At 45.4% G+C, this 230,686-nt stretch carries 207 protein-coding genes, 20 tRNA genes, 3 pseudogenes and 1 riboswitch (1 of these 231 running past the window's edge); of the genes and pseudogenes, 110 read left to right on the forward strand and 120 right to left on the reverse strand.

What is annotated here, in order from left to right; translation table 11 throughout:
• Window positions 1-34: 34 nt before the first annotated feature.
• The 18 genes from GZK95_RS10405 to yejK form a co-directional block, all read right to left on the reverse strand.
• A complete protein-coding gene (locus tag GZK95_RS10405; protein ID WP_075708407.1) occupies window positions 35-1,261 on the reverse strand; it encodes an Hpt domain-containing protein in 1,227 nt (408 codons plus the stop codon).
• 137 nt (window positions 1,262-1,398) lie between these two features.
• Window positions 1,399-2,655 (reverse strand): type VI secretion system ImpA family N-terminal domain-containing protein, encoded by a 1,257-nt coding sequence (locus GZK95_RS10410; RefSeq protein WP_075714883.1) that lies wholly within the window; start codon window positions 2,653-2,655, stop codon window positions 1,399-1,401.
• 53 nt (window positions 2,656-2,708) lie between these two features.
• Complete coding sequence (gene tssM / locus GZK95_RS10415; protein ID WP_075714881.1) at window positions 2,709-6,251, reverse strand: type VI secretion system membrane subunit TssM; 3,543 nt, start codon at window positions 6,249-6,251, stop codon at window positions 2,709-2,711.
• Between the two features lie 16 nt (window positions 6,252-6,267).
• Window positions 6,268-7,680 (reverse strand): type VI secretion system protein TssA, encoded by a 1,413-nt coding sequence (gene tssA / locus GZK95_RS10420; protein ID WP_075714879.1) that lies wholly within the window; start codon window positions 7,678-7,680, stop codon window positions 6,268-6,270.
• Between the two features lie 2 nt (window positions 7,681-7,682).
• Window positions 7,683-8,330 carry a type VI secretion system-associated protein VasI gene (gene vasI, locus GZK95_RS10425; RefSeq protein ID WP_075714877.1) on the reverse strand — a complete coding sequence of 216 codons (648 nt, stop codon included), beginning with the start codon at window positions 8,328-8,330 and terminating at the stop codon, window positions 7,683-7,685.
• A complete protein-coding gene (locus tag GZK95_RS10430) occupies window positions 8,327-9,919 on the reverse strand; it encodes a sigma-54 interaction domain-containing protein (protein WP_075714875.1) in 1,593 nt (530 codons plus the stop codon). Before GZK95_RS10430 ends, vasI begins: the two co-directional genes overlap by 4 nt.
• Window positions 9,920-9,921: 2 nt before the next feature.
• Window positions 9,922-12,540, reverse strand: a complete 2,619-nt coding sequence (gene tssH, locus GZK95_RS10435) for a type VI secretion system ATPase TssH (protein ID WP_404817669.1) — start codon at window positions 12,538-12,540, stop codon at window positions 9,922-9,924.
• 20 nt (window positions 12,541-12,560) lie between these two features.
• Complete coding sequence (icmH, locus tag GZK95_RS10440) at window positions 12,561-13,334, reverse strand: type IVB secretion system protein IcmH/DotU (protein ID WP_075708421.1); 774 nt, start codon at window positions 13,332-13,334, stop codon at window positions 12,561-12,563.
• Window positions 13,335-13,336: 2 nt separating this feature from the next.
• Window positions 13,337-14,671: a type VI secretion system baseplate subunit TssK gene (tssK, locus tag GZK95_RS10445; protein ID WP_075708423.1), complete on the reverse strand. Its 1,335-nt coding sequence runs from the start codon at window positions 14,669-14,671 to the stop codon at window positions 13,337-13,339.
• 5 nt (window positions 14,672-14,676) lie between these two features.
• On the reverse strand, window positions 14,677-15,156 hold the full coding sequence (tssJ, locus tag GZK95_RS10450) for a type VI secretion system lipoprotein TssJ (RefSeq protein WP_404817668.1): 480 nt from the start codon (window positions 15,154-15,156) through the stop codon (window positions 14,677-14,679).
• 2 nt (window positions 15,157-15,158) lie between these two features.
• On the reverse strand, window positions 15,159-16,625 hold the full coding sequence (gene tagH, locus GZK95_RS10455; protein WP_075714871.1) for a type VI secretion system-associated FHA domain protein TagH: 1,467 nt from the start codon (window positions 16,623-16,625) through the stop codon (window positions 15,159-15,161).
• A gap of 2 nt (window positions 16,626-16,627) precedes the next feature.
• A complete protein-coding gene (tssG, locus tag GZK95_RS10460) occupies window positions 16,628-17,644 on the reverse strand; it encodes a type VI secretion system baseplate subunit TssG (RefSeq protein ID WP_075708429.1) in 1,017 nt (338 codons plus the stop codon).
• Complete coding sequence (tssF, locus tag GZK95_RS10465; protein WP_075714869.1) at window positions 17,608-19,377, reverse strand: type VI secretion system baseplate subunit TssF; 1,770 nt, start codon at window positions 19,375-19,377, stop codon at window positions 17,608-17,610. Before tssF ends, tssG begins: the two co-directional genes overlap by 37 nt.
• A 3-nt stretch (window positions 19,378-19,380) precedes the next feature.
• Window positions 19,381-19,818: a type VI secretion system baseplate subunit TssE gene (tssE, locus tag GZK95_RS10470; protein ID WP_075708433.1), complete on the reverse strand. Its 438-nt coding sequence runs from the start codon at window positions 19,816-19,818 to the stop codon at window positions 19,381-19,383.
• Window positions 19,819-19,823: 5 nt separating this feature from the next.
• Window positions 19,824-21,299 carry a type VI secretion system contractile sheath large subunit gene (tssC, locus tag GZK95_RS10475; protein ID WP_171972104.1) on the reverse strand — a complete coding sequence of 492 codons (1,476 nt, stop codon included), beginning with the start codon at window positions 21,297-21,299 and terminating at the stop codon, window positions 19,824-19,826.
• Between the two features lie 50 nt (window positions 21,300-21,349).
• Entirely contained in the window at window positions 21,350-21,847 is a 498-nt protein-coding gene (gene tssB, locus GZK95_RS10480) for a type VI secretion system contractile sheath small subunit (RefSeq protein ID WP_075708437.1), read from the reverse strand.
• Between the two features lie 744 nt (window positions 21,848-22,591).
• Window positions 22,592-23,596 carry an SEL1-like repeat protein gene (locus GZK95_RS10485; protein WP_083626118.1) on the reverse strand — a complete coding sequence of 335 codons (1,005 nt, stop codon included), beginning with the start codon at window positions 23,594-23,596 and terminating at the stop codon, window positions 22,592-22,594.
• A 519-nt stretch (window positions 23,597-24,115) separates the two neighbouring features.
• Window positions 24,116-25,117, reverse strand: coding sequence for a nucleoid-associated protein YejK (yejK, locus tag GZK95_RS10490; RefSeq protein ID WP_075713772.1), 1,002 nt, complete (start codon window positions 25,115-25,117; stop codon window positions 24,116-24,118).
• 85 nt (window positions 25,118-25,202) lie between these two features.
• Here yejK and GZK95_RS10495 point away from each other — a divergent pair, with 85 nt between their 5' ends.
• The 5 genes from GZK95_RS10495 (at window position 25,203) to GZK95_RS10515 (ending at window position 29,745) form a co-directional block, all read left to right on the forward strand.
• On the forward strand, window positions 25,203-25,427 hold the full coding sequence (locus GZK95_RS10495; protein WP_075708441.1) for a YejL family protein: 225 nt from the start codon (window positions 25,203-25,205) through the stop codon (window positions 25,425-25,427).
• 26 nt (window positions 25,428-25,453) lie between these two features.
• On the forward strand, window positions 25,454-27,262 hold the full coding sequence (locus tag GZK95_RS10500) for a DUF3413 domain-containing protein (protein ID WP_075713774.1): 1,809 nt from the start codon (window positions 25,454-25,456) through the stop codon (window positions 27,260-27,262).
• Between the two features lie 52 nt (window positions 27,263-27,314).
• Window positions 27,315-27,391, forward strand: a tRNA-Pro gene (locus GZK95_RS10505).
• Window positions 27,392-27,560: 169 nt separating this feature from the next.
• A tRNA-Ser gene (locus GZK95_RS10510) sits at window positions 27,561-27,651 on the forward strand.
• Window positions 27,652-27,957: 306 nt separating this feature from the next.
• The gene (locus GZK95_RS10515; protein ID WP_083626147.1) at window positions 27,958-29,745 is read left to right on the forward strand and encodes a sulfatase-like hydrolase/transferase; all 1,788 of its coding nucleotides are present in this window, start codon (window positions 27,958-27,960) and stop codon (window positions 29,743-29,745) included.
• A 66-nt stretch (window positions 29,746-29,811) separates the two neighbouring features.
• Here GZK95_RS10515 and GZK95_RS10520 read toward each other — a convergent pair whose 3' ends face one another.
• Window positions 29,812-30,735: a histone deacetylase family protein gene (locus tag GZK95_RS10520; RefSeq protein ID WP_075714036.1), complete on the reverse strand. Its 924-nt coding sequence runs from the start codon at window positions 30,733-30,735 to the stop codon at window positions 29,812-29,814.
• 101 nt (window positions 30,736-30,836) lie between these two features.
• Here GZK95_RS10520 and GZK95_RS22390 point away from each other — a divergent pair, with 101 nt between their 5' ends.
• Together GZK95_RS22390 and GZK95_RS10525 are read left to right on the forward strand one after the other, a co-directional pair.
• Window positions 30,837-30,959, forward strand: coding sequence for a hypothetical protein (locus GZK95_RS22390; protein ID WP_263862221.1), 123 nt, complete (start codon window positions 30,837-30,839; stop codon window positions 30,957-30,959).
• Window positions 30,960-31,152: 193 nt separating this feature from the next.
• Window positions 31,153-31,356, forward strand: a complete 204-nt coding sequence (locus tag GZK95_RS10525) for a hypothetical protein (RefSeq protein WP_075708449.1) — start codon at window positions 31,153-31,155, stop codon at window positions 31,354-31,356.
• 33 nt (window positions 31,357-31,389) lie between these two features.
• Here GZK95_RS10525 and GZK95_RS10530 read toward each other — a convergent pair whose 3' ends face one another.
• On the reverse strand, window positions 31,390-33,357 hold the full coding sequence (locus GZK95_RS10530) for a DNA topoisomerase III (RefSeq protein WP_075713645.1): 1,968 nt from the start codon (window positions 33,355-33,357) through the stop codon (window positions 31,390-31,392).
• Between the two features lie 83 nt (window positions 33,358-33,440).
• Complete coding sequence (locus tag GZK95_RS10535) at window positions 33,441-33,776, reverse strand: Grx4 family monothiol glutaredoxin (protein ID WP_167369919.1); 336 nt, start codon at window positions 33,774-33,776, stop codon at window positions 33,441-33,443.
• A gap of 465 nt (window positions 33,777-34,241) precedes the next feature.
• Between GZK95_RS10535 and sodB the strand changes: the two genes are divergently transcribed.
• The 3 genes from sodB to GZK95_RS10550 all read left to right on the forward strand — a co-directional run bounded on the left by sodB (window position 34,242) and on the right by GZK95_RS10550 (window position 36,406).
• The gene (sodB, locus tag GZK95_RS10540; protein ID WP_075713643.1) at window positions 34,242-34,826 is read left to right on the forward strand and encodes a superoxide dismutase [Fe]; all 585 of its coding nucleotides are present in this window, start codon (window positions 34,242-34,244) and stop codon (window positions 34,824-34,826) included.
• Window positions 34,827-35,050: 224 nt separating this feature from the next.
• A complete protein-coding gene (locus GZK95_RS10545) occupies window positions 35,051-35,554 on the forward strand; it encodes a VC2046/SO_2500 family protein (protein WP_075708457.1) in 504 nt (167 codons plus the stop codon).
• Window positions 35,555-35,743: 189 nt separating this feature from the next.
• Window positions 35,744-36,406, forward strand: a complete 663-nt coding sequence (locus tag GZK95_RS10550; RefSeq protein WP_075708459.1) for an SDR family oxidoreductase — start codon at window positions 35,744-35,746, stop codon at window positions 36,404-36,406.
• A gap of 8 nt (window positions 36,407-36,414) precedes the next feature.
• Here the strand turns inward: GZK95_RS10550 and GZK95_RS10555 are convergent, their stop codons facing one another.
• Window positions 36,415-36,864, reverse strand: coding sequence for a low molecular weight protein-tyrosine-phosphatase (locus GZK95_RS10555; protein WP_075713641.1), 450 nt, complete (start codon window positions 36,862-36,864; stop codon window positions 36,415-36,417).
• Between the two features lie 83 nt (window positions 36,865-36,947).
• Between GZK95_RS10555 and cobO the strand changes: the two genes are divergently transcribed.
• Entirely contained in the window at window positions 36,948-37,553 is a 606-nt protein-coding gene (cobO, locus tag GZK95_RS10560; RefSeq protein ID WP_075708463.1) for a cob(I)yrinic acid a,c-diamide adenosyltransferase, read from the forward strand.
• Window positions 37,554-37,799: 246 nt separating this feature from the next.
• Complete coding sequence (locus tag GZK95_RS10565) at window positions 37,800-38,774, forward strand: DUF6929 family protein (protein ID WP_075715879.1); 975 nt, start codon at window positions 37,800-37,802, stop codon at window positions 38,772-38,774.
• Window positions 38,775-38,828: 54 nt separating this feature from the next.
• Here GZK95_RS10565 and GZK95_RS10570 read toward each other — a convergent pair whose 3' ends face one another.
• The 3 genes from GZK95_RS10570 to apbC all read right to left on the reverse strand — a co-directional run bounded on the left by GZK95_RS10570 (window position 38,829) and on the right by apbC (window position 43,066).
• Window positions 38,829-40,955: an AsmA family protein gene (locus GZK95_RS10570; RefSeq protein WP_075715878.1), complete on the reverse strand. Its 2,127-nt coding sequence runs from the start codon at window positions 40,953-40,955 to the stop codon at window positions 38,829-38,831.
• A 167-nt stretch (window positions 40,956-41,122) separates the two neighbouring features.
• Entirely contained in the window at window positions 41,123-41,770 is a 648-nt protein-coding gene (gene udk / locus GZK95_RS10575) for a uridine kinase (RefSeq protein WP_075708469.1), read from the reverse strand.
• Between the two features lie 222 nt (window positions 41,771-41,992).
• The gene (apbC, locus tag GZK95_RS10580; RefSeq protein ID WP_075715877.1) at window positions 41,993-43,066 is read right to left on the reverse strand and encodes an iron-sulfur cluster carrier protein ApbC; all 1,074 of its coding nucleotides are present in this window, start codon (window positions 43,064-43,066) and stop codon (window positions 41,993-41,995) included.
• 157 nt (window positions 43,067-43,223) lie between these two features.
• Between apbC and metG the strand changes: the two genes are divergently transcribed.
• From metG to GZK95_RS10595, 3 genes are all read left to right on the forward strand, one after another.
• Complete coding sequence (metG, locus tag GZK95_RS10585) at window positions 43,224-45,299, forward strand: methionine--tRNA ligase (protein ID WP_075715876.1); 2,076 nt, start codon at window positions 43,224-43,226, stop codon at window positions 45,297-45,299.
• Between the two features lie 193 nt (window positions 45,300-45,492).
• Window positions 45,493-46,344, forward strand: a complete 852-nt coding sequence (locus GZK95_RS10590; protein WP_075715875.1) for a hypothetical protein — start codon at window positions 45,493-45,495, stop codon at window positions 46,342-46,344.
• Between the two features lie 98 nt (window positions 46,345-46,442).
• A complete protein-coding gene (locus GZK95_RS10595; protein ID WP_075715880.1) occupies window positions 46,443-46,922 on the forward strand; it encodes a YehS family protein in 480 nt (159 codons plus the stop codon).
• A gap of 99 nt (window positions 46,923-47,021) precedes the next feature.
• Here GZK95_RS10595 and udp read toward each other — a convergent pair whose 3' ends face one another.
• From udp to moaA, 9 genes are all read right to left on the reverse strand, one after another.
• A complete protein-coding gene (gene udp, locus GZK95_RS10600; protein ID WP_075708477.1) occupies window positions 47,022-47,780 on the reverse strand; it encodes a uridine phosphorylase in 759 nt (252 codons plus the stop codon).
• A 250-nt stretch (window positions 47,781-48,030) separates the two neighbouring features.
• On the reverse strand, window positions 48,031-50,331 hold the full coding sequence (locus GZK95_RS10605) for a zinc/cadmium/mercury/lead-transporting ATPase (protein WP_075708669.1): 2,301 nt from the start codon (window positions 50,329-50,331) through the stop codon (window positions 48,031-48,033).
• Window positions 50,332-50,395: 64 nt separating this feature from the next.
• Window positions 50,396-51,847, reverse strand: coding sequence for an MATE family efflux transporter (locus GZK95_RS10610; protein WP_075715874.1), 1,452 nt, complete (start codon window positions 51,845-51,847; stop codon window positions 50,396-50,398).
• Window positions 51,848-51,937: 90 nt separating this feature from the next.
• Window positions 51,938-52,354 carry a CBS domain-containing protein gene (locus GZK95_RS10615; RefSeq protein WP_075708481.1) on the reverse strand — a complete coding sequence of 139 codons (417 nt, stop codon included), beginning with the start codon at window positions 52,352-52,354 and terminating at the stop codon, window positions 51,938-51,940.
• Window positions 52,355-52,556: 202 nt separating this feature from the next.
• Window positions 52,557-53,012, reverse strand: a complete 456-nt coding sequence (moaE, locus tag GZK95_RS10620) for a molybdopterin synthase catalytic subunit MoaE (protein ID WP_075715873.1) — start codon at window positions 53,010-53,012, stop codon at window positions 52,557-52,559.
• 1 nt (window position 53,013) lies between these two features.
• The gene (gene moaD / locus GZK95_RS10625; protein WP_075708485.1) at window positions 53,014-53,259 is read right to left on the reverse strand and encodes a molybdopterin synthase sulfur carrier subunit; all 246 of its coding nucleotides are present in this window, start codon (window positions 53,257-53,259) and stop codon (window positions 53,014-53,016) included.
• Window positions 53,256-53,735 carry a cyclic pyranopterin monophosphate synthase MoaC gene (moaC, locus tag GZK95_RS10630; protein ID WP_075708487.1) on the reverse strand — a complete coding sequence of 160 codons (480 nt, stop codon included), beginning with the start codon at window positions 53,733-53,735 and terminating at the stop codon, window positions 53,256-53,258. The genes moaD and moaC overlap by 4 nt, the downstream gene beginning before the upstream one ends.
• Window positions 53,736-53,764: 29 nt before the next feature.
• Window positions 53,765-54,277 carry a molybdenum cofactor biosynthesis protein B gene (moaB, locus tag GZK95_RS10635; RefSeq protein ID WP_075708489.1) on the reverse strand — a complete coding sequence of 171 codons (513 nt, stop codon included), beginning with the start codon at window positions 54,275-54,277 and terminating at the stop codon, window positions 53,765-53,767.
• Window positions 54,278-54,349: 72 nt separating this feature from the next.
• Complete coding sequence (gene moaA, locus GZK95_RS10640) at window positions 54,350-55,339, reverse strand: GTP 3',8-cyclase MoaA (RefSeq protein ID WP_075715872.1); 990 nt, start codon at window positions 55,337-55,339, stop codon at window positions 54,350-54,352.
• Window positions 55,328-55,465, reverse strand: a riboswitch (molybdenum cofactor riboswitch). Its footprint overlaps the gene before it by 12 nt.
• A 260-nt stretch (window positions 55,466-55,725) precedes the next feature.
• Here moaA and GZK95_RS10645 point away from each other — a divergent pair.
• Window positions 55,726-56,613, forward strand: coding sequence for a YvcK family protein (locus GZK95_RS10645; RefSeq protein WP_075715871.1), 888 nt, complete (start codon window positions 55,726-55,728; stop codon window positions 56,611-56,613).
• Here the strand turns inward: GZK95_RS10645 and luxU are convergent.
• The 3 genes from luxU to uvrB form a co-directional block, all read right to left on the reverse strand.
• On the reverse strand, window positions 56,599-56,937 hold the full coding sequence (luxU, locus tag GZK95_RS10650) for a quorum-sensing phosphorelay protein LuxU (protein ID WP_075708495.1): 339 nt from the start codon (window positions 56,935-56,937) through the stop codon (window positions 56,599-56,601). The two genes, GZK95_RS10645 and luxU, sit on opposite strands and share 15 nt — an antisense overlap.
• Window positions 56,938-56,946: 9 nt before the next feature.
• Complete coding sequence (gene luxO, locus GZK95_RS10655) at window positions 56,947-58,332, reverse strand: quorum-sensing sigma-54 dependent transcriptional regulator LuxO (protein WP_075708497.1); 1,386 nt, start codon at window positions 58,330-58,332, stop codon at window positions 56,947-56,949.
• A 271-nt stretch (window positions 58,333-58,603) separates the two neighbouring features.
• Complete coding sequence (gene uvrB, locus GZK95_RS10660) at window positions 58,604-60,634, reverse strand: excinuclease ABC subunit UvrB (protein WP_075708499.1); 2,031 nt, start codon at window positions 60,632-60,634, stop codon at window positions 58,604-58,606.
• A gap of 546 nt (window positions 60,635-61,180) precedes the next feature.
• Between uvrB and GZK95_RS10665 the strand changes: the two genes are divergently transcribed.
• Window positions 61,181-61,256: transfer RNA gene (locus GZK95_RS10665), tRNA-Asn, on the forward strand.
• Window positions 61,257-61,392: 136 nt separating this feature from the next.
• Here the strand turns inward: GZK95_RS10665 and GZK95_RS10670 are convergent.
• On the reverse strand, window positions 61,393-62,706 hold the full coding sequence (locus GZK95_RS10670) for an anaerobic C4-dicarboxylate transporter family protein (protein ID WP_075708501.1): 1,314 nt from the start codon (window positions 62,704-62,706) through the stop codon (window positions 61,393-61,395).
• A 361-nt stretch (window positions 62,707-63,067) separates the two neighbouring features.
• Here GZK95_RS10670 and rsxA point away from each other — a divergent pair, with 361 nt between their 5' ends.
• The 7 genes from rsxA to nth all read left to right on the forward strand — a co-directional run bounded on the left by rsxA (window position 63,068) and on the right by nth (window position 69,823).
• Window positions 63,068-63,649, forward strand: coding sequence for an electron transport complex subunit RsxA (gene rsxA / locus GZK95_RS10675; RefSeq protein WP_075708503.1), 582 nt, complete (start codon window positions 63,068-63,070; stop codon window positions 63,647-63,649).
• Window positions 63,649-64,233, forward strand: a complete 585-nt coding sequence (gene rsxB / locus GZK95_RS10680; RefSeq protein WP_075708505.1) for an electron transport complex subunit RsxB — start codon at window positions 63,649-63,651, stop codon at window positions 64,231-64,233. The genes rsxA and rsxB overlap by 1 nt, the downstream gene beginning before the upstream one ends.
• An 8-nt stretch (window positions 64,234-64,241) precedes the next feature.
• The gene (gene rsxC / locus GZK95_RS10685; protein WP_161987210.1) at window positions 64,242-66,713 is read left to right on the forward strand and encodes an electron transport complex subunit RsxC; all 2,472 of its coding nucleotides are present in this window, start codon (window positions 64,242-64,244) and stop codon (window positions 66,711-66,713) included.
• Entirely contained in the window at window positions 66,713-67,759 is a 1,047-nt protein-coding gene (gene rsxD / locus GZK95_RS10690) for an electron transport complex subunit RsxD (protein ID WP_075715642.1), read from the forward strand. The genes rsxC and rsxD overlap by 1 nt, the downstream gene beginning before the upstream one ends.
• 7 nt (window positions 67,760-67,766) lie before the next feature.
• The gene (gene rsxG, locus GZK95_RS10695) at window positions 67,767-68,402 is read left to right on the forward strand and encodes an electron transport complex subunit RsxG (protein WP_075715641.1); all 636 of its coding nucleotides are present in this window, start codon (window positions 67,767-67,769) and stop codon (window positions 68,400-68,402) included.
• Complete coding sequence (locus GZK95_RS10700; RefSeq protein WP_075708513.1) at window positions 68,395-69,084, forward strand: electron transport complex subunit E; 690 nt, start codon at window positions 68,395-68,397, stop codon at window positions 69,082-69,084. The genes rsxG and GZK95_RS10700 overlap by 8 nt, the downstream gene beginning before the upstream one ends.
• A gap of 103 nt (window positions 69,085-69,187) precedes the next feature.
• The gene (nth, locus tag GZK95_RS10705; protein WP_075708515.1) at window positions 69,188-69,823 is read left to right on the forward strand and encodes an endonuclease III; all 636 of its coding nucleotides are present in this window, start codon (window positions 69,188-69,190) and stop codon (window positions 69,821-69,823) included.
• A gap of 37 nt (window positions 69,824-69,860) precedes the next feature.
• Here the strand turns inward: nth and GZK95_RS10710 are convergent, their stop codons facing one another.
• The gene (locus GZK95_RS10710) at window positions 69,861-70,766 is read right to left on the reverse strand and encodes a siderophore ABC transporter substrate-binding protein (RefSeq protein ID WP_075715640.1); all 906 of its coding nucleotides are present in this window, start codon (window positions 70,764-70,766) and stop codon (window positions 69,861-69,863) included.
• Window positions 70,767-70,895: 129 nt separating this feature from the next.
• Here GZK95_RS10710 and gloA point away from each other — a divergent pair, with 129 nt between their 5' ends.
• Together gloA and GZK95_RS10720 are read left to right on the forward strand one after the other, a co-directional pair.
• Window positions 70,896-71,306, forward strand: a complete 411-nt coding sequence (gene gloA / locus GZK95_RS10715; RefSeq protein ID WP_075715639.1) for a lactoylglutathione lyase — start codon at window positions 70,896-70,898, stop codon at window positions 71,304-71,306.
• A gap of 125 nt (window positions 71,307-71,431) precedes the next feature.
• On the forward strand, window positions 71,432-71,869 hold the full coding sequence (locus GZK95_RS10720) for a DUF2753 domain-containing protein (protein WP_075708521.1): 438 nt from the start codon (window positions 71,432-71,434) through the stop codon (window positions 71,867-71,869).
• 76 nt (window positions 71,870-71,945) lie between these two features.
• On the opposite strand, the gene motY is transcribed toward GZK95_RS10720, so the two are convergent.
• The gene (gene motY / locus GZK95_RS10725) at window positions 71,946-72,791 is read right to left on the reverse strand and encodes a flagellar protein MotY (protein WP_404817697.1); all 846 of its coding nucleotides are present in this window, start codon (window positions 72,789-72,791) and stop codon (window positions 71,946-71,948) included.
• A gap of 302 nt (window positions 72,792-73,093) precedes the next feature.
• Here motY and rnt point away from each other — a divergent pair, with 302 nt between their 5' ends.
• Both rnt and GZK95_RS10735 read left to right on the forward strand, forming a co-directional pair.
• Entirely contained in the window at window positions 73,094-73,756 is a 663-nt protein-coding gene (gene rnt / locus GZK95_RS10730; RefSeq protein WP_075708525.1) for a ribonuclease T, read from the forward strand.
• A gap of 27 nt (window positions 73,757-73,783) precedes the next feature.
• On the forward strand, window positions 73,784-75,106 hold the full coding sequence (locus GZK95_RS10735; RefSeq protein WP_075708527.1) for a Na+/H+ antiporter family protein: 1,323 nt from the start codon (window positions 73,784-73,786) through the stop codon (window positions 75,104-75,106).
• Between the two features lie 66 nt (window positions 75,107-75,172).
• Here GZK95_RS10735 and bamC read toward each other — a convergent pair whose 3' ends face one another.
• Both bamC and dapA read right to left on the reverse strand, forming a co-directional pair.
• A complete protein-coding gene (bamC, locus tag GZK95_RS10740) occupies window positions 75,173-76,195 on the reverse strand; it encodes an outer membrane protein assembly factor BamC (protein WP_075715637.1) in 1,023 nt (340 codons plus the stop codon).
• Window positions 76,196-76,248: 53 nt separating this feature from the next.
• Window positions 76,249-77,127 (reverse strand): 4-hydroxy-tetrahydrodipicolinate synthase, encoded by an 879-nt coding sequence (gene dapA / locus GZK95_RS10745; protein ID WP_075715636.1) that lies wholly within the window; start codon window positions 77,125-77,127, stop codon window positions 76,249-76,251.
• 402 nt (window positions 77,128-77,529) lie between these two features.
• Between dapA and GZK95_RS10750 the strand changes: the two genes are divergently transcribed.
• Both GZK95_RS10750 and bcp read left to right on the forward strand, forming a co-directional pair.
• Entirely contained in the window at window positions 77,530-78,072 is a 543-nt protein-coding gene (locus GZK95_RS10750) for a glycine cleavage system protein R (protein ID WP_075708533.1), read from the forward strand.
• A gap of 10 nt (window positions 78,073-78,082) precedes the next feature.
• Window positions 78,083-78,550: a thioredoxin-dependent thiol peroxidase gene (bcp, locus tag GZK95_RS10755; protein WP_075715635.1), complete on the forward strand. Its 468-nt coding sequence runs from the start codon at window positions 78,083-78,085 to the stop codon at window positions 78,548-78,550.
• Window positions 78,551-78,611: 61 nt separating this feature from the next.
• Here bcp and GZK95_RS10760 read toward each other — a convergent pair whose 3' ends face one another.
• From GZK95_RS10760 to GZK95_RS10775, 4 genes are all read right to left on the reverse strand, one after another.
• Window positions 78,612-80,483 (reverse strand): methyl-accepting chemotaxis protein, encoded by a 1,872-nt coding sequence (locus tag GZK95_RS10760; RefSeq protein ID WP_075715634.1) that lies wholly within the window; start codon window positions 80,481-80,483, stop codon window positions 78,612-78,614.
• 288 nt (window positions 80,484-80,771) lie between these two features.
• Window positions 80,772-82,643 (reverse strand): methyl-accepting chemotaxis protein, encoded by a 1,872-nt coding sequence (locus tag GZK95_RS10765; RefSeq protein ID WP_075715633.1) that lies wholly within the window; start codon window positions 82,641-82,643, stop codon window positions 80,772-80,774.
• A 183-nt stretch (window positions 82,644-82,826) separates the two neighbouring features.
• The gene (locus GZK95_RS10770; RefSeq protein ID WP_075708541.1) at window positions 82,827-83,897 is read right to left on the reverse strand and encodes an AI-2E family transporter; all 1,071 of its coding nucleotides are present in this window, start codon (window positions 83,895-83,897) and stop codon (window positions 82,827-82,829) included.
• The gene (locus GZK95_RS10775) at window positions 83,869-84,120 is read right to left on the reverse strand and encodes a sulfurtransferase TusA family protein (RefSeq protein ID WP_075708543.1); all 252 of its coding nucleotides are present in this window, start codon (window positions 84,118-84,120) and stop codon (window positions 83,869-83,871) included. Before GZK95_RS10775 ends, GZK95_RS10770 begins: the two co-directional genes overlap by 29 nt.
• 341 nt (window positions 84,121-84,461) lie before the next feature.
• Between GZK95_RS10775 and bepA the strand changes: the two genes are divergently transcribed.
• Genes bepA through GZK95_RS10795 form a run of 4 tightly spaced genes read left to right on the forward strand, consistent with a single transcriptional unit; the run spans window position 84,462 to window position 87,302 of the window.
• The gene (bepA, locus tag GZK95_RS10780; protein ID WP_075715643.1) at window positions 84,462-85,919 is read left to right on the forward strand and encodes a beta-barrel assembly-enhancing protease; all 1,458 of its coding nucleotides are present in this window, start codon (window positions 84,462-84,464) and stop codon (window positions 85,917-85,919) included.
• Window positions 85,920-85,933: 14 nt separating this feature from the next.
• Window positions 85,934-86,278, forward strand: a complete 345-nt coding sequence (arsC, locus tag GZK95_RS10785; RefSeq protein WP_075715632.1) for an arsenate reductase (glutaredoxin) — start codon at window positions 85,934-85,936, stop codon at window positions 86,276-86,278.
• Window positions 86,275-86,850, forward strand: coding sequence for an NAD(P)H:quinone oxidoreductase (gene wrbA, locus GZK95_RS10790; protein WP_075715631.1), 576 nt, complete (start codon window positions 86,275-86,277; stop codon window positions 86,848-86,850). Before arsC ends, wrbA begins: the two co-directional genes overlap by 4 nt.
• A 2-nt stretch (window positions 86,851-86,852) precedes the next feature.
• Window positions 86,853-87,302, forward strand: coding sequence for a DUF2069 domain-containing protein (locus GZK95_RS10795; protein ID WP_075708549.1), 450 nt, complete (start codon window positions 86,853-86,855; stop codon window positions 87,300-87,302).
• A 70-nt stretch (window positions 87,303-87,372) separates the two neighbouring features.
• Here the strand turns inward: GZK95_RS10795 and GZK95_RS10800 are convergent, their stop codons facing one another.
• A complete protein-coding gene (locus GZK95_RS10800) occupies window positions 87,373-88,611 on the reverse strand; it encodes a DUF2066 domain-containing protein (protein WP_075715630.1) in 1,239 nt (412 codons plus the stop codon).
• Between the two features lie 359 nt (window positions 88,612-88,970).
• On the opposite strand from GZK95_RS10800, the gene GZK95_RS10805 reads away from it, so the two are divergent.
• Window positions 88,971-90,206, forward strand: a complete 1,236-nt coding sequence (locus GZK95_RS10805) for a uracil-xanthine permease family protein (RefSeq protein WP_075708553.1) — start codon at window positions 88,971-88,973, stop codon at window positions 90,204-90,206.
• Window positions 90,207-90,347: 141 nt separating this feature from the next.
• On the opposite strand, the gene ybaK is transcribed toward GZK95_RS10805, so the two are convergent.
• The 8 genes from ybaK to hemA all read right to left on the reverse strand — a co-directional run bounded on the left by ybaK (window position 90,348) and on the right by hemA (window position 98,343).
• Window positions 90,348-90,821: a Cys-tRNA(Pro) deacylase gene (gene ybaK / locus GZK95_RS10810; RefSeq protein ID WP_075715629.1), complete on the reverse strand. Its 474-nt coding sequence runs from the start codon at window positions 90,819-90,821 to the stop codon at window positions 90,348-90,350.
• 150 nt (window positions 90,822-90,971) lie between these two features.
• Window positions 90,972-92,633: a bifunctional UDP-sugar hydrolase/5'-nucleotidase UshA gene (gene ushA, locus GZK95_RS10815; RefSeq protein ID WP_075708557.1), complete on the reverse strand. Its 1,662-nt coding sequence runs from the start codon at window positions 92,631-92,633 to the stop codon at window positions 90,972-90,974.
• 369 nt (window positions 92,634-93,002) lie between these two features.
• Complete coding sequence (gene kdsA, locus GZK95_RS10820; RefSeq protein WP_075708559.1) at window positions 93,003-93,854, reverse strand: 3-deoxy-8-phosphooctulonate synthase; 852 nt, start codon at window positions 93,852-93,854, stop codon at window positions 93,003-93,005.
• Window positions 93,855-93,891: 37 nt separating this feature from the next.
• Window positions 93,892-94,701: a SirB1 family protein gene (locus tag GZK95_RS10825; protein ID WP_075708561.1), complete on the reverse strand. Its 810-nt coding sequence runs from the start codon at window positions 94,699-94,701 to the stop codon at window positions 93,892-93,894.
• A gap of 14 nt (window positions 94,702-94,715) precedes the next feature.
• On the reverse strand, window positions 94,716-95,096 hold the full coding sequence (locus GZK95_RS10830) for a SirB2 family protein (RefSeq protein WP_075708563.1): 381 nt from the start codon (window positions 95,094-95,096) through the stop codon (window positions 94,716-94,718).
• A 16-nt stretch (window positions 95,097-95,112) separates the two neighbouring features.
• A complete protein-coding gene (gene prmC, locus GZK95_RS10835; RefSeq protein WP_075715628.1) occupies window positions 95,113-95,970 on the reverse strand; it encodes a peptide chain release factor N(5)-glutamine methyltransferase in 858 nt (285 codons plus the stop codon).
• Window positions 95,971-95,974: 4 nt separating this feature from the next.
• Window positions 95,975-97,063, reverse strand: a complete 1,089-nt coding sequence (gene prfA, locus GZK95_RS10840) for a peptide chain release factor 1 (RefSeq protein ID WP_075708567.1) — start codon at window positions 97,061-97,063, stop codon at window positions 95,975-95,977.
• A 20-nt stretch (window positions 97,064-97,083) separates the two neighbouring features.
• Window positions 97,084-98,343 (reverse strand): glutamyl-tRNA reductase, encoded by a 1,260-nt coding sequence (hemA, locus tag GZK95_RS10845; protein ID WP_075715627.1) that lies wholly within the window; start codon window positions 98,341-98,343, stop codon window positions 97,084-97,086.
• Between the two features lie 277 nt (window positions 98,344-98,620).
• On the opposite strand from hemA, the gene lolB reads away from it, so the two are divergent.
• The 22 genes from lolB (at window position 98,621) to GZK95_RS10960 (ending at window position 105,488) form a co-directional block, all read left to right on the forward strand.
• Window positions 98,621-99,238, forward strand: coding sequence for a lipoprotein insertase outer membrane protein LolB (gene lolB / locus GZK95_RS10850; RefSeq protein WP_075708571.1), 618 nt, complete (start codon window positions 98,621-98,623; stop codon window positions 99,236-99,238).
• Window positions 99,238-100,110 (forward strand): 4-(cytidine 5'-diphospho)-2-C-methyl-D-erythritol kinase, encoded by an 873-nt coding sequence (ispE, locus tag GZK95_RS10855; RefSeq protein WP_075708573.1) that lies wholly within the window; start codon window positions 99,238-99,240, stop codon window positions 100,108-100,110. Before lolB ends, ispE begins: the two co-directional genes overlap by 1 nt.
• Before the next feature lie 28 nt (window positions 100,111-100,138).
• Window positions 100,139-101,083 (forward strand): ribose-phosphate pyrophosphokinase, encoded by a 945-nt coding sequence (locus tag GZK95_RS10860; RefSeq protein WP_075708575.1) that lies wholly within the window; start codon window positions 100,139-100,141, stop codon window positions 101,081-101,083.
• Between the two features lie 145 nt (window positions 101,084-101,228).
• On the forward strand, window positions 101,229-101,819 hold the full coding sequence (pth, locus tag GZK95_RS10865; RefSeq protein WP_075708577.1) for an aminoacyl-tRNA hydrolase: 591 nt from the start codon (window positions 101,229-101,231) through the stop codon (window positions 101,817-101,819).
• Window positions 101,820-101,829: 10 nt separating this feature from the next.
• Window positions 101,830-102,921, forward strand: a complete 1,092-nt coding sequence (ychF, locus tag GZK95_RS10870; protein WP_075708579.1) for a redox-regulated ATPase YchF — start codon at window positions 101,830-101,832, stop codon at window positions 102,919-102,921.
• Window positions 102,922-103,206: 285 nt separating this feature from the next.
• Window positions 103,207-103,283, forward strand: a tRNA-Met gene (locus GZK95_RS10875).
• Window positions 103,284-103,320: 37 nt separating this feature from the next.
• Window positions 103,321-103,405: transfer RNA gene (locus tag GZK95_RS10880), tRNA-Leu, on the forward strand.
• Between the two features lie 30 nt (window positions 103,406-103,435).
• Window positions 103,436-103,510, forward strand: a tRNA-Gln gene (locus tag GZK95_RS10885).
• A gap of 77 nt (window positions 103,511-103,587) precedes the next feature.
• A tRNA-Met gene (locus tag GZK95_RS10890) sits at window positions 103,588-103,664 on the forward strand.
• Between the two features lie 74 nt (window positions 103,665-103,738).
• Window positions 103,739-103,823: transfer RNA gene (locus GZK95_RS10895), tRNA-Leu, on the forward strand.
• A gap of 27 nt (window positions 103,824-103,850) precedes the next feature.
• A tRNA-Leu gene (locus tag GZK95_RS10900) sits at window positions 103,851-103,935 on the forward strand.
• A 30-nt stretch (window positions 103,936-103,965) separates the two neighbouring features.
• Window positions 103,966-104,040: transfer RNA gene (locus GZK95_RS10905), tRNA-Gln, on the forward strand.
• A gap of 67 nt (window positions 104,041-104,107) precedes the next feature.
• A tRNA-Leu gene (locus GZK95_RS10915) sits at window positions 104,108-104,192 on the forward strand.
• A 2-nt stretch (window positions 104,193-104,194) separates the two neighbouring features.
• Window positions 104,195-104,271: transfer RNA gene (locus GZK95_RS10920), tRNA-Met, on the forward strand.
• 52 nt (window positions 104,272-104,323) lie between these two features.
• Window positions 104,324-104,408, forward strand: a tRNA-Leu gene (locus GZK95_RS10925).
• A gap of 27 nt (window positions 104,409-104,435) precedes the next feature.
• Window positions 104,436-104,520: transfer RNA gene (locus GZK95_RS10930), tRNA-Leu, on the forward strand.
• 30 nt (window positions 104,521-104,550) lie between these two features.
• Window positions 104,551-104,625, forward strand: a tRNA-Gln gene (locus tag GZK95_RS10935).
• Between the two features lie 128 nt (window positions 104,626-104,753).
• Window positions 104,754-104,838: transfer RNA gene (locus GZK95_RS10940), tRNA-Leu, on the forward strand.
• Between the two features lie 29 nt (window positions 104,839-104,867).
• Window positions 104,868-104,942 (forward strand) — tRNA-Gln (locus GZK95_RS10945).
• A 128-nt stretch (window positions 104,943-105,070) separates the two neighbouring features.
• Window positions 105,071-105,155 (forward strand) — tRNA-Leu (locus GZK95_RS10950).
• Window positions 105,156-105,184: 29 nt separating this feature from the next.
• A tRNA-Gln gene (locus GZK95_RS10955) sits at window positions 105,185-105,259 on the forward strand.
• 144 nt (window positions 105,260-105,403) lie between these two features.
• Window positions 105,404-105,488, forward strand: a tRNA-Leu gene (locus tag GZK95_RS10960).
• Between the two features lie 148 nt (window positions 105,489-105,636).
• Here GZK95_RS10960 and GZK95_RS10965 read toward each other — a convergent pair.
• The 15 genes from GZK95_RS10965 to GZK95_RS11035 all read right to left on the reverse strand — a co-directional run bounded on the left by GZK95_RS10965 (window position 105,637) and on the right by GZK95_RS11035 (window position 121,606).
• Window positions 105,637-106,773: a flagellin gene (locus GZK95_RS10965; RefSeq protein ID WP_075714091.1), complete on the reverse strand. Its 1,137-nt coding sequence runs from the start codon at window positions 106,771-106,773 to the stop codon at window positions 105,637-105,639.
• A 484-nt stretch (window positions 106,774-107,257) separates the two neighbouring features.
• Complete coding sequence (locus GZK95_RS10970) at window positions 107,258-108,397, reverse strand: flagellin (protein ID WP_075714089.1); 1,140 nt, start codon at window positions 108,395-108,397, stop codon at window positions 107,258-107,260.
• A gap of 365 nt (window positions 108,398-108,762) precedes the next feature.
• Window positions 108,763-109,956 (reverse strand): flagellar hook-associated protein FlgL, encoded by a 1,194-nt coding sequence (flgL, locus tag GZK95_RS10975; protein ID WP_075713477.1) that lies wholly within the window; start codon window positions 109,954-109,956, stop codon window positions 108,763-108,765.
• A 12-nt stretch (window positions 109,957-109,968) separates the two neighbouring features.
• A complete protein-coding gene (gene flgK, locus GZK95_RS10980) occupies window positions 109,969-111,843 on the reverse strand; it encodes a flagellar hook-associated protein FlgK (RefSeq protein ID WP_075713475.1) in 1,875 nt (624 codons plus the stop codon).
• 219 nt (window positions 111,844-112,062) lie between these two features.
• Complete coding sequence (gene flgJ, locus GZK95_RS10985) at window positions 112,063-113,004, reverse strand: flagellar assembly peptidoglycan hydrolase FlgJ (protein ID WP_075713473.1); 942 nt, start codon at window positions 113,002-113,004, stop codon at window positions 112,063-112,065.
• Window positions 113,005-113,013: 9 nt separating this feature from the next.
• Window positions 113,014-114,105, reverse strand: coding sequence for a flagellar basal body P-ring protein FlgI (locus GZK95_RS10990; protein ID WP_075713471.1), 1,092 nt, complete (start codon window positions 114,103-114,105; stop codon window positions 113,014-113,016).
• A 51-nt stretch (window positions 114,106-114,156) separates the two neighbouring features.
• Window positions 114,157-114,936, reverse strand: coding sequence for a flagellar basal body L-ring protein FlgH (gene flgH / locus GZK95_RS10995; RefSeq protein ID WP_075706619.1), 780 nt, complete (start codon window positions 114,934-114,936; stop codon window positions 114,157-114,159).
• Window positions 114,937-114,955: 19 nt separating this feature from the next.
• Complete coding sequence (gene flgG / locus GZK95_RS11000; RefSeq protein WP_075706620.1) at window positions 114,956-115,744, reverse strand: flagellar basal-body rod protein FlgG; 789 nt, start codon at window positions 115,742-115,744, stop codon at window positions 114,956-114,958.
• A 20-nt stretch (window positions 115,745-115,764) separates the two neighbouring features.
• Window positions 115,765-116,514 (reverse strand): flagellar basal-body rod protein FlgF, encoded by a 750-nt coding sequence (gene flgF / locus GZK95_RS11005; protein WP_075706621.1) that lies wholly within the window; start codon window positions 116,512-116,514, stop codon window positions 115,765-115,767.
• 210 nt (window positions 116,515-116,724) lie between these two features.
• On the reverse strand, window positions 116,725-118,029 hold the full coding sequence (gene flgE, locus GZK95_RS11010; RefSeq protein ID WP_075706622.1) for a flagellar hook protein FlgE: 1,305 nt from the start codon (window positions 118,027-118,029) through the stop codon (window positions 116,725-116,727).
• A gap of 28 nt (window positions 118,030-118,057) precedes the next feature.
• On the reverse strand, window positions 118,058-118,765 hold the full coding sequence (gene flgD / locus GZK95_RS11015; RefSeq protein ID WP_075712991.1) for a flagellar hook assembly protein FlgD: 708 nt from the start codon (window positions 118,763-118,765) through the stop codon (window positions 118,058-118,060).
• A 16-nt stretch (window positions 118,766-118,781) separates the two neighbouring features.
• On the reverse strand, window positions 118,782-119,198 hold the full coding sequence (gene flgC / locus GZK95_RS11020; protein ID WP_075706624.1) for a flagellar basal body rod protein FlgC: 417 nt from the start codon (window positions 119,196-119,198) through the stop codon (window positions 118,782-118,784).
• Window positions 119,199-119,203: 5 nt separating this feature from the next.
• Complete coding sequence (gene flgB, locus GZK95_RS11025; RefSeq protein ID WP_075706625.1) at window positions 119,204-119,599, reverse strand: flagellar basal body rod protein FlgB; 396 nt, start codon at window positions 119,597-119,599, stop codon at window positions 119,204-119,206.
• A 242-nt stretch (window positions 119,600-119,841) separates the two neighbouring features.
• On the reverse strand, window positions 119,842-120,669 hold the full coding sequence (locus tag GZK95_RS11030; RefSeq protein WP_075706626.1) for a protein-glutamate O-methyltransferase: 828 nt from the start codon (window positions 120,667-120,669) through the stop codon (window positions 119,842-119,844).
• Between the two features lie 10 nt (window positions 120,670-120,679).
• Window positions 120,680-121,606, reverse strand: a complete 927-nt coding sequence (locus tag GZK95_RS11035; RefSeq protein ID WP_075706627.1) for a chemotaxis protein CheV — start codon at window positions 121,604-121,606, stop codon at window positions 120,680-120,682.
• 74 nt (window positions 121,607-121,680) lie between these two features.
• On the opposite strand from GZK95_RS11035, the gene flgA reads away from it, so the two are divergent.
• The 3 genes from flgA to GZK95_RS11050 all read left to right on the forward strand — a co-directional run bounded on the left by flgA (window position 121,681) and on the right by GZK95_RS11050 (window position 123,288).
• Window positions 121,681-122,427: a flagellar basal body P-ring formation chaperone FlgA gene (gene flgA / locus GZK95_RS11040; protein WP_075712993.1), complete on the forward strand. Its 747-nt coding sequence runs from the start codon at window positions 121,681-121,683 to the stop codon at window positions 122,425-122,427.
• A gap of 105 nt (window positions 122,428-122,532) precedes the next feature.
• Window positions 122,533-122,850: a flagellar biosynthesis anti-sigma factor FlgM gene (gene flgM, locus GZK95_RS11045; protein WP_075706629.1), complete on the forward strand. Its 318-nt coding sequence runs from the start codon at window positions 122,533-122,535 to the stop codon at window positions 122,848-122,850.
• A gap of 12 nt (window positions 122,851-122,862) precedes the next feature.
• Window positions 122,863-123,288, forward strand: coding sequence for a flagella synthesis protein FlgN (locus tag GZK95_RS11050; RefSeq protein ID WP_075706630.1), 426 nt, complete (start codon window positions 122,863-122,865; stop codon window positions 123,286-123,288).
• Between the two features lie 74 nt (window positions 123,289-123,362).
• Here GZK95_RS11050 and flgP read toward each other — a convergent pair whose 3' ends face one another.
• Both flgP and GZK95_RS11060 read right to left on the reverse strand, forming a co-directional pair.
• The gene (gene flgP, locus GZK95_RS11055; RefSeq protein ID WP_075706631.1) at window positions 123,363-123,794 is read right to left on the reverse strand and encodes a flagellar assembly lipoprotein FlgP; all 432 of its coding nucleotides are present in this window, start codon (window positions 123,792-123,794) and stop codon (window positions 123,363-123,365) included.
• Between the two features lie 8 nt (window positions 123,795-123,802).
• Complete coding sequence (locus GZK95_RS11060) at window positions 123,803-124,438, reverse strand: FlgO family outer membrane protein (RefSeq protein WP_075712995.1); 636 nt, start codon at window positions 124,436-124,438, stop codon at window positions 123,803-123,805.
• 160 nt (window positions 124,439-124,598) lie between these two features.
• On the opposite strand from GZK95_RS11060, the gene GZK95_RS11065 reads away from it, so the two are divergent.
• The 3 genes from GZK95_RS11065 (at window position 124,599) to GZK95_RS11075 (ending at window position 127,988) form a co-directional block, all read left to right on the forward strand.
• Window positions 124,599-125,735, forward strand: coding sequence for a flagellar assembly protein FlgT (locus GZK95_RS11065; protein WP_075706633.1), 1,137 nt, complete (start codon window positions 124,599-124,601; stop codon window positions 125,733-125,735).
• Between the two features lie 305 nt (window positions 125,736-126,040).
• Window positions 126,041-126,715: a response regulator transcription factor gene (locus tag GZK95_RS11070; protein ID WP_075706634.1), complete on the forward strand. Its 675-nt coding sequence runs from the start codon at window positions 126,041-126,043 to the stop codon at window positions 126,713-126,715.
• Window positions 126,699-127,988: a sensor histidine kinase gene (locus tag GZK95_RS11075; protein ID WP_075712997.1), complete on the forward strand. Its 1,290-nt coding sequence runs from the start codon at window positions 126,699-126,701 to the stop codon at window positions 127,986-127,988. The genes GZK95_RS11070 and GZK95_RS11075 overlap by 17 nt, the downstream gene beginning before the upstream one ends.
• 62 nt (window positions 127,989-128,050) lie before the next feature.
• Here the strand turns inward: GZK95_RS11075 and nagE are convergent, their stop codons facing one another.
• Window positions 128,051-129,532, reverse strand: a complete 1,482-nt coding sequence (gene nagE, locus GZK95_RS11080) for an N-acetylglucosamine-specific PTS transporter subunit IIBC (RefSeq protein ID WP_075712999.1) — start codon at window positions 129,530-129,532, stop codon at window positions 128,051-128,053.
• A 334-nt stretch (window positions 129,533-129,866) separates the two neighbouring features.
• On the opposite strand from nagE, the gene GZK95_RS11085 reads away from it, so the two are divergent.
• Window positions 129,867-130,373: a Fe3+-citrate ABC transporter substrate-binding protein gene (locus tag GZK95_RS11085; protein WP_075706637.1), complete on the forward strand. Its 507-nt coding sequence runs from the start codon at window positions 129,867-129,869 to the stop codon at window positions 130,371-130,373.
• Window positions 130,374-130,453: 80 nt separating this feature from the next.
• On the opposite strand, the gene GZK95_RS11090 is transcribed toward GZK95_RS11085, so the two are convergent.
• Together GZK95_RS11090 and gltX are read right to left on the reverse strand one after the other, a co-directional pair.
• Window positions 130,454-131,407, reverse strand: a complete 954-nt coding sequence (locus GZK95_RS11090; RefSeq protein WP_075716059.1) for an OmpA family protein — start codon at window positions 131,405-131,407, stop codon at window positions 130,454-130,456.
• 356 nt (window positions 131,408-131,763) lie between these two features.
• The gene (gene gltX / locus GZK95_RS11095; protein ID WP_075706639.1) at window positions 131,764-133,188 is read right to left on the reverse strand and encodes a glutamate--tRNA ligase; all 1,425 of its coding nucleotides are present in this window, start codon (window positions 133,186-133,188) and stop codon (window positions 131,764-131,766) included.
• A 224-nt stretch (window positions 133,189-133,412) separates the two neighbouring features.
• Here gltX and GZK95_RS11100 point away from each other — a divergent pair, with 224 nt between their 5' ends.
• Both GZK95_RS11100 and GZK95_RS11105 read left to right on the forward strand, forming a co-directional pair.
• Window positions 133,413-136,118, forward strand: a complete 2,706-nt coding sequence (locus GZK95_RS11100; protein ID WP_075716060.1) for a heavy metal translocating P-type ATPase — start codon at window positions 133,413-133,415, stop codon at window positions 136,116-136,118.
• 8 nt (window positions 136,119-136,126) lie between these two features.
• A complete protein-coding gene (locus GZK95_RS11105; protein ID WP_075716061.1) occupies window positions 136,127-136,570 on the forward strand; it encodes a DUF411 domain-containing protein in 444 nt (147 codons plus the stop codon).
• Between the two features lie 36 nt (window positions 136,571-136,606).
• Here GZK95_RS11105 and GZK95_RS11110 read toward each other — a convergent pair whose 3' ends face one another.
• Complete coding sequence (locus GZK95_RS11110; RefSeq protein WP_075716062.1) at window positions 136,607-137,488, reverse strand: helix-turn-helix transcriptional regulator; 882 nt, start codon at window positions 137,486-137,488, stop codon at window positions 136,607-136,609.
• A 171-nt stretch (window positions 137,489-137,659) separates the two neighbouring features.
• Here GZK95_RS11110 and GZK95_RS11115 point away from each other — a divergent pair, with 171 nt between their 5' ends.
• Complete coding sequence (locus tag GZK95_RS11115) at window positions 137,660-138,472, forward strand: alpha/beta hydrolase (RefSeq protein ID WP_075716063.1); 813 nt, start codon at window positions 137,660-137,662, stop codon at window positions 138,470-138,472.
• Between the two features lie 78 nt (window positions 138,473-138,550).
• On the opposite strand, the gene GZK95_RS11120 is transcribed toward GZK95_RS11115, so the two are convergent.
• From GZK95_RS11120 to htpG, 4 genes are all read right to left on the reverse strand, one after another.
• Window positions 138,551-139,249, reverse strand: a complete 699-nt coding sequence (locus tag GZK95_RS11120) for an oligogalacturonate-specific porin KdgM family protein (RefSeq protein ID WP_075716064.1) — start codon at window positions 139,247-139,249, stop codon at window positions 138,551-138,553.
• A gap of 458 nt (window positions 139,250-139,707) precedes the next feature.
• Entirely contained in the window at window positions 139,708-140,667 is a 960-nt protein-coding gene (gene hemH / locus GZK95_RS11125; RefSeq protein WP_075716065.1) for a ferrochelatase, read from the reverse strand.
• Between the two features lie 150 nt (window positions 140,668-140,817).
• The gene (adk, locus tag GZK95_RS11130; protein WP_075706646.1) at window positions 140,818-141,462 is read right to left on the reverse strand and encodes an adenylate kinase; all 645 of its coding nucleotides are present in this window, start codon (window positions 141,460-141,462) and stop codon (window positions 140,818-140,820) included.
• Between the two features lie 309 nt (window positions 141,463-141,771).
• On the reverse strand, window positions 141,772-143,676 hold the full coding sequence (gene htpG, locus GZK95_RS11135; protein ID WP_075716066.1) for a molecular chaperone HtpG: 1,905 nt from the start codon (window positions 143,674-143,676) through the stop codon (window positions 141,772-141,774).
• Window positions 143,677-143,939: 263 nt separating this feature from the next.
• Between htpG and GZK95_RS11140 the strand changes: the two genes are divergently transcribed.
• The 4 genes from GZK95_RS11140 (at window position 143,940) to GZK95_RS11155 (ending at window position 146,449) form a co-directional block, all read left to right on the forward strand.
• Complete coding sequence (locus GZK95_RS11140; RefSeq protein ID WP_075716067.1) at window positions 143,940-144,812, forward strand: winged helix-turn-helix domain-containing protein; 873 nt, start codon at window positions 143,940-143,942, stop codon at window positions 144,810-144,812.
• A gap of 10 nt (window positions 144,813-144,822) precedes the next feature.
• On the forward strand, window positions 144,823-145,338 hold the full coding sequence (locus tag GZK95_RS11145; protein WP_075706649.1) for a regulatory protein ToxS: 516 nt from the start codon (window positions 144,823-144,825) through the stop codon (window positions 145,336-145,338).
• Between the two features lie 68 nt (window positions 145,339-145,406).
• A complete protein-coding gene (locus GZK95_RS11150; RefSeq protein ID WP_075716068.1) occupies window positions 145,407-146,162 on the forward strand; it encodes a sulfite exporter TauE/SafE family protein in 756 nt (251 codons plus the stop codon).
• Window positions 146,163-146,170: 8 nt separating this feature from the next.
• Window positions 146,171-146,449: a SelT/SelW/SelH family protein gene (locus GZK95_RS11155; protein ID WP_075706651.1), complete on the forward strand. Its 279-nt coding sequence runs from the start codon at window positions 146,171-146,173 to the stop codon at window positions 146,447-146,449.
• 24 nt (window positions 146,450-146,473) lie between these two features.
• Here the strand turns inward: GZK95_RS11155 and yfcE are convergent, their stop codons facing one another.
• From yfcE to GZK95_RS11180, 5 genes are read right to left on the reverse strand one after another with little or no spacing between them, the layout of a single operon-like run.
• A complete protein-coding gene (gene yfcE, locus GZK95_RS11160) occupies window positions 146,474-147,022 on the reverse strand; it encodes a phosphodiesterase (protein ID WP_075716069.1) in 549 nt (182 codons plus the stop codon).
• A gap of 43 nt (window positions 147,023-147,065) precedes the next feature.
• A complete protein-coding gene (locus tag GZK95_RS11165; protein ID WP_075716070.1) occupies window positions 147,066-147,476 on the reverse strand; it encodes a CBS domain-containing protein in 411 nt (136 codons plus the stop codon).
• Window positions 147,473-147,823 (reverse strand): P-II family nitrogen regulator, encoded by a 351-nt coding sequence (locus tag GZK95_RS11170; RefSeq protein WP_075706654.1) that lies wholly within the window; start codon window positions 147,821-147,823, stop codon window positions 147,473-147,475. The genes GZK95_RS11165 and GZK95_RS11170 overlap by 4 nt, the downstream gene beginning before the upstream one ends.
• Window positions 147,813-148,604 carry a DUF1538 domain-containing protein gene (locus GZK95_RS11175; protein ID WP_075716071.1) on the reverse strand — a complete coding sequence of 264 codons (792 nt, stop codon included), beginning with the start codon at window positions 148,602-148,604 and terminating at the stop codon, window positions 147,813-147,815. The genes GZK95_RS11170 and GZK95_RS11175 overlap by 11 nt, the downstream gene beginning before the upstream one ends.
• Window positions 148,601-149,338: a DUF1538 domain-containing protein gene (locus GZK95_RS11180; RefSeq protein ID WP_075716072.1), complete on the reverse strand. Its 738-nt coding sequence runs from the start codon at window positions 149,336-149,338 to the stop codon at window positions 148,601-148,603. The genes GZK95_RS11175 and GZK95_RS11180 overlap by 4 nt, the downstream gene beginning before the upstream one ends.
• 287 nt (window positions 149,339-149,625) lie before the next feature.
• Here GZK95_RS11180 and GZK95_RS11185 point away from each other — a divergent pair, with 287 nt between their 5' ends.
• The 5 genes and pseudogenes from GZK95_RS11185 to GZK95_RS11205 form a co-directional block, all read left to right on the forward strand.
• Window positions 149,626-150,540, forward strand: a complete 915-nt coding sequence (locus tag GZK95_RS11185) for a TIGR01777 family oxidoreductase (RefSeq protein ID WP_075716073.1) — start codon at window positions 149,626-149,628, stop codon at window positions 150,538-150,540.
• An 80-nt stretch (window positions 150,541-150,620) separates the two neighbouring features.
• A pseudogene (locus GZK95_RS11190) lies at window positions 150,621-151,447 on the forward strand (SDR family oxidoreductase).
• 291 nt (window positions 151,448-151,738) lie between these two features.
• Window positions 151,739-152,593 (forward strand): co-chaperone YbbN, encoded by an 855-nt coding sequence (locus GZK95_RS11195; RefSeq protein WP_075716074.1) that lies wholly within the window; start codon window positions 151,739-151,741, stop codon window positions 152,591-152,593.
• 184 nt (window positions 152,594-152,777) lie between these two features.
• Window positions 152,778-153,692 carry an SPFH domain-containing protein gene (locus GZK95_RS11200; protein WP_075706659.1) on the forward strand — a complete coding sequence of 305 codons (915 nt, stop codon included), beginning with the start codon at window positions 152,778-152,780 and terminating at the stop codon, window positions 153,690-153,692.
• A gap of 8 nt (window positions 153,693-153,700) precedes the next feature.
• Window positions 153,701-154,141, forward strand: a pseudogene (locus GZK95_RS11205) (NfeD family protein); the annotation flags it as partial.
• Between the two features lie 439 nt (window positions 154,142-154,580).
• Here GZK95_RS11205 and GZK95_RS11210 read toward each other — a convergent pair.
• The 4 genes from GZK95_RS11210 to zipA all read right to left on the reverse strand — a co-directional run bounded on the left by GZK95_RS11210 (window position 154,581) and on the right by zipA (window position 160,252).
• The gene (locus tag GZK95_RS11210; protein ID WP_075714119.1) at window positions 154,581-155,372 is read right to left on the reverse strand and encodes a hypothetical protein; all 792 of its coding nucleotides are present in this window, start codon (window positions 155,370-155,372) and stop codon (window positions 154,581-154,583) included.
• 124 nt (window positions 155,373-155,496) lie between these two features.
• On the reverse strand, window positions 155,497-156,651 hold the full coding sequence (locus tag GZK95_RS11215; RefSeq protein WP_075714121.1) for a porin: 1,155 nt from the start codon (window positions 156,649-156,651) through the stop codon (window positions 155,497-155,499).
• A 530-nt stretch (window positions 156,652-157,181) separates the two neighbouring features.
• The gene (ligA, locus tag GZK95_RS11220; RefSeq protein WP_075715840.1) at window positions 157,182-159,194 is read right to left on the reverse strand and encodes an NAD-dependent DNA ligase LigA; all 2,013 of its coding nucleotides are present in this window, start codon (window positions 159,192-159,194) and stop codon (window positions 157,182-157,184) included.
• 125 nt (window positions 159,195-159,319) lie between these two features.
• Complete coding sequence (gene zipA, locus GZK95_RS11225) at window positions 159,320-160,252, reverse strand: cell division protein ZipA (protein WP_075715841.1); 933 nt, start codon at window positions 160,250-160,252, stop codon at window positions 159,320-159,322.
• A gap of 202 nt (window positions 160,253-160,454) precedes the next feature.
• Between zipA and cysZ the strand changes: the two genes are divergently transcribed.
• The 5 genes from cysZ (at window position 160,455) to crr (ending at window position 165,558) form a co-directional block, all read left to right on the forward strand.
• Window positions 160,455-161,192, forward strand: coding sequence for a sulfate transporter CysZ (gene cysZ / locus GZK95_RS11230; protein WP_075706665.1), 738 nt, complete (start codon window positions 160,455-160,457; stop codon window positions 161,190-161,192).
• A 261-nt stretch (window positions 161,193-161,453) separates the two neighbouring features.
• On the forward strand, window positions 161,454-162,422 hold the full coding sequence (cysK, locus tag GZK95_RS11235) for a cysteine synthase A (RefSeq protein ID WP_075715842.1): 969 nt from the start codon (window positions 161,454-161,456) through the stop codon (window positions 162,420-162,422).
• A gap of 300 nt (window positions 162,423-162,722) precedes the next feature.
• A complete protein-coding gene (locus GZK95_RS11240; RefSeq protein WP_005593570.1) occupies window positions 162,723-162,980 on the forward strand; it encodes an HPr family phosphocarrier protein in 258 nt (85 codons plus the stop codon).
• A gap of 137 nt (window positions 162,981-163,117) precedes the next feature.
• Window positions 163,118-164,842 (forward strand): phosphoenolpyruvate-protein phosphotransferase PtsI, encoded by a 1,725-nt coding sequence (ptsI, locus tag GZK95_RS11245; RefSeq protein ID WP_075706667.1) that lies wholly within the window; start codon window positions 163,118-163,120, stop codon window positions 164,840-164,842.
• Between the two features lie 206 nt (window positions 164,843-165,048).
• Window positions 165,049-165,558 (forward strand): PTS glucose transporter subunit IIA, encoded by a 510-nt coding sequence (gene crr, locus GZK95_RS11250; RefSeq protein ID WP_075706668.1) that lies wholly within the window; start codon window positions 165,049-165,051, stop codon window positions 165,556-165,558.
• 69 nt (window positions 165,559-165,627) lie between these two features.
• Here the strand turns inward: crr and GZK95_RS11255 are convergent, their stop codons facing one another.
• Entirely contained in the window at window positions 165,628-166,776 is a 1,149-nt protein-coding gene (locus GZK95_RS11255) for a 2-octaprenyl-3-methyl-6-methoxy-1,4-benzoquinol hydroxylase (protein ID WP_075706669.1), read from the reverse strand.
• A 259-nt stretch (window positions 166,777-167,035) separates the two neighbouring features.
• On the opposite strand from GZK95_RS11255, the gene miaB reads away from it, so the two are divergent.
• The 5 genes from miaB (at window position 167,036) to lnt (ending at window position 172,670) form a co-directional block, all read left to right on the forward strand.
• Window positions 167,036-168,460 carry a tRNA (N6-isopentenyl adenosine(37)-C2)-methylthiotransferase MiaB gene (miaB, locus tag GZK95_RS11260; protein ID WP_075706670.1) on the forward strand — a complete coding sequence of 475 codons (1,425 nt, stop codon included), beginning with the start codon at window positions 167,036-167,038 and terminating at the stop codon, window positions 168,458-168,460.
• 99 nt (window positions 168,461-168,559) lie between these two features.
• Entirely contained in the window at window positions 168,560-169,654 is a 1,095-nt protein-coding gene (locus GZK95_RS11265; RefSeq protein WP_075706671.1) for a PhoH family protein, read from the forward strand.
• A complete protein-coding gene (gene ybeY, locus GZK95_RS11270; RefSeq protein ID WP_075706672.1) occupies window positions 169,654-170,118 on the forward strand; it encodes an rRNA maturation RNase YbeY in 465 nt (154 codons plus the stop codon). Before GZK95_RS11265 ends, ybeY begins: the two co-directional genes overlap by 1 nt.
• Before the next feature lie 101 nt (window positions 170,119-170,219).
• On the forward strand, window positions 170,220-171,119 hold the full coding sequence (gene corC, locus GZK95_RS11275) for a CNNM family magnesium/cobalt transport protein CorC (protein ID WP_075706673.1): 900 nt from the start codon (window positions 170,220-170,222) through the stop codon (window positions 171,117-171,119).
• Window positions 171,120-171,149: 30 nt separating this feature from the next.
• Window positions 171,150-172,670 (forward strand): apolipoprotein N-acyltransferase, encoded by a 1,521-nt coding sequence (gene lnt / locus GZK95_RS11280; protein ID WP_075706674.1) that lies wholly within the window; start codon window positions 171,150-171,152, stop codon window positions 172,668-172,670.
• Window positions 172,671-172,715: 45 nt separating this feature from the next.
• Here the strand turns inward: lnt and GZK95_RS11285 are convergent, their stop codons facing one another.
• Window positions 172,716-173,186 (reverse strand): zinc ribbon-containing protein, encoded by a 471-nt coding sequence (locus GZK95_RS11285; RefSeq protein WP_075706675.1) that lies wholly within the window; start codon window positions 173,184-173,186, stop codon window positions 172,716-172,718.
• Window positions 173,187-173,432: 246 nt separating this feature from the next.
• Between GZK95_RS11285 and leuS the strand changes: the two genes are divergently transcribed.
• From leuS to GZK95_RS11350, 13 genes are all read left to right on the forward strand, one after another.
• Window positions 173,433-176,006 (forward strand): leucine--tRNA ligase, encoded by a 2,574-nt coding sequence (gene leuS, locus GZK95_RS11290; RefSeq protein WP_075715843.1) that lies wholly within the window; start codon window positions 173,433-173,435, stop codon window positions 176,004-176,006.
• A 191-nt stretch (window positions 176,007-176,197) separates the two neighbouring features.
• Complete coding sequence (locus GZK95_RS11295) at window positions 176,198-176,845, forward strand: LPS-assembly lipoprotein LptE (protein ID WP_075715844.1); 648 nt, start codon at window positions 176,198-176,200, stop codon at window positions 176,843-176,845.
• Window positions 176,846-176,854: 9 nt separating this feature from the next.
• Entirely contained in the window at window positions 176,855-177,868 is a 1,014-nt protein-coding gene (holA, locus tag GZK95_RS11300) for a DNA polymerase III subunit delta (protein ID WP_075715845.1), read from the forward strand.
• Window positions 177,869-177,945: 77 nt separating this feature from the next.
• Complete coding sequence (gene rsfS, locus GZK95_RS11305) at window positions 177,946-178,263, forward strand: ribosome silencing factor (protein ID WP_075715846.1); 318 nt, start codon at window positions 177,946-177,948, stop codon at window positions 178,261-178,263.
• A gap of 3 nt (window positions 178,264-178,266) precedes the next feature.
• Entirely contained in the window at window positions 178,267-178,737 is a 471-nt protein-coding gene (rlmH, locus tag GZK95_RS11310; RefSeq protein WP_005476695.1) for a 23S rRNA (pseudouridine(1915)-N(3))-methyltransferase RlmH, read from the forward strand.
• 6 nt (window positions 178,738-178,743) lie between these two features.
• Entirely contained in the window at window positions 178,744-180,633 is a 1,890-nt protein-coding gene (gene mrdA, locus GZK95_RS11315) for a penicillin-binding protein 2 (protein ID WP_075715847.1), read from the forward strand.
• 2 nt (window positions 180,634-180,635) lie between these two features.
• Window positions 180,636-181,757: a rod shape-determining protein RodA gene (gene rodA, locus GZK95_RS11320; protein ID WP_075706681.1), complete on the forward strand. Its 1,122-nt coding sequence runs from the start codon at window positions 180,636-180,638 to the stop codon at window positions 181,755-181,757.
• 3 nt (window positions 181,758-181,760) lie between these two features.
• The gene (locus GZK95_RS11325; protein WP_075706682.1) at window positions 181,761-182,600 is read left to right on the forward strand and encodes a septal ring lytic transglycosylase RlpA family protein; all 840 of its coding nucleotides are present in this window, start codon (window positions 181,761-181,763) and stop codon (window positions 182,598-182,600) included.
• Window positions 182,601-182,689: 89 nt separating this feature from the next.
• Window positions 182,690-183,868 carry a serine hydrolase gene (locus tag GZK95_RS11330; RefSeq protein WP_075706683.1) on the forward strand — a complete coding sequence of 393 codons (1,179 nt, stop codon included), beginning with the start codon at window positions 182,690-182,692 and terminating at the stop codon, window positions 183,866-183,868.
• Window positions 183,869-184,007: 139 nt separating this feature from the next.
• The gene (gene ybeD / locus GZK95_RS11335; RefSeq protein ID WP_075715848.1) at window positions 184,008-184,286 is read left to right on the forward strand and encodes a DUF493 family protein YbeD; all 279 of its coding nucleotides are present in this window, start codon (window positions 184,008-184,010) and stop codon (window positions 184,284-184,286) included.
• Between the two features lie 180 nt (window positions 184,287-184,466).
• Window positions 184,467-185,123 (forward strand): lipoyl(octanoyl) transferase LipB, encoded by a 657-nt coding sequence (lipB, locus tag GZK95_RS11340; protein WP_075706700.1) that lies wholly within the window; start codon window positions 184,467-184,469, stop codon window positions 185,121-185,123.
• A 4-nt stretch (window positions 185,124-185,127) separates the two neighbouring features.
• The gene (lipA, locus tag GZK95_RS11345; protein WP_075706684.1) at window positions 185,128-186,093 is read left to right on the forward strand and encodes a lipoyl synthase; all 966 of its coding nucleotides are present in this window, start codon (window positions 185,128-185,130) and stop codon (window positions 186,091-186,093) included.
• A gap of 178 nt (window positions 186,094-186,271) precedes the next feature.
• A complete protein-coding gene (locus tag GZK95_RS11350) occupies window positions 186,272-186,598 on the forward strand; it encodes a hypothetical protein (RefSeq protein WP_075706685.1) in 327 nt (108 codons plus the stop codon).
• A 657-nt stretch (window positions 186,599-187,255) separates the two neighbouring features.
• Here the strand turns inward: GZK95_RS11350 and glyA are convergent.
• Entirely contained in the window at window positions 187,256-188,506 is a 1,251-nt protein-coding gene (gene glyA, locus GZK95_RS11355; protein WP_075706686.1) for a serine hydroxymethyltransferase, read from the reverse strand.
• 334 nt (window positions 188,507-188,840) lie between these two features.
• Between glyA and GZK95_RS11360 the strand changes: the two genes are divergently transcribed.
• Window positions 188,841-189,440, forward strand: coding sequence for a YitT family protein (locus GZK95_RS11360; protein ID WP_075713378.1), 600 nt, complete (start codon window positions 188,841-188,843; stop codon window positions 189,438-189,440).
• Between the two features lie 69 nt (window positions 189,441-189,509).
• On the opposite strand, the gene treC is transcribed toward GZK95_RS11360, so the two are convergent.
• The 5 genes from treC to gmhB form a co-directional block, all read right to left on the reverse strand.
• Window positions 189,510-191,195 carry an alpha,alpha-phosphotrehalase gene (gene treC, locus GZK95_RS11365; RefSeq protein ID WP_075713324.1) on the reverse strand — a complete coding sequence of 562 codons (1,686 nt, stop codon included), beginning with the start codon at window positions 191,193-191,195 and terminating at the stop codon, window positions 189,510-189,512.
• Window positions 191,196-191,277: 82 nt separating this feature from the next.
• Window positions 191,278-192,702, reverse strand: coding sequence for a PTS trehalose transporter subunit IIBC (treB, locus tag GZK95_RS11370; RefSeq protein WP_075706688.1), 1,425 nt, complete (start codon window positions 192,700-192,702; stop codon window positions 191,278-191,280).
• A 170-nt stretch (window positions 192,703-192,872) separates the two neighbouring features.
• On the reverse strand, window positions 192,873-193,820 hold the full coding sequence (gene treR, locus GZK95_RS11375; protein ID WP_075713326.1) for a trehalose operon repressor TreR: 948 nt from the start codon (window positions 193,818-193,820) through the stop codon (window positions 192,873-192,875).
• A gap of 82 nt (window positions 193,821-193,902) precedes the next feature.
• Window positions 193,903-194,244: an MliC family protein gene (locus GZK95_RS11380; protein WP_075713328.1), complete on the reverse strand. Its 342-nt coding sequence runs from the start codon at window positions 194,242-194,244 to the stop codon at window positions 193,903-193,905.
• Between the two features lie 50 nt (window positions 194,245-194,294).
• The gene (gmhB, locus tag GZK95_RS11385; protein ID WP_075706691.1) at window positions 194,295-194,846 is read right to left on the reverse strand and encodes a D-glycero-beta-D-manno-heptose 1,7-bisphosphate 7-phosphatase; all 552 of its coding nucleotides are present in this window, start codon (window positions 194,844-194,846) and stop codon (window positions 194,295-194,297) included.
• A 224-nt stretch (window positions 194,847-195,070) separates the two neighbouring features.
• On the opposite strand from gmhB, the gene metN reads away from it, so the two are divergent.
• Genes metN through GZK95_RS11400 form a run of 3 tightly spaced genes read left to right on the forward strand, consistent with a single transcriptional unit; the run spans window position 195,071 to window position 197,605 of the window.
• Window positions 195,071-196,105, forward strand: a complete 1,035-nt coding sequence (gene metN, locus GZK95_RS11390) for a methionine ABC transporter ATP-binding protein MetN (protein ID WP_075713330.1) — start codon at window positions 195,071-195,073, stop codon at window positions 196,103-196,105.
• Window positions 196,095-196,772, forward strand: coding sequence for a methionine ABC transporter permease (locus GZK95_RS11395; protein ID WP_075706693.1), 678 nt, complete (start codon window positions 196,095-196,097; stop codon window positions 196,770-196,772). The genes metN and GZK95_RS11395 overlap by 11 nt, the downstream gene beginning before the upstream one ends.
• A 23-nt stretch (window positions 196,773-196,795) precedes the next feature.
• Window positions 196,796-197,605, forward strand: coding sequence for a MetQ/NlpA family lipoprotein (locus tag GZK95_RS11400; protein ID WP_075713332.1), 810 nt, complete (start codon window positions 196,796-196,798; stop codon window positions 197,603-197,605).
• A 67-nt stretch (window positions 197,606-197,672) separates the two neighbouring features.
• Here the strand turns inward: GZK95_RS11400 and GZK95_RS11405 are convergent, their stop codons facing one another.
• The 3 genes from GZK95_RS11405 to GZK95_RS11415 form a co-directional block, all read right to left on the reverse strand.
• Entirely contained in the window at window positions 197,673-199,259 is a 1,587-nt protein-coding gene (locus GZK95_RS11405) for an AbgT family transporter (protein ID WP_075713334.1), read from the reverse strand.
• A 213-nt stretch (window positions 199,260-199,472) separates the two neighbouring features.
• Window positions 199,473-199,598 carry a type B 50S ribosomal protein L36 gene (ykgO, locus tag GZK95_RS11410; protein ID WP_004744821.1) on the reverse strand — a complete coding sequence of 42 codons (126 nt, stop codon included), beginning with the start codon at window positions 199,596-199,598 and terminating at the stop codon, window positions 199,473-199,475.
• On the reverse strand, window positions 199,595-199,852 hold the full coding sequence (locus tag GZK95_RS11415; RefSeq protein ID WP_075713336.1) for a type B 50S ribosomal protein L31: 258 nt from the start codon (window positions 199,850-199,852) through the stop codon (window positions 199,595-199,597). The genes ykgO and GZK95_RS11415 overlap by 4 nt, the downstream gene beginning before the upstream one ends.
• A gap of 145 nt (window positions 199,853-199,997) precedes the next feature.
• Between GZK95_RS11415 and tsaA the strand changes: the two genes are divergently transcribed.
• Both tsaA and GZK95_RS11425 read left to right on the forward strand, forming a co-directional pair.
• Window positions 199,998-200,693, forward strand: coding sequence for a tRNA (N6-threonylcarbamoyladenosine(37)-N6)-methyltransferase TrmO (tsaA, locus tag GZK95_RS11420; RefSeq protein WP_075706697.1), 696 nt, complete (start codon window positions 199,998-200,000; stop codon window positions 200,691-200,693).
• A gap of 111 nt (window positions 200,694-200,804) precedes the next feature.
• Entirely contained in the window at window positions 200,805-202,520 is a 1,716-nt protein-coding gene (locus GZK95_RS11425) for a proline--tRNA ligase (RefSeq protein ID WP_075713338.1), read from the forward strand.
• 540 nt (window positions 202,521-203,060) lie between these two features.
• On the opposite strand, the gene GZK95_RS11430 is transcribed toward GZK95_RS11425, so the two are convergent.
• Complete coding sequence (locus tag GZK95_RS11430; protein WP_075713340.1) at window positions 203,061-203,906, reverse strand: class II glutamine amidotransferase; 846 nt, start codon at window positions 203,904-203,906, stop codon at window positions 203,061-203,063.
• Between the two features lie 84 nt (window positions 203,907-203,990).
• The gene (lpcA, locus tag GZK95_RS11435; RefSeq protein WP_075706932.1) at window positions 203,991-204,569 is read right to left on the reverse strand and encodes a D-sedoheptulose 7-phosphate isomerase; all 579 of its coding nucleotides are present in this window, start codon (window positions 204,567-204,569) and stop codon (window positions 203,991-203,993) included.
• A gap of 305 nt (window positions 204,570-204,874) precedes the next feature.
• On the opposite strand from lpcA, the gene fadE reads away from it, so the two are divergent.
• Entirely contained in the window at window positions 204,875-207,322 is a 2,448-nt protein-coding gene (gene fadE, locus GZK95_RS11440; RefSeq protein ID WP_075713342.1) for an acyl-CoA dehydrogenase FadE, read from the forward strand.
• A gap of 65 nt (window positions 207,323-207,387) precedes the next feature.
• Here fadE and GZK95_RS11445 read toward each other — a convergent pair whose 3' ends face one another.
• Both GZK95_RS11445 and dnaQ read right to left on the reverse strand, forming a co-directional pair.
• Window positions 207,388-208,641: a TIGR03503 family protein gene (locus tag GZK95_RS11445; protein ID WP_075706928.1), complete on the reverse strand. Its 1,254-nt coding sequence runs from the start codon at window positions 208,639-208,641 to the stop codon at window positions 207,388-207,390.
• An 8-nt stretch (window positions 208,642-208,649) separates the two neighbouring features.
• Window positions 208,650-209,390: a DNA polymerase III subunit epsilon gene (gene dnaQ / locus GZK95_RS11450; protein WP_075713344.1), complete on the reverse strand. Its 741-nt coding sequence runs from the start codon at window positions 209,388-209,390 to the stop codon at window positions 208,650-208,652.
• Window positions 209,391-209,449: 59 nt separating this feature from the next.
• Here dnaQ and rnhA point away from each other — a divergent pair, with 59 nt between their 5' ends.
• Window positions 209,450-209,914: a ribonuclease HI gene (rnhA, locus tag GZK95_RS11455; RefSeq protein ID WP_075706924.1), complete on the forward strand. Its 465-nt coding sequence runs from the start codon at window positions 209,450-209,452 to the stop codon at window positions 209,912-209,914.
• Between the two features lie 3 nt (window positions 209,915-209,917).
• On the opposite strand, the gene GZK95_RS11460 is transcribed toward rnhA, so the two are convergent.
• Entirely contained in the window at window positions 209,918-210,652 is a 735-nt protein-coding gene (locus GZK95_RS11460; protein ID WP_075706922.1) for a class I SAM-dependent methyltransferase, read from the reverse strand.
• Between the two features lie 33 nt (window positions 210,653-210,685).
• Here GZK95_RS11460 and gloB point away from each other — a divergent pair, with 33 nt between their 5' ends.
• The 3 genes and pseudogenes from gloB (at window position 210,686) to GZK95_RS11475 (ending at window position 213,769) form a co-directional block, all read left to right on the forward strand.
• The gene (gene gloB / locus GZK95_RS11465; protein WP_075706920.1) at window positions 210,686-211,444 is read left to right on the forward strand and encodes a hydroxyacylglutathione hydrolase; all 759 of its coding nucleotides are present in this window, start codon (window positions 210,686-210,688) and stop codon (window positions 211,442-211,444) included.
• A gap of 232 nt (window positions 211,445-211,676) precedes the next feature.
• A pseudogene (locus GZK95_RS11470) lies at window positions 211,677-213,086 on the forward strand (LysM peptidoglycan-binding domain-containing protein); the annotation flags it as partial.
• Window positions 213,083-213,769 (forward strand): YIP1 family protein, encoded by a 687-nt coding sequence (locus GZK95_RS11475; protein ID WP_075713348.1) that lies wholly within the window; start codon window positions 213,083-213,085, stop codon window positions 213,767-213,769. The pseudogene GZK95_RS11470 and the gene GZK95_RS11475, both read left to right, overlap by 4 nt.
• A 12-nt stretch (window positions 213,770-213,781) precedes the next feature.
• Here the strand turns inward: GZK95_RS11475 and GZK95_RS11480 are convergent, their stop codons facing one another.
• The 15 genes from GZK95_RS11480 to ispC form a co-directional block, all read right to left on the reverse strand.
• On the reverse strand, window positions 213,782-214,627 hold the full coding sequence (locus GZK95_RS11480; protein WP_075706914.1) for an endonuclease/exonuclease/phosphatase family protein: 846 nt from the start codon (window positions 214,625-214,627) through the stop codon (window positions 213,782-213,784).
• 107 nt (window positions 214,628-214,734) lie between these two features.
• Entirely contained in the window at window positions 214,735-215,073 is a 339-nt protein-coding gene (gene glnB / locus GZK95_RS11485) for a nitrogen regulatory protein P-II (RefSeq protein WP_075706912.1), read from the reverse strand.
• Window positions 215,074-215,180: 107 nt separating this feature from the next.
• The gene (locus GZK95_RS11490; protein WP_075706910.1) at window positions 215,181-215,495 is read right to left on the reverse strand and encodes a c-type cytochrome; all 315 of its coding nucleotides are present in this window, start codon (window positions 215,493-215,495) and stop codon (window positions 215,181-215,183) included.
• Between the two features lie 51 nt (window positions 215,496-215,546).
• The gene (gene tilS / locus GZK95_RS11495; RefSeq protein WP_075713350.1) at window positions 215,547-216,863 is read right to left on the reverse strand and encodes a tRNA lysidine(34) synthetase TilS; all 1,317 of its coding nucleotides are present in this window, start codon (window positions 216,861-216,863) and stop codon (window positions 215,547-215,549) included.
• A gap of 464 nt (window positions 216,864-217,327) precedes the next feature.
• The gene (accA, locus tag GZK95_RS11500) at window positions 217,328-218,287 is read right to left on the reverse strand and encodes an acetyl-CoA carboxylase carboxyl transferase subunit alpha (protein WP_075706906.1); all 960 of its coding nucleotides are present in this window, start codon (window positions 218,285-218,287) and stop codon (window positions 217,328-217,330) included.
• Window positions 218,288-218,325: 38 nt separating this feature from the next.
• Window positions 218,326-221,805 (reverse strand): DNA polymerase III subunit alpha, encoded by a 3,480-nt coding sequence (dnaE, locus tag GZK95_RS11505; protein ID WP_075713352.1) that lies wholly within the window; start codon window positions 221,803-221,805, stop codon window positions 218,326-218,328.
• A 43-nt stretch (window positions 221,806-221,848) separates the two neighbouring features.
• The gene (gene rnhB / locus GZK95_RS11510; protein WP_075713354.1) at window positions 221,849-222,469 is read right to left on the reverse strand and encodes a ribonuclease HII; all 621 of its coding nucleotides are present in this window, start codon (window positions 222,467-222,469) and stop codon (window positions 221,849-221,851) included.
• On the reverse strand, window positions 222,466-223,617 hold the full coding sequence (gene lpxB, locus GZK95_RS11515; RefSeq protein WP_075713356.1) for a lipid-A-disaccharide synthase: 1,152 nt from the start codon (window positions 223,615-223,617) through the stop codon (window positions 222,466-222,468). Before lpxB ends, rnhB begins: the two co-directional genes overlap by 4 nt.
• Window positions 223,618-223,698: 81 nt before the next feature.
• Complete coding sequence (gene lpxA, locus GZK95_RS11520) at window positions 223,699-224,487, reverse strand: acyl-ACP--UDP-N-acetylglucosamine O-acyltransferase (protein WP_075713358.1); 789 nt, start codon at window positions 224,485-224,487, stop codon at window positions 223,699-223,701.
• A 3-nt stretch (window positions 224,488-224,490) separates the two neighbouring features.
• Window positions 224,491-224,943: a 3-hydroxyacyl-ACP dehydratase FabZ gene (fabZ, locus tag GZK95_RS11525; protein ID WP_075706940.1), complete on the reverse strand. Its 453-nt coding sequence runs from the start codon at window positions 224,941-224,943 to the stop codon at window positions 224,491-224,493.
• A gap of 232 nt (window positions 224,944-225,175) precedes the next feature.
• Window positions 225,176-226,207 carry a UDP-3-O-(3-hydroxymyristoyl)glucosamine N-acyltransferase gene (gene lpxD / locus GZK95_RS11530; RefSeq protein ID WP_075713360.1) on the reverse strand — a complete coding sequence of 344 codons (1,032 nt, stop codon included), beginning with the start codon at window positions 226,205-226,207 and terminating at the stop codon, window positions 225,176-225,178.
• Window positions 226,208-226,213: 6 nt separating this feature from the next.
• The gene (locus GZK95_RS11535; RefSeq protein WP_075706894.1) at window positions 226,214-226,723 is read right to left on the reverse strand and encodes an OmpH family outer membrane protein; all 510 of its coding nucleotides are present in this window, start codon (window positions 226,721-226,723) and stop codon (window positions 226,214-226,216) included.
• 16 nt (window positions 226,724-226,739) lie between these two features.
• Window positions 226,740-229,142, reverse strand: a complete 2,403-nt coding sequence (bamA, locus tag GZK95_RS11540) for an outer membrane protein assembly factor BamA (protein WP_075713362.1) — start codon at window positions 229,140-229,142, stop codon at window positions 226,740-226,742.
• 39 nt (window positions 229,143-229,181) lie between these two features.
• Window positions 229,182-230,540 carry a sigma E protease regulator RseP gene (gene rseP, locus GZK95_RS11545; RefSeq protein WP_075713364.1) on the reverse strand — a complete coding sequence of 453 codons (1,359 nt, stop codon included), beginning with the start codon at window positions 230,538-230,540 and terminating at the stop codon, window positions 229,182-229,184.
• A protein-coding gene (gene ispC, locus GZK95_RS11550) for a 1-deoxy-D-xylulose-5-phosphate reductoisomerase (RefSeq protein WP_075706888.1) crosses the window boundary here: on the reverse strand, window positions 230,537-230,686 show its 3' portion. 1,059 nt of this gene lie beyond the right edge of the window; 150 of the gene's 1,209 nt are visible here — the last part of the coding sequence; its start codon lies beyond the right edge, outside the window; its stop codon occupies window positions 230,537-230,539. The genes rseP and ispC overlap by 4 nt, the downstream gene beginning before the upstream one ends.

Consider the following 230,686-nt stretch of genomic DNA (forward strand, 5'->3'; position numbering starts at 1 on the left):
AACGTCTGCACACACCCTTAGCTGTTGCAGGTTGCTAGCCATTTTCACGCTGGATAAAATCTTGTGCTTCTTTGATTGCCAATTTGAGCTTGCTATCTAATTGTGGCAACAATTGGGGAACTTGGGTGACATCTTGCTCGATGGCCACTTCAATCTGGCCCGCGATGTCGCGCAGTTGATACGCCCCCAAATTACCCCCAACCCCTTTTAGGCTATGTGCTTTACGCTTGGCTTCATCCGGTGCACTTTGCAGTGATGATGAAATCTGCGCTACGTCATCTTGATGATCATTAATAAACACCTCAAGTAACATACACATTGCTTCTTTATCATCACCCAAAGAATCAAGCATCACAGCAAAGTCAATTTGAACCTCGTCTGACGTTGTAGGCTCAACTGGTTCTGGGGTTGGCGACGCCATACTAGGAGCGACAACTTCATGACGATATGATTGAGATGATGACTCGTTAGTTTGCTCACTATCCGATGTTGTTTTCGTCACTAATCGACGATGATACAACGTCATCAAAAATAGAATAAGTGCGCCACTGACCACTACACCGACAACAACAGCCATCGTCATACTATGATGATAGCGCGTTTCAATATCTCGCACTTCCTGATGAACTGAGTGATTGGCTAATTGCTCAACCAGATAACCGCCTTGAGCAAAGCTCCCCATCACACTGGAAGTCTGCGCGAGTGCCGTTTGTAACAACTGACGTTGATCAGATTGCAAAGTTAAAGATTGGCTATAGAGCGTATCAAGGTCGCGGTAGGCCATTGAGTTCGAAGATTGGGCGGAAAACAGCGCTTCAAACACATAAGCACTAAGTTTGTAGTAGAAGGCTTGAATGTCTGGGTCGGTGTTGAATTGCAGGCGTCTTTGTTGAATGCTAGCGATCAATTCTTTGAGTGCTAATTCAGTATCAATATACGCTTGGCTTAACTCAACGAAGCGTTGTGTGGAAAACAACAACTGCTCAATATCAGGCTGAGACCATGCTAAATGAGGCGTTTTCTTGAGTTGCTCACACAACTCTGTAATTTGCGTCAAACGTTGCTTTTGCTGAGCCGTCATATCGCTACGATATGGCTTATCAAAATAGAGCGAATTGCGAAACTCCTGAATGTGTCCACCCAGTTGCTCGATTTGCTCGACTCGCTGCTCTGTCGCTTGGAAGTTATATGTGATTGCGGCAATAGTCACAAACCACAGTAGTACTAATGACCAACCGATTGTCAGTTGACGCTTATCCATATGCTGTCTTTCTTTTTAATTATCCACCAATACAAGCATATACATAAAAATCTCGATCGGTAGGGTTAGTTGACCGTTTTGTCGAAACGGTACGAAAAAGCCTTGTGTATCCACAAGGCTTGCATGGGTAATATTGATTACTCCGCGAGTAACTGCTGCAGCTGAACCACCTTCCAACTTAAATGATTTAACCGCCTTTTTAGCTCCTCAAACTCTTCCATCGCCAATTGCTGCTGGTCGTTAGCAATTAATGTTTCAACGTAACCAACACGTCCGTAGATAGGCGACAAACTCACAGCAAACTCTTCTAGCGACTTGGTTTCATTCGCGACTTGTGACCAACGCTGTTTTTTGGCCAGCAAAGCAATATTGGCCATTCTAGTGCGCATCTCACTAAACCGAGCAACAAACTGATCCGCCTGCTCTATCGCCTCATGCTGATTTTTCTGTAACTTATGACCAATCTGCTCAACTTGAACATCATTGGCATACAAGGCTTGCAGCACATTGAGCTGCTCAATCGCTTTTAGGTATGGCTGTTCGACAGACACATGTGAGTTCGCTTCTATTGCCATTTGGTACAAAGGAACTAACTCAGATTGCACAGCCAACACCCTTGCAGGCTTAGTGTTCGCCAAATAATCGTCAAGGTTACTCTGGGTTAATACTGGCGTTGTGACGGTTTGTTGAAACGGATAAGGGTTAAACACGTTCGGATTGTAGCAGAGCCAAAGTGCTGTCACGCTAGTCATTGTCGTTAGGAGGCCAGTTGCCAACAAACTTAATCGATGTCGCTTAGGCGTAATATAACCTGCACTTTTACTCTGCTTATCCTGGCGCTTTATTGCCGTGTGGTAGCGAGTTTCAATGTGATCAATATGCTCAAACAAAACGTAACCGACCCCATCAAAATCCACACTGACATCGGGCTGTTGCAATGCCATCCATTGGTGGATTCTGTCACACATATTTTCGCAACGGTAAAGCGCGCGAAGTTGCTCTTGAGTAGGTTTGAGCTGCTTAAGTTCCGGTAAAACCTTGCTATTGACCCAACTCAACACCTCTTTGCGTTTCTTCGCCGTTTTGCTGTCAGGTTTGGGCAGTATGGTCAAGCACTGCATCAGAAGTTCTAAACCATTGGCATAGCCCGATAACCCTTCAATTTTGAGCTTCGCCACCGTCAAATACCCACACATTAGTAAATCAATGCCTGGCCCTTTAGCGAGTTGCTCACAGGCATGATAGACCTCAAGCCACTGCGTTCCCCCTGATAACGGATTAAAACGACCGTTAATTTCATCTCTAACCTTTTGGTATTCTTCTCGATTCCGGATGGATTGCGAATCCGGAGTAATATGATAGACAACTTGGTCCAGTAAAACTGTCTTGGACATGGATACTTCGTCCCGATGAAAAGGAGCGAGTCTCCCCGCTCCTTGCACTGCTTTTAATAGAGGGTCTTTGATAACTTAAACGACTTGAACAATCGTTCCGTAAATGGGTTGGCATCTGATTCAGCGTTGATACGATAAATCATGTCACCACCATCAACCGCGAATCGGTAGTCCACTGAAGTTTTACTCGCAGACATCACGCTGCCTTGTTCCAATAAGCGGAAAAATGCCCACGGTCCTTTTAAGTTGATACTTCTTGGTGATAGGTTCGATTTCGTCGGAACCAATGTCACCTTAGATACCGCAGAATCTCGTAGTGTGTTTGGCCAAATCAGTTCGACACCTTCACGCGGCCCATGACTGTAAGATAAGAACTGCCCGTCCACATTGAGAATACTTCTGCGTTTGTTGCCACTTAAATGCAGCGGCTCAACCGAGAAGTTCACATCCAAAATGCCTTTACGATTGAAGAAGGCTTGACGGATTCTTTGCGCTTGTTCGATTTGCGCCAACACTTCAGGACGAATCAGCGATTGCGAGGCATCGTAATCATCGACGGCTATGTTTTCATCAATAAACACTTTCAACTGATTATTGTAGAAACTGTCCAAGGTGCCTTGTGGGGCAAAAAACGCTTCAAAGTCCTCTAACGCGACATCTTTCTCTGAGCCTGGCTTAAACGGATAACGGCTAGCGAGCTTCGTGTAGTAAGGTTTATAAACATCTTCATACCAACGAACTTCCAAGTGCTTAATCGCTTCTTGCTTCACCACGTACCAACTCTCATCGGCCAACTTGGCAACCATGCTATCGAGTGGTCTTGGTAAACCCGAGGAAATACGTTTTAGTGTGTAGATTGGGTCCACACTCACCAGCTTAACGCGAGCCTTGGTGGCATCCAGCGCCGCCATACCGATATCCGGAGACTCTTGAATCGCTTTTAAGTAGGTTTTCAGTTCATCAACCGATGCCAGTACTTCATTAATATAGGCAGGTTGATCACCAACCGATTTCAACATCAAATTCAGCTCTGAAAATGGCGATTGAATGCTTGAGGCCACTTTATATTTAGAGCTCTTGATCAACTCCTCGTTCGCTTCACTATCCGCCTCAAGTCCTGCGATTACGTGCGTATTGTTCTCTAACGTTCTTAGTAACCTTTGTAATGGTTCAACATTACCGGTCAGGTTCTCAAGAACCATTACCGCTTCATTAATATCGGTGAAATATTTCACATCGATATCATTGAGCGCCGCTCGCCATGTATTAACGTAGTCCGCGACATAAAGACTGCGGATCTTCTCTCGCAATACTCGCTTATCGGCTTCACTAAACTGAGCGGTTTTTGATTGGCCTAATACCCAACTATCAATCAATGCCAGTTCAGAAACGGACTCGGTACGCGGCATAAAGTAGTTTTCAAAACCTTCACGCGTCAACATCTGAGGAATATACAAACTGTTATTCACCGCGCGTTCTTCAAAGACGATATCGAAGATAGGCCCAACAAGATTGCGAATACTGATTGAGGGCCCCAGTACCGTCTGCGCATTCAATTTTAAGTTGCGGTAAACGCGCTGATCATTAGGCATGGTACTCAGCTCTGCCTGAGCACTTGCGATTGTCCGATCATACGGCTTCATAATTCGCTCAGCTAACTCGTCCCCCGCAAACCTTGCGCCAGCAATATCTGTATGACGCATGGCATAGTCAAGGTGATCAAGCAACTCGCCTTGCACCTGTTTTTGCCCTGCAAACGCACGCTGCCAGTACTTGCCAAAGTAGTCCAACACATACTCTTCATAACGTCCGCTCTTATCTACCATCATTCGATAAACACGAAGTACCGCGAGCTTATCTTCTTCGCTCTCTGCTTGCTCAAGGGCGACGACAACATCCGCCATCAAAAGCGGTAAAAAGCGATTTTCGAGTAAGTTCAAATAGGTATCTTCAACCATTGGGCCAATGGTGTGCCCCTGATACAAACCGAAGTCAGAGATGTAACGAGGCTTATCGCGGAAAAAGCCAAACTCAAGCGTAGCCTGACGAATCTTGTTGAGTGGTTCAAGAATGTCTTTTTGCGAAGCCAATGAAAGATTCGAAGGATACTGAGATTTGTACTCGTTCACTTTGGTTAGCACGGCGTCTGACTGATTAACATTGGTTAAGTAGTAACGATGCCATGTACCAGTTAGTAGTACCGTCGCCACCAAACATGCGGTGACCGACAACCCAACCAAACGGCGTTTATGCTTAGCAACGCGGAAGTTGTCTGAAGCGAGCCCTGCCTCTGGGTAGATCACATTACTAAACAGCTTTTGCGTAAAATATATCGTTGAGTTTTTCGCGTTCTGCGCTTTGTTTACCGCATGAGAAAGACCATAACGACGTGATGCCGAGTCACCAAACGCGTTGCTTGGCACGCCTTGCTGATAGACCGAGGTAAAATAGGCACCTCGCACTAGCGCCGAAGTAGAGAACTGATCACTGGAGAGTGCATCTTGGAAAAATGCCTTAAGAATATCCTGCAGCCCTGCAATTTGACGGGTAAAGCTGTAGATCGCATCGCGCTCTTCTTGCTCTAGCGGCTCCGCGACAGCATAAGGGAACAGTTGATTGATTCGCGTAACAAACTGCTGGTAGTCGTTTGAAAACTCCTCAAGCCAATGATCTAAGTTATCGACCGATTCCAACGAAAACGTGAAGCCCAAGACTTCGTCACGCTGAGCTTTGGAGTAATGCTTAAAGAAGGGTTCAAATCCATAAAGCAGGTCCAACTTGGTCAAAGTAATGTAGACAGGCAAACGAGTTGACAAGGTTTCCATCAGCTCACGCAGACGAGCTCTAAGAAGGTTGGCATACACCTTACGCTCTGAAGTGCTCGACGTTGCAAGATGAGAAATATCTAACGCTAAAACAATGCCGTTCAGAGGTCTTCTGCTACGCGTTTTTTCTAACCAGGTAACAAAATTAAGCCACAAACGACGCTCTAGCTCACCGTCATTTTCCTCGCTACGGTTACCTTGGGTCAGGAGTTCGCCGTCCGGGTCAATCAGTACCGACTCGTCCCCAATCCACCAATCAAATGAATATGGATTCTCACTTTTTTGTCCTGATGCACGCATCACAGAGGAGAGTGCAAAACTTTGCCCTGAACGGTTAATTAGACTTGTTTTCCCCGCATTCTCAAGACCGAGTACCAAATACCAAGGCAAAGAATAGAGGTAATTGCGTGTGTTGAGGCTTTGCTTCAACTCTTTCATCACGCCGTTTAGCTCAGCTTCCTGACGCTCTTCATAAACAGAAATAGGGTCATGCTTTAGCTGTTCTTCTCGTTTTTGCTGGCTCTTAAACCCTTGTAGTTTACGCCACTGTCCAATGCCCCACATCGACAAAGCAAGCAGCGTAAATAGTGCACTTGCAATGCCCCTCGCCATTAGCGTCTCTAACGGTTTTGTGCCGAATACCTCTAGCCAAGGTCCTGCCCACCATATAGCCACGTTGAGCAAGATAAATAGAGTAAACAGCAAAATAGGAAGGGCAGCTGCCATGCCCGGCTTTAACTTTCTAACAATCCCAATGATAAATTTCCACATGGATAAATCCCTTTGCTTAATCTGCCGCTGTATTTCGCTCTAGCTGTGCTATCAGTGACGGCTCCCACTCAGTGACGCTCGTCTGCATTATTTCTTGCTGTAAGGTTTGATATTGACCTTTTGCCATCGCCTCTAAATGATATTGCTGCAAAAGATCGGCGCTCAATAAACGCCAGTAAAAACGCTCGCGTGGCTCAACTGCACTGACCAGCCCGTCATTGAGCATCGACATCGCCACAGCGATACCACCGTCTCTGGCTAAGTTAAACGCTTCTTCACGCTTGTCTTGCCAGCTTCCAGTGATCGGTGCTCCCCCTGAGGAGGCATCTCGCCGACTTAACCAATCACGGACAGCGTCGGGCAAAAATGCCGAACCATCTTTAAACTTAAGCTCACTAACACTTGGAAAGCGCTCTACAAATGCTTGCGTTTCTTCTTGAATTGCATGACACCATCGCTCTTGTCCTAGTGCTTTAGCGATCTCATAACTCATCAACTGCCCCTCAAACCAATACGGCGCATTGACTAAGCTCTGCTCCACCTTTCTCCATAACGCGAGATCTGGCTGCTGCAGTTGATCTTGATACTCTTTTACCCGCTCCGTTTGCATCCCTCTAAGTAGTGTTTCACCTTGCTTGTTATGATCGGGAAGGGCGGTAATCGCTCCCCATAGCGCATGTCGACGCACTCGTATCGCCAATGCGGTACCGAACTCTTGTTCAGCAAGATACTCGGCGACTTTCAGCAAGGTTTGCTTCGCCGCCTTATCGCTCGAGTTATCAACGGTTATCGCAGAGGAAACCGCTCCGCTGCTTGTTTGCTCACTGGCATGAGTCGCCGCTGTCTGCGCAGCATTTTGCTGAGCTTTTTCTCGCTCTTGCTGACGCGTCAATTGGTTTAATACATGGGTGACGACAGACTCGGAGAGATCGGAGGCGAGGTTTTGCCCTTCAATCACGTCTCGCCAAAGCTCCACCGCGGCTTGTAACTCTTCTCTTGCCTGAGCATCTAAACTCGCAAACTCAAACTTCTCCATCGCCATTGAGAAGCGCTGGCACATCTGGCTAAAGAATTTTCTGCGCGGCAAGTTGCCCCTTTTGCCCGGAGCGGGATAGCATTCATCCCAGTAGTGCTGAATAAAATCACTCATCACTCCAAAAGAGACAATTAAGCGGTTCGGCGTCAACTGATGATGTAAACACTGAAGCAAATACACCAAGAGTTTCACGTCCTTACTTTTTTCGTTGAGCAGGGTTATAGCGCTATGTTCAACTTCTTGCCATTGCACACTGGCATGAGACAAGGAGCCCACTTTCATCATTTGATCCTCAATAAAATCAAACAAGGGCTCATCAAGTAACCGTTCTCCAACGGGAGAGTCATTGCTAATGGGTCGAACGATACTTGCTCGATATTGGGTTAACTCCATGATTACCACCCACACCGTGTTTTAAGAGGTTTCAATGCTTGACTCAGTTGCGCGGTATCAAAATGTAATCCATCCACTTGAGGCGCATTTGAACGTAATATTAACCTTGAGTCCTTTGACATCGCTTTCATCATTGCAATTGCTGGCATCCCCTGAGCGGATGAATACAGCACACCAACGTCATCACTGCGCCAACTTTGTGCAGGACCTCTTGCGATAGAAACACGAATCCGAGCGGCATCCATCGCTTCAGGCAACGCCAGCTCAATCCGACTAATGTTGTTAATGCAGCTCATCAGCAGCACCGGAGCCTGTTCACCCTCGACATGTCGTGCGCGAAGTGTTAACCAAGCATCGCCACTCTCTTCACTGCCGTTTTTCACTAAGTTCAGCACTTGATTGTCTGATGTAGAGTCAAACGCCATGTGCCAAGCCTGTGGCTTGTCATCTGCCACGTCCTCGTTGCGCACCATCACCATCGGTGTATTAAACAACTGATCAAAGCAATTAAGCCGCTCTAACCGCTCCGCTATAGACGTACACTGCTGTGCTTGGCCTAATCGTTCCAGCGCCTTATCGCCTGCCACACTAAGGTTTGAATGCAGCACTCCGACCACCAGCAGAAAGCCTAAAGAGTTGAACATCTTCATAGCGCTTTTATCTCCAACTTCTGGCACTTGTATGCCAATGTCCGCTTAGGAATCCCCAAACTTTTTGCCGTTCGCCCTCGATCACCTGCAAACTGATTCAGCCGCGCACGAATGATCACCTCTTCATAATCATTGACCGCTTTTTTAAGGTCACTGATTGCTGAGAAGTCTCCATTTAGAACCGAACCGACTTCATCTTGAGTGCTTGATGCCGAAGCGCTAGGCGGATTAAAAGCAAGCTCTGAACTTTGTAACTCGACATTTAGACAAGCAATACGGTTAGCAAAACTGGCTTCACTCACCTCTAACTCTTCACGACATTGTGCACAACCAAACTCAACAAGATGCTTCAGTTCTCGTACGTTGCCCGGAAAAGAGTACTGTTTGAGGCAATCTAACGCCCGATAGTGAAGCCCTCGAATTTGCGTGCCGTGTTGCTGATTGAACTCGCGGACAAAATGCTGGCTAAGTAAGTCAACATCCTCAAGTCGTTCAGCCAGTTTGGGTAGCGTCAATGGATACTGAAATAAACGGTAATAAAGATCTTGTCTGAACTGCTTACTTCTCACTTGAGCTAACAAATTTACGTGCGTTGCCGAAACAAGGCGGAAGTCCGAATTCAGCTCCTCTTTCCCACCGATTGGGCGGAACTTTTTCGTTTCTAATACGCGCAGCAACTTTGCTTGTAGAGAGAGCGGCATATCACCAATTTCATCGAGAAACAGGGTGCCACCATCAGCCTGTGCAATCAGACCTTCACGGTCCGAATCAGCACCTGAAAAGGCCCCTTTGCAGTAACCAAATAATTCACTCTCGAGTAAGTTTTCAGGAATCGCAGCACAGTTGATCGCCACCATAGGTTTAGCACTGACATTCGACAACTGATGGATCGCTTGCGCCACCAACTCTTTACCCGTCCCCGTCTCGCCTTGCACCATCACAGAGAGATGAGATTCAGCCGCGCTGATAATTTGCTGGCGTAACCGCTGCATCACCGCACTTTGACCAATCAATGACTGAGATAGCTTGTCAGCCAGATCTCGCTGTTTGGTATCTCGCTGCATATCATGCAAAGACTCGGTCAGCACTTGGATATCTCGTTGCTCTTGCTCTATTTCTTCCAGCAAATGCCATTGTTTAGTGAACACATCGATAAACTTCTTACCATCATCACAACCAAACGCAGCGGACACGACTTTGGGGTCACCCTGCATATGCAACAACAGTTGCACATGGTTGGAGCCGATCGGCAGCGGCTGTATACAAACGCTTTCAAACATCCCGACACTCGCCACTAACTCGGCAAACGCGCGATCAGATTGCCAAAACAGCAGTTCATCAGCAGAAAGTGACATGGGGCTGGCACTTTGCAGTACATGGGCAAAAGGCGTATTGAGATCATTCACCGCCCAAGAGGCATTGACTTGCGCATCATGGGGCACAAGCCGACGGCCATCGGGGGTCGGCATTAGAATCAAGCAACTGGATAAACTGAGCTCATCGGTCAGAGCCTGAGCAAATTGCATTGCCAGTTCACTCTTGGTTTTTATACCGATAAGTTCAGTCACTCGCTCTAGCCACCTAGACATAACTACTCCACCTCACCAATAAACTCACCTTCCTGAGCCGCGAGATAGATGCGTGTCACTGGTTTTTGTTCGGACAACTTGTTGAGCAACGCCAGTGAAATTGGTGGCAGAAGTTGACCTTCAATAATCGCTTCCAGCATGCGAGCACCGTTCTCAGAACGAGTTGCTCTTGCTAAAATTTCATCGATTAACGAATCTTCAATCACCACTTCTGCGTCGTAGCGTTCACTAAACAGTCGCTCTAAGCGGGCTAACTTGCCGCGAACAATTTGCTCTAATACCTCTTTATTCAACGGCATGTAAGGAATCACTTCCATACGGGCAAGTAAAGCAGGCTTAAAGAAAGCCGCCAGTTCAGGGTACAGCGCATCGTCCAGTAGCTCGGTCTTTTCCGCATGGTCAACAATGGTTTGGAAACCTAAGTTGGAGGTAAGGAAAAATACGACATTTTGACAATCGATTAATCGCCCTTCCCCATCGGCTAATTCCCCTTTATCAAAGGCTTGATAAAATAGATTAAGCACTTCTGGGTGTGCCTTTTCGACTTCATCCAATAACACCACCGAATAAGGCATCTTACGAATCGCTTCGGTTAGTACACCACCTTCGCCATAACCCACATAGCCCGGAGGCGAGCCAATCAAGCGTGACACGGTATGCTTCTCTTGATACTCAGACATGTTAATTGTGGTCAGGAACTGTTTACCGCCATATAGGTTTTGTGCCAGTTGAACCACTGTTTCCGTTTTACCCACACCACTTGGTCCCACCAGTAAAAATGCCCCTTTAGGACGACCAGGTCGACGAAGGTCAGCACGCGCAGTAAGCAGGTGTTTGTGAACGCGTTGGATCGCGACATCTTGCCCTTTGATCACCTCACCAAGGATGGAAGTGAGATGTGTGATTTTATGCAGTTCATCACTGTTCATTTGATCAATTGGGACACCAGTCCAATCAGCGATAACTTCCGCCACTTGTTGGGCGTCTACTTGGGGGTGGATCAAACGTTGATCGTGTGGAATCGCCTCAAGCTCCTGATACTTAATGCGAATCTGAGTTAGCGCTGCTTGCTGCGATTCTTCATCTAGCCGTTCCTCTTCGCTAGCAGGACTTAAACTCGCTCTTAGCTCAATAATTTCTTCCACTAATTGCTTTTGCTGCTGCCACTGCTCGGTCAATAAATCCCGCTCTTGTTGATCGGCAACTTCTTCGGTTTTGAGCTCATCCAATCTTTGTTGGTTGACATCTTTACCCAGCAACTGGGCACGTTCGAGCATGTTGATTTCAAGTTGACGTTGATGACATGCCGTTTCAATAAACGCTAAGCGTTTCGGTGGCGCGGTTAAGTTAATGGCAATACGCGCGCACGCCGTATCTAACACATCAATCGCTTTGTCGGGCAGTTGACGACCCGAGATATAGCGAACAGAAAGCTCCGCCGCGGCTTTCAACGCATCATCAGTAATCAGCACATTGTGGGTCTTCTCATAAACAGAGTTAAGTCCACGCAGGATATCGACGGCCTGCTCAACGCTCGGCTCATCTAATTTGACCAGTTGGAATCGACGCGTAAGCGCGGGATCTTTCTCGAAGTATTTCTTGTACTCTTTCCATGTCGTTGCCGCGATAGTACTGAGCTCTCCGCGAGCCAGAGCCGGTTTCAGTAAGTTCGCCGCATCACCGCTACCCTCTTGATTACCGGCACCAATTAACGAGTGCGCTTCATCGATAAAGAGGATGATTGGCTTAGGAGAATGTTTGATTGCATCGATAATGCCTTTGAGGCGTTTTTCAAACTCCCCTTTTACCGATGCACCTGCTTGAAGTAAGCCAAGATCCAATGAGTAAAGCTCAACACCTTGAAGCTGAAATGGCACAGAGCCTGCGACGACACGAAGTGCGAGCCCTTCGATCATAGCGCTTTTACCCACCCCGGCGTCACCGACCACAATTGGGTTATTCTTTCTGCGGCGACAAAGTATATCAATCATCAGATTGATTTCGCTTTCACGACACAACACTGGGTCAAGTTCGTTCTGGCGCGCTTGCTCAGTCACGTTGGTACAGTATTTTTCCAGTACAGAAGCGTCTGAATTGAAGTTATGAGCAGCAGAGCCTTGCACTGGCTCCGTCACTTGTGTTTCTGAAGAGTCCGCTAAAATCACATCAAAATGTTTTTTGAGGCTTTCACGGTTAATCACATCCAGTAATCGCACCAGTTTACGGTCTAAATAGCGTTCAGCACGAGTCAACGCTGCCAATAAAATGGCGCCAGAGCGAAGTTCGGTTTGATTCAACTCTGTGGTGGACAAGAGCCATGCCTCTTGCAATAACTCCACCAGCAGCGGAGAGAACGCAGGATAGCTGTCTAGCGCCTGCTCACGCACAAAGCTACTGGCGATGGCTTGTTTAACCTCATCGACAGCCAAGTTTGACTGTTTAAAAATAACGCGCACATCGGAAAGCGGGTTGTCTAGCAACACCTCAAGATAATGTTCAAAAGTAATCTCACTGTGTTGGCGCTCCATACACACAGTTGCCGCTTGCTCTAAGGCAAGTTTACTCTGCTGATTGAGTTTCGAGATTAACGTCGGGAGTTCAATACGTATCACGGCGGTCACCTAGCCTTTTATAATTCTATTTATAAGATTTGATTAAGTTGTTCGATAACATCACTGGACTTAAGGTGCAGTAGATAGCTGTAGCCGAGGAATGTGCCTACCCAAAGCAGCACAAATCCGGCCAAAATAGACCACAACGGAAGTTGCTTACTCAGTTGGTATTTAGAACGCACCACATGCTCCGTTGCACTGGTCAAATGGGTTGATTGCTCTTCTTGCTCTTGGTTGAGCAGTTTGTGCAGTTGAGCGATGACCTTCTCACGCTCTAACTTGCCTGACTCAATCACGCGGTACTTGCCTTCAAAACCCAAAACCAAACACTGATAGAGAAACTCAAGCAACGGTTTATAGTGCTCAGGGTCGCCCTCGAGACGCTTGAGTATGGTGAATACTTTTTCCCCACCCCACGTCTCATTATGAAAACGCGACAGCATTGAATGCTCTGCCCAAACCGTTGATGAACCCCAATCGGTGCTCATTACGGCTTCATCAAGAAAAGTACATAGAATGTAACGATAAGCCATGAGTAAAGCGTGGTCATAACCGAGCTCTTTTAACTCAATTTCAATCGCCTTTATTTCTTCGATGGTTTGCGCGTAAATCGCCTCGATGTTTTCACAGTCGGCAAGTTGTCTCACACGCAAAGACAAACCCAGTAAAGGCGTTGCTGCATCGATAAGTGGGTTGGATAAACTGCCTCTGAGTTGAAACCAATAGTCCTGATCATGGTTTATTTTCTCTACATCATCGAAAAGTAAACTGCTGTACTTACTCTCTTTTTTATTGACTTCCATGACTAACTCCTAATGGCCCAGAACTGTAGATCGAGCTCTTCAAAGGCAGCAGCGACATGGAAAGCAAACCCACTTGAGTGCGTTAACATCTCCCACTCACTACTTGATTTATCTAGTTGGTAATAGGTATACCCTGCGTGATAAGGCAGTTGACGCGGGGCAACTGGCAATGCAATCAAAGGGATTCCCGGTAGTTGTAATGAAATAAGCTCACGGATTTTTTCAACCGATGAAACTTTAGTTTGGTGAGTAAACTGACGACGTAGCTCATCCATTGGCATACGAGCTTTAACCGCAATAATGAAGTCTGCCGTATCCATCAATTGAGGGTCCTGAATCGCGGCAACCATCAAACCATACTTACGTTTGTCGAGTTGGATAGCCACGGCTCTCGGCTCAAGCACCACACTCAATGACTGACGCAAGTTGCGAATCAAAGGCCAAAACGACTCCGTTGGCATATCGTGATTGTAGGTAATCGCTTTTGGCGGCATGCGGCTCTCGTCAGTAAAGGTTGACAGCTCTCCCGCGATGGACGACAAGCACTCAAACAAGCGTTCTGGGTGTAGACTTCTCAGTTCAGCCAGATGTTGAACTTGTGGCTGCAAACGGTTAAGTGCTTGCAACAACATAAAGTCTGAAACATCAGCAACGCCACCTTGAGATGGCGAACTGATTCGCTGGGCAATGTTTTTGGCACGTTCACGAATCAATCCCGAAATTTCATTCACGAAGCGGTGCAGCGCTAAGTTGCCGACCACATTCAGATGACAAGGAATAAAATCAGGATCCATGACGACGCTGCCATCAGGCCTTTTTTCTAAGATTCGTCCTACTGCCATTGATGCGTAAGCACTGCGATCCTCTTTTTCCAACATCAGTTGAATGCGCACCGGAGAGACATCAATGGTGGTCATGTCACCTTGAACAGTATGAACATCGCGAACCTCTAAACGGCGGCTTTGGTAGCGCCCTGTCCCTTGTGTTTCCGGCCAGTTAATCTCCATCAATGATTCGCTGCGAAGAGGAATCGCTAAATAGACTAACTGGTTTGCCAACGATGCATCATCAATTTCCAATGCATCCGGCAGCGTGTCTTCTTGCGGTATGCGAAACGCCGTGCCATCGGGCATAATGCCCACCGCACGCTCTATCGCGATACGTCCAAAAGAGAGGTACTCCGGATTAAGTGAGAAATCCACCACGCCGTAGAGATAGCGGCTCACCGAGCTCAAACGCTCATCGATGTAATATTCGGTGTAACGTTGCTGTTGTTGAAAGTGTTGAGGCTTGATAAATAAGCCTTCGTTCCAAATAACACGATTTCGTGAAAACATCTTGTCTATTCCACCTTTTCCAACTTGACGTCGTAATCATTGAGCAGCATCAGCAGATGGTATTCTCTGCCTTTGTTAAGAACCTTGACGGCTTTCTTCCATTCACTGAGCTCAATATCAGAGAAATGGGCCATAATGCCGATGTAGTTGGTCTCTTCATCCACTTCAATGGCATTAACAAACTTGAACTGACCGGGCGTCATGGCGTAGTCGTAACTTTTAACAAAGTTGCTCTTGAGCGCTTTCTCGTAGTCTTCTCTCATTTGGTCGTAACTCGAGGACATAAACATCGAATCATCAACCAGTTCAAATACCTGAATCTCGACCGGCGAAGATTGCCCCATCACACTCGGGTTCATCCCTTCTTGTGCAACGATGCTAAAGGTCACTTTTGTCGGTAACTGAGTCGGGTCATAAGTCTCCGGCTCACTGCTACAGGCACTTAAAAATAGTGCGATAAAGCATATTGATAACCAGTTTCTCACGTTCAGAACTCCATTTGCTTCTCACGGATTTTCTTGTCATAAGCCTGCTCAAAGATTTCCCAAAATAGCTTCTCAAACCCTTGTTGGCGGTGCGAAGTCAGCTCTTGGTAATAGTTGCAGTACATGTTCCATGCCCACTCGTCACTGTTTTGAGACACATCTTGGTGAGAACGTTTGTAGTTTTGGAAACGGCGCAATAGAACCTGTGGTGAGAATGCCCCTAGAATTTGCGTGAGTGCCTCTCCTGTCGCATGCTGCATTGCTTCATTGTGGGCTTGAACATTTCTCAAACTCTCTTCAATCGCTGCGGGGGCAGATAGATGCACTGCACTTTTCTCTGAGTCGTAGAGCGTTTTAATCGTTTCTTCGTAAGACAAACCTAAGCGTAGCGGGTTATCTTCAATCGGTTGCAAGTTGCGATTTAGCGTACCAAACCGACCTTCACTCACTTGTTGGTGCAAGGCTAAAATGCCTTGAATACAGGCTTGCAATGACTCACCCATTTCCTGAGATAGCATATGCATGCGCTCAATATCATCGGTATTATTTACATCTGCGCCCAAACCACTCAGCATAGGACCTGTTAACAGGTGTCCCCCTGTTGTCGCAGCGCGCTTAGTGGCCTGCTCCGGTTGAATGCTCTTTGCTACTTCTTCCTCTAGTAAATCGAGTGCTTGCTCGTCCATTTGAAAACCCTCTGAATCTTGTTGAATTACGGTATGTTGTGACTCAAGCTCATCGGCTTGGTCAGATTGAACTGGTGTTATTGGTGCTGGTTTGGGCTTTTTACGTCCAAAACCAAAGCGAAGAATTCGCTTAAGCGACATTGATGATGAAATCTCATTGTCGCTGTCTGCTTGTACGGTAAAGCTCGGATCTCTTAACGTTAGATCTTGGTCGGGAACCAGTGTTGACGAGTCAGCCGGTTCAGCAATTTCGTGCTTGTCATCCTCAATAAGCGACCGCTCTTGATGGCTTGGTAAGCGCTCTTCCAATGCCGCCAAAGGATCCGCATTTTCAAGCGACTCTTGGGGCAACTCGTGCGCACTTTCTAGTTCATCATCAGAGAGAAGATCATCACTGGCGTTATCGAATAAGTTGGTCAAAGAACCAGTGACGCTATCAGCATCAAGCTCACCAAGAGCGACACGTATTTCATAAGGACCAATTTGAATTTGATCTTTATGCACTAACTTGGCGAGTGAGCCTTTGCCTATCGGCATTTCCGTGCCGTTTATATAGGTTTCGCCACACAAGTCTTTTAAGCAAAACGCCCCATCAACCATGACGATTTCACAGTGCTGAAGACGCACTCCATCTTGGTTATCTTTCAATACCCATTTGGAGAGCTTCGAAGCGCCTATCACACCGCCTTTTGCGTCCCACTTCATCAACGCAGATAGCCCTGACTCAAGCTTTTGAGCATTCACGACCAATAGGTTTAAATTGAGTTTTTCTAAAGTTTCCATCTCTACTGCCTTACTTGAATAAGTACGCTCTTCTCTTGTTCGCTAGTGCCAAGGAAAGAAGTCCAACCCAGAGCAATCTCTGCCGGTTCAGCTAACACAAAATCAGGGGCTTCGTTATCATCCATCGTCAGTTCGAGGTCATAAGCCATTTGTTCACGCAAAATAAGCTCAACCAACTTACACAAAGGACCAAACTCTCTTCCCGACGGTAAAAAATCGGAGAAGGTCTTGCGAGAAAGACGTCGAATACAGATTACAAATTTGCCATTACAGTCCACGACCGACTCCCCCACCATTGATGAAACACCGAGCTGGGCATTTGCGATGCCAACACGGGTTTGCTGGGATTGGTCAATTTTTACGTTGCGCCTAACCCACTGCCTGATCTCCACATCTTCCAAGTCGAAGCAGTGAGCAATGATGCCCGCAACAACTTGAGGTGAACGACTACGCCCCGCAAGCGTTCCCGAATAAGCCAGCATCTTGCACCAGTTAATTGGCGTATCGCCGCGTAAATCCGGAGAGCCCAAACCAACAAGAGAGAGAAGTTGTGATGAAAACTCATCTTGTGCATCGGGCTGAAAGCGAACGAAATAACGGTATTTGCGCCAAATTCGATACACCAAGTTGATCAAGCGATTATTGAAGAAATCGAAAAAGGGCTGCTTAGAGCCTCCGGGTTCTTCATTGAGCAATTGTTCAACCACATAGCCTGGAAGCGGAGACTGGGCACCAGATAGACCAAAAAAATTGGTTTTCATTACTAAGCGCTCGTCTTCTAGCACATCCAAACGACTTACATCAGAGGGCGAGAAACCTAAGCTCGTGTTAGCACTAAACACCAAGCGACATTGCCGTTCCCAGTCATCCTCCTCTGGATTCATTGCATAGAGCTTTTGCAGCAGTTCTACCAACTGATAAAAGTTGTATTCATGGACATCATTAGGCATTGCAACCCCATCAGGCTGCGCAGCTTGTGCCACTAGATCAGTGGCTGCATCCCCGCCTGAGTACCCCATGTATACCTCTCTTTATTAGTGATATTGACCACATGCAACTCATGAAATGAGTTAATACTTGCGTACAGTGCGAAGAAGTGGCTTAGAACTGAGCCAAACAGAAATAGGTCACCCTCAGAACCAAAGCCAGCTTGGTCAATGTATAGGGTCGATTGCAGTCCTCGTACCGGTAGCCCTCTTAGGATCTTATCCACGGGCTTAGATTCAATTTTCTGAATCGCTTCCAATCTTCTACGCGATACCCGTTCCGCCTGTCGGTCAACCAGCGCTTTGAAGTCGTAAGCGCGCAACACGCTGCTCAAGGCATCTTTGGACAGTAATGACAGATAATTTAGCGACAAGTTGGAGATCAACGTCCACAACAAGCTGCCATCTAAAACCGGTCTAAGAGACTGTGACGGCACCGTAATATTGGCGAAAGTGGCAAATGGAGGTGAGGTATCCGTTGGCTCACAAATATCGCCAACACCTAACTCCAACGGTAATAAGCGATTCGTGCAGTTCAACTTAACGGAAACGGCTTCATCGACCTCAATTGAGGTAGTTTCGTCACTTCTAACAAATGAAATAAAGGTTTCAAATCCATCACCACGAATGCTCTCTCTAACGCGAGAGCGGTAGTAAAGGGCGGTTCGGTTTCTTACCCGTTCCACTTCGTGTTGAAAGCTCTCAAATGAAGAGTAAACTCGCTTCTCGCCGCGAATACGTCGTCCATCGGATTGGGTGTCTTGCCATCCTGATACCGTCTGAATGTTAAAAACTTCGTAGTGAGAAGGATAACGACTCGATGGCAACACACGATATTCCGACTGGCGTCCAGAAAGAGCGATCGGATCAGCATCGTGTTCAAACAAGTTAATAATCGGCGTGCAATAAAGTTGGAAGTTTTCTTTGGTTACACGAACATCCGCAGGCAACGTCTTGGAAAAATAGAGTTTGACCGAAAACAGTCCACTGACACTTTTTGGAATCGCCTTATCAAGCCCAGACAGGTCAAAGAAATGGAACGCTTCTGCAAATGACAAGTACTCCTGTAAAATACGATAGCCTTCATAAACGTTTTTGGGGTACGGCAGTAACGCATCATCACTGTCGAAGCCGACCGTTTTAAAATGCCCCTCACCCACCTGAAACTCTGTACCGTTAACGTCAATGCTGACTCTATCAAGATAGTGATTTAGCCACAGGTAAAGCATCTGTGAGCTATATTTGTCTCCACCCAAATAGAAACGAAGACTGTCGAGTAATGCATTGCCGACATTGGTCTCACCATGCATTTCTAGCAGTAAGTCAATGGTTGTTGCTTCACGCGTATGCTGCGCATTGACCTCAATACATTCAAGTGGGTAAAGCGCCACTTCACGACAAGTTTGAAAGTGACACTTGGTGCCGAAAACGGGTTTGCTATCAACTTGCGTTCCTTTACCAATCAACTGTTTCTCACTAACACTTTTGTCCGGCGAAAAACGCAGGATACTCATGCTCGGGATGGGTCTTAGGTAATTAGGCCACAGCATGTTGATCATCGAATGAGTCAGTTCAGGAAACTCATCTTCTACTTTTTCTCTCAGCCTCGCCGTCAAGAACGCAAAACCTTCGAGCAACCGTTCCACATCAGGGTCGAGGGTACGACCATGTAGGAAACGAGAGAGTTGCGGGTGAATTTCAGTGAACTCACGCCCCTGCTCTTTTAAAAAAGCAAGCTCCTCTCTAAAGTACTTATCTTGGGCCATTAGCTAAATCACTCGGTATTTTCTATTCTGATCAAGTAGCAAACTAAACTGAACACGATCGTGGATCGCTTCACTATTGATCTGCGCGGTTATTTTGAACTGCAGTGAGAGTGGGCTGTAACTGTCGGTTTGAGAACTCACTTCGACGTTCTTAAGTCGAGGCTCAAAGTTGTGCAAACAATTGCGAATTGCCAACTTAATTCTGACCGAGAGATCAAGCGTGTCTAACGTTGCGTCATTAAAATCGATTAACCCCAAATCTGGTGAACTTTGTGCGCCGCCAATACGAGTGTTCAATATCTTCGAAACATTGAGTTTTATTGATCTCATCACGTCACTCGGCTCAGGTCCTTGAGTCACCGACATATGCTTGGCGTCGGCTTCCAAGCGTTCTAAGAAGCCGACACCAAACGTACTTTCTTCTGGTGCAAAGTACGTCATTTCAATTAAGCCTGATCTAAGCGACCAACCAGAGATAGCTCAAAGTTAGCCCCCATATATTTGAAGTGAGGACGAACAGAAAGAGACACCTGGTACCAACCTGGGTTTCCTTCAACGTCTGCCACTTCAATCTTCGCTGCGCGAAGTGGACGGCGACTACGTACGTCTGCTGGTGGATTCTCCTGATCAGCAACATACTGTTTAAGCCAAGTATTCAGCTCGCGCTCGAGGTCTTGACGCTCTTTCCACGCGCCAATTTGCTCACGTTGCAGCACCTTAATGTAGTGAGCAAGGCGGTTGATGATCATCATATAAGGCAGTTGAGTACCGAGTTTGTAGTTGGTTTCAGCCTCTTTACCTTCTTTGGTATTCGGGAAAACCTTCGCCTTTTGAATCGAGTTGGCAGAGAAGAACGCCGCATTGTCGCTGCCTTTGCGCATCGTCAGTGCGATAAACCCTTCTTCAGCAAGTTCGAACTCTTTACGGTCAGTGATGAGTACTTCAGTTGGGATTTTTGCTTGTAGTGCCCCCATAGACTCGAACACGTGCACTGGTAGGTCTTCGACTGCACCACCGCTTTGTGGGCCGATAATATTTGGACACCAACGATATTTGGCAAAGCTGTCAGTTAAGCGAGTTGCAAATGCAAAGGCAGTGTTACCCCACAAATAGTGTTCATGTGACTGAGCAACACTCTCTGTGTAATTAAACGAACGAATAGGGTTCTCAGTTGGGTCATAAGGCACACGTAACAGAAAACGTGGCGCCGTCAAACCTAGGTAGCGGGCATCTTCTGATTCACGCAATGAACGCCATTTGGTGTACTTAGGACTCTCAAAGATCGATTTAACATCTTTGATGTTCGGTAACTCTTCAAATGATTCAATACCAAAAAACTCAGGGCCAACACTCGATAAGAATGGAGCGTGCGCCATTGCACCCAACGCGCCCATATATTGCAGTAGCTTCATATCAGGTGTTGAAGGAGTAAACGCAAAATTACCCACGATCGCGCCAGTAGGTTCGCCACCAAACTGGCCGTAACCTGATGAATAAACGTGTTTATATAGACCAGACTGAGCCGTTTCTGGAGCAAACTCAAAGTCTTCAAGTAACTCTTCTTTCGTTACATGTAGAAGGTCAATTTTATTGTTTTCACCGAAGTCTGTACGGTCAACTAATAACTTAAGACCACGCCATGAAGATTCGAGTTGCTGGAACTTGCTATCGTGTAGAATCTCATCCATTTGCGCACTGATTTTTTTGTCTAACTCAACCAACATTTGGTCAACCAGTGCTTTGTTTACCGCTTCGTCAGCTTGCTTCGAACCAATCAGGTTCTCAATAAAGGCGGCTACGCCTTTTTTGGCAATATCGTATCCTTCTTCACTTGGCGCGATTTTAGTTTGCGCCATGATTTCATCCAGTAAGCCGCCTTCAGCCAACTGCTGTTTTTCTAATACCTTTTCTGTAGACATCAGGTAATTCCTAATCCATTAAATGACGAATGTTTTAAGTCTATAAAATTACTTTATTTTGCTTCTTCGCTAACAAGGTTGAGCTCTTTTAGCAACTTGTCGCGAGATTCCTGTGAGTGCAGCAATTCTTGTAAACGATCGCGAAACGCAGGAATGTTGCCTAGAGGACCTTTCAATGCCACTAGCGCTTCACGCAACTCAATAAGCTTGTTTAGTTCAGGAACTTGGCCTGCGATTGAATCAGGAGCAAAGTCAGACAGAGTGTTAAACTGCAGTTCTACTGGCAATTCTGCGTTTTCGTCATCACTGAGTTTGCTCTTTACTGTCGTCGTAAGGCGCAATTCACTCTCACGCATCACTGACTCAAAGTTGTTTTTATCAACTGAAACGGTACTACGCTCTTCGATAGGCGTATCTTCGGTGTGGCCTTTGAAATCACCCACTACAAGTGTTTTTAGTGGTAGTTCTACCTCAGCCTGAGCGTCACCTGTAGCTGGAACATATTTAATATTAATCCGCTCTTTGGGAGCGACGCTTCCTTCCTTAGACATAATCAAAGTTCTCCGATATTTAATTAAAACAAGGCGATTTCTCTTTTAAAACTGAGTCATTAGCACGTACTGATGAATGAGATAATAATGATAAACATGCACTCACTTCACACTAAGTAAATACAACTAAAGTATTAGAACAACTTATAGAAAAGTAATTAATCAGAATTACCACACAATTAATAATGATATTTAAATCATCAAATAATCATATACTGACAATTAAGTTATTAATGAAAAACCAATTGGGCTTATTTATAATCTATAATTTTCCACACACAACCAAAACGTGACAAAAAGCTTTTAATTGGAATAAAGATCCCAGCTTATTTGTTGAGTGAAATGTGATTTTCCATGATTTTAGATTTTTACTAAACACATGTATTATCATTAAGATATTGATGCATTTATAAATTAACCTGGCGAACAACAGTGAGTTGCATTAATTTTTAGATGGGGTTTAAAAAATAACAAAGTTTGACATTTTTTTGACTTAGTCAATTTTATAAAATTATTCTTATTAAGTTAAGCATTTTTTTCATTGCCTCTTACTTGACAATAATATGCAGTGTAGATTTGTTGATGTAGAGGATAACAAGGGCTAGAGCGTAGTGAGCAGAAGGTGCTCACAGAAGAGGGCGATAAGAATTAAGGTTTGGATAGAAGTTGCTCTATTACCGCCCAAAAATCTAAAGCATTCGAAGTAATAAACATCAAGACGTTACAAATTTATGGAACGAAGCTTTAATTTATTGACCATAGAAAGTCATAGTTATAAAAAAAGTCCACATTAGACAAGCCATCTTTTATACGTTCCACTTGATGCTCTTTATCTACAGTTATTTTATCAATAATATTTTTATGGTTATATTCAGTCTGTTTATAAATATCACTTAAACTATCTTGACCAGCATTATCTAAGTAAAGTTCAAAGTATGCCTTTGCTTTTGCCAAATCTTGCTCTACAAATCCATACCTAACACTACTACCACTATAAATAGCACCTAAAGAAACAAGCGAAGTAATATCTCCCTGTGTCAGTGCTTTCTCTCGCCAAGTGAGCGCTTCCTTATACTTCCCCTTCTGCTCTAATATAGTTATATATTTCTTAATAGCAGGAATATAGCCTAATTCAGCGGCTTGCAAATAATGCTGTTCAACTTGCGCAACTCTATCACTAGCAAAAAAGAAGCTTCCCTCTTCGCTTTCTAACCGTTGAGCACTGATCATATGTGCACTTGGTAATTCAAATTCAATCGCTTTACTTAGATAGTAGGCAGAGAGCTCTTTATCTTCAGCATAGAAGTAGTCCGACAAACACAGATAAGCGACACCTGGCGATTGAGCACCCAACTCGATCAAGCTGTTGTAATACTGGGTTTGATATTTAAGCCGCTTTGCTTCGCTTAGCCATTCGCCTTGTCGATAGAGATATCTTAGTGCAGGTCGGCTTCCCAGCTCGGCTGCGTTAGTTAGGTAGACAATCGCATTTTCGACAGCTCGAGGGTTGGTCTGATTCCCCATCGATTCCATCGCATACAAGTAAGCGCCATTCGGATAGCCGTTATCAGCGGCATACTGTAAATACGTCTTTGCCTCACTATTTTTAAACTGGGAGCGCAGCAACTTACCATGCTGGTAAGCTTCTTCTGCTGACATTTTGCTTACGTCATAGTTATTCATGGCCCAAGCACTAGTCGTCAGCGCCAATGCCAGTGACATTGTGATTAGGTTAGTTAGTATGCGCATCGAGAACTCCTTTCATCTTGCGTGTTTGCCTCATCACCCGACCGTGAAAACCAAAATCTCAGCAATCTATCTTTAGGTTTACACCCATCATCTAAAGCTAAACAAACAGCAGGTACCAAAGCGATGGTAAGAGCCAGCCCTCGAAAGGTGAATCATCATGCGCCCGATTAGAACTATTCTGTTTCTATGGAGGTAAACAACACCGAATCAACAAACAAAAAACATACCAGATAATATTTTTATTTTATTCAATACTTTATATTTTGAGATCTAAGCAGTTGAGCAAGAATTTGCTCGATACAAGCAAGATATTGCTCAGCGAGCAAAGAATGTCATGGGTTGGTATCACCAAGTGTTCGCAGTCGTTGTGCTCAAAAAGCTTACGTTGCGTGTTTCGGAAAATGCCTTGATTTTCAGACAGGGCGAGGTTGACGAAGAAGTTAGTCACTCTAATGAGTAGAAAAGCGGTGATAAAAAAGCCTCACAACCAGCGAGGCTTTATCGAATGAAATTTGACGATTAACGATTACGTGTCAGTTGGTCACGCAAGTTAGGTGGTGTACCTTTAATTGTCAGCGTATCGGTTTCTGGATCGTAAAACACACGCTCACCTAGCAACAAACTATCAAAGTTAATGTTTAAACCGCCACCCGCACCAACGTACTTGGTGAGTTTTCTGACCGTCGTTCTGTCTGCTGGGAAGCTTTCTTCAAGTTCATAGCCATGATCCTGAGTGTAATCTAAAAAGCTCGAACCATTTTGAGATGGTGGTAGTTCGCCAGACAGTTCTTTGATATAGACTTCGTCACCAGATTTGAGTTGGTCATTACAGTAGTCATAGACCTGTTTTTTGTAACTAATTGCTTCATCTTTATCGAATTTTGAGTCTGCGACAAAATCCTCAACCGCTTGCATCAATACCTGATTTTGCTGCTTGGTGTCTAAGCCAACTTCAGCTTGGAGAAAGTCGAGGAAAAAGTCGGCAACTTTACGCCCGACGCGACCTTTGATGTATGCAAGGTAACGGTTCGATTCTTTATCCGTTTGATAGCTTGATAAATCAATGCGAGCGGCGATATCCATTTTGCTAAGGTCAAGATATTCCGTAGCACTAATATCTAAGCCTTCAGTCACTTTAAGACTCTGATTTGATGGAATGATCCCAACAAACAGGTAGTCTGTTGCGAGTGATTGATATTCAGCAAAAACCAAGATACCTTCATCAGCAAATGGGTACTTCGCTAACTCATCTTTAAGTCGGTTCGCGCTAACTTGTGAAAAATCATAGAAATCGCGCTCATTTCTGTTCAATTCTTGCAACCAGATTTGGAACTCGCTGTCTGACTTAAATGAGCCAAAGCCTTTACCGGCTTTCGAATTGAAAACTCGATGTAACTCAGCGACTAGGTTTTCTGCTGAACTATCGTTCGCTAACGCTTCGGCGCGAAAGTTAACCACCAACTCATCAGAATCGTTTTTTTGCAATTGATGTAAAATTACGTTTGAAAGGTGTAGGCTCATGTTAAATTTATCGTCGTTCTAGGATTCAGTTGCTCGGCATTGTAGGTTATCATAAGCCGCTTTACTATTGTTCATTAGAGTCTTTATGCCAATTACATCTAAATACAGCGACGAAAAATACGAAAACATTCTGACGGAAGTTGCTGCCGTGCTTGAAAAGCATGGTGCAGGTCCAGATTTATCACTAATGATCGCTGGCAACATTGCAACAAACGTGATTAACGAGCGCGTGGGTGTTACTCAGCGCAAAGCAATCGCAGAAAAATTTGCTCAAGCACTGCTGTCTTCTATCGACGACAAAGCACATTAATTTATAAGCGGATAATAGAACTTTACATGGTAGATAACGGAAATACATACGCCGAGCGAGTTTCGCGTTTAGTTGGTTGGGGACACTGGTTCACCTTTTTCAACATTATCGCAGCCATGCTTATCGGTACCCGATATATCACTCAATCACCGTGGCCAGATACTCTACTTGGTCAACTATACCTAGCGGTGTCTTGGGTTGGTCACTTCGGCTTTTTAGTGTTTGCTGTCTACTTGCTTGTTCTATTTCCGTTAACCTTTGTTGTGCCGTCACGCAAGTTATTCCGCTTGCTGACGGTCTGCCTAACCACGTTAGGTTTGACACTACTGCTAATTGATACTCAAGCCTATCAGGCGATCAATCTGCACTTAAACCCTGTAGTTTGGGAAGTCCTCTTTACCGATAGCAGTGAAAACATTAGTGGTGTTAGTGCAGACTTGCAGCACCTATTTGTTGTACTTCCTTTAATTTTCTTTATTGAACTTGCTCTTTCTGAGTGGGTTTGGCGTAAGCAGCGCAAGCTCTCGCACAAAAGCATTGGTCGCCCGATCACTGCTGTATTCTTCTTGTGCTTTATTTCTAGCCATCTAATTTATGTTTGGGCTGACGCGTATTTCTACAACCCTATCACGTCACAGCAGTCAAACTTCCCACTGTCTTACCCGATGACAGCAAAATCCTTTATGGAGAAACATGGCCTGCTTGATAGAGAGGAGTACCTCAAACGTCAGCAAGAAAATCTGGGTGAAGCAGAACTGGTTCGTTACCCACTAGAAAAACTCGAGTTTAACCGCCGCTCCAACTCACTTAATATTTTGGTCGTGAGCGTCAATAACTTACGTTCGGACGCACTCAACTCTGCCAGCATGCCCAACACATTCCAGTACTCAATGGACAACCTAAGCTTCAACAACCATTTTAGTTCTAGCAACGACAGTAATGGGGTATTTGGATTGCTTTATGGACTTCCAACGAGCTATGCAAGCAGCATCAAGTCCCAACAATCTTTACCTGTTTTACTTGATACCTTAACCGCCAAAGATTACCAAATAGGTTTGTTTAGTGGTGATAACTTTAGTGACCCGCTGTATAAAGATATCGTATTTAACGGACTTGCTATCGCCACCGTTGCCGAAGACAAAAACCACTCAGGTGATGAGAATGCGATTCAAGCTTGGGGACATTGGGTAGAGCAACAAGGTAAACAGCCTTGGTTTAGCTTTATTGAACTCACAACCTTAGACGATTTTAGCGATTACAACACCAACTCAGGTAACACGGTTGCTGACCTTAAAGCCAACTATCAGCAGTCGGTTCAATCCGCGGATAAAGAACTCGCCGAGTTGTACCAACTGATCAGTAAGCTTAACCTTGACGATTCTACTGTCGTGGTTATCACGTCAAATCACGGTACAGAGTTCAACGAGACTCGCACTAACAGTTGGGGTTCTAGCACGAACTACAGCCGTTATCAGTTGCAAGTCCCGATGATTATCCATTGGCCAGGCAAAGTCGCCGGACAATACAACCACAGAACCAGCCATTTAGACTTATCCGTCACCTTATTGCAAGATTTGATGGGTGTATCATCCAATCCTGCCGATTACAGTAGCGGTCGCAATCTATTTGACGAGCGTTCACGTAAGTGGATCTTAGCTGGCGACTACCACGATTTGGCATTGATCACTAACAAGAACACCACTGTGATCGACAAGTATGGCAATTACAAACTTTACGACAGCAACTACGCTCGTTTACGCGATGAGAACCCTGCTCTTCCAGTTATCATGCAAGGGTTAACAGAGTTGCAACGTTTTTACACAAAAAGTCGTTAAATCATAATGTTATAATTGACCATTACAATTATTGAAGATAGATTATAGGTATCGGACTGTAGCGCAGCTTGGTAGCGCACCGTCATGGGGTGTCGGGGGTCGGAGGTTCAAATCCTCTCAGTCCGACCATACACCTAAGAAAGAGAGCTTCGGCTCTCTTTTTTGCTTTCTAGTCATGCACAAAGAAGTCCCTTCAAGACTGAGTATCAGAAAAACACCAAAAGCGCTCATAATTAAATCAAACAGTAAAAACAGGGGTTTACAAGGTTAGCCCATCACTATATTATGCGCACCACACGGAGAGATGGCTGAGTGGTTGAAAGCACCGGTCTTGAAAACCGGCATACGTTAATAGCGTATCTAGGGTTCAAATCCCTATCTCTCCGCCACATCCAAAACCCTAGTCGAAAGACTGGGGTTTTTCCGTTTTGGGATACTCTAAAATTCGACAAGGGATTCGAATCCCTTGTCGTGTGCCCCAATATCTCTTGCACATTCCCTACCTATAGGTCATTAGATTTAAGTTGCTCACACCGAACCATCAGAATGAAGCGACAGCGCTCCAAGAGAAGTTCTCCCAAAAAAGTTCTCATTCAATTAAACTCAATCTTGTTAGTAACATATTCTGCAATGACTGACATCACACCATCAAAAATGTTAACATTGTAATTATTTGTGAAATAGAAGACTCACTAATGAGCTGGTTACCAATCATTTTGGCTTTCTACATGTTTTTTATTAGAAAGTTATATAGCATTAAATTTTCATCCTCCCCATACCTCAATATGGGGGACTTTTTAGTCATTAGCATCTTATCAGCATTATCGCTGGTCATTTACACTCCTGCCTATCTAGTAGCTATTACTTTAGTGATGACTATATTGTGGGTTGATGCGCTTCTCATGTTTAATTTTGGAATGAAAGTGACTCTGACGAATATTAATGTTTTTTCCCAAGGCGTTAGTACGTTTAAAGGAGAGTTCAACCAGCTACTATCTCTTTTAAAGCGATTCCATTGGCTGATTAGCGCTTATCTGTTTTTTATTTCTTCTATTATTTTCATCTATACCAATACGTCAGCTTTGCTTCCCATATCTATAAGCTCTTTGATTTTCACTATTTCAAAATCAAAGATTAAAGATAGCAAAACATTTTTGGCTTGGGTGGTTGTTGCAATCAGTATATCCGTAGCCTGCAACTATTCGAGTTTCGTGATTCCAAGTTGGGTACCGTTAATCGCACTTCTAGTCCTACTATTAATATGCATTGTTAAAGGAAAACAGTTTTTCAGTCTTAAAAGTCTGCTTCACGGCTTCCTGATTGGAAATAAATTAACTAAAGGCAGTATCGGTAACACTAATAAACATATACTCGAGAAAATCGCAGAACCACACAAAGAAGTTGATACCTCAAAAAAAAGCCAACACTTTGGTTGCTGCAAAGGGCACAATGTTCTGCTATTCACTGTTGAATCAATGTCAGAAGAAGCGTTTGAGGATTCCCCTAAAGCTCAGGAAATTCTACAGTTGCTCGAAAACAAAGCCTCAGTAGAACAGTTTTATTCCGTCAGTCCGAATACAAACCAAGCTATTAATCAGATATACACATCGATGTATGGTAATAGTCATGATTTTAATCTGCTTCCGGAAATAGCCAAGCATCATTACCAAACCAGTTTTATGACAACACAAAGCACTAAGTTCTTCAATATGAACGAAAATCTAACTAATGCTGGCTTTGATTTTATATATGATCTTGATTTTATCAAAAACAGTTCAAAGAAAGATGACTATCGTTTATTAGATTACTTAGATTTAATTTCAGAAAAACTAAGAGAGGGTAATAACTTTATCCATCTGCTAAACAATGAGACTCATAGCAAATATAATGTAACAGATAAAAGCACTTACTGCCGACATAGTAACAAGGAAGATAAAGGTCGCTACTTGAATTCCGTTGATGAGTCTCTTGGTATTATCCATACAATACTTAAAGAGCTAAAATCACAAGATTTACTTAGCAATACCATCGTTGTTATCACAGGAGACCATGGGCAGTCATTTGGAGAAGAAGGTTATTTCACTCATTCAAGTGCAACAATTAACCAGCAAGTAAAAATACCATTGTGCATATTCAATGATAGCCTCCCAAACATTAGCCACAAGCAAGGCTGCTTGCTAGACTTGCTTCCTACATTGTTTGATGCTCTCGGGATAGAGATTTCAATAGAAGATAAAGATGGCATTGACTTGTTCTTTCAAGATCGTCCATATCTACTGCTCTACAGTGATACAAAAGGGTATAACTCTCCATCTAATATCAGTGTAATTTCAAATGAGTTAAAATATTATGCAGATCTAATCAAGCTGGAATATCGACTACTCGACTTAGATGATAAAGATGTAAGCGGCGAAAATATCAACAAAAATGAAATTAAAGAGATAATCTATCAAGCGGTTAAAAAGCACAATTTGCTTCATTAAGCTATTGGAAACACCATACCGACGATAGACACTCTGCCTTGTTAATCGACAGTTGCGCCATCTTTGCTAAGAACGAAGGCTATCGAGCGCAGCTGTCAGTAACTGCATGTGAAGCGGTACCAGTTGCTGATGATCACTACGGTAACCACCGCCAACAACACAAGCAATCGGAATAGAGCGTTGCCAAGCGAGAGTGAGCAAAAATCGATCTCGCTGGTACAAAGCTGAAGACGATACATTGAAATACCCTAGCTCATCGTCGCTGTGGATATCAGCACCAGCATCATAAAGAATTAAATCAGGCTGATGAAGGTTAATCGCTGTCTGCACTACCGAACAAAAGTTATCCAGAAACTCTTTATCATCCGTCCCTTTAGCCATCGCTATATCAATATCCGAATGGGGTTTACGAGCGGGAAAGTTCTTATCACAATGAAACGACAATGTAATGATATCCTCCTGATCACAGCATAAAGTAGCTGTGCCATCCCCATGATGAACGTCACTATCAATAATCATTACTTTGTCGATGTGTTTCAACTCAAGTGCATGCTTTGCTGCGATAACCAAATCGTTAACCAAACAAAAGCCCGTCCCATAATCATAATGGGCATGGTGATATCCACCACTAAGATGGATAGCGATCCCCCACTCTGTTGCTAACTCGACGCTTAAACACGTCCCACCTGCAGAAGTTAAGGTTCGTTGAATCAATTGCTCACTCCAAGGAAAGCCAATCCGACGCATTTTTGCCGCAGGCAACTGGTTCTCCATCAATGCCTGAATGTAATGGGGGCAATGGACGGACTTTAACTTCGCCACGCTGAGCGCTGTCGGCTGAACAATAGTGAAATTATCTCGCCACGTTTGCTCGTGTTGCTGCCTTGTAAGCAATGCTTGATACAGCAAACGATACTTACTAATCGGATAGCGGTGCTGTGCAGGTAGTTCAAGTTGTGAATAGATGGGATGGTAAACAATCGGGATCATGGCAGCGATCAGAGAAACAAGTCATAGCGATATGTTAACAGCTTGAAATCTCACTGCAAAAAAGATTTAATTGATATTAGTTATCATTACCATGTTATTCTATGAACTATTATCGGATCTATTTCTTGCTTGGTATTGCTGCCGGAACACTGGGTGCTATCGCCGTATTTATCGCCATGATGTTCACCGCTTGGCTGATGGTCGACTTTATTACAATGCCTTAAAACTCGATAGATCTCGCCGACAAGCTCAATCCCTCACAACTGTTTCGAAATTTTGATAACGGCAAAATTCTTTGTTGATCAAAAAGCTAATTAGCTTGGATGATTTGAGTCAACTCAAACGGCGTAAGTTGGCTTGAAATTTCGTGCTCTCCTTCCAGAATTAAAATGATTTCACTCAATAAGGAGAGTCCCGATGGCAGACAAACATTTGGTAAATTTCAGTGAAGCGCATGAGTTAAATTACTGCCTTCGAAGTGCAGGCAAACGCCAAACCCAAGCAAACCGAGATGCCCTAGTCGGTTTAGGTAAACAAGTCAAAAGTGAGCTGGGTAAACGAGTCTTAACACAAAATGATGTTCGCGGCGCCATTGCCGACCACGACAACTTATTTGACTAACTCGAGTGCGGCAGTCTGCTGTCGCCGCCTCTATTACTTGGCAGATTTAGCGCGGTTAGCACTCCCCTTTTTACCACCGTTGCGACTTAACGTTCGCTTCTTCCTTTTAAAGGCGGGGCGTTCAACCTTAGGAAGGTGACGTAAAGACTCTGGCACCTCACCGGTTTTTACCTGTGCCATCAAGCCGTCAATTCTCTGCTGCAAGGCTTGCATAAACGGCTGATAGGCGTGGTTTCGCTCTGCCATACCCTGCAGTTGGTGCTCCCAGTTAGCGGTCATATCTGGGTAAGTTGACTCATCTGGTAGAGCATGAACTAGCCCACGCCCTGCTGGTGAACTTAAGATACTCTTGCCTTGGCGTGTCAGAAGCTGGCGTTTGAACAGCGTGTCCAAAATACCGGCGCGTGTTGCTTCCGTCCCTAACCCATCGGTTTCACGAAGAATTTTCTTCAATTCTTTGTCAGCGACAAAACGAGCGATTCCCGTCATTGCTTGCAAAAGTGTCGCTTCAGTAAAGTGTTTGGGAGGTTCTGTTTGGTGCTGCTTAATTTCACCTTCACGGCAGGTTAGTATTGTCCCTTTGGATAGTGGTGGTACGCAATCGACCCCAGCATCCTCATCATCACTTTTCCCCATCAAGACTTTCCAGCCTGCGGCAACCAGCTGACGCCCTTTCGCGACAAAGACACCACCAGCAATATCAAATACCAATTTCGCTTCTGCGTAGAGCGCTGGCGGATAAAATTGCATCAAATACTGTCGAGCAATGAGCTGATAGACCTTCATTTCATAAGATGAGAGCGCATTCAGTGCTGCCTGTTTTGGGGTAGGGATAATTGCATGATGTGCATCGACCTTTTTATCGTTCCAGGCTTTTGACTTTAAGGATAAATCTGCGCCACTTACCGTCGAGTTCATCTCTTTTGCATTATGAGCAATCGCCTGACAAACACTGCTTGCCTGACCAAAATGTTCCTGCGGCAAATAGCGACAATCAGAACGTGGATAAGTGATAAGCTTATGCTTTTCATACAAGGACTGGCAGGTATCAAGTACTTGCTGCGCGCTCATTGCGTAACGTTTTGCAGCATCAATTTGCAAAGCAGATAAAGAATACGGCAATGGCGCTGATTGCTTGGTTTGCTTACGCTCCGACTCTACGACCTTGGCGGGTTGATTCGCGATTCGGCTGGCGACATTCTCGACAAGTTTGCGGTTTAATATTCGCCCTTCATCATCTTGCCATGGTTGGCAAGCCTCACTCGGCTGCCATTTTGCTCGGATGTCAAAACTTGCCCCGTCACCTTGGAAAGGGATCAAAGCATGAAGCGAAAAGTAATCACGAGGAACAAATTGCTCAATCTCTTCGTCACGGCGCACAACCAATCCCAACACCGGCGTTTGCACTCGGCCAACGGAGAGCACCCCTTGATAGCCCGCTTTTTGTCCCAACAAGGTATAAGCACGAGACATGTTCATACCATACAACCAATCAGCTCGCGATCGCGCTAGAGCGGAAACCGATAAAGGCACAAACTCGCGATTGCTGCGCATAGTATTTAGCGCACGCTTAACGGCAGGTAAGTTAAGGTCGCTAATCAGCAATCGCTGAGCATGCTGTTTTTTGGTTTGGCTAACCTTGCAGTAATCCAATACTTCATCAACCAGCAGTTGACCTTCTCTGTCTGGGTCTCCTGCATGGATGATCTGCTCACTCTCTTTGAGCAGTTTCCTTACTACCGAAAGCTGCTTACTCGCAGACTTTCTCGGTCTTAACTGCCATTGTTCAGGAACAATCGGCAAATCATTCAAATTCCATTTTTTGTAACGCTCATCATAGACATCCGGTTCAACTTGTTCGAGCAAGTGGCCGATGCACCACGTCACTATGTCGCCGTTCCCACAACGAATAAAACCTTGTTCATTTTTATGCGGTTTAGGTAAGGCGTTGGCAATTGCTCTACCTAAACTCGGTTTTTCGGCAATAAATAGACGTGACATACTAGATTCGGCACAAACAAATAAGGGTCACATTATCGAATGTGACCCTTATAAATCAAGAAAAACTGTAAATTTAAACAGTATTATTCAGCATCGCCTTGTGAACGAGCTGCTGCTTCTTTAATTAGTGCTTGAAGTTCACCTTTTTGGAACATCTCAATAATGATGTCACAACCGCCAATTAGCTCACCTTCAACCCATAGTTGTGGGAAAGTAGGCCATTGCGCGTAAGCAGGAAGTTCAGCACGGATATCAGGGTTTTGTAGAATATCTACATACGCAAATTTTTCACCACAAGACATCAATGCTTGAGCAGCTTGAGAAGAGAAACCGCAGCTTGGTAGTTTTGGCGAACCCTTCATGTAAAGTAGAATTGAGTTCTCTGCGATTTGCTGTTTGATTTTTTCAATAGTTTCCATTGCTTCCTCTGATGGAGTTACTGCAAGATATCCGCACATTTTAAACCATTGTCTAAGAATAAAAAGCACAGAATTATTACGGTTATTACACGCGGCTATCTTCCGTTGGACTTCAGATCACCAATACATTCGTCTACCCGCACCATTGATACAACTAAACGGCATCGCTCAGGTAACGTTTACGTTATCTTAACACGATATCTACGCGCTGATAATCTAAAGCAAATTTCACTGAATTGCGGGCTATTCCCCCGTTTTTTGTGTGCTTTAATACACACTTAGAAACGAATATTTTCTAAAACTATTTACCTCAGCGTGCTTTTAATCACGTAAAAAGTTGATAAACTAGCAACAAGTCAGTCAAATTGACAACGGTTCGCAAGGTCGCGAACTGGATAAAACAATAAACATCTGGAAGCAATTGAAAGAGTGTTATCTCTTTCTATATCAATGGAGAAACGAGCAATGGCATTTGAACTACCAGCTCTGCCTTATGCGAAAGACGCATTAGAACCACATATCTCAGCTGAAACGCTAGATTTCCACCACGGTAAGCACCACAACACTTACGTTGTAAAACTAAACGGCCTGATCCCAGGTACTGAGTTTGAAGGTAAGACTCTAGAAGAGATCGTGAAAACATCAACTGGTGGTGTATTTAACAACGCGGCTCAAATTTGGAACCACACGTTCTACTGGCACTGTCTAGCTCCAAACGCAGGTGGCGAGCCAACAGGTGCTGTTGCAGATGCAATCAACGCAGCATTTGGTTCATTCGAAGAGTTCAAAGCGAAGTTTACTGATGCTGCTATCAACAACTTCGGTTCATCATGGACTTGGCTAGTTAAGAAGGCTGACGGTTCTCTAGAAATCGTTAACACTTCTAACGCAGCGACACCTCTAACAGAAGAAGGAACAACACCACTTCTGACTGTTGACCTGTGGGAACACGCTTATTACATCGATTACCGTAACGTTCGTCCTGATTACATGAACGGTTTCTGGGCGCTAGTAAACTGGGATTTCGTTGCAGAAAACCTAGCGAAGTAACCCCCAAGATTACATAAGTTTCAAAAGCCTGCGCATCCGCAGGCTTTTTTCATTTTGTCACCATATCGAGCTTCAGATTTTTCTGCTTATACTGACCAAGCCTGCCACCCCATTTGTGCCCTCAAGGGCAAACAGATTAAAGCACCTAGCCGAATAAATAATCCAAATTAGCTTAAAGTTTCCCAGCACTTAGCCGTTAACTTAACTGGAAAGTGAGGAAAGCAATGCAAATCGAAGCAATCAATAATATCAGCACCATCAGCGAACTGACGTTCGGCACAGGTATTAACCATGCCGTTCACGACGGTCGTCGCGCTGATTTTGCATTATTGCTATCGATGTTTTCCAATGATGTACGTGACAACACACCTGTCGAACAACTTGAAACCGTAGAAATTACCGATCAAACCCTGCGTAAGCGTTTCGATTTACAATCTCCACAACCACTGCAATCCGACCAAAGTTCTTATCAGATCTCAGCACAACAAGCGCACCAGTTTCATCACGGTGGCTTAGCCAGCGCAAAGCTCGCTCATTATCTTGTTCCAGAAGCTCTTGTCTACCTTCCAGAGCAAACCCACAATTTGCCAGAAGAGGTGTATCACAACCTCTCGCTCCACCAGCAACGCCAAATGGGCACAAAAGAGCCAAAGAAACTGATGCCGTTTGATTTGTACAATCAACTGATTGAAGCGCAACGCACCTACCAAATTAGAGCACAAGCATAACGACTTGTTGGCTAGCATAGTTTTCTGCACTGCCAATATTTGTTTACTAGTTTGTGAATAAACGCAAAAAATCGACAACTCGCACTATTCATTCACAGCTTATTTGACGTTATTCACATCTAAATAACAATTAATCTACCATTCTTTGTGGACAGAATTTTTTGAGTTCAGCCGACGGAGAGAGAAAGTATGAAAATAGACAATGCAGTAGTATTAGTTACCTCTGCGGGTTCTAGAGTTGGCAGTACATTAGCCGCTCACTTTTCATCTTTGGGCGCGCTGGTGATTCTGTGTGACAGCGACAAACGCCTGCTCGATGAAACCTTCCAGCGTTGCCGTAACATCAATAGCAATGTTCATCAGTTTGCACTTGCTGATGACTCGATAGGCTCAATCAAGCAACTCTTTCAAGCCATTGATCATGCTATCGGGCAGTCACCAGATATATTAATTAATACGTTCACCACCAAAGCTATTCCAAATATTTTTGCTCATGGAGCTTATGATACTTTCGCTCTCAACCTTTCTTCGATGGCAAGTACCCTATTTGGTTTTGGTCAAGCTTCGGCTGAGCGGATGTGTAAAGAGAACAAAGAGGGAGTGATCATCAACGTCATCGGCTACACCAACTATGAAGATATGGCAGGGTTGGATAATGCCTCATCGTTTGTTTCGGGATTTACCCAAAGCTGGGCCAAAGAGCTTACCCCGTTTAATATTCGAGTGGGGGGCGTCGTGCCATGTGGCGAAGCCAATGGTCAAAATTGGGCAGAAGTACAAGATGAAGTCATTCGAAATACCGAATATATTATTTCGAACGACTACTTTAGCGGTCGGGTAATGGCTGCATAACAATGCCGTTAACGCTGGCGTAAAACTGCTTCTGCTGCATCTTCAAGCAAATCTAACACCAATTCAAAGCCTTGTTCACCACCATAATAGGGGTCAGGGATCTCTTGTTGTCCCGCGTTACCAAAACTAAGGTAAAGCTTAAGCTTATTGGCATATTGAGGCGGACAAATCGCTTTCAAATCATGCAGATTGTCCTTATCTGCCGCCAAAATCAAATCAAAGTAGCTAAAATCTCGTTGCTCTACCTGACGAGAGCGAGTTCCCTCAAACGAGTACCCTCGACGCTCCCCAGCTTGACGAGCCCGCTCATCAGGCAGATTGCCTTGATGAAAACCAATCGTGCCAGCAGAATCGATTTCAACCTCCACTCCCAGTTGTTGAGCTTTTGCACGCAGCACCGCCTCACCAGTTGGTGAACGGCAGATATTTCCCATACACACGACCAATATTTTTTTCATCTGAATCCCTGTTTTATCGAAGGTTTTTATCATGCGAACTTGGGTATATCATAGCAAAGATGACAGACAAAAAAGGAATTCTCATGCGAACTGATGATGACAAACAACAACGCCATAAAGCGCGCCAAGAAAAAGTAAAGCAACAAGTTGATGCTAAAATCGCTGCGGCAACTGAAGTCAAAGGTTTGCTACTGATTATCACGGGGAATGGAAAAGGTAAATCTACCTCAGGTTTTGGCACCGTTGCCCGTGCTGTGGGGCATGGACTAAAATGCTCTGTTGCCCAATTCATAAAAGGAACTTGGGACAACGGCGAGCGTAACTTGCTGGAAAAACTTGGGGTCGAGTTTCAAGTCATGGCGACTGGCTTTACGTGGGAAACACAGAATAAGCAATCCGATACGGAGGCGGCTCAGTTAGTCTGGCAAGAATGCAAACGGATGTTACAAGACGAATCGATTGATGTGGTGCTATTCGATGAACTCACCTATATGGTCAACTACGGTTATGTTGAACTTGACGAGGTCGTTGAGGCTCTAAACAAACGTCCAAAGATGCAGTCGGTAATTATTACAGGGCGAGCGGCACATCGAACTCTAATTGAAATGGCTGACACCGTCTCTGAGGTTAAAAACGTCAAGCACGCTTTCGAGTCTGGTGTAAAAGCACTCAAAGGCGTCGACTGGTAAGGCGCACAACAACCCATTTCCCCTCGTACGCTTTCATTTTAAGTCGGCAAGCCTGGTGCAGCCGACTTTTTATTATTAAACATATAGATAGTAAAAAACGATAACCCCCACCAAATTTTATAAAGCGCGTTCATCTGTTACTTTTCTCACTGGAATCCATTTCAAACTTCGCTCTCTTTCCCCTTCTCGGTATCCATCGTTGTGATAGCTTCAAACGCACCTGGTTGAATATAAGGAAATAACCAAATGCAGCGTTCTATCTTAACACTATGCATCAGTGCACTATTCTCCGGTGTCGTTTCGGCACAAGCTTTTACTCTCGAATTTTCTAATCGCACTACTATCCAAGATTTCCCATCCGCATCGGGCGTTGTCGTCGAACAAAGCAAAATCTATGCAGTCGGCGACGACTCACCATGGTTCCATCAGTTAAACCCCGACTTCTCTATCGCAGACAAAGCGCTGATTAATGATTACCCCGTGGGTGATAACGGACGCATCATTAAAAAAGTAAAACCAGACTTTGAAGCCCTTGACGTCGTTTCCGTTCATGACCAGCCTGCTTTTGTGATGCTTGGCTCAGGGAGTAAGTTAGACGTGCGAGAGTGGGCAATTGTCATCAGCAAAGATCGTGAAACCAAAATTGAACGTTCTCTAAAGCCGTTATACAAAACATTACGTCAAGCCGCTGGCTATAGCGCTGACCAAGAGATCAATATCGAAGGGCTCGCATCATCAGAAGATGCCGCGTTTATCATTAACCGCGGAAATGGAGGATCAAACGTCATTTTCGAAATTGACCTTGATGACTTCCAAGATTACCTCGAAGGTGATGATGAACTTCTCCAAGATGTCAAAGCGTACCACGTCAACCTCCCTGTGGTTGAAGGCTTTGAAGCCGGTTTATCTGGAGCAGAGTATTGGAAAGACACAAAAAGTTTAGTCGTCACCGCTTCTATCGAAGCGACAGGGGATGCCTACAATGATGGCGAGATTTTGGGTAGTTTTGTTGGCGTTGTTCCACTTAACGATCTTTCAACCAGCCGCACTATCGACCTGACCGATAACCTTGTCTCTCTAATGGAAAACAACCAACGCGTCATCACCAAAGTCGAGTCGGTTGCCTTTACTAGCGAAGACAGTCAAAAAGTCAGTGGTGTGCTCGCCAGTGACAATGACGATGGCACGAGTGAGTTCTTTAACTTTACCTTAAGTAAGTAGGATATCCTCATGCATAAAAAAGCCCGCTAGTGAAAGCGGGCTTTTCTTAACACGTTAATTAAACAAACCTTTGATTAAGTTGTTCACCGCCTCTTTGGTTTTTTCGTCTTTGATTTTTTCGCCGAGCTTTTCATCTAGCTTCTCAAGCCCACGGTTAATCTCTTTCTCCGCTTTTTGCTTAAGCACATCATCAAACACTAGCTTAAACTTCGGCTCAGACCATTTTCCGGAAATATTCACCGGGATAGTAATATCTTTGAGCTCATCGATATCCTTACCACCTTGCCCTTCAAGTGAGCCCACAATCGAAGTGCTGATAGTAAAATCTGCCGTCTCATTGATGTAGTTGGCACTACCCTGCCCACGGACACGCAACAATGGAGACTGGGCGTGTAAGTTGTCAGTAGTCACAATACCTTTGCTCAGTTTTAGCGTCGCTGTCATGGCACTAAAGTCTGTCTTTTTCGCTTGGTCTTGCCCTTCTAAAGACTCACCTTTGAATTTCGCGTAGTTTTCACGAATCAACTGCGCAACGTTAATACCGTTTACCGCCCCATCAGCAAAGTTAATCTTGATCGTACCTGCTAGATTTTGCTTCATGGTTGTCGGTGCGAGACCTTTACCCGTCACGTCGATATCAATATTGCCCGTTCCTTCCAGCTTGTCATTTTGTGCAACGTCAATCAGCAGCGGAAGCACCTTAACACCTTTGATTTGCTTCTTGGCACTATAGGTGGCTAGTGATTTACGAGCATCAAGAGTTGCTGTCGCTTTGATCGAACCATCGTACAAATTAGAGCTAAATGACGTTAACTTAACGAGACCACGGTTAACACTAAACTTGGCCGCCACGTTTTGCATTTTGGCATTGCCAGCTTTGAACTTATCAATGGTAATTGCGCCTGTCACATCTAGTGCTCTTAATGCTGACAAGTCAGGTTCCTGCTCTTTCTGCGCGGAAGAAGAAGCGGTTGAGTTGCTCGCACCACCTTGACTACCGTCCTCAGACGAGGCGTTGCTTTCAGCCCCCTTATCAAGTCCTAAAAATGCATCCACATCAATGTCTGGACTGTGGAGATTAAAGACAACCTTAGGAACATCTGCCAGTGTAACGTCCAGTTTGCCATCAAACTGCAGCGCGTTCGCAGTCAACTTATCAAGAACGAAACTAAGATGATTTTTGTTTAAATCAAATGACAAGTCTGAAGACATCGCGACTTTCATTGGCGATTGTGGCAACGTGGCACCTTCAAAAGTCGCCTCTAGCCCTAACTGCTTCATAGTGACTTTGCTGATTGCTTTATCAACCGTCAACTGTGCGCCGCCGTTTAAATCAAGCGCTAAATCTGCTGCCGTCCCTTTGACTGCATACTTAAGATTGTTCGCTTGGTCGAAAGCAAATGTATCCAGTTGAATAGATGCCGACTCAATCTTGTTGCTCGCATCACTGTAACTGGCATCAAAGCTAAGGTTTTTCAGCTCATATTGAGTGAAACCGGTCATTAGTTTCAGTTCTGCTGTGCCTTGGGCGGCAAATTTTTGCTGATTGGTTTCCCCTTTCATCGCAAAATCGGCTTTGCTCCATGCATCAAGCGCAAATTCCGTGAGCGTCAACGAAACATCATAAAGCTTGGTATGTGTGCCTGCCTTGTCATCTTGGATATCTAGCAGCGCGTTGGTGATAGACACACCCGCCAGTGAGATTGTCCAAGGAGAAGCCTCTGTTGTCGCAGGCTCTGTGCCCGCCTCTGCTGGCGTTTCTTCAGTAGCTTGCGCATCTGTCGCTGGCTGCTGCGTCAAAGCATCTAGGTTTTTCACACCATCTTTACGAGTTTCAATGTAAAACTCAGCACCATCCAAAGTGACATTGCCGATCTCTAACTGCTGGCTAAAAAGTGGCGTCACTGATACATCAATGCCAACTTGCTCTACTTTAAACAAATTAGGTTGCTTAAACCCTTGTGGGTTTTTCAGCTCGGTTTTACCTAGAGTAAAGCCGATCGATGGGAAGAACTGCCAATCAATATCGCCTTCAATGACTAGGTCTAAGCCCGTGTGTTGCTTCGCTTGTTCAACGATCAGAGGTTTGAATTGGTTAGGATTAACCAGTAACACCAACGCCAACACTAAGGCCACGATGGCGACGACAGGAATTGCGAAAATTAACGCGATTTTCTTCATCAGCAGAGTCCTTGCTAACAGCCTAGCGGCTATTTGAATAAATGTAGTTAACTGAAAGTATAATGGTTTCGCGCAAAAATAGTGTGAAAACCATTCTCTTGCAGCAAAAAGAAAGTGGCACCTAAAGTGCCACTTATCTCATAAAAAATAAAGTATTGCTTGTCAGACTACTGTCCAGATTTCAGCAATTTAGCAATATGCGCTTTAAGAACATCAATCGCGATACGGTTTTTACCGCCACGAGGAACGATAATATCCGCATATTGCTTAGATGGTTCGATAAACTGCATAAACATTGGACGAACAGTCTCTTGATACTGTTTTAGTACCGACTCCATGGTACGACCACGCTCTTCTACGTCACGTTTAACGCGGCGCAATAAGCAGATATCAAGTGGTGTATCCATAAACACTGTCGCATGACAAAGCTTGCGCAGACGAGGATCGGTTAGCAACAAAATACCTTCAAGAATGATCACTTTCTTTGGTGTCATTGTTGTGGTGTTATCTGTACGAGTATGTTCTGAGTAGCTGTACTCAGGTACTTCAACCGCTTCACCTTTAATTAGTGTCTCTAGGTGATCACATAGTAGATCGTGATCGAGTGCACTTGGGTGGTCATAATTGGTTTTTACACGTTCTTCCATGCTCAGATGAGTCTGGTCGTTGTAATAGCAATCTTCCGTGATGACACCAATTTGGTGATCGCCTACCTTCTCGCGAAGTTCATTATAAATAGTGCTTGCGATTAAGCTTTTACCTGAAGCTGAAGCGCCAGCAATACCGACGATTACACATTGATTATTATCAGACATTATTCTTGCACCCGATGAATTGATTGGTGATCTGTGGCCTGCTAAAAGTTTGGCATGGAAAGGTTAGCAGCGCCAAATTAAACTGCCTGATTATAGGGAGTTCATTGCTGAGATACCAGAAAGGAATAGATTAAATCGCCTTTGAGGACAAAATGGAATAAGCACACACTGAGCAAACGTTTAGCCAGCATAAGGCTGACTAAACTTGCTATGCCACTCGCTTTATAACATGGTGATGTTAATGGCGTCGGGCTGGACATCGCCGCGCCAGTAGAGTCGGGCACATACGGCTTCTGCCAACTCTAAGTACTGCTTAGTGTGCTCAGAGTCCGGTCTCGATGCTACCGTTGGACAACCTGAATCTATATCTTCACGTACATGAATATCGAGCGGAATTTGTCCCAATAAATCGAGGTTATACTCTGCAGACATTTTCTCAGCACCACCAGTGCCAAAGATATGCTCTTGGTGTCCACAGTTGCTACAAATGTGGTAACTCATGTTTTCCACCAACCCAATCAAAGGAATACCCACCTTATCAAACATGGCCGCACCTTTACGGGCATCGGCTAACGCCAAATCTTGTGGGGTAGTGACAATCACAGCGCCAGTGACTGGAATTTGCTGCGCTAGGCTCAGTTGGATATCCCCTGTACCTGGCGGCATATCTATCACTAAATAGTCCAGTTCCGGCCAATCGGTTTCATTAAGAAGCTGCGCGAGCGCTTTTGAGGCCATCGGACCACGCCATATGGTTGCTTCATCTTTCGACACAAGATAGCCAATTGAGTGTGTAAAAATGCCATGGGCTTCAATCGGCTGCATCCACTTGTTATCACGCACATTAGGTTGGGCATCAAGTTGACCTATCATCATCGGAACCGATGGGCCGTAAATATCAGCATCGAGCAAGCCAACTTTAGCACCACTACGCGCCATCGCCAGCGCAAGGTTGACCGATGTGGTTGATTTTCCAACACCACCTTTGGCAGACGTGACCGCAATAATGTTTTTCACGCCCTTAACCGAACTGCCGACATGATTAACTAAAGTTTTCACCTGTACGCCAATTCGGTAGTTAAATTTGGCTACCGCTTGGCTCTGCTGTTGAGCTTGAATCCACTCATCAATATCAGACACCAACTGATTGGCCGCATAAGGCAACTTAATATCAAAAAAGCCTTCAGCATCAACACTCACAATACCCGGTGTCGATGCCCAGTTTTGAATCACAGAGTGATGCTCGTATTGGCTTAACCAATCGCAAAAATCTTGTTTGGAATTGAACTGACGCATACGTCCTCCTTTAGTGATGACATCGTAGCACTGTGCGAGTCGATACAGAACCCTGAAAAAACTAAGGGAATGCCGATTTGACTCCTTGGAGTCGCTGGTTGGATCAGGTAGTATTAGTTTCTATTTTTGTACCTATCGAGAAAAGCGAATATTAAGTATGGCAAACGATCCAAGAAACTTTCCTGCAAGGAAATTGCTGGTAACTTGTGCCCTTCCGTACGCTAACGGTTCGATCCACCTTGGTCATATGCTTGAGCATATCCAAGCTGACATTTGGGTTCGTTACCAACGCCTACGCGGCAACACTGTAAACTTCATCTGTGCTGACGATGCTCACGGCACACCGATCATGCTTAAAGCTCAACAGATGGGTATTTCACCAGAAGAGATGATCGCAGCAGTCAGTGAAGAACACCAAAAAGATTTTGCTGGCTTCGACATCAGCTTTGACAACTATCACAGCACGCACTCTGATGAGAACCGCGAGCTAGCGTCTCATATCTACCTTCAGCTGAAGAAAAACGGCTTTATCTCTAGCCGCACTATCTCTCAACTGTTTGACCCAGAAAAAGAGATGTTCCTACCTGACCGTTTTGTAAAAGGCACTTGCCCTAAGTGTAAGTCAGAAGATCAATACGGCGACAACTGTGATAGCTGTGGTGAAACATACAGCCCGACTGAACTGATCAACCCTAAATCAGCAGTTTCTGGTGCGACACCAATCATGAAAGACTCTGAGCACTTCTTCTTCGACCTGCCTCAGTTTGAAAGCATGCTAAAAGAGTGGACTCGCTCTGGCTCACTACAGACTGAAACTGCGAACAAGATGCAAGAGTGGTTTGAATCTGGTCTGCAACAGTGGGATATCTCGCGTGATGCGCCATACTTTGGCTTCGAGATCCCTGGTGAAGAGAACAAGTTCTTCTACGTATGGCTAGATGCACCTGTGGGTTACATGGCGTCATTTAAAAACCTATGTGACAAAACAGAAGGCCTAGACTTCGATGAATACTGGAAGAAGGACAGCACGGCTGAACTTTACCACTTCATCGGTAAAGACATCGTTTACTTCCACAGCCTATTCTGGCCTGCAATGCTTGATGGCTCAGGTTTCCGTAAACCAAATAATGTCTTCGTGCACGGTTACGTCACGGTCAACGGTGCGAAAATGTCTAAGTCGAAAGGTACGTTTGTTAAAGCAAGCACTTACCTAAATCACCTAGACCCAGAATGTCTGCGTTACTACTACGCAGCAAAACTAAATAGCCGTATTGATGATCTAGACCTTAACCTTGAAGACTTCTCTCAACGTGTAAACGCTGACGTAGTAAACAAGATTGTTAACCTAGCATCACGTAATGCAGGCTTCATCACTAAACGTTTTGAAGGCAAACTGGCTGAGAACTTTGCAGAACCAGAACTTTATAGTGAGTTTGTCGCTGCGGCTGACCGCATTGCTGAACTTTACGAAACTCGCGAATTTGGTCGCGCGATTCGTGAAATCACCGCTTTAGCAGACAAAGCAAACCAATACGTTGATGAAAAAGCACCTTGGGTTGTGGCGAAAGAAGAAGGTAAAGATCAAGAACTGCAAGAAATCTGTTCTGTTGGCATCAACCTATTCCGCGTTCTCATGACCTACTTGAAGCCAGTGATGCCAGCGCTTGCCGCTCGCACTGAAGCATTCCTAAACCAAGAACTGAGTTGGGAAGGTATTGCAGCGCCGCTGACTGCTCACAACATCACTGCATTTAAGGCGCTATTTAACCGTATCGATCCGAAAAACATCGAAGCGATGATCGAAGCATCAAAAGAAGATGCGGCGATCGAAATGGCAGCGAAAGAGAAAGCAGAAGCTGAGAAGAACCAAGCAAGCCAAACAGAGCTAGACAAAGATCCTATCGCGGATGAAATCGAGTTTGACGATTTCGCTAAAGTAGATTTGCGAATTGCTAAGATTGTTTCTTGTGAAGCAGTGCCAAAAGCAGACAAGCTGCTGAAGTTCCAGTTGGATATCGGTGGTGAGATGCGTCAAGTGTTCTCGGGCATCAAAGCGGCTTACAACCCTGAAGACCTAGTGGGTAAACTGACGGTTGTCGTGGCTAACTTGAAACCACGTAAAATGAAGTTCGGTATGTCTGAAGGTATGATCTTAGCTGCTGGCCCTGGCGGCGCTGACTTGTGGATTCTTGAACCACATGAAGGCGCTCAACCGGGTATGCGCGTAATGTAAGCTTATTCCGTTATAAAAAACCTCGCCTAGGCGAGGTTTTTTTTGCCATCGATTCACTCAATTAGTGAGCAATTGCACCAAAGTAGCGCATCAGCAGAGACAACAAAAACATAAAATATTGAAATTTAATGCATTAATAACTGGCATTGTTAGTGCTGTCATTAGATAAAGTCACAAACAGCAAGGAGTCGCTATGTTTGTCATCGCATCAATGTCGGTCTCGATTTTAATTTTGGTCTTAATCTACCATTACTCACGACAGCGCTCTCAGTACCAGTCGCGCAACTATCAACAAATCGTCTCACTACGTTTGGTCATGGAGCTTTGCCGCCAACATAGAGCGTTAACTCATCAAGGCGTTTCTCATCGCGATTACGCAGCGGTTTTGCCTGAAGTTAAGCAACTTGAACAAGCGCTATACCAAGAATCCGGCAAACTAATTGGCCTTGCTAGTTTCGACAACAAACCCATGTATCGAGTACTGCAGCTCAAACTCAAAGGATTGGGTAACGATTGGCAACAACGTACTTCCGCTCGCAACCAAAGAATTCATGGTACCGCGATTCGCCACTGTATGTTCCTCATTGACGATATCGCGCTGACTTGGCTCATTGAGTCAGGGAGAGCAGATCTAAGCGATGAATACCATATCAACTGGCAACAAATCCTCGATAGCATGGAAGTCCTCACTCAATTGCGTATTTGCATTCAAGAAGCCGACCAGTCCATTGGTGAGATGCGGATTAAATATTATGGCGATAAAATTCGCCACAAACTTCACCAACTCAGTCTAATCAGCCCATTGCCAATACGTTCCCCGATGGGTATCGAGGTTCTCGACGAGCTCGACAGTGTCATTGGCAATGATCCACTGGGTCTCACTCAAAGCCAACTCTACAACTTAACAACCCATATCTCGCAACTGATTGCCCAAGTCTACGACGACATGCTCGCGGAAATGACCCACAGCTTGTATAAGCCATTACCAGAAATCGATTATGCAAACTCGGTGACAGAAGTGCAAAGCACCGTTAAGTCAGGATGATTAACTCTGTTGGTCAAACTCAATCTCTGGTAGAGTCGCGCTCAATATTAAGACTCAGCGACGAAAACCGTCGGATGACTAGCTACTTAGGATTTTCTTTGACTAATAACGAAATATTGCGTCGCATCCAGCACGCTTTAAACCTGAAAAACGCACAAATCATTAAGGCTTTTGAGCAAGCAGATATCACTGTCGCAGCAGAGCAGGTGAACAACTGGCTAAAAGCAGAGAGTGAAAAGTCATTTGCCAAGATGAAGGATAAAGATCTCGCGGTATTTTTGAATGGCTTCATTAATCTCAAGCGTGGCAAAAAAGAGGGTGAACAACCTAAACCTGAGCAGCACCTCACCAACAACATGATCTTTATGAAACTGCGTATCGCGTTAAATATGAAGAATGAAGATGTCTTAGATGCTCTTGAACTGATGGGGATCAGTCTCAGCAAATACGAGATTGGCGCATACTTCCGCAAGCCAAACAATAAGAACTACAAAGTGTGTGGTGATGAGTTGCTGTGTGACTTTTTAAACGGAGTACAGTTTACACAACGTCCAGACTCTAGCGAGTACGCTGGCTAATCCCAAAAAAAGACCCCCCAACACTGATGTTCAGCATTGGGGGCTTTTCCATCAATACAAAGCGGTGTTTATACGGGTAACGCTCTGTATCGAAATGAGTTAAAGCATTTTACGCGCAGCTTCAACAACCACTTTGATTGAACGCGCTTCCGTCTCTTTTAGCGTCGCATGATCCGGGATCTCTTTTTGCGTGCGGTTAATAATAACCCCAGCCACACAACCTGCTTTTAGGCCAGAGCTTGCACACATGGTCAACAAGGTGGCGGACTCCATCTCAAAGTTCAGTACGCCCATATCTTGCCACTCTTGCATCGAGCCTTGGAAACGCTTAACCACACGCCCAGTGAATGTGTCGTAACGTTCTTGACCAGGGTAGAAAGTATCACTTGATGCTGTCACACCCATATGAACTGGGGCGCCTGACTCTTCTACCGCCGCTTTCATTGCCGTTGCAACATCAAAATCAGCCACCGCAGGGAACTCCATTGGTGCAAAATGCAGGCTCGCGCCATCAAGACGAACAGAGCCAGTCGTTACAATCATATCACCCACATTTACATGAGGTTGGATTGCACCAGTTGTACCAACACGTAGGAAGGTACGAACGCCCAATTGAGCTAACTCTTCAACTGCGATAGAAGTCGATGGACCACCAATGCCCGTTGAACATACAACGACAGGTTTACCATCCAACTCAGCACGGTAAAGTGTGTATTCGCGGTGACTCGCAAGAAAAACCGGATTTTCCATTTGCTCAGCAATTTTTTGTACACGAGCAGGATCGCCAGGAATGATCGCCAGAGTGGCACCAGCAAGATCGGTTTCGTTAACACCTAAATGGAATACAGCTTGAGACATGAGGAAACTCCTTAATGTGTCGAGTTGTTGTTTAACACTCGATCTATAAATTCATTGGGTACGCAACTAATGTAACCAACTAAAACCCAATAAAGAGTGATTGGAGTCACACTTAACTAAGTAATGAATAGCGAACTTGCACGTAAAAACGGTTGGCATCACATAATGATGTGTATTAGTTCATCCTATTGCATAAAAAAGAATAGCCACTAAGTGTGGCTATTCCAATCCGTTATCAGTGATACATCAATTAATCTTGCTGACTTTTGAACTTAAGCAGACGCAGCGCATTTAATGTAACAATCGCGGTAGCACCACTATCAGCAAGCACCGCTACCCACAGCCCTGTAATACCGAGCAAGCTCGTCACTAAAAACACCCCTTTGAGTCCTAGGGCCAACGCAATGTTCTGTCTAATATTGCTCAAGGTAGCACGAGAGAGCTCGATCATTGTCGCGAGTTCAACCAAACGGTTATGGGTAATTGCCGCATCAGCGGTTTCCAGCGCAACATCGGTGCCCCCACCCATCGCAATACCAATACTCGCCGCTTTCATTGCCGGGGCATCATTAATACCATCACCTACCATTGCAACCTTGTGTTGCGACGATAGTTGCTCAACATAATGCACCTTATCTTGTGGCAGCAAGCTGGCCTGAAAATCAATATTAATCTGGCTGCTAATGGCCGCAGCACTGCGCGGATTATCCCCAGTCAACATAATTGAGTGAATACCCAGATCCTTAAGCGCCTGAACCGCTTTCTTGGCATCGTCTCGCAAGGTATCTTGCCATGCAATTAAGCCGAGGACTTGCTGCTCTCTCAACGCGATGATCACCGTTTTACCTTGCTCCTCCAACTGGGCTGCTTGCTGCTCCAGTTCAGGTTCAAGTGCAAACTCCAGTTTGCTGGGCGCAATCGCACGGAAGCACTCATTAGCAATAAAGCCTTGAATACCGCTGCCAATTAATGCTTGCTTGTCTTTAGCCTCAGGCAATGTAATTTCTCTGTCTTGGGCTAACTTCACTAGCGAAGTCGCCAAAGGATGACTTGAGCCAACTTCAATCGCTGCGATATGCTGCAGCAACCAAGTTTCGTCAACACCGCTTACGGTGACGACATCGGTAACTTCAGGTTTACCTTTAGTCAGTGTGCCTGTTTTATCAAAAGCGACAGATTCCACATGACCGAGTTGCTCAAGTGCCGCACCACCTTTGATCAATGCACCACGTCGTGCCGCTGCCGCTAAACCAGAAGTGATCGCAGCTGGTGTGGAGATCACCAAAGCACATGGACAAGCAATCAGCAGCAACGCCAAACCGCGATACACCCAGGTTTCCCAAGGTTGAGCGAACAACAATGGCGGCGTAATGATAACTAACGCTGACACTAACATCATTAAAGGTGTATACCAGCGGCTAAATCGATCTAAAAACCGCTCCAATGGCGCTTTGCGTGATTCTGCCTCTTCAATCAGATGCAAAATTCGATCAATGGCATTTTCACCTTGTCGTGAAGTGATGGTTAGGCGAATCACTTTATCAACGACCACTGCCCCCGCCATCACGGGTTCATTGACAAAGCGTTCAACAGGAATCGACTCACCAGTCAATGCACTCTCATCAAAACTCGCGGCACCAGATAAAATTTTACCGTCTGCTGGTAATCGCCCCCCTGGCGATACTTCAATAACATCGCCTTGATTCAAGTCGCTTGCTGAGACTTCAACACGCTGACCATCGACAATTTTTGTTGCCGTCTCTGGCACCAATTCCATTAATGCTTGTACGCCACTACGAGCTCGAGAGGCTGCAAAGGCTTCAAGGCGTTCACCGATCAGAAAGAGCAGCAGCACCATCGCCGCTTCAACGCTTTCGCCAAGATACAAAGCACCAAGAGCTGCGACACTCATCAGTGTTTCGATAGCAAAAGGGGTTCCTGATTTCGCCAACGAAATGGCTTTTTTACCAATCGGATAGAGTCCAACCAGACAGGTTAAAATAAACAACCATTCGCTAACTTGTGGTTGAAAAGGTTTAATAACTGCCGCAACCGCCATCGCTGAAGCTATCGCAATAATCTGACTATTTTGCTTAACGACTGACTTCCACCCTGTCGGTTGAGACTGGGCGGACTTTTGATCTGGGGAGAGAAACGTAAAACCGGTATCTAAAATAGTTTGCTCAACCAAAGTTGCCACTGCAATATCGTTTGATTTCACCACTAACTTCTCGGTGGCAAACAACACCTTGGCTTCGACAATGCCATCGAGTTTATTGACAGCTGTTTCTATTTTTTTGGCACAAGACGGACAGTCCATACCATTAATTTTCCAGCTATGGCTAAAACGAGCTTGGGAGCTAAAACTGTCGCTTTCCTCATCACTTGGATCAGTACCGCTACAGCACGCGGAACTTGAGCAACTTTCCGGTTCTGTCGTTGCTACTGTTGCCATTTTAATACTGGTAATTTTAGGGCTAGAGCAAGAAGTCGCTTGGGTGGGGTTCATTGCCACTTTGTTTGAGCGGCATGCTTCATGTTTGGTGCACATCATTGATTCTCCTATCTAGTACACCTTGAGCATAAACCTTGGAGTGCACTCCAAGGTCAAGCGGTTATTGCGTTAATTTGCTTTTATTCGCCGCTACATCCTCTATCAGAACCGCATCATGACTGCAAAACGGAGCGGTGTTTAGACTGGTGATCGCAGGATCTTTGACTTCCAACTCCGCCACGTCTCCCTGCATCAGATCTTGAATGTGCTTGTGTAATACCCACATTGCAATGATCCCAAACACTATGGTTCCAACCGCTTGACCATACAAAACCCCTTCAGCCCCGAACCACAAAGCTCCCAAATGGACAAACGGCAACGTGCCGAGTGTGGCTTTACCAAGATTTAGTGCGGTGGAGTATAGGGGTTTGCCTAAATTATTAAACGACGTGTTTGCAACAAACTGCATACCATTGAAAATAAAACTTATCGCAACAAAGGTACAAAATGTAGCCACAATCAGCGCGGCGTCGCCAGTTAGGCTGAAGCCACTGATCACCATTCCTTGCACCAAGTACAGCACGATACAGACTGACAAGGTATAAACAGTCGTAACAATCAATGAATTGTTGAGGGTCTCTTTTACTCGGTCGAACCGCTCTGCGCCAAAATTCTGCCCGATTATCGGTCCTACCGCACCGGACAAGGCAAATATCACCGCAAAACAGACCGGGGTTAAACGGCCAATAACAGCAAAGCCGGCGACAAAGTCTTCACCAAATTGTGCAATTGAGGAAGTCACGATCGCATTACCAATTGGCGTCGCGATATTGGTGATGATAGCGGGTACAGCGATCGCTAAGATCGCTTTTGCATTGCACTTCCATGCAAACCAAGAAGGCATCGCAACCAAATCGTGTACTTTCACGAGCGGATAGATAGAGAAGGCAAAAACGGTAATACGAGCGATAACGGAAGCAGCCGCAGCCCCTTCTACGTTCCACTGAAAGACAAAGATAAATAAAGGGTCAAGCACCGCATTGACGATGCCACCAGCCAATGTAGCCCACATGGAGCGCTTCGCATCCCCTGCCGCTCTAAGCCCTGCTCCAGCCGCCATACCCAGTGCTAAGATAGGACCACTCGGGATAAGGATCTCCAAATAAGCTTGTGCTCTTTCGGCAACGAAACCTTGTGCACCGATAGCAGCTAATAGCTCCGGGATATAGCAGTACATAATGATGCTGACGACACAACTGATCGCAAAAGCAGTCAGCATAGTGCTGGCACTTAATGCTCGAGCATAAGTGAACTGTTTACTGCCGATCGCTTTTGAGACTAGTGCCCCCATCGCAATCGACGAACCAATGGAAATTGAGGTAGAAAAGAAAACCAGTGTACCCGCAAACCCTACTGCCGCCGCCAACTCCACTTGTCCGAGCATACTGATAAACAACATATCAAGTAGGTCGACCACAAACAGCGCCATTAAACCAATAGAACCTGCACCAGACATCACCAAAATATGACGCATGGTAGACCCTTCTAGAAACTTGGCACTTTGCTCGCTCATTACCTCTCCTTAGGTCAATGTCGATCCTACGGTCAAGATCGCGGGTAAAACAAAAGGCGCCTTAGCGCCTTTCAACTGATAAAATCATTATCACACGGGATGTTTAAAACACGCATCGATATTTTTAGCAATTGCGCGCAACACGTCTTTACGGGTAATAATCCCGACCAACTTACCATTTTCTATCACCGGATAGACCTTTGGCTTACCCACTTGCATCATCTCAGCCAATTCTATCACGGACATTTCCGGTGAAACGGATAACACATCTGGGTACATACAATCGCTGACGATATGGGTGTCTTGGCAGTAATAGCTGACCTTGATCAGTTTATCAAGCAAGTCTTGCCCTGATAAAAAACCAATGACTTCCTTTTGTTCATTGAGGACAGGGCCACCGAGATAATCCGAACCCATCACTTTGTCCAATGCAGCACTCAGTGACATCTCGGGTGTAAAAGTTACTGCTTGTAATTTCATGTAGTCTCTTACTTTTAACGATTCCATGTTGGTCTCCTATGTCACGCCACTGACTAAAATCTATTAAGTAAAAACTTCGTTACTGTAAGTGTCGCCTAATTTCTTGATTTTACTAAATGGGATGCAGCAATTTTTCTAATAGGTGTTAACTATCAAACTATTTTGCCCATAAAAAAAGCCACCGGAAAACCAGTGGCCTTAACTAAAACTTGCCTGTTTAAACGCAGCGTTACTTATTCCAACGCTCAGCAGCTTTGGCATCAGAATCGCGCGAGTCCACCCAGCGGGTTGACTCAGTCGTGCGTTCTTTTTTCCAAAACGGTGCTTTGGTCTTGAGATAATCCATAACAAACTCACACGCTTCGAATGCGGCGCCGCGATGAGCACTTGCTACGCCAACGAAGACGATTTGGTCTCCAGCATTCATATCACCCACACGGTGGATAACACGCACCCCTTCCAACGGCCAACGCTGCTCAGCTTGATCGCAAATTTCTGCCAACGCTTTTTCGGTCATACCTGGGTAATGTTCAAGCGACAGACCCACCACGTCATCACCTAAGTTCATATCACGAACTTTGCCGACAAAAGTCACGATAGCACCTGACGCATGGCTTTGTGCAAGCGCTTGGTACTCATCACCTACGTTGAAGTCTTCTACCTGTACTGCAACTCGCGGATCCATCTTAACCCCCTGTAACCGGAGGAAAGAACGCCACTTCATCACCAGCACTAATTGGATGCGAAAGTGGTACGATAGATTGGTTCACCGCTGCCAAAAGACGACCAGGGTCAAGAGCCAAATCCCACTTACCTTCTTGGGCGGCTAAATGAGCTCGCAACGCCTCAACGGAAGCAAACTCACCCTCAAGTTGCAGTTCATCTGTCTCGACGAGTTCTCGTGTTTGTGCGAAGAATAAAACCTTAATCATGCATCCACCTTAAAGTGTCCTGACTTACCGCCTAGCTTTTCAAGCAAACGAACCTGACTAATCACCATATCTTTTTGTACCGCTTTACACATATCGTAAATCGTTAGAGCGGCAACAGATGCAGCCGTCAAGGCTTCCATTTCAACGCCTGTTTTACCAGCCAATTTGCAGACAGATTCGATACGTACGTAGTTTTCCGCCTCGTTCGCTTCTAACTGCACTTCCACTTTTGACAGCAATAGCGGGTGACAAAGTGGAATGAGATCCCACGTTTTCTTCGCAGCTTGAATACCGGCAATACGCGCTGTCGCGAACACATCACCTTTGTGATGTTGACCTGATGTGATCAATTGCAAGGTTTCTGGTGCCATATGAACAAAAGCTTCAGCGCGTGCTTCACGTACTGTTTCTGCTTTGCCCGATACATCGACCATGTTTGCTTCGCCCGAAGCGTTGATATGGGTAAACTGGCTCATTAGTGCTCCGCGTTAAATCAAAACAGCAATTAAACTGATAGGTGTGGCATGAAGTTACATGGACGGTGACTTGCATCAAGCTGCTGCTTGATGATCTTCGTCCAACCAGTGCGACACGCACCTGTAGAGCCAGGCATTGCAAAGATCACCGTGTGGTTAGCAAAGCCAGCAATGGCGCGAGATTGAATAGTCGACGTGCCAATCTCTTCGTATGAAACAAGACGGAACAACTCGCCAAAACCTTCTACTTCTTTATCGAATAGCGGTTTAAGTGCTTCAGGCGTACTATCACGTGAAGTAAAACCTGTTCCACCTGTGATCATAATGGCTTGCACGTTTTCGTCTGCAATCCATTGAGATACGATCGCACGAATTTTGTACATATCATCAATAACGATTTGCTTATCAACAATGTTATGACCTGCATCTTGTGCATTTTCCGCCAGAAAACGACCTGATGTATCATTCTCTTCTGTACGTGTGTCAGAAACGGTTAGAACTGCAATATTTGCTGGTTGGAACTTGCTTTCTGCATGACCCATTTGCTCACCTACCTGTCGTGATTAGTTTTGTTCGCCGCTCTATGTCGACAATAAATTAGTTGGAAGTGCTGACTAGCCGCCAATTGATGCTAAATGTGGCGTCATACCTGTATTGCCATCTTGTAAAAAGTGGCTCACAGATTTGGTTTGCAACTGTTCTTGAATACGTTGAATGAGCAAAGGCTCTTGCTCATCTTGCTGCAGCAAATCACGAAGTTCAACCCCGTGGTCGCCAAACAAGCACAGATGTAATTTACCCAAGGCCGACACTCGCAGTCGGTTACAGCTTTCACAAAATCCTTTCTCATACGGCATGATCAAGCCAATTTCACCTTGGTAATCAGGGTGAACAAAAACCTGTGCAGGGCCATCGTTTTTCTCACGAATCTTGAGTAGCCAGCCATTGGCGATCAGCTGATTGCGAATCTGTACACCGGATACATGATGATTTTGGAAAAGCTCATCCATCTCACCAGTCTGCATCAACTCAATGAAGCGCAGTTGTATTGGACGGTGCTTAATCCAATCAAGAAATAACGGCAATTGGTGTGAATTGAGGTCTTTCATCAACACCACGTTGACCTTGACCTGTGAGTAACCAACCTCGAAAGCTCTGTCGATACCCGCCATTACTTGATTGAACTTGTTCTCACCAGTGATCTGGTGGAAAAGTCGCGGATCTAGGCTATCGACACTGACATTAATGTGAGTCAGGCCGGCCTGCTGCCATTCCTCGACTTGCTTTTCCATGCGATAACCGTTGGTCGTCGTTGCGACTTTGCGGATACCCTTAGTGCTGGCGACAGTTTCTATGATCTGCGTGAAATCTTTACGTAGACTTGGCTCACCACCTGTAATGCGGACTTTGCTTGTTCCGCAATCAGCAAACGCGCGAACAACACGCTGAATTTCAGGTAGTGATAAAAAAGACGAGTTTTTTTGCCCCGAAGGCTTGTAGCCATCAGGTAAACAATATGTGCATTTAAAGTTACAGACATCTGTAACGGAGAGACGCAAGTAGTAAAACTTGCGATGAAATTTATCTTCTAATTGTTGCGCCACGGAACACCTTTCCAAACACGGGAGGCATAGTCATTTCCAAGTATGCCCTTGTGACATCATGTCACTGGCTCACAAAGCCTATTCTTCAATGAACTTAGCTTACTGAGCTCGGAGTTATGGCAACCATTACATCGGTGCAATTTATAAAATTGACAATATAACAGCAGCTACCGCATAAAATACTTAAATTCTGTGAGGGATTCCACCCTTAGAATGAAAAAAAGCTGGCTGATTACTCAATTAATCCACTCACACGTTCACAATTGCGCCGAATTACTCTGGCACGCGAATAAAGATCACACCTCAACAACTATCTTTAAGTTGTGCGTTTAATGTGAATCCATTACCTTAAATTGTAGTTGGTTTAGTGGAAATTAGAAAAGCACATGACAATCTACACAACAAAAAGAATCGTCGCTATTGGTGGTGGACACGGATTAGGTCGCATGCTCGCGGCACTTAAAGATTTTGGCAGTAACGCCACAGGCATCGTCACGACAACCGATAATGGTGGCTCTACAGGACGTATTCGTCATTGTCAGGGGGGCATTGCATGGGGAGATACTCGTAACTGTGTTAACCAGTTAATTACTGAGCCCTCCATCAGTTCGATGATGTTTGAGTATCGTTTCAAAGGCGCTGGCGAACTTGATGGCCATAACCTTGGCAACTTAATGCTGACCGCGCTGGACAACCTTTCTGTTCGTCCATTAGACGCAATCAACCTCATCCGCAACATGCTCAAGGTCGACGTCAACATCGTACCGATGTCAGAACACCCTTCCGATTTAAAAGCACTCTCAAAGCAAGGCAAGTGGGTCACTGGTGAGAGCAGTGTGGATGAAATGGAAGCCGACTTGCAACGGTTAGATCTGGAACCAGAAGTGCCTGCGACCAAAGAAGGTGTGCAAGCCATTGAAGCTGCAGATTTGATTATTCTCGGCCCAGGTAGTTTCTTAACGAGCGTGATGCCACCACTGCTACTCCCTGAAGTTGCGCGCGCGATTGCCAATAATCAAGAAGCGAAACTGGTGTTTGTCGAAAACTTATCACCGGAATTTGGCCCCGCAGGCAGAATGTCACTGCAAGAAAAACTCGAATGGTGTGAACGTGCTTGTCAGGGAAGAAAGCTCGATGTGGTGTTAGGCGCAGATCCTCACCCTGAACTCAGTTCATGGAACTGCATGCAAGCGGATCTGGCATCACCAAATCGTGATTGGCGACATGACCGTCAGAAACTTCATGCCGCGATTATTGCGCTACTGCCTGAGTAACACTTCATATTGATGATGTGTCTGCTCAAGGAGGTCCATCATCTGTTGTTTACACTCTGGGCTGGTGAGTGCCAGCCCGGACTTTGCCGCCCCATCATAATCAATCGCCAAGTTACATAACGCTTCTGCACCAAAGCTTGCCGCACTGCTTTTAAGTGCATGGCTAATCTCTTTTAAATACACATCTTGATCGCCATTGGGCTGACTCAGTTTCTCAGCATATTGCTTTAACTCACTTAGAAATATATCCAACAATATTGGTAAGTTATCAGCGCCGATTTCTTGTTTTAAGCGTTCAACTTGGTGTTGGTTGATAATGTTCATACGACCCTACTATAGTTGTTTCTCATTCCATGCTTGTAGCTTGCGGTAGATGGTCGACGGACTGACATCTAAGTATCCCGCAGCTTTAGGGATATTCCCCTCACAAGCTTTAATCGCTTGCTCTATTGCACGTTTCTCGGTTAACCATAATGGAAAAATTTCGTGAACCGACAGCACTTCTTTCTCCTGCTGCAAGGTAATCACGTTGTCATACATCGGTTGATTCAATGGCGGTGGTAACATATCCAGACGAATCTCTTTGCCATTGTTCAGCACTACCACATTACGCAGCACGTTTTGCAACTGACGAACGTTACCCGGCCATTCGAAGCGAGAAAAGCAATCGACCACCTCAGGAGAGAGCCTAATAAAGTCTTTCCCCTCTTCTTTCGACATAAAGCCAAGCAAAGAGTATGCAATTTCAATGACATCTTCGCCCCGTTCACGTAATGGCGGCAAATGTAGAGGAATCACATACAAGCGATAGTATAAGTCTTCGCGAAAACGCCCTTGTTGTACTTCCTTCCACGGATCACGGTTGGTTGCACAAACAAAACGCACATCCACGCTTTTCATCTTCGATGAACCCACCTTCTGGAAGGTACCGGTTTGGATAAAACGCAATAACTTGGTTTGCAAATCCAAGTCCATTTCACACAACTCATCGAGAAACAGTGTGCCACCATCAGCAAGTTCTGCCGCACCTTGACGATCGGTTGCAGCGCCGGTAAATGCCCCTTTCACGTGCCCAAATAGCTCACTTTCAATTAAATCTTTCGGGATGGCGGCACAGTTAATGGCAATAAAAGGTTTGTCGCCCCGTTTACTCGCAGCATGTATCGCTTCAGCGCACACTTCTTTACCCGTACCACTCTCACCCGTGATAAAAATGCTCGCCTTACTCGCCGCCGCGGAGTCGATCGTCCGATAAACCGCCTGCATGGTTTGACTACTGCCAATAAAACCTTGATAGCCCTGATTGACCCCTTCTTCTGTCTTGAGTTTGCTCGCCTTACGAATCGCATTGTTGACGGTGACACGCAGTCGGTCGGCCTCACAAGGCTTAATTAAGAAGTCCTGTGCCCCATGCCGCATCGCCTCTACGGCGGTATCGATAGACCCATGTGCAGTCATAAATATCACCGGGACATCGGGGTTTTGCTGCTTCACTTCGTGCAGAACATCCATACCCGTCATATCAGGCAGACGTAAATCCAACAAGATAAGATCAGGAGTACGGAAAGCAAGACTGTCTATCGCGTCACGGCCCGTACCAACAATATTGATATCAATGCCAAGAGGCGTGAGATAAGAACGGTAAAGAGCGGCAACCGATGCCGTATCCTCCACCATCAAGAGGTATCTATTTTTTTGTGTAGGGGTATTTTGTTGCATAGCCTAGCCAAGGTTTTTTAATTGCATTTTGTATCAATAATTGCATTGCGCATTGCATTTTGCAAATCATGACCGATAAAAGTGGTGAATATGCTAAAAAACCCCAGTTTTATAGGGAGTAAAATTGGCATGAATAGTGCTGTTATATAAATGACCCTAATGGGTCACCTAGCCAACTGACGTTGTTAGTGAACTTAGTATTCACAAATGACAGCCAATAGAAGCGATTTCTATTGGCTATTTTTTTGTCTGCGGTTTACCACAAGCTTGCTCAGCTGTTACTGATAAACTGAGCGCGTAATTGCTCAATTTCATCACGTTTTGCGGCTGCCAGTTCAAACTCAAGATCTTGTGCATGTTGATACATCTGTGCTTCCAACTTACTGATCTCTTTTTCAAGCTGTTGCGGTGTCAGCACATTGTAGCTCTGTGAAGACTCTGCCACTTTCGACAACGGCACCGTTTTATTGCTGCGTTGCTTACGGCCTTTGCTAATATCCCCCAGCTCCATAATATCTTTGATATTGCGTTTAAGCGCTTGTGGCTCAATACCTTGTTCTAGGTTGTATGCATGCTGCTTCTCTCGACGGCGATTGGTTTCATCCATTGCTCGCTTCATCGAACCTGTAATGCGATCAGCATACAAGATGGCTTTGCCTTCAACATTTCGCGCCGCACGACCAATTGTCTGTATCAACGAGCGCTCTGATCGCAAGAAGCCTTCTTTATCCGCATCAAGTATCGCCACTAAAGAGACCTCTGGCATATCGAGACCTTCTCGCAGTAAGTTAATGCCCACTAACACATCAAACTCACCTAAGCGCAAGTCGCGGATAATCTCAACCCGCTCAACCGTATCAATATCTGAGTGCAGGTAACGAACTCGTACATCGTGTTCAGTGAGGTACTCCGTCAGGTCCTCTGCCATTCGTTTGGTGAGAGTGGTCACTAACACACGCTCATCTTTTGCCGCACGAATTCGAATTTCAGACAACAAATCATCGACCTGTGTTGCCACTGGGCGAACTTCCAATTCAGGGTCTAAAAGTCCCGTAGGGCGTACGACCTGATCAGCAACTTCGCCATCTGATTTTTCTAACTCATAGTTGCCTGGTGTAGCAGAAACAAATATCGTTTGAGGTGCTAACGCCTCAAACTCATCAAATTTCAGCGGTCGGTTATCCAGTGCCGACGGTAAACGGAATCCATATTCTACCAAAGTCTCTTTGCGCGAACGGTCGCCTTTAAACATTGCGCCAATTTGCGGCACTGTCACATGCGACTCATCAATGATGAGCAGACCATCTGCCGGCAAGTAGTCAAACAAGGTTGGTGGCGGCTCACCCTCACTGCGTCCGCTGAGATAACGGGAATAGTTTTCTATACCCGAGCAAAACCCCAGTTCATTCATCATCTCAATATCAAACTGAGTACGCTGACTGATTCGCTGCTCTTCGAGCAACTTATTGTTGTCCAACAAATACTTCTTGCGTTGTTCTAACTCTACTTTGATGTTTTCAACGGCTTCGAGGATCTTGTCTCTTGGGGTAACGTAGTGCGTTTTGGGATAAATCGTGTAACGAGGTAGATCGCGCTGCTTAACGACACCTGTCAGTGGATCAAACACACTGATACAGTCAATTTCGTCATCGAACATTTCGATACGCACCGCATCTTGGTCGGATTCTGCTGGGAAAATATCAATCACTTCGCCGCGTACTCGAAATTGTCCGCGCTCAAACGCGACATCGTTACGGCTATATTGCAGTTCAGCTAGGCGACGCAAGATATCGCGCTGATCCATCACATCTCCACGACGAACATGCAACATCATTTTTAGATATGATTGGGGATCACCCAAGCCATATATCGCAGACACGGACGCGATAATAATCGCATCTTTGCGCTCAAGTAGCGCTTTGGTCGCGGACAGACGCATCTGTTCAATATGCGCATTGACCGAGGCATCTTTCTCAATAAACGTGTCTGTGGTTGGTACGTAGGCTTCTGGCTGGTAGTAGTCATAGTAAGAAACAAAGAACTCCACCGCATTATTAGGGAAAAATGCCTTCATCTCTCCATACAACTGCGCGGCAAGCGTTTTGTTTGGTGCTAACAAAATTGCAGGGCGTTGAGCAGTGGCAATGACGTTAGCTAAGGTGAAGGTTTTGCCTGAGCCTGTCACCCCCAGTAGGGTCTGATGCGCCAACCCCGCATCGAGTCCTTCCAATAGCTGATTGATTGCCGTTGGCTGATCTCCAGAAGGCTTATACTCAGAGACTAGGTCATACTGTTTGCTCATGGCTTCCTCAATTCTTGTTTAATACTGACTGTATTTTGTCTGTATAAATATACAGACTCAAGCGCTAATTGATACTCGCGTTTTAGTTTTATCGATTGTTTTTGATTTGGAGCTAGATCCCTGCACTAGAAGCTGATAATATGCTCGACCCTACTCAGGCTCCCAACGCAAAATCCTCCGATTTAACATTCACAGCTTATACACAAAACTTCTGAAATTTGTTCAAATCACAAAACGATCTTTTTCTTGTTCTGCGTCTAATTTTTGATCAAAAAAAGCGTTAAACACCTGTAATACCTCAATTCAAAACACGATCCAATCACATCAATTTGACGATCGAATCCGTTTAAATTTTGGTCGAAAATAGTTATCAAAAGACAATTAACATACTTATCCACAATTTTAGTGGATAAGTAATGGTAGCCCAATAACGGCAAGGCTTAAGAAAAAGTAAAGCATTTTCTTCGTGATTTTTTTGACTTTTATTCCCGGTTTCTATTGACACATATAAAGTGGGTAGATAAGATTCGCTCCGCTTAATGCAATTCCTCCTTAGCTCAGTTGGTAGAGCGACGGACTGTTAATCCGCAGGTCGCTGGTTCGAGCCCAGCAGGAGGAGCCAAATTCCAAGAAAAAGCCGTGTCTTATGACGCGGCTTTTTCTTTTTCTGCGTGTCTAAACCGCTCAAATAGAAAAGACGCCCGCAGGCGTCTTTAGTATATCGACATGCAGCCTTAGCTGCCTGAATACGACCAGAATTACAACACAATATTTGCGAATATAAAGCCATAGATAATGCTGAAGACTAAGCTCAGCAAACCTGGAATCATAAAGCTATGGTTGAAAATATACTTACCAATTTTGGTCGTGCCTGTACGGTCAAAGTCAATCGAAGCAATGATTGGGCCGTAGTTCGGAATAAAGAAGTAGCCGTTTACCGCAACAAATGTGGCAATAATCACTTCTGGTGGCAAACCGAGCATAATACCGACAGGAACTAATACTGCAGTTGTGGCACCTTGGCTGTTCACCATCACAGATAAACCAAACAGAGCAAAAGCAAATGTCCATGGTGCAACCTCTACCATGCCTGACACTGCCTCTTTAACCATGACATCATGACCGCCGATAAAGGTGTCACCCAGCCATGCGATACCAAAAATCGCGACAATTGCACGCATACCCGCATGGAAAACCGATCCCTGAGTAATTTCATTGCCATCCGGCTTACAGATCAAAATGATCAGTGCGCCCATTGCCAGCATGATTATCTCAATTGTGTGTGCCATTCCCATTGGCGAACCATCAAAGTTCGGGCGTAAAATCGGGAATGCCCCCATGATAACCACCGTCAGCGCACCAAATAAGAAAAGACCGACTGCCTTTTTCGCTTCAGGACGAATCTCCACTTCTTCGATTTGCACTTCCTGCTCCATCTCTTGACGGAACTTAGGATCTTGCATTCTACGCTGATATTCTGGGTCATCTTTTAGTTCTTTACCCAACTTGTTAACAAACAAACAAGCCGACGCAAGTCCCAAGAAAGTGCCCGGAATAGTCACCATTAACACATCAGCAAGCGTAATGCCTTGCGGTTCCAAAAAGGCGACTAACGCCACGACGGCTGCCGCGATTGGGCTTGCTACAATAGCAAACTGCGAAGCAATAACTGCCATCCCCAATGGACGCTCAGGACGAATGCCACTGCGGCGGCTCACTTCAGCAATCACAGGTAACACTGAGTACGCCACGTGCCCAGTACCCGCGAGGAAAGTAAATGACCAAGTAACTAACGGCGCAATAAAAGTGATTTGACGAGGGTTCTTGCGCAGAATGTTAGATGCCACTTTGATTAAGTAATCCAGACCACCGGCGGCTTGCATCGCTGCTGCGGCTGCAACCACGGCCATGATCATAAGCATTACATCAATAGGTGGGCTGGTTGGTTTGAGCCCGAAACCAAAACTGAGAACGGCCAAGCCGATCCCCCCCATCACACCAAGACCAATCCCACCGATCCTAGCCCCAATTAAAATACATCCAAGAACGACTAAAAATTCTATTAAAAACACATCAAACTCCTTGATGAGAAAGCTTAAATTAACCATGCAAATAGTAAGTCTTTAGTCAAAAAAGTTTTAAGCACATGCTCACATAAGCAGTACGAGGCAAACACGTCGTAACAACTTTGCATAGTGCCTCTCGCAAGTTGAGGTCATTTGTTATTTATATGTAGAAAAATTGCTTCAATAGATAGCAATATAAAATCCTCTCAACTTTTGGCACCGTAATCGCGAAAACGTTTTCCACTCTTTTAGCACGTATTTTGCGTATAATTTCTATTCAATAACCTAAAACCTTAGCTTTCCTTGGTTGTTATTAACTAAGCAAAGCGGGATAATATTGGGATCGGATTTCTTTAAATATAAAACTATGACCGAATATCTCTTGTTGTTGGTTGGCACTGTGCTGGTCAACAACTTTGTACTGGTGAAGTTCTTGGGCTTATGTCCATTTATGGGCGTTTCTAAGAAGTTAGAAACGGCAATTGGTATGGGGTTAGCAACAACATTTGTGCTAACTCTGGCATCTGTGTGCGCGTATCTTGTCGAAACCTATATTTTGCAGCCGCTTGGACTGCAATATCTGCGTACGATGAGCTTTATTCTCGTCATCGCTGTGGTTGTACAGTTTACTGAAATGGTGGTTCATAAAACCAGCCCGACACTCTATCGTCTGCTGGGGATTTTCCTCCCACTTATCACGACCAACTGTGCGGTACTCGGTGTCGCATTACTCAACATCAATGAGAACCACAACTTTATCGAATCGATTATTTACGGTTTCGGTGCCGCGGTTGGTTTCTCGCTAGTGCTGATTTTGTTTGCCTCAATGCGCGAACGTATTGCGGCAGCAGACGTACCTACCCCATTTAAAGGTGCCTCGATTGCGATGATCACCGCAGGTCTAATGTCACTCGCCTTTATGGGCTTTACTGGTTTGGTGAAACTGTAATGAGCTCAATACTAATTGCGATTATTGCCCTAGCGGTACTGGCCGCTATTTTTGGCGCCATACTCGGTTTTGCCTCAATTCGCTTTAAAGTTGAAGCCGACCCGATCGTCAACCAAATCGATGAAATACTGCCTCAAACTCAGTGTGGTCAATGCGGTTACCCTGGTTGCCGTCCATATGCTGAAGCGATTGCCAATGGCGATGCGATCAACAAATGCCCTCCAGGTGGACAAGCCACCATTGAAAAGTTAGCGGCATTGATGGGTGTGGAAGCATCGGAATCTGCGCACAATCTTGATGAAGCAGTGAAAAAAGTCGCTTTTATTCATGAAGATATGTGTATCGGCTGCACCAAATGTATTCAAGCATGTCCCGTTGATGCGATCGTTGGCGGTACGAAAGCAGTACATACTGTGATCAAAGATGAATGTACTGGCTGTGATTTATGTGTCTCTCCTTGCCCAACGGATTGTATTGAGATGATCCCTGTCGAAACCACAACAGCGAACTGGAAGTGGCAAATGAATGCGATTCCTGTTGTTGATATTACTGACTCTGCTCAAAAGCAGACGAATGCAAACTAAGGGCTGGTATGTTGTCACTAATTAAACAAATCAAAACTGGTGCGCTGTGGGATTTTCCCGGTGGTGTACATCCACCGGAAAACAAGCAGCAATCACTACAAACGGCAGTTGCGAAAGCGTCGGTCTCTGACGAGTTGGTTTTGCCGGTTAAGCAACATATTGGTCAACCGGGTAACCTTATTGTTTCGGTGGGAGAGCGTGTACTTAAGGGGCAGCCTTTAACTAAGTATGACACCAGCTTTATGCTTCCGATTCATGCGCCAACGTCAGGTACCGTTACCGCGATCGAGCCAAGAACAACAGCGCATCCATCCGGCTTGTCCGAACTTTGCATCGTTATCAAACCCGATCATCAAGAAGAATGGATCGAGCGCCGAGTCATCGCTGATTACCATGCATTGACGCCTGAAGCCTTAATTGAGGTGATTCGCCAAGCTGGGATATCTGGTATGGGCGGTGCAGGCTTCCCTACCGCGAAGAAAATCCAAGCAGGTTTAGGCCGCACTGAAATTCTGATCGTAAACGCAGCAGAGTGTGAACCTTATATCACCGCCGACGACGTTTTGATGCAGCAGTATGCCGATGCGATCATACAAGGTATCGAGATTGTTGAGCATATTCTAAAGCCAAAGCTAACGATTATTGGTATTGAGGACAACAAACCTCAGGCAATAAAAGCATTAGAACTTGCCGCGCAACATAAAGACATTGTAATTCGAGTGATCCCGACGAAGTACCCATCGGGTGGTGAAAAGCAACTCATCAAAGTTCTGACCAATAAAGAAGTCCCTAATAACGGTATTCCTGCGGATATTGGTCTTTTGGTGCAAAACGTTGGTTCACTTTACGCTATTCAACGTGCGGTATGCCATGGCGAGCCGCTGATCGAACGTATTGTGACACTGACTGGCAATACGTTTAAGCAGCCACAAAACGTTTGGGCATTGATTGGTACACCTGTTCAAGCCCTGCTTGACGAGTTTGATTATAGTGCGGACAAAAAAGCACCTCGCCTTATCATGGGTGGCCCGATGATGGGCTTTACTTTGCCACACACCAATGTACCTATCACGAAAACCGCTAACTGTATTCTGGCACCGACACGTCGTGAAATCCCGACAGATCAGTATGAGATGGCTTGTATTCGTTGCGGGCAATGCGCAGAAGCATGCCCTGCTTCTTTATTGCCTCAGCAATTGCAATGGCATGCTAAAGCTCAAGAGTATGATAAGTGCGAAGAGCTAAACCTCAAAGATTGTATCGAGTGCGGTGCTTGTGCCTTCGTCTGTCCGAGTGAAATTCCGCTGGTAAAATACTATCGCCAAGCCAAAGCTGAGATTCGAATTCGCAAAGAGGAAGCAGAAGCATCTGATCGCGCAAAACAACGCTTTGAGAACAAAAAAGCCCGTATGGAGCGCGATAAGGCTGAACGAGAAAATCGCTTTAAGAAAGCCGCAGATGATCGCCGCCAAGAGATGAAGTCGTCTGGTGGGGACGATGCTATCGCCGCCGCCATTGCTCGAGTAAAAGCCCAAAAAGCCGGCACAGAGCAACAAGAACCTGCCGTTAAACCTGCGGTAGCGGCTGCTATTGCACGCGCTAAAGCCAAACAAGCTGAAGCGATGCAGCAAGGTCAAACCGAGCCTGACAACAGTGAAATGGCTAAATTGCGTGAAGAGCGTAAACGCCAAGCACGTGAACGTAAGGCAGAGAAGCAAGAATCCGCTTTACCGACTGAAGACAAAAAAGACGCCGTTGCTGCGGCAATTGCTCGCGCTAAAGCACGTAAAGCTGAGCAGCAAACCACTGAGCAAGCCGAGCCTTCTAGCGAGACCGCCAACGAAGACCCGAAAAAAGCGGCCGTTGCTGCTGCAATCGCTCGCGCCAAAGCACGCAAAGCTGAGCAGCAAACCACCGAGCAAGCCGAGCCTTCCAGCGAGTCCGCCAGCGAAGACCCGAAAAAAGCGGCCGTTGCCGCTGCAATCGCTCGCGCCAAAGCACGTAAAGCTGAGCAGCAAACCGCTGAGCAAGCCGAGTCTTCTAGCGAGTCCGCCAGCGAAGACCCGAAAAAAGCGGCCGTTGCTGCGGCAATCGCTCGCGCCAAAGCACGCAAAGCTGAGCAGCAAACCACGGAGCAAGCCGAGTCTTCTAGCGAGTCCGCCAGCGAAGACCCGAAAAAAGCGGCCGTTGCTGCGGCAATCGCTCGCGCCAAAGCACGTAAAGCTGAGCAGCAAACCACGGAGCAAGCCGAGCCTTCCAGCGAGTCCGTAAGCGAAGACCCGAAAAAAGCGGCCGTTGCCGCTGCAATTGCTCGCGCCAAGGCACGTAAAGCTGAGCAGCAAACCACGGAGCAAACCGAGCCTTCCAGCGAGACCGCCAGCGAAGACCCGAAAAAAGCGGCCGTTGCCGCTGCAATTGCTCGCGCCAAGGCACGTAAAGCACAACAAGAACAACAAAAACAGTTTGAGGAGAAAGAGTAGTGGCCTTCTTTATTGCCAGCTCACCCCATGCGCATAGTCGCAGAAGCACTCCTGACCTAATGAAGTGGGTGGCGCTTTGCGCCCTGCCTGGTCTTATTGCCCAAACCTACTTTTTTGGTTGGGGTACGGTGATCCAATTAGTTATGGCAATCGCAATTGCCTTGAGCTTAGAAGCAATGGTTATGTTGCTGCGCAAACGCCCACCGATGTCTGCTCTGCGTGACAACAGTGCGCTTGTTACCGCTTGGTTACTTGCGATTGCGATTCCACCGCTTTCTCCTTGGTGGGTCATCACCATTGGTTTAGTGTTTGCAATTGTGATTGCTAAACACCTATACGGCGGCATTGGGCAAAACCCTTTCAACCCAGCGATGATTGCTTACGTGGTGCTACTGATCTCATTCCCAGTTCAGATGACCAGTTGGATATCTCCTGTTGAACTGCAAGCAACACCCATCAGCATGGCGGACGCGTTCTCACTAATTTTTACTGGCTTTAATGTTGAAGGGCTATCTTTACAACAAATTCGTACCGGTATTGATGGTGTGACAATGGCGACCCCACTCGACAGCTTCAAAACCGCATTAGTCGCTGGTAGCACCGCCAATGAAGCTTTATCACAACCTCAGTTCACTGCATTCGCGGGAATCGGTTGGCAATGGGTGAACTTAGCTTATCTGGTTGGGGGCATTGCGCTACTGAAGCTGCGCGTGATCAGTTGGCATATCCCAGTGAGCTTTTTAGTGAGCTTGTTTGTATTCAGTGGTCTATTCATGTTAATCACACCAGATCAAACTGCATCACCGATTATTCATCTGTTCTCTGGTGCTACAATGCTTGGGGCATTCTTTATTGCGACCGACCCCGTTTCCGCATCAACGACTGTCAAAGGGCGACTCATCTTTGGCGCATTTATCGGTATGATGGTGTTCATTATTCGCAGTTGGGGTGGCTTCCCTGATGGTGTTGCTTTTGCCGTATTGCTTGCCAATATGTGTGTACCACTCATCGACTATTACACCAAGCCACGCACATACGGACACTGAGGTAAGCATGTTAAACGCAATTCGTAAAAATGGTGTCGTACTGGCGATTTTCGCTTGCGCATCAACAGGTTTAGTAGCTTTGACTCAATACCTCACGCAAGATCAAATTCAGTTGCAAGAGCAAAAACAACTGCTGTCAGTGCTAAATCAAGTGATCCCTCAAGAGATGCATGACAATGTGCTCTATGAAGCTTGTACCTTAGTACAAGACCCAGCTCTTGGCACTGAAGCAGCAATGCCTGCCTATATTGCAACCCAACAAGGTCAACCAACCGCAATCGCTCTCGAGGCGATCGCCCCTGATGGTTATAACGGTGCAATCAAGATTATTGTTGGTGTAAAACAGGATGGCACCATTACCGGCACGCGTGTTCTTTCACATCAAGAAACACCGGGGCTAGGTGACAAAATTGACCTTCGTGTCAGCGATTGGATTTTAAATTTTGCCGGCAAACAAGTGACCGCAGATAATGAATCAAGCTGGCACGTACGCAAAGATGGCGGTCAATTCGATCAATTTACCGGCGCAACCATTACACCACGCGCTGTGGTGAAATCGGTTAAACGCACCGTTGAGTACATCAACCAAAACCGTGAGCAACTACTTGCTCAACCACGAGGTTGTGGAGGAAACCATGGCTGATAACATGAAGCTATTCAAAAATGGTATGTGGGACAACAACCCTGCGTTAGTTCAGTTACTGGGATTATGCCCACTACTGGCAGTCTCTTCGACGGTTACCAACGCATTAGGCTTGGGCGTCGCAACTCTATTGGTACTGGTCGGTTCTAACGTCTGTGTATCACTCGTTCGCGACTATGTACCAAAAGATGTACGTATCCCAGTATTTGTTATGATCATTGCAGCACTGGTCACTTGCGTTCAATTACTGATGAATGCTTACGCCTACGGCTTATATTTATCCCTCGGCATCTTTATCCCACTCATCGTAACAAACTGCATCATTATTGGTCGTGCGGAAGCGTTTGCTTCTAAAAACGACCCAATACCAGCCGCACTTGATGGTTTTTGGATGGGCTTGGGGATGACTAGCGTGCTGGTTGTACTAGGTGCTATGCGTGAAATTATTGGCAATGGTACGTTATTTGATGGTGCGGATTTACTGCTTGGTGACTGGGCAAGAGCACTGCGTATCGAAATCTTCCAGTTCGATAATAGCTTCCTGCTAGCGCTATTACCGCCGGGGGCCTTTATTGGCGTTGGTTTTCTGATTGCTCTTAAAAACGTGATCGATAAAAAACTCGCGCAGCGCCAACCAAAGCAAGAAAAACCCGCGATTGAACGCGCTCGTGTAACCAACTAATCTATCTAGCTCACTCCTTGTAGTGAGCTTTTTTATACTTTGCCCTTTCATCAAGGACAGAGATAATAAACATAATAAAAACGATACTAGAAGCAGCTAACAAATGAACAATACAAAACGTGTCGAAATTCTTACCCGATTGCGGGAGAACAACCCCAATCCACAAACCGAGCTCAACTGGAGCACCCCTTTTGAACTGCTAATTGCCGTTTTGCTCTCTGCTCAAGCAACGGATGTCAGCGTCAACAAAGCTACAGACAAACTCTACCCTGTCGCTAACACTCCGCAAGCCTTGCTTGATTTAGGCGTAGATGGCGTAAAAGAGTACATCAAAACCATCGGCCTATTTAACTCTAAAGCGGAGAATGTCATTAAAACCTGCCGTATTCTTATTGAGCAACATCAAGGTCAGGTTCCCGAAGATCGTGCTGCACTGGAAGCATTACCTGGCGTAGGACGAAAAACGGCTAATGTGGTACTCAATACTGCTTTTGGCTGGCCAACAATCGCGGTTGATACTCATATTTTCCGCGTATCAAATCGCACTAAGTTCGCGGTGGGTAAAAATGTCGACCAAGTTGAAGAGAAGTTACTTAAAGTGGTGCCAAAAGAGTTCAAACTCGATGTCCACCATTGGTTGATTCTTCATGGGCGCTATACGTGTGTTGCGCGTAAACCTCGCTGTGGCAGTTGCATTATCGAAGACCTTTGCGAGTTCAAAGAAAAGACCGACGTATAAGAAAAGGCAGCCTTAACGCTGCCTTTTCTTATCGTATTCACAATTTGAGGACTTGTTGAATATCTTCAACCATCTTTTCTGTTGCACTGACACCTGCGATTGAGAGATACCATGCATCAACATCAAGCATCGCAATTTGCGCATTTTTGAAAGCTCGAGTTTGCTTGACCAAATCATTATCTAGAATATCGGCCATATCAAGATTACTACTCGCATCAAGCTGATTGCGGTCAATAGCGAGAATAATGCTCGGGTCGGATTGCATCACAAACTCAAACGATACCAAGTCACCATGGCTGCCCGACTCAAGACTGTCTACCGTTTCGACAAAACCAAAGTCTTGGTAAATCGCAGAAAACCGGGAGTCTTGCCCAAATGAAGTAATGTTTTCTCCAACACTTAATAGTGTCATTGCATCAACTTTATGTTGCTGATTGTACGCTTTAATTGCCGTAATTTTTTGGTCAAGTTGGGCAATTTTCAGCTCAACTTGTCGCTCAATCGAAAAGACTTTACCTAAGTTGCGCCACTGGGCTTGTGTCGATGCCCAGTAATCATGCTTAAGGTTCGCGGTAAATACTAAAGTTGGGGCGATCTTACTCAGTTCGTCATATTTCGTCGCGGCTCTTGGCCCAACGATAATAAGATCGGGCTTTTGCGAATAAATACTTTCAAAGTCAGGCTCAAAATGGCTCCCCGCGGATGGATAAGAAGCCTGACCATATTGCTGTAAGTAATGGGGCAAATGTGTCGCGTTCGCCACCGCCACAGGCTTAATACCAAACTGATCCAACGCATCAACCACACCATAGCCTATCGCGACCACTCTTTTAGGCGTGTGATCCAGTTTCAGCGTGCCTTTAAAATGTTCTACCACAATCTCGTTAGCAAAACTGAGTGATGATAAAAAGACCAAAACGAGTGAAGTGACATACCTGTACATAATTCAACAATCTCCAATGATAATCATTATCATTTTTCAATATATCTATGCTCATTGCGATATTCAACCTGACTTTTGTACGGGAAATCATGCTAATATCTGCCGATAAAACCAACACGGGAGTGAACAATGTCAAACGGACGCATCTTACACACCATGCTTCGCGTAGGTGATTTAGACAAATCGATTCAGTTCTACACTGATGTGATGGGCATGTCGCTATTACGCAAAAATGAGAATACTGAGTATAAATATACACTGGCTTTCTTAGGCTATGGTGATGAATCTCAAGGCGCAGTGATCGAATTGACTTATAACTGGGGAACCAGTGAGTATGATCTTGGCAGTGCATTTGGTCATATTGCCATTGGCGTTGATGACATCTACGCAACTTGTGATGCAATCAAAGCGGCGGGTGGTAATGTCACTCGCGAGGCTGGCCCAGTGAAAGGCGGGACAACGCACATTGCGTTTGTAAAAGATCCTGACGGCTACATGATCGAACTGATTCAAAACTCTCATGCTTCAGCAGGTCTTTAAGGATAACGAGTTGTATTGCTGAGCATTATAGAAAGAGGACGGTCATTATCGTCCTTTTATTTTTACTTTACACGATAATAGTTATCATTTAATCTTTGTGCACGTTTCATAAAGAGGTTGCAGAAATGGAAATTTCAGACTGGGAGAAACATACTTTACTTGCCGACATCGCCCTTCAAGAACACGACCATCTACGTTGTGTGCTGCACTATCAACAGGCGCTCACCTTGAGTGAACAGATTAGTGAGTCAGTTGAAGTCGACGTTGAAGATAGGTTGATGATTTCAGTGATTTCTTGCCACAATCTTGCGACATTCTGGCGAACGATTGGTGATACGAAGTATGAGCTTAAGTACCTAAAGTTGGCCTCTGAGAAAGTACTAACGCTGGTTCCCCAATGCCCTAATACGGATTGCGACGCTTTTGTTGACTCAATGGGTTGCTGTAAAAAAGCACTGGTTGAATTTATGAAACGACACCCTAACGCGAAAATTGCTCGCTTGGTGCAGGATATTGATACCGCAACTAACTGCAACTTAATTGCTAAGTTCCGGTTGAACTAATCCCCCTAAAATTTGGTGATTTGTCACCACCAATAAAAAAAGCAGCCTTATAAAGGCTGCTTTTCTCATTTCCAATCTACACTTGGGTGCGTCCCAAAGAAATGACGACGCGTCGGTTACGGTCTTTACCCAGTGGTGAGGCATTGTCAGCAATAGGACGACGTTTACCATAGCCTTGAACTTGGATTCGGTCTTCTGGCAAGCCAATTGACTTGAAGTAGTCTCGCATCACCTCGGCACGCTGCTCCGAGAGGGCTTGGCTTTCACTCTTACTATCTTCCGAACCGGTATACGTAGATACCAGCACCAAATCAATATCTTGGTTGTAACGAATATACTCCGCTATTTGTGCCAATCGTTTTTGTGACGCTTTGTTTAACTGAACGCTAGAGCGATCATAATGTAGAATCGTGAAGGCGATGTCTTCAAAGCTATACGGCAACAAATTGGCAATGCAATCACTAAAAACGTTATATTTCTGCAGGAAGAGCACCGAAGAGAGTGCAACTTCAATTCTTTGCTCTCGACTTTGCCACTCTTGATAACTGAAGGTCGGAGAGCGACCCTTTTCCAGTTCACTCAAAATACTCCAAGCCGTTTGACCACCAATATAACCGTCAAATTGCTTAAAGAAACGAATGCTAGTCATTCTGTCAGCACTATCGCCAGGACGCCAAGCTGGCGGCATCGAAACGAGCGAAACATCTCTCGTCTCCCCCATCGGACGCTTCATTTTTAGCTCAAAATCTAGGTTTATTTTTTTGCTGGCATGCGAAGTAAACACTGCCTCACCAAAATTTGGAATAGGGTGAACAAGCTGACACTGTAATGGGGTGTTTGTAACCATCTGCCACTGGGATTGCGTGGGCGAGGCACCATAATACTTATCCATCGCCCAACTATTGGCGCTAAGGACAGTCATAGTTACGACTAAGCTGCGAACAATCCGATTCTTCATTATCTACTTTACTCTAGAGTTTTACGTGGTGGCGCATATTTGCCAGCCTTTTTGTCAGCGACAATATTCCCACTAGATAAAGCAAATTTCCCGCCAACTTTTCATACCTTTCCCCTTTCAGACTCAGTTTGCCGATGATTTAGCCGCATATTGATCACAACTTGGCTAAGCGAGCCCTTACCCTGCTTAATTGCAAAGTAATCTTGATTGGTATTGCATCTAGAATCTGCAATAATGCAAGCCTTGTCACACAAATGTAAACCAATATGACTTTAGAAAATGAAGCTTTGACGCTAAAAAAACGATTCCGTGGTTATTTCCCGGTCGTTATTGACGTCGAAACCGCTGGCTTTAACGCCCAAACCGATGCTCTTCTTGAGATTTGTGCCGTTACATTGCAAATGGACGAGCACGGAGATCTTCATCCAGCATCGACGCTTCATTTTCATATTGAGCCCTTTGAAGGGGCCAACCTAGTCAAAGAGGCACTTGATTTCATTGGTATTCGCGACCCATTTAGCCCCTTGCGTGGTGCAATTCCTGAATCAGAGGCTCTGAAAGAAATCTATAAGCTTGTGCGCAAAGAGCAAAAAGCGGCAGATTGTAGCCGTGCGATTATTGTCGCTCACAATGCCACCTTTGATCATAACTTTGTTATGGCCGCCAGTGAGCGTAGCAAGCTAAAACGTGTCCCATTTCATCCTTTCGCGACCTTTGACACCGCAACATTAAGCGGCCTGGCTTATGGTCAAACCGTTTTGGCCAAAGCTTGCAAAGCAGCGGGTATGGAATTTGACAATAAAGAAGCCCACTCTGCGCTATATGACACACAAAAAACAGCAGAGCTATTTTGTGGAATCGTCAACAAATGGAAGGCCTTAGGTGGTTGGCCGCTTGTCGATGAAGAAGCAGAAGTAACACAACAATAAACGCAAACACAATTTAAAGAGTAAACTATGAATCCTGTAGTAATATCCGTATGTATCATGCTGATACTCGCCTTGATGCGGGTAAACGTGGTAGTCGCACTAACATTCAGTGCTATCGTTGGTGGTTTAGTTTCCGGCATGAGCTTAAACGAAGCGGTTTCCGCATTCGAAAGCGGTCTGGGTGGTGGTGCAACCATCGCTCTAAGTTATGCCATGCTCGGCACCTTTGCTGTCGCTATTTCGCGTTCAGGCATCACTGACCTCCTGGCTAACAGTGTTATCCGCCGTCTAAATGGCAAGGAAAGCAACGCGGCAACAACTGGCCTAAAATATGGCGTATTGGTGGCGCTAGTGCTTGTCACTATGTCATCACAAAACGTTATTCCGGTGCACATTGCGTTTATTCCCATTTTAATTCCACCACTATTGGGCGTGTTTGCTAAGTTAAAACTCGACCGTCGTATGGTTGCTTGTGTCTTAACCTTCGGTTTAATCACACCTTATATGATTCTACCTATTGGCTTTGGCGGTATTTTCCTTAATAACATCCTATTGAAAAACCTGCATGACAACGGCCTAGATGTCGTCGCATCACAAGTTCCAACTGCCATGCTATTGCCAGCAGCAGGTATGCTATTTGGTCTCCTCACTGCGATTTTTGTCAGCTACCGAAAACCACGCGAATATGCTGAAACGAGCCACACCAAGGCCAACCAACAGACGCAAGAGATCAACAAAAAGAATATTTTAGTTGCGGGACTTGGGATCATCGCGGCGCTCGCGGTTCAATTAACCACGGGCTCGATGATCATTGGTGCGTTAGCTGGTTTTATGGTGTTCACATTTGGTGGCGTTATTGCTTGGAAAGAAACCCACGATGTCTTTACCAAAGGCGTGCATATGATGGCAATGATTGGCTTTATCATGATTTCAGCCGCGGGTTTTGCAGCAGTAATGAAGCAAACCGGTGGCGTGGAATCATTGGTTCAAGCGCTCTCCACCAGCATTGGTGATAATAAACCACTGGCTGCGTTGCTGATGTTAGTGGTCGGCCTACTTGTCACAATGGGCATTGGTTCTTCGTTCTCAACCATTCCTATCATTGCCACTATCTATGTGCCGCTTGCATTGGCATTTGGCTTCTCGCCAATGGCCACTATTGCTCTAGTCGGTACTGCAGCTGCACTGGGTGATGCAGGCTCGCCAGCCTCGGACTCAACCTTAGGCCCAACGTCCGGCTTGAACGCAGATGGTCAACATGAGCATATATGGGAAACGGTTGTTCCGACCTTTATTCACTACAACCTACCGTTAATCGCGTTTGGTTGGATTGCAGCCATGGTGCTGTAACAGCCACCAGAATACGAAAACAAAAAAAGCTGACATCATGTCAGCTTTTTTGTTAGTCAGGGAAAGTTACTGACCCTTTTTTGCCATCGCAGAAAGCACTGGAACCATATCTCTCAACAACTCTTCCGCCACTGGTTTGCCTTCCGCGTCGGTGACATTGATTGACGTGCGGTTTCCAAGGTCACCAAACAAGAAGGTGTATGTACCAGGCTTAAGCTCGATTGGCTTAACACCAACTTGTTGCCAGAACTCATCATCCGGTTCAACGTAAGAAGCTTTCACTGTACCTTGTGATTGGTTGCGCTCTTCCAATTTAAAGCCCATCGCTGGCAGAATATTTGGTAATCGAGACCAAAGTACATCATATGGTGAGCGAGCAATAATCACAGGTAAACCAGAACGGTCTGTGCCCATCGAGATTGGAATTTGCTTGATCAGTTCACTTGCTTTACGTTCCGCTTCTTTACGAATATCCAAATCGTATCTTGCGGTTAGCAAGTTTGCCATCAGTGCACTGTAACGCTCTTTGTTTGTAAACGTGACAGGCTGTTCTTCACTGCCTTCACGCCAATCAATCAAAGCCAAACTAATCACTTGACGACCATTTTGAACGCTGCGTGCCAACTCGTATCGAGTGCTCAATGGCAGAGACTCATCCTCTGCAACCCATGTGATCCAATCCGTCTCAATTCGAGAATCGCTTTGCGCTCGTACGCCGATGTCTCGTTCAGTGATAAGCGTCTGTGCAGTTTGCCAAACCTTATCAGCTTCATCTTTCTTCAGTAACCAAATTGAGACGTCACCATTCTCTCGCTCAATGCGTGCACCTGGGATTAGTTCAAGTACTTGCTGAGGAGGACGAATATCAACTCGATTGCCAATTCCACCCGTGTAGTTACCTTGTGGAATTTGGTAGTTGGTATAAAAGCGTACATCAGAGCCTTCAAGTGACTTCCACTCAACCAGCGGTGCTGTGTCGAGGTAGTCAAAGTCGTTGTCGGCTTGGCGTCGTTGGTCTGCGTTACCTGAGCATGCACTTAACACAAAAACAGCTAGTGAGCTAACAACTAGCTGGGGTGACAATTTCATTGAAACTCCTGATAAATAAATGCTGAAGCATGGTGCTTCAGCAATCCTTAAATTTAGTTGATACCGGCATCTTTCATTGCTTTAAGCACAATAGGCTGAGCAACGGCAGATAGGTCTGTTAGCGGTAGTCGCAAGCCACCAAACTCAATTAAGCCCATTTGGTGCGCTGCCCACTTAACAGGAATTGGGCTCGACTCAACAAACAAGTTCTTATGCAAAGGCATTAAGCGTTGGTTGATGATATCAGCTTCTTCGTAACGACCTTCTTTCGCCAATCGGAACATGGTGGCCATATCTTCAGCAGCAAGGTTATTGGTAACTGAAATCACGCCTTGTCCACCTAAACGAACAAAATCCAAACCCGATGCGTCGTCACCACTTAGTAAGATAAAATCTTCGCCACAAAGTTCACGATGTTTTGCAACTCGGCTTAAATCACCCGTCGCATCTTTAAGTGCAACGATATTTTCAATCTCAGCAAGTCGAGCAACCGTTTCTGGTTGCATATCGACACCAGTGCGACCTGGTACATTATAAAGGATCTGAGGAAGATCGGTTTCTGCGGCAATCGCTTTATAGTGTTGATACAAACCTTCTTGAGTCGGTTTGTTGTAGTATGGCGTAACACTTAAGCACCCGACGATGCCTGAGTTATTGAGCAAGCGGCTGAATGTAATACATTCATGCGTCGCATTTGCGCCCGCACCAGCGATAACAGGAATGCGCCCTTCGGCAAACTCAACAGTCTTGTGAACGACCTTGACATGCTCTTCGATAGTCAAAGTGGTTGATTCACCCGTAGTGCCCACCGCGACAATACCGTCAGTTCCGGCTGCAACGTGAAAATCCACCAACTTCTTCAGGCTAACGTAATCTACTTCGCCGTCTTGAGTAAATGGGGTAATGAGCGCTACGATACTTCCTGAAAACATGTCCTTCTCCGATAAATTTTTACTTTCTGCATGGTACTGTATCGAGACAAACAAAGACAAGCGCTTAACACCCCATAAGCTAAGGATTTCCCCCAATATTACCGCGATAAATAGCCCAATTCAGATCTGTGTCATATTGTGTCGTGCGATTATCCCCGTCATAACGCTCAAATCTGCTTAAGTTAAGCTCGGCGATTGACCTAATTCTGGTATCGAGTAATGACTTAGTCATTGAGGCACGAAATTCCAAAAAACCACGCAAGAGAACTAAATTCCGAGCCACTGAGCATTTCATAAGCAAACACGGGTAAATGTGAATAAAGTGATCACATTCACCATTTTCACGCGCGATAACTGTGCTAAAGTAGTTGATTAACCATCAAAACAAACTTAAGTGATAGTATGACTCAACATTTGGTAATTACTGCGGTCGGCAGCGATCGTCCTGGCGTATGCAACCAAGTCGTTCGCCTGGTCACGCAATCGGGCTGTAATATTGTCGATAGCCGCATCGCCCTCTTCGGCAGTGAGTTTACATTGATCATGTTGCTATCGGGCAGTAACGGCGCCATTACCCGAGTTGAGACTACGTTGCCTTTGCTTGGGCAAGAGCAAAATCTGATCACCATGATGAAGCGAACAGCAAAACACGCACTTCTCGACAAAGCCTATACCATCGAAGCCCTAATCGAAGCGGACGACAAAAAAGGCTTAACTGAGAAGTTTACTCAGTTTTTTGCTGATAAAGAGATCGATTTATCCTCGCTTAGCGCCCAAACCATCGATAAAGAGAAACTCGAGTCACAACATGATCAGTTTCATCTGACACTGACGGCATCCGTTGATTCAGAGTTTAACCTGATGCAGTTGCAAGAAGAGTTTACTGATCTTTGCCGCGAACTTGACGTAAAAGGCTCACTTAATTTTATAAAAAACAGCCAATAAAGGAATGACCATGAACACGCTCACGGCAGGCTCTCCAGCTCCTGCATTTTCTCTTCAAGACCAAGATGGCAATCTCGTTAATCTCGCGGATTTTGCGGGCAAAAAAGTACTGTTTTACTTTTACCCAAAAGCAATGACGCCAGGTTGTACCGTTCAAGCGCAAGGTTTACGTGATACTAAAGCCGAGCTAGACGCACATAATGTGGTCGTGTTAGGCGTTAGCATTGATCCTGTAAAACGTCTTGGTAAGTTTATTGAACGCGACAACCTAAACTTCACGCTTTTATCGGATGAAGACCATGCTGTCGCTGAACAATTTGGCGTTTGGGGTGAAAAAAAATTCATGGGTAAAGTGTATGATGGACTTCATCGCATTAGCTTTTTGATCGATGAAAACGGTGTGATTGAACACGTGTTCAACAAGTTTAAAACCAAAGATCATCACGAAGTCGTGCTGAACTACCTTAATGGCAAATAGCTCCTTTGCCTCAGACACAAAAAACGCCAGCTTTTGCTGGCGTTTTTTTTATCTATCAATCCTAAACAATAAATCTGTTTAGTAATTCGTCCTGTTGACGGACATTAGCGGTTTGCTGCTCTGATGCAACCGTTGCATGTTCAGCGGCTCCCGCAACAATGCTGGAAAGGTCTTTGATTCGCACAGTGTTGTTATTGATTTCTTCAGTCACTAAGCTTTGCTCTTCAGCGGCAGAAGCAATTTGCAAGTTCATATCCGTAATACTCTGAATGATGTTGCGGATTGCTTGCAGAGAATCGTTCGCTTGTTGTGCTTTTTCGACTGCCACATCTGCGGTTGTCTTACTTTCACTCATCGCTGAAGAGACTGCGCTCGCACCAGATTGCAGTTGCTCAATCATGCCACGAATCTCTGTCGTTGACTCTTGTGTACGCTGTGCCAGTGTTCTAACTTCATCTGCTACCACGGCAAAACCACGACCTGAATCGCCCGCTCGAGCAGCTTCAATGGCGGCATTAAGCGCCAATAGGTTGGTCTGATCGGCAATATCGTTGATGACTTTCAAAATCGTTTCGATATTACTCGTCGCAGACTCAAGACCCACCACTTCTTCCACAGCCTGATCGACTCGTAACGAAAGCTGACCAATCGCTTCTGTCGTATCTCCAACAATGGTCGAACCTTGGTCGGTAATGTTTTCTGCTTCTTTCACCGCAGCCGCTGCACTCTGAGCATTGTTTGCCACATCCGACGCCGTCATCGACATCTCGTTCATCGCGGTAGCCAGTTGTTCGAGCTGTTCTAACTGGCTAACCAATGCTTCCGATGCCTCTTTAGCATTGATGTGAGACTGCTCTGCATCAACCAGAATGTTTGAGCCAATTTGCTTAGATTGGATGATTTGCTGCTGAAGATTCTCGGTGAAAATATTGAAGTTTCGTCCTAGCTCAGCAAACTCTTGGTCTGTATTGGTATCTAGGCGTTTAGTTAAATCTCCCTGCCCTGAAGCCATATCTTCAATTGCATCGTGCAACTCTCGTAAAGGTCGCATTAAGAACTTAATCAGAAATGACAATCCACCAATACTCAACACTAATGCAATCAATGTGTATAGCATTGAACTATTACGCATATCAGTAACCGCTGAGAATGCAACGGATTGGTCGATAACCGCACCAATATACCAACCTTCCGATTTTATTTCGGTAAAGCGAACTTCATAGTGCTTGCCGTCTTTCTCAAAGTACTGTGTGCCTTCACGTACTTCAGCTTCAGGGAGATAAGACGCAAGGCTTTTGCCGTTAAGTTCCGCATTGGGATGAGCGATGGTATTGCCATCACGAGTTAAAATAAACATGTAACCCGCATCCAACAAATTAACCTTGTTCACGATATTAGCGAGCTCAGTCAACTCAACATCATAAAACATGCTGCCAATAAACTGACCATTTTCTCTCACTGGCGTACCAATTGAGATCACCATTTTATTGGTCATTGCATCGACATACGGATCCGTAACAATGGTATCCCCTTGCGCTTTGGCTTGTTTAAACCAAACTCGCGAGCGCGGGTCATAACTCGAATCTACTTCCCATGACGCGTCATTTTCCAGTAAGAAACCATTATCTTGATACCCCAATCCAACAGTAATAAACCCTCGTTTAATGACGGATGTCTCTATCACTTGAGAGACATAGTTGTGATTGTTAGGCGCAAGTTCGATAAGTTCAGTGGTCGACTCGGCTAAATCTCTCTTACGAGCAATTTCCGAGCTGACAATAGCGCTAACTCCATTTTCTAATTCCTCTAAGCTAGTATCGACTAACTTTTCTACTTCACTTTTAACTAACACAGACTGTTGCAAAGATAATAATACAATACTCAACAACAACAGAGCTGATGAAGCTAACACTATTTTTTGACTAAATTTCACGATGCGCCCCACAAAAATACTGAGATTAATTTAGCTATTTTATCGACAACGATTTTCGAAACTTTAGCCTTTAAGTGCAATTTCTAATCAAAGCGATATGAAACGTTAATTGAAGAGTTGAAATTTGTTACACAGATCCACTGATAGCAGGACATCATCAGCACACTCCTAATGTCCTGCTTGGCGGTTTCCCCCAAGAGATGGAAGCGCGTTTAGCCTCGATGCGAGGGCCAACTGAGCAGGCAAAAAAAACGCCAGCAAATGCTGGCGTTTAACTCTTGATGCTTGTTACACAATGAACTTGTTAAGCAGTTCATCTTGCTGGCGTACGCTGTCCGATTGCAATTGCGTCGCCTGCGTGGACTGTATCGCCGCTTCAGACACTTGAGTCGACAAATCTTTGATACGAACAGTATTACTGTTGATCTCTTCTGACACTAAACTTTGCTCTTCAGCCGCGGAGGCAATTTGCAAGTTCATGTCGGTAATACGTTGAATGATTGAACGAATCGCTTGCAAAGATTCATTCGCTTGATGCGCTTTACCCACCGCAATGTCCGCTGTGGATTTACTTTCATTCATCGCAGAAGAAACCGCGCTCGCGCCAGATTGCAGTTGCTCTATCATGCCACGAATTTCAGTCGTCGATTGTTGAGTGCGTTGAGCAAGGGTTCGAACTTCATCGGCAACAACAGCAAAGCCGCGTCCCGATTCACCCGCTCGTGCAGCTTCAATCGCTGCGTTCAGTGCTAACAAGTTAGTTTGATCAGCAATATCGTTAATCACCTTCAAAATGGTTTCGATATTATTAGTTGCCGATGCCAGACCCGCCACCTCTTCAACGGCTTGGTCGACACGCAGCGAGAGTTGACTGATCGCCTCAGAAGTAGCGCTTACTACCTGTGAGCCTTGATCGGTAACATGCTCCGCTTCTTTCACAGCCTCTGCAGCGCCTTGTGCATTATTAGCCACATCCGACGCAGTCACAGACATTTCATGCATCGCGGTGGCCAACTGTTCTAATTCTTCAAGTTGACTTGCTACGGCTTTCGAAGCGTCTTGTGCATTGATATGGGCTTGCTCTGTTCCAACCAAAATATCAGCGCCAATCGCTTTAGATTGAATGATTTGCTGCTGCAAGTTCTCAGTAAAGGTATTAAAACCTCTCGCTAATTGCGCAAATTCCGCATCGGTATTGGTGTCTAATCGCTTAGTTAGATCCCCCTGACCTGACGCAACATCTTGAATCGCATTGTTGAGCTCATTAAGAGGGCGCATTAGGAATTTGATCAACAACGATAGACCAAGCACACTCAGCAACACAGCAATCGACACATAGATAATCGTACTGTTGCGCATCTCGTCAACTGTCGCCATCACAACTGATTCATCAAGAATCGAGCCCACATACCAGTTTTCATTACTCACTTTAGTAAAGCGAACTAGGTAAGATTTGCCATCTTTTTCAAAATGCTGTTCTCCTTCTTTAACCGCAATTTGAGGCAAATAGTCACTAATTGGCTGACCATTATTTTTGGCATCTGGGTGCGCAATTGTGGTGCCATTTTGAGCAACGATAAACAGGTAACCCGCATCAAACAAATTCGTTTGATTAACCTTCTCAGCTAATGCTGTTAGCTCCATGTCGTAGAAAACGACGCCAATAAAGTCACCTTTATTTTTCATTGGCATAGCGATTGAAATCACCACACTGTTGGTTGATGAATCCACATACGGATCGGTGATAATCAATCCATCTTGAGCTTTTGCATCTTGATACCATGGTCGTGTGTGAGTGGCATAGCTAGAATCGACTTCCCAGCTATCATCATTTTCGATCACTCTCGCGTCTGACTCATAACCAGCACCTACAACGATGTACTCATTTTTTACAATGGGTGTTTCAAGGACCGAAGAGACGTAGTCATAGTTGGTTGGGTCCAGTTCAATCATTTGGGTGGTGGATTGTGCTAACTTACGATTGCCCTCCATTTCAGAGCTAACCGCGCGGCTAAGCTCTTGTTCAATTTCGTTCAAACTGGTGCTAACTAGACTCTCAACTTCTGCCTTTACGAGCATGGATTGTTGAATAGACAAAAGCGCAACAGTAGTGAAAAGCAATGCCGAGGAAGCGGCGACGATTTTTTGGCTGAACTTCACATTTACCTCATATAAAAAAATCAGCAACAAGTTCTATATCGGCATGCTTTATATGAAGTTTATAGATAATTATACGGTTATTTATAGAATGGATAACGGTAAATTTTAAGTCTTTGAGTTATTAACAAAAAAGCCAACCTTGGTCTGGTTGGCTTTTTTAGTATTGGAATAAAGATCTCAGTTTTATGCGCTCTCGGTTTCACTTTCGACACTACTTGGTAGTGCGTGCCATACCGCTTTTACTAGAGTCGCCAGTGGGATCGCAAAGAATACGCCCCAAAATCCCCAAAGCCCACCAAACACCAGTACCGCGACAATAATCGCCACAGGGTGAAGATTTACCGCCTCAGAGAATAGGACAGGCACCAATACGTTACCATCCAACGCTTGGATAATTCCGTAAGCGATTAACAAATAGTAAAAGTCAGGAGATAAGCCCCATTGGAACAAACCTACCATCGCAACTGGCACCGTCACTGCCGCTGCACCAATATATGGAATTAGTACCGAAAAACCAACCGCAACCGCCAACAGTACCGAGTAACGTAAGTCGAGAATCGCAAAGGTCACGTAACTCACGCCACCAACAATCAGAATCTCCATCACCTTACCACGAATATAGTTCGAGATTTGCTCATTCATCTCATCCCAAACTTTGGTCGCTAACTTACGGTTACGCGGTAGCATACCGCTTGCCATATCAATCATCTCTTCTTTGTCTTTGAGTAAGAAGAACACCAGCAACGGCACCAAAATAAGATAAACCGCAATAGCGGCAAGGCTAACTAAAGAAGCAAGCGACCCTTTAACCACCGTCTCACCAACGCTGATCACTTGGTTTTTCGCATTAGTCACTAACGACTCAACAATCTGCAAGTTCGCCAGTTCAGGGTACTTTTGCGGCAGCTCTGCAATCACTTTCTGCAATCCGCTGTACATGTTAGGGATGTCATTAATTAAGTTGCCAACCTGCGTCCAGATCGTGGGTACTAAACCAAATACAGCAACGAGCGCTAAGCTCAAGAAGGTCAATATAGCAGCCATCACCGCTAATGTTCGAGGGATCCCAAGCTGAGTCAGTTTCGAAACAGGCCACTCAAGTAGATACGCGAGTACAATCGCCACCAGCAGCGGGGCAATTAAATGACCAAAAAAATAGATGGTAATAAACCCGAAGAGAAGGATTGCAACTAAGCTGGCTGCATGCGGATCTGAAAAACGTCGTTTATACCAACGAGTCACCATTTCTAACATCGAGAACTTTCCCTCTAGTTACGTTCAATGAGTAATAGTCACAGCACTGCTTCAATTCAACTTCAAATGAATGCTGGCTAAGAAAGCGAACAATATCGGACTTGGAGCTAGAATCTGTAATCAGAATATTCAGCGTTTCACCTTCAACCAACGCCATAGAGTGGCGCTTGGCAAGAAGCAAAGAAAGGGGGCAACGTTGTTCTCGTAAGTCTAACTCTATCATTTGACTCGCTGAAGCCGAATAAACAGTATCAACGCAACATTGTATACTTAACCGCTCAAAATTGCTCGCGCTGTCGAAACAACTCGCAGTAAAAAGGCTTTTGCGATAAATACTCGTTATGATTGAACAACTTTATTTGCTTTGAAACCCTCTCACAAATAAAGTGTCTAAGGAGAAACCAGAGACTTTTCGAGCGACAAAGCGATATACCGATGCAAATTTACTATATCGCTGTTATAAATTGACTCCTGAACTTATCAGGCGGAGTTATCTCTCTGCGGATTGCACAAATGATGTCTAGACACAAGACATCATCTCAACAGGAAACGAACCAGCAAGCTATGTTTAAAAAGACGCGATCTTTAATCGCCCTATGTATTGCGACAACACTGAGCGTCCCTTCCGCCCCTTTGATGGCTAATACGTTCGATTTGCCTGACATTGGCACGGCAGCCAGTGGCACCCTAACCATTGATCAAGAATTGCAATACGGCGATGCCTACATGCGTATGCTGCGCAATCGGGCGCCTATCATTAATGATCCGGTGCTCAATGAGTACGTCGATACATTAGGCCATCAATTAGTCGCCAACGCTGATGATGTAAAAACCCCATTTACCTTTTTTATGATTCGCGATCGCAATATTAACGCCTTTGCTTTTTTTGGCGGTTATATTGCAATCCATTCGGGACTCTTCTTACACGCTCGTTCAGAGAGTGAGCTTGCGTCAGTCTTAGCGCACGAAATTGCCCACGTAACCCAGCGCCATTTGGCGCGTAGTATGGAAGAGCAAGCCAGACGCTCTCCTGTGACAATGGCTGCGCTTGCTGGCTCGCTACTGCTTGCCATCGCAGCACCTGAAGCGGGTATGGCTGCGATCACCGCCACGACAGCAGGCAATATACAAGGTCAAATCAACTACACTCGCAGCAACGAGAAAGAAGCAGACCGATTTGGTATTGCCACCCTGTCGAAAGCGGGGTTTGACGTCAATGCGATGCCGAGTTTCTTTGGACGCTTGGCTGAAGAGTATCGCTACGCCACTACCCTACCGCCGATGCTGCTCACTCACCCGTTGCCACAAGATCGTATAACCGACTCAAGAGCACGAGCACAAAGCTACCCGCAAAAGCGTGTCAGTGCGTCGCTCGGCTATAATTTGGCGCGCGCGCGAGTGGTCGCTCGCTATGCTGGAATCAAATCTGATGCTGCACTCGATTGGCTCTCGCGCCGAGAGGAGAAAGCACCACAATCAATTAAGCCAGCAATGCAATATGGTCAAGCACTGGTCTACCTCGACAATAACCAACTCGATAAGGCTGCGCCAATTTTAGAACAGCTACATCAAATGGATGATAACAATCGCTTCTACCTCGATGCCTTATCCGATCTTTACATTGCGCAGAAGCAGCCACAAAAAGCGAGCAGCATGCTTGAGAAAGCATTGAAGTCAGAGCCCAACAACCCTGTTTTGATGATCAACTACGCCAACAGTTTGCTGGCTCAAGATAAGTTTGAACAAGCGATTCGCGTATTGCAGCGCTACACTCACGACAACAGCAATGACGTCAATGGTTGGCATCTAATGTCAGAAACCAGTATCAAAATGGGTGACAGCCAAGGAGATCTTGCGGCTCGTGCAGAAATCCTCGCGCTCAAAGCCAACTGGAATAAAGCAATACAGTATTACACTCAGGCCAGTCAAATGGCTGAGTTAGGCAGTTTAGAACAAGCCAGATATGATGCGCGTATTGACCAATTGCTGGTACAACGCGATCGATTTATGGCACTACAATAAAAAGGAGATGTAAAATGTCAGTGGTGATTTATCACAACCCTCGTTGCTCAAAAAGCCGTCAAACACTTGCGTTGCTTGAAGAAAATAATGTTCAGCCAGAGATCATCAAATATCTCGACACACCACCTTCTGTTGGTGAGCTAAAAACACTGTTTACACAGCTAGGATTAAGCGAAGTGCGCGAAATGATGCGTACCAAAGAAGATGTCTATAAAGAGTTGAATCTAGCTCAGGCATCAGACGACGAACTATTTCTCGCCATGGTAGAGCATCCAAAACTTATTGAACGCCCTATCGTAGTGGCAAATGGCAAAGCGAAGCATGGCCGTCCACCAGAGCAGGTATTAGAGATACTATGACTTGTCAGCTAATTGTTCTTTATTACAGCCGCCATGGTTCAACTAGAGCATTAGCCCGCCAAATCGCAAGAGGGATAGAATCTATCCCTCATTGTGAAGCTCTATTGCGAACAGTAGCGGACTTCTCGCCTGAATATGGGGAGCCGGAAGACCCGATCATCACGATAGAAGAATTGAAACAGTGTCATGGTCTTGCGATGGGCAGTCCAGTTTGGTTTGGCAATATGGCCGCACCACTCAAACACTTCTGGGATCAAACCAGTAGTTTGTGGCTTGCTGGCGATTTAATTGATAAACCCGCTTGCGTGTTCACCGCTTCTTCAAGTTTGCATGGTGGACAAGAGACTACGTTGCAAAGTATGCAGTTACCCCTCTTCCATCACGGTATGCTGGTGATGGGCATCCCTTATTCCAACCCGCAATTACATACAACTCAAACCGGCGGCACACCTTATGGTGCCAGCCATGTATCTCACCATGGCCAACAGGCTCTCTCATCAGACGAAAGTGCCTTAGCCAAACATTTGGGACAGCGATTAGCCACAACCGCATTAAAATTATTCAAGGAGTGACTATGCACGAAAGCGCAACAGATCGTTTGCTAAAAGATATGAAGCCTGCGACAAAGGCCTATCGTTTACTGGCGTTAAGCGCCAACCTTGCCTTACTTGCTTGGGTTGCCATTTGGCAAATATCACTCTCTCCCCACCCACATATCAGTAGTACCACACTGGCGATTGCTTGGTGTATTCCGCTATTGCTGCCTCTTCCCGGTATTTTAGCGGGTAAACCCTATACCCATGCATGGGCAAACTTTGTTTTGATGCTCTATTTTTTGCACGCTTTGACCATCATCTACGTCGATGGTGGAGAACGTTTACTGGCCATCATCGAGCTGCTCCTCACCAGTGGTGCATTTGCGGGTAACATTCTTTATGCCCGAGCGCGCGGTAAGGAATTAGGTTTAAAACTCAGTCGTTTATCAGAAGTTGAGAAAAAAGAACGAGCAAAATTTGAAAAGTAATCTGCTGAAAATATAAAGGTCTAGCGAATGCTAGACCTTTATTTTGTCACAACGTCTCACCCATTAGCGGCTAAGCGTCAATATCCGTCTCTACCATTTCATCGTTCACGTCGGCTTCTTCGACTTCTGTCGGGGCTGGGGCAACATAGTGCCCGCCTTGCCACTCAAACATCAATGCCGGCTGCGGCTCTACAACCTTTGGCTCAACTTGCTCGATAACCTCTGGCAGCGCCTGCTCCACTGCTGGTTCATTTTCGCCTTGCTCATTCACAATTGACACGTCTTGCTGTGGTTGCGGAACTAAAACAGGTTGAACCGGCTCAACTGCTATTGCTTTCGCCTCGCGCATACGCAGCACTTGCTGCTCAAACTCCGCAGGTGTCGCCAGGAGATGGACAAGGAAGGTAATCTGTTTACCTTGAATCTTGAGAATATCCAGTGACGCAACTGAACTGAGTTGCTGCAGTTTTCTCTCTAGTACAAAGAAATCTACGGCATTATCTAATGATGTAAAGCGCACTTGGATCGCTTCTGATGATTCGCTCGCCACAACAACACTACTTTGCTTAGCATAGTAGTCACTGATTTGGTTAATCATTTTGTCTGCTGCATCAACGCCATTATTGCTGCCTGAAAGTGGCGCTTGACGCGTTACCCCAATGGTTTTGGGCTGTTGGTCATAAAGTGTCCATCGCAGATTATTGTTGCTCGCTCGTACAACCAACACCGCATCGGCCGGATAACGTTGGCTTGCCTGCCCAACTGGAAGTGCAAAACCACCCCAAAGGTCGGAGATATTCACCCCAGTCACGTCGTTAAAGTCACCGACAGGAATAGTGAGGGGAAGACCTCGCGTATTCGCCTGCGCCTTCATTTGACCGAGCGTAGTGGAGTTAGAATGCTCCCATGCGATCGCTCGTTCTGACTGAGTCTCTTCCACCAGCCAAACTAAGATATTGGCGCGTTGCGCAGGCCAAGTTGGCAATTGCGCTTGACTGAGCAAAGCATCAATTTGTGGTCCGTTAAAACGCATCTTAAGAGTTTGCTGCTCACCCTGTTGTCCGTAGCTTAACTGGGCAATATATTGCGCATTGCTCTTTAAGGCTTTTTGGATCACTGGGTTTTGCACCGCATCAGAGGTACCAGAAGCACGAACTATCACTTCCTCCATTCCCTTCACACGCGCCTGTGCATCCGGTTTTTCCAGGCTCTTGTCCAGCACAATTTGGCTTTGATATAAGTCAACATTAGTGAGAGCCATGGCAGGGAAGCCCATTAGACCCAATGCGAGTAAAAAAATAGAACGCATAGTTATCCTAGAAACAGTTACAGCAAATTTGGAATTGATGATAAGCAACTTCTTAAAATCGAGCAACAAAAGCCCAACCGAACTGACCTTTTTTTGACCTCAATTGTACTTCTTAATCCAATCAGCCATCGTCATGGCAACGCCATGAAAGTCTCGATGCCTAGCCTATTATTGATAACTTTGAAATAGACCTACGCCACAAAATTATCAACTTTTGATCTAGTTCAGATTGAAATCGTTTGCAGTGGTGATAAAATCCCGCGAATTTTGATTTTGAGCCATAAATTCACCTGATTTAGCCACAACATCGGTTAAAGACAGTGAAGATTGGACTATTTGCCACCAGAAAGGGATAAAACATGAAAAATGCCATTCAAGGTGCACAAATGCTCTTCGTCGCATTTGGTGCTCTGGTACTGGTTCCGTTATTGACGGGATTAGACCCAAGCGTTGCACTCTTTGGTGCCGGTATCGGTACTTTGATCTTCCAAATCGTTACTCGTCGTTCTGTTCCTATCTTCCTCGCTTCCTCCTTTGCCTTCATTGCTCCTATTCTTTACGGTGTTCAAAACTGGGGTATCCCTGCCACAATGGGCGGCCTTATGGTTGCGGGTCTGGTTTACGTTGCATTGGGTGGCTTAATTAAGCTTCGCGGTGTTGAGATTGTTCACAAACTATTGCCACCCGTTGTTGTTGGCCCGGTAATCATGGTTATCGGTCTAGGTCTTGCGCCGAATGCGGTTAGCATGGCTCTTGGTGTCGCTGGCGGCGAGCAAGTTATCGACAAGAATATTGCACTGATCATCTCTTCTGCTTCATTGATGACTACCGTTTTTATCAGTGTCTTTACGCGTGGTTTTCTCAAGCTTATGCCAATCTTAGGCGGTATTGTCGTCGGTTACGTACTGAGCCTATTCTACGGTATTGTTGATTTTACTCCGGTACATCAAGCGGCTTGGTTTGCATTGCCTGCGTTTGTGATGCCTGAATTTAACATCAACGCGATTCTGTTTATGATTCCAGTCGCGATTGCACCTGCGGTTGAGCACGTTGGTGACATGCTGGCGATCTCAAATGTTACAGGTAAAAACTACCTGAAAAAGCCAGGACTGCACCGCACCATTACTGGTGACGGTCTGGCGACAATTGCGGCTTCAATGGTCGGAGCGCCGCCAAACACCACTTACTCAGAAGTCACTGGCGCGGTAATGCTAACGAAGTCATTCAACCCTGTAATCATGACTTGGACTGCGATAACAGCGATCACTCTATCCTTAGTTGGCAAACTTGGTGCGGTACTCCAAACCATCCCAATGCCAGTGATGGGCGGTATTATGATTCTGTTGTTTGGCTCGATAGCAACTGTAGGCTTAAATACACTAATCAAAAACAATGTCGATTTACATAAATCACGTAACCTAGTGATTGTTGCGATTACCTTAGTATTTGGTATCGGTGGTATGGCATTTGGTATTGGTGACTTCAGCCTACAGGGCATCAGCCTATGTGGTATTGTAGCCATCATACTCAACCTTGTGTTGCCAAAAGACCTAGGTGAAAACCACGTCGTGGACAACGCGCAGATCGATAAGTAAATGAGTTGAGAGTTTACGGAAGACTTCCATTCCGTATTCAAAACTACCTACTCCATAAGTAAAAGGGTGACGATAATCGTCACCCTTTTTCATTCCATAAACGAGGCACAGCCATACGTTCCCGACTCTCAGCTCTCGCTCTTAAAGGCACAACTCGACAAACTGACCACGCGTCAATTCAGCCAAATCTTTCGGCGCTAGCTCAATTTCCAAACCTCGGCGACCAGCGCTGACCATCATGGTTGCTAACCCTTCTGCGCTGTTGTGGATAAACGTTGGCAGTGCTTTCTTTTGCCCTAGTGGGCTAATTCCCCCAACCACATAACCTGTGGTCTTTTGGGCAATATCGGGATTGGCCATTTCAGCTTTTTTTGCTTTGGCTGCTTTTGCTGCCAACTTTAAATTCAATTTGTGCTCAACTGGCAAAACGGCAACCGCAAGATTCTTCGGCTCTCCATTGAGACAAAACAACAATGTTTTGAACACTTGCTTGGGATCTTGTCCTAAAGCTTCTGCCGCTTCCAACCCGTAGCTTTCCGCTCTCGGGTCATGTTCATATTGATGGATGGTGTGATTTACTTTTTTCTTTTTGGCGGCATTGATTGCGGGTGTCATAAAAATTTCCTATCACCAATCAGGATAAACCACTGCCTTAATTCGTATACGGCAATAACTTATAGTGATGAGTGTCTTGATAAAACAGAAAAGCGGCACCTACTGGTGCCGCTCTAGTTAATGCGATTTAAGACTTTCAGTCAATAGCGCTTACTTGTATACAATCTCGCCTTTAGGAGCAAATGCGTTCACATCGACTGGGCTATTTGCTTCTAGGTACTCTTTGAGTACTTCTGCATCAACGAAACCAGTATTTACGTAGCCCGCGTGAGTAGAAACTTTTGGATAACCATCACCACCCGCTGCGTTGTAGCTTGGTACTGTAAAGCGGTAAGTTTTCGCCATATCAATCGCTTCACCACCGATCTTCACATCCGATACTTTACCGTCAGCAACTGTCATTGAAATGCCAGCAAACTGAGCGTAAGCACCTGAGTCTACGGGTTTAGTCGCTACAACATTTAGGTAGTCGATCACTTCTTTACCTGACATATCGATGTAAGTCACGATGTTGCCGAAAGGCTGGACTTTCAATACATCTTTGTAAGTAACGTCGCCGCCTTCAATTGAATCGCGCACACCACCCGAGTTCATTACAGCGAAATCTGCTTTCGCACGGTCCATATGAGCCGTTGCGATTAAGCGACCAAGGTTCGTTTGTTCAAAACGTACGATGTTGCGGTCACCTTCTAGCTTACCGTTGGTCTCTGCAATCTTAACATTAAGTTGGTCTTGGCCTTTTTCTTGGTAAGGACGAAGGAAATCAACCATCGCTTGGTCTTTTGCGATTTCATCTTCGATAAATACGCGCTTGCTTTCACCGTCAACTTTAATTTTCTTCTTCAAGTTAACTGGGATCAAGTCATAGCTCACCATTTCTAGCTCACCATTGCGGAATTCAAAATCTGCACGACCAACGTATTTGCCCCACTCGTAAGCTTGCACGATATGCGTACCATTTTGGATATCTGGCTTACACTCATCAGAAGGCTGGAAGTTTTTCTTGATAACGTTAGGCGCTTCCATACATACAGGCTCTTGAGAGTGACCACCAACGATCATATCTAAGTCACCTTCGTTTAGGTAACGAGCAAGCGCTACGTCACCAGGCGCGTTAACACCACGGTTACCATTTTCGTAGTGGCCCATGTGCGTCACTGCGAAAATAAGATCTGGTTTTTCTGTCTCTTTAAGTTCAGCGATAAGCTTTTTCGCTTCTTCTTTAGGATCACGGAACTCAATACCACCGATGTACTCTGGGTTACCAATTTTTTGCGTATCTTCAGTCGTCAAACCGATAACTGCAATCTTGATGCCTTGCTTTTCAAACATCTGGTAAGCTTGGAACATACGCTCGCCAGTTTTCTTATCGTAAATGTTTGCAGACAACATCGGGAAGTTTGCCCACTCTTTTTGCTGCATCAGCACTTCAAGAGGGTTGTCAAACTCATGGTTACCTAGCGCCATTGCGTCGTAACCGATTTTGCTCATGCCTTTAAAATCAGGTTCAGCATCTTGTAGGTCTGACTCTGGTACACCTGTATTGATGTCACCACCAGAAAGCAGTAGCACGCTGCCACCTTCTGCGCGAATATCTTCACGTAGGTTATCAATCAAAGTCTTGCGAGCAGCCATGCCGTACTCACCATACTTGTTTTCCCAAAAACGACCATGGTGGTCATTGGTATGAAGAATAGTAAGTTTGTAAGTTTTATCAGCTTCCCACTCATTTTGCGCGGTTGTTGCACAGCCTGCTAAGGTTGCAAGAATAGCTGCACTCAGTGCAGTTTTTACGATAAGGCGTTGCGTCATAGTCATACCTTTGAACTAAATAGATTCCACTGCCATTTGCCACTATTTAAGGATTATGTTGCGACAGTTATCGCAAGCACAGATTGATATTGAAGTAGCAAAACTTGACATAGTTTAAAGTAACCATTTTTCTTGAACATTCAGTTTTCAAGTTTATGCAACATCGATCACTATATTTTTCAGGAAAAACTGCAACAAAAGCGGTGACTTACATTCGATTGAAAATATGATCACAAGCAAACGTTTAACTGATTACCAGGATTTAACCTTTCGATAGATTAGATTGCTCGTCACGTGCAGCATATCGACCTTTTTACCAAAAAAAAGGCTACCCAAAGGCAGCCTCAAACTTGATAGCAACAGACGATATTAACGAATATCGATATGAGCAAAGCTCTTGATGAGATCATCGAGATCTTTCATCTGTTTTAAGAATGGTTCGAGTTTATCAAGTGGTAAAGCCGATGGACCATCACAACGTGCTTGCTCTGGATTCGGGTGCGCTTCAATGAAAAGACCGGCAATACCTGTAGCAAGACCTGCTTTAGCCAGTTCAACCGTTTGTTCACGACGACCACCAGAAGCCGCGCCAGATGGGTCACGCATTTGCAGTGAGTGAGTCACATCAAAAATAATTGGGCTGCCGTTAGAGGCTTTTTTCATTACGCCAAAGCCAAGCATATCAACCACTAGGTTATCGTAACCATGACAAGAGCCACGCTCACAAAGAATCACATTATGGTTGCCACATTCAGCGAACTTCTCAACGATGTTGCCTACTTGACCAGGGCTCATAAACTGAGGTTTCTTAACGTTAATCACCGCACCGGTTTTTGCCATAGCTTCAACAAGGTCGGTTTGACGCGCTAGGAACGCAGGCAACTGAATTACATCGACCACATCAGCCACAGGTTGTGCTTGAGCTTCCGTATGCACGTCAGTGATAATTTTTACACCGAAGGTATCCTTTAGCTCTTGGAAGATTTTCATCCCTTCTTCAAGGCCTGGACCACGGTATGAGTGCACCGAACTACGGTTTGCTTTATCAAAAGAGGCTTTGAACACGTAAGGGATACCGAGTTTTTCAGTCACCTTGACGTAGTGCTCACAAATTTGCATAGCAAGATCGCGAGATTCTAGTACGTTCATACCAGCGAATAGGGTAAACGGTTTGTCGTTAGCAACAGGAATATCACCAACATGAACGATTTTCTGTTCCATCTTTTTCTCTCTTTCTCAAGCCAGTGCAGGACTGGGCTTAGTGTAACGTTACCTGAGTCTTGCTCATGGCTCGCACTTGATTTTTAAGTAGTTCAGCGGCCGGATCTTCCGGACACTGATCAATAAAGTATTGATAATCAGACAATGCCATCTGAGGACAGTCTAGCTGCTGATAAATAAAACCGCGATCTCGAATTTCGTAAGGATCGTCTGGAGCAAAGGTCAACGCTAAGTCAGTACAACGCAACGCTAACGCATAACGTTCCTCTCGCAACAGCGCACTCTTGATCAATGCCAACCAACGGCCAATCACTGTTGGGTGGTCCGTCACTTTTAGATAATCGGGCTTCAACTGAGCAAAAGGACCTTTCTGTCCTACCAGCCACGCTCGCAAAGTATGCTCAGAAACAAACTCACCGTTAAATGGATTAACATATTGAACGGCTTGATCCGGCCAACATACCTTGACCACAAACTGAGTTGGGAATGTCATGCCTTCAATAGGAAAACCTAAGTGTCTGCCGAAATAAAGCAGCAGCGAGCCCAAGCTTACAGGGATCCCCTTGCGGCGCTCTAACACCTTATCAATAAAAGCATTAGAAGAATCAAAGTAGGCGTCTTTGTCGCCTTGGAAGCCCCATTGATGGTAGAACAAACGCAAAAAGGCTTCAAAACGTTGTTGGGGATGAGTTTCATGCACCAAGCTCAACTCTGCCTCTTGCAGTAAACGCTGCATTTCAGCCTTAGCCCAATCGACTTGAGTGTCAGGAGCAATCGCCTGATTGAGCACCAAAGCGCCTTCCGCTAACTCCAGCGCATCAAAGTCTTCATCAAACAATTCGTACATGTGTTTTGACCTACTCAGAACAACAGAGGGGTTTTGGTTACTGCAATTTTACCCGCAAGCCCCAACCAGCCAAGCGCGCCAAGGAAAGCGAAGATTCTTAGCATGTTGTTTTTCGCCAATTTCAGCGCAAAGAAACCAAGCGCGATATAGGCTAAGACACAGGTAATTTTCATCGTCAACCACGGTGCGGCCGCGGTGAACGGAATAAATCCAGTAATCAATGACAAAGCAATACCAGATGCAAGCAACAAAGTGTCGTTCACATGTGGAAAGATCTTAAAAAACTTCTTTTCGCGCAGTGGCGAGTGAGCCAACAACAAGGCAAAGCGCACGGATAATAGGGTTGCACTAATCGCGATAGTGAGTAGGTGAAAATGCTTCAGTCCTTCGTACATCTAATTGCTCTCTTTGTTATTGTTTCAGGTAACGACCTAAAGTCACTCGGTCATTATGCCCATAATCTTGACAGGTTTCGACGTCCTGATAGCCCAGTTCAAGTAAGATGTTGCGAACCGCTAAACCTTGCTCAAAACCATGCTCGAACAACAGCCAGCCTTGATCGATGAGATAATGACGTGCATTGTCAGCAATGTGGCGAATATCAGCCAAGCCTTCATCGCCAGCCACGAGTGCACTTAACGGTTCAAAGCGCACATCACCTTGGCTCAAATGAGGATCGTTCTCTTCAATATAAGGCGGATTTGACACGATCACCGCAAATTGGCAACCCACTTCCAATGGCTCAAACCAACTGCCCGCTAAAAATGTCGCATTGGCAATAGATAAACGCGTAGCATTACGCGTAGCCAGTTGCTGGGCATCCGCCATTAAGTCGATACCAACCACACGACGATTTGGTAACTCGGAAGCCAATGCGAGCGCGATAGCTCCTGTCCCCGTCCCTAAATCCAGAATAGAGCCTTCACTCAACATCGCCTTATCTAAGGCTAGCTCAACAAGGCGTTCGGTATCAGGTCTTGGAATCAGAGTAGTTGGCGAGACTTCCAGCGGCAATGACCAGAACTCACGTTCTCCAACGATATAAGCCACTGGCTCTCCCGTCAGGCGGCGAGCCAATAATGCCTCAAATGGTGCCAACTCTTGTGCTGAAAGTTCTTTTTCAGGCCAAGTCATCAAAAATGAACGTGGTTTATCTAATGCGTGGCAAAGTAACACTGCAGCATCAAGAGGCGGCGAATCACTGCCGCTCTCTTGAAGCTGTAACGTGGCACGCTTTAGTGTGTTTTCAACACTATTTGTTACCGACATTAACTTAGTTGTTCTCTGCTAAAGCCGCTAATTGATCCGCCTGGTGTTCTTGAATCACTGGCTCAATCAAGCTCGCAAGATCCCCTTCCATGACTTCACTCAAACGGTAAATCGTTAGGTTGATACGGTGATCAGAAACACGCCCTTGAGGGTAGTTGTAAGTGCGGATACGGTCACTACGATCACCCGAACCTAATAGGTTACGACGTGTATCAGAGACTTCTGCCGCTCGGCGCGCTTCTTCAGCTTGCACGATACGAGCCGCTAGAACAGCCATCGCCTTCGCTTTGTTCTTATGTTGCGAACGCTCGTCTTGACACTCAACCACGGTCCCCGTTGGTAAGTGAGTAATACGAATTGCAGAGTCAGTGGTGTTTACGTGCTGACCACCTGCGCCTGACGCACGGAAAGTGTCAATTTTAAGATCCGCTGCTTTGATTTCCGGTAAATCTGCTTCTGGAATTTCCGCCATCACAGCAACAGTACACGCCGAGGTGTGTACACGGCCTTGTGATTCTGTTTCAGGAACACGCTGTACTCGGTGACCGCCTGACTCAAACTTCAGTACGCCATAAGCACCGTCACCGGTGACTTTCGCGATCATCTCTTTATAGCCGCCTTGTTCTGACTCATTGCAGCTCATCACTTCAATGCGCCAACCTTTTTTCTCAGCAAACTTAGAGTACATGCGGAATAAGTTGCCCGCGAAAATACCCGCTTCATCGCCACCCGCTCCAGCACGGATTTCTAAGAAACAGTTACGCTCATCGTTTGGATCTTTCGGTAACAATAGAATTTGCAGCTCGTCATTAAGACGTTCGATAGCTTCTTTAGCTTCTTTGATTTCTTCCTGAGCCATTTCACGCATTTCTGCGTCATCTTCTTTCGCCATCTCTTCTGCGGCTTCAAGATCCTCTTGAGCTTGCTGATAAGCTTGGAAGCATTTTGTCACTTCTTCGAGCTGAGAATACTCTTTTGACAGCGCGCGGAATTTATCTTGGTCACCAATGACACCAGGATCACCCAGTAGGTGTTGAACTTCTTCATAACGTTCTACTAGCGTTTCTAGCTTAGTAAGAATAGAGGCTTTCATATAATTAACTCAGGGTTTAGTTATCGCGGGTCTTCAAGACCCAAACTTTGTCTAATAATGGCAAGCTTAGCTGGCTCACCTTGCTCTGCCGCAGTTTGTAATGCTCGTGTTGGGGTATGAATTAGCCTGTTGGTGAGCTTATTACTCAGTTCCAGCAACACTTTTTCTGGATCGCCCCCCGCAGCAAGAGCTTGAATACTTTTCGCTAACAGATCTTCACGGATCTCATTGGCGTTGGTGCGATACTGACGAATACTATCAACACCTTGTAGCGAGCGCAGCCACGTCATAAACGCCGCACTCTCTTCGCTGACAATCGCTTCGGCCTGAATCGCTTCAACTTTACGCTGCTCGATATTACTATCGATAATCGATTGCAAGTCATCAACCGAGTAAAGATAAGCGTCATTGATGTCGCCCACCTGCGATTCAATATCACGCGGAACTGCAATATCGACTAAAAGCATAGGTTGATAACGACGACTTTTCAGTGCCGTCTCCACCATACCTTTACCAATGATCGGTAGTGGACTCGCCGTTGAACTGATCACAATATCAGCACGCGCCAGATGCTCAGGAATCTCTGGCAAGCTGATCACTTCCGCACCAAATTGTTCAGCAAGTACCATTGCGCGCTCTCTGGTTCGGTTTGCAACAATCATTTTTGTGCAACCATTCGCGGCAAGATGTTTCGCTACCAACTCAATCGTTTCACCCGCTCCCACTAGCAAAACGGTCGACTCGCGTAATGACTCAAAGATATGCTTCGCCAACGTACACGCCGCATAAGCCACTGATACAGCATTACCACCGATATCAGTTTCGGTACGGACGCGTTTCGCTACCGAAAAGGTTTTTTGAAACCATTTTTCCATCGCCGCGTTAACCGCATGACCATCGCGCGAATCTGAAAATGCTTGTTTCACCTGCCCTAAAATTTGTGGTTCACCCAAGACTAGCGAATCCAAACCGCACGCTACGCGCATCAAATGACGTATTGCGGCTTGCTCTTCATGAATATACAAACTGGGTTTTAGCTCTTCTGCGCTGACTTGGTGGAACTGTGCAAGCCAATCAATAACCTTGTTTCTACTCGATGGTTTTACATCACAATAGATTTCAGTTCGGTTACAAGTAGAGACTATCACACCACCACTAACATGAGGGCTTTCAGAGAGTTGCCTTAGCGCTTGCGGTAGTTTATCCGGCCCAAACGCGACTTTCTCGCGTAGTTCTACAGAAGCCGTATTATGATTGATACCGATAGCAAGCAATGACATGTACTGTGTGTTCTCTGAATCTGGTTATGTGAAAACAGGGACGGAATTTTACTTGATGCCCCCCATTAATAAAAGAGGATCGCTAAACTGTTTTTACTCAACGCTCATTTAAATGGGTTTTACGGCGCGTAAATTGATGATTCTACCCTATTTATCATGCCGATAGGTTGAATAGCATTACAAACTCAGAATTTTGCATGACGAAACAAGAGTAACAAGACTTTTCAATGCTATAGTATTGCCTTAGATATTTGGCTGTTAAGGAACTGAGTCCACTATGTCTTTACGACTACTCAAAAAACTCCCTTCTCTACTATTTTCCCTTGCGCTACTCGCAGGCTGTAGTTCGATACCCGACAGCGAAACCAACGTAGAATGGCAAGCTCACCAACAAAGACTGGAGAGAATCAATGAGTATAAAGCCACAGGCAAGCTGGGTTACATCTCTCCACAACAGCGAGAATCCTTGAGTTTCTACTGGCAAAACGGGGCGCAAAATAGTGAATTGCGGTTGAGTACGTTTTTAGGGCAAACCGTACTAAACATGACCATCACGCCATCAGTAGCAACGGTGAAAACTTATGACGATAAAACTTACCGTGATCAAAGCGCAGATCGACTGATTGCACAATTAACCGGGCTAAGCCTTCCTGTAGAGCAACTCAATGACTGGTTACTTGGCAAACCTACCAATGCCGATAGCTACACCCTCAACGAGACCCAGACACTCGCCACATTAACCAAAACAATTAATGGGCAAACTTGGCAACTTATCTACACCAGTTACCAAGATGTTTCCTTCCTAGGTACGGCCTTACCTGTCCCTAGCAAGGTCAAACTGAAGCAAAACGACACCACTATCAACTTGATCATCTCCAAGTGGACTTTGAACTAATGATTCACGAAACCACTCATTGGCCTTCACCAGCCAAACTGAACCTTTTTCTATACATCACGGGTCGCCGTGCAAACGGCTATCACGAACTGCAAACCTTATTTCAGTTTGTCGACCACTGTGATGACTTGACGATCACCGCAAATGACAGCGGTCAAATAACTTTAACGCCGGATATACCCGGCGTCGCGCTGGAAGATAACTTGATTTGGCGCGCGGCTGTCGCTTTACAACAGCACACTGGCTGCAAGTATGGCGCTGATATTGAGCTCAACAAAATTCTACCAATGGGGGGTGGCATTGGCGGGGGGTCATCAAACGCAGCGACCGTCCTCGTTGCTCTCAACCATTTATGGCAAACCCAGTGCAGTGAAGATCTACTGGCGGAAATAGGACTCAAACTCGGTGCCGATGTCCCCGTATTTGTGCGCGGTCATGCGGCGTTTGCCGAAGGTGTGGGGGAAGAAATTATCGATGTTGAACCGAAAGAGAGCTGGTATTTAGTCGTCAGACCTGATGTAAGTATCGCTACCGTCGATATTTTTACTCATCCTGATTTAACCCGTAACACGCCTAAACGCCCGTTATCCCTACTTCTAGCACAGGATTACGGAAACGATTGCGAAAAAATTGTGCGAATGCTGTACCCAGAGGTTGATAAGCAACTTTCATGGCTGCTACAATACGCGCCGTCAAGATTGACGGGTACTGGATCGTGCGTTTTTGCCGAGTTTTCAACCGAAAAAGCTGCACAAGATGTACTCGCACTACTTTCTGGCAATGTGTCGGCATTTGTGGCTAAAGGAAACAATATTTCCCCCCTATACCAGACACTGGCTAAGTACCGTTTAGCCCACAACTCATCTATTTAAAACTGGACGCAAACCTGAGGTTTCCACCGTGCCTGATATGAAGCTATTTGCTGGTAACGCAACACCTGAACTAGCCCAACGTATTGCTGATCGTCTATACATCTCTCTTGGTGACGCAAGTGTTTCTCGTTTCTCTGACGGCGAAGTCGCTGTACAAATTAACGAAAACGTACGTGGTAGTGATGTATTTATCATCCAATCAACTTGTGCACCAACCAACGACAACCTAATGGAACTTGTCGTAATGATTGATGCAATGCGCCGCGCTTCTGCGGGCCGTATTACAGCAGTAATCCCTTACTTTGGTTACGCTCGCCAAGACCGTCGTGTACGTTCTGCGCGTGTGCCAATCACTGCGAAAGTAGTGGCAGACTTCCTGTCTAACGTAGGTGTAGACCGCGTTCTAACTATCGACCTACACGCAGAGCAAATTCAAGGCTTCTTCGATGTACCAGTAGATAACATCTTCGGTACACCAGTGCTGCTGGATGACATGCAGTCACGTGGTCTAGAAAACCCTGTTGTGGTTTCTCCTGATCTAGGTGGTGTTGTTCGTGCTCGCGCAACTGCAAAAGCACTAGGCGATATCGACATTGCTATCGTTGACAAACGTCGCCCACGTGCAAACGTTTCTGAAGTAATGAACCTAATCGGTGACGTTGAAGGTCGTGACTGTGTGATCGTTGATGACATGATCGATACAGGTGGCACTCTATGTAAAGCAGCTGAAGCGCTTAAAGAGCGTGGTGCAAAACGTGTATTCGCTTACGCAACTCACGCTGTATTCTCAGGCAACGCTGCAGACAACATTAAGAACTCTGTACTAGACCAAGTGATCGTGACTGACTCAATCACTCTGTCTAAAGAGATGGAAGCAACAGGCAAAGTAACCACTCTGAGCCTATCTCGCATGTTAGCTGAAGCGATTCGTCGTATCAGCAACGAAGAGTCTATCTCTGCAATGTTCAACTAATCCAACCGATTAGCACGTTTTCAAGACACCCCTTTTAAGGGGTGTTTTTTTATTCCGCCAGTATAGCAACTCGCCCAATCTCGCCTGATTGCGATTTTGTGTGCTATCATACTGCGCTTTTTGAGATTCCAGAGAGATCCTAACCTTGACTCAACAGATCAAACTTCTTGTCGGACTGGCTAACCCTGGCCCTGAATACGCTAAGACTCGCCATAATGCGGGTGCTTGGGTGGTTGAGGAGTTAGCTCGCGTTCATAACGTTACGCTAAAGAATGAGCCAAAGTTCTTTGGTCTTACTGGACGTATCATGGTAAATGGTGAGGATCTACGCCTATTGATCCCAACTACTTTTATGAACCTATCTGGCAAAGCAGTCTCTGCGCTGGCTAAGTTCTACCAAATTAAACCAGAGGAAATCATGGTCGCTCATGATGAGCTAGACTTGCCTCCTGGTGTCGCTAAATTCAAAAAAGGCGGCGGCCATGGTGGTCACAATGGTTTACGTGACACCATTAGCAAATTAGGCAACAACAAAGAGTTTTATCGTCTCCGCATTGGCATTGGCCATCCGGGACACAAAGATAAAGTGGCTGGTTATGTGCTAGGCAAGGCTCCTGCGAAAGAGCATGAGCAATTAGAAGCAGCAGCTGATGAAGCTGTTCGCTGTCTCGACATCTTACTAAAAGATGGTCTAAGCAAAGCACAAAACCGCTTACACACGTTCAAAGCTGAATAAGGTTACAATCATGGGTTTTAAATGTGGCATCGTTGGTCTACCAAACGTTGGTAAATCAACTCTGTTCAATGCACTAACTAAAGCGGGTATCGAAGCAGCAAACTTCCCGTTCTGTACTATCGAACCAAACACTGGTGTGGTTCCTGTGCCAGATCTACGTCTAGATGCGTTGGCAAAAATTGTGAACCCTCAGCGCGTACTGCCAACAACAATGGAGTTCGTTGACATCGCTGGTCTTGTGGCTGGCGCATCTCGTGGTGAAGGTCTAGGTAACAAATTCCTAGCAAACATCCGTGAAACTGACGCAATTGGTCACGTTGTTCGTTGTTTTGAAAACGAAAACATCATTCACGTTGCTGGTAAAGTATCACCAATCGAAGATATCGAAGTGATCAACCTTGAACTAGCACTTGCTGACTTAGACTCTTGTGAGCGTGCAATTCAACGTAACGCGAAAAAAGCCAAAGGCGGCGACAAAGACGCTAAGTTCGAACTAACAGTACTAGAAAAGCTACTGCCAGTTCTAACTGAAGGTGGTTCTGCGCGTACAGTTAATCTGGCCAAAGAAGAGTTAGCGGCAGTAGGTTACCTAAACTTCCTAACGCTTAAGCCTACGATGTACATCGCTAACGTCAACGAAGATGGCTTCGAGAACAACCCATACCTAGATGCAGTTCGTGAGTTTGCAGAAAAAGAGAACAACGTAGTAGTTCCTGTTTGTGCAGCGATTGAATCAGAAATGGCTGAACTAGAAGATGACGAGCGCGAAGAGTTCCTAGCAGACATGGGCATCGAAGAACCAGGTCTAAACCGCGTGATTCGCGCAGGCTATGAGCTACTTAACCTACACACTTACTTCACAGCAGGTGTTAAAGAAGTTCGTGCATGGACTATCCCTGTAGGTGCAACAGCACCTAAAGCTGCGGGTAAGATCCATACTGACTTTGAAAAAGGCTTTATCCGTGCCGAAGTTGTTGGCTATGATGACTTTATCCAGTTCAACGGCGAAAGCGGTGCTAAAGATGCAGGTAAATGGCGTCTTGAAGGTAAAGAATACATCGTAAAAGATGGTGATGTAGTGCACTTCCGCTTCAACGTATAATTAACTGCCTAATTTTTGCGCAAGTTATTGAGTTTAAAAGCCAGCTTCATTGCTGGCTTTTTTATACCACTCAATATCACGACTATTTAAATCATCATGTCGATGTCATTTTGTTAGCAGTTTTCGATCATTAACGCGCCTCTTTGCTTAAAAAGGAATCGAACGATTCATTTATCCGAATTTCTTCAAAAAAACTATTGACGGTTCTCGCTCAGATACGCATAATGCGCCCCGTTCCCAACGAGACGACAACGAATCAGAAAGGAACGAAAACAACATGGTAATGGCTACGTAGCTCAGCTGGTTAGAGCACATCACTCATAATGATGGGGTCACAGGTTCGAATCCCGTCGTAGCCACCATTCCTAAATGTTCTTTCAAGAGCAATTAGGAATAGATGCGGAAATGGCGGAATTGGTAGACGCACCAGATTTAGGTTCTGGCGCCGCAAGGTGTGAGAGTTCAAGTCTCTCTTTCCGCACCATGTTTTAACTGTCTTTGGACAGTTGCCTGCAGGTCTATCGCCAAGCGGTAAGGCAGCGGCTTTTGATGCCGCCATTCCCTGGTTCGAATCCAGGTAGACCTGCCACTAATTAAAGTGAAAACCTTTTGAAAAAGGGGTTGTCACTCAGAGCGTGAAGGTTTATATTGTCTCGCTCACAAGATGGCTACGTAGCTCAGCTGGTTAGAGCACATCACTCATAATGATGGGGTCACAGGTTCGAATCCCGTCGTAGCCACCATTCTTTCCTTGAGAAAGAAACAAATTAAACTGTTAGTTTTTACCAATTAACTATCAGTTATGTAGATTCAAGACGCGGAAGTGGCGGAATTGGTAGACGCACCAGATTTAGGTTCTGGCGCCGCAAGGTGTAAGAGTTCAAGTCTCTTCTTCCGCACCATCTTGAAATAATCTACACCCAAATTATGCGGAAATGGCGGAATTGGTAGACGCACCAGATTTAGGTTCTGGCGCCGCAAGGTGTGAGAGTTCAAGTCTCTCTTTCCGCACCATAATTTGATAGTCTAACGACTATGCCCTGCAGGTCTATCGCCAAGCGGTAAGGCAGCGGCTTTTGATGCCGCCATTCCCTGGTTCGAATCCAGGTAGACCTGCCATTATTCACCTATGAAAATAGGTAACGTTATTGATGTTATGCCAATTACATCAGTAACTAAAAAAGATGCGGAAATGGCGGAATTGGTAGACGCACCAGATTTAGGTTCTGGCGCCGCAAGGTGTGAGAGTTCAAGTCTCTCTTTCCGCACCATTGGCTACGTAGCTCAGCTGGTTAGAGCACATCACTCATAATGATGGGGTCACAGGTTCGAATCCCGTCGTAGCCACCATATTAAACTGACAGTTGATCGTTTAACTTTCAGTTACGTAGAGATTCAAGACGCGGAAATGGCGGAATTGGTAGACGCACCAGATTTAGGTTCTGGCGCCGCAAGGTGTGAGAGTTCAAGTCTCTCTTTCCGCACCATCTTGAATTAATCTATAAACAAATTATGCGGAAGTGGCGGAATTGGTAGACGCACCAGATTTAGGTTCTGGCGCCGCAAGGTGTAAGAGTTCAAGTCTCTTCTTCCGCACCATAATTTGATAGTCTAATGACTATAACCTGCAGGTCTATCGCCAAGCGGTAAGGCAGCGGCTTTTGATGCCGCCATTCCCTGGTTCGAATCCAGGTAGACCTGCCATTATTTATAGGTTCAGTGGATTACATCTTTTTGATGCCTCGTCTATTGTCCCTGGCTCGGCTCTTAGTAGCCTGCCATTACAACTTCATATGGCTTATACCAATTAGCGGTATGAATATAAAACAGATGCGGAAATGGCGGAATTGGTAGACGCACCAGATTTAGGTTCTGGCGCCGCAAGGTGTGAGAGTTCAAGTCTCTCTTTCCGCACCATTATTCGATAATCCTAGATTATCATCTGCAGGTCTATCGCCAAGCGGTAAGGCAGCGGCTTTTGATGCCGCCATTCCCTGGTTCGAATCCAGGTAGACCTGCCATTATTTATAGGTTCAGTGGATTACATCTTTTTGATGCCTCGTCTATTGTCCCTGGCTCGGCTCTTAGTAGCCTGCCATTACAACTTCATATGGCTTATACCAATTAGCGGTATGAATATAAAACAGATGCGGAAATGGCGGAATTGGTAGACGCACCAGATTTAGGTTCTGGCGCCGCAAGGTGTGAGAGTTCAAGTCTCTCTTTCCGCACCATTATTCGATAATCCTAGATTATCATCTGCAGGTCTATCGCCAAGCGGTAAGGCAGCGGCTTTTGATGCCGCCATTCCCTGGTTCGAATCCAGGTAGACCTGCCATTATTTATAGGTTCAGTGGATTACATCTTTTTGATGCCTCGTCTATTGTCCCTGGCTCGGCTCTAAGTAGCCTGCCATTATTCACCTATGAAAATAGGTAACGTTATTGATGTTATACCAATTACGTCAGTAACTAAAAAACATGCGGAAATGGCGGAATTGGTAGACGCACCAGATTTAGGTTCTGGCGCCGCAAGGTGTGAGAGTTCAAGTCTCTCTTTCCGCACCATATACATCGAACCCAGCTTTATGCTGGGTTTTGTGTTTTTGGGCGTTTAATCTTCACCGCCCTTTCAACTCCTACCTAATGAATATAACCCTACTCTTAAGCATAAAAAAACCAGCCCGAAGGCTGGCTTTTTAGCGATGGTGAATACTTAACCTAGTAAGCCCAATGCAGAGTTAGGCGCTTGCTTGGCTTGCGCCAGTACTGAGCTTGAAGCTTGGCTAAGGATTTGAGATTTAGTCAAGGCTGTCGTCTCTTTCGCAAAGTCGGTATCTTTGATACGGCTCTTCGATGCATTCACATTTTCATTGATGTTATCAAGGTTATTGATCGCATGTTCAAAACGGTTTTGGAATGCACCCAGCTCAGCACGGTGACTATCTACAAATTTAAGCGCAGAGTCTACAATAGCGACTGACTCTTGAGCTCCCGCAACTGACGTCACGTCAATTGTATCAACCGTGACTGATTTCGCTTCACCAAAGTTTAGCTCGCCAGCTAAACCGCCCGAGAAACTCACAGGGCCTGAAACCGTGTTGTTGTCAGCAAATACTTGAAGTTTGCCATCATCGCCCACTGAAGCCGTCACCATGTCAGTCTGACCATTAATATAAGTCGCTAACTCTTCGATATCGTCTCCCGCTTTAGCGGTGATATTGATGGTTTGCTCTGTGCCAGTTAGTTTATCTGTCAGCTTAATAGCAAGATCGCTAGCGTCAGATTTTACTTCCCAACTTGGATCTTTTGCCGTAGCGGCAACATAGCTATTACCACCCATCATTTTATTGTCACTACGCATATTGTTTAGCGTTAGCATTACCGCTTCACCATTGTCGGCACCAATTTGCATCGACTTAGTAGTAAACGTACCGTTAAGCAGCTTATTGCCACCGAATGACGTTGTTTCTGCAATACGGTTTAGCTCATCATTCAGTGCCGTCACTTCTTCTTGGATCGCTACACGCTCAGCTTTAGAGTTCGAGCCGTTTGCAGATTGCAGTGATAGGTCACGCATACGTTGCAAAATATTGGTCGTCTCATTCATCGCACCTTCAGCGGTTTGAGCAATCGAGACACCATCATTCGCATTGCGCACCGCTACATCTAGGCCGCGACTTTGAACATTCAAACGGTTAGAGATCTGTAGACCTGCAGCATCGTCTTTCGCGCTATTGATTTTAGAACCAGAAGATAAACGTTCCATCGACGTTTGCTGCGCGCTCGTTGCACTATTTAGGTAACGTTGTGCTGTCATTGCTGACACGTTTGTATTTACATTCACCGCCATGGTGGTTCTCCTGTTGATTTCCGTTGATGCGGAAGTTCCGAACGGTTTCCGACGTCTCGGTAAACCAAAAGTTCTCTCAAAGTAACCTTAATAGCGACGAGTGATTGATTAACTTTAGAGCATTTTTGAAAAACGCATAAAAAAGAGCCATTTAGTGGCAAATTGTTGAGCGGTATCTAAAAGCAGAAAAAAAAGATTAAAGTTTTCTAACTGATTGAAATGAATGGCGGAGTTTGGCGTGTTACAGCGAGAGTTCTAAGAATTTAGATAAAAGAAAAGCCCCATCCTTTGAGAGAACCGGGGCTATGGAGGTAGCCAATGTGGAGATCGAGAGAAATGATCACAGCTTGGCTGCCATGACATAAGTAAGCATTAATTAGGGGCAGGTTTTGAGAGAGAGCCCCGGCAAGCAGTTTACTTATGTTTGCCGCAATCACCCTGCTCACCCCACGTCTGGGATCGATGTGAGCAAGGCTACTTGCTGTTACTGCAATAGTGTCATTGCAGAGTTTGGCAACTGTTTTGCTTGAGCCAGAATTGAAGTACCAGCTTGTTGCAGAATTTGTGCTTTGGTCATTGCCGTTGTTTCTTTAGCAAAATCAGTATCACGGATTCGGCTGTTCGAAGACTCAACGTTTTCTTGGATGTTCGCCAAGTTATTAATGCTGTGACTTAGGCGGTTTTGTTTTGCACCAAGGTCCGCACGTTGTGAATCAACATATTTCAATGCTGAATCAACAATACCAACGGCATTTTGCGCGCCACCAACGCTTGTTACATCAATATCTTGCGTCGTAGTTCGCACACCTGGGCCTGACTCCAAGCCAAGATCACCAGCCAAACCACCGCTGAATGAGATGTTGCCTTGTAGATTTGGCTCCGCGGCAAATAGTTGCAGCTTACCGTCCTCATCTACCGATGCTTTAAGCAAGTCAGTTTGACCATTTAGGTACGTTGCTAGCTCTTCGATGTCATCGCCCACTTTGGCATTCACTGCAAGGTTGACCAGCTCACCACTTTTAGTCGTAAACTCAATCTTTAGATCGCTCTTACCTTGCGCCACACCCCAAGTGTTGTCTTTACCATTAGTGGCAACAAAGCTTTGTCCACCCATGCGGTAATCATCAGCACGCACACTGGTTAGACCCATAATCATTGCTTCACCTGAGCTGGCACCAATTTGGAATGACGCTTCACCAAATGAGCCATTCAGTAGCTTACGGCCACCAAAAGACGTGGTTTCCGCAATACGGTTCAACTCGTCTTGCAGTGCTGAAACTTCTTCGTTGATTGCTTCACGCTCTGAATCAGAGTTCGTGCCGTTCGCCGACTGTAATGATAGGTCGCGGATACGCTGCAGAATAGAGGTCGATTCGTTTAGAGCACCTTCTGCGGTTTGGGCGATAGAGATACCATCGTTGGCGTTGCGCATTGCCACGTCAAGACCACGAGACTGTGCAGTCAAGCGGTTAGAGATCTGCAGACCCGCAGCATCGTCTTTGGCACTATTAATCTTTTGACCAGATGACAAACGTTCCATTGACGTGTTCAGGTCACCCGTCGCTTTATTCAAGTAACGCTGTGCTGTCATTGCAGAGACGTTAGTATTTACTGTAATGGTCATAGGTTGCTCTCCTAGTGAGTTCGCAAGTACTCGCGAAGCGGTCAGCTTGATCTCATTGGGAAGCACTGACCGTAAATGACTTGCTAAGTAAGCGACTGCCTACTTAAAAACCGTTTAATTTAACTCTTGTTTATCTAATTCAATTAGCATGCCAACTAAGTAAAAACATAAAAATAATTTTATACATGATTATTTTCAATGAGTTAGACAAAAGGCATCTCTTATACCTATCGAACTCTTTCTACTCGTTTTCTACTTATTGCCGCTTTTTTGCCCCATCCATTGCCACGGTGAATTTATTCACCCTGTTTCTCTATAGATGGCACCACTGTCAAATTTCGCGCTTATGGCATTGCACATAAGGCTTATATGTAGTTAAACAGTGTTAAATCCTTTGTTTTACCAAAAGCTTGTTGAGATGCCTGTAGCGCGCGTGAGTTTTCATTAAACTCAATCACTGCTGCGGCATAATCAAGATCTTCAAAATTGCTCTTTGATTTCGCCAACGTCATTTTAAAATCTTGATGTTGTTGCTCTTGGATATCGAGAGTGCTTAAGCGTGCACCCACATCTGAACGCGCTTTGTTCATTTGAATAAAGCCCGCATGAAATTCTTGTACCACTCGCTGTAACTCTGCCGTGTTAGAAGCATCAGAGACCGAACCATCAGACAAATCTCGCGCCTCTTTAAAAGTTTCAAACAAGCTAACATTCTTCTGAGGTTTTAGGTCGATCACGTCGCCTTTGGTTATCTGACCTTTAACTTGAATCGATAGGTCACCATACTGAATCCCATCAGCAGGATTGAACTCATCAGCTTTGACTACGCTACCGTTCCGTTCTAACTGATAACCGTATTTTTCATTCGGCATATCAACAAAGGTAAGTTTGTACTCCGCTTTATCGTCACTATCGCTGTTAGTTGCACGTTCAAGCAGCAGTTCAGAGCCTTCTTGCAACTGATAGCTAGGCTTGTAATCACCAAAGGGATTGGCGACTTCCATAAATACCTTGTTGCCAGGGAAGTTAATTGGCATCTCCTGACTGTTAGAAATACGCATCTTTCTTTGATAGTCATCGCCCGAGTAACTGATGTTACCCGCCTTATCGCTAAAAAATGGCTGCACCTTTGCCTTGGTTCCGGAAAACACATAGTTACCAGACTCATCTTGTGTGTTGGCTAAAGTCAGTAGATTGCTAAACAGCTCTTCAATTTCACGACGTTTGGCTTGTCGATCCTCAGGTGAAAGTGAGCCGTTGATCATTTCCATCACGGTACGCTTCCCCTCATCGACATAGTCTTCAGCATTCGCCATGATCACCTCATTGTGCTGAAGGCGACTACGTGTCAGTACAATGGCATCAACATATTGTTGAAGCTGCTGACTTTGCTGACCAATATTTTGGATGTAGTGAGTGGCCAACGGGTTGTCACTTGGCTGCAAAAGCTTTTTGCCTGAGGCAAGTTGCGCTTGGTTGTGGTGAACCTTGCCTTCTTGTCTGCGCAAATCATTCTGTACTGATTGGTAGTTATGAAAGCTGGAAATTCTATTCATCATTTAGTCGCTCTCCTACCTTAGTGCCAAGATGGTATCGAAGGTTTCATTGGCGGCTTGCATCACACGCGATGAGGCCATATAAGCTTGTTGAAACTTCATCATATTGGCGGCTTCTTCATCTAGGTTGACCCCAGATATAGAGGCTATACGCTCCTCCGCCGATTCCTTTTCAATACGAGAGACATCGGTTAACTTAGAAGCGGTAGACAACTTCAAGCCAACATCCGTATTGAGGTCATGATAAATATCGATAATCGATGATTGACCGCCATTAAGGTGTTTATCAGTCTGCAGATACAACATCTTACGTAAGTTGCCGTTACCACCATCTGAAGGCACAAGGTTCGCAGTAAACTTGTCGTTTGGTAGTGCACCCTTTGAGAGGGTAAAACTCGTCCCTTGAACCGTAACCTCTCCTTTCGGTGGATAAGGCTGCGGCTGCTGCAAAACTTTGCCGTTTTTATCGGTAACGGCAAACTGGGTACCATCCGGCGAAATAATCACTTCAAACTCTTTTAGGTCACCGGCTTGTTGAATGTCAAAGCTGGCAGTACCTTGGGCAAATGTCGTGGATGCTTCATAGCTTTGTGCGGCAATCTTTGTCGCATCGGTGGTCGCTAACTGAATCTGACCCGCTCCAGAGCGCGTAGGACGAATAAGCACTCGTTCACCACTAGCAAGCCCTTGATTAATTTCGATACGTAATCCATCCACACTAATGGCATTGTCTTTCACCGCAACGGCGGAGCGTTCACCATCAGGGCGGGTAACATAATAGTCACTGCCATCGTACTGCAGCGAATACTCACCAGCTTTCAATGGAGTGACGTTTTCAATGTAAACCGCCAGATCCGCTTGGGAGTTTGAGGCAGTCACGACACGTGATTTAGCCGCAACCTGCGAGTTGATGTCGGTAAACAAGTTATCACCCACTTTGCCGTTCAAATCCAAACCTTGCGACTGAAGGTAGTTAACAGCATTAACGTAACCGATCGTCATTTTGCCTAGTTCATCAAGCACGTCAGGGATTTTTTCATCACGCATATCGAGCATGGCACCGATTTTCCCATCCATATCTTTGCTGGTGATCGGCTTAATGCCCTCGCCTTCGATCATTGCCAATCGACGCTGATGAACATCAGGAAAACCATCAACCAATGCAAGTTGGCTTGCTTCCGTGCCAGAGACCAAGGTATGACCATTGCCGATATGAACGTTAAAGCCTTCGCGATTTGAGCGGGGAGTCACGGTCACTTTAGTATATTCAGACAGTTCCGCGACGAGCTTTTCATGGGTATCCATCAAGTCGTTGTGTGGACCTGGGGTACGCATCATCAGACGATGAATATCACGAATTTCAGTACCAATTTGGTTGATGCGCTCTACGCCAAGCTCTAGTTTTTTGTTGACGACATCATGCTGACGACGAACATCTTCATAAAAGTCATTAAGATTCTGTGCGATTAGACCCGCCTTCTCTAGCACAACCTTACGTGAACCAACATCGTTTGGGCTGTCCGCTAACGACTTAACCGCGTCAAACCAACTGTTCATGTTTTCGGGAATTTTCTTTGACGAAACCGAAGAGAGCAAACCAGATAACATCTCCAGATCTTCTTCTGAGTCACGGCGCTTAGCAAAATTGGTCGTCGATAAGTTCAACTCATTCACGGCAAACTGATCCCATGAGCGGCGAACATTTTCCACATGCACGCCCATGCCGTAAGTTTGTCCACCAAACTGGCGCGGATCACTTGTTCCTTGTATAACAGATTGGCGACTATAACCTTCTGTATTAACGTTAGAAATGTTGTGACCAGTGGTATTGAGTTGTCTCTGAGCGGTTAAGACACTTTGTGTACCTAACCCCAAAAGATCCGACGCCATACTGCCCCCGAAAACCTAATAAAATCAGCATTTGCTGAGTAACTTATAGGTAACTAGCAAGTTATGTGCCAAAAGAAGAGAGCATTCAGCGTGGTGGGGTTGTTGGGCTCAACCGGGTGAGAAATGTGCGTCGAGAAACTTAAGAGAAAGTAAGGAACCTAGCGTCGAGCAATCTAAGCTCAACATTCTTAGATATAAAAAATCACCCGAAGGTGATTCTTACATCTGATCTATTTTCGATTTAACCCTTAACACCTTGTCTGCGTATTGAGGGTCAGTCGCATATCCTGCCTGATGGATCCCACGAATAAACTCTTCATTACTCCCACCATGACGCAGTGCGGTGGTGTAACGTGGGTTTTCATTAAGGAAGCGAACATAGTCGTTAAAGCTCTGCTCATAATCTTGATAAGCACGGAACGCCGCTTTTTCTTGTACAGGAACACCTTGGTGATACTCCAAGGTCTGTGTTGCAACCTTACTTCCAGACCAACTCTTGTCAGCCTTAATATTAAATAGGTTGTGACTATTACCGCGGCTGTTTGCCACCATTTTTTGCCCCCATCCCGTTTCCAATGCTGCTTGAGCAAGTAACAGTGATGAGTCCACACCTAAAGCTTTCGCGGCTTTATCAGCATAAGGCTTCATGGAGGCAACAAAAGATTCTGGAGAATCAAATCGGCTTGGCGATGGCTTCGACTGTGCGACCTCAGGAGCTTGTGCCACCACAGCAGTTTCACCATTTCGCTCTCGTACTTCTTGCTCATGACGAGCTCGATCTACTTTTTGCATTAGATGCTCAAAGTCGTTATCTCGAGCATTGGCACTCTGGTTTTCAATCGAGCCAGTGCTCAATTGAGCAACAATCATATCCGCAAGTCCAAGAGAACCCGATGAACTCAACTCACTCGCCATTTGATCATCGAGCATTTGGCGATAAAACTGCTGGTTTTGACTGTCCATCAGACCGGATTCGAAGGTCGCATTGGCATCACGCATTGACTTAAACAACATATTGGTAAAGATCGCTTCAAACTGCTTAGCAGCAGCCGACAACGCTTCTTTTTCGCTTTTCTCATCACCATTGACGGCTTGCTGACGAAGTCTGTCTAGCCCCGCCAAGTCGTTGATAAAACCAATGTCGTTACCGTTGTTAATCATGTGAATCCCTTAAATGATGATCAGTTGGCCTTCAATCGCGCCAGCTTGCTTGAGAGCTTGCAAAATCGCCATTAAATCGGAAGGAGCCGCACCCACTTCGTTCACAGCACGGACGAGGTCATCGAGCGTTAACCCTGGCTCAAACTTGAACATCTTGCCTTTTTCTTCCGTGACTTCAATATCCGAATCAGGCACGACAACCGTATCACCACCACTAAATGGATTAGGTTGACTCACGTTTAAATTCTCTTTAATCGCCACCGTCATACCACCATGAGTGACCGCAGCAGGTTTCAAGCGCACATGCTTACCAACGACGATAGTGCCTGTGCGAGAGTTAACAATTATTTTCGCAGAGCCTTCTGCTGGGTTGAACTCAAGATTTTCAACTGCGGATAGAAAAGCGACTCGTTGGCTGATATCTCTTGGCGCACGGATTTTAACCGACGTAGCATCAACCGCTTGCGCCATTTGTGGACCAAGGAAATTATTCACTGCATCAGCCATACGCTGTGCCGTGGTAAAGTCAGACTCAAGTAGGTTAAAGGTAATGTAATCACCGCGGCTAAATGGGGTCGGGATCTCACGTTCAACAATCGCGCCGTTCGAAATCATACCGGCAGTTGGGTTGTTACCAACGATTTTCGAACCATCGGCTCCCGTGGCACTAAAACCACTCACCACTAAGTTGCCCTGCGCAACGGCGTAAATTTGACCATCAAGACCTTTCAGCATGGTTTGCATTAGCGTACCACCACGTAGGCTTTTCGCTGAGCCGATAGATGAAACCGTCACATCGATACTCTGACCTTGCTTGGAGAATGCAGGTAACTCTGCGGTTACGATTACCGCTGCGACGTTTTTGGTTTTTGGTTTCGTGCCGGGCGGCAATTGGATGCCGAAGTTTTGCAACATGGCATTAAAGCTTTGGTCAGTAAAAGGCGTTGACTCTCCAGTACCCGGTAGGCCCGTCACTAGACCGTAACCTACCAATTGGTTGCTACGCACACCGGCCACTTGCGCTACGTCTTTAATACGCGCAGCATGTGCCGATGTCACGAACATAATCAAACTGGTAAAAAGGAGTAACGCTTTTTTCATTGTGATACCTGTAACTGGAAGACGATGTCAAAACACCGTCTTTAAATTGTGTTACAGAGATACATTGAAGAATCGTGCCAAGAATCCTGGTTCTTGCATATCTTGCTGAGTACCCGTCCCAGAGTAGCGAATACGAGCATTGGAAACGCGAGTTGAAGCAATGGTATTATCGTAGGTAATATCGTCCGGACGGATGGTGCCGCTTAAACGAATATACTCATCACCGGTGTTTAACGTCAGCCATTTTTCACCACGAATTACCAAGTTACCATTCGCTAATACTTCAATCACCTCAACGGTAATCGAACCCGATAAGCTGTTGCTTTGGTTGGCTTCTGAACTGCCGCTAAACTTGTTATCGTTGGAAAGGTTGTAGGAGAAATTGTAGTCACCAACATTAAGTTGCTTGCCACCCACTTCTAGTGGATCCATGTTTGCCGCATTGTTTTTCGACAAGTCAGCATCCGCACTCTTTGCCGCCTTCGTTTTTTCGTCTAGGGTCACGGTAATGATATCACCAATGCCGTGAGGCTTAGAGTCGTCATATAAGCTAGTAGAGCTTGCGGTATTAAATAGCGAGCCGGTCTCTGCTGCATAGTGCTCTGGTTGATGCTTTGGATGAATTGGCGCCCATGCAGGGTCGCCTGCAACCGGATCATTTCTGCCGCGCAAGGTATCAATAATCCCTGAACTGGTATCGCTAGACTTGTCCCCTTCAACCGCATCAACCGTGGTCGTGCCTTGAGTAACATCCGGCGTTTCAACTGGAGTATTAAACATTGAGCAACCTGACATAAGACTAATCAGGAGCAAAGGAAGAAAGCGCTTCATGTTGTTAACCTCTCAGACGTTATAGTTGCTGGTTAACAAAGCTCATCATCTTGTCTACCGCAGAAATAACTTTAGAGTTCATTTCGTAGACTCGTTGAGCTTCAATCATGTTCACCAACTCTTCAGTCACATTGACGTTAGAGGTTTCTAGCATTGATTGGCGAATATCACCAAAACCGTCTAGACCCGGTACCCCTTCTTGAGGATCGCCACTTGCACCTGTAGGTAAATATAAGTTCTGACCGATCGGTTCTAGACCACCCGGGTTAACAAAATCAACCGTTGTGATCTGACCTACTACTTGGTTATCTTGTTGACCACGTAAACGCACAGAGACTTCACCATCCGTACCGATAGTGATACCCACCGCATCTTGTGGGATGACGATTTCAGGCTCTAGTGCATAACCCGCACCCGACGTAACCAGCGCACCTTCATCATTCACAGTGAACTGACCGTTACGGCTATAACCAATGTTGCCATCCGGCATCAAGATCTGGAAGAAACCATCGCCTTCGATCATCATATCTAAGCTGTTGCTGGTCGTTTGCGCGTTACCATTGGTATGCACTTTTTGAGTCGCCACAACCTTTGAACCCGCCCCAAGCATTAAACCACTTGGTAGCTCCGTATTTTGTGATGACTGGCCACCCGCTTGGTTGATATTTTGGTAAAACAAATCTTCAAATACCGCACGGCTTTTTTTATAACCAACGGTTGAGGCGTTAGCTAAGTTGTTCGAAATCGTTGAAATGTTGGTTTGCTGCGCGTCTAAGCCAGTCTTACTTACCCATAGTGCCGGATGCATAACTCTCTCCTAAATATCTATTAGCTTGAACGAAGTAGCGAATCAGAAGCTTTGTCCATCTCTTCCGCTGTACTCATCATTTTGACTTGCATTTCAAATTGGCGTTGTAAGTCAATCAGAGCGGTCATCTCACCGATTGCGTTGACGTTACTTCCTTCAATTGCACCTGTGAGCAGTTTTACTGCACCGTCAGGCTCGTATGCGGTATTGGGATCTTTTGCTCTGAACAAGCCGTTTGCATCTTTGAATAGTGACTGATTATCAGGGCGAACAAGCTTGATACGGTCAACAACTTCCATTGCGTCGGCTGGAGCGCCTTGCGGAACGACTGAAATAGTACCGTCATTGCCGATTTCAACTTTACTGACTGGAATGGGAACGGTAATTGGTGCGCCAGTTTCCCCCATCACAAGATTGCCATTGCCACTGGTCAATAAACCATTGGCATCAATTTGGAGATTACCGTTGCGGGTTAAACCTTCTTTGCCCGTGTGATCCATCACTGAAATCCAACCCTCACCTTGGATGGTGACATCAAGATCTCGGCCGGTGGTGATCACACTGCCTTGTTGAAAGTTATGCCCTGGACGTTCCGTCATGCTAAATACGCGAGTTGGCAAACCATCGCCATACGCTTGCATAGAACGTGCTTGCGCCAAATCAGCACGGAAACCCGTGGTACTGACGTTTGCTAGGTTGTTCGCTCTAAGCTGCAAAGCTTGCATATTTTGCTTAGCTCCGCTCATGGCGAGAAACAGAGAACGGTCCATTAACTTGCTCCAAAAATCACTATTCGAAGCAAATAAAGCAATTGTTATGCCAATAAAATTACTTGTTATTTATCAGATAAATAGGAAGAAAAATCGACATAAGCATGCCGTTATAGAGGAAGGTTTTGCCTGCTAGTGGCAACGATGGCAACTTAGCGTTGCCGCTAAGTTGCCATTCAGATTAAGCACAAAGATTCTGCTCAAGGAGAATTAGCGAATCTGTAGGATGTTCTGTTGTAACTGGTTATGAACCTCTAGAGAACGCGAGTTCGCTTGGAAGTTACGCTGCGCCGAAATCAAGTCCACTAGCTCTTGCGTCATATCGATGTTTGACTGCTCAAGCGTACCGTTGTTGATGGTACCAAATGAACCTTTGTTCGACTCACCCCAGATTTTATCACCCGAGAACTGAGTTGAATCCCATTGAGTACCACCTTTCTTATCAAGACCTTGCTCGTTCGCAACGCGAACTAGTGCAACACGTCCTAAAGTGATGTTCTCACCGTTTGAGTAGGTTCCCAACACACTGCCATTCTCATCGAAGTCAATTTTAGTTAGGAAGCCCGTTGTCGCGCCATCTTCATCAAACTTAGTTAACTCAAAAGGTGCGGCAAACTGAGTAGCTGCATCAAGACCAAACGACAGTGTTTGGTTAATATCCGCACCGTTCATCTCAATTGGATTCGCTCCGGTACCAATCGGATCAGTCACGATGTTGTTGCCGCTGTTTAAGCTCGCAAGCGTACCATCGTTGTTGAACTTCATGGTGTGACCAACATGACCAGATGGTGTCGTCGCGTCACCACCAGCAATGTTAACTGGTTTCTCACCAGTCTTATCTGTCACCGTATAGTACGTCTGCCATGTGTTCGGTTGAGTCTGATCTTTCAAGTAGTACGTTGTCATCTTGTAAGACTGACCCATCGAGTCATAAATGGTTGAAGACGTCGAACGGTTATAGGTTTCTGGGTCACTGTAATCAAACAGAGCCGGATCTTTTAGATCACCATTAGCTGGAAGGTTTACACCCACCTCAATGTTTGCGGTCTGTTTAGGTTTACCAAACTCAGCAGGAATGTTTATCGGCGTTGGCTCATAAGAAAGTACTTCACCTGTATCCTGATTCACTTGATAACCCAGCAGGTATTCTTCGTTCGAAGTTACCATGTAGTTATCTTTGTTCAGGTGGAAAGCACCGTTACGAGTCAACTCGTTTTGCTGAGGGATCAGCCGATCTTTAGCTACCGAGAAAAAGCCAGTGCCAGATACACGTAAATCAAGAGGGTTATTGGTGTAAACACTTGAACCTTCGTGAAATTGTTGTGCGACTTTGTTTGCCTGTACACCTTGACCTGGAGCTGTCTTAGCATTGGTAAACAATGAGTTTGAGTAAACATCACCAAACTCTGCACGAGACTCCTTAAAACCAAAGGTGTTCGAGTTAGCTATGTTATTACTGGTTGTATTCAGATCTAACTGAGCGGAAGATAGCCCACTTAATGCAATATAAGACATTCCTAATTCTCCTATCTAGCTTGCGTTGTTACGCTTTGCCTACTTCGAGTACTTCAGCAAGTCGAACTGGCGACTCAAAGCCAGCCAGATTGAGCAGTACGTTACCATCACCTTTACCAAGTAGAACGCTGTTGACGTTTGCGTATGTCGATACTTCAAACTCTTTGCTTTCTCCCTCTAACAAGCCAGAGGCTTTCACCTTGTACTTGCCAGCTGGCAATGGGTTACCGTTTTCATCTTTTCCGTCCCAAACAACACGGTTATCACCAGCAGGTTTGGCTCCAACTTCAAACGTACGAACCAACTGGCCCATCTCGTTTTCAACGCGAACAAACATATTGTCTACGTTTTGGGGAAGCTTAACCATAGCTGCCATGGACTGACCATCTTGCTTGACACCAGCAGCTCCGGGAACGAGTACATCACGTCCCACAAGAGTCGACGCCTGCAGTGCTTGGTTTGATGTCATTGACGTATTCAGTGTTTCAAACTGAGTGTTCATTTTGCCAATGCCATCGACGGTGGCAAATGATGCCATTTGTGCAATCATCTGGTCATTGCCAACCGGCTTAAAAGGGTCCTGCTGAGCAAGTTGCTTAGTGAGAAGGGATAAAAAGTCTTCTTGTTTAAGATCCTGTTTACCCGTTGTCTCGTCTGTCTTCTTCTGATCTTGCAGGGCTTTAAGCTGGTCAACATAGGACAAGCCGTTTTGACCAACGTTGTTAATACCGGCCATACGTTACCTCCAATCCCTATTGACCCATCTGCAGCGTACGCAGCAGCATTTGTTTACTGGCATCTGCTAATTGCACATTCGTTTGGTATGAGCGAGAAGCAGAAATCATGTTGGCCATTTCTTCCATTACGTTAACGTTCGGCTTATAGATATAGCCTTCGTCATTCGCAAGTGGGTGATCAGGGTTGTATTCCGCATTAAGCGGCTTGTCACTCTCAACAATACCCAACACCTTCACCGGCACCGTTTGGTCTTGACCATACTTTGCCTTACTTAACTCAGCACCAAACACAGCATGACGCGCTTTGTAGGTGTCTTTCGCTGAGCTAGAGACGCTATCTGCATTCGCCAAGTTGCTTGAGGTTGTATTTAGACGAACGGATTCAGCACTCATTGCAGAACCTGTCACATTGAATACGTTAAATAAGCTCATCTAATTTATTCCCCTTTGATTGCTTTGGTTAAGTTCTTGAATTTACTTCCTAGGAAGTCGAGTGATGCTTGATGTCTGATTTGGTTTTGCATAAACAAGTTACGCTCTAAATCCACATCGACAGTATTGCCATCCCCCGTGTCAGGTTGAGTTGGAAGTCTATAAAGCACTTCACCTGTTACCTGAGTAGAGGCAGGAATATGCCGACCATCGGTACGGCTAAGACCAATGCTTGCCTCCGAACTTGCCGCCTGTAATGCCTTTTTAAAATCCATGCCTTTTGCTTTGTAACCCGGCGTATTAGCTTGCGCGATATTGGTTGAGATGACCTCAGCGTTACGCTCACGTACGCCCACCGTGTATTGGTGAACGCCTAATGCCTTGTCAAAAGAAATAGCCATGTTTGCCTCTACTTAAGAACTGACCGTTATTACCAGTTAATAAAGCAAAATGCGTACCAGTTTTAAATGAGTACTCAAAATTTGCTTTATCAGCGATTTACGCAGCAATAACCACGCCAACTTTAAATCTCAGTCACACGTAGAATTGCCTTAGAAATGTCTTGCTCAGTATACGAGTGATTTATGCAAGGCACAAAAAAGCCCAGCATTCGCTGGGCTCTATCAAACTCGGTACAAGATAACTATTTTAGCTTGTAAATAATGCCAGGGTTACAACGAACCATTTCAAATCGGTCAGTTAACCCCGTCAACGATTCAGAAGCTCCCAATAACAAATAACCACCAGGGTTAAGGCTGTTTGCCATTTGATTGAGCACTTTTGATTTCATCTCAGGAGAGAAATAAATCAATACGTTACGGCAAAAGATAACATCAAACTTACCGAGCAAAGCGTAGCTATCCATCAAGTTTTGCGGACGGAAGTTAACAAGACGCTTCGCATTGTCTTTGATTTTCATACGACCATCGCCTGCATCTTCAAAAAAGGTGCGACGACGCTCAGGAGAAAGACCACGACCCAGTGCAAGATTATCGTAGACACCTGCACGGCACATATCGAGCATACTGGCTGATATATCCGTTGCGGTAATCGATACGCTTGGCAACATACCAGGCTTACGCTGTTGCGTTTCCAAAATGGTCATTGCCATTGAATAAGGCTCTTGACCAGAGGAACTTGCCGCTGACCAAATTTTAATCGGACGCTTATTTGCAGCAAGCTCCGGTAAAATTTTGTCAGCCAACACAGTAAACGGGTATGCATCGCGGAACCAAAGTGTTTCATTGGTGGTCATCGCGTCTACAGCGGCAATGCGTAATTCTCGGTTGCGACCCGAGATCACATCACGCAATAGATCAGAAAGCGACGCCAACTTAAACTTTACAACCAGTGGGCTTAGGCGACTTCTTACTAAATACTGCTTACTTTCTCCCAGTACAATACCGCACTGAGATTCTAAAAAACGGCTAAATTCACGATACTCTTGATCGCTTATAGTTATCGCTGTCATTAAGTTCTCTTTATTTTACAAGTGCAGTCTTCACTGCATTACCAAGTTCATCAGGGTTAAACTTAGCAATAAATGCGTTCGCACCTACTCGTTCTACCATGGCTTGGTTAAATACCCCACTCAAAGAAGAGTGTAAGATAACATATAGATCTTTGAGATCAGCATGGCGACGAATTTCTGCTGTCAACGTGTAGCCATCCATTTCAGGCATTTCAATATCAGAAATAACTAACGATATTTGCTCGTACACGCTGCCTTGCTCTGCCATTTCAAGCAGCTTTTCGTAAGCCTCTTTGCCATCTTTCACCGAGACAACTTCAAAACCAATTGAGGTAATCGCTCGCTCAACTTGCTTACGCGCAACCGTCGAGTCATCGGCAATAAGAATACGGCGCACCAGCGGTTTTTCCGCTTCTGCTTTCTCAATTTCCTGACCGATATTGCTATCCATGGTTTCATCCACAGGTGCAATCTCTGCCAGAATTTTCTCAACATCCAGAATTTCAACCAGTTCATTATCAATGTTGGTCACTGCGGTTAGGTAGTGAGCTTTACCTGAACCTTCTGGTGGCGGCAAAATCGCCTCCCAGTGCATATTAATAATGCGCTCTACCGAAGTCACCAAAAACGCTTGGATACTACGGTTAAACTCTGCGATGACAACAAATGCTTTGTCGACATCTGTTGTTGGTCGTCCGCCAATGGCTAAGCTTAAATCAATCACCGATACGGTATGGCCACGAATATGCGCCACGCCTTTAACTAGTGGGTGAAGGTTTGGCATTGAAGTAAGCTTAGGACACTGAAGAACTTCTTTAACCTTGAACACGTTAATACCATAACGTTGACGTCCCATTAGACGGAATGTCAATAGTTCCAATCGGTTTTGACCGACGAGTTGCGTACGCTGATTCACAGAATCAAGAATACCCGTCATAAGCTCATCTCCATTTCAAACATTCAAGTAAAAAAGTGGTAATCTATTGCAGGTCATGAAACCCGAGAAACCGAATGATATATTCTAAATCATACTTTTCTACAATTTCCACAACCAAACTGTTTTTATATCTCAATAGAGTATCAATCGTTATCGGCCTATCGGCGGTATTCTTTAGTTTTTCGGCTTTATCTGCCACTAATGAGCAAATACAAGCGATTCAAAAAACCGCACAAGAGTACATATTAAACAGTATTGAACAACCTATTGGTGGTGCTCTCGAAGCACAGGCAGCTAACGTTGACAGCCGAGTTTTTGCGACTGACTGCCCATCAGGGCTAACCGCCTCATCCAAGTCAACCAATTCTAATGCCAGTAATATTACTGTGTTAGTCTCTTGTGACCAAGAAGATTGGCGACTTTATGTGCCAGTAAGAGTAACTCGAACCGGCCCTCAAGTCTCGCTTGTTTCACCACTTAGTCGCGGGCAAATTATCGCCGCTCAAGATGTCACCATCAGTATGGTAGACTTGCAGCGCTTAAGGCGGCAAGGATTTTCCACAATAAATGCTGTTATCGGAGCAAAAGTGAAGAAAAACCTCCGCGCTGGCGAGATCATCGAGCAACGCGACATTTGTGTGGTTTGCCGCAATGACATCGTAACGATCAAAGCGGTGAAATCAGGTATGACCATCACCACCAAAGGGGTTGCGCTCTCTGATGGATCCCATGGTGAGCAGATAAAAGTGAAAAATAGTAAATCTAACCGTATAATTGATGGCAAAGTGACCGACATATCCGAAGTGACCGTTATTTTCTAACGCACCTTCGACGGTAAGAATCAATTGAGAAATATTGCTAAAGGTCTGTCCATCTCTGCCGATATGGTCAGTACAGGAATCTCAATTTAATGAAAGGCTTTCTAAATGGCAGGTATAGATAATATTCGCGCAGGGCAAACGCTCGCGACCAACACACGCAGTGCATCTCGAAGTAGTGATAGCTCTACATCAACATCCACTTCGGCGGCGAAAACTCATTCTGCACCACAAGATGCAGTATCATTGAGCTCGGAAGGTAAAGCGGTTGGCGCGATGCACAATCAAATGGTTAGTCAGCCAAGCTTTGATCAAGCTAAGGTAGCCGCGATAAAAGAAGCGATTGCCAATGGCTCTTATACCGTTGACCCAGAGAAACTCGCCGATAATATGATCAAGTTCGAAAAAGAACTTGGTGGATTATAGTTGAGAGGTTAAATGGCGACTTTAAAAAGTTTGGTAGAATTTCAGTTAAAAAGTGCCAGTGAACTTTCTGAGTTGTTAGAGAAAGAGCAAGTAGCCATTGCTCAGCGTAGCGCAAAAGAGATTGAGTCTATCGCGCATCAAAAAAATTCCTTAGTGCTCCAGTTGCAAACCACTGATGAAAGGATTGCTCGCCATCCAGAAGTAGAAAGCCTGAAAAGCGATCCTGAGTTAGTGGTTTTTGTCGATCAAATTCGCCACACCATAACCGAGTGCCAACAACTCAATGACGTAAACGGTGAAGCACTGCAAAGAGCCCAATTAAGTTTCAATAAACTTGATAATCTAATGAAGCAGAGCCAAGGGAAAATGGGCATGACTTACACTGCCAAAGGTCATACTCGAAATGTTTCCACTCTCGGCACCAACCTCAAAGCGTAAAGCACTAAGACGAAATAGCAAAAAAGCGGCAATCCAATTGCCGCTTTTTGTTATATAGAGATTAGAGACAGAGATCAGAACAAGGTTTGCTGACGCTTTTCTGGAACTTGCTGTACTTCACCATAGTCACGCAGTTTATTCATTTTTTGAATATCAAGACGTAACTCCGTCACGTAAGTATCACCAACTTTGTAGCTACGTACTACCTCGGCACCGCGAATCACACCATCAACAGCACCAGAGGTAAGCTCTGTACCTAGACGCTGATCTTTCAAGTCCGCACGGCCGCTGACACGCATACCATATACCTGCTCAGCCAACTCACGATAAGCATCAATTTTCGACGCTCGCATCGCTCGCACTTGCTTCTCTTCTTCATCACGTCCCTTTTGCTCGCTAATGCTGGCATAACCAACCGCGCTAAGCCAATCATCAGGACGCATTTGGCTAAATGGCTGACACCCAATCAATGTCATTGAGATCAACAACAATAATAACTTTTTCATCTCAACTCCTATGGACGAAGAATCACAGTGTATGGCTGACGTATAGTCGGGTCTGAACGAATCAAAACACCATCCTGTGTACGAATACTGTTAAGCGTATCAAGATCGCGACCAATACGATCGGCAGGAAGGAAACCTTGCGCCGAAGCAACCACGATTCTAGATTGCATTCCCACTACACGAGCGTTAACCAGTACCCCACCTTCTTGGCGCAGCATTGTTCCAGTCAAAACATATTGAATGTCTTGCTCTTTTGCGAGATCTTTCCAGTCACGGCTGAATGCAAAATCCCCTTGCTGAGTCACTTGGATACTGCCCGTGGTTTTGTAGTCGACAACCTTAAAACCACGACGTTGAAACTGATGAATAAAACCTTCTGATACGGAATTACCCAGCCAGTTGGTTGCATCCATGTTTTGCAAATCCACGAATGACGTAACAGCAATCGGCGTGCGCGCCGACACACTGGTGTTCGAGTTGACCAAATCTTCGGTCATACTCTCAACAAAGAAATCTAACGTGTGGCGAGGGCTTTCCATTAATAGGAACTGGCTGCCAGGATAGGGTTCTTTGCCGTTATAAATTGGGGAGTAGGCACAGGCTGTGAGAAACAACGCTGGCACTAACGCTAACCATTTTTTCATTCTCTAATCTCCGATACATTCAGGCACTGGCGTCCCATTTCTATCTCTCTTTCAAAAGTGGAACACTCTTTGCTTTTCTAATCGTGCAATGTTTAGAAAACCAATGCCAAAATCCGCTATTATTCGTAAAGCAAAAACTGTACCTAGTTGGTAACACACTATGAAAAAATCGATTATCGGCCTCTTATTCACCTTTGTTGTGGGCGTGTTTGCTCCAACCACACAAGCCGCTTGGTATGAAGTGACCGGCATGGCAACCGTGGTTTCCTCAGAGGAAGCGGCTCGTATCCACGCGTTGGAAGACGCTATTTATAAAGCCGTTAGTTTCTCTGGTGCTGATATTGGTAGTATCGCCAACCTACGCCCCCTACTCGAAGACGGACGCAAAGAGTATCAGTTCACTAACCATGAAGTGCGCTACATCTTGGTCGAGAAGCAAAAAATCTATGACGACGTTATGGTGGTCAAGGCAAGAATTGATATCTATCCATCGGCAACGGGTTGCCACGTAGATCAATATAAAAAGACCTTTCTCGTCGGTAATATTGATCTTGCCTCCCCTCAGCAAGCCGTTATGGGGCAGATCTACAGTCTAGGTGATGACTTCGCGCAGATTCTCAACCGTCAACTTGATCAAGAGTCAACCAGCTTTGTTTCGGTTGGCACCACCGATTTTGAAATCAGCAAACGCTACCCAGAGCGATTGAAAATGATCGCTGAAGATACTGGGGCACAATATATTATTGGTGCCACCATTAATGATTTAACGGCCACTATCGAGCAAAACTTCTTAGCTGATGACATTATTAATCGCCAGTTTGCTATGGAAGTCACCGTATTTGATGGTAAGACGGGGAGTGAAGTCTACACCCGTAACTACCGTGAAGTTGCACGCTGGCCATTCCCTAAGACGAGCCAAGTGGATACACGCAGCGCACGCTTTTGGGCGTCAACTTATGGAGAAATGATGTTGCGAGTGAGCCGCAATATCATGCTCGATCTTGAGTCTGAAGTTTCCTGCAAAATCACTCTACCTGAAATTGTCGCGAAATGGGGCAATGTGATTACGATGAACTTAGGCCGCTTACATGGTGTACGTGAGGGCGACAAGCTACAACTATGGCACACAGGATCATTTATTGATCAACGAGGTCTGCCGCGCAATAAGGTGACAGAAACTGACATCACCCTAACGGTTACCCGTGTTTATGAAGGGGAAGCTGAACTCAGTGTCGACCAACCAGAACTGGCCAATAGTATTCAAATTGGCGATGTGATGCATAAGCTCATTCCATAACAAGTACCGAGGCTAGATGATATTAACTCACTTGAATATCATCTGGCTCTCTATTAATTATTCTTAATCTTTCCAAAATCCTCTCTAAAACTCTCGACGCTTATACTGTTTTCGTCACCTTAAGTGCCCTAACTGCTCGTTCACGAGCATTCAACTTGTGAGCAAAAAGTTATCATTTAACGCTGAACATATGTGGTTTACCCCCTAAACCGTATTGAGGCTCGCATTAGTCACGCGAGCCTCCTCCTCTCTATTCAATATTTATATCAACAAGTTAAGATAGCCTCTCAACAGGAGAATTATGCGTGAAAATACTCATTATCGAAGATGACCAAACGACTAGAGAGTTCGTCGCCAAAGGTCTAAAAGAGCATGGCTATAGCGTCGACCAAGCTGAAGATGGGAAAAGTGGTTTAATGATGGCGCTTAGTTGCGACTATCAATTAGTGATCCTTGACCGTATGCTACCTTACTTAGATGGCATGAAAGTCCTTTCTGCCATCAAAGCAACCGACACTCACACCCCTGTATTGATATTAAGTGCTCTCGATAGTGTTGAAGATAGAGTCGATGGCTTGCAAGCTGGTAGCGACGATTACTTAATCAAACCTTTTGCACTGGCAGAGCTGCTGGCTCGAGTTGAGATAATCATTCGCCGTAACCATCGCCAATCAAAGCCAGAGAGCCAACTCTGTTATGACTGTTTAACCGTTGATTTACGCGCACACCGTATCTTGTGCCATGGCAAAGAGCTTTCACTGCAGCCAAAAGAGTTTCAACTCATTCAATACTTTATTGAACATGCTGAGCAAGTGATCTCCCGCATGCGCCTATTTGAAGCCATTTGGAGCTATCATTTCGATCCAAAAACCAATGTTATTGATGTGCACGTGGCTAATCTGCGCCGAAAGCTAGAGGAGGCAGGGTGCGAAGCATTACTTCATACCGTGCGAGGTGCAGGCTATGTCCTTCGCCGATAACAGCGCTCTAACTCGTTCCTCTATTTTCAAAACGTTAGTGGCGCTCTCAGTACTGGTGACCGTGCTTAATATCATTATCATCCGCCAGTTGTACATTGACTCGGATAACTTCCACCAGCAACGTTTAACAGCACAACTCAATGATGAAGTTCGAGAATTCGCCTTTGCAGCAAAGCAGAGTTCTAGTGAAGTTGAAAAGCTACTTAAGACAAAGCAAGCCACCAATACCCCCTTTAGTTATCGCATTGTTGAGTATATCGAACCGCCCCAAAGTACCCACTACTACCCGATTAGCCACCTTACCAACCTCTCGACGAAGTTTCGTATTAGTGACTCCCATCAGCTGGAAATTGATGTTGATAGGCAAGTACTCGCCGCCTATAAAGAGGCATTGATTCCTATTGTCTTAACCGGAGTCATGTTACCAAGTGCCACACTGCTGGTTGCGACATTCTTCTTCACCGTATTGATTCTGCGTCGTTTAGAGACCGTCAATCAAGCAATGAACCGGGTATTGTGTGGTGAGCGAGCCGTCAAACTGCCAGTTTCTCGACAAGATGATGAGTTTGATATTTTGTCCATTCACCTCAACTATATGATTGAGCAAATGGCAAAAAATGAAACCACGTTGAAATCTCTAACCACTGGATTAGCCCATGACATGCGCACGCCAATGGCAAGACTGAAACTTCGATTGGAAGGAATCCTTGATGACGAGCGTTCTCTGAATGCCGAGCAAAGCCAGCAAGTTTCCGCCTGCCACGAAGAGCTTGAATTACTGCTGTCACTGTTTAATAGCATGCTCGAGATCGCCAAACTAAATAGCGGCCAGACCAACATCACTTTCCAAACGGTGAACTTAAGCAAGATTGCCCATGATGCCTTGGAGTTTGTCACCCCGCTTGCCGAACAAAAGCAGCAACAATTGATTATTCGCGATGATCAGCCTTGTCTGGTATCAGGCGATCCCTCTTTGCTGTTTCGCGCCATTTTTAATCTGATCGAAAACGCAGTGAAATACACCCCAGAAAAAGGAACCATTGAAATTGTGATAGATAAACTTGGGGTTGTTATCGCCGACAACGGGATTGGTATTGCCGATCAAGACAAACTGCATGTCTGTCAGCCTATGTATCGAGCGGACAAAAGCCGCACCGAACAAGGAAATGGTTTGGGGCTATCTCTTGTCGATGCCATTGCCCATCGCCACGGCGCTCAACTCTTGCTCAAAGATAATCATCCTGGCCTAAGAGCTCGGTTCTACTTCAACTAGCCCTCAAACAACCATAAGACACAAGAAGCCGGACAATGCCGGCTTTTTGCTATTGTGACCGATCAATGACTTGGCAGGGGAATCTCACTCAAATCTTGATGGGTTGGTATTTGCTTCATTTCCGAGGCAATTTGTTCTGCCTCCGTTCCCACAATCACTTGTAAGTTGTTCTCTCCGATTCTCACCACCCCCATTGCTCCTAAAGCTTTCAGTGTGGCTTCATCTGCACGAGAGACATCTTTTAACGAGAGACGCAAACGAGTGATGCATGAATCGATACTGGTCAAATTACTATGACCACCCAGTGCTTTTAGAAACTGTGCTGCCCTTTCACCAACACTTGTTTGTCTCACATCTTCAGCCAACTCACTTTCACGCCCTGGGGTTTTAAGGTCAAACTTAATGATGGCAAAACGGAATACGGCATAGTAGAGCGCCGCAAAGCAAAGCCCTTGCAGAATCAGCATATATGGCTTGACCGCTAGTGGTAGATTAAACGACAGTACGAAATCGATAAGACCGCCACTGAAGGTAAAACCCGCAATCCACTGCATGCTCGCCGCTAGATACATTGAAAGCGCCGTCAATACTGCGTGAACCACATACAGCGCAGGAGCGACAAACATAAAGGCAAACTCAATCGGCTCAGTCACTCCCGTTAAAATAGCGGTAAACGCCGATGCCCCTAAAATGCCGCCCACTTTCTTCTTGTTCTCAGGCTTGGCGCAATGATACATCGCTAGGCACGCTGCTGGTAATCCATAACCCATAACAGGAAAGAAACCACCTTGATAGATTCCGGTGACACCTAACTCACCAGTCCCTGACCAGAACTTAGAAATGTCACTAATGCCAACTAAATCAAAGATGAATACTTGGTTCAGCGCATGGTGCAAACCAATTGGGATCAGTAATCGGTTAAAGAAGCCATACAGCCCAGCCCCCGTTGCACCCAATTCAGAAATCGCGATACCAAAGTTTACCAACGCCCCATAAACCACAGGCCAGATATAAACCATCGCCAAACTAATTAAGATTGCGGCAAAAGAGGTGACGATAGGAACGAAACGACGACCACCAAAGAAACCCAACACCGCGGGTAATTGGATGTTGTGAAAACGGTTGTAGAGAGTAGCGGCAACAATACCAATCAATATCCCCGTAAAAGCACTCACGGCGGCACCAGATGCAATCACCTGAGCTTGGCTCATCTGATCAACGGGTACTCCCGTGATTTGTGATATGACCGCCACGTTGCCAACAATCATTTCGATAATCAATAATCCAAGCAAACCAGAGAGTGCCGCGGCACCATTGTTATCTTTTGCTAGTCCATAAGCCACGCCAACAGCAAATAACCACGCCTGATTATCCATGATACCCTTACCACCAAAAACAAGAATGGTCGCCAAGGCGCTATTCGCCCCCCAACCCGCGGGGTCAATCGCATAACCTAATCCTAGCATTAAGCCACCCGCTGGCAGCACGGCAATTGGCACCATCAAAGCCTTACCGATTTTTTGCATATATCCGAGTATGTTCACCTTAAATCCTCATTGCTAATTATTCCTTCAAGACACTTAGCATCGCTTTCGTGTCGCAATGTAAATTCTAAATAGCGTTGAATTAAGGGCGGATTGTGGAGTGATTAACGATTGTTAATGTTGCAGATTTTGGGGCAGATATCGGGGAAGATTTCGAGTAACCTCTACCTTCTTTATCGATTAATCGAGTTTATTATCAAGATAAAAAGTGTGAGTGATGCATATTCTTGGGCAACAAACTGCCGATAAGCTATGTTTATTGAGTAATCTCACTTTAAAATTTAGTAACAATTGCTTACTCTTTAACTAATAACAAATATATCACTAAAAAATTATGCCAAAGAGCAATTTAACAACCAATACCGGACACCGGTTTATTTCCAAAGCGAAGACTGCCTACAAAATCCATATTCATACCCCCGAAGATACGGTGCTTCATCGTTCGGTCGGTTTTATTAAACTGGGTGAGAAGAAAGGACTGCAAAAAGCCATTAAGCTCAGAAATGAGTTGGGCAGTGAAATGTGGGGGAAATTCTGGCGCAGATTACTTAAAGATCCGTACTTAATGACGCGGCTCCCCCACTCTGTTGAGCCAAAAATCATCTACAAACCTCGCCCAACTAAAGACAACCCTGATGCAAAAGACGAGTGCTATATTGCCGCTTGGCGCAATTATGATGAAAACGGCAAGTTGATTTACAAAAGTGTCGTTTGCTCGGTCAACAAACATGGTCGCTTGGGCGCGTACACTAAAACCAAGAAAGCGCTACTTGAAGCCAACAAGGATAATCTTGAAATTCTCGAGTTTATGGGTCGATTAAGTAGTATTGATCTTAAGTAGATAACAAGCGAAATTGTATGGCAGTAAAAACAGCAAAGCCTTGGTGAACAACCAGTCCACCAAGGCTTTGTGACTAATTTTTACTGTTCAACTTGATATTCAAACTCAGGAACAGTGATATCTACGCGACGGTTTTGTGCACGACCTTCACGTGTCTCGTTGCTCGCAATTGGGTTAGCTTCGCCTTCACCACTCACTGTGATTCGGCTTGCGTCAACACCACTTTCAGTCAGAACAGCCGCGACTGATTGAGCTCGTTTCTCAGACAGTTGTTGATTGTACTCTGCCGCACCTGAAGAATCTGTATGACCCACGATTTCAACTTGAGCTTGCGGGTAGTCATTCAATAGCTGCACAAGTTCATCCAACTTAGCTGCGCTTTCTGGTTTAAGCTTGCTACTGTTTAGTGCGAATGTTTCGGTATCCAAAAGGGTCGCTTCAAACGTTTTGGTCATTACCACAGTCTCAACGACTTCTTCAACCATCACTTCTTCTTCGACTACTTGCTCTGGCTCTTCACTCGCGCCAAAGCGGTAAACAAAACCCAGTGTCGCTGTGTTAGCAAATGCACGAACAATATCGTTATTGATGTCGGTTAGCGCTTGATATTCTAGGCGAACAGATGAGTTTTCTGAACCAGCAAACTCAAGACCTACAGCTCCTAAGAAAGACTCGTCATTTTTGTCGCCGTAATTAACGTAAGCACCACCAAACTTACCGTACACGTCAATCGCATCGGTAATACCAAATGATAGTTTAGGCGCTAATGTGAAAGCACCAACACTGTCATCAGGTAGACCAGCACCGGTAAACTTACCTAGGTAGTCATACCCTGCCTCTAGCGCAAGAAAGTCATTAAACTCGTAGCCACCAAAAACGCCGACAGAACCTGAGTTGTCATCGCACGAAATGCCACTAACACATTCGTCGTCTAACCAAGTGTAACCCGCTTTTAAACCTAGATATGGATTCGCATTCGCCACACCTGCAGCCATCGCAAGCGATGCTGAAATTGCCACTGCTAGTTTTTTCATTTTAAATTCCTTTATCCACTGTTCTTGTAATTTTAGAAACCATCGCTGGCCTCACTTTGCCACCTCAACACAAGCACCTGGCGTATTAGCCTGTGACTTGCGCTGACAAATGTAAAAACGTTAACGTGATCACACGCATATTATGTCTGAATTTGAGAAATTAATCTGTCTCAAAAATGGAAAGTTGTCTTACCTTACTGTTATTGCAAGTGATTTCTTCCATATTTCTTGTTAGGTGACACGAATAAACGTAGAACAAGAACTGCAATATTGCCAAAAAATACGCAGCGCAAAAAAAACCGCAGCACAACGGCTGCGGTCTTTATTGATCAATAACCTAGGTGTTTTGACAAACTTTATGCGTTTGCTTCACGCTCAGCAATAAAATCAAGTGCCATCTTAATACGAGCAACACAGCGATCTTTACCCACAAGCTGCATTACCGCATCAACTGATGGAGATTGGCCACCACCAGTTACTGCAACACGAAGTGGCATGCCGATTTTGCCCATACCAATTTCAAGTTCTGCACATACGTCAGCAATCATTTGGTGTAGGTTTTCAGTAGTCCATTCAGTCATCGCTTCTACTTTTGCAAGCGCCGCTTCTAATGGCTCTTTCGCAACACCACGTAGGTGTTTCTTCGCTGCGCCAGCTTCAAACTCAGAGAAATCTTCGTAGAAGTAACGCACCTGCTCTGCAAGTTCAACCAATGTGTTACAACGCTCACCGACCAACTTAATAACGTCAGTAATTGCCGGACCGTTGTCTTTATTGATGCCTTGTTGATCTAGGTGCCATTGTAGGTGCTCAGCCACATACTCAGGCGCTGAAGTCTTGATGTAGTGGTTGTTCAACCAAAGCAGTTTGTCTGTGTTAAATGCTGATGCTGATTTAGAAATCGCATTTAAGCTGAAGAACTCGATCATCTCTTCACGAGAGAAGATCTCTTGGTCACCATGAGACCAGCCTAGACGCACTAGGTAGTTGTTCAGTGCTTCTGGTAAGTAACCCATATCGCGGTATTGCATTACCGATACGGCACCGTGACGCTTCGACAGTTTCGCACCATCATCACCAAGGATCATTGCACAGTGAGCAAATGTTGGTACTGGAGCACCAAGAGCTTCATAAATATTAATTTGACGAGGCGTATTGTTGATGTGGTCTTCACCACGGATCACGTGAGTAATGCCCATATCCCAGTCATCAACCACTACGCAGAAGTTGTAAGTTGGTGAGCCGTCAGTACGGCGGATGATTAGATCATCCATTTGGGTGTTGCTGATTTCGATACGACCACGGATTTGGTCATCAAATACAACGCTACCTTCTTTCGGGTTACGGAAACGGATCACACATGGATCGCCATCTTTTGCTGCATCGTTTGCCGCTTTGATTTTTGGATGGTTTGCATCGTAGCGCGCCATCTCTTTGTTCGCTTCTTGTTCAGCACGAACTTCATCAAGCAGCTCTTTAGACGCATAACATTTGTATGCTTTATCTTCTGCTAGCAGCTTATCAACCATTTCGTTGTAACGGTCAAAACGTTTAGTTTGGAAGTAAGGACCTTCATTCCACTCAAGGCCTAGCCATTCCATACCTTCCATGATCGCATCAACCGCTTCCTGAGAGTTACGCTCAAGATCCGTATCTTCGATACGCAGTACAAATTCACCGTTGTTATGTTTAGCGTATAGCCAAGAATAAAGTGCTGTACGCGCACCACCCACGTGAAGGTAGCCTGTTGGGCTAGGAGCAAAACGAGTTTTAACCGTCATGTAAAATACCTTGATTGTCTAAATGACCGCACTAGTAAATTCAGTGCCAAAATTGGGCGTTATTTTATACGCAAGTGAGGCGAGGTGCTAGGGTATCAAGCTGTTTTTTACGCTAAACGCTGCCAAGCTTAGCGATTAGGATTCTCCCCCTGAATGTTTATCGCTTGACCTTACCCTTGAGGTAAGGTTTATCCTCTGTTTTAGTAACCGTTCGAGGATTAGCGATGAACACATTTGAAATACCACTACAGGGTTTAAACTGTATGGGCTGTGCGCGCAAAGTGGAAAAACAGCTCAATGACAACTTGGTTGTAACCATTGGCCAGCTCTCGCCGACCTCGATCTCGTTAACGACCAATGCCTCTTTTGCCGATATAGCTAAGCAGGTTACCTCACTTGGCTATCATGCTGGTGTTTATAAACAGTTTGCCCTCTCAGGACTAAACTGTGGTAAGTGCGTCAATAAGCTCACCGAGCACCTCGCAACTAATGATGCCATCAGCGAAGTGAACGTCAGTAAGACTGAACTCTCACTCTATACGCTCCTGTCCGATCAAGCAGTCATCGACCTCGTGGCAGAAGTGGGCTACCAAGCCTCTCTCGAGGCTCAAAGCCATCAACCCGATGTCGTGAAACAGCCCGAAACTGACACTCAATTAAGAACCGACTCGTTCAATATCGCGTCATCAGATGAAACCGTCAGCATCAACCTGTTGATTGGCGGTATGACATGTGCGAGTTGCGTGGCATCTGTGGAAAAAACACTACTTGCGGTTGAAGGTGTCGACAAAGCACAAGTAAACCTAGCAGAACAAAGTGCATTGGTGATTGGTGCCAGCCAAGTCCTTGTTGAGCAAGACTTGCTCGATGCCGTGGCAAGCGCAGGCTATCAAGCACAAATCATCGCAGACCCCGCAACTCAACAGCAAAAACAGTTAGAGCAGCAACAGCAAATCCAAGCTCACCATAAACGAAGTGCATGGTATGGGTTAGCTGTAGGCGGCCCCCTTATGGCTTGGGGCATCTTGGGTGGCAATATGATGATTCGTAACCTCAACGATCAGCTAATTTGGGGCGCGATTGGATTAATTTGCTTGGCATTGCTCGCTACCGCAGGTCGCAGCTTTTTTAGCAACGCATGGCTGGCTCTAAAACACGGCCGAGCCACGATGGATACTTTAGTTGCGCTCGGCACTGGTGCTGCATGGTTATTCTCAATGCTGATTGTCATTGTTCCTCAATGGTTTCCTGAGGCATCACGTCATATCTATTTTGAGGCAAGTGCAATGATCATTGGCCTTATTTCACTCGGTCACTATATAGAAGCAAAAGCCAAAGCCAATACCACTCGCTCCCTGCAAGCGCTGATCGATTTGCAGCCTAAATCAGCCACCTTAGTGACTGAAAATGGTGATCGGGAAATTGCCGTAGAGCTGATTGAAAAAGAGATGAAATTGCGGATTAAACCCGGAGAAAAGGTTCCCGTCGATGGGGTGGTTGTCGCAGGACACTCCTATATTGATGAATCTATGCTCACCGGTGAGCCAATGCCAGTTGATAAGCAAGTGGATAGTAACGTCTCCGCAGGTACTTTGAATCAAGACGGTAGCTTAGTGATCACTGCCACCAGCGTAGGGCATGACACCATGCTGGCACGGATCATCAGCTTAGTACGACAAGCACAAAGCAGTAAGCCCGCGATCGCCAAACTGGCCGACCGAATTTCTGCCGTATTTGTCCCTGTTGTGGTAGCCATTGCGATTATTGCCGCTCTGGTTTGGTATGTAGTAGGCCCTGATCCTAAAGCAAGCTATATGCTGGTCGTGGCAACAACCGTATTGATCATTGCTTGCCCATGTGCGCTCGGCTTAGCAACACCGCTATCTGTTACCGTTGGGGTCGGCAAAGCGGCAGAAATGGGGATATTGATCCGTGATGCGGACGTGTTGCAGTCTGCCAGTAAACTTGACTGTGTCGTTTTCGACAAAACCGGCACCTTGACGCAAGGCGCCCCAAGCGTCGAAAAACTATTTTCAGCGCAAGAGGACACACAAGACTTACTGTCACTCGCAGCTAGTTTAGAGCAACAATCAGAGCACCCATTAGCAAAAGCCATCGTCGAGCATGCCAAACTAAACTCAGCCCCGCTCTACCAAGTAAGCAACTTTGAAAACATGCGTGGACAGGGAGTAAAAGCAGAATTGAACCAAGAGAAGGTGGCGGTTATTTCATTACCTCATGCTCAAAGCGTCGGTATTGATTTAGATGCTTTCTCCAGCGCACTACAAGAGTGCCAAGAGAACGCTTGGACGACCGTAATTGTGACCAAAAGTAACATCGCTCAAGGTGTGATTGCTATTGCAGATCCAATCAAATATGATGCCGCCGCCGCAATTTCTGCCCTTAAAAAAATGGGGATCAGACCGATTATGTTGACCGGTGACAATCAAACTGTCGCCAACTCCATTGCGACACAACTTGGTATTCAAGATGTTATCGCCCAAGTGTTGCCGGATGAAAAAGCCAACCATATACAGCAACTCAAGCAGCAGGGGTTAACCGTGGCAATGATTGGTGATGGCGTCAATGATGCACCAGCACTTGCGCTTGCCGATATCGGTATTGCGATGGGCAGTGGCAGTGATGTCGCTATCGAAAGTGCACAAATGACCTTACTAAACTCTTCGCCTCTGGCTGTCGTAAAAGCGATTGAGCTTTCGACCGCAACAGTGAAGAACATGAAGCAGAATCTGTTTGGAGCGTTTATCTATAACTCTCTGGGCATTCCAATTGCTGCCGGTGTTTTGTACCCAGCTTTTGGCTTTTTACTCAGCCCAGTCGTGGCAGGAGCAGCAATGGCGCTGTCTTCCATCACTGTGGTGAGCAATGCAAACCGACTACGATTATTTGAAACGACGCATCGTTCTTAGAGGTAACTATGACTCTTAAAACTATTACACTTGCTCTACTTATGGGAAGCGCAAGCACAGCGTGGGCAGCGGATGTTATCAACCACAAATCTCCTTACTGTGGCTGTTGCACTGAGTGGACCAAACATATGCAAGATGCCGGCTTTACTGTCGAAGAAAAACTGCACGACGACATGAACTCGGTTAAACAACAATTGGGCGTCGCGGCCAAGTTAGCTTCTTGCCATACCGCCGAAATTGGCGGCTACGTGTTTGAAGGTCATATTCCTGCCGAGGATATTAAAGCATTCCTAGCCAACCCTCCTCGAAATGCCAAAGGTCTAGCCGTACCGGGCATGCCAATGGGTTCTCCTGGGATGGAGTATGGTGACGAAAAAGACGCTTACTCGGTTTACGCCTACAATGAGCGCGGTCAAGTGTTCGAATACCGCCATTATCAAGGCAATCAGTAATGTTCTTAATGCCCAGCAAACGCTGGGCATTTTTAACTAACACGGCTCACCGACATCCCAAAGTAAATCGGCATCTTTGCTTTGCTCTTGAGGACAGAGTTCTTGATAGCTATCTCGATACTTACGTGGGCAAATTTTCAACATCTGCTTGAACACTTTATTAAACTGACTGGAAGACTTAAATCCCGAATTAAGTGCCACATCAGTAATACTGCTTTTCCCCTCTCGAAGTAACTCGCAAGCAATGTTAATTCGGGTATGGTTGACGAACTCTACATAACTCATTCCAAGACTTCTTTTTAAACTACGACTGAGTGTTGAGGTCGACATATTGAGACGACTCGCCACTTGTGCCAAGCAAAGATCTTCCGTCGCATTGCTCATAATAAAGTCCATAATTCGATTGGACTTATCACACAATAAGTAGTTATCACTGGCATAGCGAATCGGTGGCAGTTTTAGTAAGTCCACAAACCACGTAAGAATGGATAACAGTCGTTCAATACCTCGCATGTGGAATACCGCTAGATAGCGGGTTTTCATCGCCTCATCCAATTGATATACCGCCCCTCGACTAAACTGATGTAACAAGTCATCCAGCAACTCGAACTCTGCAATTTGCTTCAACGCAGTCAAACAGCTTGATTCAAAATGGATGTACTTAGACAACAAAGTTATGTGAGTTTGGTAATCTAACTTAAAAGAGTGCGGCACATTTGCGCCAATAAGCTGGATTTCCCCCGTTTGTAGACGCTGTTGTTGATTACCAACAAACGATTCAATCTCCCCCTTCTCAATAAAGACAATCTCCAACTCGGGATGAAGGTGGAACGGACAAAAAAACGCATTCCCTTGATAACTCCGGCAAACAAGAGAACGAGATGAGTGGATATTTAGCATCTCAAAAACAGCTGACATATCAATCCTTAATATGTATTGAGGTGTAGAGCATTAACGACACGCAACGATTATGATAAACCGCTCACAGTTCAATTTTACTGGCAAAATATAGGAAAAGCTTGATTAAAAACGACAAGTTTGTTGAACAAGCTCTTGATGTAATGACCTCAACAAAAAAGAGAGGTCATTATGAAAAAACTTGCCGTATTAATTTCGACCATTTTAGCCAGCAGCGCCGTCAATGCATTTCAAATCGAAACCGTGGAGATCGACAGCGACAATACGCCAGAAAACCATAAAGCAACCGTCATTCTTCCTGATGGTTACAGTCAAGATCAACGTTATCCTGTTGTGTATGTATTACACGGTTGGAGTGGCGACTATAAGGTTTGGCATGAAAAAACCAAAATCGCCAAACAAGCCGACATACACAACCTAATCATCGTCCTTCCAGAAGGCAACTATGACAAGTGGTATATCGATAGCCCAGTGAAAAAGCGCTCTAACTACCAAACCTATATTGGGCAAGAGGTGGTGGAATACATCGACAAGCACTTCCGCACTAAAGCAGAGAAAACCCAACGTGCAATTACTGGATTAAGCATGGGGGGCTTTGGCGCATTTAATATCGCACTTAATAATCTTGATACCTTTGGCAATATTGGCAGTATCAGCGGCGGATTTGAACCAAAGGATTTCCGCTACACTTGGGGCTTAGAAGAAGTCTTTGGTGACTACGATAAATATCCAACCAATTGGGATAATCGTGCGATCAAAAATACCGCTCATAAACTTATTTTTAAGGATATTAATATCACCATCGACTGCGGTATTGATGACTTTTTCATTGATTCCAACCGAGAGTTACACGTCAAATTACAGCAACTCGAACTCGACCACGATTACAGTGAACGCCCGGGCGGACATACTTGGGTCTACTGGGATAATGCAATCCAGTATCAAATGCTGTTTTTCAGTAACAAGTTTGCTCAAGCGAACTAGCGTAACAAGCCTTTCACCGATGTTAACCGCTGACAAAAAAGCCCAGAGCAACTCTGGGCTTCAATTTACGAAGGCAGATTAGAAGCTGTAAGAGGCACCGAACACAAATGCAGTATTCTCTTTGATACTGCGGCCTTGATTATCTTTGGCACCATGGCCTTGGCTACGCAGTTCAAAGTAAGGTTGCACTCCTTCGCGCGTCCATGTTGCTCTGAACTCGTGATCCATCGTGTTGTCTGTTCTCGCACTCTTATCTTTGTCCTTGTTCACCACAAATACGTTGTTGTATGACAAAGCCAGAGGCATATCTGCCACGGTGTAGGCTAAGCGGTTATCAAAACGCCATTGTGATTTATCGCTATTTTTGATGTCGTGGTAACGGGTACGGTTACTAATAGCAAAGCCATTGTCAAAGTTATAACCGATCTTCACCAACGGGCGATGCTGCACGGTTTTACCATCCTTTAATAGATGATGATAACCCGCAGCCACCCAGAAGTTGTCATTCACCGCGTAGCTTTGCTCAACACCTAGTGTGATGTACGGCGTCGCTCGTTGAATTTTATCATTTTCGTATTTACCGATTGAAATACCGTCAAACTCAGTCAGTAGCGTGGTACCGGTTGAGAACGTATGGCCCGCTTCTAGCGTCGATGTTGCATTTGGGTTTTCATTCTCAGAGTGGAACTGTAGATTACCTGTCACATAAGAAGAGCCAGCAAATGCGGAAAATGAGCACATCATTGCAATTGTGCTTAGAGAAATAATTTTTTTCATGGAAATTCACCTTAAAGAAAAACATAAAGACCCGGACCAGGTATTCCTTTACCACCTTGGTTCAACGGTTTGCCGTCCTGACTTGTTTTTCATGGTTACTGAATTAATTTCCAGAGAAAAATAATTCCAAGGTTTATGTGCAGCAGTTCACCTCACAACTGAGACGGAAAAATAAATTATTTATAAACAATAAGATACGTGGTTTTTCTAAATTCTTCTCAGCGATCTTTTGCGGAGTACTTCAAATAAGCATCGGTTGCACGACAGCCACCGACGACATTATTTAGCAAAATTTAGCTCACCGTTATTTTTCTGCGAGTGACGTCAAAGCCAATTTTGAATTTTCATTATCGACTCAATGGTATAGAGACAATCATTGGAGTGCGCTTGTTTGTTGCAGCGTCAAAAAAGGCCACGAGAATTTGTGGCCTTAGGTGGGCAAATGCTGGTTGAGTAGGTTAATTCTGCTTGAGTAGGTCAACCATCATCTCGATATGGAGATCGTCATCGTTTAAGCAGGGGATAAATGTAAATTGCTCACCGCCATTTTGCTTGAAAAGATGCTGCACTTCTTCTGAGATCTCTTCTAAGGTTTCCAAACAATCTGCAGCAAATGCCGGGGTCATAATATCTAAGGATTTAATACCTTTACTTGGTAAAGCTTCAATCGTTTTATCAGTGTATGGTTGCAACCACTCTTCGCGGCCAAATCGTGATTGATAAGTCATACCGATCTGGTCATCTCTTAAGCCAAGCTCTTGCTGCAATAATTGGGTCGTACGTTGACAGTGCAGAGGGTAGATATCACCATTGTCCGCGTAGCGCTTCGGAATGCCGTGATACGAGCAAATAAGGTAGTCGGCCTGCCCTTTCTCTTGCCAAGAACGGCGCACGCTTTCAGCTAACGCTTTGATATAAAGAGGATGATCGTGATAATCACGAATAAATCGGTAAGCTGGGATCTCGGCCATTTGTTTAAATGCGAGTGTTAATGCATCCGACACAGCCGCGGTGGTCGTCGATGAATACTGCGGATAAAGCGGTAGTACAACGACTTCCTGCACACCTTGTTCCATCAAACTTTGCAGTGCAGACAAAATACTTGGATTACCGTAAGACATACCAAGTGCAACGGGTATATCAAGCTTATCAGCCAGTTTTGCCGCCTGCCGCTGTGAGTAAACCATCAATGGAGAGCCTTCATCCATCCAGACAGATTGATAGAGCTTCGCCACTTTAGGCGAGCGAATAGGCAAAATAATCCCATGGAGTATCGGGCACCATAACCAGCGCGAAGTGTCCACGACACGCTTATCATGAAGAAACTGACTTAAAAATCGTTTTACTGCCGGCGCAGTCGGCTCATCAGGCGTACCAAGGTTAACCAGCAATACACCCTGTTTTTTATTATTGTTCATTGCATCCCATCAATTTAGTTGGCCAAGATGTTGTTTACGCAATACCGAGAGTTCTAGTTCAGTATTGGCATGACTTTTTTACTTGATCAGAAAAAGAAAAAGCGGCTCTAAGGCCGCTTCTACTATAGCAATATTTTCTCAGTGAGAGAATTAAGCCAGCGCTTTCTCAATGTCAGCACTTACTTCAGCAACTTGCTTAGTACCATCAAATTTCAAGTACTTAGTGTTACCCGCTTCCGCTTCTTTACCGTAGTAAGAGATCAGTGGTGCTGTTTGCTCATGGTAAACACCTAGACGTGCACGAACGGTTTCTTCTTTGTCGTCATCACGAACAACAAGGTCTTCACCTGTTACATCATCTTTACCTTCTACTTTAGGTGGGTTGTATACCACGTGGTAAGTACGACCTGAAGGAAGGTGAGCACGACGACCCGCCATGCGCTCAACGATTACGCTGTCGGCAACATCAAACTCAATAACGTAATCTACGTCCACACCCATCTCTTTTAGGCCATCAGCCTGAGGAATTGTGCGTGGGAAACCATCCAGTAGGAAACCTTTTTCGCAGTCATCTTGAGCGATACGCTCTTTGATAAGACCAAGGATGATTTCATCCGATACTAGCTGACCAGCGTCGATTACAGCTTTAGCTTGTTTGCCTAGTTCTGTACCTGCTTTGATAGCTGCACGAAGCATGTCACCAGTAGAGATTTGTGGAATACCGTATTTTTCCATGATGAAATTTGCTTGCGTGCCTTTACCTGCACCTGGAGCACCTAGAAGAATGATGCGCATGATTTATCCTCTTTAATTAGAAATTTATACCGAAGCTCACAATTGTGTTTTAAAACACTGTAAACGGTAAGTTTCGGTATATCACCATCAGATTTGGGTTAAGCGAGAAACCGGATTCGCGCTAACTTTCATATTCAAGTCGCAGATTCTAGCATAATTTGTCATTTCTACGACCCAAATAAGACTAAAGAATGCGATTTGCGCAAATGACATATGCCACCATAAGCACAATATTTCCAAACCTGAACGTTTATCTCACGTTCAAATAAAAAGCCCGCATAATGCGAGCTTTTCACTTCATTTTGCTTATTAGCCCTTAGTCAAAAGGGTATTGATCGCCCCTAAGAACTGCGAAGGATCTTGCAGAGAGCCGCGTTCAGCTAGCATCGCCTGTCCAAGCAAAACTTCTACCCAGCGGCCAAACTCTTGCTCATCCGCTTCATCCGCCATGCGTTGTACTAGCTCATGCTCTGGGTTGATTTCAAGAATGTACTTCACTTCTGGCACAGCTTGACCCGCCGCTTCCAGCAGTTTCGCCATTTGCGTACCCATTTCAAAATCATCGGTCACAACTACGGCAGGAGTCGTTGCCAACTTAAACGTTGTACGAACTTCTTTTACGCGGTCACCCAAATATTCTTTGGTGCGCTCAACGACAGACTTGAACTCTTCTTCCGTCTCTTTTTGCTTCTCTTTCTCAGCTTCATCTTCGAACTTGCTCAGATCAAGACCCGCTTTGGTGATCGACTGGAACTGTTTACCATCAAACTCAGTCAGGTAATTCATCAACCACTCATCAATACGATCGTACATCAGAACAACTTCAATACCTTTAGCCTTGAACTGCTCCAAGTGTGGGCTATTTTTCGCCGCGGCGTAGCTGTCTGCGGTTAGGTAGTAGATCTTATCTTGACCTTCTTTCATACGCTCTACGTATGATGCAAGGCTGACAGTTTGATCAACAGAGTCCACCTCTGTTGAAGCGAAACGCAGCAAACCTGCGACTTTTTCTTTGTTCGAATGGTCTTCCGCTGGACCTTCTTTCATCACCAAACCAAACTCTTTCCAGAATGATTGGTACTTCTCCTCATCATTGTTCGCCATGCGTTCAAGCATAGTCAGCACACGCTTAGTACATGCGTTGCGTAATGATTGAGTAACTTTGTTGTCTTGGAGAATTTCACGCGATACGTTCAAAGGCAAATCATTTGAATCAATCAAGCCACGCACAAAACGTAAGTATGACGGCATGAACTGCTCGGCGTCATCCATAATGAAAACGCGTTGTACGTACAGTTTTAGGCCAGACTTATGTTCGCGATTAAACATATCCCACGGCGCTTTAGCTGGGATGTATAACAGGCTTGTGTAATCGTTTTTACCTTCTACGCGGTTATGGCTCCATACCAGCGGATCTGCAAAATCATGTGAAACGTGTTTATAGAACTCTTGATACTCTTCTTCACTGATCTCTGACTTGTTGCGAGTCCAAAGTGCTTGCGCCTTATTGATTTGCTCCCACTTTTTCTCGCCAGTCTCTTTGCCTTCTTCATCACGCTCAGCCGTTTGAATCGACACAGGGATGCCAATGTGATCAGAGTACTTGCTAATCACATCACGTAAACGCCACTCGTTAAGAAACTCCTTACCTTCTTCGCGCATATGCAGCACGATATCGGTACCACGAGACTCTTTGCGAATGTCTTCAATAGTGTATTCACCTTCACCCGCAGAGTGCCATTGCACTGCTTGCTCTGGGTTTAGACCTGCTGCGCGAGTACGAACTGTTACCGCGTCTGCCACAATAAATGCTGAATAGAAACCGACACCAAACTGGCCGATTAGCTGTGAGTCTTTGCTTTGATCTTCAGATAGCTTCGAGAAGAAATCTGCAGTTCCTGACTTAGCAATCGTGCCAAGATGTTCAATCACATCGTCACGGCTCATACCAATACCATTGTCAGAAATGGTCAGCGTGTTGGCCGCTTCATCAAAAGCGAGTTTCACGCCTAGCTCTGCATCACCTTGATAAAGTTCAGGGTTGGACAAGGCTTGAAAACGCAATTTATCTGACGCATCCGATGCGTTTGAAATCAGCTCACGTAAAAATATCTCTTTGTTTGAGTACAATGAGTGGATCATTAAGTGAAGCAGCTGTTTTACTTCGGACTGAAAGCCGCGAGTTTCTTTATTTTGAGTGGCAGTTTCGCTCATGTTTACTCCATAACATCTATATTTATCAAACCTCTATGCGGATATCATTCGAGGTCTACATGATGACTGATACTGTAGATGAGGGTGGGAAATGTAAATTCAAGGTCAATAATTATAAAAACAGTGTTTTTTTGCTTTTAGATTGTCTATCCTGCCCAGCAAAACACATCAACGGTGTTGTTACATTTTTGCTTAAAAATGTAAAATACTCTAAATCATCGCGCTAGCGATGCCTGTGACCTATTAAATCGAAGGCCAATTGCATGAGTAACATAGGTACCAAGTTTAATCTTGCTAATAAATTCATTTTTGATCCCAATACCAATTCATTGGTCGACTCGCTCAATGGCAATGAAATGATTCGGATGGGCAGTAATGAAAGCCGTATCCTACTTTTCTTGTCGGAAAACCCCAATCAGGTGGTGAGCCGCAACCAACTGTATGACTTCGTTTGGCGCGAACAGGGATTCGAGGTGGATGATTCCAGCTTGACTCAAGCTATCTCTACTCTAAGAAAACAACTCAATGACTCAACTAAGTCCCCAGAGTTCGTCAAAACCGTGCCAAAGCGCGGCTATCAGTTGATTTGTAGTGTTGAACGAACTACTCCAATTACCAGTGGAGATGATTCAGTTAACTTGTCTTCGCCTTCTGAGACCGTGGAAGATAAGACACCACAAGAACCTGAAGTCCACTTAATTCCAGAGGTTGAGCGGGAAATTGAGGTGGTTGAACCTAGCCGCACAGAAACGCCACCAGCTGCCAAAACGAAACAGCCGCTAAGCTTGCTGGCTAAACTCGCCTTAGCCTTTGCACTCATTTTGCCGCTACTTGCACTCTCTATCGACAAACCGACGGAGTCACATTTTCGCCAACTAGCGACCTTCTCGGATGTCACGGTAAAAACACCAATCAACCACCCAGACCTGACTCAGTGGCTGCCTGCGATTGAGCAGTGCGTGGTCCGTTATAAAAACAACCACGTGGGAGAAAGCGCCCCGGTCGAAGTGATTGCCACTGGTGGGCAGAACAGCCAATTGGTTCTCAACTATATCCATCAGTTGAACTACTCTGGCGAGAATATCACCGTGCGTATTTTTGCTGACCAAGAAAACATCAACCATATTTGCCAATAGGAGGCGGTCTATGAACCAGAAAATAGCGATACTACTATTGGCTATCTCCGCTCTGTTTAGCGGTTGGCTTTATTGGGGCAGCGATATCAAGCTTGAGAAAGCTGTCACGGCTAAAGAGTGGCAGTCGAAAATGGTGACGGTGATCAGTGATGGCATTCGCGAAGAATCGGTTGGTCCACTGCGCAAGGTTGACGTTCTATCGAATGTAAAATACTTACCTAACGGCACTTATATTCGTGTTGCAACAGTCAGTTTGTTTGCCAACAGTGAACACAGCGACAGTGTGATCAATATTTCCGAGACAGGACACTGGGAAATCAGCGATAACTATTTACTGATTTCACCAACAGAATTCAAAGATGTCTCTTCTGCAAATAGCCAAGACTTCTCTGATGCTCAGCTGCAATTGATTAAGCAACTGTTCAAGATGGATGCCCAACAGAGCCGTCGTATCGACATTGTTAATGAGAAAACACTACTTCTGACTAGCTTAAGTCACGGTTCTACGGTACTTTTCTCTAATTAGTGCTAAGCCTAACTTAACAATTTAAAGGGGAGCATGATGCTCCTCTTTTTTATGGAAACCACATTACCATGGAATGGATTCACTCTCTCGGTCTCTTTCTCGGATCGCTGATAGCTAATACGCTCGCTTCCCTTTCCGGAGGAGGCGCTGGTCTGTTGCAGTTCCCTTTGTTGCTATTTTTTGGCTTGCCATTTTCAGTCGCACTGGCGACACATAAAGTAGCAAGTGTCGCCCTTGGCCTCGGCGCCGCCGCAACTCATATCAAACAAAAAAGTGTCACCTATCAAGAGGTGGCTTACATCACCTTGGTCGGCTCTATTGGCGTTATTGTTGGGGCAAACCTGATCGTTTTGATCGCTGGAGACATCGCCGAACGCTTACTCGGTGGCATGATTTTAGCGCTTGGCGTTTATTCCTACTTTAAAAAGCAACTGGGGCAACAAGCCACCCCACGAAATCGCACCTGGTTAGGTTGGTTCACTGGCGGAATCGGCTTGTTGCTTATCGGCATCATCAATGGTTCGCTCACCGCAGGTTCTGGATTACTGGTGACACTTTTTTTGGTTCGCTGGTTTGGATATAGCTACAAACAGGCCGTTGCACTAACGATGATTTGCGTTGGTCTCTTTTGGAATGGTATCGGCGGGGTTGCTATCGTCCAAGCAGGTGCATCCATCTATTGGCCATGGCTGCCGGTTCTGTTGCTTGCATCTTTTATTGGTGGGGCTATTGGAGCCTACCTTTCGACACGGTTGAGCAACCAAAGAATCAAACGATATTTTGAAATACTGACGCTGCTCGTCGGCTTAAAGTTACTGTTTTAGAGGTTTAAATGGAAAAAGCGAAAATTGAAATCTATTACTGTCGACAATGCAATTGGATGCTCCGGTCGACGTGGTTAAGCCAAGAGCTTCTGCATACCTTCAGTGAAGAGATTGAAAGCGTCTCCCTCTACCCAGATACTGGTGGACGATTTGAAATACTGTGTAATGGCACAAGAATTTGGGAACGCAAACAGGATGGTGGTTTTCCTGAAGCTAAAGTACTCAAACAGCGCGTTCGCGATATTATCGACCCTCTACGCGACTTAGGTCATGTGGATAAAAAATAAGGCACCCAAGGTGCCTTAACTCGCTTAAGCAATTGCCTTTTCTAGCATCACATCGCCACTAAAGCTCATCACTTTAATGCAATTGTCGGCATAGATACCGTAACTTGCATCAAAACCATTACGAGGGAAGGTCACTGAGCCAGGGTTAAAGATAAACTGGGCACCATTTTTTTCCGCGAGTGGAATATGGGTATGTCCATGGACAATCACATCACCTTCACGCAGTGCGGGACGTTTTTCACTGTTGTAAAGATGCCCATGAGTCAGAAACAGTCGCTGACCTGTTGGTAGCATCACCCAGGCATAATCACTCATCATTGGGAATGCGAGTAGCATTTGGTCAACTTCGCTGTCGCAGTTACCGCGTACGGCAATAATCCGCTCCGCGTACTGATTCAGTAACTCAACGACAGCGGGTGGGTTGTACCCTTCAGGCACCGGGTTGCGTGGGCCATGGTTTAACACATCGCCCAACAACACTAAGGTATCAATGCCCGAGCGCTCAAACTCTTCGATAACACGTTCTGTTGCAGGTAAGCTGCCATGCAAATCAGAAGCAAAAAATAGTTTCACGATAGATACTCCTCAATCTAATGAGGGCATTCTACTCAATTGGTTACAAGACGTCATCTCGCGCCATACCGTTTATTACGATATTGTTGTAGCTCACCATGCCAATCACATTCCCATTTTCAATCACTGGTGCTCGGCTAATACCAAATCGTTCAAACAGGCGTGCGCAATATTTTACATTCATATTGGGATCTACGCACAAAGCCGGTTTAGTCATGATTTCATACACATTGGTTCGCTCGGGTGAACGATTTTTGGCTAACACTTTCTTGGCAATATCATTCATCAACACAATGCCGTACTCATCATCACGATTTCGTTTGTTGATCACTAAGGCTTTCACCTGATGCTCACGCGCAATTCGAATACCTTCTTGTACCGTACTCAAACCGTCGACCATCACATATGTTGCTGCCATTACATCTCGAACTCGAACTACCGCCTGTGTATTCATAATTCATCCCCTACAACTTTTGTTAGTTTTTCAACTTGATGCGCCACACCTACAGCATCTTCTATATCTATTTGAATAGCGATGCCCTGCCCCGATTCCTGATCAAATCCACCCACACGACTGATGGTCTCCAATATTTGCCGTGCCAGATGCTCTTCAACCACAAACAGCAGTACATCTTTTTGAACCTCAAGCGTTAAACCAAAGAAGGTCCGTTTCTGATTCAGCCCTTCCCCACGAGCGTTATTAATCACTGTAGCTCCTGTCGCTCCGGCCTCACGAGCGGCATCAAGCACTTGCTCCGTTTTACTATCTTCGACAAAGGCTAATAACAACTTAAAGCGCATTTTCGTTATCCTTACGTTGAGGTCGACTATTCAACCATTGAGTAATTTGTGCATACCCCATCACCGAAATCATCGGAAATAAGCTCGCAAAAGCAATTAATCCAAAACCATCTATCATGGGATTACGCCCCGGGACAGTAGAAGCTAGCCCCAGTCCGAGCGCCGCCACTAACGGAACCGTGACTGTTGATGTTGTCACGCCCCCAGAATCGTATGCTAAAGGGATGATCAACTTGGGGGCAAAAAAGGTCTGAATGACGACGACAATGTATCCAGCAATAATGTAATAGTGGATCGGATCGCCAACCACAATACGGTAGCTACCAAGTGAAATACCAAACGCGACCCCGAGAGCAACCGCGACTCTCAAGCCATTAACCCGAATACTGCCACCAGAAACTTGATTGGCTTTTATCGCAACAGCAATCAAAGAAGGTTCCGCAACGGTGGTACTAAAGCCAATACAAAAAGCGAACAAGTAAACCCAGTAATAATCTACCCAACTGAGCACGTGTTCTGTGGTCAGACGAACCTGTTCAATAAAGTCAGGGGCTGTCAGTTGCTCTGCCATGGTTTCACCGAGTGGAAACAACGCCATTTCAAGCCCCAAGAGAAACAGTGATAGCCCCAAGATCACATAAAAAAAACCGAGCACGACCTTAGGTAAATTCGCGACGGGTCGCTTTAAGACGGCAAACTGAAAACCAAAAATAATCGTCACGATGGGAATCACATCCCCAACCGTGTTAATAAAAGTATCGAAAAACTGCGCGAGAATCATGCCACCACCATGCCGTAAACCATAACAAACATCATCGGTAGCAAAGAGGCAAAGGCGATCAATCCAAAGCCATCAATCATTGGGTTTCGCCCCTTAATCGCAGAGGCCAACCCAACCCCAAGCGCCGTCACCAGAGGAACGGTAATGGTTGAAGTGGTCACCCCTCCAGAATCGTAAGCGACACCGATAATGCTCTCAGGTGCAAAGCCGGTTAGGATGACCACACCAACATAGCCACCAATAATCATATATTGAATTGGCCAACCTTTAATGATTCGCAGCACCCCTAAGACAATCGCAAATCCCACCGAAAGTGCCACCGTCAAACGTAAACCATCAGCGTACTCTTCTCGGCTCTCTTCTTGGTTGATGATCATCCCACCTTCTGCGGCAACTTCAGCCGCTTCCGCAGCAACGGCAGTGAGTGCAGGCTCTGCGATGGTAGTACCAAACCCCAAGCAAAATGAGAACAATAGCAGCCACGCAACACTGCCTTTTTGCGCAAAGGCTTGAGCCATGGTTTCGCCAATAGGAAACAACCCCATCTCCAAGCCGAAGATAAAGAAGGTCAAGCCAGTTACGACCAATATTAAACCAAGAGATATTGAGGCGAGATTTGGTAGAGGCTCTTGTAAGACAACAAGCTGAAAAAATGCGATAACCAAAACAATCGGCATTAAGTCGCGCAAGCTTCCCAGCATCGAGCGTAGCAATGCCTTGATAGCTTCTGACATAGTGGCACTCCATTCCATCGGTTGAGCCAAAATTGAGAGGGTTCGATAGCAAAACTATCGGTGGTTTCTCTCTTAAGTTGATTGAGACACTGCTATCTTGCCAAAGCCCTGCTTGATAGAATGTGACACTAATTGCATCTCAATCGACAAGTGTAACAAAATATTATTTTTGTGAAAGCGTGTCGAACACTCGAGTAGATACGATTGACTCACTCCATTTCACCACCGCGACAACTGATCCGAATTGGTGGGATATCGCTATAATTACTCCATACAAGGAGAGTCACATGAAGATATTGCTTACTGGTGGTACTGGATTTATCGGTAGAGAGTTACTCAAGCATCTCACTACACACGAGGTGGTGTTGTTAACCCGCGCGCCAGAAAGAGCAAAGCAGTTGGTCAATCATGCCGACCTTGGCAACGTCACCTATATCTCACATCTCAGCGATTTTCATGATCTCAATGATTTTGATGCAGTAATTAATCTTGCGGGCGAGCCAATTGCAGATAAACGTTGGAGCAAAACGCAAAAGCAGCAAATATGTGATAGCCGCTGGCAACTGACTGAACAGTTGGTCGCGTTAATTCATGCCAGTACAACCCCACCTTCCGTGTTTATCAGTGGCTCTGCCGTCGGTTACTACGGTGATCAACAAGCTCATCCTTTTGATGAAAGCTTACATGTTCATGCTGATAACTTTCCCCATTATGTGTGTGCAAAATGGGAAGAAATTGCTAACCGAGCTCGCTCAGAAGAAACCCGAGTATGCATCTTAAGAACCGGAGTCGTACTGGGTTGTGACGGAGGCGCTCTGGCAAAAATGTTACTGCCTTACAAGATGGGGGTCGGCGGCCCTATCGGTTGTGGCAGCCAGTACATGCCATGGATTCACAAACTCGATATGGTTCGAGCCATCGTTTATCTGCTTGAAACCGAACACGCCCAAGGTGACTTTAATCTCTGCGCACCTCATCCTGTAATGAATAAGCAGTTCAGTCGCACACTGGCACGCACTCTCAAACGACCTCATTTTCTGTTCACCCCAAAGTGGACGATGAGAGTACTGATGGGAGAAAGCTCGGTGTTGCTCTTTGACAGTATCCGCGCCAAACCTAAGCATCTAACCGAGCTAGGGTTTAAATTCAGTTATTCGCGTCTTGAACCAGCACTGAAAAACCTCTTACAACATTATGAGTAATCCTTTACTCTAACTCTCGTTAGTTCAATAAGTTATACTCGAGTGACCTCAAGGTGCTCGAGTATATAGAGAGGAAAATGATGTCCAAAGCCATTCTGATCACAGGCTGCTCAACAGGGATAGGCCACGTCACGGCCCACGCGCTGCACAAACGTGGTTATCACGTCATCGCGTCTTGTCGTAAACTTGCCGATGTTGAACGCTTACAACAAGAAGGATTAACTTGTATTCATTTGGATCTCAATTGCTCCAAAAGCATCTCTCTTGCTGTACAGCGCACGCTCGAACTCACCGGTGGCAAACTTTACGCGCTATTTAACAATGGTGCTTATGGCCAGCCCGGCGCACTCGAAGACCTACCCGTCGACGGTTTACGCGCACAGTTTGAAACTAATTTTTCGGCTGGCATCAATTGGTGTGTGAAATATTGCCCACCATGCGTAAACAGGGCGAAGGCCGAATTATACAGAATAGCTCCGTGCTGGGTTTTGCCGCGATGAAGTATCGCGGAGCCTACAACGCCTCTAAATTTGCCATTGAAGGCTGGAGCGACACACTGCGCCTTGAGTTGCTCGATACCAATATCAAAATTAGTCTGATTGAACCGGGGCCGATTGAAACTCGCTTTAGAGCCAATGCACTCAACGCTTTCCACCAATGGATTGATAGCGAGAACAGCGTTCATCAGTTGCAATATCAGCAACAAATCGCCCGACTGGCCAAAGAGCAATCCAACAACGCGTTTGTGTTACCCGCTGAAGCTTGCGTTGATTCCGTCATCCATGCGCTAGAGGCGCCACGTCCTCGTATTCGATACAGAATCACCAAGCCAACAAAAATATTTGCGATCCTTAAGCGTCTATTACCTAGCCGCTGGCTAGATAAAATTCTGCAAAAAGCCGCTTAGCGTCATAATAACGTCATAAATTGTAGGCATGATGGCATGGTGATAGTTCATCACACTAGATACTAAAGCGTCACATTCGGTGCCCGTACATGTCATTAAATCAATTAAATTGGCTATGTGTGAGTGTCGCGCTAACTATGTTTATCGTTCTATAAACATCTTCGCTTGCACTTTTTGCCAACAAAAACACCACGTTATTACGTGGTGTTTTTGTTTATTCGCTTGAAATTGCGCTCAAACGTCCATACTTATATCGATGTAACCTCGAGAATCTTGTCAAGGACATGTCGTATGCAATCACCATTTATCGTCGAACTTAATCAGCAGAACTTCATGCAAGTTCTCGAAAGCTCCAAGCAAACCCCGCTACTGATCCACTTCTGGGCGTCGGTAAGCCAAGAAAGCACTGAAATCATTCCACATTTGCAACAGTTGGCGCAAAACTACAATGGGGCGATGATGCTAGCGCTGCTTAACTGCGAGCAAGAGCAGTCAATCGCAGCGCAGTTTGGAATTCAAGCACTGCCAACCATTGCCCTATTTATTAACGGACAACCTGTCGATGGTTTGGGCGGTCCACAGCCTGTAGAAGCGGTAGAGCAAATGCTGGCAAAGCACCTCCCAAGCCAAGAAGAACTGAATCTTAAACAAGCACTTGAACTCGTTGCAAGTGGTGAACACTCACAAGCTCTGCCCATACTGGTCACCTTACCCGCAGATCTAATTAACCGTGGCGACGTCAAACTGGCATTAGCGGACTGCTATATCGAAGCTCGAGATTTTGCTCAAGCAGGAACACTGCTGCAATCTATTCCCCTTGAATATCAAGATAATTATTACAAAGGGTTGATCGCGAAACTTGAGTTACACAATCAAGCGGCAAATAGCCCCGAAATTCAATCGCTAGAGCAGCAATTCGCCATCGAGCCTGACAACGCCAAACTGGCACAAGAACTCGCCTTAAGTTATCACCAAGTCAATCGTGACGAAGAAGCCTTAGAGCTGATCTGGCGCTTTATCAGTCGTGATCTAAATAGCCTTGAAGGTGAGATGAAGAAATCCTTTATGGACATTCTTAGTGCGCTAGGACAAGGAAACACGATTGCAGGGCAGTATCGTCGTCGCCTCTACTCTATTTTGTACTGAGCCATATTGATAGACGCTGTTTGCGCAAGCTAAACGACACACAGTCAAGTCAGAGAATTAATACGCTAAAGGTCGGAAATTCCGACCTTTTTTATTTCGTTTAGCGGAACAAGTCTCGCAAGATAATTTGTTATTGCACATTATATGAGCAACAATAAATTCAAATTATTGAAAGGAGACTGATATGCCGATTGAATCCATCATTACCACCGCCATTTTTGTTGTCGCGGTGGTGTCGTTTGTTTTTGCTGGAGTAAAAACGGTTCCTCAAGGTAACCATTGGACGGTTGAGCGTTTTGGTCGCTACACTCAAACCTTAAAACCGGGGCTAAATTTCATTGTGCCTTTTGTTGACCGTATTGGTCACAAAATTAATATGATGGAACGTGTGCTTGATATTCCAGCACAAGAAGTGATTTCACGGGATAATGCCAATGTGACCATTGATGCCGTTTGCTTTGTGCAAGTCATTGATGCTGCGCAAGCCGCTTATGAAGTCAACGACTTAGAACATGCGATTCGCAACTTAACGCTAACCAACATCCGTACTGTGCTAGGCTCGATGGAGCTCGACGAAATGTTAAGTCAGCGCGATATGATTAACGTAAAACTGCTGGCTATCGTTGATGAAGCGACTAATCCATGGGGCGTAAAAGTCACGCGTATTGAAATTAAGGACGTGCAGCCACCATCGGATCTTACCGCTGCGATGAATGCGCAAATGAAAGCAGAGCGTAACAAGCGTGCCGAGATTCTTGAAGCTGAAGGGGTTAGACAAGCCGAAATCCTTCGTGCTGAGGGGCAAAAACAGTCGGAAATTCTCAAAGCAGAAGGTGACAAACAAGCGGCGATCCTGCAGGCAGAAGCGCGCGAACGAGCGGCGGAAGCAGAAGCGCGCGCAACTGAAATGGTTTCTGACGCAATCAGCAAGGGTGATATGCAAGCCGTAAACTACTTCATTGCTCAAGGCTATACTGACGCACTGAAAACCATCGGCCAAGCTGAAAACGGCAAAATCATTATGCTGCCACTTGAGGCCTCAGGCTTAATGGGCTCTGTTGCGGGTATCGCGGAGATGTTCAAACAAGACAAACAATAGGGGTAACTGTGGTCGAGTTTCTAAACAGCATCAATCATTGGCATTGGATATCACTCGGGCTTGCCCTTTTGGCACTTGAACTGCTCGGCACGGTAGGATATCTACTTTGGCTAGGTATTTCCGCCCTGCTGGTTGGGCTAATCCTCACTTGGATGCCTATCAGTTGGCAATTGCAGTGGGTTAGCTTTGGCGTATTTTCGCTCGTCACCACTTGGTTATGGTGGCGAAAACAGCACAAGAGTGATCGCCATAGCGACAATGAACGCGTACTTAATCAAAAAGAGAAGCAGTTAATTGGTCAAGTTATTCGCTTAGACCATGATGTACCGGCAGGAAAATCACGCATAAAGATTGCGGATACTACTTGGTCTGTCTATTCCGAATCTCCCTTATCGTCCGGATTATTAGTTGAAATTACTGATATCAAAGGGATTGTATTATTTATAGAAGAAAAAAAAAGTAAATACTCTTTAAGCTATAAACCGCCCAAAACATCTCTTTTTCGGCGGTTTTTTATTGGTTTTGAGTTTCAAAAATAAAAACAAGCGATTTATATAGAAAATATGACATCAAACCAACTTGTTAGGTTATTTATTACATAAAAATATCATTTTTTTTTTGATCTTTATCATATGTCAATCATACTAACTGTATCTCACATGAGATATTTACAAGGAGACAGTTGTTATGAAGTATATCGCTATTATTTTTGCTTGTTTCTCTATCAGTTTTTATGCGAGCGCTTATTCAATCGGAAGTTCAGAGACAGGTCCAAATGTCGAATGTCAATTCTCTGATGGGCACGTAAAATTTATCCCGATATTAATTTGTGAAAAATCGGGCGGGAAAGTCCTTCGATAAAAGAAAACCGCCTTTCGGCGGTTATCTTTATTTTAGTAGTTCAATCAGAATTGCTTTTCTATCGTTAATTGAAGATTGGCTAAACCAATAAGAGAACATCTCAACTTCTTTTAGTGATGATTCAAGCGGAACCAAGTTTGCATTTGATCTGTTTTTTACAGCCCATTGCAACACTTCATCACTATTTTCAGCCGGTACTTTTTCATACCAGTAGAGTGAAGAATCAATTTCGCGTTTCACTGGCGCTGCTGCAACTACCACTTCTTGCTTCACTGGTTGAGGCGCAGCAGTCGTTACTTTACTTCCTTGCTCTACAACAGCATCAACATATCCACCAGGGATGGTAAACGAAAAGCCTTTGTTCTTTGATGCCATTACATCAAAGTTGATGTCTGATATAGGTTGCTGTTTGAAAATCGCTTCATCCAATGGAATGTAGAAATATTGAGACTTCATACAGATATCACTACAAGTCTCTGAGGTAGGCGCATAAGCTTCCAGCTCTACAATTTCTGTACCATTAATTAAGGCGTATTTATACTCGTCATATGATTTTAAATATGCCATTTCCATGGATAGATAAGATGGTGGTAAAGATTGACTACCTTGTGGAACAACATAATTAAGTGCAACTGTTGCTTTAACCAATTGACCTTGTCTCTGCTCAACGGTAATTGGTTTTAACTCTTTGCCGGTGACTAAGCTGTAATTCTGCTTCTGTTTAACATCGTAGACGACATCATTAAACGCATCGTCAGGGCTTAGTGTAGAGCACCCCACAATCAAAAACGGTAAAGAAACTGACAACAAACTCTTCATTTAAAACTACCTTTTCAAGACACTAACCTTATGACATAAGTTAATTATATTATAAGGTTAAGGTATGAATAAAAAGCGCCAGTCTTTGGACCAGCGCTCATATTTAACTAAAACTTAAACTAGCTTAGAAACCGTATTCTAGACCAACACGTACTACGAAAGTTTCGTTTTGCTCGCCACCACCTTTGATATCACGTTGTGCGATACGAACGTAAGGTACAAAGCCTTCGTGAACATACATGATTTGACCAGAGATGATGCTATCTTCGTCGTTGTTTTTCACGCTACCAGTTTTTGACTCTTCGTTAGCTGCGTAGCCCACTTTGAAGCCCCAAGGACCGTTCCAGTATTGACCGATGATAGAGTAAGAAGCTTGCTCAGATGTTTTACCACCCGCTGCTAGGTCTTCAGATTCACCATATTTGTATGCCGCTGCTAGACCAAAGCCACCTGGTAGTGATGCTTCAAAACCAACTAGGTAACCAAAAGTATCAACCATTGTTGCTGCTGCTGCTGCTTTTGTCTCTAAGCCATGACCGATAAGGACACCATCAACGGTACAACCAGCAGCTTTTTGACAGTATTCTGCGTCAGACTTTGCTTTTAGCTCACGATCAGATTCTGACTCAACGGCTGCGTGGAATGTAATAAAATCAGCCGCTTTATACGTTGCCGATGCACCGTAGAAGTAGTTATCTTCAACGTCTTTGTCACCACGACCTGTTGCAAGAGCAAAACGGAAGCCATCGTAGTCAACAGAGTCATAACGAGCCATATCACCATGACGGTCACGGTTGAATTTCACATCACCGCCCCAGTCCCATGCAGCGCCCAAACCTGGGTTTGCGTAAGGCCAGTCAATGATCTCATACATTGGCGTTAACATACGACCAAAGCGAACTTTACCCCAGCTGCCGTCTAGACCGATAAAGGTATCACGGTTACCTAGTGTTGCACCGTCGCCATTTTCACCAACGTAGCCAGACTCGATCTGCATAAGAACGTTAACGTCTTCAAACATCTGTTTGCTTGCGCGGAAACCGATACGAGATTCATTTTCGTAGTCGTAGCCAGAGCTCTTATTGGTTACTTTGTTATAGTTATCGCTTGTTTTGTCAATGTTTGTAACATCGCTGTCGTAGTTAACAACAGAGATTGCTGCTACACCATACACGTCAACGTCAAAGTCACTGTTAACACCAACTTGCTTAGCCATTACGCCTGCAGATGCAAATGCTACTGCTGCACCAACAAGGGTACGCTTGAAAATTTTGTCCATGGAAAAACTCCTAAAAAATGGATATAGCTGTTTTTTCCTTTTCCCTTAAGTTGGCCGCCGAAGGGAAAAGATTTTCCTTATAAAATCTCAATAATCTTCTTTGATATTTTCGATCTTAAAGTTGCTGCATACACCATGTGTATCCATGATTGATAGACTAACTTCGCGGCATAAAACATCAATCAGAACTTAATTTCTTTATAAAAAAATATGAGCTAAGACATACTTTTTTCTAAACTAGTGATCTTGATCGACAAATAGAATTGAACTTTCACCGTTAATGATAATTTCTTTAATTTTTAAATACTTAACAATATCGACAAACATAAATATTTGAAGTGCACCGCAAATGGGATTTTAGAAAAATGGCTTTATTTTGAAATTAGATCGATATCACTTTGTGAACGACCTAAATTTGCCTAGCTAAAAAAAGCTCTTATTTTTTGATAAAAAAAAGCGCCATTTATTAAAACAGCGCTTTAAAAATCAACCTTTCAGCCAATGTGAATGGGCTTATTTATTGATGACAATTATACCATCAAGTTCACCAAGTCTTGCTCAGTTTGAACCTCAATTCCTAGCTCTTGTGCTTTCGCGAGTTTTGAACCAGCATTCTCACCAACAAACAGAATATCGGTTTTCTTTGAAACACTTCCGGTGACTTTCGCGCCGAGATTTTCTAAAGCCGCTTTCGCTTCTGAACGCGATAGCTGGGACAATGACCCCGTCAATACCACCACTTTGCCCGCAAGAGGTTGTGGCACACTCTCATCTCTTTCTTCAATTTCGGGCCAATGAACACCACAAGCCAATAGCTCAGCGATCACCTGTCTATTTTTGTCTTGGGCAAAAAAAGCCGTGATATGACTGGCGACAACTCCGCCAATATCCGCTACTTCAATTAACTGCTCATGAGAAGCGTCGATAACTAAATCAAGTGACTTAAAATGGGCAGCAAGGTTAGCCGCGGTCGCCTCTCCAACCTCACGAATACCCAGTGAATATAAGAAACGAGCCAGTGTAGTCTGTTTTGAAGCTTCTAAAGCGTTGACCACGTTCTGCGCGGATTTTGGTCCCATACGCTCTAAAACAGTGATCACCCCAGCGGTTAATTTAAACAAGTCCGCTGGCGTCTCAACCATTTCACGATCAACCAACTGCTCAATCACTTTCTCACCTAAACCGTCTACGTCCAGAGCTTTACGCGAGACGAAATGTTTGAGTGCTTCTTTACGTTGTGCTTGGCACACTAGGCCGCCAGTACAACGTGCGACCGCTTCTCCTTCAACGCGTTCCACTGCCGAACGACAAACTGGACATTGGGTTGGAAATACGATTTCACGCGCATCATCTGGACGTCTATCCATCACCACAGAGACCACTTGTGGGATCACATCGCCAGCACGGCGAATAATCACGCTATCACCAATTTTGACTTGCAAACGAGCCACTTCATCTGCGTTATGCAAAGTCGCATTACTCACAGTAACACCACCCACGAAAACCGGTTCTAGTTTTGCTACTGGCGTAATCGCGCCCGTACGACCGACCTGAAATTCAACATCGTTTAAGCGCGTGATCTCTTCTTGGGCAGGGAACTTATAAGCAATCGCCCAGCGAGGTGCTCGCGCAACAAATCCTAGACGCTCTTGCAGGGCAATGTCGTCAACCTTAATCACTACACCGTCAATCTCATACGCCAAAGCATCACGACGGCTTAAAATATCTTGGTAGTAAGCTTTTACGTCATCGAGTGACGCTACGCGTTTTGTCTCTGGACACATTGGTAGGCCCCAGCTTTTTAGCTGTAAAAAACGCTCATAGTGGCTATTTGAGAGCTCTGCTCCTTCAACGACGCCTACGCTATAGGCGTAAAAACTCAATGGGCGAGTGGCAGTGATACGCGAATCGAGTTGGCGTAAACTCCCAGCCGCAGCGTTACGCGGGTTAACAAAGGTTTTTTCACCTTTTTTTAGTGCCAGTTCATTAAGCTTGTCAAACCCTGCCTTAGGCATAAACACTTCGCCGCGAACTTCAATTCTTCGAGGCCAACCTTCACCACGCAGTTTAAGTGGAATCGCAGCGATGGTGCGTACGTTTTCTGTAATGTTCTCTCCCGTTGTACCATCACCTCGCGTCGCGGCTTGTACCAAAACGCCGTCAACATAAAGCAGACTAACTGCTAGGCCATCGAGCTTTGGCTCGCAACAGAAAAGGTCAAATTTGGCCGCAGGCAAACGGTCAATCATGCGTTTATGAAAACTATTCAGTTCATTGTCATCAAACGCATTGTCGAGTGAAAGCATTGGAATTTCATGGGCAACCGTATCAAAGCCATCAAGTGGCATACCACCGACACGTTGACTTGGCGAGTCTATGGTAATCAACTCAGGATATTGCGCTTCTAAATCGAGTAGTTCTCGCATCAAGCGGTCATACTCAGCATCTGGAATTTCAGGGCTGTCTTCGACGTAATAACGCACCGCGTGATAATGAAGAGTTTCACGTAACTGTTCGAGTTTTTGTTGAATTTCGTTCGACATATTTCACTCAATTTTCGATAAGGGATATGACTGATATCGCGAGTATGAACGCGAGAAAGATTCGGTTCAAGCGCAAATAAAAAGGCCCCTAAAATTTAGGAGCCTTAGATTAAGAATCGGGCAGATTAGCGGCTTTGGCGCGCTTTAAACTCTTTTACTTGTGCTTTATAAGCATCAATACGAGTTGGTGTTAACAGGTTACGAGCATCATCCATGACATGCCCACTTAAATCATCTGCTATTTGCTGGGCTGTTTTTAACATCAACTTGAAGTTCTGCTCTTCATCACCATAACAAGGAAGTGTCATAAAGAAGGAGATGCCTTTGGTGGTAAAGTCAGCAGGATCATCATGTTTTAAGGTTCCCGGTTGCATCATGTTAGCCACGCTAAACAACACTTTGCCCGTTCCCGAAAGATCAGTATGTCGGTGGAAAATATCCATCTCGCCGTACATTAGGTCATGTTGTTGCATGCTATCAAACAGCTTAGTACCGACAAATGGCTCATCACCTGCGCAATGAACATTCAGCACTATCACTTCCAACTCAGGCTCAGGCTCTGGTGCAGACGCATTGACTGAAGCTTGCTCTACTTCTACCACCGGCTCTTTGACTTCAATCTCTGACTTTATAACTGGCTCTAGCTCAACTTCCACTGTATCTAAAGCAGACATAGAAGGAATATCAGCCACGTCGGTCACATCTGGGATATCAGCAATGTCAGCTTTAGTCTCTCGAGCAGGCTCTTCAACGGGATAATCACCCGTTAACGGATCCGCCACTAATGGGTCAGTGATAAGAGGGTCATGGCCAAATGGGTCCGTTTGCAGATCAGGTTCCTGACGATCTTTGCGGATAATTTCAAAGTCATCCTCAGGTGCAAAGCCGCGCTCTGTGCTGCGATCGTCAACGTCATCGTTGTCCACATCCAACTTTCCTAATGGCTTATCACCGAACTTTGACTTGCCTTCTTTTTTACTCGTCCATAGACCGTGGAACAATAACGCGGCGATGGCGAGTGCGCCCACCACGATAAGTACGAATCGCAATTCCTGCATTTTCTGCTCTCATTTGCTTGGCGATAAGCGCATTTTTTGCCTTTCAACCAAGTTGATTAAACCTGTTTGCCAATAACTTTACCAAATCTATCCTAGGTTTTAGAACAAATTAATGTGAGAAGTTCCCACAATCTTGTGATTTTGGACACGCTTCTTTCTTGATAAGATAGAAACAGGTCGTTTTATACACAATCAAATTACTATGACAAAATCTACATCTCCACGCTCAGGCTTTGGCTATTTCGCTCACGGTATCGAACTAGCATTAAGTCCCGGTATACGCCGTTTCGTTCTTTTGCCCTTACTCGCCAATATTATTTTGGTCGGTGGTGCTCTGTTTTATCTCTTTAGTCATCTCGACAGTTGGATTGAGCAATGGCTTGGACAACTGCCCGAGTTTCTTTCTTGGTTAAGTTATATATTGTGGCCTCTACTGGTGCTGACCATACTGGCCACCTTCTCTTACTTCTTCAGTACGCTCGCTAACTTTATCGCGGCGCCATTCAATGGATTGTTGGCAGAAAAAGTGGAAGAGTACTTAACAGGACAACGAGTCAACGATGACGGCATACTCGCTGTCGTCAAGGACACGCCGCGAATTCTCGCCCGCGAATGGCGCAAACTGCTTTATGTGCTGCCTAAAGCCATCGGTCTGTTTTTGCTCTTACTCATCCCAGCCTTGGGTCAAACCGTCGGCCCGTTCTTATGGTTTATCTTTACGGCGTGGATGCTGGCAATTCAGTATTGTGACTATCCGTTTGATAACCACAAAATCAGTTTCAATGACATGCGTTACAATTTGAAACAAAAACAAGGTAAGGCGTATGGCTTCGGTGTTTTAGTCAGCCTGTTTACGACTATTCCGATTTTAAATCTGATTGTCATGCCTGTAGCCGTCTGTGGTGCGACGTCAATGTGGGTCAACGAGTTTAAGAAATAGCACTAAATAAGAGAAGGTGGCAGCTTGTCTTGCCACCTTCTCTATGACGAACTGGGGTTACATCACCACGTCCAACACCTTCTCCCTCTCCTACATTTTACCTGCTATATAGTCGTTCCTTCGGCATTTTAAATAAGATATAACTTTTTAATCCTTCTCTGATTTTTCTAAAAGCCCTAATCTTAATCCACATTCACGAACATGTTTGCACGGTCAAAATCTGATACTCGAGCAAATAGTCATCTTTTGAAGGACCAGACAATGAGCAAAATCTACGAAGACAACTCTCAAACTATCGGTAACACTCCTCTCGTTCGCCTAAACAAGGTGGCAAAAGGCAATGTATTGGCAAAGATTGAAGCCCGAAACCCTAGCTTCAGCGTAAAATGCCGTATCGGTGCAAACATGATTTGGGATGCCGAAAAACAAGGTAAGTTAAAGCCAGGCGTCGAACTGGTTGAGCCAACAAGTGGTAACACAGGTATCGCATTAGCCTTTGTTGCAGCGGCTCGCGGCTACAAACTGACACTTACCATGCCTGAATCAATGAGTCTTGAGAGACGTAAGCTACTTAAAGCTCTTGGGGCTAACTTGGAACTGACTGAAGCGGCTAAAGGCATGAAAGGTGCTATCGCCAAAGCAGAAGAAATCGTCGCAAGTAATCCTGATAAATATCTGCTTCTACAACAGTTTGATAACCCTGCTAACCCACAAATCCACGAGCAAACGACTGGCCCTGAAATCTGGGAAGCCACTGACGGTGAAATCGACGTGCTGGTTGCCGGTGTTGGTACTGGCGGTACGATTACCGGTACTAGCCGCTACATTAAAGGTGAAAAAGGTAAGGCGATTACTTCTGTTGCTGTAGAGCCGGCAGAATCGCCTGTGATTGCTCAAGCGCTAGCGGGTGACGAAATCCAACCTGCGCCGCACAAAATCCAAGGTATCGGTGCTGGTTTTATCCCTGGCAACCTCGATTTAGAGCTTCTTGACCGTGTTGAAGCCGTCACTTCTGATGAGGCGATTGAGATGGCACAACGCCTAATGGAAGAGGAAGGTATTCTTGCGGGCATTTCTTCGGGCGCTGCGGTAGTTGCTGCCAACCGAATCGCAGAATTACCTGAATTTAAAGGAAAAAATATTGTAGTTGTGTTACCAAGTTCAGGCGAACGCTACCTAAGTACAGCGCTATTTGCAGGCATATTTACTGAGAAAGAGAACCAACAGTAATACGTATCCAAATCAATTTTTCGTTTAAAAAAGCCCCATTCAGGGGCTTTTTTGTTGATCCAAAACGAACCTTTGGTAATATCAGCAATGTTTTATTTTTGGCTTCAAAATAATATTGCCAAATCAGTATCAAGTGGTGATGATAGTGACTAACTGTTACAGTCATTGCGACAAAAATTGTAACCAGTATCAGTTTCGACACAAATTGCTGGCAAGTTTAATAGAACACGCCGTAAGAAGTCGTTAAGCTAGGTACGGTTCAAATACTATCTAAAATATAAATTAATTGGGGTATACAAAATGTACGAGAAGCAAGTTGAAATCACTGCAGAAAATGGTCTTCACACTCGTCCTGCTGCACAGTTCGTTAAAGAAGCAAAAGCATTCGATGCTGACATCACAGTGACTTCAAACGGCAAAAGCGCTAGCGCGAAAAGCCTATTCAAACTACAAACTCTTGGCCTAGTTAAAGGTACTGTAGTTAAAATTTCTGCTGAAGGTCCACAAGCTCAGCAAGCTGTAGACCACCTAGTTGCTCTAATGGATCAGCTACACTAATCCGGTTTCCTATTTTCAAAGCCATTTTGTGAAAACAGAATGGCTTTGTTGGAAATAGGCTCTAAGTTAAGCTAAACATAAACGTTAGCGCACTATATTTTTCTCCAGTTTAAAGTTGACCAATTTAAGGTAAGGCTATGATTTCAGGCATCCTAGCATCTCCTGGTATTGCTATTGGTAAAGCACTACTACTTCAAGAAGATGAAATTGTCCTAAATACAAACTCAATCTCAGACGATCAAGTAGAAGCAGAAGTACAGCGTTTCTTTGACGCTCGTAACAAGTCATCAGCTCAGCTTGAAGCCATCAAGCAAAAAGCACTAGAAACCTTCGGTGAAGAAAAAGAAGCGATCTTTGAAGGTCACATCATGCTTCTTGAAGACGAAGAGCTAGAAGAAGAGATCCTAGCACTGATCAAAAAAGACAAGCTATCTGCTGATAACGCAATTCACACTGTTATCGAAGAGCAAGCTTGTGCACTTGAATCGCTAGACGACGAATACCTAAAAGAGCGTGCAACTGACATCCGTGATATCGGTTCTCGCTTTGTTAAAAATGCTCTAGGCATCAACATCGTTTCTCTAAGCGATATTGACCAAGAAGTTATCCTAGTAGCTTACGACCTAACACCATCAGAAACAGCACAAATCAACCTTGATTACGTACTTGGTTTTGCATGTGATATCGGCGGTCGTACCTCTCACACTTCAATCATGGCGCGTTCTCTAGAGCTACCAGCTATCGTTGGTACTAACGACATCACTAAGAAAGTGAAGAACGGCGACATGCTAATTCTTGATGCGATGAATAACAAAATTGTTATCAACCCATCAGAGCAAGAGCTGGCTGATGCTAAAGCAGTAAAAGCAGCGTTCCTTGCAGAGAAAGAAGAACTAGCAAAACTTAAAGATTTGCATGCTGAAACTCTAGACGGTCACCGTGTAGAAGTTTGCGGTAACATTGGTACTGTTAAAGACTGTGATGGCATCATCCGCAATGGCGGTGAAGGTGTGGGTCTGTACCGTACTGAGTTCCTATTCATGGACCGCGACGCGCTACCAACTGAAGAAGAACAGTACCAAGCTTACAAAGAAGTTGCAGAAGCAATGGAAGGTCACGCGGTAATCATCCGTACTATGGATATCGGCGGTGACAAAGATCTACCATACATGGATCTACCAAAAGAGATGAACCCATTCCTTGGTTGGCGTGCAGTTCGTATCAGCTTGGATCGTCGTGAAATTCTACGTGACCAGCTACGTGGTATCCTACGTGCATCAGCACACGGTAAACTACGTATCATGTTCCCAATGATCATCTCTGTTGAAGAAATTCGTGCGTTGAAAGCAGCGATCGAAGAGTACAAAGCAGAACTTCGTGAAGAAGGCCACGCGTTCGATGAAAACATCGAGATCGGCGTAATGGTTGAGACACCAGCAGCTGCTGCAATCGCTCACCACCTAGCAAAAGAAGTGGCATTCTTCTCAATTGGTACTAACGATTTAACGCAGTACACACTTGCGGTAGACCGTGGTAACGAGATGATCTCTCACCTATACAACCCACTGTCACCAGCAGTATTAACTGTGATCAAGCAAGTTATCGATGCTTCACACGCTGAAGGTAAGTGGACTGGTATGTGTGGTGAGCTAGCAGGCGATGAGCGTGCGACACTCCTACTACTAGGTATGGGTCTAGATGAATTCTCAATGAGCGGCATCTCTATCCCTAAGGTTAAGAAAGTTATTCGCAACTCTAACTTTGCTGAAGTAAAAGCAATGGCAGAAGAAGCACTTTCTCTACCAACAGCAGCAGAAATCGAAGCAGTTGTAGAAAAGTTTATTGCAGAGAAATCTAAGTAATCTGCATAAATCAATCGAGTCAATGAATAACGATTAGACGCCACTGTTTTATTTATAAGGTTGAGAGAGATTGACTCTCAACCTATAAATTGCCAATTTGTAGCGTCAATATGAGCGCTTTGTAGCGCTAAAATTATTCGTCTATTCGACTAGATTGGTATACTATATTGCGAAAGAATAAAACTAAACGTTAGGAGCATGACACAATGGGTCTGTTTGACAAACTTAAGAAGCTAGTATCTGATGACAGCGCTGATGTTGGTGCAATTGAGATCATCGCACCTCTATCTGGTGAAATCGTAAACATCGAAGATGTGCCAGATGTAGTTTTCGCTGAGAAAATCGTTGGTGACGGTATCGCGATTAAACCAGCAGGCGACAAGATGGTAGCTCCAGTTAACGGTACTATCGGTAAGATCTTCGAAACTAACCACGCATTCTCTATCGAATCTGACGATGGCGTTGAGCTATTCGTTCACTTCGGTATCGACACTGTTGAACTGAAAGGCGAAGGCTTCAAGCGTATCGCTGAAGAAGGTCAAGCTGTTAAAGCTGGCGACACAATCATTGAGTTCGATCTAGCTCTTCTAGAAGAGAAAGCTAAGTCTACTCTAACTCCTGTAGTTATCTCTAACATGGACGAAATCAAAGAGCTTAACAAGCTTTCTGGTGCCGTGACTGTTGGTGAAACGCCAGTACTACGTGTAACTAAGTAATTTCTACTTAGCCAAACATGAAAAAACGCTGCCTAGGCAGCGTTTTTTGTTTTTGTAAGGCCGCCAAACTTAAAGCCCTAGAGCATACTTAAGTACTTGCTGTTTTAACGGCCCCGCTTTGTCAGCGATCTTCAGTGCCGCATTACGCAACAATTTAAGCGGTGCGACATCATTGCTAAATCCTTTATAGAAAACATCCATTCCAGATTGCATCAGCAAGTTATCTGCATGACGTTTACGTTGGTAACAAGCAAAAACCTCACTGCTAAGCGACTCACCTTTGGTGACAGCTAACAACGCATCGACATCTTTAAAACCCAAATTAACCCCCTGCCCTGCAAGCGGATTAATCGTATGGGCTGAGTCACCAACCAAAATACATCGATTCTTAACATACTGCTGGGCATGACGACGAGTCAGTGGGAATGAACCATGCTGCAACACTCTAATATCGCCTAACTCTTGTGGGAAGTACGCTAACACCTCATCTCGCAATTGCGCTTGACTCATCGCACTAAGCTGCTTGATACGTTTCGGAGAATCATACCAAACCAGAGAGCCTTGCTTACCGCAAAGCGGCAGGAAGGACCTAGGGCCAGATGGATGGAACTGTTGCCAAGTGATATCTTGTTGTTCATGTTCAGTTTCAACATTAATCAACATACAGTGCTGGCGATAATCCCAAGCAGTAATACCAATACCTGCCTGCTGACGCACTTGTGAATTCGCACCATCAGCCCCCACTACCCACTGCGCTGAAATTTGGGCACCAGAAGCTAGCGTTATTTGCACATCATCACCAATGACCATCGACGCCAGTGAATCTGGGCAGATCACCGTTAAATTGGGGTACTGCTCGAATTGCTGCCATAAACCAAGCTGGATCAGACGGTTTTCAACAATATACCCTAACTGCTCAAGCCCAAGTTCATCGGCATGAAATCGCGTGCGACACTCAGGATGCTCCCACGTTTCAAGACGACGATAAGGGCAAACTCTGCTGGCTTCAATGGCCGACCAAGCGCCTAGTTCAGTAAGAATTTGAACAGAGTGATGGGATATCGCTGACACACGGATATCCATCGGTTGTTCGGCGGAATAAGGCTGAGGAGCTTGACCTTCCACCATCACAACTTGTCTTCCTTGCTTGGCAAACCCAAGCGCAACAGCGGCACCGACCATGCCACCACCGATCACAGCAATATCAAACTTGTTCATTTTTTACACGTCATCATCTTGATTTGTGGGTGAATTTTGATTGTACGGATTGATTACCAAAATGTAACTAAAAACCTTATCGCTCTAATGGGTAAAGCCCTTGTAATTTCGGGCTTTGACTGATTTAGCCACAACACTAGTCAGGTGCTTTTTAAAGCAGTACAATACGCCGCTTACCGCCGAGAGGGCGGCTATAATTTGAACTAACACTCTTAGCGTAGTTCAACCGATTTTAAGATTTAACACGAGCGAAAGTGAGATGAGTAAGAAACTGCTAATTAAAACTTGGGGTTGCCAGATGAACGAATACGATTCATCGAAAATGGCCGACCTGCTTAACGCTGCAAATGGCTATGAGCTAACAGAAGACCCTGATGAAGCAGATGTACTTCTACTTAATACCTGTTCGATCCGTGAAAAAGCGCAGGAAAAAGTATTCCACCAACTAGGCCGTTGGAAAACACTTAAAGATAAAAAAGCGGGTGTTGTGATCGGTGTGGGTGGCTGTGTAGCGACTCAAGAAGGCGATCACATCCGTGAACGTGCACCATTTGTTGACGTAATTTTTGGTCCACAAACGCTGCATCGTCTACCAGAGATGATTAAACAGTCGCAAACTAACGAAGCGCCTGTAATGGATATCTCATTCCCTGAAATTGAAAAATTTGACCGTCTACCAGAGCCGCGCGCTGAAGGTGCAACGGCATTCGTTTCCATTATGGAAGGCTGCTCAAAATACTGTACTTACTGTGTGGTACCATACACTCGTGGTGAAGAAGTTAGCCGCCCAATGGACGACGTTCTGTACGAAATTGCTCAGCTTGCTGAGCAAGGTGTACGCGAAGTTAACCTTCTAGGTCAAAACGTAAACGCATACCGCGGTCCAACGCATGAAGGCGATATTTGCTCATTTGCTGAACTGCTACGCCTTGTTGCGTCTATCGATGGCATCGACCGTATTCGCTTTACCACTAGCCACCCACTAGAATTTACTGACGACATCATCGCTGTATACGAAGACACGCCTGAACTCGTGAGCTTCCTACACCTTCCAGTACAAAGTGGTAGTGACCGCGTACTGACCATGATGAAGCGTCCACACACGGCTATTGAGTACAAGTCAATCATCCGTAAGCTACGTAAAGCACGTCCTGACATTCAAATCAGCTCAGACTTTATCGTTGGCTTCCCTGGTGAATCAGACAAAGATTTCCAAGACACCATGAAGCTTATCAAAGACGTCGATTTTGATATGAGCTTCAGCTTTATCTTCTCACCTCGTCCAGGTACACCTGCGGCAGATTACCCATGTGATCTCGCTGAAGACGTGAAGAAAGAGCGTTTGTATGAACTACAACAAACTATCAATGCACAAGCAATGCGTTACTCACGCCTGATGTTAGGTACCGAACAGCGCGTTCTCGTTGAAGGTCCATCGAAGAAAAACCTAATGGAGTTGCGTGCTCGTACCGAAAATAACCGTGTGGTTAACTTCGAAGGCAGTGCAGAGCTGATTGGTCAGTTTGTTGATGTTAAGATTGTCGACGTATTTGCTAACTCACTACGTGGTGAGCTAGTGCGCACAGAAAAAGATATGGATCTTCGTAGCGTGATTTCACCAACACAGATGATGGCGAAGACACGTCGCGAAGACGAGCTAGGTGTTGCAACGTTTACGCCATAAGCTCGTACATACCAATACAATTGACTGAATTGGTATCTATGCCATTGGAGAGCTGGTCGTTGTCAGCTCTCCATAATATGGCTTCAATGAGAGGTAACTTTGAGCAATAAAATCGTAACTCTAGAGATCGATCTAGAACCTGCAGACAACCGCCGTTTAGCTAGCCTATGCGGTCCATTCGATGACAACATCAAGCATTTAGAGCGCCGTTTAGGTGTCGAAATCAGCTACCGAGGCAACTTCTTCACCATCGTGGGAAAACCCCACACCTCAGCAGCCGCGCTTGAAATAATCAAAACTCTTTACGTCAACACCGCTCCTGTACGTGGCAATATTCCTGATATCGAACCGGAAGAGATCCATCTGGCGATCAAAGAAACTGGCGTACTTGAACAAAGCACTGAGTCATCTTTCGAACACGGCAAAGAAGTTTTCGTTAAGACTAAAAAGGGCGTGATCAAACCTCGTACCCCGAACCAAGCGCAGTACTTGGTCAATATGGTCACTCACGATATCAGCTTTGGTATTGGTCCGGCAGGTACAGGTAAAACTTACCTTGCGGTTGCTGCGGCAGTTGATGCCCTAGAGCGTCAAGAAATTCGCCGTATTCTGCTTACCCGTCCAGCGGTTGAAGCAGGTGAGAAACTAGGTTTCTTACCAGGTGATTTAAGCCAAAAAGTTGACCCATACCTTCGCCCTCTTTATGACGCTTTGTTTGAAATGCTGGGCTTTGAGCGCGTAGAGAAACTGATCGAACGTAACGTGATTGAAGTGGCACCACTGGCATACATGCGTGGTCGTACTCTCAATGACGCCTTCATCATTCTTGATGAAAGCCAAAATACCACCGTGGAACAAATGAAAATGTTCCTGACTCGAATCGGCTTTAACTCACGTGCGGTTATCACGGGTGACGTTACCCAGATTGACTTACCTCGCGGAGCAAAGTCAGGCTTACGCCACGCGATTGAAGTGCTGAATGAAGTGGATGAGATCAGCTTTAACTTCTTCCAATCTGACGATGTCGTCCGCCACCCGGTGGTTGCTCGTATCGTCAATGCTTATGAGAAGTGGGAAGCACAAGATCAAAAAGAGCGTAAAGAATTCGAAAAACGCCGCCGCGAAGAACGCGAAGCCAAACTACTTGAAGCACAAAAAGCAGAGCTATTATCTGCACCGGAGAACAAAGAGTAATGACAATCGAACTCGATCTACAATTGGCAGTCGAAGATGAAGCAGGCTTGCCTAGTTTCGATGAAATTCACTCATGGTTAAGCAACGCGGTTTCGCTTTTTCAAAAAGAAGCGGAAGTCACTGTGCGCATCGTTGATGAGCAAGAAAGCCACCAGCTCAACCTAGAATACCGTGGCAAAGACAAGCCAACGAATGTGCTGTCTTTTCCATTTGAAGCTCCTCCGGGTATCGAGATTAATCTACTTGGCGATTTAATCATCTGCCGACAAGTGGTTGAACAGGAAGCAATTGAGCAAGATAAGCCTTTATTAGCACATTGGGCTCATATGGTTGTACATGGCAGCTTGCATCTGCTAGGTTATGATCATATCGAAGACGATGAAGCTGAAGAGATGGAATCGCTCGAAACAGAGATCATGCAAAAAATGGGCTTTACTGACCCATATATTGCAGAAAAAGAGTAACTTAGGTTACTTGGTGGAAAGCAAGCTACCGCGTTTTTTCGCCGCTTTGCCTTCCAATGTGTGCTATCACACTTCTGATAGCGTTATTGTAATGAGACACAATGAACGAAGACAATTCGCCCTCATCTGTAGAAGGTAAGAAAGAAAAATCTGAAGGTCCGAGTAGAAAGTCCTTCTTTGAACGCCTAGGTCAACTATTTCAAGGTGAACCAAAAGACCGCCAAGAGCTTGTGGATGTTATCCGTGACTCTGAAGTTAATGACCTGATTGACCACGACACTCGCGACATGCTTGAGGGTGTTATGGAAATCGCCGAGATGCGAGTACGAGACATTATGATCCCGCGCTCGCAAATGGTAACGGTTGAACGTACCGATGACCTTGATGCCCTAGTGGCTTTAATCACGGATGCTCAGCACTCTCGCTACCCTGTGATTAGCGAGGACAAAGACCATGTGGAAGGCATTCTACTAGCGAAGGACCTACTTAAGTACCTTGGTTCCAACAGCGCAGAGTTCGATATCGAGCAAGTGATTCGCCCTGCGGTCGTGGTACCTGAAAGCAAACGTGTTGACCGTCTATTAAAAGAATTCCGTGAAGAGCGCTACCATATGGCAATCGTCGTGGATGAGTTTGGTGGCGTGTCAGGCCTAGTAACGATTGAAGATATCTTGGAAGAAATTGTCGGCGACATCGAAGATGAGTTCGACGATGAAGAAGAACTGGATATTCGCAAGCTAAGCAAACACACTTTTGCTGTCAAAGCCCTAACCACTATTGAAGAGTTCAACGAAACCTTTGGAACTTCGTTCAGTGATGAAGAAGTGGATACGGTGGGTGGTTTAGTGATGACAACATTTGGTCATCTACCTTCACGTGGCGAAATTGTAGAGATTGATGGCTACAGTTTCAAAGTAACTGCCGCAGACAACCGCCGCGTTGTTCAACTGCAAGTTACCGTGCCCGATGAAGAGCAATTCACTCAACCAGTTGAAGAATAATCCACCATTCTTCTCAATAAGAATAATACGATGATTAGTAATCTATTTCATCGCCTCAAGCGGCCCCTAGGGGCCGCTTTTGTTGGCGCTTTAACAACATTCGCATTCGCACCTTATCAAGTATGGCCACTCGCTTTTGTCAGCGTGGCAGCGCTACTCTATTTGATTAGTGGACAATCAGCCAAAAAAGCGGCATGGATTGGTTACGCGTGGGGATTTGGTCAATTTGCAACTGGCATCAGTTGGGTTCACGTCAGCATCGACAACTTTGGTGGCATGCCCAAGTTTGCTAGTCTGTTGCTCATGACGATGCTGGTCGGTTATCTCGCCATCTATCCTGCCCTATTTGCCGGGCTGCTTAATCGCTTTGCTCCGAACAATAACCGAACGCGCTTCTTTGTGCTGGCTCCAGCATTGTGGCTGGTCAGTGACTGGCTACGCGGCTGGGTGATGACCGGGTTTCCTTGGTTATGGCTTGGATACAGTCAAATTGATTCACCACTGGCAAGTTTTGCCCCTATTGGTGGTGTCGAACTGATCACCCTATTAATTGTCATCAGCTCAGGAGCAATCAGCTATGCCCTGCTCAATCGACATTGGCTCACACTTATCGTTCCAGCAGTGATTCTTGCGACTGGCTTTGGACTGCGCAATATCAACTGGGTAACACTGAATCCAGACAGCACAACTAAAGTCGCTTTAGTACAAGGCAACATCGAGCAAGCACTCAAATGGGTACCGAGTCAACGTTGGCCAACCATCATGAAATATATCGACCTTACCCGCCAAAACTGGGATGCCGATATTATCATTTGGCCAGAAGCTGCGATTCCAGCATTTGAGTTTGAAATCAGCTCATTTCTCGCCAACCTAGATAGCAATGCAAAAGCCCATAACAGCGCCGTTATTACTGGGGTAGTCAACCAAGATGAGCAGCGTCGCTTTTACAACAGCATTCTCTCGTTAGGTGACACCGCATATGGTGATTACAGCTACGATCTCGAAAAACGTTATCATAAACACCATTTGCTACCGTTTGGCGAGTTTGTGCCATTTGAAGAGATACTTCGTCCAATCGCCCCGTTCTTTAACTTACCGATGTCTTCGTTTAGTCGTGGTGAGTTTATCCAGCCTAATATTGATGCTAACGGCAAGCAATTGGCGCCAGCTCTGTGCTACGAAATTATCTTTGGCGAGCAAGTGCGAGAAAACATCACCGATGACACAGACTTTATCCTCACGCTCTCTAATGACGCATGGTTTGGTCGCTCAATCGGCCCATTACAACATATGGAAATTGCCCGTATGCGTGCTTTGGAGTTTGCCAAACCAGTGATTCGCTCAACCAACAACGGCGTAACAGCAGTCACAGACTTTAAAGGTAATATCACCGCTCAATTGCCGCAGTTTGAAACGGGCGTCTTGCGCACCCAAGTTACCTCAACCACCGGACAAACACCGTATCACGGATACGGCAGTTGGCCGCTATACCTCTGGGTGGCATTTTGTCTTGCCATTACGTGGCGAACCAGACAGCAAACAAAACGCTAAAACGAATCAAGGGCTCTCAGAGCCCTTGATTATTTCAACACCACATTAAGGCTTTAATGCTCGTCGAGAGAAAGAGGTATGCCCGCATTGGGTGCATGCGATAATAACGGTGGGATGGTTGTATTGGGTTTGATGACCACACTCTTCACACACCAAAGTACCTAAGCCAATCACTTCTCCAGCTTCATATAAGCCTTGATGTTCTAGATCGGCGAATAACTCGACCCATTCAACCTTGGTTCTGTCGGTAATTTCCAACAGCCCTTGCCAAATAGAGTCTGCCACCATCAAATAAAACGGACCTTTCTTCGAGTCTTCATAGCTATCTGCAAACTCTTTTAAATCCGATTTCATGTAAGCAGAGATAAGCGCTAGCTCATCTTTGGTCATATCATTTGCTGCATCCACGTATTTTCCTGAGGTTTCTAGCACATGGTTAACCTCGTCCGGACTATGTTTGAGCGCTTCAACCACGTCCTCAAACATATCTTCATAACCTGTTTTACGTTTAGCCATAGTCACCCCCTTTTGTGGTTCCCAACAACCTGAACCTATAAATTCAGTGTTATCAGCTTTGGATAACACCCTCTTCATGAGCGATCAATGCCTCAGGAAGAGAGATAAAGCCGCCAACAGTGCCGCAATCTCTATGATGAAGAGTGTTGGCTATTGTTGAACCTTGCTCCTTTATGTATTCTATGACGATCTATTATTGTCTGTTCTAACTGAACTCACACTTTCCAAGATAACCGGATATCATCGATGCAAGAGCAATATAACCCACAAGATATTGAACAGAAGGTTCAACAGAACTGGGACAACAACAAGACCTTTGTTGTAAGTGAAGACCCAAATAAAGAAAAATTCTACTGTCTATCAATGTTCCCATACCCAAGTGGTCGACTGCACATGGGTCACGTGCGTAACTACACTATCGGTGATGTGGTATCTCGTTTCCAACGTCTACAAGGCAAAAACGTCATGCAACCTATCGGTTGGGACGCGTTTGGTCTACCTGCAGAAAACGCAGCAGTAAAAAACAACACTGCACCAGCGCCTTGGACATACGAAAACATCGAATACATGAAAAACCAGCTTAAGCTGCTAGGTTTTGGCTACGACTGGAATCGTGAGTTCGCAACGTGTACTCCAGAGTACTACCGTTGGGAGCAAGAATTCTTCACTAAGCTTTACCAAAAAGGGTTAGTTTACAAGAAGACTTCTTCTGTTAACTGGTGTCCAAATGACCAAACTGTTTTAGCTAATGAGCAAGTGGAAGACGGTTGTTGCTGGCGTTGTGATACTCCGGTAGAGCAAAAAGAAATTCCACAGTGGTTTATTAAAATCACTGAATACGCACAAGAGCTACTAGACGATCTAGACAAGCTTGAAGGTTGGCCTGAAATGGTTAAGACCATGCAGCGCAACTGGATCGGTCGCTCTGAAGGTGTTGAACTCAAGTTTGAAGTTCAAGGTCAACAAGACCTTGAAGTCTACACGACACGCCCTGACACGCTAATGGGTGTCACTTACGTTGGTATTGCAGCGGGTCACCCTCTTGCAACACTTGCGGCGAAGAACAACCCTGAACTTGCAGCGTTCATCGAAGAGTGTAAAAACACCAAAGTAGCAGAAGCAGAACTTGCGACAATGGAGAAAAAAGGTATGGCAACAGGCCTTACTGCCATTCATCCATTAAACGGTCGTGAAGTACCTGTCTATGTAGCTAACTTCGTGCTAATGGATTACGGCACAGGCGCAGTAATGGCCGTTCCTGCACACGACCAACGTGACTACGAGTTCGCAACTAAGTACGGTCTAGACATCGTGCCAGTGATCAAGCCAGTTGACGGCAGCGAGCTAGACATCTCTGAAGTAGCATACACAGAGAAAGGTGTATTGTTCGATTCAGGTGAGTTCGACGGTCTAGAATTCCAAGCAGCATTCGATGCTATCGCAGCGAAGCTAGAAGCAGAAGGCAAAGGCACTAAGACTGTTAACTTCCGTCTACGTGACTGGGGTGTATCTCGTCAACGTTACTGGGGCGCACCAATCCCAATGGTAACCACTGAAGACGGTCAAGTTCACCCTGTACCTGCGGATCAACTACCAGTGATTCTTCCTGAAGACGTAGTGATGGATGGCGTAACAAGCCCAATCAAAGCAGATAAAGAGTGGGCGAAGACCACGTTCAACGGCGAACCTGCGCTGCGTGAAACTGACACCTTCGATACCTTCATGGAATCTTCTTGGTACTACGCGCGCTACTGTTCACCACAAGCAGACGATATCCTAGATCCAGAAAAAGCGAACTACTGGCTACCAGTAGACCAGTACATCGGTGGTATCGAGCACGCTTGTATGCACCTACTGTACTCGCGCTTCTTCCACAAGCTACTTCGTGATGCAGGCTACGTAACGTCTGACGAGCCATTCAAGCAACTACTGTGTCAAGGCATGGTACTGGCTGATGCGTTCTACTTTGAGAACGAGAAAGGCGGAAAAGAGTGGGTTGCACCAACTGACGTTAAAGTTGAACGTGACGGTAAAGGCCGCATCACTTCTGCGACTGACAACGAAGGTCGCAACGTTGAGCACTCAGGCATGATCAAGATGTCTAAGTCTAAGAACAACGGTATCGACCCACAAGAGATGGTAGACAAGTACGGTGCTGACACTGTGCGTCTATTCATGATGTTCGCCTCTCCAGCAGACATGACACTTGAGTGGCAAGAGTCTGGCGTAGAAGGTGCTAACCGCTTCCTGAAACGTGTATGGAAACTAGTGAAAGAGCACACAGCGAAAGGCGCAGCAGAATCAGTCGATGCATCTGCACTTTCGGGTGAGCAAAAAGCACTTCGTCGTGACGTTCACAAAACTATCGCGAAAGTGACAGACGATATCGCTCGTCGTCAAACATTCAACACAGCAATCGCTGCCATCATGGAATTGATGAACAAGCTAGCGAAAGCACCTCAAGAATCGGCACAAGATCGTGCAATCCTTGATGAAGCGCTAAAAGCCGTTGTTGCCATGCTTTACCCAATCACTCCACACATCTCATACGAGCTATGGGCTGCGCTAGGTGAAGCAGACATCGACAATGCGGTATGGCCGACATTCGACGAGAAAGCGCTGGTTGAAGACGAAAAGACAATCGTAGTTCAAGTTAACGGCAAACTACGTGCGAAACTGACGGTAGCGGCTGACGCAACTAAAGAGCAAGTGGAAGAACTTGGTCTAAACGATGAAAACGTGACTAAATTCACCGATGGTCTAACGATCCGTAAAGTCATTTACGTTCCGGGTAAACTACTCAACATCGTTGCTAACTAACTCTTGATTAATAAGATTTAGTGAGCAAGCGCTAAACATATGAGGTTGTTTCAGCAGCCTCATTGCAAGCGCGATAAAATAACTAACAGGGTAGTCCGTCTACCCTGTTTATTTATCTCAAGCCATTTTCTGCGCCGATGAGCAAGTGAGTGACTTCAGATAAATAACCAATAACAGAGAGCCGTACGTCAATGCGTCTATTTTCCCTATCCTCTATTAAGTTGACTAGTGTTGTACTAGCAGCCACTCTTTTGACTGCTTGTGGTTTCCATTTAAGAGGCGACTATTCAATTCCTGAAGAGCTCGACACCATGTCACTCACTAGTTACGACCAATACAGTAACTTTACTCGTATGATGCGCGGACAGTTACGTATGAACGATGTAAAAGTGGTGCCACCTGCGGCGAATGTCCCTAACTTACACCTGCTCGGCGAGAGCGTGAGTGAGCGTACGCTATCTCTTTACCAAAACACTCGCGCTGCGGAAAAAGAGCTAACACTCAATGCCTCTTACCGCGTGACCATTCCTGAATTAGGTTCTCGTCAGTTTTCGACCAGCGTAACGCGCAGCTACCTCGACAACCCGCTAACCGCATTAGCAAAATCGGTTGAGCGTGACATGATTGAAGACGAAATGCGTAAACTGGCTGCGACTCAGATTGTACGCCAAATGGCACGACTAAAAGCAGACATCGAAAATGGCACCATGTTAACGGGTGAAGAACTTGATGAGCAAAAAGTACAACAACGTGCAAACGCCCAGCAAGACTACCAAATCCAGACTATCGAAAATGACACCAACTCTCTTGATATAGAGCAGCCACTGCTTGAACAATAAGAGATCGTAATGCGTATTTTTGCTGACCGCCTAGCGGATCAACTGAGCAAACAGCTCCACTCATGTTACTTGCTGTTTGGCAACGAACCTCTGCTTCTTCAAGAATCACGTCAAGCCATTCAGCATGCAGCCAAGCAACAAGGTTTTGAAGAACGGCATCGATTTGCTATTGATGCCAGTTTCGATTGGCATCAAGTTTATGACTGCTGCCAAGCACTCAGCCTATTCTCGTCACGTCAACTGATTGAACTTGAATTACCTGAGTCCGGCGTCAATGCTGCGATTGCCAAAGAGCTTGTTAGCATTGCTGAGATGTTGCATCCCGATATATTACTGGTCCTTGTTGGAACAAAATTAACCAAAGCACAAGAGAGCGCCAAGTGGTTTAAAACACTCCATGCTCATGGGTGCTGGGTAAACTGTCTCGCCCCGGATTTGCAACGTCTACCTCAATTTGTTCAAACTCGTTGCCGAGCACTTGGTTTAAAGCCTGATGCCGAAGCAGTACAGATGTTGGCACAGTGGCACGAAGGGAACCTGTTTGCTCTAGCTCAAAGCCTAGAGAAGTTGGTGCTGCTCTACCCTGATGGCGAACTCAACATGGTACGCTTAGAGCAGTCATTGAGCCGCCATAACCACTTTACCGCCTTTCACTGGGTTGATGCCCTATTGGCAGGTAAAGGAAATCGAGCACAACGAATTTTACGCCAACTGGAAGCTGAAGGTGTTGAGGTCGTGATCTTGGTGCGCACCATCCAAAAAGAGCTGACCCAGCTATTACAGATGCAGCAACAAGCACAACGCAGCTCAATTGCCCAAGTATTTGACAGTTATCGTATTTGGCAAAACAAACGCCCGCTCTACTCTGCGGCGATGCAACGCTTAAGCATCCATCGTTTACAAAGTTTGATGCAACTTTTAGCCCAAACTGAAATCTTAACTAAAACCCAGTATGACCAACCAAGCTGGCCATTATTGCATCAACTGAGTGTTGAGCTCTGCTTACCACAAGTGAAGCTGTAAAAAGCGTGTTATAATCTGCCACCCCAAAATACTCCAACAACCGCGGTTTACCGCCTAGCGTCATTGAGGATATCAATTTGCAACACCAACAACTTAACGCATTTCTAGTAGACAAAGCAGACGACATGAAAGCACAAGACATTCAAACTATTGATGTGCAAGGTAAATCAAGCATTACCGATTTTATGATCGTATGTACCGGTACGTCGAAGCGTCATGTTGCCTCAATTGCTGATCACGTGGCTCGTGAAGCGAAACTGGCTGGTTTTGAGCCGCTGGCTATCGATGGTGAAGTCGAAGGTGAGTGGGTTGTGGTCGATATGGGTGATACCATTTTACACGTGATGCAAGAAGAGCAACGTGAAATGTACCAGCTTGAAAAGCTATGGGGCTAAGCGATGAAATTGCAATTAATCGCCGTTGGCACAAAAATGCCCAAGTGGGTTGAAGAAGGCTTCCAAGAATATAAACGCCGTTTTCCTCATGATATGCCTTTGGAATTGATCGAAATTCCCGCTGGCAAACGCGGTAAAAATGCCGATATTGCAAGAATTCTGCAAAAAGAAGGCGAAGCGATGCTCGCGGCCGTGCCTAAAGGCAATCGAATTGTTACTCTCGATATCCCTGGTAAAAAATGGGACACGCCACAGTTGGCTGAACAGCTAGAAAGCTGGAAGCTTGATGGCCGTGATGTGTCTATTTTGATCGGAGGCCCTGAGGGGTTAGCACCAGCATGTAAAGCTGCCGCCGATCAAAGTTGGTCGCTCTCTGCGCTGACCTTACCTCATCCACTAGTACGTATTGTGATGGCAGAAAGCCTCTATCGTGCTTGGAGCATTACTGCTAACCATCCATACCATCGAGAATAAGCGTCAATGTTGAGGAAACGCACCAAAATCAGAGACTACCAAGAAGAATCTCGCCTATTTGCTAGCCGGGCGATTGTCGCTTTTCTTGGTATTGTCGTGATGATGGGTCTTTTGGTGGTGAACTTGTACAACATTCAAGTCAACCAGTATCAAGACTATAAAACTCGCTCAAACGATAACCGAATTAAAGTCGTCCCTATCGCGCCTAACCGCGGTCTTATTTACGATCGTAACGGTGTGCTCTTGGCTGAAAACCGCCCAGTATTCAGCTTGGAGATCACGCCTGAGAAAATCAAGGATATGGACGACACGATTACGCGTCTTCAAGCCATTCTTGACATCACACCTGAGCAAGTTGAGCGCTTCCAAAAAGAGCGTCGCCAAACGCGCCGCTTTAAGTCCGTTCCAATCCTAACCCAGTTAACAGAAGAACAAGTCGCCAAGTTCTCGGTCAATCAGCATAAGTTCCCAGGGGTTGCAGTCAATGCCAACCTGAAGCGTTACTACCCATATGGTGAAATACTGACGCATGTTATTGGTTATGTATCCCGTATCAATGACCGAGATATGCAACGTCTTGTCCGAGAAGAAAAAGACGCTAATTATCAAGCCACACGTGATATTGGTAAACTTGGCATCGAGCGTTACTACGAAGACTTACTCCATGGTACGGCAGGTTACCAAGAGGTCGAAGTCAACAGCCGCGGACGCATTATTCGTGTCTTAAAGTACATTCCACCCGTCCCTGGTAAAGACATTGTGCTTAACCTCGACATCAACTTGCAGACCTATGTACATGATCTGCTCGCGGGACGTCGTGGCAGTGCCGTGGTGCTTGACCCTCATGACAATGGGGTACTCGCAATGGTATCTAGCCCAAGTTATGATCCGAATGCCTTTGTGCATGGCATTTCAGGTAAAGCTTACCGGGCTCTGCTTAATGATAAAAATCGCCCATTGGTCAACCGCGCAACACTGGGGATCTACCCACCAGCTTCAACGATTAAACCGATGATGGCAGTGGCCGCTTTGCAAGAAGGGGTCATCACGCCAAATACGATTCGCAACGATCCTGGTTATTGGAAAATACCGAACTCAAAAACAAAGCCTTTCCGCGACTGGCTACGTTGGGGTCATGGTAAAGTAGACGTGATCAAGTCAATTGAAGAGTCAGTTGATACATTCTATTACCAAGTCGCTTATGACATGGGAATTGACCGAATTTCACAATGGATGATGATGTTTGGCTTTGGTGACTACACCGGCATCGACATTCATGAAGAGAGTAAAGCCAACATGCCAACGCGTGATTGGAAAATGGCGCGTCACCGCACTCCTTGGTATCAAGGGGATACGATCCCTGTGGGGATTGGACAAGGCTATTGGACAGCAACACCAATGCAAATTGCTAAAGCCACCTCGGTCGTCGTCAACCGTGGTAAAGTCATTGCGCCTCACCTATTGCGCGCCACCATAGAGAATGGGGCCGAGTTTAATACCAACTCGATGGCTGAAATTGTCACCTACCCGCCAATCACTGGGGTTAAAGATCGTTATTGGGACATAGCCGAAGAAGGTATGCGCCTAGTAAACCATGGTCGTAAAGGTACGGCACGCCGAGCGTTCGCCAAAACTCCGTATATGAGCGCGGGTAAATCCGGTACCGCTCAGGTATTTGGCTTAGGCGAAAACGAAGAGTACAACGCGGACGAAATAGCCGAACACTTGCGTGACCACGCATTGTTTACCGGCTTTGCTCCAATAGATGACCCACAATTAATCGTCACTGTGGTTCTAGAAAACGCTGGCGGAGGCTCGAGTAATGGTGCTCCTGTCGTGCGTAAAGTGTTTGACCACGTATTAGTCGAGAAAGATATAGCGAAAAACAAGGATTAGTCATGGACTTTGCCCATCCTACAGGCCAAAACCGTTCTCTATTTGAACGATTCCACATCGACCTGCCGCTGCTACTAGGTATTCTAGTCTTGATGGGATTTGGTTTAGTTGTGATGTACAGTGCAAGCGGCCAGAGCTTTGCAATGATGGATCGGCAAGCGATGCGGATGGGGTTGTCGCTAGGTGTGATGATCCTGCTAGCACAAATACCACCGCGAACCTATGAAAGCCTTGCTCCACTGATGTTTTTTGCTGGCGTACTGCTGCTGTTTGGCGTGCTATTTTTTGGTGAAGCCTCCAAGGGTGCGCAGCGGTGGTTAAACTTGGGTATTGTGCGTTTTCAACCCTCCGAGCTCCTCAAACTTGCCGTGCCATTGATGGTGGCACGCTATATTGGTCGTCGAGCGTTACCACCCACTTTCCAAACGATTGTGATGTCGTTAGTCATGGTCATGGTGCCAACGATTTTGATTGCCAAGCAGCCCGACTTAGGTACATCAATTTTGATTGCCGCCTCGGGTGTGTTTGTTATTTTCCTCGCGGGGATTAGTTGGAAAATCATTTTTGCCGCACTCTGTGCATTGGGCGCTTTCCTCCCCGTGCTATGGTTTTTCTTGATGCGCGAGTATCAGAAAGTGCGAGTAAGAACCCTGTTTAACCCAGAGTCAGATCCATTAGGTGCCGGTTACCATATTATTCAGAGTAAAATTGCGATAGGCTCCGGCGGTGTGGCCGGTAAAGGCTGGTTGCAAGGCACGCAATCTCAACTGGAATTTTTACCAGAGCGACATACCGACTTTATTTTTGCTGTTATCGCTGAAGAGTGGGGCCTGATTGGCATTTTAGCCTTACTCAGTATTTACCTGTTTATTATCGGTCGCGGCCTCGTTCTCGCCAGTAAAACACAAACGGCTTTTGGTCGGATGATGGCTGGCAGTATCGTATTAAGTTTTTTCGTTTACGTATTTGTAAACATAGGTATGGTTAGCGGAATTCTCCCTGTTGTCGGCGTACCGCTACCTTTAATTAGCTATGGCGGAACCTCAATGGTTACCCTTATGGCCGGTTTTGGCATTTTGATGTCTATTCACACTCATAAAAAAGCGTTCTCGAAGGCAAACTAATTAATGAATTCAATCCAAAAAATCGCAGCACTCATCTTGCTTAGTAGCATTATCGTTGGTTGTTCTTCTTCACCTTCAGAGCCAGAGAAAACACCAACAACACCGCCACTGTCTCAGTCGGATCGCTACCAAGAAGAGCGCTATGATATTAAAAATGACGTTGCGCCTGATCAACCTATGTCCGTCGAGCATATCGAGGAAGCGATTCCTCAATATGAAGCCTACAGCTTAGGTGGGAACAAAAACTATACCGTGCGTGGTCAACGTTACCAAATCATCAAAGACCCAAAAGGTTTTAAAGAGAAAGGCCAAGCATCGTGGTACGGTAAGAAGTTTCATGGTCATCTGACCTCAAACGGTGAAGTGTATGACATGTACTCAATGTCGGCAGCGCATAAGCAACTGCCACTACCAAGTTATGTGAAAGTGACCAATACCGACAATGGCAAAAGCACTGTGGTGCGTGTCAACGACAGAGGACCTTTCCATCCAGGACGTATTATCGACCTCAGTTTTGCCGCCGCAACAAAACTGGATGTAATAAAGACGGGTACGGCCAACGTAGAGATAGAAGTGATTACGGTTGAAAAACCGACCTCACAAGTAAAAAAACAAGCGCTGCCCCAATTTCAGATCCAAGTGGCTTCATCACAACATAAAGATCGCGTGGAAACTTTAGCGCAAGATCTTGGTCAAAAACTCTCAGTGGCAAGCTATGTAAACTCTGAAGATAACATTCACCGAGTGATATTAGGCCCATTTGATGACTATGCCCTGACGCAAAAAACGTTAGAACAAGTTAAACTATTGGGCTATTCGAGTGCCTTCGTCAGAAAAAATTAGATTCCAACACATTCAGATCGCCTCCTCGACTAGTTTGAGGCAAGGTTTCTGTTAAGATATGGACAGTTCAAGATAAACCTGTAGTCAATATGAAAAAAACAACGTTACTTAAAACCGTTTTTGCGTCTTCTATTGCGCTTTCAACCACTTTTGCGTCTCAAGTGATTGCATCACCAGTAGTTGTCCCTGATCCACCACAAATCGCAGCGAAAGGCTACGTACTGATGGATTACCATTCAGGTAAAGTGTTAGCAGAAAAAGAGATGAACACTAAGTTATCTCCAGCTAGCTTGACCAAGATGATGACCAGCTACGTGATTGGTCAAGAACTTGCTCGTGGCAACATCAGTGAAAATGATGATGTCACCATCAGTAAAAATGCTTGGGCGAAGAACTTCCCTGACTCTTCTAAGATGTTCATCGAAGTTGGCACGACGGTAAAAGTCAAAGATCTTAACCGCGGTATCATTATCCAGTCGGGTAACGATGCTTGTGTCGCAATGGCTGAGCACATTGCTGGCTCAGAAGATGCGTTTGTTGATTTAATGAATGCATGGGCAAACTCTCTAGGTATGAAAGATTCGCACTTCGCGAACGTACACGGCCTAGACAACGATGCACTTTACTCAACGCCTTACGATATGGCATTGCTAGGTTCTGCGTTAATTCGTGATGTACCAGAAGAGTACCGTATCTACTCAGAGAAGAAATTCACTTACAACGGTATCACCCAGTACAACCGTAATGGTCTACTGTGGGATAAAAGCATGAACGTTGATGGCATTAAAACAGGCCATACAAGTAATGCTGGTTACAGCCTAGTGAGCTCAGCAACAGAAGGCAAAATGCGTCTAGTTGCGGTAGTAATGGGAACCAAGAACGCCAATGCACGTAAATCTGAGAGCAAAAAGCTGCTCAGCTACGGCTTCCGCTTTTTCGAAACTGTCGCACCACACAAAGCTGGTGAGACATTTGTTGAAGAAAAAGTCTGGATGGGCGACAAAGATATGGTTGCGCTTGGCTTAGACCAAGATACCTACGTCACGCTTCCTCGCGGTCAAGCGAAGAACCTAAAAGCGAGCTTCGTACTTGAAAAAGAACTAGAAGCCCCAATTAGTAAGGGTGATGTCGTTGGTAAGCTATACTACCAACTAGATGGTGAAGATATTGCAGAGTACCCACTTCTTGCATTAGAAGATGTTCAAGAGGGTAGTCTATTCAGTCGTCTATGGGATTACATTGTGATGCTGGTAAAAAGCTTCTTCTAATCTCAACCACTGAATAAGTGACGAAGCCGCCTCTACAAAGGCGGCTTTTGTTTTACTCCCGCATAATCTTGAGATTAAACCTGATTGGCAGTAAGATCCCGCGCTGCTTAGATCTATATTCCAACTTGGAGTTTCCAACATGTTGACTATCAACTCTGACGCAAAACTGAAAGACCTGCTAGAGTTCCCTTGTAAATTTACCTACAAGGTAATGGGCTACGCAAAGCCTGAACTTCCAGAAAAGGTTCTTGAAGTGATACAACGCCATGCTCCAGGTGACTACAGTCCAACGGTGAAACCAAGCTCAAAAGGTAACTACCACGCAGTCTCTGTTACCATTAAAGCGACGTCTATCGAACAGGTAGAAGCGTTGTACAAAGAGCTTGGCGAAATCGACATCGTACGCATGGTTCTATAATTTTATTTGAAAAAATAAATTATTTTTGAAAGCAGCTTCGGCTGCTTTTTTTTGTTATTTATCAAATAGATAAAATTCTTGCACATTATTCAGGGTTAATAATGTGTTATCAACATATAGTTCCAACTGTCAAAGCGGTTTATAATCGAGCCTCTTTATTGATGAATGATGGACTCAGGAATGCAACAAACTCTGGTTGTGAAGCATCTGGGACAGCAGGATTACGAGCCTATTTGGCGCGCAATGCACGAGTTCACAGACACACGTCATGAGAATACCCTCGATGAAGTGTGGTTTGTTGAACACAACCCTGTTTTTACCCAAGGCCAAGCAGGCAAAGCAGAGCACCTGTTAAATACGGGTGATATCCCAGTGGTGCAAAGTGACCGAGGTGGTCAAGTGACTTACCATGGCCCCGGACAACTGGTGGTTTACTTCCTGATCAATCTGCGTAGGAAAAATATTGGTGTGCGAGATCTCGTCACGCGCATTGAGAACCTCGTGATCAATACACTGAAAGCATACAATATCGACTCCGCAGCCCGAGCTGACGCCCCTGGTGTTTACGTAGATAACAAAAAGATCTGCTCACTAGGATTACGCATTCGCAAAGGTTGCTCGTTTCATGGGCTGGCGCTCAACATCGACATGGACCTCGCACCATTTTTACGCATCAACCCCTGCGGTTATGCGGGAATGGAAATGGTTCAAGTTAGCCAGCTTGGTGGTCCTGATAACGTTGATACTGTGGCTGAGCAATTATTGAAAGAACTCGTGACTTTGTTGGATTACCAGCAAATCGAAGTCAGCACAGAAGTCCCAAACGATAAGAAATAGAAGCATGAGTAAACCAATCCAAATGGAAAAAGGCATCAAATACCGTGATGCTGATAAGATGGCACTGATTCCTGTCAAGAACATGCCTGTTGAGCAGAAAGAAGTACTGCGCAAGCCTGACTGGATGAAGATCAAGCTACCTGCAGATAGCCAACGCATCCAAGACATCAAATCTGCGATGCGTAAGAACAACCTGCATTCAGTTTGTGAGGAAGCCTCTTGCCCTAACCTTGCGGAGTGTTTTAACCACGGCACTGCAACATTTATGATCCTTGGCGCAATTTGTACTCGCCGTTGCCCATTCTGTGACGTTGCCCATGGCCGCCCGCTAACACCAGAATCTGATGAGCCGCAAAAACTGGCACAGACCATCAAAGATATGAAGCTGAAATACGTGGTTATCACCTCGGTAGACCGAGATGATCTGCGTGATGGCGGCGCTCAACACTTTGCTGATTGTAATCGTGAAATTCGTGCGCTTAGCCCAAATATCAAGATCGAAACACTGGTACCTGATTTCCGTGGTCGTATGGACGTGGCGCTTGATCTGCTTAAAGACAATCCACCAGATGTGTTCAACCACAACCTTGAGACCGCACCACGCTTGTATCGCAAAGCTCGCCCAGGCGCAAACTACAAGTGGTCGCTTGAGTTACTGAAGAAATTCAAAGAGCAACACCCAGAGATCCCAACTAAATCTGGCGTTATGATGGGACTCGGTGAAACGAAAGAAGAGATCATCGAAGTTCTCAAAGATCTGCGTGCCCACGGTGTAACGATGCTGACTCTCGGTCAATACCTTGCGCCAAGCCGTCACCATTTGCCAGTTGAACGTTATGTTCCGCCATCTGAGTTTGATGAGCTTAAAGAGATCGCATTAGAGCTGGGCTTTACCCACGCTGCGTGTGGTCCGTTTGTGCGCTCTTCTTACCACGCGGATATGCAAGCACAAGGTATTGAAGTTAAGTAACCAAACTTTGTCCTAGTCATGAGAAAGACCAGCAATATGCTGGTCTTTTTTATTGTTTTTCCACAAAAAACGCCGTTCTATCTTGCAGCAACAAATATGCACTTCTAGGCTTAATAAATCAGATTTTCTCAGTTGACTCGTCGAGTTACCGACCTGTTTGGATTATTAAGGTATCGCCATGGAAAAAAGCATTTTACTTAGTTTAGGCATTTGTACACTACTACTCGGCTGCAGTTCAGCCTCACAACAGGATCATTATAGAGAAGCCTCGTTTGAGCTATGTAATACCGAAGTCGATATTTACTCGGTCAGCGACGACGGTAGAGTGAGGATCAAGTGCTCTGATGGTTCGAAATTTGCCTTAACCCAAGAAGACACTCTAGAGACCATGCGCGATATCAACATCGACTATTGCGATGGCGAGGGGCTGGGGAAATTTAGTGAAAGCTCACGCTACTACTCATTTAAGTGTAAATCCGGCACGTTATTGAGTATCTCAAAGTGAAAACGCTGAGTTGAGAGTTGAGAACTGAGAGCTGAGAGCTGAGAGCTGAGAGCTGAGAAACCAGCTAAAGCACTATTTCACACTCACAAATCTCTTTTTCGCAGCATTTCGCCTCTAATTCTACGAAAATAGGCAAAAAAAAGAGCCCTCTAGGGCTCTTTCTAAACTCTCGATTTCAAACTAAATCACTTCTAGTTCAAGGAAAAGGCGCGTTGTTTGAAATCAACATTGGCAAATAGTGGCAAGAAGTTCTAGGAGAGCACGCGGAGTTTACATAAGTAAATGAGCATGCGATATAACGAAAAAAAGAGCCCAGCAGGACTCTTTAAAAACTCTCGGTTTCACACTAACTCACGTCTAGTTCAAGGAAAAGGCGCGTTGTTTGAAATCAACATTGGCAAATAGCGGCAAGAAGTTCTAGGAGAGCACGCGCAGTTTACATAAGTAAATGAGCATGCGATAAAACAAAAAAAAGAGCCCCGCAGGACTCTTTATAAACTCTCGATTTCAAACTAAATCACTTCTAGTTCAAGGAAAAGGCGCGTTGTTTGAAATCAACATTGGCAAATAGTGGCAAGAAGTTCTAGGAGAGCACGCGCAGTTTACATAAGTAAATGAGCACGCTCGACAACGAAATTCACACCACTATGCAGTCAATTATGCGTAAACCGGTAGACGCTTACAGATCTCTAATACCTTCGCTTTTGTCGCTTCGATAACATCTTGATTCTCAAGGTTATCAAGTACGTCACACATCCAGTTCGCAAGATCTTTTGAATCTTCTACAGTGAAGCCACGACGCGTGATTGCTGGTGTACCGACACGGATGCCTGATGTTACGAATGGGCTACGTGGGTCATTTGGTACTGAGTTTTTGTTTACTGTGATGTTTGCTGCACCAAGTGCTGCATCTGCATCTTTACCTGTGATGTCTTTGTCGATTAGATCAACTAGGAACAGGTGGTTTTCAGTACCATTTGAGACGATTTTGTAACCACGCTCTTGGAATTGCGCCACCATTGCTTTTGCGTTTTCGACTACGCGCGCTTGGTAAGCTTTGAACTCAGGTTCCATTGCTTCTTTGAACGCGACCGCTTTACCTGCGATTACGTGCATTAGCGGGCCACCTTGACCACCAGGGAATACTGCTGAGTTCAGCTTCTTGTACATGTCTTCACCTGCGTTTGACAGGATTAGACCGCCACGTGGACCTGCTAGCGTTTTGTGCGTGGTCGTTGTCACTACGTGAGCGTGTGGAACTGGTGTTGGGTAGACACCTGCTGCGATTAGACCGGCTACGTGTGCCATATCAACAAATAGGAAAGCATCCACCTTGTCTGCGATTTCACGCATGCGCTTCCAATCAACAATTTGCGAGTACGCTGAGAAACCACCGATGATCATCTTTGGCTTATGCTCTAGCGCTAGAGCTTCCATTTCGTCGTAGTTGATTTGGCCTGCTTCATCAATGCCGTAAGGAATCACATTGTAGTGCTTACCAGAGAAGTTGACTGGTGAACCGTGAGTAAGGTGACCGCCATGCGCTAGGCTCATGCCTAGAACGGTATCACCTGGGTTCAATAGCGCCATATATACTGCGCTGTTTGCTTGTGAACCCGAGTGAGGCTGAACGTTGGCATACTCACAACCAAATAGTTGGCATGCACGATCAATCGCTAGCGCTTCAGCTTTATCAACGTACTCACAACCACCGTAGTAACGTTTACCTGGGTAACCTTCAGCGTATTTGTTTGTTAGCTGAGAACCTTGTGCTTCCATCACACGCGGGCTGGTGTAGTTCTCAGAAGCGATAAGTTCAATGTGTTCTTCCTGGCGAAGAGTTTCCTCTTGGATAGCTGCGAACAGTTCCGCATCGTAATCTGCGATGTTCATATCACGCTTAAGCATCTGTATCTCCTGACTCAGATTTTGACTGAAAGTTACGAAAAACTGGTAAACGACCCCGACGCAAACGTTTTCGTCACCCTATTGGCGTGCATTTTAACTAATTTGATCTAGGTCATAAAGAGAAAATTACAATTTTTCTCATGCAGTTTTTTCATAATGTGGTTCAAGGTTTGTCATGTTAGTCCAACATTTTTGTGATCGCCATCACTAACATTTTTACACCTTGTAAAATGACGATTACATAGATTTACCCTAAATTTCGCTCTCAAGCTACCTAAAAGGGGAACTTTTCTTTAGTATGCTCGGCTTTCGCTCACTCAATAATTGGTCTCTGATGGCAAAACATACTCGCAAAGAAGATTGGATCGCGATTTTGACTGGCACATTGATTGTGGCGCAAGGTATTTTCTTTCTTCAAGCTGCTCATTTACTGACTGGCGGTACCACTGGCTTAGCACTACTGCTGAGCAAAGTCGTCCCTTGGTCATTTGGCACGCTCTACTTTTTGACTAACTGCCCATTCTACCTGCTCGCTTGGAAACGTTTTGGGACGCAGTTTGCCCTAAATAGCGCTATTTCAGGCGCTCTGGTCTCGCTTTTTGCTGATCACCTTCACCTTGTTATCCATGTCGATATGGTGAATCCCGTCTACTGCGCTATCGCAGGTGGATTGTTAATGGGATTAGGTATGCTGATCTTGTTCCGCCACCGTTCTAGCTTGGGTGGGTTCAATGTGCTGTGCCTCTACGTTCAGGACAAGTTTGGAATTTCTGTCGGCAAAACCCAAATGGCGATTGATTTGACCATTTTGGTTACCTCCTATTTCTTTGTCGAACCGATCATTTTGCTCTATTCGATTATTGGTGTTTTAGCGTTAAACCTTGTATTGGGTATGAACCATAAGCCACACCGATACATCGTAAAGTACAACTAGGTACTAATACGCAAAAAGCGAAGGCTTTGGACAATCCAAAGCCTTTTGCTGCTCTAGGAGCATTGGGGGTTACTTGTTGATTAACAAAATGCGAGTTTCATATGGGCGCAGCGCGACCACATTCTCCGACAAAGCCATTGGCTGTTGAGTATAGTTAGTGAGTAAACACTCCGCTCGCGCGAGCTCTATCTCTGGCGGTAAACGACATTCAACTGGGTCAGCGTAGTAGTTACTGATTGAAATTAACTGCTGTGTCTCGGTTTCACGTAGATACACATAACAACGTGTATCTTGTGGCAGTAAATCTCGGAAACTACCTTGCGTAATAACGGGTTGCTGTTTGCGTAACTCGATTAATTGCTGGTAAAAGTAAAACACCGAGTTAGTGTCTGCTAACGCAGCTTGTGCATTAATGTGTGAGTAGTTACTTGCTACCTCAAGCCAAGGCGTACCTTGAGTAAAACCGGCGTGTGTTGAGTCATCCCATTGCATTGGAGCGCGTGAGTTATCACGTGACTTCTGCGCTAAGATCGCCATCATCTCATCATGTTGAACACCATGTTGTTCAACCATAATTTGATACATATTGGTGCTCTCAACATCTCGATACTGACTAATATCTTGGTAACCCGGATTAGTCATACCTAACTCTTCACCTTGGTAGATGTAGGGCGTTCCCTGCATCATATGTAGAGAAGCCGCCAGCATCTTTGCTGATTCCACTCGGTATTGTTGATCATCTCCTAAACGACTCACGACTCGTGGTTGGTCATGATTACACCAAAATAGTGCCCCCCAACCGTTATTACTCAAACCCGTTTGCCAATGATTAAAGATCTGCTTGAGTTGAATAAAGTCAAAAGGGGCTTTGCTCCACTTCTCTCCATTTGGATAATCGACTTTTAGGTGGTGAAAGTTAAACACCATCGACAGTTCTTTGCCATCTAGAGCAGAATACTGCTGACAATGTTCAAGGGTTGTCGATGACATCTCCCCTACCGTCACACTGCCATATTGTTGAAACACCTCAGCACTAATCTCTTGCAGATACTCATGCACACGCGGGCCATCAGTATAAAAGCGTCGCCCATCACCGCTATCATCGTTAGGGAAGTCTTGTTGTTTCGAAATCAGATTGATCACGTCTAAGCGAAAACCATCGACTCCTTTTTTCGCCCAAAAGCGAATAATATCCTTCACTTCTTGACGGACTTGCGGGTTCTCCCAGTTAAGATCGGCCTGTTCGGTCGCGAATAGATGCAGATAATACTGATTGGTTGCTTCATCTAGAGCCCAAGCGCTCCCGCCAAACTTGGATTGCCAGTTGTTAGGCGCCTCACCGTCGACCGGATCTTGCCAAATATAGTAGTCACGATAAGGGCTATTTTTATCGCCCAGCGCTGATTGAAACCATTGATGCGCTGTAGAGGTATGGTTGACCACAATGTCCATTATAATTCGAATCCCCCGTTGGTGAGCTTGCTCAAGCAGAGCATCAAAGTCTGCCATGTCACCAAACTGAGGATTGATTGCGTAGTAGTCGGAGATGTCGTAGCCATTATCAATCATCGGCGATTGATAGACAGGTGTCAGCCAAATGGCGTCGATACCCAACTGCTGAAGATAATCCAGTTTAGAGATGATTCCGCGGATATCTCCCGTTCCTTTATCTGCTGAATCACAAAAACTTTTCGGATAGATTTGATAAATCGTGGCGGTTTTCCACCAATCTTGCGGCTGTTTCAATATTGTCATAACAGTTTTCACTTACCAGATGAGCCCACGTCCAGCTCAAGAAAGCCCACGGCGTTGAAGTCCATTGCCGTGGGAAAGAGAATTATGCGTTTGCGGCTTCAAGCTCACCTTTTGCTTGAGCACGCTTATAGAAGAACAGGGTTAAAACGATTGGCAATGCGATTGCCACTAACATCGCCATAGCAAAGACACCCCAGAATTGTGGCTGAATCGAAAGAATGCCCGGTAAACCACCAACCCCGATACCATTTGCCATTACACCTGACATACCACAAATTGCTGCAGCGGCTGCTGAGCCAAACATGGCACTTAGCATTGGAAACTTATACTTGAGGTTGATGCCGTACATTGCCGGTTCCGTCACCCCTAAATAAGCGGAGATTGCTGCTGGTACGGAAATATCGCGCTCACCCTGTTTTTTACTGATGATAATGATGCCAACCACCGCTGAGGCTTGAGCAATGTTCGAAAGAGCAATCAACGGCCAAATTGGGGTACCGCCTAGGTCTTGCATTAACTGAAGATCAACCGCATTGGTGGTGTGATGGATACCTGTGATCACGAGCGGCGCATATAGGAAACCAAAAATGACCGAACCAATCACCGCAAAGTCGCCCGTCATCGCGGCTTTTGCTGCCAACGCCACACCATCGCCAAGCATGCGACCAAATGGACCAATCAGCGAGTGAGCAAGTACTACAGAGACGATAATAGAAACAAACGGTACCACCACCAAATAGAGGTAGGACGGTACAATGCGTTTCAAATTAGTCTCAATAAACGCCAGCGCCACCCCTGCTAACATGGCAGGAATCACTTGAGCTTGATAACCCACTTTCTCGATCACAAATAGACCAAAATCCCATACTTCAGGCGCTTGTTTACCAATTAAGTAGGCATTCATCAGTTGTGGCGAGACTAACGTGACACCTAAAGTGATACCAAGGATTGGAGTACCACCCAGTTTTTTCACGGTTGACCAACACACACCAACGGGTAAGAAGAAGAAGATCGCTTCACCAATCAACCACAAAAAGCTATGTACCGTCGCCCAAAATTGGCTGATTTGCGTCAATGACTGACCATCAAACATTTTGATGTCGCCAATCACATTGCGGAAGCCTAAGATCAAACCACCTGTGATGATGGCAGGCAAAAGCGGGACAAAGATTTCAGCTAAATGGGAAATTCCGCGCTCAAGCACATTCATATTCTGGCGAGCGGCATTTTTAGCATCTTCTTTCGATGCCTCACTTTTGCCTGCCAGTGCAATCAGTACTTTATAAACCTCGTCTACCTCTGTGCCAATAACGACTTGAAACTGACCCGCATTGGTAAAACAACCTTTTACCATTGGTAATGCTTCTAACCCTTTCTCATCGGCCTTATCAGTGTCATTCAAAACAAAACGCAAGCGCGTCAAGCAATGGCTGACACTTGCGATATTGTCAGAGCCACCAACGAGAGCAATTAAGCGCTCGACATCTTGTTTGGCAATCTTACTCATAACCTTGTCCACCCTATTGGAGTTCATTCTGTTATCGTTCTAATTAGAAATGGGAACATTCCCATTCATTAATTATATATTGACAGAACTCATCACAACCCTAAATGGGAACAGTCCCATAAATTGAATAGGATCACAGTATAATTTTAAATCACTTTTAAATTAGTGGTTTATAAAATGAGAGGCGTTTGGGTTAGGTGAACAAGCGATTCTTCACCATTTATCTGAGATATGAGTAACTTAGCTGCTTTCTCGCCGGCTTGAGCATAACCAGGATCAATGCTAAATACATTGGGAAACAGGAATGACAGTAGCTCATTTCCGCCGACACCCGTGACTATCACATCTTCACGCCCTAGCTCTTGAAGACGTTTTATCACCCCCAGCGCAAGGGTGTCACTCGCACAAACAATTGCTTGAGTGCTTATATTGAGTACCTTCTCGACCAGATGGTAGGCACTTTCATGGTGTAAATCACCCGTTTGATAGTGCGGCGTCACCCCTTGAGATTGGCACCAATTAAGGTAAGCATCTAACCGTAACTTCCCTGTCGTGCGATCCGAAGGATCCACACCAATATAGGCAATATGATCGACTTCTTGTTGGCGCAAGTAATCTAAGGCATGCGTAATCACACCATGATTGTCGTAGTTAATCGAGGAAACTTGCTGCGTATCCATCGCAATCACCACCACTCGATTTTGCCATTGCTCAAACTGCGTCAGGTCTAAGTCACTAAAACCAAACACAATTACGCCATCAACATTACGACGTCTCAGGACATTCAAATGATCGCGAGTTTTGTCGGGATCAAACTGACTTTCCATAATGACAACGTCGTATCCCGCCTGATACAAAGCCTGAAGCATGCTTCCTACTGCTTTGTTCTCCGAAGGTGAGTCAAGACGAGATATGATGACCCCAACGACCCGTTGACTCCCCCCTCGCATTAACTGCGCTGACTTTGATGGAACATATCCAGAATCAGCAATCACCTGTTCCACTTTAGCGCGAGTTTCCGGTTTCACCTTTGGATCATTGGTTAATACACGGGAAACGGTCGATTTACCCACACCTGATAGGCGCGCAATATCTAAAATGGTCAGTTTTTTGTTCATACTTCAGGGTTTTAAGTAATTGATGGCAATGTCAGTGGCTAAGGTTAACGAGCACGAATTCAACTAACCTCAGCCCTTAACATTATTGACTTTCACAGTTTTTGTAAATCTCACGACCTAGCTCTAAGCGCGCATAGTTGCCTTTGGTATACAAATTCACAGGCTGGATCTCGCTTTGAGCATTTTCTGGCAGCATGTAGCGTGTACCTGAACCAGAAGGAACTTGAACCAAAGCGTAATCGACATCCTCAACCTTGACGAGCGCGCCTTGCTCTTCAACTAAGAAATCAGCGAAGAACTCTTTATCGCCACTGCATAGATATTGATAGCCATACTGGTCGTTAGTGTTAGTGGAAGAGTCGTCGCTAGTCGCACAACCCGCAAGGAGAACAGCACTGGTCATTAAGATGCTGGCTCTGAACATAGTCACCTCCGTTATAATAAAGGCTGCAACTGCAGCCTTTAAATAATAGTCTATTTATTTAAATAGTTAGGGACTTCGCGAATACTATCCAGTACCACACTCGCTAAGGATTCACCCTGTTCAGTCACTGGCTTACCAGTGCGAACTAAAATTTTTGTACCCACACCCGCAGCTTCTGCCGCCATCATATCTTCAGCTTTGTCGCCAATCATGACCGAGTTTGCCATGTCAATTTTCAAGAAATCTCGCGCTGAAATAAACATGCCAGGCTTAGGTTTACGACAATCACAATCTTCTTTGTAAGCGCCCTGTCCATGTTCAGCATGATGTGGGCAGTAGTAGATGCCGTCTAGTTCAACACCGTTATCGACAAAGTTCCAATCCATCCATTGAGTCAAGGAAAGAAAACGATCTTCGCTAAACATGCCACGGGCAATGCCAGATTGGTTGGTCACAAGTACAAGCAAATATCCCATCTGCTTTAGCTTTTTGGTCGCTTCAAAAACGCCTTCAATAAACTCGAAGTCGTGCTCATCATGGACATAGCCGTGGTCTACGTTGATAACGCCATCACGATCCAAAAAAACTGCTGGTTTCGCCAAAATTTTGTCTCTATTTACTTGTATAACTGAGGGGATTATACCCGCTTTATTGCTTTCATCACTATCTAATTACTTAATCGTTTGCTTGTAAAGATACTTTTAGACGTCTAGACGTAAAAATATCTATTGACACTAATTCAACAAACCCATAGCATCGTCTATTAAATGAGATGTAGCTCAAAATAATATACTGTTCTAAGAGTCGAGCATAAGCAGGTTTCTCAATGATTGAAATTAATCAGGTAAATAAGGTGTTCTATCAAGGCAAGAAGGAAATCAATGCCTTGAAAGATATTAACCTCCATATCTCCCAAGGGACTATTTTTGGGGTTATCGGCGCATCTGGCGCAGGTAAAAGTACCCTGATCCGCTGTGTAAACATGCTTGAAGCACCAACCAGTGGAGAAATCATCGTCGATGGCGTTGATTTGACCAAACTCACCAAATCTCAACTGAGTGCCGCTCGCCGCAACATCGGGATGATTTTCCAGCATTTTAATCTGCTGTCATCTCGCACGGTGTTTGAAAACGTTGCATTGCCGCTAGAACTCGCGAGCAAAGAGAAAGCGCACATTAACCAGAAGGTCACAGAACTACTAAAACTGGTTGGGTTGGCTGACAAGCATGAAAGTTACCCATCAAACCTGAGTGGCGGTCAAAAGCAGCGTGTCGCGATTGCTCGTGCGCTCGCCAGTGACCCTAAAGTACTATTGTGTGATGAAGCGACCAGCGCACTGGATCCCGCAACCACTCAGTCAATTCTAGAGTTATTACGCGAAATCAATCGCCAGTTGCAAATCACTATCTTGCTGATCACCCATGAGATGGATGTCGTGAAAAGCATCTGCCATGAAGTGGCGATTATCGGTGGTGGTGAGCTGGTAGAGAAAGGCACAGTGGGTGAAATTTTCGCTCACCCTAAAACTGAGCTTGCGCACGAATTTATCCGTTCGACACTGGATTTATCTATTCCTGAAGACTATCAAGTGCGTCTGCAACCAACCCGCGTTGAGGGCAGTTACCCGTTAGTCCGTCTCGAATTTACTGGAGCAACGGTAGACGCTCCGCTGATGAGCCAGATTTCGCGTACGTACAACATTGACGTCAACATCCTAAGTTCAGACCTTGATTACGCCGGTGGTGTTAAGTTTGGCATGATGGTAGCTGAACTGTTTGGTAGTGAAGAAGACGATAACAATGCAATTGCATTCCTGCGTGAGAACAACGTAAAAGTAGAGGTGCTTGGCTATGTCCTTTAATACGATTTCTGATTGGCTAAGCTTAAACGCAGACTTGCTGTTAGGCGCGACTTGGGAAACGCTATATATGGTCGCCGTTTCAGGAGTGGTTGGTTTTGCCATTGGTATTCCACTTGGCGTTATCCTCCACACAACAAAAAAAGGTGGCTTACTTGAAAATCCTCGCTTAAACAGCGTACTAGGAGCGATAGTGAACATTGGTCGCTCAGTGCCATTTTTGGTGTTGATGGTGGCAATTATTCCTGTCACTAAGTTGTTAGTCGGCACTTTTATTGGCACCACTGCAGCCATCGTGCCACTCACTATCGGTGCGATTCCTTTTGTTGCTCGACTCATTGAAGGTGCGTTATTAGAAGTACCGACTGGTTTGGTTGAAGCCGCACAAGCAATGGGTGCAACGCCACTGCAAATCATCACTAAGGTTCTGCTACCTGAAGCATTACCGACCATAGTTAACTCAGTTACCATCACACTTGTGACCCTGGTCAGCTACTCGGCAATGGCAGGTACCGTAGGTGGCGGTGGTCTGGGTGATGTCGCCATACGTTACGGTTTCCACCGTTATGACGTGACCATAATGGCAGTGACAGTCGTGATGTTGATTATTTTAGTTCAGATTATTCAATCTATCGGTGATGCAATCGTTCACCGCGTAGATCATAGATAAGAATTCATATAAGGAGATGTGTTATGAAATTTGGTTTTAAAAGTTTAATTGCTCTTGTCGCTGTAGCGTCAGCATTGGTTCTTTCTGGCTGCGGTGAAAAGGAAGTCGACAACAGTAAGATCAAAGTTGGTGTAATGGCTGGTGCAGAAGAGCAAGTAGCTGAAGTGGCGGCAAAAGTAGCAAAAGACAAGTTTGGCCTAGAAGTTGAGCTGATTACGTTCTCTGACTACGTCACACCAAATGCGGCACTTGACGATGGTTCAATCGATATCAATGCGTTTCAACACAAACCATACCTAGATCAGCAAATTGTTGACCGCGGTTATAAGCTCGTTATTGCTGGAAACACGTTTGTCTATCCAATTGCTGGTTACTCAAAACAGGTTAAAGCTGTAGATGAAATTGAAGATGGCTCACGCATCGCAGTACCAAACGATCCAACTAACCTAGGTCGCTCGCTACTGTTGCTTGAACAGCAAGGGCTAATCTCTCTACGTGACGGCGTTGGTCTGCTCGCAACCGTACGTGACATCGTTGAAAATCCAAAAAATCTAACGATTGTTGAATTGGATGCTGCGCAACTTCCACGTGCACTTGATGACGTAACTCTCGCAGTAATCAACAACACTTATGCCGCTTCTGTTGACCTGACTCCACAACGTGACGGTATCTTTGTTGAAGATAAAGAGTCTCCATACGTAAACCTAATCGTTGCACGCGAAAACAACGTTAACGCTGAAAATGTTCAGAACTTTGTTAAAGCTTACCAATCTGAGGAAGTGTATTCTGCAGCTTCTGAAATCTTCAACGGTGGCGTAGTTAAAGGCTGGTAATAAGCTGCCCTTAACTGACTTGATAAAAAAAGCTGGCTTTAAGCCAGCTTTTTTTGTTTTCACCAAATTAAGGTGTGTAGTAAGTCGCCGCACCCGGTCCAACTGGCAGTCCTAAGATAAAGACCCAAACATAGAACAACAAACTCCAACCAACGATAAAACAGATAGAGTAAGGCAACATTGTCGCGATTAGCGTACCAATACCAAGGTTCTTCATATAACGAGTGGCAACAGCAAGGATTAAACCAAAGTAGCTCATCATAGGCGTAATAATGTTGGTGGTAGAGTCACCAATACGATAAGCCGCTTGAATCGTCTCTGGTGCATAGCCAACTAACATCAGCATTGGAACAAATATTGGCGCCGTAACTGCCCATTGTGCAGATGCAGAACCAATCATTAGGTTGATGAAACCACACATAAGGATAAAGGCAAAAAACAGCATTGGGCCGGTTAAGCCAATCTCTTGTAAGAAACTTGCCCCTGCAACCGCGAACACCTGCCCAAAGTTAGTCCATTTAAAGAAAGCGACAAATTGCGCGGCAAAAAAGACCAACACGATGTACATGCCCATTGAAGACATTGACTTCGCCATCGCATCAATCACATCGCGATCATTTTTCATCGTGCCAACCACTTTGCCGTAAACAAAGCCCGGAATGGCAAAGAAAACAAAGATAAAAGCAACGATACTCTTAAGGAAAGGTGAGCCAGCTACCGTACCAGCCTCAGAGCGCAGCACACCGTCGGCAGGGACAATTGTCCATGCTAACAAAGCGGACACGACAACCACAGCAACAGCAGCGAGTTTCAATCCTTTCTTCTCAACATCGGTTAACTTACCCATAGAATCTTGGGAAAGGTCTTCTGCCGCCTGTTCATCATTGTATTTGCCGAGTTTCGGCTCAACAATCTTCTCGGTCACTAAAGCACCCGTGATGGCGATAAAGAAGGTAGAGACAAACATGAAGTACCAGTTTACTTCTGGTCCTACCGTATAAGTAGGATCGATCATTTGCGCGGCAGTTTCAGTAATACCAGAAAGAAGCGGGTCAACAGTACCAATCAGCAAGTTTGCCGAATAGCCGCCAGAAACCCCTGCAAAGGCAGCGGCAAGACCGGCCAAAGGATGGCGTCCTAATGAATGAAACAGCATGGCCGCCAGTGGGATCAGTACTACGTAACCTAACTCAGAAGCGGTGTTGGAGATAATACCAGCAAACACAACCGTGACGGTCACCATGCGCTGAGATGCCCCCATAACTAAACCACGCATTGCTGCTGACAGTAGGCCTGAGTGCTCAGCAATTGCGACACCTAACATCGCAACCAACACAGTTCCTAACGGAGCAAAGCCAACAAAGTTTTTCACTAAGTTAGTCACGATCAGTTGTAAGCCATCAGCATTGAGTAGGCTCACAACGTGAATCATACCGTCAGTTGCACGACCTTTCGCACCTTCCGGACGCGGATCCATCACCGACACTTCAAAGTAACCAGCAATACCGGAGGTGACTAAAATAGCTAAACAGAAAATGGCAAATAGTGTGATGGGATGGGGTAACAAGTTCCCCAAATACTCAACCGTATCTAAAAAGCGGGTAAATAAAGTTTTTTTCGGTGAGTCTTGTCTTATTGAATCAGATGAACTCATCTGCTCCCTCCTTGTAGTTATTCCTATGCAAATGTGAACAATTTGTCACAAAGCGGGAACAATCTACTTGAAGGAGGGAATGTAAAACAAATTCAAAATGTAACAAAAGTTAAAATTTGGTAGAATATTTAACCAGCATTTCATCAAAAATCTGGTCTATACATCTACTTAAACCAGTTTAATTTAGTTGAAAAATTCAACACCAGAGCAAGACTACTTTTGCACGGCTTTAAAACGCGGATTGGTTTTACAAATCACATACAGACGTCCACGTCGTTTGACAATCTGGCAATCTGGATGACGGTTTTTGGCGCTTTTTAGTGATTTTACTACTTTCATTTTTGCTCCTTGAATCGACTGTAGCGACGGTTGAAGTTCGATACTCGCCCTTGTTTTTGCAGTACTCGTTGCTTACCGGTATAGAATGGATGCGACTCAGAAGAGACATCTAAAGTGCAGTACGGGTACGTATTGCCATCTTCCCATTCAATCGTTCTGTCGGTTTGCAGCGTTGAGCCAACGATGAAGTACTTATCAACACTGGTGTCATGAAACACCACTTTGCGGTATTCAGGGTGAATTCCCTCTTTCATAGCTTTTCCTAATTGAAATGTTATAACATAACAAATGATAATCATTATCAAATAAAGATCAAGTGTTTTTCTGACGGCATTTTGTCAGCAATAGTCACCTAAGGTTGTGCTATCGTGTAGGCGAAGTTAAGTAAGAGATGATGGCATGTACACCATTGAGCCTATCGGCACCATAGAAAGCCCATACAAAGAGAAATTTGCAGTTCCTCGACAGCCTCGTTTAGTCCCCGCAGCCACGGCAAGAGTAAGGCTGGAAGGCGCAATCAACTGCGCTGAAGCCGTCCGAGGTATTGAGCAGTTCAGTCACGTTTGGCTGCTGTTTTTGTTCGATCAAAACCTTGCTGCAGGCTGGAAGCCGACAGTACGTCCACCCCGTCTAGGAGGAAACGAGCGAATCGGGGTACTGGCAACCCGCTCTACCTTCCGACCTAACGGGATTGGCATGTCTGCGGTAGAACTTAAAGGAGTCAGCCAACAAGGTGACCAATTCTATCTTGAGCTTGGTAGCGTCGATTTGGTGGATGGCACACCAATTGTTGATATAAAGCCTTATATCCCTTATTCAGATGCAATCCACAATGCGACAGGTGGCTATGCAGAAAATGAACCAGAAAAAGCGATCGTGTGCTTTCTTCCTGCGGCAGCCGACCAACTAAGCAAACACCCCAATGGTAAGCAAGTTCGTCAAGTGATTGAGCAAGTCTTAGCCCAAGATCCACGACCTGCATACAAAAAAGGTAAGCCAGATAGTAAAGAATACGCGGTCAATTTGTTCGATTTGAACATTAAATTCACCGTAAACGATAACTTAGTGTCTGTTACTACCATTGAACACTTTTGACAAATCGATTTGGCTGATATTATAAGCGGCTAACAATTTCCCCTACCGGGAACCTTCATACTCTGCCCCTATGAGGCGTGAGTATTTCACTTTAATAAACGGATAAATTTAATGCGTACCAGTAATTATCTTCTTTCTACTCTGAAGGAGACTCCAAACGACGCAGAAGTAGTGAGCCACCAGCTCATGCTACGTGCAGGTATGATCCGTAAGCTGGCTTCAGGTCTTTATACCTGGCTACCTACTGGTCTACGTGTATTGCGTAAAGTCGAAAACATCGTTCGTCAAGAGATCGACAATGCAGGTGCAATCGAAACTTTGATGCCCGTTGTTCAGCCGTTTGAACTATGGGAAGAGACAGGCCGCAGCGAAAAGATGGGTCCTGAACTACTTCGCTTTACTGACCGCCACGTTCGTCCGTTTGTACTAAGCCCAACAGCAGAAGAAGTGATCACTGCGCTTGTGCGTAATGAAGTGAGCTCGTACAAACAACTGCCGATCAACCTGTACCAGATCCAAACTAAGTTCCGTGATGAGCGTCGTCCTCGTTTCGGCGTAATGCGTGCACGTGAATTCTGCATGATGGATGCGTACAGCTTCGACATCGACAAAGCGGGTCTAGAGAAATCTTACCAAGCGATGCATGACGCATACTGTAAAGCGTTCGACCGCATGGGTCTTGAGTACCGTCCAGTACTGGCAGACTCAGGCGCGATCGGTGGTAACGGTTCTCAAGAGTTCCACGTACTAGCGGAAAGTGGTGAAGACCTAATCGCCTTCTCTACTGAGTCTGATTACGCAGCAAACATCGAAAAAGCAGAAGCGGTTGCTCCTGCAGTTGAGCGTGCAGAACCAACGCAAGAAATGACTCTAGTTGACACGCCAAACGCGAAAACTATTGCAGAACTTGTTGAGCAGTTCGAACTACCAATCGAGAAAACGGTTAAGACTCTATTCGTTAAAGCTTCTGATGAAATTGATGCGCCGATCGTTGCACTAATCATCCGTGGTGACCACGAGCTAAACGAAATCAAAGCTGAGAACCTACCAGAAGTTGCCGCTCCTCTTGAGATGGCAACTGAAGAAGAGATGCGTGAGCTAATTGGTGCTGGCGCAGGTTCACTAGGCCCTGTTGGTCTTGAGCTACCGTTTATCGTTGACCGCTCAGTAGCAGTAATGAGCGATTTCGGCGCAGGCGCAAACATCGACGGCAAACACTACTTCGGTATCAACTGGGGTCGTGATGTAGAACTTGGTCAAGTAGCTGACCTACGTAACGTAGTAGAAGGCGATCCAAGCCCATGTGGTCAAGGTACGCTAATGCTTAAACGTGGTATCGAAGTGGGTCACATCTTCCAGCTTGGTAATGTGTACTCTGAATCAATGAACTGTGGTGTTCTCGATTCAAACGGTAAGAACGTTATCCTAGAAATGGGCTGTTACGGTATCGGTGTATCACGTGTTGTTGCTTCTGCCATTGAGCAGAACCATGATAAATACGGCATCATCTGGCCAGACGCACTAGCGCCTTTCCAAGTTGCTATCGTACCGATGAACATGCACAAATCTGAGCGCGTTCAAGAAGCGGCTGAGAAGCTATACGCTGAACTGACTGCAATGGGTATCGAAGTGCTATTCGATGACCGTAAAGAACGCCCAGGCGTTATGTTCTCTGATATGGAACTGATCGGTATCCCTCACACTATCGTGATTGGCGACCGCAGCATGGACGAAGGCAACTTCGAATACAAGAACCGTCGCAGCGGCGAGAAAACGGCTGTCGCGATGGCAGATATCGTTGAGCACCTAAAAGCACAACTTGCTTAATCAGTGTTAAGAGATGCAAAAGGCCGATGGAAACATCGGCCTTTTTTATTGGAAGCGACAAAACATAAACTTGTCATCCCCAAGAGGGAGGGACGACCGAGTTGGGGAGCTCGCTTTCAAAGAACAAAAACAAGATTCCCTACTCGCGCTAACGCGCTCTATGGAATGACAAGCCTAGACGAGATGCGACAAAACATAAACTTGTCATCCCCGAGAGGGAGGGACGACCGAGTTGGGGATCTCGCTTTCAAATAACAAAACAAGATTCCCTACTCGCGCTAACGCGCTCTATGGAATGACAAGCCTAGACGAGGAGCGACAAAACACAAACTTGTCATCCCCAAGAGGGAGGGACGACCGAGTTGGGGATCTCGCTTTCAAAGAACAAAACAAGATTCCCTACTCGCGCTCACGCGCTCTATGGAATGACAAGCCTAGACGAGGTGCGACAAAACACAAACTTGTCATCCCCGAGAGGGAGGTACGACCGAGTTGGGGATCTCGCTTTGAAATAACAAAACAAGATTCCCTACTCGCGCTTTACTCCAAAGGCTCTGTTGGTGCTTGGCTGGCAACCTTTTTCGGTGCAAATGGCACGTCCACCAGCGCCTGTTCATTGCCATCAATCAACTCACCGAAATGAAAAATCCCATACTCACCAGGCTTCATTCGATGCCAAGTTTCGTTGTCTGTTAAGGGCTGAGTCGCAATCACCGAGACAATATCATTTGGGGTCGTTTCTTCTTGGAAGTTGATTTCCACATCTTCATCTATCAAAGAAGCTTTGCCAAAAGGCGCGCGTCGAGTGATCCAATAAAGATGATTGGTGCAATAGGTCATGACGTACTCGCCATCGGAAAGCAACATATTGAATACGCCTTTCTCCCTCAACCCATCACAAATCTCAGCAATAAAACGAAACACACCAACCATATCCTGAGGTGGCTCTGGATAGCGTTGTTCTAACTGCTTTAGCAGCCAACAAAATGCAAGCTCACTGTCTGTTTGACCAACGGGACGAAAACGTCCAGTAACCAGATCTTGGTAATCGGTTAATTGTCCATTATGAGCAAAGGTCCAATAACGTCCCCACAACTCGCGGGTAAAAGGATGGGTATTTTCGAGGTTAACCGCCCCACGATTCGCTTGGCGAATATGACTGATCACCGCAAGGCTCTTAATTGGATAGTTCTGAACCAGTTCGGCAATTTTTGAATCACAGCTTGGGTTAGGATCTTTAAAAGTACGAAAGCCTTTACCTTCATAAAAGGTAATGCCCCAGCCGTCACGGTGTGGCCCTGTGTTGCCACCACGCTGCATCAGACCGGTAAAACTGAAACAGATATCAGTTGGTACATTGGCGCTCATTCCGAGCAATTCACACATGGCTTATCTCACTCCCTCTCTTGCCATTTACAGCGACTTTTATGCAGTCGCTGTAAACCTAAACCGTGTGGTTTGGAATGAAGATTACTTCTCCATTTCCTTCTCGATCAGTTGAATCACAATGTGAATGATCTTGATGTGGATCTCTTGAATACGATCGGCATAGCCAAAGTGTGGAACACGAATTTCAATATCCGCGCAACCAGCCATCTTGCCACCATCTTTACCCGTTAGAGCGATGGTTTTCATGCCTTTTGCTTTCGCAGCATCAATCGCATTTAGGATATTGCCAGAATTGCCTGATGTAGATAGACCAAACAGAACATCACCTTTCGCGCCTACCGCTTCTACATAACGAGAAAAGACAAAATCGTACCCAAAGTCGTTACTCACGCAAGATAGATGGCTTGGATCTGAAATAGCGATGCCTGGGTAACCAGGACGGTTTTCACGGTAACGACCAGTCAGTTCTTCAGCAAAATGCATTGCGTCACAGTGAGAACCACCGTTACCGCAAGATAAAACTTTTCCGCCTTGTTTGAATGAATCCGCAATCAACTTCGCCGCCGCTTCAATTTGGGCGATATTGTGGTCATCACTTAAGAACTTGTTCAGCACGTCAGCAGCTTCTGTTAGCTCGCTTTTAATCAAATCCTGGTACATAAGCACTCTCTTGAATTCTATTTTGATTGGAGGGCAGTCACACCCATTAACTTATCTGAGTTTACTTGAACCAGTGCAACTGTCGATAGTTAGCAAGCAAGATTTCAATGATTCTTGACCTTTCACGTATACAAAATCGCCATCACCGCCCATTTATAGAATCTTTACTCTACATAGATCACTTTTTAGACAAATATTGGTTTTACATTTTATTAATATCTCGATTACAATTTAACTGGTTAGACCACTTATTCAAATACAGACGTACAAGTAATACCAACAAAGTCTGCAAAAGGAACCTCTATATGGATATCTTGCTCTCTATTCTTGGCTTTGCCGTTATCCTCGGTATTTGCCTCTATCACCGAACCTCTCTTGTCGTGACGATTGGCGCTTTGACAGCAACCATGATCACGTTAACGGCATTGGGTAACGCGGGCTCTATTGCCTGGGTTCTCTATCTGGCTGCGCTTGCCGTGTTGGCAATCCCATCGATTCGCCAATCGCTGATTAGTCGCAAAGCGCTGACTCTGTTTCGTAAAGTGTTACCAGCCATGTCCCAAACCGAAAAAGAGGCACTGGATGCAGGTACGGTGTGGTGGGAAGCAGAATTGTTTAAAGGCAAACCCGATTGGGATAAGTTACATGCCATCAAAGCGCCCAAGTTGAGTGCTGAAGAACAAGCTTTTCTTGATGGCCCAGTTGAAGAAGTCTGTGCCATGGTCTCTGACTATCAAGTGACCCACGAATTGGCCGATCTTCCGCCACAAGTCTGGCAATATTTAAAAGATCATAAGTTCTTCGCCATGATCATTAAAAAGCAATATGGTGGTCTTGAGTTCTCCGCCTATGCACAATCATTAGTCCTTCAAAAATTGACTGGCGTTTCTGGTGTGCTTTCTTCGACGGTCGGCGTTCCTAACTCACTTGGACCGGGAGAATTACTGCAACATTACGGTACCCAAGCGCAAAAAGAGTACTACTTACCGCGTCTTGCCCAAGGTAAAGAGATCCCATGTTTCGCTTTAACCAGCCCTGAAGCAGGGTCAGATGCAGGCGCAATCCCTGATTACGGTGTGGTTTGCTACGGCGACTGGCAAGGCGAAAAAGTACTCGGTATGCGCTTAACATGGAATAAACGCTACATTACTCTGGCCCCTGTCGCGACTGTTCTTGGGCTGGCATTTAAGTTGCGAGACCCCGATGGTTTGCTTGGTGAGAAAAAAGATCTTGGCATTACTTGTGCGCTGATCCCTACTCACTTAAAAGGGGTTGAAATTGGCAATCGCCACTTCCCACTCAATGTCCCTTTCCAAAACGGTCCAACCCGAGCTAACGATCTTTTTGTCCCGATCGATTACATCATTGGTGGCGAAAAGATGGCAGGACAAGGCTGGCGCATGTTGGTTGAGTGCCTTTCAGTAGGGCGTGGTATTACGCTACCTTCCAACTCAACTGGTGGCATCAAAACCGCCGCACTTGCAACTGGTGCCTATGCCCGAATCCGTCGTCAGTTCAAGCAGCCGATTGGTCATATGGAAGGGGTAGAAGAACCGTTAGCTCGCCTTGCTGGCAATGCCTATGTCATGGATGCAGCCAGCGAGTTGACCGTTGCTGGCATCGACTTAGGAGAAAAACCTTCCGTTATCTCTGCCATTGTGAAGTACCACTGTACCCACCGCGGTCAACGCAGCATCATTGATGCAATGGACATTGTCGGCGGTAAAGGTATTTGCCTTGGCCCATCTAACTTTTTGGCCCGCGGCTACCAAGGCGCCCCTATTGCCGTCACAGTGGAAGGCGCCAACATTTTAACTCGCTCGATGATCATCTTTGGTCAAGGTGCGATTCGCTGTCATCCGTATGTATTGAGTGAGATGGAAGCTGCGTACTCTGATCACAGTGATGCTCTAACCCAGTTTGATGCCGCGCTCGCGGGTCATGTAAGCTTTACCATTAGTAACCTAGTACGCAGCTTCTGGCTAGGCCTTACTGATGGCCGTTTCTCTGCTTCGCCCGTCAAAGACCAAACTCAACGCTACTATCAGCAGTTGAATCGCTACAGCGCGAATATCGCTCTGCTTGCCGATATCTCAATGGCAGTCTTAGGTGGCTCACTAAAACGCAAAGAACGCCTCTCCGCTCGTTTAGGTGATGTACTGAGCCAACTCTATCTCAGCTCAGCAACACTCAAACGTTTCGATATTGAAGGTCGCAACGAGCAAGATCTACCTTTGGTTCATTGGGGGATGCAAGACAGCTTGTACCAAACCGAACGAGCCATTGAAGGTTTGCTGGCTAACTTCCCAAATAAAACGGTGGCAGCACTACTTAAGTTTATCGTCATGCCACTTGGTCGCGCACGCAAAGCGCCAAGTGATAAACTGGATAGCCAAGTCGCACAACTGCTGCAAACACCCAGTGACACTCGTTCTCGACTAGGTCGAAATCAGTACCTGACTGCCAGTGAGTACAACCCCGCCGGACGCATTGAGCAGGCTCTGCATATCATTCTTAAAGCAGAACCACTGTTTGATAAAGTGTGTCAAGCCCAAGGCAAACGTAAGCCATTCTTGATGCTCGATAAAATTGCCCAGCAAGGATTAGAGTTAGGTGTTCTTGAACAACAAGAGGCTCAACTGCTTATCGAAGCGGAGCAACAACGCTTGTATGTGATCAATGTTGATGATTTTGACCCACAAGAACTGGCGGCAAAACCTTTGCAGCCACTGGCGATGGGTGAAGTCGCGTAAGTCGTGCTAAATAACAACAAAGGGCTGCAATGCAGCCCTTTTTACTGACCATCAAGGTCGTTCCATTACTTCTTTGGCATTTCCAATTGCATCTCAGGAATCGCCGCGCGTTTGGCTTTGAGTTTGCGCATCACAAACCAAATCACCAAGCCCAAAATCACCACCACCACATTACCAATCGCGATGATTAACATGCTCTTCTTACGCTGTGCTTCTCGCGCTTCAGCAATGCGTTTCTCGGCCAGCAACTTAGCTTGCTTTTCTCGCTCTTGCTCTTGCAAGCGGCGGGTTTCTGCCAAGTCGATATCTTTCACTACGCTATAAGTATGCTCGCTTAACGGGAACATCAACTCACGACCGGAACCGAGTTCCGTGGCGTATGCTTCACCTTGCCACGAGTACTCACCGATCACACCCGAGTATGGAATAGCCAGTTCAACGTTCATCGACTCAGCGGATGCCGCAGCACCTTCCACTGCAATGGTTACCCCTTGCGCATCAGTATGTTCAATATGAGCGGCTAAACTGCCCGGCTCAATCATGCCTTGCTCACCGGTAAATATCACTTGATGTGATTGCTGTTCCTGGCGAGATTGAATAAACGTAAGTGTGATTGGGTTAGGATACACTAATACCTCTTGCTCTTGAGCACGCAAAAACACCCCATTACCAGATGTGATCCGCACTCGATATTTGCCCGGCGCAGGGGTAATAGGCAACTTCACCGTAAACACCCCATCGCCCGCTTTTTCGTCCAAGTCGATACCGTCATCGGCAAACTCACCAATTTCAATCGGCACCGGACGCGCCTCTTTGATCAGCGACTCTTCATTTTCGACAAACTTGGTAAAGGTCACTTTAAGTTTTACACGGTCAAGAAAGTCGCGCAGTAACAGAGGTTTATCATCAGACGTTAAACGAGCGGTGAACTTAATCTGCTCATCTTGGAAAAGTCGCTCAGGCAAGACGTCAGAAGAGAGCTTGAGATGTGAAATAAGCTTAATCTTATTTTTAGGCGTCACTTTACCCACCGCTTGCCAAGGACCTGGCATAGGTTTTTCAATCGAGATAATGTCCATCGCTGATTCTTGATACCAACGAACATTATCTGGATGACGATGTGAGTAATATTTGCGCCCGTCTGGGCGCACCAGTACCACAGGCACTGAGTTTTCTGCGCGATAAATGACAAAAGTGATCTGTTCGATACTCGGATCGACACGGAAACGGTTGTCGAGCAAAGACATTGAGGCACTCTGCGTTGCAAAACAGAGAGAACTAACTAACAGCCCTAACAGGGCGAATCCAATCCTCAACATCTTTTCTCCTATTGACGCCAAAGGCAACTACCGTTTTTTTCAACGATATCTAATCGACTATTGTGTGCCTCTATTTCATCGGCGGTTGCACGCAAAACCTTTAGCGATTTTCGCTCGCCGGAAACACGTTTTATCGACTCGCCTCCCACTCCTTCACTATTGCTACCCGTATTAAACTGCAGTGATGTTTGCCCACCTGTCATCAGGAGGTAGACGTCAGCTAGAATCTCCGCATCGAGCAATGCCCCGTGGAGAGTACGGTGTGAGTTATCGATACCATAGCGATCACACAATACATCAAGGTTGTTACGCTTGCCTGGGAAGATTTTCTTCGCCATCGCCAGGGTATCAGTCACCTTACAGTACTGTTCGGTTTTACCTATTTGAGGATCGAGCTTATCAAACTCATAGTCCATAAAACCGACGTCGAAGGGCGCGTTGTGCGCCACCAGCTCAGCACCCTTGATAAAGTCGAGAAACTCTTGGTGAACTTCACTATATTGCGGCTTATCACGCAAAAACTCATCGGTGATACCGTGAACGCCAATCGCTTCAGACTGGATCTCACGATCTGGCTTAATGTAGACGTGAAAATGTCGCCCCGTCAGTTTGCGGTTGATGATCTCTACCGCACCGATTTCGACAATGCGATGGCCAAGGTAGTGTGGACCACCCTCTTGGTTCATACCCGTGGTTTCGGTATCGAGTACCACGATACGATGCTGATTGGAATTGATGCTGGTATTCATTACAAACTATATGTGTCAGACTATGAGTAATTATGTGCAAGCTCTTATAGTATCAAATCATGACGAAACAAGTGGAAATTTTCACAGATGGTTCTTGCTTAGGCAATCCGGGGCCTGGCGGCTACGGCATCGTTCTTCGCTACAAACAAAATGAAAAGACCTTAGCAAAAGGATTTACCCTTACCACCAACAACCGCATGGAAATGATGGCAACTATCGTCGCGCTCAAAGCTTTAAAAGAGCCTTGTAATGTCATTCTTACCACCGACAGCCAATACGTTCGTCAAGGTATTACGCAGTGGATTCACAATTGGAAAAAACGCGGTTGGAAAACGGCAGATAAAAAGCCAGTTAAAAATGCTGATCTTTGGCAAGCATTAGACAAGGAAACAGAACGCCACCAAATTGATTGGCGTTGGGTCAAAGGTCATGCTGGTCACCGTGAAAACGAAATGTGTGATGAACTGGCGCGCGCAGCCGCAGAAAACCCTACCGATGAAGATGTCGGTTATATTCCCAACTAACCACTACTTTGAGTTGGAAGATACTTTGTAATTGACGCCAATCGGCGTCAATTTTCGTTTTAGCTTCCAATGCGGTTTGATCGGTTTAAGTGGATAAGTGCGTTTGCGTGCCACTATGTAATACAAGCTTCCAAACGGGGCTGCCCAATCGCCCATGCTGTTTTCAAGCCATGTCCACATCGTTCGATAACGCTGCATTGGAAACAGACCATAACGGTCACACTCCACCACTTGGTAGTTTAAAATACCTAGCCAATCTTTGACTCGACTTGGGGTAAACATCCGCCCACTCCAAGGCAAATTGTTTTTTCGCCACGGCATTAAGCTGGCGAGCCCGGTCAAACTGACTGGGTTAAATCCAGTGATGATAAGATAACCATCATCCATCATTACCCGATCAACTTCCCGTAACATGCGATGTGGGTCATTGCAGTAATCCAGTTGATGCGCAAGAATGACCACATCAAAGCTTTTTTCCAAAAAGGGCAAATCGTAGCCATCTGCAATCACATTATGCAAAGGATTGTGGATATCTAGATTAACTTGATGTTGAATATTACAGTTACAGCTAGCTAGCTCGCAGCTTAAGCCGCCCAGTTTTAGCATATGGTAACCAAATAACTTTGGGCACCACTCATCTAACCGAGTTTGGATAGATTCGTTAACCCATTGACCATTTTTTAATTGCGCCCAAGAATGGGGCTGCTGAAGCTTTTTTTCACTGCGTGCTGGTTTCATAGCTAGCTCACTTTGATGAATGGAGACCCAACCATGTTAGATATCAAAAGCATACCTGCATTTAACGACAATTACATCTGGCTGATCGAAAATAGCGATCGCCGTTGTGCTGTCGTCGACCCAGGCGATGCCGCCCCAGTGTTGGACTATCTCCAAAAACACGAGTTAACTTTAGACGCTATTTTGATTACGCATCACCATAATGATCACATCGGTGGCATTCCGGAACTTGTGCGTCAGTTTCCCAACATTGATGTGGTAGGGCCGGCCGATGAACCGGTGCCAACGCTGACACACGCGGTCAGTGCAGGCGATCAAATTAATCTGTTTGATGAAGTATTTATGGTGATTGGCTTAGAAGGACACACGCTCGGTCATATTGGCTATGTGGGTGATGGCAAGTTATTCTGTGGTGACACGCTATTCTCTGCCGGTTGTGGTCGCGTTTTTGAAGGTACGATGGAGCAGATGTTTCTCTCACTGCAAAAACTGGTCTCTTTACCAGAGGAAACCGAAGTTTTCGCTGCCCACGAGTATACAGCCAGTAACATCGCTTTTGCCCTTGCAGTCGAGCCGGACAATGCGCAGTTGCAAAACTACCGTGATGAAGTCAATCGTCTACGAGCACAAAATAAGCCCACTCTACCGACCACTATTCGTCGCGAAAAATGGGTCAATCCATTTTTGCGCACAGATGAGCCCAGTGTCATAAAGTCAGTAAGCAACCGCACCTCACAAATTGATCCGATCTCAATTTTTACAGCATTACGTGAGTGGAAGAACGAATTTTAACGTTTTCTTGCTTGTCATCTAACCAAAGTCGCAAGTATTATCAGCAGCCATTTTTTAAAAGGGCTGTTTCATGCGATTTAAATACCGCTGGGTGGTGGCGCTGCTTTTAGCCGGCTGCCAAACGACCCAGCCTACTACTGAAAAATCTGATGTTCAGACAACTTCAGACAAAAGTTCTACTGTTACAGTAGCTCCAGCATCATCGGTGACTACACCTGTAGAACCTGACGTAGTTGCAGCTCCAGTCGTCACACCTCAATCGCAACAAGATGTGTGGAAACGCATTGCGATGCAATTGGAAATGCCAATTCCGAACCACAAAAAAGTGGACTACTACCGCACTTGGTACTTAAAGCATCCTGGCCATCTAAAAACCGTCTCTCAGCGCGCTGAGCCGTTCCTCTACTTAATTACTGAGAAGATCGAACAACGTGGTTTGCCAATGGAGCTAGCCCTTCTCCCTGTGGTAGAGAGTTCATTCGATGCATTCGCATACTCACATGGTAGTGCCGCCGGTTTATGGCAGTTCGTGCCATCAACAGGCAAGATGTACGGTCTTGAGCAGAATTTCTGGTATGACGGTCGCCGAGATGTACCGGCCGCAACTGACGCCGCTCTCGATTTCCTCACCGACTTAAATCAGCGCTTTGATGGCAACTGGTCACATGCCATCGCTGCCTACAACAGTGGTGGTGGTCGCGTCTCTAGCGCGATTCGTAAAAACAAAAAACTCGGCAAACCAATCGACTTCTTCTCGCTGGATTTACCGAAAGAAACCAGCAGTTATGTACCAAAGCTTCTAGCGCTCGCCGATATTATTGCCAACCAAGAGAAGTATGGCATAGACATACCTGCGATTAAAAACCAACCTGTGGTTGAAGTGGTGCAACCAAACGAGCAGTTAGATCTCGCCATTGCCGCCAACTACGCGGGCATTTCGGTACGCGAGCTGCAAAGCCTTAATCCTGCCTACAACCAATGGGCGACATCACCAGATAAAAACAACCAACTACTTTTACCTGTAGATTCAGTTAAAAAGTTCAAAACAGAACTTACCGCTAATCGCGGAAAAGGAATGAAAGTAGTTCGTTATAAAGTTAAATCTGGCGACACAGTAAGTGTATTAGCGCGTAAGTACAACACTACAACGAAAGTCATCCGTAGTGCCAACAACATGTCCAATAACACAATTCGTGTTGGGCAACATTTGCTGATCCCTGTATCAACTAAAGACGACAAAGCCTATACCCTAAGTGCTTCAAATCGACTGGCAAAAACCCAGTCTACCGCGCGTGGCAAGTACAAGCTCACTCACACAGTTGCTAAAGGTGATAGCTTATGGAGTATTGCTAAAGCCAATAAGGTTTCCCATCAATCCTTAGCAAAATGGAACGGTATGGGACCTCGCGACACATTACGTGTTGGGCAAAAACTGGTGGTATGGAAAAACAGCGCTGATGGTGCAATCATTCGTACTGTGTTCTACAGTGTACGCAATGGAGACACAGTCAGTGGCATTGCCAGCAAGTTTAAGGTTAAGAGCCAAGATGTGGTGAAATGGAACAACTTGCAAAAGAAAAAATATCTGCAACCAGGACAAAAGCTCAAGCTCTACGTAGATGTCACTAAGGTAAGTGTATGACACCATCTAGCAACCCTTTGACCATGCTTGTCGATATCTTCCGCTCGCCGAGTGCGTGCTTTTTAGCGCTGCACCAACGAGGAATGTGGGGTTGGCAGCCGTTTATTGTCTTGCTTATCTCCCCATTTTTCTTTTGGGGTGCCTATTTCGATATGGTGAATTTTGTCTGGTTAAAGCAAGCTCTGCTGCCGCAACTTGAACAAGTTAGCCCAGATCGAGTGGCCTTATTGGATGCCAATACATTGATGGCGACTGAGATTATCTTGGATATTTTTGGTCGTTTCACCACCATTGCCCTGCTCGCATTTTGGTTTTATTTCGCCACTAAACCTAGCCAACATCTACATGGCTATTGGCAGTGGTTTGCTGCCAGTTGCGTGATTATCTTTCCAGCTGTATTGGGTGATCTTGCTAGTTATGTCAGCGCATTGCTTAAGCATGGACAAGTCATGAGTTACGCCGCCGATCTCAATAGCCTCAACGGGCTTCTTAAGCTACCAATGACTCATCACTGGTTTGAGTTCGCCAATGCCCTGCCGTTGTTACTCCCTTGGTATATTGCTCTGGGCTATGCAGCAGTTGGCACTTGGACGGAATTTGAGCGCGGCCAAGCACTGGTGATTTCAGCATTACCTTGGGGCGGTTATTTTATCGCTTGGGCGCTCTATTTACTGATTTTCTAATGCAAAGTCAGTCTACGGCAAACGGAAATAGACCTCTAACGGGTTATGATCAGAGGCATCAGAGATTGGTGCCTTTGCTTTTTCTAGCACTAAGCCTCGATAAAACAGATGATCTAAAGGCAAGCCATTAATAAACAGCTTGCGATGATCTGGATGAAATACCGCAGCTTTTACATTCAATTTGTTCAACAAACCTTTCATAACCGCAAGTCGCTCTTCACTCCAACTGTTAAAGTCCCCAGCAATAATTAATGGACCAGAATGCTTCGCTAAAGCACGCGTCAATGCCGCTAACTGATGCTGGTACTCCTCTGTGCCCAGAGTAAAGTTAACCGCATGAATGTTCACAACGGCCAATGTTTCTCCATTCGACATCGGATAGGTCGCGTAAAGAGCTGACTTAGGTAACATCAGCCATGGCTCCATTTCGGTATAGGCACAAGCTTTTTTCGGCAGTTGGTGAGCAAGGTTCAACACGCCAGCCGAGGTATCGAAAGCTTTAAACGCATCGACCAAATTACCACTCCATTTACCTTGGTCTATCCAGCGACGTAACTGAGGTGTCATGCTTGCTTCTTGCAGCAGTAGCAACTGCTTATCTTGCGAAAGAGCCGCTAATGCAGCCTGCCACTGGGGACGATTTTGCTTGTAGATATTCCATACAAGAATATTAAGCCGCCCATCGTTATCAATCGCGATGGGGTTAGGATTGTTGTAACAAGCTAATTTGGGTGAAACGACATTGGAAGAGAGTGTCGAAACCTGTGCGCGTTGAGGTAGGGTAAACACAACCTGATAGGCGATAAAGCCAAGGGCAATCACGACAAGAGGGAGAGAAAGGAGAACTTTTTTTTTCATGGCTCGGATGTCACTTATAGGGTCAACTCAAACTGTATATCCATATTGAGCGCAGCATCCTACTGAAGCAAAAACAGCAAAAGAGCCTTGCGGCTCTTTTGTCGAGATTAGATAGCGTCTTCGTCTTCTTCGCCAGTACGGATACGAACAACACGTTCAATGTCAGTGATGAAAATTTTACCATCACCAATTTTACCAGTTTGCGCGGTTTCAATGATGGTATCAACACATTGATCAGCCACTTCTGAAGTCACCACGATTTCTAGTTTTACCTTAGGTAGGAAATCAACCATGTACTCAGCGCCACGATAAAGCTCGGTATGGCCTTTTTGACGACCAAAACCTTTTACCTCAGAAACCGTCATACCTGTAATGCCAACTTCTGCTAACGCTTCACGCACATCGTCCAATTTAAAAGGCTTAATAATCGCCTCAATTTTTTTCATGTTCATCCCTTAAACTTACGTTGTTTAGCGCATTATCCCAAAAAGACACGCTAATAAAAAGCCCAAGCAAAGAGGCTTGGGCGAGAAATACTGTTTTTTGCCGCTCTCTACTTCAAACTAGCATAGTAGGCCGCTAAATTGGCGATATCGGCATCGCTTAACATATCCGCTTGTGCTTTCATCACCGCAGAAAGCCCACCTTGACGTTGGTTGGTTTGATAAGCTTTGATTGAGGAAACGAGATACTGCTCATTTTGTCCCTTCAGGTTTGGATAGCCCGGAATCATGGCGATACCATCCGCACCATGACAAGCAGCACAAACACCCGCTTTAGCCTTACCAGCAGCCACATCGCCTGCCGCCATCGTAGGACTGCTCAGCATAACCGCTGAGAAGACCAAACCAATAATCACTTTCTTCATTGCGCTTCCTTATGTGTACTTATTATCGTTTGTTATTGTTCGATAGAATTGTCACATAACTGTCGCTGTTCTGTCCCAGATAAGTTCACAGTCTTGACCTGCAAACCGCTGATCAATAAATAAATCTGCGATTGCTGCCACCTCTCCATCACAAAGCAAAATAGGCGTGCGGCGACGTAACCAACTCGGCACACCATATTCTTGAAATAGCTTCTTCAGCTTGCGACTATGGCGGCGACCAACAGGATGGGCGCTCAAGCCTTCGGGGTTAAATATCACTTCAAGCGAGCCTCGCGCGAGTGCATCTGAGGATAATTGCCCTGAACCTGTCAGTATCAACTGCAAAGAACCTAAGTGCTCCGGCAACGTTAAGCGTTGTTCCAGCGCGATATTGTGCTGCCATTGGGAAATATCTTTCGCTGCTTCAACCCAATACAACTCACCGTTTGAACGCCTAACCTGCCCGCCAGACAAGTTGAGGATTGGATTTGCATCTTCACGAGCTAAGGCAACTTGCTGCCATAACTTGCTCAAATGGTCCCGACTGGGCATCTTTTGCCCCAATGCGCTCAGCCACATACGCAGCAATTGCCCACGCACTCGCTCACTGTGCTGTGATAAACAGTCTATCGATAAGCTTTGATTCTTCCCCATCGCTTGTCTGAGCTTGTCGCTAAGCAGTTCCTCAAGCAAGGCTTCCTGCTCGGCACACAATTCACTACTGCGCTGCACAGCTTGGGAAAAATGAGGCCAACGTTGCTGCAAGAGCGGTGAGATTTGATGGCGAATAAAATTGCGATCAAAGCGTATGTCTTGGTTGCTTTCATCGTCAACCCACACCAAATGCTTATCTTGTGCGTATGCCTCAATTTGCGAACGCGAAATTCGTAATAGAGGGCGAATAATGGTGGCTTGACCAAATGGCATCTGCTGTGCCATCGCGGATAAACCTTTTGGCCCACTGCCGCGCTTAAGCGCCAGCAAGAAGGTTTCTAATTGATCATCACTATGTTGCCCTGTTAGTAATACATCGCCAGCCTCAAGGTGCTTAGCCAGCGCTAAATAACGCGCTTCTCGTGCACTTTCCTCGATACTGCGACCAGTTAATGATAGCTCGACTCGCTCCACCACTAGCGCAATATTGGCAGCTTGACACCAAGTTTGACATTGCTGCGCCCAACTCTCCGCATTTTGACTCAAGCCATGATGCACATGCACCGCTAAGCAATGACAGTCAAAGTCATGCTGATACTGGGCAAGTAGATCAAGCAGCACCCTTGAGTCAACGCCACCACTCAAGGCCAAGACGATTTTTCGTGGCTGGCTTTGTGCCAACGCATTAACAAACAAGGAATATAACGAGTCCATAGGGTGTAAGCATTTAATCAATAACTGGCTGCTATTCTACATACAAAAAAAGGTTAAGCCTAAACTTAACCCTTGTCTAAATATCAACTACACGGCGATTCCAAGTAAGCAGAGCAGACTAAAAACAAAGGGCTGAGACCTGCTCAACCCTTCTTGTTCCTTGTCGCTATCCCAAACTAATCGGGATTACACCTAGGCGACCAGCGAGAAAAGCCTCTGAGCATAGTCAAACTATGTGATGAGGTTTTCGAGCGCCCGTCAACAACGTTGTCATTCTGAGTAGGCAGACCAAACAAAAACAAAGGGCTGAGACCTGCTCAACCCTTTTTATTCATTGTCGCTATCCCAAACTAATCGGGATTACAGCTAGGCGACCAGCGAGAAAAGCCTCTGAGCATAGTCAAACTATGTGATGAGGTTTTCGAGCGCCCGTCAACAACGCTGTCATTCTGAGTAGGCAGGGATCAGCAGTAACCGTAGTTCATAAGACGTTGATAACGACGCGCCATCAATGCTTCATCATCAAACTGCTCAAGTTCTTCCAACTGACGAAGTAGCGTTTGCTTCATATTTGCAGCCATTTGTTTGTGGTCACGATGTGCACCACCTAATGGCTCTTCAATAATTTCGTCAATCAGTTCTAACTCTTTTAGTCGTGGGGCGATCAGACCCATCGCCTCTGCCGCCTGCGGCGCTTTATCAGAATCACGCCATAAAATAGACGCACAACCTTCTGGTGAAATTACTGAGTAAGTTGAGTACTGCAGCATATTCACATAGTCACCGACACCAATCGCTAGTGCACCACCTGAACCGCCTTCACCCACTACGTTACAGATAACAGGCACTTTAAGACCCGCCATGACTTTAAGGTTGGTTGCGATTGCTTCAGATTGACCGCGCTCTTCTGCACCGACACCTGGGTAAGCACCTGCGGTATCGATGAAAGTAATGATTGGCATGTTAAAACGCTCAGCCATCTGCATTAAGCGCAGCGCTTTACGGTAACCTTCTGGTTTTGGCATACCAAAGTTACGTTTTACTTTCTCTTTGGTTTCACGACCTTTCTGGTGACCAATAATCATCACTGGACGACCTTCAAGACGCGCCATACCACCCACGATCGCTTTGTCGTCTGCGTAGTGACGGTCACCTGCTAATTCATCAAACTCAGTAAAGATATGGTCGATGTAATCCAGTGTGTATGGGCGCAGCGGGTGGCGAGCTAGTTGAGCCGTTTCCCATGCACCAAGATCACTGAAGATTTTCTTTTTCAGTTCTAGGCTTTTCTTCTCTAGTTGCTCAATCTCTTTATCGAGATCGACACCAGCCTCGCCACCGTGACGCGATACGTCACGCAGCGCTTCAATCTTAGCTTCAAGTTCTGCGATAGGCTTTTCAAATTCTAGAAAGTTTAGGCTCATCTATCGATCCTTTTTGATTCGGCAACTTATTACCAAATTTAGTTAAATTCGAGTTCTACTTGGTCTGAACCCAGTAGCTGTTTTAAATCATCTAATAGAGCATCACTCGGCGTTACTCGCCACTCTGTACCTAAGGTCAAACGCGCTCTGGCATCTTGACGCTGATAGTATACATGTACAGGAATAGTGCCTGCTCGGTGAGGCTCTAGCACACTGCTAAAGCGCTCAAAAAATTGGCTGTCGATTTGCGATTCGCTAATCGAAACAGAAAGACCACGGGCGTATTTTTCTCGCGCGACACCAAGGTCCATTACCTCGCGCGCGGTCATTTTAAGGCCACCATTGAAATCATCAAAGCTGACCTGTCCTGAAACCACAAGAATTTTATCGTTTTCAAGCAGTTCTGCATATCTTTCTAACGCATCTGAGAAAAGCATCACTTCCATACGACCACTACGGTCATCAAGCGTCATGATCCCAATCCGCGTTCCGCGTTTGGTTGTCATGACTCGTGAAGCAATCACTAGACCCGCAATCGTCACCGATTGATCGCGCCGAGTTGGCGTGGCATCTTTTAATCGACAACTGGTGTACTTACCAAGTTCCTTGATGTAGGCATTAATTGGGTGGCCGGTCAAATAAAGACCTAGGGTTTCACGCTCCCCTTCAAGCCAAACCTTCTCAGGCCATGGTGGCACTTTGGTATATTTATTTTCAACTTCTTCTGGTGCTTCGGTCAATACACCAAACAAATCTGTCTGACCAAAAGCTTCAGCTTGGTGATGTTGACTAGCCGCTTTGACCGCATCATCCAATGATGCCATTAGCGCTGCACGATGTGGTCCCAGTCTATCCAGTGCGCCGGCATAGATCAGCTTTTCGATCACTCGCTTGTTGACCTTCTTAAGATCGATACGGGCACAGAAATCAAACAAATCTTTAAAGTGTCCATCTTTATTACGCGCAGCTAGAATCGCTTCAATTGGACCTTCACCCACCCCCTTGATGGCACCGATACCGTAAACAATCGCACCATCGTCATCGACATTAAAGCGATATAGGCCCGAGTTAATGTCTGGCGGTAGGACTTTGAGTTTCATGCGGAAACATTCATCGACCAGACCAACGACTTTTTCGGTGTTATCCATATCCGCGGTCATTACCGCAGCCATGAACTCCGCCGGATAGTGAGTCTTTAGCCATAACGTTTGGTAAGAAACCAATGCATAAGCAGCGGAGTGGGATTTGTTAAAGCCGTAACCTGCAAACTTCTCTACCAAGTCGAAGATTTTCATCGCCAACTCGCCGTCGACGCCATTTTTTACCGCACCGTCTTCAAAGGTAGCACGCTGCTTCGCCATCTCTTCTGGTTTTTTCTTACCCATCGCACGGCGAAGCATATCTGCGCCACCTAAGGTGTAGCCAGAGAGTACCTGAGCGATCTGCATGACCTGTTCTTGGTACAAGATGATTCCGTATGTCGGGTCAAGGATCTCTTTCAGTGACTCATGTTGCCATTTTTCATCCGGGTAAGAGATCGCCTCTCGACCATGCTTACGGTCGATAAAGTTATCTACCATGCCCGATTGCAACGGTCCCGGACGGAACAGGGCTACCAATGCGATGATGTCTTCAAAACAGTCAGGTTGAAGGCGCTTGATCAGCTCTTTCATGCCACGAGATTCAAGCTGGAATACCGCGGTCGTTTCCGAGTTTTGCAACACGCGGAACGAAGCTTCATCTTGCAATGGAATCGATTCGATACGCACAGGCGCTTCACCATTGCGCTCAAGACGCGGGTTAATCAAGCCCAATGCCCAGTCAATGATGGTTAAGGTACGTAGACCCAAAAAGTCAAACTTAACCAAGCCCGCTGTTTCAACGTCGTTCTTATCGAACTGAGTAACCGGGAAGTGCCCTTCCGCATCCGCATAGATCGGCGCAAAATCGGTAATCGTGGTTGGCGAAATCACCACGCCACCCGCGTGCTTACCAGCATTTCGTGTACACCCTTCAAGGATGCGGCACATGTCGATCAGCTCTTTGACTTCCTCATCGGCGGCATACAGCTCTGGTAGTGCAGGCTCTGCGGCAAAGGCTTTTTCCAACGTCATGCCCGGATCTGGCGGCACCAACTTTGAAATACGGTCAACAAAGCCAAATGGATGGCCTAGTACACGGCCCACGTCACGGATAACCGCTTTCGCCGCCATGGTACCAAAGGTAATGATCTGTGATACCGCATCACGACCGTACATTTCTGCAACGTGATCAATAACTTGGTCACGCTTATCCATACAGAAATCGACGTCGAAATCGGGCATGGAGACACGTTCCGGGTTAAGGAAACGTTCAAATAGAAGGTCATACTCAAGTGGGTCGAGGTCAGTGATCTTTAACGCATAAGCCACCAATGAACCCGCACCTGAACCACGACCAGGTCCAACCGGAATCGCGTTGTCTTTCGACCACTGGATGAACTCCATTACGATCAAGAAGTATCCCGGGAAGCCCATGTTATTGATCACTTCAAGCTCAACTTCTAGACGTTCATCGTATTCCGGACGGCGCTTTAATCGCTCTTCTTCATCAGGGAAAAGAAACTCGAGACGATCTTCCAGACCTTCACGAGACTTCATTACCAAGAACTCGGTCTCTTCCATACCTTCCGTTGGGAAAGCGGGAAGGAAATACTCACCGAGACGAACGGTCACATTACAACGCTTAGCAATCTCAACACTGTTCTCTAGCGCTTCGGGGATGTCAGCAAAGAGCTCACACATCTCCTCTTCACTGCGTAAATATTGCTGAGGGCTGTAGTTCTTTGGACGACGAGGGTCTTCCAATGTGTAACCATCGTGAATCGCAACTCGGATCTCGTGGGCATCAAATAACTCTTCGTTCAGAAATACCACATCGTTGGTTGCCACCACTGGCAGGTCTTTTTCCTCAGCCAGTTCAAGCGCAAAGTGTAAATAGCTCTCTTCGTCAGCACGACCAGTACGAGTTAACTCTAGATAGTAGCGGTCAGCAAAATGTTGCTGATAGAAGTCGACACACTGATCCACCAGCTTTTTATTGCCTTTGAGCAAAGCTTTACCCACATCGCCGCTTTTACCGCCCGAGATGAGGATCAAACCTTCCGCTAGCTCAATCAGCCAGTCACGATCAATCACTGGCTGATGTTGAACATGTCCGCGTAGATAGGCTTTAGAGATCAGTAAGGTTAGGTTCTTATAGCCAACGTTATCCGCGGCCAATACCGTCAGTTTGACTAGCTCATCACCAAACTCAGGGATTTGCATAGCAAAGTCAGCGCCAATGATCGGCTTTACGCCACAACCATGGGCGGTACCATAGAATTTCACCAAGCCACATAAGTTAGTGAAATCGGTCAATGCCATGGCAGGCATGCCCATTTCGGCAACTTTCTTCACCAGCGGTGGCACTTTTGAGAGGCCATCCACCATGGAGAAATCACTGTGAACACGAAGGTGAATAAACTTTGGATCTGACATTAATACTTTCCGGCTTTGACGCTTAACTGACTATTCTACGCGATTACTCTTCGAGTCCGAGTGCTTTTTTTACTGGTTTGAAGCTTTTACGGTGTTGATCAATCACACCATGTTGCTCAATAGCTTCAAAGTGCGCTTTGGTTGGGTAACCTTTGTGCTTGGCAAAGCCAAACTGTGGATATTGTTTGTCCAATTCTTCCATTTCTTGGTCACGTACAACCTTGGCAATGATCGACGCTGCGCTGATTTCTGCTACGCGTAAATCCCCTTTAACTACCGCTTGTGAATCCATCGGTAGTTGCGGACAACGGTTACCATCGATAAGCGCCAAATCTGGTTGAACTCGCAACCCAGCAATCGCACGCTGCATTGCTACCATTGTCGCTTGTAAAATATTGAGCTGGTCGATTTCTTCCGGTGAGCAACGTCCTACCGCCCATGCCAGCGCCTTCTCTTGGATTTCAGGCAGTAAGGCTAAGCGCTTTTTTTCGCTCAGTTTTTTCGAGTCATTCAACCCTTCAATCGGGTTGTTTGGATCGAGTATAACTGCAGCGGTCACCACATCACCAACTAGCGGGCCACGCCCCACTTCATCCACGCCAGCAATCAGTTGATAACCTTGAGGATATTCAAACGGTGGCAGCTCTTTTTTCTCTTTTGTCATAGTGACTTGTTCATTCCAATTAAGTTCAGTACCGCTTTCGCAGCTTGTTGGTCTGCATCTTTGCGAATCCAATGGTGCATTTCGGTAAAGCGAGTCACCATTTCCTGCCCATGCTGACCAAGTAATTGCTCGACTTCATTACTCAAATTTTCTGGGGTACATGCTTCTTGAAGAAACTCTTTGACCAACTCTTCATCCGCCAAAATGTTAGGCAGAGAAACATACTTGGTTTTGAGCATGCGACGAGCCAAAAATGCAGTCAATGTATTGACTTTGTAGCCAACGACCATTGGACGCTTGATCAACATGCATTCTAAAGCAACGGTACCGGATGCTAACATCACGGCATCTGAAGCTGTAATCACATTCTGAGCCGTGTCATCAATAAGCTTGAAGTCGAGCTCAGGTGCCGTAGCTTGCCACGCAGCTTCAAACTGCTCGCGGCGCTTCTGATTCACCACCGCAACAACGAACCCTAAATCAGGGTATTTAGCATGAAGTAACTTGCAAGTTTGGATAAACGGCTCTGCCAACATTTTAAGCTCGCCACCTCGACTGCCCGGCAACACAGCTAACCAGCGTTTGTCTTGTGCTAAACCCAAAAGGTTTCGGGCAGGAACTTTGTCTGACTCGAGAGGAATCGCATCGGCCAATGTATGACCAATAAACTCACAAGGTACATTAAATTTATCGTAAAACGCTTTTTCAAATGGCAAAAACGCCAGCACTAAGTTGGTCGCTTTACCGATGCCAAAAATACGCTTCTGACGCCAAGCCCATACCGATGGACTGACATAATGAACTGTTTTAATGCCCGCATTTTTTAAATCGAGTTCAAGACGCAAGTTGAAATCCGGCGCATCAATGCCGACAAACACATCTGGTGGGTTCGCGGTAAAATACTTTACCAGCTCAGCTTTCACTTTCAGTAAGCGAGGTAATCGACCAAGGACTTCGACCAGTCCCATCACCGACAACTCTTCCATATCAAACAGAGAGTGACAGCCTTGAGCGATCATTTTAGGGCCACCAATACCAACAAATTCTGCATCAGGGTATTGCTGTTTGATAGCTTTAATAAAGCCTTCGCCTAGGGTATCTCCTGATAATTCACCAGCCACAATACCGATCTTTAGAGGTCTTTCCATGGTAAAAATTTCCTCAGCTTAAAAACACAAAAAGATCGCAGCTCAACACTGCGATCTTTTTAAACTCAACTCGTCAATCGCTTAGCGAATAATGCCACGTTCAGTGGTTTCAAGCATCTTCAACATTGGCTCGACAGATGCCCACTCTTGCGCCATCTCAGCCAAAACTGGTTTCACTTCTTCCAAAGTTTTACCAGAGCGATAGATCTCTTTATACGCTTTTTGCAATGCACGTAACTCTGGCTTTTCAAAACCATTGCGCTTTAGCCCGACTAAGTTCAAGCCAAATGGAGAGGCGTGGTTACCTTGTGCAAGAACATATGGCAATACATCTTGCACAACCGCCGAGCAGCCGCCGATGTATGCATACGCACCAACGGTACAAAATGGGTGAATCGCAGACAACGCCATAACACCAGCGTAATCGCCAACGGTCACATGGCCGCCTAGAATTGCGTTGTTGCCAATGTGCGTATGATTGCCAACAATCACGTCATGGGCAATATGAGCATTTACGCACAACAGGTTATCATCACCAATCACAGTAGTGGCTTTATCTTGTACCGTACCACGATGAATCTGCACCGCTTCGCGAATCACGTTACGATCACCAATCACCACAGTGGTATCTTCACCGCCATACTTCTTATCTTGGTTTTCTTCACCAATCACAGCATGCGGAAAAATACGGTTGTCTTTACCGATAGTGGTGTGACCTTTGATCACCACATGCGACATAACTTCAGTGCCTTCACCAATCTCGACATTCGAGGTGATGTAAGTAAATGGTCCAACAGTAACATTGGCACCAATTTTCGCACCTTCTTCAACCACCGCAACTGGGTGGATTTGAGCGGTTTCATGAATCATAGATTAAAACTCTCGACGCGCACACTTAAGGTCTGCAGAACAAACCACTTCACCGTCTACTTTAGCTGAACAAGAGAAAGCTGCAATACCGCGGCGTTCTTTAACAAACTCAACTTCAATCACCAGTTGATCGCCAGGGGTCACTGGTTTACGGAACTTCGCGTTGTCTACACTCGCGAAGTAGTACAATTCGTTACCTGAAGGAGCGCCAAAAGATTTGAACGCCAACAGGCCGGTAGCTTGAGCCATAGCTTCAAGAATCAGTACACCTGGGAATACAGGCAGTTGTGGGAAATGACCAGTAAACTGAGGTTCATTAACAGAAACGTTTTTAATCGCAGTCAGGTATTTTGCTTCTTGGAAATCTGTTACACGATCAATTAATAAGAATGGGTAGCGATGTGGTAACAGTTCCTGAATTTCAGTAATGTTCATCGTTTTCTTTTCTGTAGTCAAAGTCATATTCCTATTTTCAATGCTTAATTCAATCTATATACCCAAGTAACCTCGAGATGTGAGTTTTCACGAGATGGGAGCGTGTTACTGATTCCGGCATCCTGAAAAGTCGCTTGGGTATCGTCGACTATTATACCCGAGTTCACCTCTGATGCTACGTTGATCAAGGTTCGCAGGGCTTTATAGACAAAAAAGACCCGCCCTTTGCGAGTCTTTTTATAATACGTATTGATTAAGAGTTACTGTGCTCTTCTAACTGTTTCTCAACCGCTTTAAGGCGCTTGTTCATCTCATCAATTCGATGGACTCGAGTCGCTGTTTTTCGCCACTCTTTATTGGTTTGCAACGGAATACCTGATGAGTAGATGCCCTTCTCATCGATACTGCGCATTACCATGCCCATACCAGTAATGGTAACACCATCAGCAATTTCAATATGGCCATTAATCACGCTTGCGCCACCGATAATACAGTACTTACCAATCTTAGTACTGCCAGCGACAATGGTACCACCCGCCATCGCTGTACCATATCCGATCTCTACATTGTGAGCGATCTGCATTTGGTTATCCAGAATGACATTGTCGGCAATCACTGTGTCTTCTAAGGCACCGCGATCGATGGTAGTACAACCACCAATTTCAACACGGTTGCCTACGCGAACAGAACCCAGTTGAGGGATTTTAATCCACTCACCTTTGTCATTTGCGTAGCCAAAACCATCGCTGCCAATAACCGTATTTGATTGGACAAGACAATCTGTACCCAGCTCAACATTATGGTAGATACTTACGTTCGCCCATAATTGCGTATTCGCACCAATCTTTGCCTGCTTACCAATAAAGCAGCCAGCACCGATCACTACGTTATCGCCAAGCTCAACGCCTTCTTCAATTACGGCATTCGCACCAATTGATACGTTTTCACCGAGCTTAGCGCTTGGATCGATAACCGCTGATGGTGCAATACCTACAGCGGCCTTTGGTGTGGTATCAAGAGCTTGTGCTACCTTAGCAAAGGCAACATATGGATCATCAACAACGAGAGCATTTCCTTGGCACTGCTCAAGTTGAGCGGCTTTTACCATTACGACTGTCGCTTGGCACTCAGCTAAGTGCTTTGCGTATTTAGGATTAGACAGAAAGGTCACGTGACCTTGCTGCGCTTTATCCATCGGCGCGACCATGGTGACTGTCGCTGTCGCGTCACCATGTAATTCGCCCCCGGTAACTGTTGCCAATTCGGCTAATGTCAATGTCTTCATAAACGTCTATTTTAGTGCTTTGATTACGTCTTCAGAGATGTTGTACTCAGGTTTTGAGTATTGAAGCGCTGTGATATCGATAACCATATCGTAGCCTTTTTGCTCTGAAACTTCTTTTACTGCTTTTTGAATCAGTTGGAATAGTTTAGCTTTTTCTTGCGCTTCGCGACGTGCAGAAGCTTGCTCAAGCGCCTGTGCTTTTACTTTGTATTTGCTGTCTAGCTGACCGATCTCGATGCGGATTTTCTCCACTTCTTCCGCGCCAAGCAATTCGCCATCACGCTTTAGCTTTTCAATTTTGGTTTTCGCTTCTGCTTGAATCGCTTTTAGTTCATCGGCCTTGTCTTTGAACTCTTTTTGCATTTGCTGAAGTACGGCTTCACGCTGCGGGAGCTCTTGGAATACTTGTGCAGTATTGATGTAAGCAATTTTCTGTGCGGCTTCTGCTGCATGAGCAAAAAGAGAAGACGTCATTACTAAAAGGCCTAGGCCTGCCGCTTTAATCGTTTTATTCACTTGTAAATTCCTTAAATTAGAAGGTTCGACCGATTGTGAAAGTGAAGAACTCTTCGTCATCACCTTCAAAACTTTCGATTGGTTTCGCGACTGAGAACACCAAAGGTCCCATCGGCGACATCCATTGTAAAGCCACACCGTAAGAAGCACGGTAGTTGGTTGGATCTGAATAGTCATAGTACAAAGGATCGCCTATATCACCTTTATATACGAACTCGGTATCCCACACACTAGCAGCATCAACAAAGGCACTGGTACGAACTTGGCTGCGCACTTCCTCTGATGCAAATGGCGTTGGGAAAATCAATTCAAGACTTGCTAATGCCACGGCGTTACCACCAACAGAGTCATCAGAAGTCACGATACAACCGTTGTTACCACATGATCCCGCTCGGTTAGTATAAACCGCGCGAGGGCCCACGGTATTTGAACGGAAACCACGCAAGCTGGTGAAGCCACCTGCATAATAGTTTTCATAGAATGGGAATAAATTATCATTCCCATCGGTTTTACCGTAGCCATTACCATACCCCAAACGACCGCGCATCAATAGCGAAAAGTCATGTTTCTTGGTCAACGGAATGTAATTTCGCACATCGTATTGCAGTTTGAAGTATTTCGCGTCAGAACCCGGCACCGTCATCATGTAAGAGGCACGTTGATAGTTACCAGCTGTTGGGAAGTAACCGCGGTTAAGGTTGTTACGCGTCCAAGATAGGTTGATATCAAAATCGTTGGTTAAGATATCGCCTTCAGCTTGACCGATACTCTCTGCAAACTTACGCGCTTGATCATAAGACGGAACGTTACCGATCTTGTTGTGCGTATAGCCTAAACCAAACTCAAAACGGTTGAGTTCATCAAATGGGAAGCCCCATGTCACTTCTGCACCGTAGCTTTCGTTGGTGTAGTCAACAATACCTGCTTCAGATGCTTCGAATGTATTGAAGAAAACTTTACCGCCCATACTGACACCATCAAGGTTCCAGTAAGGATCGCGATACTCTAAGGTTAAGTTCTTGGAGTAGTCGTTCATCATCGCGCTGATACCAACGCGGTCACCAGTACCGGCAAAGTTGTCTTGTTGTAAACCAACTTGGAAGCTGACACCGGATTCAGTACCGTAGCCAACACCAAAGTTAACGCTGCCTGAGTTGGCCTCTTTAACCTTGTAGACCAAATCAACTTGGTCATCACTACCAGGAACTCGCACGGTTTGCACATCGACCGTTTCAAAGAAACCAAGACGGTTTAAGCGCCCTTTACTGGTTTCAATCGCTTTTGAGTTCAGCCAACTGCCTTCCATTTGACGCATTTCGCGACGTAACACTTCATCTTTTGTGGCGTTGTTACCCACAAAACGAATATCACGCACATAAACACGCTTACCCGGTTCAACATTAACCAGCAGCGAAACTTGTTTTGACTCGTCATCGAACTCTGGGATGGTGCGTACTTGCGGATAAGCATAGCCCGCCTCACCTAAAACTCGCTTAACGCCTTCTTCTAGTGCCGTGACAGCAGAGCCGTTATAAACTTCACCTGACTCAAAGGTAACTAGGCTCTCAAATTCCGCTTCTTTGCCAATTAAGTCACCACGGAACTTCACTTCATCGACAGTGTACTGTTCACCCTCGTTAATGTTGAGCGTGATATAAACGCCTTTTTTATCAGGAGAAATAGAAACTTGTGTCGATGACACTTGGAACTTCAAGTAACCACGATCAAGGTAGTAAGAACGTAATGCTTCAATATCACCGGCGAGCACTTGCTTCTGATATTTGTCATCAGAAAGGAAGTTCCACCATGAGACGTTGGCATTCAAATTAAAGCGCGATATCAACTCTTCATCAGTGAAGACTTTATTACCAATAAAGTTAATCTGTTGAATCTTGGCTGACACACCTTCAGTAAAAACAAACTTCAGGTCAGTACGATTACGAGGCAATGGTGTGATAACCGCTTGAACCGTCGCATTGTATTTACCAACGCTATAGTAAAAGTCTTCCAGTCCCTTTTCGATGTTCGATAAAGAGGTACGGTCTAACGCTTCACCAACACGAATACCCGACGCATCTAGGTTCTGTTGCAGCTGCTCATCTTTGATTGAGCTGTTGCCTGAGAATGAAATGGTAGAAATGGTTGGTCGTTCCGTTACCTGAACCACCAACACATTATTGTCTCGTGAGACTTTGATATCTTCAAAGTTACCCGTTGAATATAGGGCACGGATGATCTCTGCAACATCTTGGTTACTGACGGTATCTCCGATACGAATCGGCATTTTGAGTAGCGCTGCACCTAACGCAACACGCTGCAAGCCTTCAATTTGAATGTCCTGCACAACAAAACCGTCTGCAGCTTGAGCAGAAACACTTGTTGCAAGTAGTGTTGCCAACAGAATTTTTTTCATCGCCATATTTGTTCTAGTTATTCCTTACTACAACCTTCATCCACTTTATAAGCGAGCAAAGTCGTTAAAAATCGCTACGGCCATAAGGGCAAATAGTATTGCGCCACCGAATCGGTAGCCCATTTCCTGTATCTTTTCAGGTACAGGACGTCGAATAATTGCTTCGATAGCAAAAAACAGCAGGTGACCACCGTCTAGCATCGGTAATGGAACCAAGTTAATAATGCCAAGATTGACACTAATCAACGCCAAAAAGCCAAGGAAGTAAACCAATCCATAATCTGCGGTTGTTCCTGCGCCCTTAGCAATAGAGATAGGTCCACTTAAGTTATTTAAACCCACATCTCCCACCACCAGTTTTTTCAACATGGTGATGGTTAGGCCGATAACTTGACCGGTTTTATCTATCGCTTTGCCGATAGACTCAAATACACCAAATTGCAGATCGAATCGATAGTTTTCCGGCCATTCTGCGACTTCAGGAGCGATTCCAGCAAAGCCTATCTGAGAGCCATCTTTTAACTCTCTACTTTGTGGAGTCAAGATCACTTCCACAACGGCACCGTTTCGCAATACTTCGATATCGAGTGGCGAATTAGGACTATTGCGTACCAACTCAACCAATTGCTGCCATTGCGAGATCGCTTGACCATCAATCGCGACAATCTTGTCACCCGCTAACAAGCCTGCGTCTTCACCCGCACCGCCTTCTGATATTGCTGCAAGCGTCGTGGAGATTGCTGGGGTATAGGGTGTAAAGCCTAATGCCGACATTGCCGATTGGCTATCAGGATCAAAACGCCAATCGCTAATATCAAACGTCAGTTGCTGCTCTACTCCAATACTATCAATTGGAGCCACTGACATGGTAAATGTCTGCTCACCAATATGAGAGACCAATCGCATGTTGACCGATTCCCAATCCGCGGTTTTGACGCCAGAAACCGCTTTTAGTTCCATCCCACTTTCTAAACCTGCTTGTGCGGCAATAGAATGAGGCTGAACTTGACCTACGACTGGCTTCACTGCGGGTACGCCGATCAAAAAAACGAGCCAGTAGGCAAAAATCGCGAATAGGAAATTAAACGCAGGTCCCGCAGCAACAACTGCGGTTCGCTTCCACAACGGTTTTTTATCAAACGCGTACTGATGCATCTCTTGAGGAACATCATCGACGCGGCTATCAAGCATTTTGACGTACCCACCGAGAGGAATCATGGCAATGGTGTATTCCGTGCCATCTTTGGCGACTTTGCGCCAAATTGCTTTGCCAAAACCTATCGAGAAACGCTCAACTTTTACGCCGCAACGACGCGCGACCCAAAAATGCCCAAACTCATGCACTGCCACCAAAATACCAAGTGCGACAATAAATGAGATAAAGTTCCATACAATCCCAGTCATGCTCTGCGTCCACCAATAAAGTTCGTTGCCAGAGTGCGAGCCATCTTGTCGACCTCTAAAATGTCTTCCAAGCTATCACACTTTAGCTGTGCATTCATCGAACAAATTCTTTCTGTCACCCAATTATTGACACGTGCAATATGAGT

This window comes from Vibrio panuliri, assembly GCF_009938205.1.
GTDB classification, from domain to species: Bacteria; Pseudomonadota; Gammaproteobacteria; order Enterobacterales; family Vibrionaceae; genus Vibrio; species Vibrio panuliri.

Excerpts from the sequence above, each read along its gene's own strand:
- GZK95_RS10405 (WP_075708407.1), bottom strand. The coding sequence starts at position 1,261 with ATGGATAAGCGTCAACTGACAATCGGTTGGTCATTAGTACTACTGTGG.
- GZK95_RS10410 (WP_075714883.1), bottom strand. The coding sequence starts at position 2,655 with ATGTCCAAGACAGTTTTACTGGACCAAGTTGTCTATCATATTACTCCG.
- tssM (WP_075714881.1), bottom strand. The coding sequence starts at position 6,251 with ATGTGGAAATTTATCATTGGGATTGTTAGAAAGTTAAAGCCGGGCATG.
- tssA (WP_075714879.1), bottom strand. The coding sequence starts at position 7,680 with ATGGAGTTAACCCAATATCGAGCAAGTATCGTTCGACCCATTAGCAAT.
- vasI (WP_075714877.1), bottom strand. The coding sequence starts at position 8,330 with ATGAAGATGTTCAACTCTTTAGGCTTTCTGCTGGTGGTCGGAGTGCTG.
- GZK95_RS10430 (WP_075714875.1), bottom strand. The coding sequence starts at position 9,919 with ATGTCTAGGTGGCTAGAGCGAGTGACTGAACTTATCGGTATAAAAACC.
- icmH (WP_075708421.1), bottom strand. The coding sequence starts at position 13,334 with ATGGAAGTCAATAAAAAAGAGAGTAAGTACAGCAGTTTACTTTTCGAT.
- tssK (WP_075708423.1), bottom strand. The coding sequence starts at position 14,671 with ATGTTTTCACGAAATCGTGTTATTTGGAACGAAGGCTTATTTATCAAG.
- tagH (WP_075714871.1), bottom strand. The coding sequence starts at position 16,625 with ATGGAAACTTTAGAAAAACTCAATTTAAACCTATTGGTCGTGAATGCT.
- tssG (WP_075708429.1), bottom strand. The coding sequence starts at position 17,644 with ATGGGGTACTCAGGCGGGGATGCAGCCACTGATCTAGTGGCACAAGCT.
- tssF (WP_075714869.1), bottom strand. The coding sequence starts at position 19,377 with ATGGCCCAAGATAAGTACTTTAGAGAGGAGCTTGCTTTTTTAAAAGAG.
- tssE (WP_075708433.1), bottom strand. The coding sequence starts at position 19,818 with ATGACGTACTTTGCACCAGAAGAAAGTACGTTTGGTGTCGGCTTCTTA.
- tssB (WP_075708437.1), bottom strand. The coding sequence starts at position 21,847 with ATGTCTAAGGAAGGAAGCGTCGCTCCCAAAGAGCGGATTAATATTAAA.
- GZK95_RS10485 (WP_083626118.1), bottom strand. The coding sequence starts at position 23,596 with ATGCGCATACTAACTAACCTAATCACAATGTCACTGGCATTGGCGCTG.
- yejK (WP_075713772.1), bottom strand. The coding sequence starts at position 25,117 with ATGAGCCTACACCTTTCAAACGTAATTTTACATCAATTGCAAAAAAAC.
- GZK95_RS10495 (WP_075708441.1), top strand. The coding sequence starts at position 25,203 with ATGCCAATTACATCTAAATACAGCGACGAAAAATACGAAAACATTCTG.
- GZK95_RS10500 (WP_075713774.1), top strand. The coding sequence starts at position 25,454 with ATGGTAGATAACGGAAATACATACGCCGAGCGAGTTTCGCGTTTAGTT.
- GZK95_RS10515 (WP_083626147.1), top strand. The coding sequence starts at position 27,958 with ATGAGCTGGTTACCAATCATTTTGGCTTTCTACATGTTTTTTATTAGA.
- GZK95_RS10520 (WP_075714036.1), bottom strand. The coding sequence starts at position 30,735 with ATGATCCCGATTGTTTACCATCCCATCTATTCACAACTTGAACTACCT.
- GZK95_RS22390 (WP_263862221.1), top strand. The coding sequence starts at position 30,837 with ATGAACTATTATCGGATCTATTTCTTGCTTGGTATTGCTGCCGGAACA.
- GZK95_RS10525 (WP_075708449.1), top strand. The coding sequence starts at position 31,153 with ATGGCAGACAAACATTTGGTAAATTTCAGTGAAGCGCATGAGTTAAAT.
- GZK95_RS10530 (WP_075713645.1), bottom strand. The coding sequence starts at position 33,357 with ATGTCACGTCTATTTATTGCCGAAAAACCGAGTTTAGGTAGAGCAATT.
- GZK95_RS10535 (WP_167369919.1), bottom strand. The coding sequence starts at position 33,776 with ATGGAAACTATTGAAAAAATCAAACAGCAAATCGCAGAGAACTCAATT.
- sodB (WP_075713643.1), top strand. The coding sequence starts at position 34,242 with ATGGCATTTGAACTACCAGCTCTGCCTTATGCGAAAGACGCATTAGAA.
- GZK95_RS10545 (WP_075708457.1), top strand. The coding sequence starts at position 35,051 with ATGCAAATCGAAGCAATCAATAATATCAGCACCATCAGCGAACTGACG.
- GZK95_RS10550 (WP_075708459.1), top strand. The coding sequence starts at position 35,744 with ATGAAAATAGACAATGCAGTAGTATTAGTTACCTCTGCGGGTTCTAGA.
- GZK95_RS10555 (WP_075713641.1), bottom strand. The coding sequence starts at position 36,864 with ATGAAAAAAATATTGGTCGTGTGTATGGGAAATATCTGCCGTTCACCA.
- cobO (WP_075708463.1), top strand. The coding sequence starts at position 36,948 with ATGCGAACTGATGATGACAAACAACAACGCCATAAAGCGCGCCAAGAA.
- GZK95_RS10565 (WP_075715879.1), top strand. The coding sequence starts at position 37,800 with ATGCAGCGTTCTATCTTAACACTATGCATCAGTGCACTATTCTCCGGT.
- GZK95_RS10570 (WP_075715878.1), bottom strand. The coding sequence starts at position 40,955 with ATGAAGAAAATCGCGTTAATTTTCGCAATTCCTGTCGTCGCCATCGTG.
- udk (WP_075708469.1), bottom strand. The coding sequence starts at position 41,770 with ATGTCTGATAATAATCAATGTGTAATCGTCGGTATTGCTGGCGCTTCA.
- apbC (WP_075715877.1), bottom strand. The coding sequence starts at position 43,066 with ATGCGTCAGTTCAATTCCAAACAAGATTTTTGCGATTGGTTAAGCCAA.
- metG (WP_075715876.1), top strand. The coding sequence starts at position 43,224 with ATGGCAAACGATCCAAGAAACTTTCCTGCAAGGAAATTGCTGGTAACT.
- GZK95_RS10590 (WP_075715875.1), top strand. The coding sequence starts at position 45,493 with ATGTTTGTCATCGCATCAATGTCGGTCTCGATTTTAATTTTGGTCTTA.
- udp (WP_075708477.1), bottom strand. The coding sequence starts at position 47,780 with ATGTCTCAAGCTGTATTCCATTTAGGTGTTAACGAAACCGATCTTGCT.
- GZK95_RS10605 (WP_075708669.1), bottom strand. The coding sequence starts at position 50,331 with ATGTGCACCAAACATGAAGCATGCCGCTCAAACAAAGTGGCAATGAAC.
- GZK95_RS10610 (WP_075715874.1), bottom strand. The coding sequence starts at position 51,847 with ATGAGCGAGCAAAGTGCCAAGTTTCTAGAAGGGTCTACCATGCGTCAT.
- GZK95_RS10615 (WP_075708481.1), bottom strand. The coding sequence starts at position 52,354 with ATGGAATCGTTAAAAGTAAGAGACTACATGAAATTACAAGCAGTAACT.
- moaE (WP_075715873.1), bottom strand. The coding sequence starts at position 53,012 with ATGGATCCGCGAGTTGCAGTACAGGTAGAAGACTTCAACGTAGGTGAT.
- moaD (WP_075708485.1), bottom strand. The coding sequence starts at position 53,259 with ATGATTAAGGTTTTATTCTTCGCACAAACACGAGAACTCGTCGAGACA.
- moaC (WP_075708487.1), bottom strand. The coding sequence starts at position 53,735 with ATGAGCCAGTTTACCCATATCAACGCTTCGGGCGAAGCAAACATGGTC.
- moaB (WP_075708489.1), bottom strand. The coding sequence starts at position 54,277 with ATGGGTCATGCAGAAAGCAAGTTCCAACCAGCAAATATTGCAGTTCTA.
- GZK95_RS10645 (WP_075715871.1), top strand. The coding sequence starts at position 55,726 with ATGACAATCTACACAACAAAAAGAATCGTCGCTATTGGTGGTGGACAC.
- luxU (WP_075708495.1), bottom strand. The coding sequence starts at position 56,937 with ATGAACATTATCAACCAACACCAAGTTGAACGCTTAAAACAAGAAATC.
- luxO (WP_075708497.1), bottom strand. The coding sequence starts at position 58,332 with ATGCAACAAAATACCCCTACACAAAAAAATAGATACCTCTTGATGGTG.
- uvrB (WP_075708499.1), bottom strand. The coding sequence starts at position 60,634 with ATGAGCAAACAGTATGACCTAGTCTCTGAGTATAAGCCTTCTGGAGAT.
- rsxA (WP_075708503.1), top strand. The coding sequence starts at position 63,068 with ATGACCGAATATCTCTTGTTGTTGGTTGGCACTGTGCTGGTCAACAAC.
- rsxB (WP_075708505.1), top strand. The coding sequence starts at position 63,649 with ATGAGCTCAATACTAATTGCGATTATTGCCCTAGCGGTACTGGCCGCT.
- rsxC (WP_161987210.1), top strand. The coding sequence starts at position 64,242 with ATGTTGTCACTAATTAAACAAATCAAAACTGGTGCGCTGTGGGATTTT.
- rsxG (WP_075715641.1), top strand. The coding sequence starts at position 67,767 with ATGTTAAACGCAATTCGTAAAAATGGTGTCGTACTGGCGATTTTCGCT.
- GZK95_RS10700 (WP_075708513.1), top strand. The coding sequence starts at position 68,395 with ATGGCTGATAACATGAAGCTATTCAAAAATGGTATGTGGGACAACAAC.
- nth (WP_075708515.1), top strand. The coding sequence starts at position 69,188 with ATGAACAATACAAAACGTGTCGAAATTCTTACCCGATTGCGGGAGAAC.
- GZK95_RS10710 (WP_075715640.1), bottom strand. The coding sequence starts at position 70,766 with ATGTACAGGTATGTCACTTCACTCGTTTTGGTCTTTTTATCATCACTC.
- gloA (WP_075715639.1), top strand. The coding sequence starts at position 70,896 with ATGTCAAACGGACGCATCTTACACACCATGCTTCGCGTAGGTGATTTA.
- GZK95_RS10720 (WP_075708521.1), top strand. The coding sequence starts at position 71,432 with ATGGAAATTTCAGACTGGGAGAAACATACTTTACTTGCCGACATCGCC.
- motY (WP_404817697.1), bottom strand. The coding sequence starts at position 72,791 with ATGACTGTCCTTAGCGCCAATAGTTGGGCGATGGATAAGTATTATGGT.
- rnt (WP_075708525.1), top strand. The coding sequence starts at position 73,094 with ATGACTTTAGAAAATGAAGCTTTGACGCTAAAAAAACGATTCCGTGGT.
- GZK95_RS10735 (WP_075708527.1), top strand. The coding sequence starts at position 73,784 with ATGAATCCTGTAGTAATATCCGTATGTATCATGCTGATACTCGCCTTG.
- bamC (WP_075715637.1), bottom strand. The coding sequence starts at position 76,195 with ATGAAATTGTCACCCCAGCTAGTTGTTAGCTCACTAGCTGTTTTTGTG.
- dapA (WP_075715636.1), bottom strand. The coding sequence starts at position 77,127 with ATGTTTTCAGGAAGTATCGTAGCGCTCATTACCCCATTTACTCAAGAC.
- GZK95_RS10750 (WP_075708533.1), top strand. The coding sequence starts at position 77,530 with ATGACTCAACATTTGGTAATTACTGCGGTCGGCAGCGATCGTCCTGGC.
- bcp (WP_075715635.1), top strand. The coding sequence starts at position 78,083 with ATGAACACGCTCACGGCAGGCTCTCCAGCTCCTGCATTTTCTCTTCAA.
- GZK95_RS10770 (WP_075708541.1), bottom strand. The coding sequence starts at position 83,897 with ATGTTAGAAATGGTGACTCGTTGGTATAAACGACGTTTTTCAGATCCG.
- GZK95_RS10775 (WP_075708543.1), bottom strand. The coding sequence starts at position 84,120 with ATGATAGAGTTAGACTTACGAGAACAACGTTGCCCCCTTTCTTTGCTT.
- bepA (WP_075715643.1), top strand. The coding sequence starts at position 84,462 with ATGTTTAAAAAGACGCGATCTTTAATCGCCCTATGTATTGCGACAACA.
- arsC (WP_075715632.1), top strand. The coding sequence starts at position 85,934 with ATGTCAGTGGTGATTTATCACAACCCTCGTTGCTCAAAAAGCCGTCAA.
- wrbA (WP_075715631.1), top strand. The coding sequence starts at position 86,275 with ATGACTTGTCAGCTAATTGTTCTTTATTACAGCCGCCATGGTTCAACT.
- GZK95_RS10795 (WP_075708549.1), top strand. The coding sequence starts at position 86,853 with ATGCACGAAAGCGCAACAGATCGTTTGCTAAAAGATATGAAGCCTGCG.
- GZK95_RS10800 (WP_075715630.1), bottom strand. The coding sequence starts at position 88,611 with ATGCGTTCTATTTTTTTACTCGCATTGGGTCTAATGGGCTTCCCTGCC.
- GZK95_RS10805 (WP_075708553.1), top strand. The coding sequence starts at position 88,971 with ATGAAAAATGCCATTCAAGGTGCACAAATGCTCTTCGTCGCATTTGGT.
- ybaK (WP_075715629.1), bottom strand. The coding sequence starts at position 90,821 with ATGACACCCGCAATCAATGCCGCCAAAAAGAAAAAAGTAAATCACACC.
- ushA (WP_075708557.1), bottom strand. The coding sequence starts at position 92,633 with ATGACGCAACGCCTTATCGTAAAAACTGCACTGAGTGCAGCTATTCTT.
- kdsA (WP_075708559.1), bottom strand. The coding sequence starts at position 93,854 with ATGGAACAGAAAATCGTTCATGTTGGTGATATTCCTGTTGCTAACGAC.
- GZK95_RS10825 (WP_075708561.1), bottom strand. The coding sequence starts at position 94,701 with ATGTACGAATTGTTTGATGAAGACTTTGATGCGCTGGAGTTAGCGGAA.
- GZK95_RS10830 (WP_075708563.1), bottom strand. The coding sequence starts at position 95,096 with ATGTACGAAGGACTGAAGCATTTTCACCTACTCACTATCGCGATTAGT.
- prmC (WP_075715628.1), bottom strand. The coding sequence starts at position 95,970 with ATGTCGGTAACAAATAGTGTTGAAAACACACTAAAGCGTGCCACGTTA.
- prfA (WP_075708567.1), bottom strand. The coding sequence starts at position 97,063 with ATGAAAGCCTCTATTCTTACTAAGCTAGAAACGCTAGTAGAACGTTAT.
- hemA (WP_075715627.1), bottom strand. The coding sequence starts at position 98,343 with ATGTCATTGCTTGCTATCGGTATCAATCATAATACGGCTTCTGTAGAA.
- lolB (WP_075708571.1), top strand. The coding sequence starts at position 98,621 with ATGTCTTTACGACTACTCAAAAAACTCCCTTCTCTACTATTTTCCCTT.
- ispE (WP_075708573.1), top strand. The coding sequence starts at position 99,238 with ATGATTCACGAAACCACTCATTGGCCTTCACCAGCCAAACTGAACCTT.
- ychF (WP_075708579.1), top strand. The coding sequence starts at position 101,830 with ATGGGTTTTAAATGTGGCATCGTTGGTCTACCAAACGTTGGTAAATCA.
- GZK95_RS10965 (WP_075714091.1), bottom strand. The coding sequence starts at position 106,773 with ATGGCGGTGAATGTAAATACAAACGTGTCAGCAATGACAGCACAACGT.
- GZK95_RS10970 (WP_075714089.1), bottom strand. The coding sequence starts at position 108,397 with ATGACCATTACAGTAAATACTAACGTCTCTGCAATGACAGCACAGCGT.
- flgL (WP_075713477.1), bottom strand. The coding sequence starts at position 109,956 with ATGATGAATAGAATTTCCAGCTTTCATAACTACCAATCAGTACAGAAT.
- flgK (WP_075713475.1), bottom strand. The coding sequence starts at position 111,843 with ATGGCGTCGGATCTTTTGGGGTTAGGTACACAAAGTGTCTTAACCGCT.
- flgJ (WP_075713473.1), bottom strand. The coding sequence starts at position 113,004 with ATGATTAACAACGGTAACGACATTGGTTTTATCAACGACTTGGCGGGG.
- GZK95_RS10990 (WP_075713471.1), bottom strand. The coding sequence starts at position 114,105 with ATGAAAAAAGCGTTACTCCTTTTTACCAGTTTGATTATGTTCGTGACA.
- flgH (WP_075706619.1), bottom strand. The coding sequence starts at position 114,936 with ATGAAGCGCTTTCTTCCTTTGCTCCTGATTAGTCTTATGTCAGGTTGC.
- flgG (WP_075706620.1), bottom strand. The coding sequence starts at position 115,744 with ATGCATCCGGCACTATGGGTAAGTAAGACTGGCTTAGACGCGCAGCAA.
- flgF (WP_075706621.1), bottom strand. The coding sequence starts at position 116,514 with ATGGACCGTTCTCTGTTTCTCGCCATGAGCGGAGCTAAGCAAAATATG.
- flgE (WP_075706622.1), bottom strand. The coding sequence starts at position 118,029 with ATGTCTTATATTGCATTAAGTGGGCTATCTTCCGCTCAGTTAGATCTG.
- flgD (WP_075712991.1), bottom strand. The coding sequence starts at position 118,765 with ATGGCCGGTATTAACAACGTTGGTCAAAACGGCTTGTCCTATGTTGAC.
- flgC (WP_075706624.1), bottom strand. The coding sequence starts at position 119,198 with ATGAGCTTATTTAACGTATTCAATGTGACAGGTTCTGCAATGAGTGCT.
- flgB (WP_075706625.1), bottom strand. The coding sequence starts at position 119,599 with ATGGCTATTTCTTTTGACAAGGCATTAGGCGTTCACCAATACACGGTG.
- GZK95_RS11030 (WP_075706626.1), bottom strand. The coding sequence starts at position 120,669 with ATGACAGCGATAACTATAAGCGATCAAGAGTATCGTGAATTTAGCCGT.
- GZK95_RS11035 (WP_075706627.1), bottom strand. The coding sequence starts at position 121,606 with ATGACGGGTATTCTTGATTCTGTGAATCAGCGTACGCAACTCGTCGGT.
- flgA (WP_075712993.1), top strand. The coding sequence starts at position 121,681 with ATGATATATTCTAAATCATACTTTTCTACAATTTCCACAACCAAACTG.
- flgM (WP_075706629.1), top strand. The coding sequence starts at position 122,533 with ATGGCAGGTATAGATAATATTCGCGCAGGGCAAACGCTCGCGACCAAC.
- GZK95_RS11050 (WP_075706630.1), top strand. The coding sequence starts at position 122,863 with ATGGCGACTTTAAAAAGTTTGGTAGAATTTCAGTTAAAAAGTGCCAGT.
- flgP (WP_075706631.1), bottom strand. The coding sequence starts at position 123,794 with ATGAAAAAGTTATTATTGTTGTTGATCTCAATGACATTGATTGGGTGT.
- GZK95_RS11060 (WP_075712995.1), bottom strand. The coding sequence starts at position 124,438 with ATGAAAAAATGGTTAGCGTTAGTGCCAGCGTTGTTTCTCACAGCCTGT.
- GZK95_RS11065 (WP_075706633.1), top strand. The coding sequence starts at position 124,599 with ATGAAAAAATCGATTATCGGCCTCTTATTCACCTTTGTTGTGGGCGTG.
- GZK95_RS11075 (WP_075712997.1), top strand. The coding sequence starts at position 126,699 with ATGTCCTTCGCCGATAACAGCGCTCTAACTCGTTCCTCTATTTTCAAA.
- GZK95_RS11085 (WP_075706637.1), top strand. The coding sequence starts at position 129,867 with ATGCCAAAGAGCAATTTAACAACCAATACCGGACACCGGTTTATTTCC.
- GZK95_RS11090 (WP_075716059.1), bottom strand. The coding sequence starts at position 131,407 with ATGAAAAAACTAGCAGTGGCAATTTCAGCATCGCTTGCGATGGCTGCA.
- gltX (WP_075706639.1), bottom strand. The coding sequence starts at position 133,188 with ATGACGGTTAAAACTCGTTTTGCTCCTAGCCCAACAGGCTACCTTCAC.
- GZK95_RS11100 (WP_075716060.1), top strand. The coding sequence starts at position 133,413 with ATGAACACATTTGAAATACCACTACAGGGTTTAAACTGTATGGGCTGT.
- GZK95_RS11105 (WP_075716061.1), top strand. The coding sequence starts at position 136,127 with ATGACTCTTAAAACTATTACACTTGCTCTACTTATGGGAAGCGCAAGC.
- GZK95_RS11110 (WP_075716062.1), bottom strand. The coding sequence starts at position 137,488 with ATGTCAGCTGTTTTTGAGATGCTAAATATCCACTCATCTCGTTCTCTT.
- GZK95_RS11115 (WP_075716063.1), top strand. The coding sequence starts at position 137,660 with ATGAAAAAACTTGCCGTATTAATTTCGACCATTTTAGCCAGCAGCGCC.
- GZK95_RS11120 (WP_075716064.1), bottom strand. The coding sequence starts at position 139,249 with ATGAAAAAAATTATTTCTCTAAGCACAATTGCAATGATGTGCTCATTT.
- hemH (WP_075716065.1), bottom strand. The coding sequence starts at position 140,667 with ATGAACAATAATAAAAAACAGGGTGTATTGCTGGTTAACCTTGGTACG.
- adk (WP_075706646.1), bottom strand. The coding sequence starts at position 141,462 with ATGCGCATCATTCTTCTAGGTGCTCCAGGTGCAGGTAAAGGCACGCAA.
- htpG (WP_075716066.1), bottom strand. The coding sequence starts at position 143,676 with ATGAGCGAAACTGCCACTCAAAATAAAGAAACTCGCGGCTTTCAGTCC.
- GZK95_RS11140 (WP_075716067.1), top strand. The coding sequence starts at position 143,940 with ATGAGTAACATAGGTACCAAGTTTAATCTTGCTAATAAATTCATTTTT.
- GZK95_RS11145 (WP_075706649.1), top strand. The coding sequence starts at position 144,823 with ATGAACCAGAAAATAGCGATACTACTATTGGCTATCTCCGCTCTGTTT.
- GZK95_RS11150 (WP_075716068.1), top strand. The coding sequence starts at position 145,407 with ATGGAATGGATTCACTCTCTCGGTCTCTTTCTCGGATCGCTGATAGCT.
- GZK95_RS11155 (WP_075706651.1), top strand. The coding sequence starts at position 146,171 with ATGGAAAAAGCGAAAATTGAAATCTATTACTGTCGACAATGCAATTGG.
- GZK95_RS11165 (WP_075716070.1), bottom strand. The coding sequence starts at position 147,476 with ATGAATACACAGGCGGTAGTTCGAGTTCGAGATGTAATGGCAGCAACA.
- GZK95_RS11170 (WP_075706654.1), bottom strand. The coding sequence starts at position 147,823 with ATGCGCTTTAAGTTGTTATTAGCCTTTGTCGAAGATAGTAAAACGGAG.
- GZK95_RS11175 (WP_075716071.1), bottom strand. The coding sequence starts at position 148,604 with ATGATTCTCGCGCAGTTTTTCGATACTTTTATTAACACGGTTGGGGAT.
- GZK95_RS11180 (WP_075716072.1), bottom strand. The coding sequence starts at position 149,338 with ATGTCAGAAGCTATCAAGGCATTGCTACGCTCGATGCTGGGAAGCTTG.
- GZK95_RS11185 (WP_075716073.1), top strand. The coding sequence starts at position 149,626 with ATGAAGATATTGCTTACTGGTGGTACTGGATTTATCGGTAGAGAGTTA.
- GZK95_RS11195 (WP_075716074.1), top strand. The coding sequence starts at position 151,739 with ATGCAATCACCATTTATCGTCGAACTTAATCAGCAGAACTTCATGCAA.
- GZK95_RS11200 (WP_075706659.1), top strand. The coding sequence starts at position 152,778 with ATGCCGATTGAATCCATCATTACCACCGCCATTTTTGTTGTCGCGGTG.
- GZK95_RS11210 (WP_075714119.1), bottom strand. The coding sequence starts at position 155,372 with ATGAAGAGTTTGTTGTCAGTTTCTTTACCGTTTTTGATTGTGGGGTGC.
- GZK95_RS11215 (WP_075714121.1), bottom strand. The coding sequence starts at position 156,651 with ATGGACAAAATTTTCAAGCGTACCCTTGTTGGTGCAGCAGTAGCATTT.
- ligA (WP_075715840.1), bottom strand. The coding sequence starts at position 159,194 with ATGTCGAACGAAATTCAACAAAAACTCGAACAGTTACGTGAAACTCTT.
- zipA (WP_075715841.1), bottom strand. The coding sequence starts at position 160,252 with ATGCAGGAATTGCGATTCGTACTTATCGTGGTGGGCGCACTCGCCATC.
- cysZ (WP_075706665.1), top strand. The coding sequence starts at position 160,455 with ATGACAAAATCTACATCTCCACGCTCAGGCTTTGGCTATTTCGCTCAC.
- cysK (WP_075715842.1), top strand. The coding sequence starts at position 161,454 with ATGAGCAAAATCTACGAAGACAACTCTCAAACTATCGGTAACACTCCT.
- GZK95_RS11240 (WP_005593570.1), top strand. The coding sequence starts at position 162,723 with ATGTACGAGAAGCAAGTTGAAATCACTGCAGAAAATGGTCTTCACACT.
- ptsI (WP_075706667.1), top strand. The coding sequence starts at position 163,118 with ATGATTTCAGGCATCCTAGCATCTCCTGGTATTGCTATTGGTAAAGCA.
- crr (WP_075706668.1), top strand. The coding sequence starts at position 165,049 with ATGGGTCTGTTTGACAAACTTAAGAAGCTAGTATCTGATGACAGCGCT.
- GZK95_RS11255 (WP_075706669.1), bottom strand. The coding sequence starts at position 166,776 with ATGAACAAGTTTGATATTGCTGTGATCGGTGGTGGCATGGTCGGTGCC.
- miaB (WP_075706670.1), top strand. The coding sequence starts at position 167,036 with ATGAGTAAGAAACTGCTAATTAAAACTTGGGGTTGCCAGATGAACGAA.
- ybeY (WP_075706672.1), top strand. The coding sequence starts at position 169,654 with ATGACAATCGAACTCGATCTACAATTGGCAGTCGAAGATGAAGCAGGC.
- corC (WP_075706673.1), top strand. The coding sequence starts at position 170,220 with ATGAACGAAGACAATTCGCCCTCATCTGTAGAAGGTAAGAAAGAAAAA.
- lnt (WP_075706674.1), top strand. The coding sequence starts at position 171,150 with ATGATTAGTAATCTATTTCATCGCCTCAAGCGGCCCCTAGGGGCCGCT.
- GZK95_RS11285 (WP_075706675.1), bottom strand. The coding sequence starts at position 173,186 with ATGGCTAAACGTAAAACAGGTTATGAAGATATGTTTGAGGACGTGGTT.
- leuS (WP_075715843.1), top strand. The coding sequence starts at position 173,433 with ATGCAAGAGCAATATAACCCACAAGATATTGAACAGAAGGTTCAACAG.
- GZK95_RS11295 (WP_075715844.1), top strand. The coding sequence starts at position 176,198 with ATGCGTCTATTTTCCCTATCCTCTATTAAGTTGACTAGTGTTGTACTA.
- holA (WP_075715845.1), top strand. The coding sequence starts at position 176,855 with ATGCGTATTTTTGCTGACCGCCTAGCGGATCAACTGAGCAAACAGCTC.
- rlmH (WP_005476695.1), top strand. The coding sequence starts at position 178,267 with ATGAAATTGCAATTAATCGCCGTTGGCACAAAAATGCCCAAGTGGGTT.
- mrdA (WP_075715847.1), top strand. The coding sequence starts at position 178,744 with ATGTTGAGGAAACGCACCAAAATCAGAGACTACCAAGAAGAATCTCGC.
- rodA (WP_075706681.1), top strand. The coding sequence starts at position 180,636 with ATGGACTTTGCCCATCCTACAGGCCAAAACCGTTCTCTATTTGAACGA.
- GZK95_RS11325 (WP_075706682.1), top strand. The coding sequence starts at position 181,761 with ATGAATTCAATCCAAAAAATCGCAGCACTCATCTTGCTTAGTAGCATT.
- GZK95_RS11330 (WP_075706683.1), top strand. The coding sequence starts at position 182,690 with ATGAAAAAAACAACGTTACTTAAAACCGTTTTTGCGTCTTCTATTGCG.
- ybeD (WP_075715848.1), top strand. The coding sequence starts at position 184,008 with ATGTTGACTATCAACTCTGACGCAAAACTGAAAGACCTGCTAGAGTTC.
- lipB (WP_075706700.1), top strand. The coding sequence starts at position 184,467 with ATGCAACAAACTCTGGTTGTGAAGCATCTGGGACAGCAGGATTACGAG.
- lipA (WP_075706684.1), top strand. The coding sequence starts at position 185,128 with ATGAGTAAACCAATCCAAATGGAAAAAGGCATCAAATACCGTGATGCT.
- GZK95_RS11350 (WP_075706685.1), top strand. The coding sequence starts at position 186,272 with ATGGAAAAAAGCATTTTACTTAGTTTAGGCATTTGTACACTACTACTC.
- glyA (WP_075706686.1), bottom strand. The coding sequence starts at position 188,506 with ATGCTTAAGCGTGATATGAACATCGCAGATTACGATGCGGAACTGTTC.
- GZK95_RS11360 (WP_075713378.1), top strand. The coding sequence starts at position 188,841 with ATGGCAAAACATACTCGCAAAGAAGATTGGATCGCGATTTTGACTGGC.
- treC (WP_075713324.1), bottom strand. The coding sequence starts at position 191,195 with ATGACAATATTGAAACAGCCGCAAGATTGGTGGAAAACCGCCACGATT.
- treB (WP_075706688.1), bottom strand. The coding sequence starts at position 192,702 with ATGAGTAAGATTGCCAAACAAGATGTCGAGCGCTTAATTGCTCTCGTT.
- treR (WP_075713326.1), bottom strand. The coding sequence starts at position 193,820 with ATGAACAAAAAACTGACCATTTTAGATATTGCGCGCCTATCAGGTGTG.
- GZK95_RS11380 (WP_075713328.1), bottom strand. The coding sequence starts at position 194,244 with ATGTTCAGAGCCAGCATCTTAATGACCAGTGCTGTTCTCCTTGCGGGT.
- metN (WP_075713330.1), top strand. The coding sequence starts at position 195,071 with ATGATTGAAATTAATCAGGTAAATAAGGTGTTCTATCAAGGCAAGAAG.
- GZK95_RS11395 (WP_075706693.1), top strand. The coding sequence starts at position 196,095 with ATGTCCTTTAATACGATTTCTGATTGGCTAAGCTTAAACGCAGACTTG.
- GZK95_RS11400 (WP_075713332.1), top strand. The coding sequence starts at position 196,796 with ATGAAATTTGGTTTTAAAAGTTTAATTGCTCTTGTCGCTGTAGCGTCA.
- GZK95_RS11405 (WP_075713334.1), bottom strand. The coding sequence starts at position 199,259 with ATGAGTTCATCTGATTCAATAAGACAAGACTCACCGAAAAAAACTTTA.
- ykgO (WP_004744821.1), bottom strand. The coding sequence starts at position 199,598 with ATGAAAGTAGTAAAATCACTAAAAAGCGCCAAAAACCGTCATCCAGAT.
- GZK95_RS11415 (WP_075713336.1), bottom strand. The coding sequence starts at position 199,852 with ATGAAAGAGGGAATTCACCCTGAATACCGCAAAGTGGTGTTTCATGAC.
- tsaA (WP_075706697.1), top strand. The coding sequence starts at position 199,998 with ATGTACACCATTGAGCCTATCGGCACCATAGAAAGCCCATACAAAGAG.
- GZK95_RS11425 (WP_075713338.1), top strand. The coding sequence starts at position 200,805 with ATGCGTACCAGTAATTATCTTCTTTCTACTCTGAAGGAGACTCCAAAC.
- GZK95_RS11430 (WP_075713340.1), bottom strand. The coding sequence starts at position 203,906 with ATGTGTGAATTGCTCGGAATGAGCGCCAATGTACCAACTGATATCTGT.
- lpcA (WP_075706932.1), bottom strand. The coding sequence starts at position 204,569 with ATGTACCAGGATTTGATTAAAAGCGAGCTAACAGAAGCTGCTGACGTG.
- fadE (WP_075713342.1), top strand. The coding sequence starts at position 204,875 with ATGGATATCTTGCTCTCTATTCTTGGCTTTGCCGTTATCCTCGGTATT.
- GZK95_RS11445 (WP_075706928.1), bottom strand. The coding sequence starts at position 208,641 with ATGTTGAGGATTGGATTCGCCCTGTTAGGGCTGTTAGTTAGTTCTCTC.
- dnaQ (WP_075713344.1), bottom strand. The coding sequence starts at position 209,390 with ATGAATACCAGCATCAATTCCAATCAGCATCGTATCGTGGTACTCGAT.
- rnhA (WP_075706924.1), top strand. The coding sequence starts at position 209,450 with ATGACGAAACAAGTGGAAATTTTCACAGATGGTTCTTGCTTAGGCAAT.
- GZK95_RS11460 (WP_075706922.1), bottom strand. The coding sequence starts at position 210,652 with ATGAAACCAGCACGCAGTGAAAAAAAGCTTCAGCAGCCCCATTCTTGG.
- gloB (WP_075706920.1), top strand. The coding sequence starts at position 210,686 with ATGTTAGATATCAAAAGCATACCTGCATTTAACGACAATTACATCTGG.
- GZK95_RS11475 (WP_075713348.1), top strand. The coding sequence starts at position 213,083 with ATGACACCATCTAGCAACCCTTTGACCATGCTTGTCGATATCTTCCGC.
- GZK95_RS11480 (WP_075706914.1), bottom strand. The coding sequence starts at position 214,627 with ATGAAAAAAAAAGTTCTCCTTTCTCTCCCTCTTGTCGTGATTGCCCTT.
- glnB (WP_075706912.1), bottom strand. The coding sequence starts at position 215,073 with ATGAAAAAAATTGAGGCGATTATTAAGCCTTTTAAATTGGACGATGTG.
- GZK95_RS11490 (WP_075706910.1), bottom strand. The coding sequence starts at position 215,495 with ATGAAGAAAGTGATTATTGGTTTGGTCTTCTCAGCGGTTATGCTGAGC.
- tilS (WP_075713350.1), bottom strand. The coding sequence starts at position 216,863 with ATGGACTCGTTATATTCCTTGTTTGTTAATGCGTTGGCACAAAGCCAG.
- accA (WP_075706906.1), bottom strand. The coding sequence starts at position 218,287 with ATGAGCCTAAACTTTCTAGAATTTGAAAAGCCTATCGCAGAACTTGAA.
- dnaE (WP_075713352.1), bottom strand. The coding sequence starts at position 221,805 with ATGTCAGATCCAAAGTTTATTCACCTTCGTGTTCACAGTGATTTCTCC.
- rnhB (WP_075713354.1), bottom strand. The coding sequence starts at position 222,469 with ATGACAAAAGAGAAAAAAGAGCTGCCACCGTTTGAATATCCTCAAGGT.
- lpxB (WP_075713356.1), bottom strand. The coding sequence starts at position 223,617 with ATGGAAAGACCTCTAAAGATCGGTATTGTGGCTGGTGAATTATCAGGA.
- lpxA (WP_075713358.1), bottom strand. The coding sequence starts at position 224,487 with ATGATTCATGAAACCGCTCAAATCCACCCAGTTGCGGTGGTTGAAGAA.
- lpxD (WP_075713360.1), bottom strand. The coding sequence starts at position 226,207 with ATGAAGACATTGACATTAGCCGAATTGGCAACAGTTACCGGGGGCGAA.
- bamA (WP_075713362.1), bottom strand. The coding sequence starts at position 229,142 with ATGGCGATGAAAAAAATTCTGTTGGCAACACTACTTGCAACAAGTGTT.
- rseP (WP_075713364.1), bottom strand. The coding sequence starts at position 230,540 with ATGACTGGGATTGTATGGAACTTTATCTCATTTATTGTCGCACTTGGT.